The sequence below is a fragment of the Erwinia sp. E602 genome (assembly GCF_018141005.1).
In the GTDB taxonomy this organism is placed as follows: domain Bacteria; phylum Pseudomonadota; class Gammaproteobacteria; order Enterobacterales; family Enterobacteriaceae; genus Erwinia.
In genome coordinates this window covers 3607022-3830233 of sequence record NZ_CP046582.1, presented here as the reverse complement: position 1 = coordinate 3830233, position 223212 = coordinate 3607022, and the positions used below count along the sequence as shown (strand labels likewise).

At 59.3% G+C, this 223212-nt stretch carries 229 protein-coding genes, 1 tRNA gene, 1 other RNA gene, 2 pseudogenes and 1 other annotated feature (2 of these 234 only partly in view); of the genes and pseudogenes, 128 read left to right on the top strand and 105 right to left on the bottom strand.

Translation table 11 applies throughout. The features are described 5' to 3' along the window. Positions 1 to 1262, bottom strand: the 5' portion of a protein-coding gene (locus GKQ23_RS19205) for a gamma-glutamyltransferase family protein (RefSeq protein WP_212409178.1). The gene continues 325 nt to the left of window position 1, outside the view; the window shows 1262 of its 1587 coding nt (coding positions 1-1262); its start codon is at positions 1260 to 1262; its stop codon lies beyond the left edge, outside the window. 115 nt (positions 1263 to 1377) lie between these two features. Between GKQ23_RS19205 and hpxU the strand changes: the two genes are divergently transcribed. The 9 genes from hpxU to GKQ23_RS19160 all read left to right on the top strand — a co-directional run bounded on the left by hpxU (position 1378) and on the right by GKQ23_RS19160 (position 9865). Next, a complete protein-coding gene (hpxU, locus tag GKQ23_RS19200; protein ID WP_101505880.1) occupies positions 1378 to 2217 on the top strand; it encodes a MurR/RpiR family transcriptional regulator HpxU in 840 nt (279 codons plus the stop codon). Between the two features lie 42 nt (positions 2218 to 2259). Next, a complete protein-coding gene (locus GKQ23_RS19195) occupies positions 2260 to 2463 on the top strand; it encodes a hypothetical protein (RefSeq protein WP_212409177.1) in 204 nt (67 codons plus the stop codon). Between the two features lie 49 nt (positions 2464 to 2512). After that, positions 2513 to 3298 (top strand): transporter substrate-binding domain-containing protein, encoded by a 786-nt coding sequence (locus tag GKQ23_RS19190; RefSeq protein ID WP_212409176.1) that lies wholly within the window; start codon positions 2513 to 2515, stop codon positions 3296 to 3298. A gap of 10 nt (positions 3299 to 3308) precedes the next feature. Next, positions 3309 to 3974 (top strand): amino acid ABC transporter permease, encoded by a 666-nt coding sequence (locus GKQ23_RS19185; protein WP_212409175.1) that lies wholly within the window; start codon positions 3309 to 3311, stop codon positions 3972 to 3974. Continuing rightward, on the top strand, positions 3974 to 4630 hold the full coding sequence (locus GKQ23_RS19180; protein ID WP_212409174.1) for an amino acid ABC transporter permease: 657 nt from the start codon (positions 3974 to 3976) through the stop codon (positions 4628 to 4630). The genes GKQ23_RS19185 and GKQ23_RS19180 overlap by 1 nt, the downstream gene beginning before the upstream one ends. Next, entirely contained in the window at positions 4611 to 5345 is a 735-nt protein-coding gene (locus GKQ23_RS19175) for an amino acid ABC transporter ATP-binding protein (protein WP_056233792.1), read from the top strand. The genes GKQ23_RS19180 and GKQ23_RS19175 overlap by 20 nt, the downstream gene beginning before the upstream one ends. A gap of 110 nt (positions 5346 to 5455) precedes the next feature. Next, a complete protein-coding gene (locus GKQ23_RS19170; RefSeq protein ID WP_056233794.1) occupies positions 5456 to 6691 on the top strand; it encodes an alanine--glyoxylate aminotransferase family protein in 1236 nt (411 codons plus the stop codon). Beyond that, positions 6691 to 7959: an allantoate amidohydrolase gene (hpxK, locus tag GKQ23_RS19165; protein WP_212409173.1), complete on the top strand. Its 1269-nt coding sequence runs from the start codon at positions 6691 to 6693 to the stop codon at positions 7957 to 7959. Before GKQ23_RS19170 ends, hpxK begins: the two co-directional genes overlap by 1 nt. Before the next feature lie 130 nt (positions 7960 to 8089). Further along, positions 8090 to 9865 carry an acyl-CoA dehydrogenase C-terminal domain-containing protein gene (locus GKQ23_RS19160; protein ID WP_212409172.1) on the top strand — a complete coding sequence of 592 codons (1776 nt, stop codon included), beginning with the start codon at positions 8090 to 8092 and terminating at the stop codon, positions 9863 to 9865. 118 nt (positions 9866 to 9983) lie between these two features. Here the strand turns inward: GKQ23_RS19160 and GKQ23_RS19155 are convergent, their stop codons facing one another. The 7 genes from GKQ23_RS19155 to GKQ23_RS19125 all read right to left on the bottom strand — a co-directional run bounded on the left by GKQ23_RS19155 (position 9984) and on the right by GKQ23_RS19125 (position 16907). Then, a complete protein-coding gene (locus tag GKQ23_RS19155) occupies positions 9984 to 10202 on the bottom strand; it encodes a response regulator transcription factor (protein ID WP_212409171.1) in 219 nt (72 codons plus the stop codon). Positions 10203 to 10281: 79 nt separating this feature from the next. Next, positions 10282 to 11220, bottom strand: a complete 939-nt coding sequence (locus GKQ23_RS19150; RefSeq protein WP_212409170.1) for an electron transfer flavoprotein subunit alpha/FixB family protein — start codon at positions 11218 to 11220, stop codon at positions 10282 to 10284. 1 nt (position 11221) lies between these two features. After that, a complete protein-coding gene (locus GKQ23_RS19145; RefSeq protein WP_212409169.1) occupies positions 11222 to 11974 on the bottom strand; it encodes an electron transfer flavoprotein subunit beta/FixA family protein in 753 nt (250 codons plus the stop codon). 16 nt (positions 11975 to 11990) lie between these two features. Further along, positions 11991 to 13625 (bottom strand): electron transfer flavoprotein-ubiquinone oxidoreductase, encoded by a 1635-nt coding sequence (locus GKQ23_RS19140; protein ID WP_212409168.1) that lies wholly within the window; start codon positions 13623 to 13625, stop codon positions 11991 to 11993. An 18-nt stretch (positions 13626 to 13643) separates the two neighbouring features. After that, positions 13644 to 14858, bottom strand: a complete 1215-nt coding sequence (locus GKQ23_RS19135) for a CaiB/BaiF CoA-transferase family protein (RefSeq protein WP_056233800.1) — start codon at positions 14856 to 14858, stop codon at positions 13644 to 13646. A 133-nt stretch (positions 14859 to 14991) separates the two neighbouring features. Further along, the gene (locus tag GKQ23_RS19130) at positions 14992 to 15759 is read right to left on the bottom strand and encodes an amidohydrolase (protein ID WP_212409167.1); all 768 of its coding nucleotides are present in this window, start codon (positions 15757 to 15759) and stop codon (positions 14992 to 14994) included. After that, positions 15747 to 16907 (bottom strand): pyridoxal phosphate-dependent aminotransferase, encoded by a 1161-nt coding sequence (locus tag GKQ23_RS19125; RefSeq protein WP_212409166.1) that lies wholly within the window; start codon positions 16905 to 16907, stop codon positions 15747 to 15749. Before GKQ23_RS19125 ends, GKQ23_RS19130 begins: the two co-directional genes overlap by 13 nt. 151 nt (positions 16908 to 17058) lie before the next feature. On the opposite strand from GKQ23_RS19125, the gene GKQ23_RS19120 reads away from it, so the two are divergent. From GKQ23_RS19120 to GKQ23_RS19110, 3 genes are read left to right on the top strand one after another with little or no spacing between them, the layout of a single operon-like run. Then, positions 17059 to 17673, top strand: a complete 615-nt coding sequence (locus tag GKQ23_RS19120) for a methylthioribulose 1-phosphate dehydratase (RefSeq protein WP_056233805.1) — start codon at positions 17059 to 17061, stop codon at positions 17671 to 17673. Then, positions 17670 to 18359 (top strand): acireductone synthase, encoded by a 690-nt coding sequence (gene mtnC / locus GKQ23_RS19115; protein ID WP_212409165.1) that lies wholly within the window; start codon positions 17670 to 17672, stop codon positions 18357 to 18359. Before GKQ23_RS19120 ends, mtnC begins: the two co-directional genes overlap by 4 nt. Next, positions 18356 to 18898, top strand: coding sequence for an acireductone dioxygenase (locus GKQ23_RS19110; RefSeq protein ID WP_056233809.1), 543 nt, complete (start codon positions 18356 to 18358; stop codon positions 18896 to 18898). The genes mtnC and GKQ23_RS19110 overlap by 4 nt, the downstream gene beginning before the upstream one ends. A 187-nt stretch (positions 18899 to 19085) precedes the next feature. Here the strand turns inward: GKQ23_RS19110 and mtnA are convergent, their stop codons facing one another. Continuing rightward, positions 19086 to 20111, bottom strand: coding sequence for an S-methyl-5-thioribose-1-phosphate isomerase (gene mtnA, locus GKQ23_RS19105; RefSeq protein WP_212409164.1), 1026 nt, complete (start codon positions 20109 to 20111; stop codon positions 19086 to 19088). Positions 20112 to 20220: 109 nt separating this feature from the next. On the opposite strand from mtnA, the gene mtnK reads away from it, so the two are divergent. After that, positions 20221 to 21420 (top strand): S-methyl-5-thioribose kinase, encoded by a 1200-nt coding sequence (mtnK, locus tag GKQ23_RS19100; protein ID WP_212409163.1) that lies wholly within the window; start codon positions 20221 to 20223, stop codon positions 21418 to 21420. Positions 21421 to 21596: 176 nt separating this feature from the next. Here the strand turns inward: mtnK and fadE are convergent, their stop codons facing one another. Next, positions 21597 to 24122: an acyl-CoA dehydrogenase FadE gene (gene fadE, locus GKQ23_RS19095; RefSeq protein ID WP_212409162.1), complete on the bottom strand. Its 2526-nt coding sequence runs from the start codon at positions 24120 to 24122 to the stop codon at positions 21597 to 21599. A 222-nt stretch (positions 24123 to 24344) separates the two neighbouring features. On the opposite strand from fadE, the gene lpcA reads away from it, so the two are divergent. Both lpcA and GKQ23_RS19085 read left to right on the top strand, forming a co-directional pair. Further along, positions 24345 to 24923: a D-sedoheptulose 7-phosphate isomerase gene (gene lpcA / locus GKQ23_RS19090; RefSeq protein WP_101505873.1), complete on the top strand. Its 579-nt coding sequence runs from the start codon at positions 24345 to 24347 to the stop codon at positions 24921 to 24923. 26 nt (positions 24924 to 24949) lie between these two features. Continuing rightward, the gene (locus GKQ23_RS19085; RefSeq protein ID WP_056233816.1) at positions 24950 to 25717 is read left to right on the top strand and encodes a class II glutamine amidotransferase; all 768 of its coding nucleotides are present in this window, start codon (positions 24950 to 24952) and stop codon (positions 25715 to 25717) included. Here GKQ23_RS19085 and dpaA read toward each other — a convergent pair. Further along, on the bottom strand, positions 25688 to 26422 hold the full coding sequence (gene dpaA, locus GKQ23_RS19080) for a peptidoglycan meso-diaminopimelic acid protein amidase (RefSeq protein WP_212409161.1): 735 nt from the start codon (positions 26420 to 26422) through the stop codon (positions 25688 to 25690). The genes GKQ23_RS19085 and dpaA overlap by 30 nt on opposite strands. 221 nt (positions 26423 to 26643) lie before the next feature. Between dpaA and dinB the strand changes: the two genes are divergently transcribed. After that, positions 26644 to 27699 (top strand): DNA polymerase IV, encoded by a 1056-nt coding sequence (dinB, locus tag GKQ23_RS19075; RefSeq protein WP_056233820.1) that lies wholly within the window; start codon positions 26644 to 26646, stop codon positions 27697 to 27699. Between the two features lie 226 nt (positions 27700 to 27925). Here dinB and pepD read toward each other — a convergent pair whose 3' ends face one another. After that, entirely contained in the window at positions 27926 to 29383 is a 1458-nt protein-coding gene (gene pepD, locus GKQ23_RS19070; protein ID WP_056233822.1) for a beta-Ala-His dipeptidase, read from the bottom strand. Positions 29384 to 29643: 260 nt separating this feature from the next. On the opposite strand from pepD, the gene gpt reads away from it, so the two are divergent. The 3 genes from gpt (at position 29644) to crl (ending at position 31930) form a co-directional block, all read left to right on the top strand. Next, the gene (gpt, locus tag GKQ23_RS19065) at positions 29644 to 30102 is read left to right on the top strand and encodes a xanthine phosphoribosyltransferase (RefSeq protein ID WP_056233824.1); all 459 of its coding nucleotides are present in this window, start codon (positions 29644 to 29646) and stop codon (positions 30100 to 30102) included. Positions 30103 to 30220: 118 nt separating this feature from the next. Further along, positions 30221 to 31471, top strand: coding sequence for an esterase FrsA (frsA, locus tag GKQ23_RS19060; protein ID WP_212409160.1), 1251 nt, complete (start codon positions 30221 to 30223; stop codon positions 31469 to 31471). A gap of 57 nt (positions 31472 to 31528) precedes the next feature. Beyond that, complete coding sequence (gene crl, locus GKQ23_RS19055; protein WP_056233827.1) at positions 31529 to 31930, top strand: sigma factor-binding protein Crl; 402 nt, start codon at positions 31529 to 31531, stop codon at positions 31928 to 31930. Positions 31931 to 32034: 104 nt separating this feature from the next. On the opposite strand, the gene ompC is transcribed toward crl, so the two are convergent. Next, positions 32035 to 33147, bottom strand: a complete 1113-nt coding sequence (gene ompC, locus GKQ23_RS19050) for a porin OmpC (protein ID WP_101505871.1) — start codon at positions 33145 to 33147, stop codon at positions 32035 to 32037. Between the two features lie 246 nt (positions 33148 to 33393). On the opposite strand from ompC, the gene proB reads away from it, so the two are divergent. The 3 genes from proB to crcB all read left to right on the top strand — a co-directional run bounded on the left by proB (position 33394) and on the right by crcB (position 36314). Continuing rightward, positions 33394 to 34497 carry a glutamate 5-kinase gene (gene proB, locus GKQ23_RS19045; RefSeq protein ID WP_056233831.1) on the top strand — a complete coding sequence of 368 codons (1104 nt, stop codon included), beginning with the start codon at positions 33394 to 33396 and terminating at the stop codon, positions 34495 to 34497. A gap of 9 nt (positions 34498 to 34506) precedes the next feature. Next, positions 34507 to 35760: a glutamate-5-semialdehyde dehydrogenase gene (gene proA / locus GKQ23_RS19040; protein WP_101505870.1), complete on the top strand. Its 1254-nt coding sequence runs from the start codon at positions 34507 to 34509 to the stop codon at positions 35758 to 35760. Between the two features lie 176 nt (positions 35761 to 35936). After that, on the top strand, positions 35937 to 36314 hold the full coding sequence (crcB, locus tag GKQ23_RS19035; RefSeq protein WP_212411890.1) for a fluoride efflux transporter CrcB: 378 nt from the start codon (positions 35937 to 35939) through the stop codon (positions 36312 to 36314). Positions 36315 to 36410: 96 nt separating this feature from the next. Here the strand turns inward: crcB and GKQ23_RS19030 are convergent, their stop codons facing one another. The 3 genes from GKQ23_RS19030 to iraP (GKQ23_RS19020) form a co-directional block, all read right to left on the bottom strand. After that, the gene (locus tag GKQ23_RS19030) at positions 36411 to 37229 is read right to left on the bottom strand and encodes a shikimate 5-dehydrogenase (RefSeq protein WP_101505868.1); all 819 of its coding nucleotides are present in this window, start codon (positions 37227 to 37229) and stop codon (positions 36411 to 36413) included. A 175-nt stretch (positions 37230 to 37404) separates the two neighbouring features. After that, positions 37405 to 38118 (bottom strand): transcriptional regulator, encoded by a 714-nt coding sequence (locus tag GKQ23_RS19025; RefSeq protein WP_212409159.1) that lies wholly within the window; start codon positions 38116 to 38118, stop codon positions 37405 to 37407. Between the two features lie 2 nt (positions 38119 to 38120). After that, positions 38121 to 38408, bottom strand: a complete 288-nt coding sequence (gene iraP / locus GKQ23_RS19020) for an anti-adapter protein IraP (protein WP_101505866.1) — start codon at positions 38406 to 38408, stop codon at positions 38121 to 38123. Positions 38409 to 38562: 154 nt separating this feature from the next. Between iraP (GKQ23_RS19020) and GKQ23_RS19015 the strand changes: the two genes are divergently transcribed. Both GKQ23_RS19015 and GKQ23_RS19010 read left to right on the top strand, forming a co-directional pair. Then, positions 38563 to 38760, top strand: coding sequence for a hypothetical protein (locus GKQ23_RS19015; protein ID WP_056233841.1), 198 nt, complete (start codon positions 38563 to 38565; stop codon positions 38758 to 38760). Between the two features lies 1 nt (position 38761). Further along, positions 38762 to 39511, top strand: a complete 750-nt coding sequence (locus tag GKQ23_RS19010; RefSeq protein WP_056233843.1) for a hypothetical protein — start codon at positions 38762 to 38764, stop codon at positions 39509 to 39511. Between the two features lie 8 nt (positions 39512 to 39519). Here GKQ23_RS19010 and GKQ23_RS19005 read toward each other — a convergent pair whose 3' ends face one another. Further along, positions 39520 to 39690, bottom strand: coding sequence for a hypothetical protein (locus GKQ23_RS19005; protein ID WP_199177648.1), 171 nt, complete (start codon positions 39688 to 39690; stop codon positions 39520 to 39522). A 130-nt stretch (positions 39691 to 39820) separates the two neighbouring features. On the opposite strand from GKQ23_RS19005, the gene GKQ23_RS19000 reads away from it, so the two are divergent. After that, on the top strand, positions 39821 to 40051 hold the full coding sequence (locus tag GKQ23_RS19000; RefSeq protein WP_056233845.1) for a hypothetical protein: 231 nt from the start codon (positions 39821 to 39823) through the stop codon (positions 40049 to 40051). Positions 40052 to 40117: 66 nt separating this feature from the next. On the opposite strand, the gene GKQ23_RS18995 is transcribed toward GKQ23_RS19000, so the two are convergent. Both GKQ23_RS18995 and GKQ23_RS18990 read right to left on the bottom strand, forming a co-directional pair. Beyond that, the gene (locus GKQ23_RS18995) at positions 40118 to 40369 is read right to left on the bottom strand and encodes a hypothetical protein (RefSeq protein ID WP_056233847.1); all 252 of its coding nucleotides are present in this window, start codon (positions 40367 to 40369) and stop codon (positions 40118 to 40120) included. Between the two features lie 202 nt (positions 40370 to 40571). Further along, positions 40572 to 40775, bottom strand: a complete 204-nt coding sequence (locus tag GKQ23_RS18990) for a KTSC domain-containing protein (protein ID WP_101505865.1) — start codon at positions 40773 to 40775, stop codon at positions 40572 to 40574. A 367-nt stretch (positions 40776 to 41142) separates the two neighbouring features. Here GKQ23_RS18990 and GKQ23_RS18985 point away from each other — a divergent pair, with 367 nt between their 5' ends. Next, positions 41143 to 41337, top strand: a complete 195-nt coding sequence (locus GKQ23_RS18985; protein WP_056233851.1) for a hypothetical protein — start codon at positions 41143 to 41145, stop codon at positions 41335 to 41337. 163 nt (positions 41338 to 41500) lie between these two features. On the opposite strand, the gene GKQ23_RS18980 is transcribed toward GKQ23_RS18985, so the two are convergent. The 6 genes from GKQ23_RS18980 to GKQ23_RS18955 all read right to left on the bottom strand — a co-directional run bounded on the left by GKQ23_RS18980 (position 41501) and on the right by GKQ23_RS18955 (position 47272). Continuing rightward, positions 41501 to 42166, bottom strand: coding sequence for an ABC transporter ATP-binding protein (locus GKQ23_RS18980; RefSeq protein WP_212409158.1), 666 nt, complete (start codon positions 42164 to 42166; stop codon positions 41501 to 41503). Continuing rightward, a complete protein-coding gene (locus tag GKQ23_RS18975; RefSeq protein ID WP_056233855.1) occupies positions 42159 to 43007 on the bottom strand; it encodes an ABC transporter ATP-binding protein in 849 nt (282 codons plus the stop codon). The genes GKQ23_RS18980 and GKQ23_RS18975 overlap by 8 nt, the downstream gene beginning before the upstream one ends. Continuing rightward, positions 42997 to 43851 carry an ABC transporter permease gene (locus GKQ23_RS18970; protein WP_212409157.1) on the bottom strand — a complete coding sequence of 285 codons (855 nt, stop codon included), beginning with the start codon at positions 43849 to 43851 and terminating at the stop codon, positions 42997 to 42999. The genes GKQ23_RS18975 and GKQ23_RS18970 overlap by 11 nt, the downstream gene beginning before the upstream one ends. Then, positions 43848 to 44909: an ABC transporter permease gene (locus GKQ23_RS18965; RefSeq protein WP_101505864.1), complete on the bottom strand. Its 1062-nt coding sequence runs from the start codon at positions 44907 to 44909 to the stop codon at positions 43848 to 43850. Before GKQ23_RS18965 ends, GKQ23_RS18970 begins: the two co-directional genes overlap by 4 nt. Continuing rightward, positions 44909 to 46477 carry an ABC transporter substrate-binding protein gene (locus GKQ23_RS18960; protein WP_056233861.1) on the bottom strand — a complete coding sequence of 523 codons (1569 nt, stop codon included), beginning with the start codon at positions 46475 to 46477 and terminating at the stop codon, positions 44909 to 44911. The genes GKQ23_RS18965 and GKQ23_RS18960 overlap by 1 nt, the downstream gene beginning before the upstream one ends. Before the next feature lie 135 nt (positions 46478 to 46612). Then, a complete protein-coding gene (locus GKQ23_RS18955) occupies positions 46613 to 47272 on the bottom strand; it encodes a CPBP family intramembrane glutamic endopeptidase (RefSeq protein WP_212409156.1) in 660 nt (219 codons plus the stop codon). A gap of 354 nt (positions 47273 to 47626) precedes the next feature. On the opposite strand from GKQ23_RS18955, the gene GKQ23_RS18950 reads away from it, so the two are divergent. Continuing rightward, positions 47627 to 47923, top strand: a complete 297-nt coding sequence (locus tag GKQ23_RS18950; protein ID WP_101505863.1) for an I78 family peptidase inhibitor — start codon at positions 47627 to 47629, stop codon at positions 47921 to 47923. Between the two features lie 31 nt (positions 47924 to 47954). Here the strand turns inward: GKQ23_RS18950 and GKQ23_RS18945 are convergent, their stop codons facing one another. Beyond that, positions 47955 to 48488 carry a redoxin domain-containing protein gene (locus GKQ23_RS18945; protein ID WP_212409155.1) on the bottom strand — a complete coding sequence of 178 codons (534 nt, stop codon included), beginning with the start codon at positions 48486 to 48488 and terminating at the stop codon, positions 47955 to 47957. Between the two features lie 496 nt (positions 48489 to 48984). Between GKQ23_RS18945 and cspA the strand changes: the two genes are divergently transcribed. The 5 genes from cspA (at position 48985) to GKQ23_RS18920 (ending at position 51886) form a co-directional block, all read left to right on the top strand. Further along, positions 48985 to 49197 carry an RNA chaperone/antiterminator CspA gene (gene cspA, locus GKQ23_RS18940; RefSeq protein ID WP_056233869.1) on the top strand — a complete coding sequence of 71 codons (213 nt, stop codon included), beginning with the start codon at positions 48985 to 48987 and terminating at the stop codon, positions 49195 to 49197. Between the two features lie 166 nt (positions 49198 to 49363). After that, positions 49364 to 50557, top strand: coding sequence for a multidrug efflux MFS transporter (locus GKQ23_RS18935; RefSeq protein ID WP_212409154.1), 1194 nt, complete (start codon positions 49364 to 49366; stop codon positions 50555 to 50557). 219 nt (positions 50558 to 50776) lie between these two features. Then, positions 50777 to 50935 (top strand): hypothetical protein, encoded by a 159-nt coding sequence (locus GKQ23_RS18930; protein WP_212409153.1) that lies wholly within the window; start codon positions 50777 to 50779, stop codon positions 50933 to 50935. A gap of 228 nt (positions 50936 to 51163) precedes the next feature. Then, positions 51164 to 51430: an anti-adapter protein IraP gene (gene iraP, locus GKQ23_RS18925; protein WP_056233873.1), complete on the top strand. Its 267-nt coding sequence runs from the start codon at positions 51164 to 51166 to the stop codon at positions 51428 to 51430. 150 nt (positions 51431 to 51580) lie between these two features. Then, entirely contained in the window at positions 51581 to 51886 is a 306-nt protein-coding gene (locus GKQ23_RS18920; protein ID WP_212409152.1) for a PsiF family protein, read from the top strand. A 123-nt stretch (positions 51887 to 52009) separates the two neighbouring features. On the opposite strand, the gene proC is transcribed toward GKQ23_RS18920, so the two are convergent. Then, the gene (gene proC / locus GKQ23_RS18915) at positions 52010 to 52819 is read right to left on the bottom strand and encodes a pyrroline-5-carboxylate reductase (protein WP_072166314.1); all 810 of its coding nucleotides are present in this window, start codon (positions 52817 to 52819) and stop codon (positions 52010 to 52012) included. A gap of 258 nt (positions 52820 to 53077) precedes the next feature. Between proC and GKQ23_RS18910 the strand changes: the two genes are divergently transcribed. After that, complete coding sequence (locus GKQ23_RS18910) at positions 53078 to 53524, top strand: YaiI/YqxD family protein (protein WP_056233877.1); 447 nt, start codon at positions 53078 to 53080, stop codon at positions 53522 to 53524. A 39-nt stretch (positions 53525 to 53563) separates the two neighbouring features. Here the strand turns inward: GKQ23_RS18910 and GKQ23_RS18905 are convergent, their stop codons facing one another. Next, positions 53564 to 54289 (bottom strand): DUF2076 domain-containing protein, encoded by a 726-nt coding sequence (locus GKQ23_RS18905; RefSeq protein WP_212409151.1) that lies wholly within the window; start codon positions 54287 to 54289, stop codon positions 53564 to 53566. 300 nt (positions 54290 to 54589) lie between these two features. Between GKQ23_RS18905 and aroL the strand changes: the two genes are divergently transcribed. The 4 genes from aroL (at position 54590) to ppnP (ending at position 57004) form a co-directional block, all read left to right on the top strand. Beyond that, positions 54590 to 55114, top strand: coding sequence for a shikimate kinase AroL (gene aroL, locus GKQ23_RS18900; protein WP_056233881.1), 525 nt, complete (start codon positions 54590 to 54592; stop codon positions 55112 to 55114). 166 nt (positions 55115 to 55280) lie between these two features. Next, positions 55281 to 55472, top strand: coding sequence for a YaiA family protein (locus GKQ23_RS18895; protein ID WP_056233883.1), 192 nt, complete (start codon positions 55281 to 55283; stop codon positions 55470 to 55472). A 157-nt stretch (positions 55473 to 55629) separates the two neighbouring features. Continuing rightward, positions 55630 to 56415, top strand: a complete 786-nt coding sequence (locus GKQ23_RS18890) for an IclR family transcriptional regulator (RefSeq protein ID WP_212409150.1) — start codon at positions 55630 to 55632, stop codon at positions 56413 to 56415. Between the two features lie 298 nt (positions 56416 to 56713). Then, a complete protein-coding gene (gene ppnP / locus GKQ23_RS18885; protein WP_056233887.1) occupies positions 56714 to 57004 on the top strand; it encodes a pyrimidine/purine nucleoside phosphorylase in 291 nt (96 codons plus the stop codon). Between the two features lie 64 nt (positions 57005 to 57068). Here ppnP and rdgC read toward each other — a convergent pair whose 3' ends face one another. Next, positions 57069 to 57980: a recombination-associated protein RdgC gene (gene rdgC, locus GKQ23_RS18880; protein WP_212409149.1), complete on the bottom strand. Its 912-nt coding sequence runs from the start codon at positions 57978 to 57980 to the stop codon at positions 57069 to 57071. A 145-nt stretch (positions 57981 to 58125) separates the two neighbouring features. Here rdgC and mak point away from each other — a divergent pair, with 145 nt between their 5' ends. The 4 genes from mak (at position 58126) to GKQ23_RS18860 (ending at position 61059) form a co-directional block, all read left to right on the top strand. Next, on the top strand, positions 58126 to 59031 hold the full coding sequence (mak, locus tag GKQ23_RS18875) for a fructokinase (protein ID WP_101505860.1): 906 nt from the start codon (positions 58126 to 58128) through the stop codon (positions 59029 to 59031). 338 nt (positions 59032 to 59369) lie between these two features. Beyond that, on the top strand, positions 59370 to 60044 hold the full coding sequence (locus GKQ23_RS18870) for a CsgG/HfaB family protein (RefSeq protein ID WP_212409148.1): 675 nt from the start codon (positions 59370 to 59372) through the stop codon (positions 60042 to 60044). A 17-nt stretch (positions 60045 to 60061) separates the two neighbouring features. Further along, complete coding sequence (locus GKQ23_RS18865) at positions 60062 to 60412, top strand: DUF4810 domain-containing protein (protein ID WP_056233894.1); 351 nt, start codon at positions 60062 to 60064, stop codon at positions 60410 to 60412. Continuing rightward, complete coding sequence (locus GKQ23_RS18860; RefSeq protein WP_101505859.1) at positions 60409 to 61059, top strand: DUF799 domain-containing protein; 651 nt, start codon at positions 60409 to 60411, stop codon at positions 61057 to 61059. The genes GKQ23_RS18865 and GKQ23_RS18860 overlap by 4 nt, the downstream gene beginning before the upstream one ends. A gap of 96 nt (positions 61060 to 61155) precedes the next feature. Here GKQ23_RS18860 and GKQ23_RS18855 read toward each other — a convergent pair whose 3' ends face one another. Continuing rightward, positions 61156 to 64512 carry an AAA family ATPase gene (locus GKQ23_RS18855; protein WP_212409147.1) on the bottom strand — a complete coding sequence of 1119 codons (3357 nt, stop codon included), beginning with the start codon at positions 64510 to 64512 and terminating at the stop codon, positions 61156 to 61158. Further along, positions 64509 to 65729, bottom strand: a complete 1221-nt coding sequence (gene sbcD, locus GKQ23_RS18850; RefSeq protein ID WP_212409146.1) for an exonuclease subunit SbcD — start codon at positions 65727 to 65729, stop codon at positions 64509 to 64511. Before sbcD ends, GKQ23_RS18855 begins: the two co-directional genes overlap by 4 nt. A 197-nt stretch (positions 65730 to 65926) precedes the next feature. Between sbcD and phoB the strand changes: the two genes are divergently transcribed. From phoB to proY, 6 genes are all read left to right on the top strand, one after another. Then, positions 65927 to 66616 carry a phosphate response regulator transcription factor PhoB gene (gene phoB, locus GKQ23_RS18845; RefSeq protein WP_056233905.1) on the top strand — a complete coding sequence of 230 codons (690 nt, stop codon included), beginning with the start codon at positions 65927 to 65929 and terminating at the stop codon, positions 66614 to 66616. 23 nt (positions 66617 to 66639) lie between these two features. Beyond that, on the top strand, positions 66640 to 67953 hold the full coding sequence (phoR, locus tag GKQ23_RS18840; RefSeq protein WP_056233907.1) for a phosphate regulon sensor histidine kinase PhoR: 1314 nt from the start codon (positions 66640 to 66642) through the stop codon (positions 67951 to 67953). Positions 67954 to 67972: 19 nt separating this feature from the next. After that, complete coding sequence (locus GKQ23_RS18835; RefSeq protein ID WP_056234013.1) at positions 67973 to 68896, top strand: PstS family phosphate ABC transporter substrate-binding protein; 924 nt, start codon at positions 67973 to 67975, stop codon at positions 68894 to 68896. Positions 68897 to 69232: 336 nt separating this feature from the next. Continuing rightward, positions 69233 to 70333, top strand: coding sequence for a cobalamin-independent methionine synthase II family protein (locus GKQ23_RS18830; RefSeq protein WP_212409145.1), 1101 nt, complete (start codon positions 69233 to 69235; stop codon positions 70331 to 70333). Positions 70334 to 70736: 403 nt separating this feature from the next. Then, entirely contained in the window at positions 70737 to 72059 is a 1323-nt protein-coding gene (gene brnQ / locus GKQ23_RS18825) for a branched-chain amino acid transport system II carrier protein (RefSeq protein WP_056233911.1), read from the top strand. 52 nt (positions 72060 to 72111) lie between these two features. Next, on the top strand, positions 72112 to 73464 hold the full coding sequence (gene proY, locus GKQ23_RS18820) for a proline-specific permease ProY (protein WP_056233913.1): 1353 nt from the start codon (positions 72112 to 72114) through the stop codon (positions 73462 to 73464). Positions 73465 to 73524: 60 nt separating this feature from the next. On the opposite strand, the gene GKQ23_RS18815 is transcribed toward proY, so the two are convergent. Beyond that, positions 73525 to 74358, bottom strand: a complete 834-nt coding sequence (locus GKQ23_RS18815) for an MBL fold metallo-hydrolase (protein WP_212409144.1) — start codon at positions 74356 to 74358, stop codon at positions 73525 to 73527. Positions 74359 to 74501: 143 nt separating this feature from the next. Here GKQ23_RS18815 and GKQ23_RS18810 point away from each other — a divergent pair, with 143 nt between their 5' ends. After that, a complete protein-coding gene (locus GKQ23_RS18810; protein WP_212409143.1) occupies positions 74502 to 75401 on the top strand; it encodes a LysR substrate-binding domain-containing protein in 900 nt (299 codons plus the stop codon). Here GKQ23_RS18810 and GKQ23_RS18805 read toward each other — a convergent pair. The 3 genes from GKQ23_RS18805 to GKQ23_RS18795 form a co-directional block, all read right to left on the bottom strand. Next, positions 75382 to 76665, bottom strand: a complete 1284-nt coding sequence (locus GKQ23_RS18805; RefSeq protein WP_212409142.1) for a histidine-type phosphatase — start codon at positions 76663 to 76665, stop codon at positions 75382 to 75384. The two genes, GKQ23_RS18810 and GKQ23_RS18805, sit on opposite strands and share 20 nt — an antisense overlap. A gap of 391 nt (positions 76666 to 77056) precedes the next feature. Next, positions 77057 to 77659, bottom strand: a complete 603-nt coding sequence (locus GKQ23_RS18800; RefSeq protein ID WP_056233921.1) for a peroxiredoxin C — start codon at positions 77657 to 77659, stop codon at positions 77057 to 77059. 197 nt (positions 77660 to 77856) lie between these two features. Next, positions 77857 to 78438 (bottom strand): ACP phosphodiesterase, encoded by a 582-nt coding sequence (locus GKQ23_RS18795; RefSeq protein WP_212409141.1) that lies wholly within the window; start codon positions 78436 to 78438, stop codon positions 77857 to 77859. 84 nt (positions 78439 to 78522) lie between these two features. Between GKQ23_RS18795 and queA the strand changes: the two genes are divergently transcribed. The 5 genes from queA to secF all read left to right on the top strand — a co-directional run bounded on the left by queA (position 78523) and on the right by secF (position 84030). Further along, positions 78523 to 79602, top strand: coding sequence for a tRNA preQ1(34) S-adenosylmethionine ribosyltransferase-isomerase QueA (gene queA, locus GKQ23_RS18790; RefSeq protein WP_212409140.1), 1080 nt, complete (start codon positions 78523 to 78525; stop codon positions 79600 to 79602). A gap of 95 nt (positions 79603 to 79697) precedes the next feature. After that, positions 79698 to 80828: a tRNA guanosine(34) transglycosylase Tgt gene (gene tgt, locus GKQ23_RS18785; RefSeq protein WP_056233929.1), complete on the top strand. Its 1131-nt coding sequence runs from the start codon at positions 79698 to 79700 to the stop codon at positions 80826 to 80828. Between the two features lie 17 nt (positions 80829 to 80845). Beyond that, the gene (gene yajC, locus GKQ23_RS18780; RefSeq protein ID WP_056233931.1) at positions 80846 to 81175 is read left to right on the top strand and encodes a preprotein translocase subunit YajC; all 330 of its coding nucleotides are present in this window, start codon (positions 80846 to 80848) and stop codon (positions 81173 to 81175) included. Between the two features lie 28 nt (positions 81176 to 81203). Continuing rightward, positions 81204 to 83051, top strand: coding sequence for a protein translocase subunit SecD (gene secD, locus GKQ23_RS18775; RefSeq protein ID WP_212409139.1), 1848 nt, complete (start codon positions 81204 to 81206; stop codon positions 83049 to 83051). A 10-nt stretch (positions 83052 to 83061) separates the two neighbouring features. Next, positions 83062 to 84030 carry a protein translocase subunit SecF gene (gene secF / locus GKQ23_RS18770; protein ID WP_056233937.1) on the top strand — a complete coding sequence of 323 codons (969 nt, stop codon included), beginning with the start codon at positions 83062 to 83064 and terminating at the stop codon, positions 84028 to 84030. An 89-nt stretch (positions 84031 to 84119) separates the two neighbouring features. Here the strand turns inward: secF and GKQ23_RS18765 are convergent, their stop codons facing one another. Continuing rightward, entirely contained in the window at positions 84120 to 84689 is a 570-nt protein-coding gene (locus tag GKQ23_RS18765) for a DUF3251 domain-containing protein (protein WP_056233939.1), read from the bottom strand. A 189-nt stretch (positions 84690 to 84878) separates the two neighbouring features. Between GKQ23_RS18765 and nrdR the strand changes: the two genes are divergently transcribed. From nrdR to pgpA, 6 genes are all read left to right on the top strand, one after another. Then, positions 84879 to 85328, top strand: coding sequence for a transcriptional regulator NrdR (gene nrdR, locus GKQ23_RS18760; RefSeq protein WP_056233942.1), 450 nt, complete (start codon positions 84879 to 84881; stop codon positions 85326 to 85328). Between the two features lie 4 nt (positions 85329 to 85332). Continuing rightward, a complete protein-coding gene (gene ribD / locus GKQ23_RS18755; protein WP_212409138.1) occupies positions 85333 to 86442 on the top strand; it encodes a bifunctional diaminohydroxyphosphoribosylaminopyrimidine deaminase/5-amino-6-(5-phosphoribosylamino)uracil reductase RibD in 1110 nt (369 codons plus the stop codon). A gap of 108 nt (positions 86443 to 86550) precedes the next feature. After that, positions 86551 to 87021, top strand: coding sequence for a 6,7-dimethyl-8-ribityllumazine synthase (gene ribE, locus GKQ23_RS18750; protein WP_056233947.1), 471 nt, complete (start codon positions 86551 to 86553; stop codon positions 87019 to 87021). Positions 87022 to 87037: 16 nt separating this feature from the next. Further along, the gene (gene nusB, locus GKQ23_RS18745) at positions 87038 to 87457 is read left to right on the top strand and encodes a transcription antitermination factor NusB (protein WP_056233950.1); all 420 of its coding nucleotides are present in this window, start codon (positions 87038 to 87040) and stop codon (positions 87455 to 87457) included. Between the two features lie 53 nt (positions 87458 to 87510). After that, positions 87511 to 88485 carry a thiamine-phosphate kinase gene (thiL, locus tag GKQ23_RS18740; protein WP_056233952.1) on the top strand — a complete coding sequence of 325 codons (975 nt, stop codon included), beginning with the start codon at positions 87511 to 87513 and terminating at the stop codon, positions 88483 to 88485. 28 nt (positions 88486 to 88513) lie between these two features. After that, on the top strand, positions 88514 to 88972 hold the full coding sequence (gene pgpA / locus GKQ23_RS18735) for a phosphatidylglycerophosphatase A (RefSeq protein ID WP_056234015.1): 459 nt from the start codon (positions 88514 to 88516) through the stop codon (positions 88970 to 88972). 71 nt (positions 88973 to 89043) lie between these two features. On the opposite strand, the gene GKQ23_RS18730 is transcribed toward pgpA, so the two are convergent. From GKQ23_RS18730 to xseB, 4 genes are all read right to left on the bottom strand, one after another. Continuing rightward, on the bottom strand, positions 89044 to 89316 hold the full coding sequence (locus GKQ23_RS18730) for a hypothetical protein (protein WP_212409137.1): 273 nt from the start codon (positions 89314 to 89316) through the stop codon (positions 89044 to 89046). Positions 89317 to 89572: 256 nt separating this feature from the next. Beyond that, the gene (dxs, locus tag GKQ23_RS18725) at positions 89573 to 91438 is read right to left on the bottom strand and encodes a 1-deoxy-D-xylulose-5-phosphate synthase (RefSeq protein ID WP_212409136.1); all 1866 of its coding nucleotides are present in this window, start codon (positions 91436 to 91438) and stop codon (positions 89573 to 89575) included. Positions 91439 to 91456: 18 nt separating this feature from the next. Next, positions 91457 to 92356, bottom strand: coding sequence for a (2E,6E)-farnesyl diphosphate synthase (gene ispA, locus GKQ23_RS18720; protein WP_212409135.1), 900 nt, complete (start codon positions 92354 to 92356; stop codon positions 91457 to 91459). Next, complete coding sequence (gene xseB / locus GKQ23_RS18715) at positions 92356 to 92598, bottom strand: exodeoxyribonuclease VII small subunit (protein ID WP_056233962.1); 243 nt, start codon at positions 92596 to 92598, stop codon at positions 92356 to 92358. The genes ispA and xseB overlap by 1 nt, the downstream gene beginning before the upstream one ends. 294 nt (positions 92599 to 92892) lie before the next feature. Here xseB and thiI point away from each other — a divergent pair, with 294 nt between their 5' ends. Then, positions 92893 to 94341: a tRNA uracil 4-sulfurtransferase ThiI gene (gene thiI, locus GKQ23_RS18710; RefSeq protein ID WP_056233965.1), complete on the top strand. Its 1449-nt coding sequence runs from the start codon at positions 92893 to 92895 to the stop codon at positions 94339 to 94341. 78 nt (positions 94342 to 94419) lie between these two features. Here the strand turns inward: thiI and yajL are convergent, their stop codons facing one another. Next, positions 94420 to 95022: a protein deglycase YajL gene (yajL, locus tag GKQ23_RS18705; RefSeq protein WP_056233968.1), complete on the bottom strand. Its 603-nt coding sequence runs from the start codon at positions 95020 to 95022 to the stop codon at positions 94420 to 94422. Continuing rightward, the gene (gene panE, locus GKQ23_RS18700) at positions 94976 to 95896 is read right to left on the bottom strand and encodes a 2-dehydropantoate 2-reductase (RefSeq protein WP_056233974.1); all 921 of its coding nucleotides are present in this window, start codon (positions 95894 to 95896) and stop codon (positions 94976 to 94978) included. The genes yajL and panE overlap by 47 nt, the downstream gene beginning before the upstream one ends. A 134-nt stretch (positions 95897 to 96030) precedes the next feature. Here panE and GKQ23_RS18695 point away from each other — a divergent pair, with 134 nt between their 5' ends. Next, positions 96031 to 96522 (top strand): YajQ family cyclic di-GMP-binding protein, encoded by a 492-nt coding sequence (locus GKQ23_RS18695; protein WP_056233976.1) that lies wholly within the window; start codon positions 96031 to 96033, stop codon positions 96520 to 96522. 153 nt (positions 96523 to 96675) lie between these two features. Here GKQ23_RS18695 and GKQ23_RS18690 read toward each other — a convergent pair whose 3' ends face one another. The 8 genes from GKQ23_RS18690 to GKQ23_RS18655 form a co-directional block, all read right to left on the bottom strand. Then, a complete protein-coding gene (locus tag GKQ23_RS18690; protein WP_212409134.1) occupies positions 96676 to 98058 on the bottom strand; it encodes an MFS transporter in 1383 nt (460 codons plus the stop codon). Positions 98059 to 98257: 199 nt separating this feature from the next. Continuing rightward, positions 98258 to 99145, bottom strand: coding sequence for a heme o synthase (gene cyoE, locus GKQ23_RS18685; RefSeq protein WP_101505850.1), 888 nt, complete (start codon positions 99143 to 99145; stop codon positions 98258 to 98260). Between the two features lie 13 nt (positions 99146 to 99158). Continuing rightward, complete coding sequence (locus GKQ23_RS18680; protein ID WP_056233984.1) at positions 99159 to 99488, bottom strand: cytochrome o ubiquinol oxidase subunit IV; 330 nt, start codon at positions 99486 to 99488, stop codon at positions 99159 to 99161. Continuing rightward, positions 99488 to 100102: a cytochrome o ubiquinol oxidase subunit III gene (locus GKQ23_RS18675; RefSeq protein WP_212409133.1), complete on the bottom strand. Its 615-nt coding sequence runs from the start codon at positions 100100 to 100102 to the stop codon at positions 99488 to 99490. The genes GKQ23_RS18680 and GKQ23_RS18675 overlap by 1 nt, the downstream gene beginning before the upstream one ends. Then, positions 100092 to 102083 carry a cytochrome o ubiquinol oxidase subunit I gene (cyoB, locus tag GKQ23_RS18670; protein ID WP_056233988.1) on the bottom strand — a complete coding sequence of 664 codons (1992 nt, stop codon included), beginning with the start codon at positions 102081 to 102083 and terminating at the stop codon, positions 100092 to 100094. Before cyoB ends, GKQ23_RS18675 begins: the two co-directional genes overlap by 11 nt. 4 nt (positions 102084 to 102087) lie before the next feature. Beyond that, positions 102088 to 103026 carry a cytochrome o ubiquinol oxidase subunit II gene (gene cyoA / locus GKQ23_RS18665; protein WP_056233991.1) on the bottom strand — a complete coding sequence of 313 codons (939 nt, stop codon included), beginning with the start codon at positions 103024 to 103026 and terminating at the stop codon, positions 102088 to 102090. A 518-nt stretch (positions 103027 to 103544) separates the two neighbouring features. Next, the gene (gene ampG, locus GKQ23_RS18660; protein ID WP_056233994.1) at positions 103545 to 105032 is read right to left on the bottom strand and encodes a muropeptide MFS transporter AmpG; all 1488 of its coding nucleotides are present in this window, start codon (positions 105030 to 105032) and stop codon (positions 103545 to 103547) included. Between the two features lie 43 nt (positions 105033 to 105075). Next, complete coding sequence (locus tag GKQ23_RS18655) at positions 105076 to 105654, bottom strand: lipoprotein (RefSeq protein WP_056233997.1); 579 nt, start codon at positions 105652 to 105654, stop codon at positions 105076 to 105078. A gap of 286 nt (positions 105655 to 105940) precedes the next feature. Here GKQ23_RS18655 and bolA point away from each other — a divergent pair, with 286 nt between their 5' ends. The 4 genes from bolA (at position 105941) to clpX (GKQ23_RS18635) (ending at position 110214) form a co-directional block, all read left to right on the top strand. Next, entirely contained in the window at positions 105941 to 106255 is a 315-nt protein-coding gene (bolA, locus tag GKQ23_RS18650; protein ID WP_056234000.1) for a transcriptional regulator BolA, read from the top strand. A 337-nt stretch (positions 106256 to 106592) separates the two neighbouring features. Beyond that, the gene (tig, locus tag GKQ23_RS18645; protein ID WP_056234002.1) at positions 106593 to 107897 is read left to right on the top strand and encodes a trigger factor; all 1305 of its coding nucleotides are present in this window, start codon (positions 106593 to 106595) and stop codon (positions 107895 to 107897) included. Between the two features lie 331 nt (positions 107898 to 108228). Then, on the top strand, positions 108229 to 108852 hold the full coding sequence (clpP, locus tag GKQ23_RS18640) for an ATP-dependent Clp endopeptidase proteolytic subunit ClpP (RefSeq protein WP_056234005.1): 624 nt from the start codon (positions 108229 to 108231) through the stop codon (positions 108850 to 108852). 87 nt (positions 108853 to 108939) lie between these two features. After that, positions 108940 to 110214 carry an ATP-dependent protease ATP-binding subunit ClpX gene (clpX, locus tag GKQ23_RS18635; protein ID WP_212409132.1) on the top strand — a complete coding sequence of 425 codons (1275 nt, stop codon included), beginning with the start codon at positions 108940 to 108942 and terminating at the stop codon, positions 110212 to 110214. 98 nt (positions 110215 to 110312) lie between these two features. Here the strand turns inward: clpX (GKQ23_RS18635) and GKQ23_RS18630 are convergent, their stop codons facing one another. Then, entirely contained in the window at positions 110313 to 110906 is a 594-nt protein-coding gene (locus GKQ23_RS18630; RefSeq protein WP_056236417.1) for an ATP-dependent Clp protease proteolytic subunit, read from the bottom strand. 309 nt (positions 110907 to 111215) lie between these two features. Between GKQ23_RS18630 and clpX (GKQ23_RS18625) the strand changes: the two genes are divergently transcribed. The 6 genes from clpX (GKQ23_RS18625) to GKQ23_RS18600 all read left to right on the top strand — a co-directional run bounded on the left by clpX (GKQ23_RS18625) (position 111216) and on the right by GKQ23_RS18600 (position 118746). Continuing rightward, positions 111216 to 112490, top strand: coding sequence for an ATP-dependent protease ATP-binding subunit ClpX (gene clpX, locus GKQ23_RS18625; protein WP_212409131.1), 1275 nt, complete (start codon positions 111216 to 111218; stop codon positions 112488 to 112490). Positions 112491 to 112681: 191 nt separating this feature from the next. After that, complete coding sequence (gene lon, locus GKQ23_RS18620) at positions 112682 to 115036, top strand: endopeptidase La (protein WP_056240528.1); 2355 nt, start codon at positions 112682 to 112684, stop codon at positions 115034 to 115036. A gap of 222 nt (positions 115037 to 115258) precedes the next feature. Then, the gene (gene hupB / locus GKQ23_RS18615; RefSeq protein ID WP_056240526.1) at positions 115259 to 115531 is read left to right on the top strand and encodes a nucleoid-associated protein HU-beta; all 273 of its coding nucleotides are present in this window, start codon (positions 115259 to 115261) and stop codon (positions 115529 to 115531) included. 333 nt (positions 115532 to 115864) lie between these two features. Then, positions 115865 to 117736: a peptidylprolyl isomerase gene (gene ppiD, locus GKQ23_RS18610; RefSeq protein WP_056240523.1), complete on the top strand. Its 1872-nt coding sequence runs from the start codon at positions 115865 to 115867 to the stop codon at positions 117734 to 117736. Between the two features lie 139 nt (positions 117737 to 117875). Further along, positions 117876 to 118241 (top strand): helix-hairpin-helix domain-containing protein, encoded by a 366-nt coding sequence (locus GKQ23_RS18605; RefSeq protein ID WP_056240520.1) that lies wholly within the window; start codon positions 117876 to 117878, stop codon positions 118239 to 118241. 106 nt (positions 118242 to 118347) lie between these two features. Beyond that, a complete protein-coding gene (locus tag GKQ23_RS18600) occupies positions 118348 to 118746 on the top strand; it encodes a thioesterase family protein (RefSeq protein WP_101506098.1) in 399 nt (132 codons plus the stop codon). Between the two features lie 212 nt (positions 118747 to 118958). Here the strand turns inward: GKQ23_RS18600 and queC are convergent, their stop codons facing one another. Next, positions 118959 to 119654, bottom strand: a complete 696-nt coding sequence (gene queC / locus GKQ23_RS18595) for a 7-cyano-7-deazaguanine synthase QueC (protein WP_101506097.1) — start codon at positions 119652 to 119654, stop codon at positions 118959 to 118961. A 13-nt stretch (positions 119655 to 119667) separates the two neighbouring features. Continuing rightward, a complete protein-coding gene (locus tag GKQ23_RS18590) occupies positions 119668 to 120624 on the bottom strand; it encodes a DMT family transporter (protein WP_371820027.1) in 957 nt (318 codons plus the stop codon). Between the two features lie 103 nt (positions 120625 to 120727). Here GKQ23_RS18590 and GKQ23_RS18585 point away from each other — a divergent pair, with 103 nt between their 5' ends. The 5 genes from GKQ23_RS18585 (at position 120728) to amtB (ending at position 126699) form a co-directional block, all read left to right on the top strand. Continuing rightward, positions 120728 to 121201, top strand: coding sequence for an Lrp/AsnC family transcriptional regulator (locus GKQ23_RS18585; RefSeq protein WP_056240509.1), 474 nt, complete (start codon positions 120728 to 120730; stop codon positions 121199 to 121201). A 44-nt stretch (positions 121202 to 121245) separates the two neighbouring features. Beyond that, positions 121246 to 123018 (top strand): SmdA family multidrug ABC transporter permease/ATP-binding protein, encoded by a 1773-nt coding sequence (locus tag GKQ23_RS18580; protein WP_212409129.1) that lies wholly within the window; start codon positions 121246 to 121248, stop codon positions 123016 to 123018. Beyond that, positions 123008 to 124771: a SmdB family multidrug efflux ABC transporter permease/ATP-binding protein gene (locus GKQ23_RS18575; protein WP_212409128.1), complete on the top strand. Its 1764-nt coding sequence runs from the start codon at positions 123008 to 123010 to the stop codon at positions 124769 to 124771. Before GKQ23_RS18580 ends, GKQ23_RS18575 begins: the two co-directional genes overlap by 11 nt. A 268-nt stretch (positions 124772 to 125039) precedes the next feature. Further along, positions 125040 to 125378: a P-II family nitrogen regulator gene (gene glnK, locus GKQ23_RS18570; RefSeq protein WP_056240502.1), complete on the top strand. Its 339-nt coding sequence runs from the start codon at positions 125040 to 125042 to the stop codon at positions 125376 to 125378. 34 nt (positions 125379 to 125412) lie between these two features. Beyond that, positions 125413 to 126699: an ammonium transporter AmtB gene (gene amtB, locus GKQ23_RS18565; protein ID WP_056240580.1), complete on the top strand. Its 1287-nt coding sequence runs from the start codon at positions 125413 to 125415 to the stop codon at positions 126697 to 126699. A 92-nt stretch (positions 126700 to 126791) separates the two neighbouring features. On the opposite strand, the gene tesB is transcribed toward amtB, so the two are convergent. Continuing rightward, positions 126792 to 127655: an acyl-CoA thioesterase II gene (gene tesB / locus GKQ23_RS18560; protein ID WP_056240499.1), complete on the bottom strand. Its 864-nt coding sequence runs from the start codon at positions 127653 to 127655 to the stop codon at positions 126792 to 126794. Positions 127656 to 127879: 224 nt separating this feature from the next. On the opposite strand from tesB, the gene GKQ23_RS18555 reads away from it, so the two are divergent. Next, the gene (locus tag GKQ23_RS18555; protein WP_212409127.1) at positions 127880 to 128437 is read left to right on the top strand and encodes a YbaY family lipoprotein; all 558 of its coding nucleotides are present in this window, start codon (positions 127880 to 127882) and stop codon (positions 128435 to 128437) included. Positions 128438 to 128485: 48 nt separating this feature from the next. On the opposite strand, the gene GKQ23_RS18550 is transcribed toward GKQ23_RS18555, so the two are convergent. After that, on the bottom strand, positions 128486 to 128800 hold the full coding sequence (locus tag GKQ23_RS18550) for an MGMT family protein (protein ID WP_249168431.1): 315 nt from the start codon (positions 128798 to 128800) through the stop codon (positions 128486 to 128488). 209 nt (positions 128801 to 129009) lie between these two features. On the opposite strand from GKQ23_RS18550, the gene ffs reads away from it, so the two are divergent. After that, positions 129010 to 129106: signal recognition particle sRNA small type (gene ffs, locus GKQ23_RS18545), an RNA gene on the top strand. Positions 129107 to 129161: 55 nt separating this feature from the next. On the opposite strand, the gene GKQ23_RS18540 is transcribed toward ffs, so the two are convergent. From GKQ23_RS18540 to GKQ23_RS18530, 3 genes are all read right to left on the bottom strand, one after another. Then, the gene (locus tag GKQ23_RS18540) at positions 129162 to 129380 is read right to left on the bottom strand and encodes an HHA domain-containing protein (RefSeq protein WP_056240482.1); all 219 of its coding nucleotides are present in this window, start codon (positions 129378 to 129380) and stop codon (positions 129162 to 129164) included. Positions 129381 to 129411: 31 nt separating this feature from the next. After that, positions 129412 to 129792, bottom strand: coding sequence for an Hha toxicity modulator TomB (tomB, locus tag GKQ23_RS18535; protein ID WP_056240478.1), 381 nt, complete (start codon positions 129790 to 129792; stop codon positions 129412 to 129414). Positions 129793 to 129927: 135 nt separating this feature from the next. Further along, positions 129928 to 130281, bottom strand: a complete 354-nt coding sequence (locus GKQ23_RS18530; protein WP_056240476.1) for a hypothetical protein — start codon at positions 130279 to 130281, stop codon at positions 129928 to 129930. Positions 130282 to 130571: 290 nt separating this feature from the next. Here GKQ23_RS18530 and GKQ23_RS24100 point away from each other — a divergent pair, with 290 nt between their 5' ends. The 4 genes from GKQ23_RS24100 to GKQ23_RS18515 are packed head-to-tail and all read left to right on the top strand — an operon-like array spanning position 130572 to position 133127. Continuing rightward, a complete protein-coding gene (locus GKQ23_RS24100) occupies positions 130572 to 130700 on the top strand; it encodes a hypothetical protein (RefSeq protein WP_255354469.1) in 129 nt (42 codons plus the stop codon). Next, complete coding sequence (locus GKQ23_RS18525) at positions 130697 to 131386, top strand: metal ABC transporter ATP-binding protein (protein ID WP_249168430.1); 690 nt, start codon at positions 130697 to 130699, stop codon at positions 131384 to 131386. Before GKQ23_RS24100 ends, GKQ23_RS18525 begins: the two co-directional genes overlap by 4 nt. Beyond that, positions 131383 to 132246 carry a metal ABC transporter permease gene (locus GKQ23_RS18520; RefSeq protein WP_056240473.1) on the top strand — a complete coding sequence of 288 codons (864 nt, stop codon included), beginning with the start codon at positions 131383 to 131385 and terminating at the stop codon, positions 132244 to 132246. The genes GKQ23_RS18525 and GKQ23_RS18520 overlap by 4 nt, the downstream gene beginning before the upstream one ends. 2 nt (positions 132247 to 132248) lie before the next feature. Further along, entirely contained in the window at positions 132249 to 133127 is an 879-nt protein-coding gene (locus GKQ23_RS18515) for a metal ABC transporter substrate-binding protein (protein ID WP_056240471.1), read from the top strand. A 148-nt stretch (positions 133128 to 133275) separates the two neighbouring features. Here the strand turns inward: GKQ23_RS18515 and ykgO are convergent, their stop codons facing one another. The 4 genes from ykgO to GKQ23_RS18495 all read right to left on the bottom strand — a co-directional run bounded on the left by ykgO (position 133276) and on the right by GKQ23_RS18495 (position 138219). Further along, entirely contained in the window at positions 133276 to 133401 is a 126-nt protein-coding gene (ykgO, locus tag GKQ23_RS18510) for a type B 50S ribosomal protein L36 (RefSeq protein ID WP_056240468.1), read from the bottom strand. Positions 133402 to 133411: 10 nt separating this feature from the next. After that, on the bottom strand, positions 133412 to 133672 hold the full coding sequence (locus tag GKQ23_RS18505; RefSeq protein WP_212409125.1) for a type B 50S ribosomal protein L31: 261 nt from the start codon (positions 133670 to 133672) through the stop codon (positions 133412 to 133414). Between the two features lie 178 nt (positions 133673 to 133850). After that, on the bottom strand, positions 133851 to 136997 hold the full coding sequence (gene acrB / locus GKQ23_RS18500) for a multidrug efflux RND transporter permease subunit AcrB (RefSeq protein WP_212409124.1): 3147 nt from the start codon (positions 136995 to 136997) through the stop codon (positions 133851 to 133853). Positions 136998 to 137013: 16 nt separating this feature from the next. Further along, positions 137014 to 138219: an efflux RND transporter periplasmic adaptor subunit gene (locus tag GKQ23_RS18495; RefSeq protein ID WP_212409123.1), complete on the bottom strand. Its 1206-nt coding sequence runs from the start codon at positions 138217 to 138219 to the stop codon at positions 137014 to 137016. Between the two features lie 138 nt (positions 138220 to 138357). Here GKQ23_RS18495 and acrR point away from each other — a divergent pair, with 138 nt between their 5' ends. Next, positions 138358 to 138996, top strand: a complete 639-nt coding sequence (gene acrR, locus GKQ23_RS18490; protein ID WP_212409122.1) for a multidrug efflux transporter transcriptional repressor AcrR — start codon at positions 138358 to 138360, stop codon at positions 138994 to 138996. A 134-nt stretch (positions 138997 to 139130) separates the two neighbouring features. Here the strand turns inward: acrR and rsmS are convergent, their stop codons facing one another. Beyond that, a complete protein-coding gene (rsmS, locus tag GKQ23_RS18485) occupies positions 139131 to 139277 on the bottom strand; it encodes a pleiotropic regulatory protein RsmS (RefSeq protein WP_212409121.1) in 147 nt (48 codons plus the stop codon). 50 nt (positions 139278 to 139327) lie between these two features. Beyond that, positions 139328 to 139864, bottom strand: a complete 537-nt coding sequence (gene priC, locus GKQ23_RS18480) for a primosomal replication protein PriC (RefSeq protein ID WP_212409120.1) — start codon at positions 139862 to 139864, stop codon at positions 139328 to 139330. A gap of 99 nt (positions 139865 to 139963) precedes the next feature. Here priC and GKQ23_RS18475 point away from each other — a divergent pair, with 99 nt between their 5' ends. Then, on the top strand, positions 139964 to 140341 hold the full coding sequence (locus GKQ23_RS18475) for a DUF454 family protein (protein WP_056240444.1): 378 nt from the start codon (positions 139964 to 139966) through the stop codon (positions 140339 to 140341). A gap of 156 nt (positions 140342 to 140497) precedes the next feature. Next, positions 140498 to 141049: an adenine phosphoribosyltransferase gene (gene apt / locus GKQ23_RS18470; RefSeq protein ID WP_056240440.1), complete on the top strand. Its 552-nt coding sequence runs from the start codon at positions 140498 to 140500 to the stop codon at positions 141047 to 141049. A gap of 105 nt (positions 141050 to 141154) precedes the next feature. On the opposite strand, the gene GKQ23_RS18465 is transcribed toward apt, so the two are convergent. Beyond that, positions 141155 to 141691 (bottom strand): hypothetical protein, encoded by a 537-nt coding sequence (locus tag GKQ23_RS18465; RefSeq protein ID WP_212409119.1) that lies wholly within the window; start codon positions 141689 to 141691, stop codon positions 141155 to 141157. Positions 141692 to 142029: 338 nt separating this feature from the next. Between GKQ23_RS18465 and dnaX the strand changes: the two genes are divergently transcribed. The 4 genes from dnaX (at position 142030) to htpG (ending at position 147124) form a co-directional block, all read left to right on the top strand. Then, complete coding sequence (dnaX, locus tag GKQ23_RS18460) at positions 142030 to 144162, top strand: DNA polymerase III subunit gamma/tau (protein ID WP_212409118.1); 2133 nt, start codon at positions 142030 to 142032, stop codon at positions 144160 to 144162. Further along, positions 143501 to 143562: a sequence feature (DnaX frameshifting element), on the top strand. Its footprint overlaps the gene before it by 62 nt. A 52-nt stretch (positions 144163 to 144214) precedes the next feature. After that, the gene (locus tag GKQ23_RS18455) at positions 144215 to 144544 is read left to right on the top strand and encodes a YbaB/EbfC family nucleoid-associated protein (RefSeq protein WP_056240426.1); all 330 of its coding nucleotides are present in this window, start codon (positions 144215 to 144217) and stop codon (positions 144542 to 144544) included. Further along, a complete protein-coding gene (gene recR, locus GKQ23_RS18450; protein ID WP_056240423.1) occupies positions 144544 to 145149 on the top strand; it encodes a recombination mediator RecR in 606 nt (201 codons plus the stop codon). The genes GKQ23_RS18455 and recR overlap by 1 nt, the downstream gene beginning before the upstream one ends. A gap of 100 nt (positions 145150 to 145249) precedes the next feature. Then, positions 145250 to 147124, top strand: coding sequence for a molecular chaperone HtpG (gene htpG, locus GKQ23_RS18445; RefSeq protein ID WP_056240420.1), 1875 nt, complete (start codon positions 145250 to 145252; stop codon positions 147122 to 147124). A gap of 153 nt (positions 147125 to 147277) precedes the next feature. Here htpG and GKQ23_RS18440 read toward each other — a convergent pair whose 3' ends face one another. Further along, positions 147278 to 148153 (bottom strand): LysR substrate-binding domain-containing protein, encoded by an 876-nt coding sequence (locus GKQ23_RS18440; RefSeq protein ID WP_056240418.1) that lies wholly within the window; start codon positions 148151 to 148153, stop codon positions 147278 to 147280. Positions 148154 to 148428: 275 nt separating this feature from the next. Here GKQ23_RS18440 and GKQ23_RS18435 point away from each other — a divergent pair, with 275 nt between their 5' ends. The 4 genes from GKQ23_RS18435 (at position 148429) to GKQ23_RS18420 (ending at position 152712) form a co-directional block, all read left to right on the top strand. Then, positions 148429 to 149331 carry a DMT family transporter gene (locus tag GKQ23_RS18435; RefSeq protein ID WP_212409117.1) on the top strand — a complete coding sequence of 301 codons (903 nt, stop codon included), beginning with the start codon at positions 148429 to 148431 and terminating at the stop codon, positions 149329 to 149331. Positions 149332 to 149424: 93 nt separating this feature from the next. Next, positions 149425 to 150069, top strand: a complete 645-nt coding sequence (gene adk / locus GKQ23_RS18430; protein WP_056240573.1) for an adenylate kinase — start codon at positions 149425 to 149427, stop codon at positions 150067 to 150069. A 117-nt stretch (positions 150070 to 150186) separates the two neighbouring features. Further along, entirely contained in the window at positions 150187 to 151146 is a 960-nt protein-coding gene (gene hemH / locus GKQ23_RS18425; protein ID WP_212409116.1) for a ferrochelatase, read from the top strand. 261 nt (positions 151147 to 151407) lie between these two features. Then, the gene (locus GKQ23_RS18420; RefSeq protein WP_056240404.1) at positions 151408 to 152712 is read left to right on the top strand and encodes an inosine/guanosine kinase; all 1305 of its coding nucleotides are present in this window, start codon (positions 151408 to 151410) and stop codon (positions 152710 to 152712) included. A gap of 136 nt (positions 152713 to 152848) precedes the next feature. On the opposite strand, the gene ybaL is transcribed toward GKQ23_RS18420, so the two are convergent. Both ybaL and GKQ23_RS18410 read right to left on the bottom strand, forming a co-directional pair. After that, positions 152849 to 154534 carry a YbaL family putative K(+) efflux transporter gene (gene ybaL, locus GKQ23_RS18415; protein WP_056240398.1) on the bottom strand — a complete coding sequence of 562 codons (1686 nt, stop codon included), beginning with the start codon at positions 154532 to 154534 and terminating at the stop codon, positions 152849 to 152851. Positions 154535 to 154898: 364 nt separating this feature from the next. Next, positions 154899 to 156101 carry an MFS transporter gene (locus GKQ23_RS18410; protein ID WP_212409115.1) on the bottom strand — a complete coding sequence of 401 codons (1203 nt, stop codon included), beginning with the start codon at positions 156099 to 156101 and terminating at the stop codon, positions 154899 to 154901. 267 nt (positions 156102 to 156368) lie between these two features. Here GKQ23_RS18410 and ushA point away from each other — a divergent pair, with 267 nt between their 5' ends. After that, positions 156369 to 158069, top strand: a complete 1701-nt coding sequence (gene ushA / locus GKQ23_RS18405; RefSeq protein WP_249168541.1) for a bifunctional UDP-sugar hydrolase/5'-nucleotidase UshA — start codon at positions 156369 to 156371, stop codon at positions 158067 to 158069. A gap of 110 nt (positions 158070 to 158179) precedes the next feature. Here the strand turns inward: ushA and GKQ23_RS18400 are convergent, their stop codons facing one another. Further along, positions 158180 to 158626 (bottom strand): multidrug/biocide efflux PACE transporter, encoded by a 447-nt coding sequence (locus GKQ23_RS18400; protein ID WP_056240392.1) that lies wholly within the window; start codon positions 158624 to 158626, stop codon positions 158180 to 158182. Between the two features lie 160 nt (positions 158627 to 158786). Between GKQ23_RS18400 and GKQ23_RS18395 the strand changes: the two genes are divergently transcribed. Next, on the top strand, positions 158787 to 159653 hold the full coding sequence (locus GKQ23_RS18395; RefSeq protein WP_056240388.1) for a LysR family transcriptional regulator: 867 nt from the start codon (positions 158787 to 158789) through the stop codon (positions 159651 to 159653). On the opposite strand, the gene ybaK is transcribed toward GKQ23_RS18395, so the two are convergent. The 3 genes from ybaK to copA form a co-directional block, all read right to left on the bottom strand. After that, positions 159650 to 160129, bottom strand: coding sequence for a Cys-tRNA(Pro)/Cys-tRNA(Cys) deacylase YbaK (ybaK, locus tag GKQ23_RS18390; protein ID WP_056240570.1), 480 nt, complete (start codon positions 160127 to 160129; stop codon positions 159650 to 159652). The genes GKQ23_RS18395 and ybaK overlap by 4 nt on opposite strands. Before the next feature lie 178 nt (positions 160130 to 160307). After that, positions 160308 to 161111 carry a TraB/GumN family protein gene (locus GKQ23_RS18385; protein ID WP_212409113.1) on the bottom strand — a complete coding sequence of 268 codons (804 nt, stop codon included), beginning with the start codon at positions 161109 to 161111 and terminating at the stop codon, positions 160308 to 160310. An 81-nt stretch (positions 161112 to 161192) separates the two neighbouring features. Then, positions 161193 to 163997, bottom strand: a complete 2805-nt coding sequence (copA, locus tag GKQ23_RS18380; RefSeq protein WP_212409112.1) for a copper-exporting P-type ATPase CopA — start codon at positions 163995 to 163997, stop codon at positions 161193 to 161195. Between the two features lie 309 nt (positions 163998 to 164306). On the opposite strand from copA, the gene cueR reads away from it, so the two are divergent. The 3 genes and pseudogenes from cueR to GKQ23_RS18370 all read left to right on the top strand — a co-directional run bounded on the left by cueR (position 164307) and on the right by GKQ23_RS18370 (position 165121). After that, a complete protein-coding gene (gene cueR, locus GKQ23_RS18375) occupies positions 164307 to 164711 on the top strand; it encodes a Cu(I)-responsive transcriptional regulator (protein WP_212409111.1) in 405 nt (134 codons plus the stop codon). A 193-nt stretch (positions 164712 to 164904) separates the two neighbouring features. Then, positions 164905 to 165006: pseudogene (locus GKQ23_RS23985) on the top strand (DUF5431 family protein); the annotation flags it as partial. Continuing rightward, positions 164963 to 165121, top strand: coding sequence for a type I toxin-antitoxin system Hok family toxin (locus GKQ23_RS18370; RefSeq protein ID WP_212409110.1), 159 nt, complete (start codon positions 164963 to 164965; stop codon positions 165119 to 165121). The pseudogene GKQ23_RS23985 and the gene GKQ23_RS18370, both read left to right, overlap by 44 nt. A gap of 148 nt (positions 165122 to 165269) precedes the next feature. On the opposite strand, the gene GKQ23_RS18365 is transcribed toward GKQ23_RS18370, so the two are convergent. Both GKQ23_RS18365 and GKQ23_RS18360 read right to left on the bottom strand, forming a co-directional pair. Further along, the gene (locus GKQ23_RS18365; protein WP_212409109.1) at positions 165270 to 165731 is read right to left on the bottom strand and encodes a DMT family transporter; all 462 of its coding nucleotides are present in this window, start codon (positions 165729 to 165731) and stop codon (positions 165270 to 165272) included. Further along, a complete protein-coding gene (locus tag GKQ23_RS18360; RefSeq protein WP_212409108.1) occupies positions 165728 to 166168 on the bottom strand; it encodes a DMT family transporter in 441 nt (146 codons plus the stop codon). Before GKQ23_RS18360 ends, GKQ23_RS18365 begins: the two co-directional genes overlap by 4 nt. A gap of 100 nt (positions 166169 to 166268) precedes the next feature. On the opposite strand from GKQ23_RS18360, the gene GKQ23_RS18355 reads away from it, so the two are divergent. From GKQ23_RS18355 to GKQ23_RS24120, 3 genes are all read left to right on the top strand, one after another. Then, positions 166269 to 167204: a LysR family transcriptional regulator gene (locus GKQ23_RS18355; protein ID WP_212409107.1), complete on the top strand. Its 936-nt coding sequence runs from the start codon at positions 166269 to 166271 to the stop codon at positions 167202 to 167204. Between the two features lie 105 nt (positions 167205 to 167309). Further along, on the top strand, positions 167310 to 167435 hold the full coding sequence (locus GKQ23_RS24220) for a DUF5431 family protein (protein ID WP_212409106.1): 126 nt from the start codon (positions 167310 to 167312) through the stop codon (positions 167433 to 167435). Beyond that, entirely contained in the window at positions 167419 to 167577 is a 159-nt protein-coding gene (locus tag GKQ23_RS24120; RefSeq protein ID WP_212409105.1) for a type I toxin-antitoxin system Hok family toxin, read from the top strand. Before GKQ23_RS24220 ends, GKQ23_RS24120 begins: the two co-directional genes overlap by 17 nt. A 102-nt stretch (positions 167578 to 167679) precedes the next feature. Here GKQ23_RS24120 and GKQ23_RS18340 read toward each other — a convergent pair whose 3' ends face one another. Continuing rightward, positions 167680 to 168687: a GntR family transcriptional regulator gene (locus tag GKQ23_RS18340; RefSeq protein WP_212409104.1), complete on the bottom strand. Its 1008-nt coding sequence runs from the start codon at positions 168685 to 168687 to the stop codon at positions 167680 to 167682. A 401-nt stretch (positions 168688 to 169088) separates the two neighbouring features. On the opposite strand from GKQ23_RS18340, the gene GKQ23_RS18335 reads away from it, so the two are divergent. From GKQ23_RS18335 to GKQ23_RS18305, 7 genes are read left to right on the top strand one after another with little or no spacing between them, the layout of a single operon-like run. After that, positions 169089 to 169970 (top strand): polysaccharide deacetylase, encoded by an 882-nt coding sequence (locus tag GKQ23_RS18335; RefSeq protein WP_056240567.1) that lies wholly within the window; start codon positions 169089 to 169091, stop codon positions 169968 to 169970. Between the two features lie 31 nt (positions 169971 to 170001). Continuing rightward, positions 170002 to 171387 carry an MFS transporter gene (locus GKQ23_RS18330; RefSeq protein WP_056240358.1) on the top strand — a complete coding sequence of 462 codons (1386 nt, stop codon included), beginning with the start codon at positions 170002 to 170004 and terminating at the stop codon, positions 171385 to 171387. Beyond that, the gene (locus tag GKQ23_RS18325) at positions 171380 to 172156 is read left to right on the top strand and encodes an SDR family NAD(P)-dependent oxidoreductase (RefSeq protein ID WP_212409103.1); all 777 of its coding nucleotides are present in this window, start codon (positions 171380 to 171382) and stop codon (positions 172154 to 172156) included. Before GKQ23_RS18330 ends, GKQ23_RS18325 begins: the two co-directional genes overlap by 8 nt. Positions 172157 to 172166: 10 nt before the next feature. Further along, positions 172167 to 172913: an SDR family NAD(P)-dependent oxidoreductase gene (locus GKQ23_RS18320; protein WP_212409102.1), complete on the top strand. Its 747-nt coding sequence runs from the start codon at positions 172167 to 172169 to the stop codon at positions 172911 to 172913. Positions 172914 to 172923: 10 nt separating this feature from the next. After that, a complete protein-coding gene (locus tag GKQ23_RS18315; protein ID WP_056240347.1) occupies positions 172924 to 173226 on the top strand; it encodes a hypothetical protein in 303 nt (100 codons plus the stop codon). Next, positions 173223 to 174284, top strand: a complete 1062-nt coding sequence (locus GKQ23_RS18310; protein WP_212409101.1) for a GTP-binding protein — start codon at positions 173223 to 173225, stop codon at positions 174282 to 174284. Before GKQ23_RS18315 ends, GKQ23_RS18310 begins: the two co-directional genes overlap by 4 nt. Next, positions 174281 to 175474, top strand: a complete 1194-nt coding sequence (locus GKQ23_RS18305) for a PotD/PotF family extracellular solute-binding protein (RefSeq protein ID WP_212409100.1) — start codon at positions 174281 to 174283, stop codon at positions 175472 to 175474. Before GKQ23_RS18310 ends, GKQ23_RS18305 begins: the two co-directional genes overlap by 4 nt. A gap of 77 nt (positions 175475 to 175551) precedes the next feature. Here GKQ23_RS18305 and GKQ23_RS18300 read toward each other — a convergent pair whose 3' ends face one another. From GKQ23_RS18300 to tesA, 5 genes are all read right to left on the bottom strand, one after another. Then, positions 175552 to 176004, bottom strand: a complete 453-nt coding sequence (locus tag GKQ23_RS18300) for an NfeD family protein (RefSeq protein WP_212409099.1) — start codon at positions 176002 to 176004, stop codon at positions 175552 to 175554. After that, positions 176001 to 176918: an SPFH domain-containing protein gene (locus GKQ23_RS18295; protein WP_056240333.1), complete on the bottom strand. Its 918-nt coding sequence runs from the start codon at positions 176916 to 176918 to the stop codon at positions 176001 to 176003. Before GKQ23_RS18295 ends, GKQ23_RS18300 begins: the two co-directional genes overlap by 4 nt. 85 nt (positions 176919 to 177003) lie before the next feature. Continuing rightward, complete coding sequence (locus GKQ23_RS18290; RefSeq protein ID WP_056240330.1) at positions 177004 to 177861, bottom strand: co-chaperone YbbN; 858 nt, start codon at positions 177859 to 177861, stop codon at positions 177004 to 177006. Between the two features lie 70 nt (positions 177862 to 177931). Then, the gene (locus tag GKQ23_RS18285) at positions 177932 to 178705 is read right to left on the bottom strand and encodes an SDR family oxidoreductase (protein ID WP_212409098.1); all 774 of its coding nucleotides are present in this window, start codon (positions 178703 to 178705) and stop codon (positions 177932 to 177934) included. A gap of 31 nt (positions 178706 to 178736) precedes the next feature. Beyond that, on the bottom strand, positions 178737 to 179360 hold the full coding sequence (gene tesA / locus GKQ23_RS18280; RefSeq protein WP_212409097.1) for a multifunctional acyl-CoA thioesterase I/protease I/lysophospholipase L1: 624 nt from the start codon (positions 179358 to 179360) through the stop codon (positions 178737 to 178739). Between tesA and ybbA the strand changes: the two genes are divergently transcribed. From ybbA to GKQ23_RS18265, 3 genes are all read left to right on the top strand, one after another. Next, entirely contained in the window at positions 179331 to 180017 is a 687-nt protein-coding gene (gene ybbA / locus GKQ23_RS18275; protein ID WP_212409096.1) for a putative ABC transporter ATP-binding protein YbbA, read from the top strand. The two genes, tesA and ybbA, sit on opposite strands and share 30 nt — an antisense overlap. Then, positions 180014 to 182431: a putative ABC transporter permease subunit YbbP gene (gene ybbP, locus GKQ23_RS18270; protein WP_212409095.1), complete on the top strand. Its 2418-nt coding sequence runs from the start codon at positions 180014 to 180016 to the stop codon at positions 182429 to 182431. The genes ybbA and ybbP overlap by 4 nt, the downstream gene beginning before the upstream one ends. A gap of 75 nt (positions 182432 to 182506) precedes the next feature. Continuing rightward, on the top strand, positions 182507 to 182938 hold the full coding sequence (locus GKQ23_RS18265) for a DUF29 domain-containing protein (RefSeq protein ID WP_212409094.1): 432 nt from the start codon (positions 182507 to 182509) through the stop codon (positions 182936 to 182938). 65 nt (positions 182939 to 183003) lie between these two features. Here GKQ23_RS18265 and purK read toward each other — a convergent pair whose 3' ends face one another. The 4 genes from purK to ppiB all read right to left on the bottom strand — a co-directional run bounded on the left by purK (position 183004) and on the right by ppiB (position 186173). After that, complete coding sequence (gene purK, locus GKQ23_RS18260; protein WP_212409093.1) at positions 183004 to 184071, bottom strand: 5-(carboxyamino)imidazole ribonucleotide synthase; 1068 nt, start codon at positions 184069 to 184071, stop codon at positions 183004 to 183006. Then, the gene (gene purE / locus GKQ23_RS18255) at positions 184068 to 184577 is read right to left on the bottom strand and encodes a 5-(carboxyamino)imidazole ribonucleotide mutase (protein ID WP_056240316.1); all 510 of its coding nucleotides are present in this window, start codon (positions 184575 to 184577) and stop codon (positions 184068 to 184070) included. Before purE ends, purK begins: the two co-directional genes overlap by 4 nt. Before the next feature lie 385 nt (positions 184578 to 184962). Then, positions 184963 to 185679 carry a UDP-2,3-diacylglucosamine diphosphatase gene (gene lpxH, locus GKQ23_RS18250; protein ID WP_212409092.1) on the bottom strand — a complete coding sequence of 239 codons (717 nt, stop codon included), beginning with the start codon at positions 185677 to 185679 and terminating at the stop codon, positions 184963 to 184965. Further along, positions 185679 to 186173, bottom strand: a complete 495-nt coding sequence (ppiB, locus tag GKQ23_RS18245; RefSeq protein ID WP_056240310.1) for a peptidylprolyl isomerase B — start codon at positions 186171 to 186173, stop codon at positions 185679 to 185681. Before ppiB ends, lpxH begins: the two co-directional genes overlap by 1 nt. A gap of 238 nt (positions 186174 to 186411) precedes the next feature. Here ppiB and cysS point away from each other — a divergent pair, with 238 nt between their 5' ends. Then, a complete protein-coding gene (cysS, locus tag GKQ23_RS18240) occupies positions 186412 to 187800 on the top strand; it encodes a cysteine--tRNA ligase (protein WP_056240308.1) in 1389 nt (462 codons plus the stop codon). Positions 187801 to 188020: 220 nt separating this feature from the next. After that, positions 188021 to 189121, top strand: coding sequence for an AAA family ATPase (locus tag GKQ23_RS18235; RefSeq protein ID WP_212409091.1), 1101 nt, complete (start codon positions 188021 to 188023; stop codon positions 189119 to 189121). A gap of 124 nt (positions 189122 to 189245) precedes the next feature. Here the strand turns inward: GKQ23_RS18235 and GKQ23_RS18230 are convergent, their stop codons facing one another. The 3 genes from GKQ23_RS18230 to folD all read right to left on the bottom strand — a co-directional run bounded on the left by GKQ23_RS18230 (position 189246) and on the right by folD (position 192209). Beyond that, positions 189246 to 190670, bottom strand: coding sequence for an MFS transporter (locus GKQ23_RS18230; RefSeq protein ID WP_212409090.1), 1425 nt, complete (start codon positions 190668 to 190670; stop codon positions 189246 to 189248). A 460-nt stretch (positions 190671 to 191130) separates the two neighbouring features. After that, positions 191131 to 191343: a ribosome-associated protein YbcJ gene (ybcJ, locus tag GKQ23_RS18225; protein ID WP_056240300.1), complete on the bottom strand. Its 213-nt coding sequence runs from the start codon at positions 191341 to 191343 to the stop codon at positions 191131 to 191133. Continuing rightward, positions 191343 to 192209, bottom strand: coding sequence for a bifunctional methylenetetrahydrofolate dehydrogenase/methenyltetrahydrofolate cyclohydrolase FolD (gene folD, locus GKQ23_RS18220; RefSeq protein ID WP_056240298.1), 867 nt, complete (start codon positions 192207 to 192209; stop codon positions 191343 to 191345). Before folD ends, ybcJ begins: the two co-directional genes overlap by 1 nt. Positions 192210 to 192389: 180 nt before the next feature. Here folD and GKQ23_RS18215 point away from each other — a divergent pair. Beyond that, positions 192390 to 192466 (top strand) — tRNA-Arg (locus GKQ23_RS18215). A gap of 15 nt (positions 192467 to 192481) precedes the next feature. Here GKQ23_RS18215 and GKQ23_RS24215 read toward each other — a convergent pair. From GKQ23_RS24215 to GKQ23_RS23965, 3 genes and pseudogenes are all read right to left on the bottom strand, one after another. Then, a pseudogene (locus GKQ23_RS24215) lies at positions 192482 to 192601 on the bottom strand (hypothetical protein); the annotation flags it as partial. Positions 192602 to 192714: 113 nt separating this feature from the next. After that, positions 192715 to 192930, bottom strand: coding sequence for a hypothetical protein (locus GKQ23_RS18210; RefSeq protein ID WP_212409089.1), 216 nt, complete (start codon positions 192928 to 192930; stop codon positions 192715 to 192717). A 237-nt stretch (positions 192931 to 193167) separates the two neighbouring features. Then, positions 193168 to 193413 (bottom strand): cytochrome b, encoded by a 246-nt coding sequence (locus GKQ23_RS23965; protein WP_249168428.1) that lies wholly within the window; start codon positions 193411 to 193413, stop codon positions 193168 to 193170. 930 nt (positions 193414 to 194343) lie between these two features. On the opposite strand from GKQ23_RS23965, the gene GKQ23_RS18200 reads away from it, so the two are divergent. From GKQ23_RS18200 to fsa, 3 genes are all read left to right on the top strand, one after another. Beyond that, positions 194344 to 194853 (top strand): NlpC/P60 family protein, encoded by a 510-nt coding sequence (locus tag GKQ23_RS18200; protein ID WP_249168427.1) that lies wholly within the window; start codon positions 194344 to 194346, stop codon positions 194851 to 194853. A 643-nt stretch (positions 194854 to 195496) separates the two neighbouring features. Continuing rightward, the gene (locus GKQ23_RS18195) at positions 195497 to 196195 is read left to right on the top strand and encodes an RluA family pseudouridine synthase (protein ID WP_212409088.1); all 699 of its coding nucleotides are present in this window, start codon (positions 195497 to 195499) and stop codon (positions 196193 to 196195) included. A gap of 343 nt (positions 196196 to 196538) precedes the next feature. Next, positions 196539 to 197201, top strand: a complete 663-nt coding sequence (gene fsa / locus GKQ23_RS18190) for a fructose-6-phosphate aldolase (RefSeq protein WP_212409087.1) — start codon at positions 196539 to 196541, stop codon at positions 197199 to 197201. A gap of 487 nt (positions 197202 to 197688) precedes the next feature. Here fsa and GKQ23_RS18185 read toward each other — a convergent pair whose 3' ends face one another. Continuing rightward, positions 197689 to 198570 carry an EamA family transporter gene (locus tag GKQ23_RS18185; protein WP_212409086.1) on the bottom strand — a complete coding sequence of 294 codons (882 nt, stop codon included), beginning with the start codon at positions 198568 to 198570 and terminating at the stop codon, positions 197689 to 197691. Positions 198571 to 198637: 67 nt separating this feature from the next. Here GKQ23_RS18185 and GKQ23_RS18180 point away from each other — a divergent pair, with 67 nt between their 5' ends. Next, positions 198638 to 199165 (top strand): MarR family winged helix-turn-helix transcriptional regulator, encoded by a 528-nt coding sequence (locus GKQ23_RS18180; RefSeq protein ID WP_212409085.1) that lies wholly within the window; start codon positions 198638 to 198640, stop codon positions 199163 to 199165. 154 nt (positions 199166 to 199319) lie between these two features. On the opposite strand, the gene GKQ23_RS18175 is transcribed toward GKQ23_RS18180, so the two are convergent. Continuing rightward, positions 199320 to 200315: a LacI family DNA-binding transcriptional regulator gene (locus GKQ23_RS18175; protein WP_212409084.1), complete on the bottom strand. Its 996-nt coding sequence runs from the start codon at positions 200313 to 200315 to the stop codon at positions 199320 to 199322. A 293-nt stretch (positions 200316 to 200608) separates the two neighbouring features. Between GKQ23_RS18175 and GKQ23_RS18170 the strand changes: the two genes are divergently transcribed. The 4 genes from GKQ23_RS18170 to gspS all read left to right on the top strand — a co-directional run bounded on the left by GKQ23_RS18170 (position 200609) and on the right by gspS (position 205543). Beyond that, positions 200609 to 201847: an MFS transporter gene (locus GKQ23_RS18170; RefSeq protein ID WP_212409083.1), complete on the top strand. Its 1239-nt coding sequence runs from the start codon at positions 200609 to 200611 to the stop codon at positions 201845 to 201847. 21 nt (positions 201848 to 201868) lie between these two features. Continuing rightward, positions 201869 to 203296, top strand: a complete 1428-nt coding sequence (locus tag GKQ23_RS18165; RefSeq protein ID WP_212409082.1) for a glycoside hydrolase family 32 protein — start codon at positions 201869 to 201871, stop codon at positions 203294 to 203296. Positions 203297 to 203372: 76 nt separating this feature from the next. Then, on the top strand, positions 203373 to 204905 hold the full coding sequence (locus GKQ23_RS18160) for a carbohydrate porin (RefSeq protein ID WP_212409081.1): 1533 nt from the start codon (positions 203373 to 203375) through the stop codon (positions 204903 to 204905). Positions 204906 to 205165: 260 nt separating this feature from the next. Beyond that, complete coding sequence (gspS, locus tag GKQ23_RS18155; RefSeq protein ID WP_056240268.1) at positions 205166 to 205543, top strand: type II secretion system pilot lipoprotein GspS; 378 nt, start codon at positions 205166 to 205168, stop codon at positions 205541 to 205543. 4 nt (positions 205544 to 205547) lie between these two features. Here gspS and GKQ23_RS18150 read toward each other — a convergent pair whose 3' ends face one another. Then, positions 205548 to 206228 carry a hypothetical protein gene (locus GKQ23_RS18150; RefSeq protein WP_212409080.1) on the bottom strand — a complete coding sequence of 227 codons (681 nt, stop codon included), beginning with the start codon at positions 206226 to 206228 and terminating at the stop codon, positions 205548 to 205550. A 271-nt stretch (positions 206229 to 206499) separates the two neighbouring features. Here GKQ23_RS18150 and GKQ23_RS18145 point away from each other — a divergent pair, with 271 nt between their 5' ends. From GKQ23_RS18145 to GKQ23_RS18140, 3 genes are read left to right on the top strand one after another with little or no spacing between them, the layout of a single operon-like run. Beyond that, on the top strand, positions 206500 to 208674 hold the full coding sequence (locus GKQ23_RS18145; protein ID WP_212409079.1) for a hypothetical protein: 2175 nt from the start codon (positions 206500 to 206502) through the stop codon (positions 208672 to 208674). Between the two features lie 7 nt (positions 208675 to 208681). Beyond that, positions 208682 to 208804 (top strand): hypothetical protein, encoded by a 123-nt coding sequence (locus GKQ23_RS24095; protein ID WP_256442806.1) that lies wholly within the window; start codon positions 208682 to 208684, stop codon positions 208802 to 208804. Between the two features lie 34 nt (positions 208805 to 208838). Next, positions 208839 to 209543, top strand: coding sequence for a DUF3142 domain-containing protein (locus GKQ23_RS18140; RefSeq protein ID WP_249168426.1), 705 nt, complete (start codon positions 208839 to 208841; stop codon positions 209541 to 209543). Between the two features lie 240 nt (positions 209544 to 209783). Here GKQ23_RS18140 and GKQ23_RS18135 read toward each other — a convergent pair whose 3' ends face one another. Further along, positions 209784 to 210986: an MFS transporter gene (locus GKQ23_RS18135; protein ID WP_212409078.1), complete on the bottom strand. Its 1203-nt coding sequence runs from the start codon at positions 210984 to 210986 to the stop codon at positions 209784 to 209786. Positions 210987 to 211048: 62 nt separating this feature from the next. Here GKQ23_RS18135 and GKQ23_RS18130 point away from each other — a divergent pair, with 62 nt between their 5' ends. Further along, the gene (locus tag GKQ23_RS18130; protein ID WP_212409077.1) at positions 211049 to 212071 is read left to right on the top strand and encodes an AraC family transcriptional regulator; all 1023 of its coding nucleotides are present in this window, start codon (positions 211049 to 211051) and stop codon (positions 212069 to 212071) included. Positions 212072 to 212122: 51 nt separating this feature from the next. Here the strand turns inward: GKQ23_RS18130 and GKQ23_RS18125 are convergent, their stop codons facing one another. The 3 genes from GKQ23_RS18125 to GKQ23_RS18115 form a co-directional block, all read right to left on the bottom strand. After that, entirely contained in the window at positions 212123 to 212560 is a 438-nt protein-coding gene (locus GKQ23_RS18125; RefSeq protein WP_212409076.1) for a type II toxin-antitoxin system HicB family antitoxin, read from the bottom strand. A gap of 20 nt (positions 212561 to 212580) precedes the next feature. Then, a complete protein-coding gene (locus GKQ23_RS18120) occupies positions 212581 to 212763 on the bottom strand; it encodes a type II toxin-antitoxin system HicA family toxin (protein WP_056240251.1) in 183 nt (60 codons plus the stop codon). Positions 212764 to 212932: 169 nt separating this feature from the next. Beyond that, the gene (locus GKQ23_RS18115) at positions 212933 to 213418 is read right to left on the bottom strand and encodes a hypothetical protein (protein WP_212409075.1); all 486 of its coding nucleotides are present in this window, start codon (positions 213416 to 213418) and stop codon (positions 212933 to 212935) included. A 179-nt stretch (positions 213419 to 213597) separates the two neighbouring features. On the opposite strand from GKQ23_RS18115, the gene GKQ23_RS18110 reads away from it, so the two are divergent. Both GKQ23_RS18110 and GKQ23_RS18105 read left to right on the top strand, forming a co-directional pair. Continuing rightward, a complete protein-coding gene (locus GKQ23_RS18110) occupies positions 213598 to 213942 on the top strand; it encodes a hypothetical protein (RefSeq protein ID WP_249168425.1) in 345 nt (114 codons plus the stop codon). Positions 213943 to 213996: 54 nt separating this feature from the next. Beyond that, the gene (locus GKQ23_RS18105; protein WP_212409074.1) at positions 213997 to 214503 is read left to right on the top strand and encodes a DUF1640 domain-containing protein; all 507 of its coding nucleotides are present in this window, start codon (positions 213997 to 213999) and stop codon (positions 214501 to 214503) included. A gap of 26 nt (positions 214504 to 214529) precedes the next feature. Here the strand turns inward: GKQ23_RS18105 and GKQ23_RS18100 are convergent, their stop codons facing one another. From GKQ23_RS18100 to uca, 8 genes are all read right to left on the bottom strand, one after another. Next, positions 214530 to 215030, bottom strand: coding sequence for a hypothetical protein (locus tag GKQ23_RS18100; RefSeq protein ID WP_212409073.1), 501 nt, complete (start codon positions 215028 to 215030; stop codon positions 214530 to 214532). A 166-nt stretch (positions 215031 to 215196) separates the two neighbouring features. Further along, a complete protein-coding gene (urtE, locus tag GKQ23_RS18095; protein WP_212409072.1) occupies positions 215197 to 215895 on the bottom strand; it encodes an urea ABC transporter ATP-binding subunit UrtE in 699 nt (232 codons plus the stop codon). Position 215896: 1 nt separating this feature from the next. Beyond that, positions 215897 to 216688, bottom strand: coding sequence for an urea ABC transporter ATP-binding protein UrtD (gene urtD / locus GKQ23_RS18090; protein ID WP_212409071.1), 792 nt, complete (start codon positions 216686 to 216688; stop codon positions 215897 to 215899). Next, on the bottom strand, positions 216681 to 217757 hold the full coding sequence (gene urtC, locus GKQ23_RS18085; protein ID WP_212409070.1) for an urea ABC transporter permease subunit UrtC: 1077 nt from the start codon (positions 217755 to 217757) through the stop codon (positions 216681 to 216683). The genes urtD and urtC overlap by 8 nt, the downstream gene beginning before the upstream one ends. Then, the gene (gene urtB / locus GKQ23_RS18080) at positions 217757 to 219319 is read right to left on the bottom strand and encodes an urea ABC transporter permease subunit UrtB (protein ID WP_212409069.1); all 1563 of its coding nucleotides are present in this window, start codon (positions 219317 to 219319) and stop codon (positions 217757 to 217759) included. Before urtB ends, urtC begins: the two co-directional genes overlap by 1 nt. Positions 219320 to 219405: 86 nt before the next feature. Continuing rightward, positions 219406 to 220674 carry an urea ABC transporter substrate-binding protein gene (gene urtA, locus GKQ23_RS18075; RefSeq protein ID WP_212409068.1) on the bottom strand — a complete coding sequence of 423 codons (1269 nt, stop codon included), beginning with the start codon at positions 220672 to 220674 and terminating at the stop codon, positions 219406 to 219408. Between the two features lie 27 nt (positions 220675 to 220701). Next, on the bottom strand, positions 220702 to 221403 hold the full coding sequence (locus tag GKQ23_RS18070) for a GntR family transcriptional regulator (protein ID WP_212411879.1): 702 nt from the start codon (positions 221401 to 221403) through the stop codon (positions 220702 to 220704). A 9-nt stretch (positions 221404 to 221412) separates the two neighbouring features. Then, positions 221413 to 223212, bottom strand: the 3' end of a protein-coding gene (gene uca, locus GKQ23_RS18065; protein WP_212409067.1) for an urea carboxylase. Its footprint extends 1818 nt past the window's final position; only the last 1800 of its 3618 coding nucleotides appear in the window; the start codon falls outside the window, past its right edge; it ends in the stop codon at positions 221413 to 221415.

Genomic DNA, 223212 nt, shown 5'->3' with positions numbered 1-223212 from the left:
CCGTAGACTATTGTACGGCCGTCGTTAAGCCGCGCCGCCGCCGGGTTCAGCGTATGGAACGGCTGTTTGCCCGGTGCCAGCGCGAGCAGATGACTGGCATCCAGGCTGAACGCCGCGCCGCGGTTCTGCCAGGTAATCCCGGTGCCCGGCAGCACCACGCCGCTGCCAAATTCGTGATAGATGCTCTGGATAAAGGAGACGGCCAGCCCGCTGCTGTCCATTACCCCCATCCAGACCGTATCGCCCGGCCCTTTGCTGGTGCCCCACGGGGCCGCGCGGGTATCGTCAATCTGTGCCGCCAGCTGTGCCAGGCGGTCGCCGTCCAGCAGCGCCTGCATCTCCTCATGCATATGCAAAGGGTCGGTGATGTACTGGTCACGCAGCCCGAACGCCAGCTTGGTGGCTTCAACAATGCGGTGAAGGGTTTGCGCTTCGCTGGCTTCGGCCATTGGCAAGCGGTCGGTGATGGCGAGGATCGCCAGCGACACCAGGCCCTGGGTCGGCGGGGTCATATTAAACACTTCGCCGTACTGGTGCCGGATGCGCAACGGGGTGCGCCGCCTGGCCCGCTGGTTACTGAGGTCCTGCAGGGTGATCGGCATCCCTAACTCTGCCATCGACGCGGCCAGCCGGTGCGCCAGCGGCCCGCGGTAGAAACTCTCCAGCCCCGCTTCGCTCAGGTGGATCAGCGTGTCGGCCAGCTCCGGCTGGGTGAAACGGCTGCCGGCACGCGGTACCTCACCGTCAGGCAGAAAGGTGCTGGCGAAGCCGGGCTGTCCCTCCAGCTCGGGCCGTTTGCCGTGGGTGGCGGCGGCCTGCGACTCGGTAACCGGAATACCGTCTGCCGCATAGCGGATGGCGTCGCTGAGCAGCCTTGCCAGCGGCCGCTGCTGGCCACCCAGCTCGCGGGAGACCTCCAGCGCTTCCGCCCAGCCGCTGACCGTGCCGGCGACGGTCAGCGCCGAGCGCGGGCCGCGATGGGGGATGGTCGTCGCTCCCTGATAGAAATCAATCGTCGCCAGCGAGCCGGCCGCCCCGCTGGCGTCAATGGCGATCGGCTCGCCCTGCGGCGGCACGATCAGCCAGAAGCCATCGCCCCCGAGGCCATTCATATGCGGATAGACCACCGCGATGGTCGCGGCGGCGGCCACCATCGCCTCAATGGCGTTACCCCCTTCGCGTAACACCGACAGCGCGCTCTCGCTGGCCAGATGATGCGGGGTGACGGCCATCCCCAGCGGGGCCATATTGCTTTGGTTCATGTTTATCGTCCTCAATCAACGGTGCCCTGACTAAAGCAATCGCCGTTCCAGTTTTTTCAGGCACGGCTTTTGTATACCATCAGGTGAATGAAACAAAAGTTACAGGGACTCTAGCATGATGCAGCTTGATGAACGACTGCGCAGTCAGTACGAACAGCTCTCACCACAGGAGCAGCGGATTGCCGACTTTGTCTTCGACCACTTCGACGATCTGATTAGCTATAACAGCGCCGAGCTGGCGCGCCTGAGCGGCGTGTCCAAAGCCACCGTCAGCCGGCTGTTTAAGCGGCTGGGCTATGAGAAGTATAAGGATATGCGCGATGAGCTGCGCACCCTGCGCCAGAGCGGCATGCCGCTGACCGATAATCGCGACGCGGTACAGGGTAACACCCTGCTGGCGCGCCACTATAAGCAGGAGATGGCCAACCTGACCCAGTGGGTTAACGGCATCGACAGCGTGCAGCTGGGCGAGGTGGTACAGGCACTGGTCAGCAGTAAGCGTCTGTTTATCATCGGGATGCGTAACTCGTGGCCGCTGGCGCTGCACCTGCGGCAGCAGCTGTTGCAGGCGCGCGGGCAGGTGCAGGTGCTGCCGCAGCCCGGCCAGACGCTGGCGGAAGAGCTGGTGGATCTGACCCCTGACGATCTGGTGGTGGTGATGGCCTTCCGCCGCCGTCCGCGCATTATTCGCCCGCTGCTGCAGCAGCTGCAGCAGCGGCAGATCCCCACGCTGGCGCTGTGCGAACCGCAGGCGCAGTCGGTGATAGCGCTGGCGCGCTGGCAGCTGTGCGCGCCGCTGGACAGCGTTTCCGCTTTTGACAGCTACGCCGCTGCCAACAGCCTGATCAACCTGCTGGCCAACGCGGTGCTGCACGAACTGCTGAGCGACGGCCGCCAGCGTATTCATCAGATTGCCGGGCTGTACGGCCAGCTGGACGAGCTGGAACAGCGATAGTGGGGCACCGCTTTGGTGCTTTGCATGTTTTTGGGGCGCAGGATGCGCCCCTTTTTATTGTCTGAACGGCGCTGGTTTCTGCGCGGTACCTGCGGCGATCGCCGGATGTCCGCAGCAAATGGTGTGCTGTTTTTCTCTCAACATCAGGAACAGCAAGGCATTTTAAATCCGTCATTGGTCCGGATCGGCCCGGCCAGCAGGAAAATCTTTCCGGTCAACGCGCGCTGGCACATTAGTTGCAAATAATCTCTTTAAGAATCTTTCGTTTCATGATGTATTAACCGGGGAAGAGAAAATGAAAAAAGGTTTATTCGCATTACTGGCCGGTGCGGTGCTGTTCACTCAGGCAACGGTAGCCCATGCAGATCAGCTGCAGGATATTGAAAAACGTGGTGTTATCCGTATTGCCGTACCGCAGGACTTCCCGCCGTTTGGCTCGGTCGGCACCGATCTGCAGCCACAGGGTTACGATATCGATATGGCGAAGTACCTGGCGAAACAGATGAAACTTAAGTTGCAGCTGGTGCCGGTGACCAGCGCCAACCGCGTCCCTTACCTGCAGACCGATAAGGTCGACCTGGTGATCTCCAGCATGGGGAAAAATCCGGAGCGTGAGAAGGTGATCGACTTCAGCCGCGCCTATGCGCCGTTCTTCCTTGGCGTGTTTGGCCCGAAAGACGGCACGCTGAAAGAGGCCGCCGGCCTGAGCGGCAAAACCATCGGCGTGACCCGCGGTGCGGTGGAAGACATGGTGCTGACCGAGGTGGCACCGAAAGATGCCCAGTTAAAACGTTACGAAGATAACAACACCACGCTCTCCGCATATCTCTCAGGCCAGGTGCAGTATGTGGCGACCGGCAATCTGGTGGTGGCGGCGATCTCCCGCCAGAACGCGGATAAAGCGCCGGTGGCGCAGTTTATGCTGAAAGACTCGCCGTGCTACATCGGCCTGAAGAAAAATGAACCGGCGCTGAAGGCGAAAGTGGACGCGCTGATTGAGCAGGCCATCCAGGATAAGACGCTGAACGGGCTGTCTGAACAGTGGCTGAAAGCGCCGCTGCCTGCCGACCTCGGCGCATAAGGGCCGAGCGATGATTGGGCAACTGAACTTTCCCGCCCTGTGGCCCTACTGGCCGGAGCTGCTGGCCGGCCTGTGGGTAACCATCCAGCTGACGGTGCTGGCCACGGTGGGCGGCGTCGGGCTGGGGATCCTCGGCGCGGCGCTGCGCAGCGGCAAGCCTTCGCTGCTGAGCCGCATCTGGGGCATCTACGTTGAGCTGATCCGCAACACGCCGTTTGTGGTACAGCTGTTTTTTATCGTGTTTGGCCTGCCGAATCTCGGGCTGAAACTGACGGCGGGCGAAGCCGCGCTGCTGGCGATGCTGATTAACCTCGGTGCCTACAGCACCGAGATTATCCGCGCCGGCATTCAGGTGACGCCGAAAGGGCAGTGGGAGGCCGGCCGGGTGCTCGGCCTCAGCCGCAGCCAGACCTTTCTGCGGGTGGTGCTGCCACCGGCGATGAAGCGGATTTACCCGGCGCTGGTCAGTCAGTGCATTATCGTGATGCTCGGTTCGTCGGTGGTGTCGCAGGTCTCCTACGAGGAGCTGACCTTCGCCGCCAACCTGATTCAGTCACGGACGTTTTTAAGCTTTGAAGTCTACCTGGTGACCACCCTGATCTACCTGCTGCTGTCGATAGCGATGCGTCAGCTGCTGCTCGCCGCCGGGCGCAAATGGTTTGGAGAACAGCCCTGATGAACACCTTTACCGACTGGGATATTCTGCGCAATCTGCTGCTGGCCGCGCGCTGGACCCTGATGCTGTCGCTGACCGCCTTTGTCGGCGGTACGCTGGTCGCGCTGCCGCTGGTTATGGTGCGCCTGCTGCGCCGCCGCTGGCCAAACCGGCTGATTAGCGGATACTGCGCGCTGTTTCAGGGCACGCCGCTGCTGATGCAGCTGTTCCTCGCCTTCTTTGGCGTGGCGCTGTTCGGCATTGACGTCTCGCCGTGGACGGCCGCGTCGCTGGCGCTGACCTTCTACACCAGCGCGTTCCTGGTGGATATCTGGCACGGCAGCGTGCAGGCGCTGCCGAAAGGGCAGTGGGAAGCCTGCCGCTGCCTGGGGCTGAGCTTCGGTCAGACCCTGTATCGCGTGGTGCTGCCGCAGGCGCTGCGCACCGGTATTGCCCCCACCGTCGGCTTTGCCGTGCAGGTGGTGAAGGGGACGGCGCTGGCGTCGATTATCGGCTTCATTGAGCTGACCAAGGCCGGAACCATCCTTAACAACGTCACTTATCAACCGTTTAAAGTGTTCGGGCTGGTGGCGCTGGGCTACTTCCTGATGTGTTATCCGCTGTCCCGCTACAGCCAGTATCTGGAGAAGAAATTCAATGCCGCTCATCACCATTAATCAGGTGCAGAAATATTACGGCGACAATCACGTACTGAAGGGCGTGGATCTCGACGTTGAAGCCGGGGAAGTGATCTCAATTATCGGCCGCAGCGGCTCGGGAAAAAGTACCCTGCTGCGCTGCATGAACGGGCTGGAAGGCTATCAGGAAGGCAGCATCAAGCTGGGTGGCATTACCGTCACCGATCGCGACAGCCAGGCGCGTGAAATCAGCCGCTCGGTGGGCATGGTGTTCCAGAGCTTTAACCTGTTCCCGCATATGACCGCGCTGGAAAACGTGATGCTGGCCCCGCGCCGGGTGCTGAAAAAAAGCCAGGCGGAGTGCCGCGAGCTGGCCGCCCGCATGCTGGAAAAAGTCGGGCTGGGTGAACGGATGGATTACTATCCCTCCAGCCTCTCCGGCGGGCAGCAGCAGCGCGTGGCGATCGCCCGCGCGCTGGCCATGTCGCCAAAGGTGCTGTTATGTGATGAGATCACCTCCGCCCTCGATCCCGAGCTGGTAGGCGAAGTGCTGAAAGTGCTGGAACAGCTGGCGAAAGAGGGCATGACCCTGATTCTGGTGACCCACGAAATGAATTTCGCCCGTGAAGTGGGCGATCGCGTGGTGTTTATGCACCAGGGGCGCGTCTGGGAGCAGGGCGACAGCAAAACGCTGTTTGCCGCACCTCAGACAGCTGAACTGAAACAATTTATCTCGTCGGTGCGCGGGCTGTAATCCGTTCCCGACCGCCTGAACACAACGTGTGCCGGGCCTCACGGTTTAACGCGGGTTGCGCCCTGAGCAGGAGCCGCAGCCGACGCTTAGTATCAGCTAAAGGAACGCTAATGGACTTATCAACAATTTCGCAAATCAACCCGCCACAGCGCCTGCTGATGGGGCCGGGCCCGATCAACGCTGACCCGCGCGTGCTGCGCGCGATGTCCAGCCAGCTGATCGGTCAGTATGACCCGGCGATGACCCACTATATGAATGAGGTGATGGCGCTCTACCGCGCCGTGTTCCGCACCGACAATCAGTGGACGCTGCTGATCGACGGCACCTCGCGCGCCGGCATCGAAGCGATCCTGCTGTCGGCGATCCGTCCGGGCGACAGGGTGCTGGTGCCGGTATTTGGTCGCTTCGGCCATCTGCTGTGTGAGATCGCCCGCCGCTGCCGTGCTGAGGTACACACCATTGAGGTGCCGTGGGGTGAGGTGTTTACGCCGGACCAGATTGAAGACGCGATCAAAAAGGTCAAACCGCGTCTGCTGCTGACGGTACAGGGCGACACCTCCACCACCATGCTACAGCCGCTGGAAGAGCTGGGGGCGATCTGCCGCCGCCACGGCGTGCTGTTCTACACCGACGCCACGGCATCCTTTGCCGGTAATGCGCTGGAGACCGATGCCTGGGGGCTGGATGCGGTCTCCGCCGGGATGCAGAAGTGCCTCGGTGGCCCGTCCGGCACCTCGCCGATTACCCTCAGCCCGCAGATGGAGGCGGTGATCCGCCAGCGCAAATGCGTGGAGGCCGGCATTCGCACCGACGCCCATCAGGACGGTGAAGACGAGATGATCTACTCCAACTACTTCGATCTTGGCATGATCATGGACTACTGGGGGCCGGAGCGCCTCAATCACCACACTGAAGCCACCAGCGCGCTGTTTGGCGCCCGCGAGTGCGCCCGGCTGATCCTCGAAGAGGGGCTGGATAACGGGATCATTCGCCACAAGCTGCACGGCGACGCGCTGCTGAAAGGCGTGCAGGGCATGGGGCTGGAGACCTTCGGCGACCTGACGCACAAAATGAACAACGTGCTGGGGGTGATGATCCCGGCCGGGGTCAACGGCGACCAGGTACGTAAGCTGATGCTGGAGGATTTCGGCATAGAGATTGGCACCTCCTTTGGCCCGCTGATTGGCAAAGTGTGGCGCATCGGCACCATGGGTTACAACGCGCGTAAGGACTGCGTGATGCAGACGCTGAGCGCGCTGGAAGCGGTGCTGAACCACCTCGGCTTCCGCACCACCCAGGGCGCAGCGATGCAGGCGGCCTGGGATCACTACCGCGGGAGCTGCTGATGAGCGATTGCCTGTTAAATGCACAGGCGGCGCAGGTCGCCGCCGCCCGGGTGATGGCTCGCTGCGATGCGCTGGCTGAGCTCAGCGAAACGCCGGGCATGCTGACCCGCGTCTACCTGTCGCCGGAGCATCTGCGCGCCAACGCGCTGGTGGGCAAATGGATGAAGGCGGCGGGCATGCACGTATGGCAGGACAGCGTCGGCAACATTTGCGGCCGTTACGAAGGCCAGACCGAGGCCGCGCAGGCGATCCTGCTCGGGTCGCATCTGGATACCGTGCGCAACGCCGGCCGCTACGACGGCATGCTGGGGGTGCTGGCGGCGATTGAAACCGTGCAGTACCTGCACGATCGCGGCCAGCGGCTGCCGCTGGCGCTGGAAATTATCGGCTTTGCCGACGAAGAGGGCACGCGTTTTGGCATCACCCTGCTCGGCAGCCGCGGGCTGACCGGCAGCTGGCCGGAGAGCTGGATGTCGCACCCGGACGGCAACGGCATTACCGTTGAGCAGGCGATGCGCGATATCGGTCTGAAGCCGCATCTGCTGTGGCAGGCGGCGCGCGACGTTGAGGACTTTGCCGCCTATCTCGAGCTGCATATCGAACAGGGGCCGTGCCTCGAACAGGCGCAGCTGGCGCTGGGGGTGGTCACCGCGATTAACGGTGCCCGCCGCCTGAACTGCCGCTTTACCGGCGAGGCCGGCCACGCCGGCACGGTGCCGATGAGCCATCGCAAAGATGCGCTGGCGGCGGCGGCGGAGTGGATGGTCTACGTTGAGCAGCGCACGCCGCAGCACGATCCGCAGCTGGTAGCGACGGTCGGTACGCTGCAGTGCCAGCCGGGTGCGGTTAATGTCATCCCCGGCGAAGTGGCGCTGACGCTGGACGTGCGCGGCCCGCAGGATCGGCCGCTGGCCGAGCTGCTCTCGGACCTGCTGGTGCAGGCGGAAGCTATCGCCCTGCGTCGTGGCCTGACCTTCAGCTCAGACGAGTATTACCGCATTCCGGCCACCGCCTGCGATGACGGGCTGCAGGCGGCGCTCGGCCGCGCGGTGACCCGTGTTCAGGGGCGCAGCCTGGCGCTGCCGAGCGGTGCCGGCCATGATGCCATCGCGGTGGCCGAACGCTGGCCGGTGGGCATGCTGTTTGTGCGCTGCGATCGCGGCATCAGCCACCATCCGGCGGAAGCGGTGTTGCCGGGCGACGTCGCTCAGGCGCTGCAGGCGTACGTGGAAGTGGTCAGCGATTTCGCCACCCGCCGCTCAGAATAACCGTTCGTCCGTCAGCCGCGGCGGCCGCCCGTGTGCCGCCGCGACCCCTGTTCAGGGGATAATAAACCCGTCCGCTTTTCCTTACCCTCATTATCAGGCCTGTTTCGGCCCAGCAGATGAGGGAAAAGGAATGTCACACTATCAAGCACCACTCCGCGATATGTCTTTTGTCCGCCAGGAGATGTTTGCCAGCCAGCAGCGCTGGCAACGCCTGCCCGGTCTCAACCACCTTGATGACGACACCGCCACGGCGGTACTTTCCGGGGCTGCTACGGTGGCTGCTGAGATTATCGACCCGCTAAACCCGACGGGCGATCGGGACGGGGTACGTTTTAAACAGGGGAAGGTCACCACGCCGCCGGGCTTTAAAGACGCATTCGATGCCTTTGTCGGCGGTGGCTGGAACCGTATTGCTGCCGCCGTAGAGTTCGGTGGCATGGGCATGCCGGCCAGCGTTGGCATGGCAACCAACGAGATGTTCTATGCCGCCGGCATCGCCTTCACCATGTACAGCGGCCTGACCAGTGCCGCCTGTACGGCGATCGCGGCCACCGGCAGCGAGGCGTTAAAACAGCGCTATCTGCCGCCCATGATTGCCGGTAAATGGGCGGGCACCATGTGCCTGACCGAATCGCAGGCCGGCACCGATTTGGGCCTGATGCGTACCCGCGCCGAAAAACAGCCGGACGGCAGCTACCGCATCAGCGGCTCTAAAATTTTCATCTCCGGCGGCGAACAGGATTTGACCGAAAATATTATCCATCTGGTACTGGCCAGGCTGCCGGACGCCCCGGCGGGTAGCCGGGGCATCTCGCTGTTTCTGGTACCGAAAGTGCTACCGGACGAGGCGGGCGCGCTGGGGCCACATAACGCGCTGAGCTGCGGATCGGTAGAGAATAAGATGGGCATCCACGGCTCGGCGACCTGTGTGATGAATTTTGACGGTGCGAAGGGCTGGTTACTGGGGGAGGAGAACAAGGGACTGCAGGCGATGTTTATCATGATGAACCACGAGCGGCTGGGCGTGGGCAATATGGGCGTGGCGGTCGGTGAACGCGCTTACCAGCGTGCCGTGGCTTACGCGCGCGAACGCCTGCAGGGGCGCGCCGTTGGTGCCCCCGCTGGTTCACCGCCGCAGCCGCTGATCGCGCACGGTGATGTGCGGCGTATGCTGCTGACCATGAAAGCCCTGACCGAGGGGGGGCGTGCCTTAATCGGCTATATTGCCCGACTGCTTGAGCTGGAAAAGTACAGCGAGGAGAGCGATGAACGTGTGCGGGCAGGGAACCTGGTGGCGCTGTTGACGCCCGTCGCCAAAGCCTTCTCCACCGATATGGGGTTTGCCTGCTGCGTGGACGGACAGCAGATTTTCGGCGGCCACGGTTATATCCGCGAACATGGCATAGAGCAGCTGGTACGCGATGCGCGCATCACCCAGATCTATGAAGGCGCCAACGGCGTACAGGCCGCCGATCTGCTGGGGCGCAAGACGCTGAAGTGTGGCGGGCAGTTTTTAACACAGTGGCTCAGCGAGATCCGCGAATTTATGACCGGCGTTGCCCCGGCCATCCGCAGCGAGTTTAACCCGCAGCTGGAGGCGGTGATGGGCGATGTGGAGAGCCTGACGCAAAATCTGCTGGCCCGCCTCGGCGAGGATCCTGACGAGGCGGGCGCGGCGGCGACGGAGTACCTGCATATCATCGGCTATCTCACGCACGCGTACCTGTGGCTGCGGGCGGCGGATATTGCTCTGCGAAAACTCGACAGCGAGCCGGACTTCTATCGCGTTAAGCTGCAGACCGCTCGTTTCTACTACGCCCGCATCCTGCCACGCATTCACAGCCTGATTATCTGCGTAGAGGCTGGTGGCAATACTCTTAGCGTGATGAAACCTGACGACTTCTGAGAGGGGGCACCCGGATTGGCAGCGTTGTCTGACCCGTTGCGGAGGCACTTGCCCGGCAGCGTTGCCTGACCGATTGCGGAGATACTGGCCCGGCGCAGCGTTGCCTGACCAGGCTGGCTCAGGGCATATCGGCCAGCAGCCCGGAACGCTGGGCCAGCGACACCGCCTGCGCCCGGTTACGGGCGGTCAGCTTAATCAGAATGTGTTTGATATGCGATTTAACGGTCTCGGGCGTGATGGCAAGGACAATAGCGATCTCCTTGTTTGAGTGTCCTGCCGCAATCAGTGACAGCACCGTGGTTTCTCGCGGGCTTAATACGCTTCTGACGGGTTGCATAAACTCACCTTGTTGACGGTCATCCTTTGCACAAGCTAGACAAATTCGCCCCCGGCGTATAAACAAAAGGTGTTAATGCTCAGGACAGCAGCCTGATGAGTTCCGGCAGGGCATCAAACAGGTCGGCCTCCAGCGCATAATCGGCAACGGCAAAGATCGGCGCGTCGGGATCGTTGTTGATCGCCACGATCGTCCCTGAGTCGCGCATGCCGGCCAGGTGCTGGATCGCCCCGGAGATCCCCACCGCGATATACAGCACTGGCGCGACCACCTTGCCGGTCTGCCCGACCTGCAGCTCATTGGCGACGAACCCGGCGTCGACCGCCGCCCGTGAGGCTCCCACCGCCGCGCCGAGCTTATCGGCCAGTTGATACAGCAGGCTGAAGTTTTCACCGCTCTTCATGCCGCGCCCGCCGGCGATCACCACGCTGGCGGTGGTGAGCTCAGGCCGCCCTTCAGGACTGGCCGACCTTTCGCTCAGCCAGCGGGTTCGTTCTGTACGGTGGAACGGCCCGCTTAGCGGCTGGTGGCTGGCGAGTCCGCCCTCGCGGGCAACCGGCGTAAAGGCGCTGCTCATCACGGTAAGCACTTTAACGGCCGCCTGCGACTGCACCACGGCAATACCGTTACCGGCGTACACCGGCCGTTTGAAGGTGCTGGCGTCAATCACCCCGCTTACCCCCGTCACGGCATCCACATCAAGCAGCGCCGCCACGCGTGGCAGCAGGCTTTTCCCGTCCGCTGAGGCATCGGCCAGAATATGGCTGTAGCCGGGGGCCAGGCTGACCAGCAGCGGCGCGACGTCTTCCGCCAGCGGGTGGCGAAAGGTCTCATCGTCTGCCGACAGCACGTGACGCACGCCGGGCAGGGTGAGGGCTTCGGCGATCGGTGGCGTAATCTCATTGCCGACGATCAACAGATCGCTTTCGCCGCCGATGGCGCGGGCGGCAGCCAGTACCCTGAGTGTGGCGGGCGACAGCCGTCCGTCCTGATGACCGCCCAGGACTAAGTTTGCCATATCAGTTCTCCTCGCTGAGTGAGCGGATCAGGCCGGCCAGTTCGGCCACCGATGACACCCGCCGGCCCGGTTTACGCGCCGCGGGGGGCGTAACGCTGAGCTGCCGCTGCGTACCGGCCAGCGCCACGCCGGTGACGTCTGCTGACAGCACCTCCAGCGGCTTCTGCCGCGCTTTCATGATGCTGGGCAGCGCCGGATAGCGCGGGGTATTCAGCCGCAGGTCGCTGGTGATCACCGCCGGCAGCCGCAGCTGCAGGGTGCGCAAACCGCTGTCGACCTCGCAGGTAACGATGGCTTCCTCCCCCTGCAGCGCGATCGCCGAGGCGGCGGTCGCCTGCGGCCAGTCCAGCAGCCCGGCCAGCATCTGCCCGGTCTGGTAGTTGTCGCTGTCGATGCTCTGCTTGCCCAGCAGGATCAGCTGCGGCCGTTCGCGTTCCGCAATGATTTTCAGCAGCTTCGCCACCGCCAGCGAGCTGCTGAGGGGGGCGGGCGTCTGCAGATGAATAGCCCGATCGGCACCCAGCGCCAGCGCGCTGCGCAGCTGCTCCTGAACGGCGGCATCGCCGACGCTGACCACCAGCACTTCGGACGCAACCCCTTGTTCTTTTAAGCGCACGGCTTCTTCAACGGCGATTTCACAGAAGGGGTTCATCGCCATTTTACGGTTGCTGAGCTCAATGCCGCTGCCGTCGGGCCTGACCTGAGCCTTGATGTTGGGATCCAGCACCCGCTTAATCGCCACCATAATCTTCATCCGTCACCCCCGATGTTTACATATCGCCATAGTTGGGGCCGCCGCCGCCTTCGGGCGGCTGCCAGTGAATATTTTGCGCAGGATCTTTAATCTCGCAGGTTTTGCAGTGCAGGCAGTTTTGCGCGTTGATCTGCAAACTCTGTTTTCCCTGTTCATCGCTGACCAACTCATACACCGCGGCCGGACAGTAGCGCTGCGCCGGTTCGGCGTAGTCAGTCAGGTTGCTGCCGGTGGCGATCGTCACATCATCCAGCAGCAGGTGGACCGGCTGGTCTTCCGCGTGGCTGACGTTGGCGAGATCCAGCGAACTGAGCCGGTCAAAGGTCAGCAGGCCGTCCGGCTTCGGGTAGATAATCGGGCGCTGGGTGCTGGCCTTGTGTAACTGCTGGTGGTCAGGCTGCCGGTCATGCAGTGCCAGTGGCCAGCGGGCATGGAAGATATTCTGTTCCAGCGAGTTAAACATGCTGCCGAACCCCGGGCCGAAGCGGTGCAGCGCGCTACCAAAATTGCGGCTCTGCCACAGCTCCTGCCACAGCCAGCTGTTTCTGAACAGCTGTGGATAAGCCGCCAGCGACGGTGAATCGCTGCACAGCGCCCCGGCGACCGCCTCCGCCGCCAGCATGCCGCTCTTCATTGCCGTATGGTTGCCCTTGATGCGGCTGAAATTTAGCGTGCCCAGCTCGCAGCCGATCAGCGCGCCACCGGCAAAAATCATGTCTGGCAGCGAGAAGATCCCGCCTTTGCTCAGCGCCCGTGCGCCGAAGCCCAGCCGGGTGGCTCCGCTGAAATAAGGTCTGAATGCCGGGTGGCACTTCAGCCGTTGTAGCTCATCAAAAGGTGACAGATAAGGATTGCGGTAACAGAGGTCGACGATCAGCCCCACGGCAATGCGCTGCCGATCGAGGTGGTAAAGAAAGGCCCCGCCGGGGTTGTGTTTGTCCAGCGGCCAGCCGGCAGCATGAATCACCAGCCCGGGGTGGTGATGCTGCGGTTGCACCTGCCACAGCTCTTTCAGCCCGATGGCGTAGTGCTGCACGTCTGCCTCGCGATCGAGACCAAAGCGTTGCAGCAGCTGTTTACCGAGGTGGCCGCGGCAGCCTTCGGCAAACAGGGTGAATCTGGCGCGCAACGCAATGCCTGGCGTAAACACGCCGGGTTTGGGCTGGCCGCGTTTATCGCGACCAAAATCGCCGGTGGTCACGCCGTTGACCCGACCGTCCGCGGTGAAAACGATCGCGGTAGCGGCGGTGGCGGGGTAGATCTCGACCCCCAGCGCCTCTGCCTGCCCGCCCAGCCACTGACAAAGCTCGCCAAGGGAAATGATGTAATTACCGTCATTTTTCATGGTGTGCGGGATGCAGAACCCAGGGACGGTGAGCGCACGTTGCGGGCCGGTCAGAAACAGGCAGCGGTCCTCGCTCACCCGGGTATTCAGCGGCGCGCCGCGCTGCCGCCAGTCGGGGAACAGTTCAGCGAGCGCGCGGGGATCAAACACCGCGCCGGACAGGCTGTGAGCGCCGACGGAGGCCCCTTTCTCCAGTACGCAGACGCTGGTAGCGGGCGACAGTTGTTTGATGCGGCAGGCAGCCGCCAGACCGGCCGGTCCGGCACCGACAATCACTACGTCGTAGTCAACGGTTTCACGTTCCATGTTGTCGCTCCCTCTCGGTCAGATAATCACGCCATTTTTTTTCAGCCGATCGATGCGCTGTGCGGTAAACCCCAGCGACTGCAGGATGGCGTCGGTGTGTTCACCAAACTCCGGTGCCGGGCGCGGCGTGACCTTGTTAACGCCACTGAGGGTAAACGGCGACGAGACCGTGAGGCGTTCCCTGCCCTGGCGATCGTGATAGGGCAGCAGGCAGGCGTTCAGATGCAGCTGCGGGTCGCTAACCACCTCGGGAAAGGTCTGCACGATGCCAAAAATGATCCGGTGCCGTGTGAGGATCGTCCGCCACTGGTGCAACGTTTTTTGCGCGAAGCGCCGGGTGAATTCGGCGGCCAGTGCACGGGTGTGGCGGATACGGCTGGCGACGTCGGCAAAGCGTTCGTCGCTGCCCAACTGCTCTGCATCCAGCGCAACCAGCAGCTTCTGCCAGTCTTTTCGCTGAAAGGCGCTTACCACCAGCCAGCGGTCGTCCGCCGTGCGGTAACAGTTCGAGAGCGCGTTTACCGGATCTTTACGGTCCGCCTGCCGCGCCGGCGTCGCCTGGTTAAGCGCGCCTTCAACATACTCTGCGGCGGTCCAGATGCCGTTGGCGATCAGCGAGGTGGAAACCTGCATTCCCTCGCCGTTTTTTTCGCGCATCAGCAGGCCGGTGACGATCGCCGCATACAGCGCAGTGGCGCTAACGTGGTCGCCACACGCGGGCAGGGTCATCACCGGTTCGGCGTCGGCGTTGCGCAGCGTGTTCATCAGCCCGCTACGCGCCCACCAGGCGCAGGAGTCAAAGCCGGGTTCGTTGGCGTCCGGCCCCTGTGCGCCGTAACCGGTGATATCGGCATAAATCGCCCACGGGTTGATGGCGTGCACGCCCGGCCAGGTCAGCCCCAGTCGTTCACGGATCTCAGGCAGGTAGTTGGTGACCACCACGTCCGCCCACTCGATCAGCGGCACCAGTACTTCGCGTGCTTCAGGGGATTTCAGGTCGAGGATCAGGCTGCGCTTGTTGCGGTTGGTCAACTGCCACGCGTAGTTATAGTCGCTGGCCGGCATATTAGGGTTCTGCGACAGCACGCGATCGGGATCGCCGGAAGGCGACTCTACTTTGATCACGTCAGCACCGAAGTCAGAGAGGATGGTCGCGGCGGCAGGGCCAGCGATAAAGGTAGCGATATCCAGCACCTTAAGGCCGGAAAACAGCGGAGACGGGCTGACGGACATCGGGACACTCCTTTTAATGGGATAGTCTGGCGTCGTCGAGTGTAGGCGCTTCAGTGCGCGTTGTTTATCCCCCGGACAGGGGTAAGCAGGGAGGAAGTGGGGCTGGCGAACGCTCGCCAGCTCCTGGACGGGGTCAGAGGCTGAAGCCGTCGGCGTCGCGCCACGCCGGGAAGCGCTCGCGGTAGTCGCGCAGGCTCTCCAGCGACAGGGTGGCATCCAGCCGTGCAGGCTGGTGCGGTTCACCGGCGGCGAGGATTTCACCCTGCGGGCTGATGATCCGGCTGTCGCCGCTGTAGTGGTGGCCGTTGCCGTCGCTGCCGACGCGGTTGCAACCGGCGATATACGCCTGGTTCTCAATCGCCCGCGCCTGCAGCAGCGTCTGCCAGTGCAGCGCGCGCGGTGCCGGCCAGTTGGCGACGTACAGCGCCAGGTCGTAGTCGTTCTGGTTGCGGGAGAACACCGGGAAGCGCAGGTCGTAGCAGACCTGCGGCAGAATGCGCCAGCCGCGCCATTCGATCACGTCGCGGCGTTCACCGGCCAGATAGTGCTCGTGCTCGCCGGCCATGCGGAACAGATGGCGCTTGTCGTAGAAATGGACCTTGCCTTCCGGCTCCACCAGGAAGAAGCGGTTGACCGCGCCTTTCTCTACCTGGATCGCCGCGCTGCCTGCCACCATCGCGCGGGTCTGGCGGGCTTTCGCCTGTAGCCAGGTTATCACCTCCGCCTCCGGCAGTGAGCTTTTCGCCGCCTCCATCGCGAAGCCGGTGGTAAACATCTCCGGCAGCACGATCAGGTCGCGGCCGTGGATCGTCGCCAGCAGCTGGTCAAAGAAGCGCAGATTAGCGGCGCCGTCCATCCATGTCAGCGGTTGTTGCAGTACGGTAATTTCTAAAGTTGACACAGGCGCTCCGCGGCAGCGTCCAGCGTGGCTTCCTGCTTAGCGAAGCACAGGCGGATCAGTTTATGGGGGAAGGCGTCGGCGCAGAACACCGACAGCGGGATCGCTGCCACACCGGCCTCTCGGGTCAGCCACTGGCAGAAGGCCACGTCATCCAGATCGGAGATGGCGCTGTAGTCAGCCAGCAGGAAATAGGTCCCTTCACACGGCAAAATCTTAAAACGGCTGTTGGCCAGCGCGGCGGTAAAGCGGTCGCGACGCGCGCGGTAAAACTCGGGCAGTTCACGGTAGTGTTCCGGGTGCTGTTCCAGCATATCTGCCAGCGCCAGCTGCGCAGGGGTGTTCACCGAGAAGGTCAGGTACTGATGCACCTTGCGCAGCTCGGCGCTCAGCACCGGCGGTGCCACGCAGTAGCCGACTTTCCAGCCGGTCATATGGAAGGTTTTGCCGAACGAGGAGACGGCAATCGCCCGCTCGCGCAGCTGGGGGTGTGCCAGCACGCTGGCGTGGCCGGCGGCGTCAAAGCAGATGTGCTCGTAGACTTCATCGCTCAGCACGTAGATTTCCTGCTCCGCAATCGCCTGCCACAGCGCGGCAAAGTCGCTTTTCTGCCAGACGGTGGCGGACGGGTTGTGCGGCGTGTTGAGGATAACCAGCCGGGTTTTCGGCGACAGCAGGCTGGCAAACTCCGCCCAGTCCACCTTAAAGGCCGGAGGCTGCAGCGCAATACGCTTCATCACGCCGCCGGCCAGCGCCACGGCGGGCGCATAACTGTCGTAGCTCGGGTCGAAACAGATAACTTCATCGCCCGGGCGCACCAGCGCGGTAATCGCCGCAAACAGCGCCTCGGTGGCGCCGGTGGTGACGGTCACTTCCGTGTTGGCATCCGGGCGGTAGCCGTAGAGTTCGGCGGTCTTTCTGGCAATCGCTTCACGCAGCGGGGCCACGCCGATCATCGGTGCGTACTGGTTAGCGCCCTGGCTGACGTGGTGGGCCAGGCGCTGCTGCAGGTAGTCAGGGCCGTCAAAGTCCGGGAACCCCTGCGACAGGTTAATGGCGTTGTGCTGCTGCGCCAGAGCGCTCATCTGGGTAAAAATGGTGGTGCCCAGCGCAGGCAGTTTGCTCTCTGGGGTAAACGACGTCCGGCTCATAAATGATAACCCTTTTACAACGCAGTAAATTGATGTGTTAATCCGCTATTTCTGCCAATATAACACGAGATGATTTTTTGGCAATCAAGACGCTTAGACGGCTATATGTAACAGACAGCCGTCAGTAGTGTCTGAGGTAGAAAGGAAAAATATGACACAACACTCTCAGTTAGATCAGCTGGTTAGCGCCTGTCACTGGATTGGCGAACGCGGCTGGGCCCCGGCCACCGGTGGCAATATGTCGGTGCGCCAGGATGCCGAGTTTTGCCTGCTGAGCGAGTCCGGCAAAGACAAAGGCAGCCTGACCCGCGATGACTTTATCCAGGTCGATATCGCTACCAACCGCGTGCCGTCCGGACGCAAACCCTCAGCGGAAACCGGGCTGCATACGCTGATTTATCGCCTGTTCCCGGAGGCCGGTGCTGTGCTGCACACCCACACCGTAAACTCCACGGTGCTCTCCCGCGTGGAGAAGGGCGCGGCGCTGGAGCTGCAGGGCTACGAGATGCAGAAAACCCTCGCCGGGCAGCACTCGCACCTCGACTGCGTGCCGATCGCGCTGTTTGACAACGATCAGGACATCGACGGCCTGGCGCAGCGTATTGAACAGTTTGCCGCCCATACGCCGCTGCGCTACGGCTTCCTGCTGCGCGGCCACGGCCTGACCTGCTGGGGCAAAGACGTTAACGAAGCGCGCCGCCATCTGGAAGGGCTGGAATTCCTGTTCCAGTGCGAGCTGCAGCGCCGCCTGCTGGAGGCCAGATGATCCGCGCAATTATCACCGATATTGAAGGCACCACCAGCGACATCCGCTTCGTACACAACGTGCTGTTCCCTTACGCCCGCGAAAACCTGCCGGCGTTTATCCTCGCCAACCAGGCGCAACCGGCAGTCGCGCAGGCGCTTGACGACCTGCGTGCCGAAAGCGGCCAGCCTGACGCCGACGTACAGTCGCTGATAGACGTGCTGTTCGGTTATATGGATCAGGATCGTAAATCCGCCGCGCTGAAGGCGCTGCAGGGGATGGTCTGGCGTGACGGCTACCTGAACGGCAGCTTTACCGGCCACCTGTATGCAGACGTGCTGCCGGCGCTGAAACAGTGGCAGCAGCAGGGTGTGGCGCTGTATGTTTATTCATCCGGCTCAGTAGCTGCGCAGAAATTGTTATTTGGCTACAGCGACGCGGGTGATATTACCGGTCTGTTTAGCGGTTACTTTGATACCCACGTCGGTGCCAAGCGCGAGGTGGAGTCCTACCGCAACATCGCCAGCCAGATTGGTCTGCCGACCGGCCAGCTGCTGTTCCTGTCTGATATTCATCAGGAGCTGGATGCCGCAGAGCAGGCGGGCTGGCAGACGATTCAGTTAATCCGTGGCGAAGCGGATAATGAGAGCCGCCATCGCCAGGTTTCAGGTTTTGATCAGATTAACCAGGAGCTGTTGAACTCATGAGTGCACTGACTATTTTTACCGATACCGAAGCGACCACCCCGGTGTGGCACAGCACCGATGCCGCAGAGATCGCCACCAAACTTAATGCTAAAGAAGTCCGTTTTGAGCGCTGGGAAGCCGACCGCGACCTGGGTGAAAACCCGGATTCCGACACGGTAATCAAGGCGTATCAGCACGCTATCGATCGCCTGGTGGCCGAGAAAGGCTACCAGAGCTGGGACGTGATCAGCATGCGCGCGGATAACCCGCAGAAAGAGACGCTGCGCAGCAAGTTCCTCAACGAACATACCCATGGCGAAGATGAAGTACGCTTCTTCGTTGAGGGCGCCGGGCTGTTCTGCCTGCATCTGGACGGGCATATCTACCAGATCCTGTGTGAAAAGAACGATCTGATCTCGGTGCCGGCCGGCATTCCGCACTGGTTCGATATGGGATCGTCGCCGCACTTCACCGCGATCCGCATCTTCGATAACCAGGAAGGCTGGATCGCTAACTTCACCGGCGACAACATTGCCGATGCTTATCCGCGTCTGGACTGATTATGGAAAGCAAACCGGGCTGAAGGACGAAGACATTCGGCTTTGCTCGTGAGGTCCGTGCAGATTGTTTTTCTGGCGGGCAGAGGCTGCCCGCATCTGAAGCGAAAAACCCGGCCTGAGCCGGGTTTTTTATTTGCTGGCTGCCCGGCATAAACGACAGCCGGGCTTTGCACCCTTCCCGTCCCTGTCAGCCGCGCGGCTGAAACGCGCCTGCCGTCACCTCTTCCGGCGTCACCACGCCGGTGTCCAGCACCCAGCCGCTAATCAGCGCGGCGGGGGTAACGTCAAACGCCGGGTTATAAACCTGCGCATTCTCCGGTGCCCACTGCACGTCACCAAAGCTGCCGGCCACGCCGGTGACTTCCCGGGCGTCACGCTGCTCGATTGGAATCGCCGCGCCGTTCGGGCAGCCGCGATCCAGCGTGGTGTGCGGCGCGGCGACGTAGAACGGCACGCGGTGATAGTGGGCCAGCACCGCCAGGCTGTAGGTGCCGATTTTGTTGGCGACGTCGCCGTTAGCCGCAATGCGGTCAGCGCCGACCCAGATGGCATCGACCTGGCCCTGCGCCATCAGCGTGGCGGCCATCGAGTCGCAGATCAGCTGATAAGGCACGCCCAGCTCGCCCAGTTCCCACGCCGTCAGGCGGCCACCCTGCAGCAGCGGACGGGTTTCATCCACCCAGACGTTGGCCACCCTGCCTTCTGTATAACCACGCGCGATCACCCCCAGCGCCGTGCCGACGCCTGCGGTCGCCAGGCCGCCGGTGTTGCAGTGGGTCAGCAGGCGGCTGCCCGCGACGATCAGCGGGCTGCCGGCCGCCGCGATGCGTTCGCACAGCGCCTTGTCTTCCTCAATCAGCCGCAGCGCTTCGCTCACCAGCGCGTTGACGTGGTCGTCCTGCGCCAGCGCCAGCTTCATACGGTCAAGGTTGTTCATCAGGTTCACCGCCGTCGGGCGTGAGGCGCGCAGCACCTCCAGCGCCTCGGCCAGCCCGGTTCGGGACATCCCCTGTTCGGCCAGCAGCGCCAGAAGCAGGCTGGCGGACAGCCCAATCAGCGGCGCCCCGCGCACGCGCAGGGTTTTAATATGGCCGACCAGCGTGGCCACGTCCGGTGTCGGGCACCAGATTTTTTGCTGGGGCAGGGCCTGCTGATCGAGGATCAACAGCTGATTGTCGCGAACCTGAAGGCTGGTGGTGGTGAGTGTCTGCATGAATGAAATCCCGGTTGCTTTAATGCGCCATATTGTGCCAACATGCAACATGGATGTATAGACGTCTGAACGGCTTATAACAACGATTTTGCAAGATGAGGATCAGGTAATGTCGCAATACCGTACTTTCACCGCCGCGGATGCCGTGGAATATGCCCGCCAGTTTGGCGGCGTGGAACATCCACACCAGCTGGTGGATTCGCTGGAAGTGGGCGATGGTAATCTCAACCTGGTCTTCAAGATTTTCGACACCGACGGCGTCAGCCGGGTGATCGTCAAGCAGGCGCTGCCGTACGTGCGCTGCGTTGGCGAATCCTGGCCGCTGACCCTCGATCGCGCCCGGCTGGAAGCGGAAACGCTGATCGAACACGGTAAGTTCTGCCCGCAGCATACGGTGAAGATCCTGCACTACGATGCGGATCTGGCGGTGATGGTGATGGAAGATCTTTCCGATCACGCCATCTGGCGCGGGGAGCTGGTCAAAGGCGTTGAGTATCCGCAGGCGGCAACGCAGCTGGGCGAGTATCTGGCGCAGACGCTGTTCCACACCTCTGATTTCTTCCAGCACCCGCATCAGAAGAAAGCAGAAGTGATCCGCTTTACCAACCCGGAGCTGTGCGACATCACCGAAGAGCTGTTCTTCAACGAACCTTACGAACAGCACGAACGCAACGCCTACCCGCGAGCGCTGGAGCGCCTGGCGGCGTCGCTGCGTTACGATGAAGAGCTGAAAATTGCCGTGGCCGGGCTGAAGCACCGCTTCTTCTCTCATGCCGAAGCGCTGCTGCATGGTGACATCCACAGCGGCTCGATTTTTGTCGCCGAGGGCAGCCTGAAGGTGATTGACGCCGAATTTGGCTTCTACGGCCCGATCGGTTTTGATATCGGTACCGCACTGGGCAATCTGCTGATCGGTTACTGCGCGCTGCCGGGGCTGCTGCCGCCACGCGAAGCGGCGGACGGGCGCGAGAAACGCCTGGCTGACGTGCGGGAAGTGTGGCTGAGCTTCAGCGAAGGTTTCCTCGCGCTGGCGGCGGAGAAAAGCCGCGACCGGGCGCTGGCGTATCCGGGCTACGCCCGTGAGTTTCTGCAGAAGGTGTGGCGCGATACCATCGGTTTCTGCGGTACCGAACTGATTCGCCGCACCGTTGGTATGTCGCAGGTGGCGGATATTAAGAGCATCGGCGATGAAGCGATGCGCGTCGAGTGCGTGCGTCAGGCTATTACGCTGGGCCGCAGCCTGATCCTGCTGGCTAACCACGTGCCGGATATCGACGCGATGATTATGCGTATTCGCCAGAACGGCTGAATCAACAAAACGGCCCCGGCAAACGTCACCTTCAGGGTGAACATCTGCCGGGGCCGTTGATTATGTCATCAGGCTCTCGAGCCGCTCCTGTTATTCGTCAACCTCAGTACAGGCTGCTGCTCCCACGTTGTACTCAGAGGGTAACGGCGCTTTCGCTTCACGTAGCGTTAAGGCAGTCAGGCCGCTTCTGTTTTACGTCCTGCAGTCGTTTGCTCAGTCGTTCCTGTCCCCGTCGCCACGCCTGTTGTCGTTTCTTTCGCCGTTCCCTGTGCCGTTTTCGGCTGCTGCTCGCGCTTTACCGGCTGGGTTGCCAGCGCATCGGCGGCAAACTCATCGACGTTGATTGAGCGCAGGCGGCTGGTTTCTGCACGAATCAGCACCTCCGCTTCTTCCTGCGTGACCCAGCCAGCCGCCAGCCCTTCGGCGGCCAGCGCGTCCAGACGGGTAAAGGAGAAGTGTTGCTGCTGCTGTTTGCACAGGCGATCGTGAATCGCTTCGGCGGCCATCACGTCCTGTAGCGCCTGTTCCAGCTGACCGGCCGGGTTATTTTCACCCGGGGCCAGATACTGGCCACGACCCAGCCGGCTGCGGGTAGCGGAAGGCACCTGCAGAATGCGCGCCAGCTGGTGGTCAAGCTGGTCAGACGGCGCACGGCAGCGGCGGCCGAGCGGGAAGATCACCCCGCGCAGCAGCATGGCGATCGGCCGGTTAGGGAAGTTGCGCAGCAGGGCGTCGATGGCGATTTCCGCCTGGTTAAGCGCATCCTGCACGCCCCAGTGCAGCAGCGGCAGGTCCGCCTCGTTGCGTCCCTCATCCTCATAGCGCTTCAGCGCCGCAGAGGCCAGGTACAACTGGCTTAAGACATCCCCCAGCCGTGCCGAGATGCGTTCACGGCGTTTCAGGCTGCCGCCCAGCGAGGCCATTGATACGTCGGAGAGCAGAGCCAGGTTGGCACTGATGCGGTTCAGATGCTGATAGTAGCGGCGGGTGGCATCACGGGTTGGCGACACGCTGGTCAGCCCGCCGGTCAGCCCCAGCCACAGGCTGCGCACCTTGTTGCTGCCCACGTGGCCGATATGGCGGAACAGCGCCCGGTCAAAGGCGACCAGATCGTTGCTCTGCGCGGCCGCCATCTCCTCCAGCACGTAAGGGTGGCAGCGGATCGCCCCCTGGCCGAAGATAATCATGCTGCGGGTGAGAATATTCGCCCCTTCCACGGTAATGGCGATCGGTGCGCCCTGATAGGCGCGGGCAAGGAAGTTGCTGCTGCCGAGCATAATGCCTTTACCGCCGGCAATATCCATCGCGTCGACGATCGCCCGCTGGCCGCGGTGGGTGCAGTGATACTTGACGATCGCCGACAGCACCGCCGGTTTTTCTCCCTGCATAATGCCGCTGGTGATAAGCGTAGCGGCGGCGTCCATCACGTAAGCGTTACCGGCGATGCGCGCCAGCGGCTCTTCAATCCCCTCCATTTTGCCGATCGGCAGACGGAACTGGCGACGAATATGCGCGTAAGCGCCGGTGGCCAGCGCAATGCTCTTCAGGCTGCCGGTGGAGTTGGAGGGCAGGGTAATGCCGCGGCCAACCGACAGGCACTCAACCAGCATGCGCCAGCCCTGACCGGCCATCGCCGGGCCGCCGATAATGAAGTCGATCGGCACGAAAATATCGTTGCCGCGGGTCGGGCCGTTCTGGAACGGCACGTTAAGCGGGAAGTGGCGGGTGCCGATCTCCACGCCTGGCGTGCCGGTCGGGATCAGCGCACAGGTAATCCCCAGCTCTTCGGTTTCGCCCAGCAGGTGCTGCGGGTCAGAGAGCTTAAACGCCAGCCCGAGCACGGTAGCGATCGGCGCCAGGGTAATATAGCGTTTGTTCCAGGTCAGGCGCATGCCCAGCACCTGCTCACCCTGCCACTCGCCCATGCAGACCACGCCGGTATCGGGAATGGCCCCGGCATCGGAGCCGGCTTCCGGGCTGGTCAGCGCAAAGCAGGGGATCTCTTCGCCCCGTGCCAGTCGCGGCAGATAGTGTTTTTTCTGCTCTTCCGTACCGTAATGCTGCAGCAGTTCGCCCGGGCCCAGTGAGTTAGGCACGCCAACGGTAATCGCCAGAATGCCGGAAACGCCGGCCAGCTTCTGCAGCACCCGCGCCTGGGCGTAGGCGGAGAACTCCAGCCCACCGTACTCTTTCTTAATGATCATCGCGAAAAAACGGTGCTGTTTCAGGTATGCCCACAGCTCGGGGGGCAGGTCGGCCATTTCGTGGGTAATGCTGAAGTCGTTGGCCAGCCGGCAGGCTTCTTCCACCGGGCCATCCAGAAACGCCTGCTCTTCGGCGGTCAGCACCGGCCGTGGGTAGGCGTGCAGCTTGTTCCAGTCCGGCGTGCCGCGAAACAGATCGCCCTCCCACCAGGTGGTACCGGCGTCAATCGCCTCTTTCTCAGTGCGCGACATCGGCGGCATTACCTTGCGGAAGGTGCCCAGCATCGGTTTGCTGAACAGCGACTGGCGCAGCGATAGCAGGTTAAACGGCAGCAGCAGCAGCGCCAGTGGCAACAGCAGCCACAGCGTCCACAGCCCGACCAGGCCGAGCACGGCGGTCCACGCCAGCAGGATCAGGCTGGCGGTTGCCAGGCTGATGCGGTGGTAGAACAGGGCGCTAATCAATACGATTGTCGCCACGATACTGAGAACCATCATAATGAGTGCTCCATGTCGCAAGAAGTAAGAGGTCATACCAGTTGCTTTATATTTAGTTCAGCAGGAGAAATGACGCAATCTGTTTACACAATAATTACAACCTGGCTCACAAAGCCGCCGCCCTTGCGGCTAATCCGCCCTGCCGCCGGGGAGATCGCTTTTCGCCTTACCGGCAACTTGATAAACTTATTGGGTAACTCTTACCTCATAAAGGACATCCCTATGTACCAGGACATCATCCGCGCTGAGCTGAATGAAGCGGCAGACACGCTGAATACGTTTCTGAGTGACGACGCCAATATCCAAACCATCCAGCAGGCGGCGGTGCTGCTGGCTGACTCCTTCAAGGCCGGGGGGAAGGTGCTGTCCTGCGGTAACGGCGGCTCGCACTGTGACGCGATGCACTTTGCTGAGGAGCTGACCGGCCGCTACCGCGAAAACCGCCCGGGCTACCCGGCGATCGCCATCTCTGACGTCAGCCACCTCTCCTGCGTCAGTAACGACTTTGGTTATGACTATGTCTTTTCGCGCTACCTGGAAGCGGTAGGCCGTGAAGGTGACGTGCTGCTGGGCATTTCCACCTCAGGCAACTCCGCGAACATTATCAAAGCGGTTGAGGCGGCCCGTGCGAAGGGGATGAAAGTGATCACCCTGACCGGAAAAGACGGTGGCAAAATGGCCGGTACGGCGGATATTGAAATTCGCGTACCGCATTTTGGCTACGCCGATCGCATCCAGGAGATCCACATTAAGGTGATCCATATCCTGATGCTGCTGATCGAAAAAGAGATGGTTAAATAACTTCCGTTTTTTCTTGAGGTAAGACTATGTGCGAACTGCTCGGGATGAGTGCAAACGTCCCGACGGACATCTGTTTTAGCTTTACCGGGCTGGTTCAGCGCGGGGGCGGAACCGGTCCGCATAAGGATGGCTGGGGCATTACCTTCTATGAAGGGAAAGGCTGCCGCACATTTAAAGATCCACAGCCGAGCTTCCAGTCGCCAATTGCGCGGCTGGTGCAGGAATATCCGATCAAGTCCCATTCGGTGGTGGCACACATTCGCCAGGCGAACCGCGGTGAGGTGTCGCTGGAAAATACCCATCCGTTTACCCGCGAGCTGTGGGGGCGTAACTGGACCTACGCGCACAACGGGCAGCTGAAGGGTTATAAAAACCTGGAAACCGGCAGCTACCGTCCGATCGGTGAAACCGACAGCGAGCTGGCTTTCTGCTGGCTGTTGCACAGGCTGACCACGCGCTATCCGCGCACGCCGGGCAACTGGCCGGCGGTGTTCCGCTATATCGCCGAGCTGGCCGCAGAGCTGCGTGAGAAGGGCGTTTTCAATATGCTGCTGTCGGACGGCCGCTATCTGATGGCGTTCTGCTCGACCAATCTGTTCTGGGTCACCCGGCGTGCGCCGTTTGGCAAGGCCAAGCTGCTGGATCAGGACGTGGAGATTGATTTTCAGAAGCAGACCACGCCGAACGACGTGGTCACGGTGATTGCCACCCAGCCGCTGACGGCCAATGAGAGCTGGAACAAAATTGAACCCGGTGAGTGGGCGCTATTTTGTCTGGGTGAGCGCGAGGGCTGAGTTGTTACTTTCCGGGCCGTTCATCATCGGGCGGCTCAACACGTATTTTCCGTCGCTAACGGCCACCACTGGTGGCTGTTTGGTTTGCACAAAGTGCGCATAACCCGGCTGCAGCTGTTTCCAGAAGTTGATATAGGTTGAATAGCGGTGGCGCTGCATATTGCTGTCGGTCATGCGGAACGGATAGATGCTGACCTCGACGCGCTGCTGGCCGTTGCGCAGCGCCGCTTCCACGTAGTGATAGATCTCGTCCATATAAGCATCGGTCATCGCGTAGCAGCCGACGGACACGCAGTTGCCGTGGATCATCAGGTAGTTGCCCTGATAGCCCTGCTGGCGGTCATATTCATTCGGGAAGCCGGTGTTAATCGCCCGGTAAAAGCGGCTGTTAGGCTTCAGCTGCGACAGTCCGACGCTGTAGAAGCCCTCCGGGCTTTTAAAGTCGCCCTGCACGCGCTTCGGCCCGAGACCACCGGAAAAATTACAGATGCGATAGCTGTCGAGCAGGCGGAATTCGTTGCCAATTTTGCCGTACAGCTCCAGCGTGCGCTCTTCTTTGAAGATTTGCAGATACACTGGCGTACCCAGCAGTTGTTTCTTTAACTCTTTGCTTACCGGTGCCAGCGGCGTGATCACGTCAGGTGCGCTGGCGAAGACCACGGCGGGCATAAAAATCATCGCAAACAGCAGTGCGATTTTGGCCATTCTGTTTCCCTTGAAAAGAGGGGTGGAAAGCAACGCCCGCAGGCGTCGGTACTGACAATATCGGACAATTCCGCTATCGCAGCGACACATTAGCATTGTCCATTTTTTTAGCAAGATTGCGAAGAATAAAAACCTTTTCCGGCGAGGATGTGACGGCGATCGGGGCCGGATTGAATTTGCTTAATATGGCTGTATACTTATCCAGTACTGTCGGAGGGGATATGCGCAAAATCATTCACGTGGATATGGACTGCTTCTTTGCCGCCGTGGAGATGCGCGACGATCCAACCCTGCGCGAGATCCCAATCGCCATCGGCGGCAGCCAGACCCAGCGTGGCGTGATCAGCACCGCGAACTATCCGGCGCGGAAATATGGCGTGCACAGCGCCATGTCCACGGCGATGGCGCTGAAGCTCTGTCCGCATCTGCGGGTGATCCCCGGCCGCTATGACGCTTACAAAGAGGCCAGCAGCCATATCCGCGATATCTTCTCGCGCTATACCTCGCTTGTGGAGCCGCTGTCGCTGGATGAAGCCTATCTCGACGTCTCCGACAGCCCGCACTGCCACGGCTCCGCCACGCTGATCGCCCGTGAGATCCGCCAGACCATCCAGCGTGAGCTGGATCTCACCGCCTCCGCCGGGGTGGCGCCGATCAAGTTTCTCGCCAAAATCGCCTCCGATATCAACAAACCGAACGGGCAGTTCATTATCACTCCGGAAGAGATGCCCGCATTCCTGCTCGGCCTGCCGCTGGCGAAGATCCCCGGCGTCGGCAAGGTGACGGCGCGCAAGCTGGAAGAGCTGGGCCTGTATACCTGCGCAGACGTGCAGAAAACCGATCTTGCGACGCTGCTAAAGCGCTTTGGTAAGTTTGGCCGCGTGCTGTGGGAGCGCAGCAACGGCCTCGACGAGCGTGAAGTGGTGGTGGAGCGCCAGCGCAAGTCGCTGGGGGTGGAGCGCACGCTGTCGGAAGATATCCATGAATGGCAGGCGTGCCTGCCGGTGATTGACCGGCTGTATGATGAACTGGAGCGGCGGTTGCAGCAGATCCGGCCCGATCGCCAGATCGCCCGCCAGGGCGTTAAGCTTAAGTTCAACGATTTCCAGCTCACCACCCAGGAACACGTCTGGCCGGTGCTGAACAAAGACGATTTGATTGCGGTTGCGGAGAAAGCCTGGCACGAGCGGCGCGCAGGGCGCGGCGTCAGGCTGGTCGGTTTGCACGTCACGCTGCTGGACCCGCAGCTGGAGCGGCAACTGCTGTTGGGACTGTAGACGATCGCCGATGCATCGAACCGTTCTGCTGGTGAGGCGTAGCATAAAGTGGGTGGTTTGCAGCCTGGGGCTCGCTGGCATGAATGCGGATAGTCTGCAGCAGGGACACAACAGCGTAAAGCAGGGGCGGGGAGAGCAGGGCGCTAAGCGAAAAATCTGTAGCCGCCCTGCGGTGGCTAAAGTAGCCGGCACGGAGTGTCAGAGACAGGTTCCGCGCCGGTAGGGCTTACTTCGCCGGGATCGCCTTCAGCAGCGCGGTCAGCAGCTGCCAGTAGAGATCGACGCTGGCGATATGCACCTGCTCATCCGGCGAGTGCGGGCCGGTAATGGTCGGTCCGATGGAGACCATATCCATCTCCGGGTACGGCTCTTTGAACAGGCCACACTCCAGGCCGGCGTGGATCACCTGAATGTTCGGCGTTTTGTTGAACAGCTGCTGGTAGGTATCGCGTACCAGTGCCATCACCGGCGAAGTCGCGTCCGGCTCCCAGCCCGGATAGCTGCCTTTGGCCACCGTTTTTGCTCCGGCCAGCTGGCCCAGCGCGGTCAGCGTTTCCACCAGGTAGGTTTTTCCGCTGTCGATCAGCGAGCGTACCAGGCTGTTGATCTTCGCGCTGTCACCTTCAAAGGCCACCACGCCGACGTTCAGTGAGGTTTCCACCACGCCTTTCATCACGTCAGAATTGCGGATCACGCCGTTCGGCGTGCTGTTCAGCAGCGCGACAAACGCATCACGGCTCTGCGCGGTCAGCGCCTGTTCGCTGCTCGCCACCACCTCGGTGACGAGGGTGATGTTTTTCTCAACCTGGCTCAGCTCGTGCTGCAGGGTGGTCAGGTAGCCTGCCGCCAGCGCCTTCAGCTGGTCAGCGTTGCCGGCCGGCAGCGCCAGCGTGGCGAAGGCCTCACGCGGGATGGCGTTACGCAGCGTGCCGCCGGTGAAGTCGATCAGGCGCAGGTCGAGATCGGTCGCGTGAGCGAACAGGAAGCGCGCCAGCAGCTTGTTGGCGTTGCCGAGGCCGACGTGAATATCACAGCCGGAGTGGCCGCCTTTCAGGCCCTTCAGCGTCAGCTTCAGCGTCTGGAAACCGGCAGGCACTGCTTCCCGGGTCAGCGGCAGGGTGGTGGTGAAGTCGATGCCGCCCGCGCAGCCCATGTAGATCTCGCCTTCCTCTTCAGAGTCGGTGTTGATCAGGATATCCGCCTGCAGCCAGCCGGCCTGCAGACCGAAGGCACCGACCATGCCGGTCTCTTCGGTCATGGTCAGCAGCACCTCCAGCGGGCCGTGCTCGACGCGGCTGTCGGCCAGCACCGCCAGCGCCGAAGCGAGGCCAATACCGTTATCCGCGCCCAGCGTGGTGCCGCGCGCTTTGACCCACTCGCCGTCAATCCACGGCTGAATCGGGTCTTTGGTGAAGTCGTGTACCGTGTCGCTGTTTTTTTGCGGCACCATATCCAGGTGCGCCTGCAGCGCCACCGGTTTACGGTTCTCATATCCCGGGGTGGCCGGCTTGCGGATCAGGATATTCCCGACTTCGTCGCGTTCGTTCCAGAAACCCTGCTCGCTGGCCCACGAGACGATATACGCAGCCAGCTGCTCTTCATGGTAAGACGGATGCGGAATTGAACAGATTTTGGCAAAGATATCCCACAGCGGCTGTGGCGATAATTGAGACAGTTCAGACACGATGACTCTCCTGTGTCAGCAGCACCGGCCTGCCGCAGCGGGCGGTGAAGCAGTGATCGGTTGGACATTTCCCGCCGGGCATTCCGGCGTGATGAGGCAAGAATATCACCCTTTGCGGCCGCCTGCTTCGTTCGCTCGGCCAAAAAAGCGGTTACCCGCGTTTCTGACGCTGGTTTTTAGCGCGTCAGATCACTATAATTCCGCGCAACCTTTTCCCATTGCACATTTTTTAAGCCAATCACGTTGGCCGGGATTTCTTTATGAGTGAAAAATACGTCGTCACCTGGGACATGCTGCAAATTCATGCCCGTAAACTGGCTCAGCGCCTGCTTCCTGTTGAACAGTGGAACGGCATTATCGCCGTCAGCCGCGGTGGCCTGGTCCCTGCGGCCCTGCTGGCCCGTGAACTGGGCATCCGCCATGTGGATACCGTGTGCATCTCCAGCTATGACCACGACAACCAGCGCGAAATGAAAGTGCTGAAGCGTGCAGAGGGCGATGGTGAAGGCTTTATCGTAATTGACGATCTGGTGGATACCGGCGGCACCGCCCAGGCAATCCGCGATATGTACCCGAAAGCGCGTTTCGTTACCATCTTCGCCAAGCCGGCCGGCCGTCCGCTGGTTGACGACTACATTATCGATATCCCGCAGAATACCTGGATTGAACAGCCGTGGGACATGGGCGTTGCCTATATTCCGCCGATTGTTAAAAACTGATTGATGTCGGTCAAAACGCGCCCGGTTATGCCGGGCGCGTCTGTTTTTAGGCTTCGCCTGTTTCCATCGCCTGCGGTAGACTGAGTGTCTGATCCGCACGCCGAAGGAGACCCCACCCGTGTCACCGAAAAATCTCAGCGAAGAACTGTTCAAACCGCGTTTTAAACATCCGGAAACGTCATCGCTGGTGCGTCGTGTCCACCATCACCGCCCGTTAAACATTCATTCTGCCCTCGATGGGGAGAACCGCCCCGGATGGTACCGGATGATTAACCTGCTGCTGTGGACCTGGCGCGGGCTGTCACCCCTGGAAGTCAGCGAAGTGCTGGCGCGTATTGCGGTCAGCGACGTTGAACACACCGACGATCGGCTGCTGGATACGGTGATCGGCTATCGCGGCGGTAACTGGATCTACGAATGGTCAACCCAGGGCGCGGCGTGGCAGCAGAAGGCCAGTGAGTGCGATGACGATCTGCTGGCCGGCCAGCACTGGCTGCATGCTGCGAATCTCTACAGCCTCGCGGCCTATCCTTACCTGAAAGAGGATGTGCTGGCCGATCAACCGCTGCTGCTGGCCAACCGTGCTTATCAGGAAGCGACCAGCCGCCTGCCCGGCGAGCTGAAAGAGCTGGAGTTTGCCATCCCCGGCGGCAGCCCGGTGACCGGTTTTCTGCATATGCCCGCAGGCGTGCAGGCCCCTTATCCGACCGTGCTGCTGTGCGGCAACCTCGACTCGCTGCAGAGCGATCACTACCGTTTATTCCACGACTATCTTGCGCCCCGCGGCATAGCCATGCTGACGCTGGACGTGCCGTCGGTCGGCTTCTCCGCCAAATGGCGGCTGACCCAGGACTCCAGCTTCCTGCATCAGCAGGTGCTGCGCCAGCTAGACCGGGTGGCGTGGATCGATCATACCCGGGTGGCGGCATTCGGCTTCCGTTTCGGCGCCAATGTGGCGGTACGGCTGGCCTATATGGAACCGCAGCGCCTGCGCGGCGTGGCCTGTCTCGGGCCGGTGGTACACAGCCTGCTGAGTGACGCCAGCCTGCAGGATCGGGTGCCGGATATGTATATGGATATGCTGGCCAGCCGCCTGGGTATGTCCAGCACCTCAGACAGCGCGTTGCGTACCGAAATGAGCCGCTTTTCGCTGAAGCTGCAGGGGCTGCTGGGCCGCCGCTGTACCACGCCGATGCTCTCCGGCTACTGGGCCGACGATCCGTTCAGCCCGGAAGAGGAGTCACGGCTGATCGTCAGTTCGTCGGCGCAGGGGCGGCTGCTGCAGATGAAATCCTCACCGGCGCTGGCCGGTTTTGAACGCGGATTGAACGAAATCGGCGACTGGTTATTGCAACGATTACGCGCCTGATTTGCTAAAATTGCTGACTTTGCTACAACTATAGGCTCAACCAAGGAGTGTAAAACGATGACGTTACCGAGTGGACATCCTAAGAGCCGCTTAATGAAGCGCTTTGGCTCATTAGGTCCTTACATCCGTGAAGGCAAATGTGAAGGCGATCGCTTCTTCTTTGACTGTCTGGCCGTCTGCGTCAACGTCAAACCGGCACCGGAGAGCCGCGAGTTCTGGGGCTGGTGGATGGAGCTGGAAGCACAGAGCGACCACTTCACCTATGAGTACCATTTTGGTCTGTTTGATAAAGAGGGTAACTGGAAGCCAACGGCGATCAAAGGTAAGGACAATAATGCCCGCCTCGAAGAGACGTTACGCAAGTTTCATGAGCGCCTGAAGGCGCAGCTGGCCGAGCTGGAGCTGGGGCTGGTACCTGCCGCCGGGTTTGCCGATCAACCGGTTAAACTGAGCGCGTAAGTGCAACGCATGGCGGTAAAAGAATAAAGAAAAGGCCGGTGAGGAGAGCACCGGCCTTTGTTCAGACACATTATGAGGGGTGTTACAGGGTCGACACTGACCGCTTAGAACTGATAAACCAGGCCTACGGCAACCACGTCGTCGGTATTCAGAGACAGTTTATTGTCGTCATCCAGCTGGTTAATTTTGTAATCCACATAGGCGTTCATATTCTTGTTGAAGTAATAGGTTGCGCCCACATCAATGTATTTCACTAAATCTTCGTTGCCGAGACCGTTCTCCATATCCTTACCTTTGGTCTGGATGAAGCCCAGTGACGGACGCAGACCGAAGTCGAACTGGTACTGTGCCAGCAATTCAATGTTCTGAGTTTTGTTCGCCATGCCGCTGATGCTACCACCGGTTACGGTGTTGGTGCCGCTGATTGGCGTCATGTTGCGGGTTTCGGTGTAGATTGCCGCCAGGTACAGGCCGTTGTTGTCAAACTTCAGACCGGTACCCCAGGAATCAGCTTTATCGCCGTGGCCGTAAGCCTGCGCCTGCTGGTTGTTGGTACGGTCGGATGAGGTGTAAGCACCGCTGACGCTCACGCCGCTGTCGCCCAGTGCGTAAACCGCAGACATACCGTAGCCGTCACCGTTCTGACGCGCAACGCTGGTACGGTCGTTAGCGCCGCCCGCGTCGTTTTTACCCTGATACTGCAGGGCGAACTTCAGGCCATCCACCAGGCCGAAGAAGTTGGTGTTACGGTAGGTGGCCACGCCGGTGGTACGCGCGGTCATGAAGTTGTCGGTACGCGCCGTGCCGTCACCGCCGAACTCTGGGAACATATCGGTCCAGGCTTCCACGTCGTACAGCACGCCGTAGTTGCGGCCGTAGTCGACCGAGCCGTACTGGCCGAATTTCAGACCGGCGAAGCCCAGACGGGTTTTGTTGCCGTTCTGCGCATCAGAGCTTTCGGAGTTGTTGGCGTTGAAGTGGTATTCCCACTGACCGTAGCCGGTCATCAGGTCATTAATCTGGGTCTGGCCTTTGAAGCCCAGACGAACGTAGGATTTATCGCCGTTGTTGCTGTCGCTGTCGCTGAAATAGTGCAGGCCTTTGACCTTGCCGTACAGGTCCAGCTTGTTGCCGTCTTTGTTATAGACTTCTGCGGCCTGAGCTGCGGTGGAGAGGGCCAGTGCGGCGGTTAAGATTGCCAGTGCGCTTTTCTTCATTTTGCTATCAATCCCGAAAGAGTAAGTGTGTAAGCGGCCCACGGGGCTGCTCAAGGCAGGAACGTTTTACCCTTTTCGTATTAAACTTTTATTACACTTCTATACATTTCTTGTTATTAACGAACTTTTCGACTAGCAAGTGGTCAGGGCTTTTTCGTCGTTTTCCCAGGCTTGCTGTTGGTTTCCGGCGCGACACCTGTTAAAACGTTGCTTCGCACTCTTTTTTTACAATATGGCAGGAAATTAATGAGCAGCAGCCAGACCCTGGTGGTAAAACTGGGGACCAGCGTACTGACCGGCGGATCCCGTCGGCTGAATCGGGCCCATATCGTTGAACTGGTGCGTCAGTGCGCCCAGCAACATGCGGCAGGCCACCGGATTGTGATTGTGACGTCAGGGGCAATGGCCGCCGGGCGCGAACATCTTGGCTACCCCGAGCTGCCCCCTACCATCGCCTCAAAGCAGCTGCTGGCTGCGGTGGGGCAGAGCCGTCTGATCCAGCTGTGGGAACAACTGTTCTCGATTTACGGCATCCATATCGGTCAGATGCTGCTGACCCGCGCAGACCTGGAAGACCGTGAGCGTTTTCTTAACGCCCGCGATACCCTGCGCGCGCTGCTCGATAACCATATTGTGCCGGTGATTAACGAAAACGACGCGGTGGCCACCGCCGAGATCAAGGTCGGCGATAACGACAACCTGTCGGCGCTGGCCGCGATCCTCGCCGGTGCGGACAAACTGCTGCTGCTGACCGATCAGCAGGGGCTGTTTACCGCCGATCCCCGTAATAACCCGCAGGCCGAACTGATCGGCGACGTGCACGCGATTGACGATGCGCTGCGTGCGCTGGCCGGCGACAGCGTTTCCGGGCTGGGCACCGGCGGCATGACCACCAAGCTGCAGGCGGCCGACGTGGCCTGCCGCGCCGGCATTGACACCATCATCGCGGCGGGCAGCCGCCCTGGCGTGATTGGCGACGTGATTGCGGCTAATCCGGTGGGCACCCGCTTCCACGCCTTCCAGACCCCGCTGGAAAACCGCAAACGCTGGATCTTCGGCGCACCGCCGGCCGGTGAACTGGTGGTCGACGACGGCGCGCTGGTGGCGATCCTGGAGCGCGGCAGCTCACTGCTGCCGAAGGGCATCCGTTCGGTCAGCGGCAACTTCTCCCGCGGGGAAGTGATCCGCATCCGCAACCTGCAGGGGCGGGACGTCGCCCACGGCGTATCGCGTTACAACAGCGATGCCATGCGCATGATTGCCGGACACCACTCGCAGCAGATTAGCGATATTCTCGGTTATGAATATGGTCCGGTGGCCATCCACCGCGACGATATGATTGTGGCTTAAGGAACAGATATGCTTGAACAAATGGGTAAAGCGGCCAAGGCCGCGTCATATCAGCTTTCGGTACTCAGCACCGAACAAAAAAACCGCGTGCTGCTGACCATCGCGGACAGCCTGGAGTTGCTGAGCGCGGAGATTCTGGCCGCCAACGAGCAGGATCTGGCGGATGCCCGCCAGAACGGCATGAGCGCCGCGCTGCTGGATCGGCTGATGCTTAACCCGCAGCGCCTGAAGGGCATCGCGGATGACGTACGCCAGGTATGCAATCTGGCCGATCCGGTCGGCGTGGTGATCGACGGTGGCCGGCTGGATAGCGGCCTGCGCATCGAGCGCCGCCGCGTGCCCCTCGGCGTGGTGGGGGTCATTTATGAAGCGCGGCCAAACGTGACCGTCGACGTTGCCAGCCTGTGCCTGAAAACCGGCAACGCGGTGATCCTGCGCGGCGGCAAAGAGACCTACCGGACCAATGCGGCGACCGTGCGCGTGATTCAACGCGCGCTGCAGCAGCATGGGCTGCCGGCTGGCGCGGTGCAGGCGATCGAAAGCCCGGATCGCGAGCTGGTTAATCAGCTGCTAAAGCTGGATCGCTACGTTGATATGCTGATCCCACGCGGCGGTGCCGGGCTGCACAAGCTGTGTCGAGAAAACTCGACCATCCCGGTGATCACCGGCGGTATCGGCGTGTGCCATATTTATGTCGATCGCAGCATCGAGCTGGAGCCGGCGCTGAACGTGATCGTTAACGCCAAGAAGCAGCGCCCGAGCGCCTGCAACTCGGTAGAGACGCTGCTGATTGATGCGGCGATCGCTGACAGCTTCCTGCCTGCGCTGAGCGCGCGGATGGCGGCCGAGGGGATTACCCTGCACGCCGATCCGCGTTCGCTGCCGCTGCTGCAGAATGGCCCGGCGGCCGTGAGCGCGGTGACCGACGCTCAGTACCGCGACGAGTGGCTGGCGCTGGATCTCAACGTGAAGCTGGTGGATGGACTGGATGAAGGGATTGCGCATATTCGCGAATACGGCACCCAGCACTCCGATGCGATCCTGACCCGCACCCTGAACCACGCCGACCGTTTCGTCAACGAAGTTGACTCTTCAGCGGTCTACGTCAACGCCAGCACCCGCTTTACCGACGGTGGCCAGTTCGGCCTCGGTGCGGAAGTGGCGGTCAGCACCCAGAAGCTGCACGCCCGTGGCCCGATGGGGCTGGAAGCGCTGACTACCTATAAGTGGGTGGCTTTCGGCGACGACACGCTGCGCGCCTGACCGCCTTAACAGCGCCCGCCCGGGCGCTTTTTTTCCCGCGCACGCGTCGAATTGCTCTGGCGGCAACGTTAGGGGTTGATGACGCCTGATAACCCTGACTTTTATCAGGAGGTCGGTGTATCGGGCCGTCTGTATTCCGCCTGGCGGCACCGTCCTCGCTGCTGACTGAGGATGCTATATTGAAACCGTTACTGGCTGTAATGATCGGCGGCTGCGCCGGCTGTGTGATCCGCTGGCTGCTCGCCGTGCGCCTGAATTCGCTTTTTCCCTCTCTGCCGCCGGGCACGCTGCTGGTTAATCTGGTTGGTGGCTTGATTATCGGTGCCGCGATGGCGTGGTTTATGCGCCACCCGCAGCTCGATCCGGCCTGGAAACTGCTGATTACCACCGGCCTGTGCGGCGGGATGACCACTTTCTCCACCTTTTCTCTGGAAGTGGTGACGCTGATGCAGGCCGGTAACTATCTCTGGGCGATGGTCTCAGTGCTCACCCATGTGATCGGCTCACTGCTGATGACCTTTGCCGGTTTCTGGCTGGTATCGCTGCTGTTCTGATTTGCGCGACAGGAGAGGGTAAACCATTCACCGCTTCAGCCTGCCCGGTGAGCGGGCCGCTGGCAAACCAGCCCGTCGCGAATAAACAGGCTTCGCTTACTGACGCGCCCAGGCCGCCGCTTCCCGGAACAGCGCGTCGTCCGGGCGCACGCCGGTATAGAGGGCGAACTGTTCCACCGCCTGAATGGCAAACACTTCGCTGCCGGTAATGGTGGTTTTATTCTGCGCGCGCGCCTCACGCACCAGCGGCGTCAGTTCAGGCAGGGCCACCACTTCGAAAACGACGCTGGCGTTGGCGATGGTCGCCGGGCTGAATGACAGCTGTTCTGCTTCCTTTCCGCCGCTCATGCCAATCGGCGTCGCGTTAATAAGCAGGTCGGGCTTAAGATCGCCCATCTCTGCCTGCCAGTTGAAACCGTAGAGATCCGCCAGCTCGCGTCCGCGAGCCTCATTACGTGCAATAATATGGCCGTGATGGAAACCGGCATCTTTTAACGCACAGGCGACCGCTTTGGCCATACCACCGTTGCCGTTCAGCGCAAAGCTAAGCTGATTCGACACCTGATACTGCGCCAGCAGGCTGGCGATGGCGATATAGTCGGTATTGTACGCTTTCAGGCGGCCGTCGGTATTCACTATGGTGTTGACTGAGTCAATGGCTTTGGCCGAACTGTCCAGCTCGTCAATCATCGGGATTACCGCCTCTTTAAACGGCATTGAGATGGCGCAACCGCGTACCCCCAACGCCCGCACGCCGCCAATGGCCGCCGCCAGATCGGTGGTGGTAAAGGCTTTATACAGGTAGTTGAGATCCAGCGCGTTATACAGATAGTTATGGAAACGGGTGCCGAAATTACCCGGTCTGGCCGCCAGTGACATGCAAAGTACGGTGTCTTTATTGAGATGTTGAGTCATATATTGTCCTTAAAATGACGGGTGCGACGCGAAAGAGCTGAAAAGCAGATAATGGAGTACCTTAGGGGAATTAAAAACGGCTGAATTTGCCTGTAAGAGTTCCGCTTTTTATCATCGTGGCCGGCTTAACCACCATTATCTGCTACGGCTGTCGCTGCGCGATTTGGCAGGGAGATCACTCCTGCTCCGCCCGGCTGCGGATCTCTTCCAGGTAGTTGTAAATGGTGTAGCGGGTGACGCCCAACGCCGCGGCGGCTTTCTCAATGCCGCCTTTGACGATAAACATGCCGCGTTCCTGCATTCTGCGCACCGCCGCCAGTTTGGCCTGCTTACGGGCCGAACGCGGGCCAGTTTCCAGTTCGACCAGTGAATCGGCGATAATCTCCGCCATCAGCTGTTCCATATCGGCGCTCTCGGGCGCGGGGGCGGCCTGCACCGCAGGGGAGGGCTGACCGCTCAGCAGCCGGTCGATCGCCTCGCGGGCGGCCAGCAGCGCGTTCTGGTCACTGTTTATGCACAGCGCCGCAAACGGCTGGCCGCTGCTGTCGCGGTACAGTGCCGTGGCGCTGCGCAGCGGCTGCCCCTGTTTGTTGTGCGTGACATAATCAGGGATCACCAGCGGTGAAGTATCGCCGCCGTCAGGCACGCTATTAATCAGCGCGCTGAGCCCGAGATCCTGATCCGGTACCGCCAGCACCGAACTGCCGGCCACGCGCCCGGTCACGTGGCCATTGGCAATCGCCATCACCGACGCTTCCGGGGCACTCAGGTCGTGCAGCACAATTTCAGTATCACGCCCCACCACGCTGCCCAGCGCCGAGAGCGCCGCGCGCAGCGTCTCGAACACGAGTTCGCGCTCACGACTGAGTTCGTCATTCAGCGAGCACATGATTATTGCGTTGCCGCCGTTTGATCGACCTGACGGGTTACCGCCAGCAGGCGGTTCACGTGGGTCAGCAGCAGATCTATGTCCGACTGCAGGAATTCATCACCCGCTCGTGAAGCGGTCACGATGGCGTTGTTGATGTTCTCTGCAATGGAGGACGATTCCCCTTTGCCGGTGGTCAACAGCAGGGCAGCAATCAGCAGTGATTGCGCCTCTACCTGGGCCGTCAGCTCTTTGGTATCCACGTCCATTTTGGCTAACTTCATTAAAATATCGATCACCAGCTGCTTCATGATGTCTCTCCGTAGTGTGAAATAATGAAATTAGCATTCGCCGTCGGAAAGTAAACAGGATTTCTCTGCCAGCGGCGTGCGACTGATGCCGCTCAACCTGGCAACATCGCCAGTCTGTTGCCAGAATTACTGTTTTTCTCATAAGGAGCAGGCGATGTTGCGATTTTTACGTGCACTTTTTTCCAGCCCGGAGTCCCTGCTGCAGGTGATGAGCCCGGACGAGGTGGAAGAGGCTATTGAGGAGGGGGCGCGCATTATCATCAACGAAGACGGCGGTGCGACGGTCAATATTGCCAGCCCGGCGGTGCGCGAGGATTTTGTTCGCCATATTAACGCGCTGAAGAGGGCATAAGATGGGTACCGCAATCTTTATGGTACTGATGGTGTGTGGCTACTGGTACACCAGCCGTGACCTCTCTACCCGCTTCAAAATCAAACGCTCGTTCGGCTGGGACGTCTATTTTCTGGTGGCGCTGTACGGCTGTATCTTTGTCCTGCAGGGCGTGATGGCGACCGGGTTAATCTGGCTGCTGCTGCTGGCCTGTTCCGCGGTCTTTAATGCCATTCCGGCACTTTCTCACGGTGAGTATCACCAGTGGCAGGCCGAGTTTATGACCTGGAGCTTCCTCGGCATTCAGGCACCGGTGGTGATTATGCTGGCATTCGCGGTGACTTTTTGCCTCTATCGCTCTAACTGGTCGGGCAGCGCCCGCCTCAACGGAGAAGGCCGTAAGAAGCTGTACAAGAGGCTGTCGCGCGCTAACGGCGTTGAAGGGCTGCTGTTTCAGTGCATGGAGGAGGGAGATCTCGCGTGGATCACACTCAAGTCTAAGCGTATCTATATCGGTATGATCCATACCGCTTCTTACGAAAATGAGATCACCGCCAATCTGGTGTTGATTCCGATGCTCAGCGGCTATCGCGACAGCGAAACGCTGAATCTGCGCATCGAGCATAACTACAGCCGCTGGTATGCGGAGCACGGCATCATGCTGGATTCTCAGCCAAGGTCGGCGCTGGACTTTCGTAAGGTGATTATGCTGGAACAGATCGAGAGCCTGTCGCTGTTCGATCCCGCCAGCGCGACCGCGCTGGCGTTATAATACGGGGATTAGCGATAGACCTCGCCACACATCAGGACGGCGTCGGGGCGCCGTTTATGAATACGCGCCATCATCTCTTCGCAGGTCGCACGGGTCGGAAAAATATGTTCAGACACCGGCAACGCGTCGCAGGCATCATGTCCACATGCGCTCACCAGTAAGACGAAACCTATTAACATGGCTCACTCCTTTGACAGATGCAGTTGCTACAGAGTATAGGCGAACCGTGACAAAATCGTGTTCAAAAGAATGCGCTGGCAAATGCGACAGATTTGCTATGCTTAATCTTTGACCAAAGAGGAGGAGAAAATGAGTAGCGAATCAGATTCACCCGTTTCCAGTGACGAAGAAGTGTGCACTATCATCGGTAAGGCGGTGGTCGACCTGAGTATGACCGGGCAACCGGTTAACAAAGCGACGCTGGGTCTGAAACTGTTGGCGATGGCCGATCAGGATCACGATGACGAACGGATTTTACTCTACTGGATTGCCCGGCGGGCAATCAATCAGCCGCACAAATTTGCCGAGGCGCGTTACTAGCCTGATGCTGATCGCCGGCTGATGTTTCACCGGCACCGGTGGCCACGGGATGGCCACCGCTGAGCGTCAGCTCTGATGGCTCTCCACCACAATCTCTGCCGCGCAGGTTTCTCCCGCTTTCACCAAACGATACTCTGCCTTACCCTGATGAACATAAATGCATGCCCGTCCGGCAGGCCCACCGTCCTGTTCCTGACTGAGCGCGATGGTAATTTTTTCCGCGTATAAAGCGGGGATGTAGCCCGCCAGCGGCAGCGCCAGCAAGGGGGACAACAGTGCAGCGCGCAGTACGCTAAAAGAATCCCGACGATCCGCCATGCTAACCCTCCGAAAGCGCCGTTGAGCGCGCGTAAATTCAGCTTTGATAATAGTCAGCCGGGCCGGTAGTGTCAGCATATTATTGGGCGAAAAGTAAACATAAGGCAACGGCGAACGGCTGGCGATGAGGCCGGGAGCGCAAAAGGTCCGGCGTGCGGGCAAAGGCGGGGGGCAGAACGCCCCGCCGCTTAAAAACCATCACTTAACGTGTCGGGTAGTGATGCTTGATGTTTTGATTAAAAAACTGGCCCTTTGAGGGCGCAGCCATCAGGAAATGCCAGGCGGTAAGCGGAACGTGACAGTAGGTAAACATGTTACCGGAACAGGTTTCCACTTGCAGAATTTGCCTGTCAGCGTCATACCCGATGGACTGAATAGTGGATGATGCTACACGCTGACGTTTCATCTTAACCTCCCTTACTGTTTTGCAATGGGTGGTTAAATTTTAGCCTGCGTGACCGGTTCTGCCTTGTCGGCGATCAAGAAAACAGGGGGGGTGGCACGAAAAGTTAATCAGGGAGGGAGCGGGGAAAAAATTGCCTCGGAAAATGGAAACCCAGCAGCACTTTCCGAGGCCATGCAAATGCATAATTCGTTACAGGCAGACACTGTAACGAACTTCGGAAAGTTGTACAAGATAAATTTAGTTGTACAGATTAATTGCAGCGCCCGTCAGGACAGCGGCACTGTTGCGGTGAGAGGGAGCAAAAAGCTTCACCCGGCCCGGCCAAACTTGCTAAAGTTTAGCACTCACTGTCTTAACGGGATTTTTTATGTCGAACGAAATTGCACATCCGTCCAGCAGCCCAAAACAGGCTGCACTTCAGCTGGTGATTGAACTGGTACGCGCAGGAAAGCTCAGCCCGCTGCAGGGGGATGCCTCCAATATGATCTCGATTTACGAGCAGTTCAAAGCGCACTTTGAAGCGGACAAGCACAAACACGCGTCAGACTCCGCGATCTCCTGATATTGTGAATGCCCCGCTGACCCGGGGCTGAAACAGGCTTGTTTCTGGTGGCCCGATCGCAATGGCACCCACAGGAGCCGGGCGCTGTCATCGTAACGTCATCGTAACTCCCCCGGATCATCTGACCTGCTCCCTGCTCCGATCCCTGTATCTGAAGGGTGAATCAGCCGACAATCCGCCCGCGATCCATATGTACCGCACGATCGCACATATGATCGATCACGTCGGGATCGTGGCTGACCAGCACCATGGTCAGGTTCTCCTGCTGTTTCAGCTGATTCAGCAGGTTGAGGATCTCCGCCTGTACCGACATATCCAGCGCCGAGGTGGGTTCGTCAAGCAGCAGGATCTTCGGTTCCAGCAGCAGCGCGCGGACGATCGCCACGCGCTGGCGCTGGCCGCCGGAGAGCTGATGCGGATAGCGATCCGCCAGCGCCGTATCCAGCCCGACGTGGCTGAAGGCGCTATCGATGCGATCGTTGATGTTGTCCAATTTTAGCAGCTTAAGCGGCTCTGCCAGCGTGCGGCGCAGGCGATGGCGCGGGTGCAGCGAGGCATAGGGATCCTGGAACACCATCTGCACGTCGCGGCGAAGTTGCCCGGTGAAGGCGTTGCCGGGTAGCGCCGTATGTCCTGCCAGCCGCATCTGGCCCTGCCAGTGCGGGTTCAGTCCGGCCATCACCCACAGCAGCGACGATTTGCCGCAGCCTGAGGGGCCGACCAGGCCAAAGCACTCACCGGCAGCGATGGTCAGGCTGATATCATGCACCACGGTGCGCAGCTCGTAGCCCTGCCTGTGCGCTACGCTCAGCTGGTTTAACTCAATCATGCTGACCTCCGGCCTGCAGCGCGGCGCGGTCCAGCACCGGCAGTGGCTTACCGTGCGTGGATTTGTTCGGCCTGCACGACCATAGCGTGCGGGTGTAGGGGTGGGTAGCGTGGGGCAGATCGGCGGCCTGCAGGGTATCGAGAATATCGCCCTGGTACATTACTATCACCCGCTCACAGTGTTCGGATACCTGTTGCAGATCGTGGCTGATCAGCAGCAGCCCCATATCGCGCTGTTCCACCAGCTTGCGGATCAACGCCAGTACCTGATCGCGCATCGCGTGATCGAGCGCCGAGGTCGGCTCATCAGCGATCAAAAAGCGTGGCTCGGCGATCAGCGCCATTGCCAGCATCACCCGCTGGCCCATGCCGCCGGAGAGCTGATGCGGGTAACGCTGCATCAGCTCGGCCGGCTGCGGCAGGCCCACCGCATCCAGCATCTCGCAGACCTTCTCTCTGGTCTCCGCCCGGCTGAAGCGGCCGTGCAGCTTCAGCGGCTCGGCGACCTGCCAGCCGATGGTGCGCATCGGATTGAGGGCATATTTCGGGTCCTGCATCACCATCCCCAGCTGGCTGCCGCGCAGCTGGCTCCAGCGGCGCTCGCTCAGCGTCAGCGCATCTTCACCGGCCACGCTGAAGGTGTTGGCCCGCAGCCGTAGCGAAGGTGAAAGCAGCCCCATCAGCGCACGGGCGGTCAGCGATTTACCGGAACCGGACTCGCCGACCAGCGCCACGCGTTCGCGGCCAAGGGTGAAGCTAATATTATTCACTAACGCCGATCCGGAGGGGGCATAAATCGTCAGGCCCTCTGCCACGATCGGCGCGGTTGTATCAGTTGCCATTTCGGGTATCCAGTCGGTCACGCAGGCCGTCGCCTGTCAGGTTAAAGGCCAGGCTGGCAAACAGAATTGCGCCGCCGGGCACGGCGGCCACCCACCACTGGTCGAAAATCACCTTACTGCCTTCGGCAACCATCGAGCCCCATTCGGCGGTCGGCGGCTGGATGCCCATGCCCAGGAATCCCAGCCCGGCGGCAGCGAGAATAATGCCGCCAAGGCTCAGCGCGGCACGCACCACGGCAGTAGGCAGGCACAGCGGCAGAATATGGCCAAACATCAGGCGCAGGCCGTTAATACCCTGCATCCGTGCCGCCGCCAGATAGTCACTGCGGCGCAGCGCCAGAGTCTCGGCGCGAGCCTGGCGGGCAAAGGGGGGCCAGCTGGTGAGCGCCAGCGCCAGCGCGCCGTTCATCAGACCGGGGCCCATCATCGCCACCAGCGCCAGGGCGATCACCAGATTGGGCAGCGACAGGAAAATATCGGTAATGCGCATCAGCACCCGCTCGCTCCAGCCACCGAGATAGCCGGCGCTGATGCCGATCAGCATGCCGACCGGAATGGTCAGCACCAGGATCAGCGATACCAGCAGCAGGGTGGGCCTTGCGCCATAAATCACGCGGGATAACAGGTCGCGGCCAAAGCCGTCGGTGCCCAGCCAGTGAGCGGCGGACGGCGGCGTCAGGCGCACGGCCATCTCCTGCGCGTTAGGATCGTATGGAGCCAGCAGCGGCGCGAACAGCGCGGTCAGAATCAGCAGGCCAACCAGCGTCAGGCCGATGCCTAAGGTGATATTGCGCCGTACGGTTTGCGGCCGCAGGCGCGGTGGAACGGTTGAAGTGTGGCTCATCGGGTTCTCGGGTCGGTCAGATAGGTTAACGCATCCGCCAGCGCGTTGATGATGATAAAGCAGCCGCCAATCAGCAGCGTGGATCCGAGGATCGCCGGCGTATCTGAAGCAAACAGCGCGGTGGTCATATAGCGCCCGACGCCCGGCCAGGCGAAGACCGTTTCGGTCAGCACTGAACCTTCCAGCAACGACGCATAGGAGAGCGCCAGCACGGTAATCAGCGTGCCGCGCACGTTAGGAAAGATATGCAGCAGCAGGATGCGACCGCGGCTGGCCCCTTTGGCCCGCGCCAGCGTCACATACTCTTTGCTGCTCTCTTCCAGCATCGCGGCGCGCAGCAGGCGGGTAATGGTAGCCATCGACAGCAGCCCCAGCACCGTTACCGGCAACCACAGATGGGCGATGGCGTTGCGGAACATCTCCGCGTCGCCAGACAGCCAGCTGTCAATCAGCACCAGGCCAGTTTTCGGCTCCAGAGTGTAGATCCAGATATCGTCCAGCCTTCCCGGCCCGGCCGACCAGTGCAGCACCGCATAGAACAGCAGCAGCCCGAGCAGCCCGAGCCAGAACACCGGCACCGAATAGCCAAGCAGGGAAATCAGCCTGGCGACGTTATCCAGCACGCTGCCCGGTTTCCAGGCGGCGGCCAGCGCCAGCAGGATGCCAGCCACCGAGCCAAAAATCATCGCGCAGGTGGCCAGCTCAACGGTTGCCGGGAAGGTACGCAGCAGATCGCTGGCCACCGGCTGGTTGGTGATGCTGGAGATGCCCAGATCGCCGCGCAGCAGGTGGGTCAGATAGTGCCAGAACTGCATATAGACCGGCTGATCGAGGCCGAGATCGCGGCGTACCTGGGCGTAGGTGGATTCACTGGCGTGATCGCCGGCGATCTGCAGCACCGGATCCACCGGTGACAGGTGTGACAGGGCGAAGGTGAACACCAGCAGCCCGACCAGGGTAACCGCCAGTGAAATCAGCGCACCCAGCGCGCCGCTGCTGCGCCGCCAGAACAAACGGGCCCCGTCAGGGGCCCCGCGTTGGCTTGAACCACTCAGCATTACTTGGTAACCTGGCTGTAATAAACCATATCCGGGTTGATACCCTGCACGTAGCCCTGCAGATTATCGCGCAGCGCCACCAGGTTACGCGCCTGCATGCCGACCACATACGGTGAATGCTGCTGCACTTCACGCTGCATTTTCTGGTACAGCGCTACGCGCTTCGCCGGATCGGTTTCTGCGGTGGCGGCCAGCGTCTGTTTGCTCAGCTCCGGAATATGCCAGTTGGAGCGCCAGGCCAGCGTTTTGCTGCCGTCTTCCGGGTTATAGGCGAAGGCGGCCGCGTTGGTGTTCGGGTCGAAATAGTCTGCGCCCCAGGCGTTTAGCGTCGCCTCATACTGGTGCGCCTTAACCCTTGTTGCGACCTCGCTGCTGATGCCCGGCTGCACCTCAACCTTCACGCCACCTTTGGCAAAGCTGGCCTGCAGCGCCTGGGCGATGTCCAGATACGGCGGCTGGTTGCTGGTGGAGAGCTTGAAACTGACGTTGGTCAGGCCGGCTTTTTTCAGGATCGCTTTGGCTTTCTCCGGGTCATAGGTGAACGGATTATCGTTCAGCGCACCGAGGAAACCTTCCGGCAGGAACGACTGATGCACCTGGAACTGGCCCTTCAGCAGGTCGTTGGCAATGCCTTTGTAGTCAAACAGGTAGCGCGAAGCTTCCCATAGCGCCGGGTTTTTCAGCACCGGATTAGCGTCGATATTGAACTGAACGTAGTACAGCGAGGCCATCGGCACCGCCAGCGTTTTGACGCCGGCCTTATCCTTTAGCGCCGCCATCTGATCGGCACCCAGGTTACGGGCGATATCGGCATCACCCTGCTCCAGCAGCAGGCGGCGTGCGGCCGGCTCCGGCACGTTCTTAATCAGCACGTTTTTCAGCTTCGGTGCGCCGGCCGGTGAGGTCGGATTGGCGCTGAACAGCACCACTTCATGGGGGATAAACTTGCGGATCTGGTACGGGCCGCTGCCCGCAGAGTGCAGGCCCAGCCACTTGTTGCCGAAGTCGCCATTTTTCGCATTGGCCGCGACGGTCTTTTCGTCAACGATTGAGGAGACCGGGGCGGCCAGCAGGCTCAGCACATAGGTCGGGCTGACGTCGGCACTCCAGCTGATCTGCACGTGCTTATCGTCGATTTTTTTCAGTTGGGCATCAACGTTGTCTTTGGTCCAGCCGAGCTGAGTCAGAATAAACGACGGGTCGAGGTTCAGCTTTACCACGCGCGAAAGAGAGAAGATTACGTCTTCCGGGCGCAGCGGGTTGCCGGAGGCAAATCTGGCATCATCGCGCAGGGTGAAGGTCATGCTGCGGTTATCCGCACCCGGCTGCCAGCTGGTGGCCAGCGTCGGCTTGAGGTCGGTCGGGTTCTGTGGGTCAGACTGAACCAGGCGCTGATAGAGGTTAGTAAACGCCTGTACCGAGGTCAGTTCAAAACCTTCAGCCGGATCGAAGCTGCTGGCATCATCGATAGACTGAGCGATCACCAGCGTGTCAGCCGGGGTGGCAGCCGTCGCGGTAAAGGAGGCCGCCAGGGCTACCGCCATCACTGAGGGAGCTAAAAATTTCATGGTGTTTCCTTACCTTAAGATTTGTCGCGAGTGTAATTTAACCCTGCGAAATAACCATAGTAGATTATTGGCTAACGTTATGAGTAATGGTTATAAGCCAGCAAAAAGAGTTATAAACATCAGAGATGCTTTGGATTAATGGGAAAAAGCCAGCCACAGACCCGGTGCAACGCCAAGGAAATTATTGAGCATATGCAGAAAAATGGGGAGTCTGAGTCCGTTGGAAACGAAGCGAGCCGCGCACAGCAGCAGCGAGAGCAGCACCAGCGCGATCAGCGTTTGCAGATGCACATACTGGGTATGCACGGCGGCAAAAATAAGCGAACTGAGCAGCGAACAGGCCAGCCGCTGCCGAGGTGCCCACAGTAACAGCCCCTGCAGCACAAAGCCGCGGAACAGGATCTCCTCATACACCGGTGCGAGAAGGACCACCGCCAGCGAGAACAGCACCACGGTATACAGCGAGCCGGTTTGCTGCGCACCGGTCCAGCCTTCGCGCTGCAGATAGAGTGACTGTGCAGCAATCAGCGCGATTAGCATCGCGCTGAACAGCAACGCCTGGCGCAGCGTTAGCCTGCCTGAGGGGATCGGGGTGTCATAACTACGAACATACCAGCGGTAAACCGGCACCAGCGCGACAAATTCCAGCGCGCAGAGCAGCGGCATCAGCAGGCCACTGGACTGCAGATAAGTGAAATTCGGCAGCGCACCGACCAGCACGCTAATCGCATACCAGATAAACAGTGCGCCTGCACAGAGCAGGGTATGGGTGATGCGATCGCCGGGTAGGGTCATGCAGAGTTCTCTGTGCCAGGAGGCAACGATGATAACGTCTGCACGGTGGGCTGTCGATGGTGTGCCTGCATGGGAAATCATTGCGCAGGCGCACACAGGGTTAACGGACTTTTACCGCCACCAGCGTCATTAACAGGGCAAAAGCCAGAAACAGAGTCAGTTCCATACTGTTTTTCTCTTGAGGATTAGCCTTGAAATTATAACCCGCAGGTAAGGTTTTTTTGAGCGATGCGTGCGCCTTAAAAGGCAAGGGAGGCAGCAATATGAGCTGTTTTTCTTGCGGCTTACGCGATTAAATCTGTTAGTCTTCACAGTAAATCGCTGGTTATCTACGCAAAAAGAGGAGCAGAAAACATGACCATTTATGGAAAAATCGCGGTAGTCACGGCGCTGATGGCGCTGTCAGGTTGCCAGTCAGCGGGCAACAAGGGCGCGGCGTCTGCCGCCGTGGATCCTGAGCTGGATCGCTGTGGTGCGTCGCAGTATCAGCAGTATGTCGGCAAGCCGCTTTCGTCGATTAACGACGTGCGCTTCGAGGGGCCGGTGCGTGCTATCCCGCATAACTCCGCGGTCACCATGGACTTTAATCTTAATCGTCTGAACTTTATGGGCGACCAGCAGCAGAAAATTACCCGCGTCTACTGCGGTTAAGCGGCCGCTGACGGGCCTGTGCACGGGCCCGTCAGTACTGCCATTTACGCACCCACCACAGCCGTATCCATACCCCAAGGTCACTGGTCCAACCGCTGGTGGTGCTGACCGCTTCACCTTTCGCCACGATAATCATGGTAGGAGAGGCGGTGACCTGCCAGCTATCGGCCAGTTCACCGCGGCTGTCATTGACTACGGGGACGGCCAGGTGATGCCCCTGCAGGTAGCGCACTATACCGATGTCATCCCCCGAGCGGACGGCAACCGTCAGTACCCCGATGCGTTTGCCGTCAAGCCGCATCATCAGCGGCAGGCTGTCCTGGCAGGCGGCGCACCAGCGGTTCCAGAACCATACCACCAGCGGCTTTTTAGCGCTCAGCTCGGCCAGGGTCAGATCGCGTCCGTCAATCGTGTGCAGCGAGCGTGTGGCGAAATCTGCCGGCAGGATCGGGGCGCGCAGGCTATCGTGAAGTTTAATCGTTAACACGATGATTAGCAGCGGTAGCAGCAGGTATTGGCACAGCTGGCGGGCACGTTTTAAAAGTCGTCTGTTCCACTGGCTCACAAGCCGTCTCCTGATTTATTTCAACGCGATAACGGAGCGGGGCGGCCGCTGGTCGGGGGCTTATCTTAAAGGTGTGATGACGAATGGCAATCGTTCGGCGTGTAAACATTCGTATAGGTTATCCGCAGCAGGTTTCGCCGTTTCTTGTGGGGCGGATGGCGTCTTCCTGCGGATGTCAGAGCGGCTTGCCCTGTGGCGATGGCATTGGCGGTTAGCGCAGCACATTTGTCGCGCAGGATTGATTTTTTCCCCTTAAATTCAATAAGCTGACATTTAATGACTTTTTTTGTTTTATTAATGCTTGTTATCGCGATGGTGTTATGAGTAAATGTGTCCGTCGGTTTTGATACAGACCCACGTATGCGAGCAATTTTAGTAAAGCAGTCTTCAGTAAAGCGTAACGCTGACTGACCTCCTTCTTGAGTGCCTCATAGTAATCCCTGTTGACAAACCTCGTGCCCTATGCGGCTTATCTACAATATTGAAGGATAGACACATGTCTAACAAAATGACTGGTTTAGTAAAATGGTTCAACGCTGAGAAAGGTTTCGGCTTTATCTCTCCAGCTGACGGCAGCAAAGACGTGTTCGTACACTTCTCTGCAATCCAGAACCAGGGTTTCAAAACTCTGGAAGAAGGCCAGAAAGTTGAGTTCTCTATCGAGAACGGCCAGAAAGGCCCTGCAGCTGCAAACGTTACTGCGCTGTAAGTGATGCCTGCTTCGTTGTCAGCGAATCGGTTAAACCGGTTCTGTTAACAACGAAATACAAAAAACCCGCCTCTGGCGGGTTTTTTGCTTTCAGGCGCGGAAAAATATCAGGCTCGTCGTGGTACACTTTTGGCTCATAGTGAAGCCAGAAGATAAAGCCGTCACAATGGAATCCTGGAAGGTTAACCTCATCTCAGTCTGGTTCGGTTGTCTGTTTACCGGCCTGGCCATCAGTCAGATTATCCCGTTTCTGCCGCTCTACGTTGAGCAACTCGGTGTTACCGATCCCGGCGCTCTGACGCTGTGGTCCGGCCTGATTTTCAGCATTACCTTTCTTATTTCTGCGATTGTTTCACCGATGTGGGGCAGCCTTGCCGACCGTAAAGGGCGCAAGTTGATGCTGCTACGCGCCTCTTTTGGCATGGGCGCGGTGATTTTGCTGCAGGCATTCGTCACCAACGTCTGGCAGCTGCTGGCGCTGCGTGCGCTGATGGGGCTGACCTCCGGCTATATCCCTAACGCGATGGCGCTGGTGGCCTCACAGGTGCCGCGTGAGCGCAGCGGCTGGGCGCTGAGCATGGTTTCTACCGCACAGATCTGCGGGGTGATTTTGGGGCCGCTGATGGGCGGGCTGCTGGCCGACTGGGTTGGGCTGCGGGCGGTATTTCTGCTTACCTCGGGTTTGCTGCTGGTAAGCTTTATGATCACCCTTTTTCTGATTAAAGAGGGCGGGCCGCCGCGGGTCAGGAAAGAGGACAAGCTTAGTGGCGCGATGGTATTTCGCACGCTGAGCCGGCCGGGGCTGGTGATCAGCCTGTTTATGACCACCCTGGTTATCCAGCTGTGTAACGGCTCCATAAGCCCGATATTAACGCTGTTTGTGCGCGAACTGGAGCCGAACGTACAAAATATCGCCTTCCTCAGCGGCGTGGTTGCGGCGATCCCCGGCGTGTCGGCGCTGCTCTCGGCCCCCTCGCTGGGTAAACTCGGCGATCGGATTGGCGCGCAGCGCATTCTGTTTGCCTCACTGATCCTGACAATAATGCTGTTTATCGGCATGTCCTGGGTGACCAGCGCCACCCAGCTGGCGATACTGCGCTTCCTGCTGGGCTTTGCGGAAGGTGCGATGATGCCGGCGGTACAGACGCTGCTGCTGCGTTATTCCAGCGACCAGGTGACCGGGCGTATCTTTGGCTATAACCAGTCGTTTATGTATCTGGGTAACGTGGTGGGTCCATTGATGGGATCCGTGATTTCAGCCGGCGGCGGCTTCCGCTGGGTGTTTGCCGCCACCGGTCTGGTGGTGTTGGTCAATACCGTGCAGCTGATCTGGTGCTATCGGCGGCCTCAACCGCGTTAAGGCGCCGCGATCGTCATTCACCTGCGTCCCCCGGACGATGATCGACGCTGAAAATGGGTTTGAGCGCAGGGTGGCTACAGCTTTTCGTCGGTATAACCGCAGGAAAATGTTAAGTGCGGTTACCGCCGGTAAAAAGCCCGTGGAACCAGAGTAATCTGCATTGTGAGCGGCTGGAACGGCGCTTACTATCACCGCGAAATGACAAACTGAGGTTATCCCATGATTCGAATTCTTAAAGCGGTGAGTGTCGTTGCGCTGGTTGCAGCATTAAGTGGCTGCCTGTTCCCACCACCGGGCGGCGGCGGCGGCTGGGGCGGTGGTGGTCACGGCGGCGGCCATGGCGGCGGCGGGCCACGCGGTGGCTTCATGGCACCCTGATGCTTAGCTGACCGTTTAAACCGGAGCAACACAGAGGGCTCCGGTACTCATTAACAGCAATAACATCCGGGATTAAACTTTAATAATCAATAAGCGAAACGTTTCGCTTTTCATTACCCGCATTTCTCCCCTTTATGGTGCATAAGCAGCGAAAATATAATAAAAAAGGATATTCTCTTTTCATTACTTCGATGATACCGTCTTGCTTTATTATATTGAGACAGTGTTATGAAAAACCTTGTTGCAGAGCTACTGATCAGGCTGGCTGAAAAAGAAGCAGAATCGAAAGAACTGGTCGCTCAGGTTGAGGCACTGGAAATCGTGATGACCGCGCTGCTGCGCAAGCTCGATAGCGAGCATCTGCGCCAGATTAATGAGAGCGTCACCTCGGCGATGAATACTGCTTCCGTCTCCGATGCGGGTACCGATCATCCGGAAGAAGTCACCCTGTTAGAGAATTATATTCAGCGTCTGCTGACCCACCCACGTCAGTAATCCTGCCCAGCTGTCACCGAATCACCGACGGTGACAAAATAATCCCTTCTGCCACGATCTTGCCCGCATTATTCTCTTTTTTTCTCACCGAATACTTTTCACGTGCCACACTTTATGTTGGTTTAAAAACAATAAAGGGATGGGAAGGGTATGAAAACTAGCATGCTGATCTCGGCTGTACTGCTGTCGTTGCTTGCTGCCGGTAATGCTGTAGCAGCAGATAAAACGCCTCAGCAGGAAAAAATGACGGTCTGTAACAAACAGGCGGGTGAGAAAGCGCTTAAAGGTGACGATCGTAAAGCCTTTATGAGCAACTGCCTGAAGAAAGATCAAAAGATGGAGGGCATGACGCCGCAGCAGATGAAAATGAAGACCTGTAACGCGGATGCGACCCAGAAAGCCCTGAAAGGGGATGAGCGTAAAACCTTTATGAGCAGTTGCCTTAAAAAGAGTTAATGGCGGGAGGCCGCTAACGGCTTGTGTGCCTCGGGCGTTAAGCGGGTAATTCTCCTTCAGACCGGGTGCATTCTTGTGCACCCGGTTGGTTTCTGGCATGACCGCTGCGCCTGCCCGACGGTATCAGGCTTTACTCATCCGCTCGGATTTGGCCATACATTGCTGGATGGCCTCAATCACGGCGGCGCGCAGGCCTTTCTCTTCCAGCACCCTGACCGCCTCAATGGTGGTGCCGCCCGGTGAGCAGACCATATCTTTCAGCTCTCCCGGATGTTTACCGGTTTCCAGCACCATCTGTGCGGCACCTTTCACCGCCTGGGCGGCGAACTGATAGGCCTGCGCACGCGGCATACCGCCCAGCACCGCCGCATCGGCCATCGCCTCAATAAACATAAAGACGTAGGCGGGCGCAGAGCCGCTCACCCCGACCACGGCATGGATGAGATACTCCGGTACCAGCGACGCTTTACCAAATCCATTGAAAATCGCCACGATCTCATCAGCTTCTTCGCGGCTGACCAGCACGTTAGGTGTGACTGACGTCATCCCCTCATTCACCAGCGCCGGGGTATTCGGCATCACCCGCACAATTTTACGGTCATGGCCCAGCACGCCGGCCAGCGAATCCAGGGTCACGCCCGCCGCAATCGACACCACCAGTGTCTCTTTGTTCAGGCTGCCGGCAACCTCTTTGAGCACGTTGAGGATCACATTAGGCTTGACCGCACCAAACAGTATATCCGCCTGTTTCGCCACCTGTTCGGCACTTTCCGCCGGGGTAATCCCATACTGCTGCTGCATGGCCTGATTGGTGGCAGGTTTGCGGTCAAAAACCCAGATATTCTCCGCTTTTATCTGCCCACCAGCGACCAGGCCCGCAATGATTGCCTTAGACATATTGCCGCAGCCGATAAAACCAATTTTCTTGTCCACCCTGTTCTCCCTGTCTGTTCTGTCTGAAAGATGGCTAATGCCCTTTCACCTTACCGCAGCTCAGGCCGTGCTGGAACCTTCTGGCACTGGGTTTCGATTATCACCAGGCAGAACTGCCGGGTTTTGCAGCAGGCTGGCACCGGGTAAAAACGCGTCGGGCGGCGCCAGTGTTTGCTTCTCCCGAACGTATTCTCTTTGTTATTCAACCAAACGATGGGATGATCGCCAGCCTGAACGACGAGAAAACAGGAACTGACTATGCCAATCTGGGTGGATGCCGATGCGTGCCCGAAGGTGATTAAAGAGGTGCTGTACCGCGCCGCTGAGCGTGCGCAGATGACGGTTACGCTGGTGGCAAACCAGCCGCTTAGCGTACCGCCGTCGCGCTTTATACACACGCTGCGCGTAGCGGCAGGGTTTGACGTGGCGGATAATGAAATTGTTCGCCGTGCACAGGCGGGCGACCTGGTGGTGACCGCCGATATTCCGCTGGCTGCCGAAGTGATTGAGAAGGGGGCGGTGGCGCTGAATCCGCGTGGTGAACGCTACAGCCCTGCGACGATTCGCGAACGCCTGACCATGCGAGACTTCATGGATACCCTGCGCGCCAGCGGGGTGCAGACAGGAGGCCCGGCGACGCTCAACCAGCGCGACCGCCAGCAGTTTGCCAACGAACTGGATAAATGGCTGCAACAGCAGAGGTAAACAGCTCCCCTGACTCCTCCGGGGGAGCGGCGTCAGTGGTCAGACAAAACTGTCATCGTCGTCGTCATAGCCGTTATCAAAATCATCACTTCCGAAGCCGGCGAAGTCACCCGCGTTATCCTGCGGCTGGTCACTGTTCTGACTGAAGAACGACCCGTGATCGTTATTATTAAAGGTGTCCTGATCCGGATCGAAATCAGGTTCCGGCAGCGCCGGTTCGTTAATGATATTTACAATCTCTTCCGGCTGCGTATGGTGAAACATGCTGGTGAGCATCTCCGCCATCACCACACCGCCGGCCACACCGACTGCGGTCTGCAGCGCGCCGCCGAGGAAGCCTCGCCCGGCCGCGGGGGCGGCAGCGTATTGCTGTGGCTGTTGCGGCTGGGGTGGAGTCCATCCCGTTGAGGCCGGCTGCTGGGCAGGGGCGCTGCCCCAGGCCGAAGAGGCGGGCTGCTGAGCCGGCTGCGGCGCACGATTACCGCCGCCAAATAGCCCGGCGAGAAATCCGCCGCTGCTCTGTTGCGGTGCCTGCTGTTGCTGCTGCAGGCGGCTTTCAAGCTCGCTGACCCGACTGTTTAACTGCTTCATCGCCGCTTCCTGAATCAGGATCGCCTGGGCCATATAGTAGGGGGCCCCCGGCTGCTGCAGGACCCGCTGCTGAATCAGTTTTTCCGCCGCGGCGTCGCGCGGGCTGGACTGTGACTCCGCCTGTTTTAAACGGCTGAACAGGCTTTCAATCAGATGTTGCTCTTCGTTTTGCATGGTTGTTCTCCGTAAAAGGGCGATGCCTCTATTTTGATCGGACGGGGGGGAAAGTAAATTATGCTGGAGTAAGCAAATGTTGCGATATTTATCTCGATTCCATGCTGGTGTGTAATTTTTTATTTACATGTTAACCTTATAATATCTATGTAATTAAATGAGGTTCACCCTCTGTTAGCTGTAAATAAAACGTTACTACTGGTCCGCGGATAAAATGTCCGGTATTATTCGCTCCAGTTATTCACTCGTGGTGCCGGTAATGCGGCTCACGCCAGAGTCTGCCAGAGGAAGGGCCCTGTTATGTCGTTACCCGTTTATCTGATCGGCGCACGTGGCTGCGGTAAAAGCACCGTGGGCGAAGCGCTGGCATTGGCATTGGGCTATGCCTTCATCGACACCGACCGTTATCTGCAGCAGATCGGTGGGCAAACGGTAGCTGAGGTGGTGGCAGCTGAGGGCTGGTCAGGATTTCGTCGCCGTGAGACGCAGGCTCTGCAGTTGGTCACGGCAGACGCGACGGTGATTGCCACCGGCGGTGGTATGGTTCTGGCTGAAGAGAACCGCCGGTACATGCGTGACCATGGGCGGGTTATCTATTTACAGGCACCGGCAGAGGTGCTCGCCGCCAGGCTGCAGGCTTACCCGGAAGCCGCGCAGCGTCCGACGCTCACCGGGCGGCCGATCGCTGAAGAGATGAGTGAGGTGCTGGCCGCGCGGGAAGCACTCTATCTGCAAACCGCACACCATATAATTGACGCCATGCAGTCGCCAGACCGCGTGGTCGAACAAATCCTGAACGAGCTGTCACCGGCGCGCGCCAGCTAAGATCCGCAGGGTACTACACGCGGGTTGCACCCTCTTGCCCTCTTTCCGCCGCTTCCTGCCAGCAAGTCAGCGAGTTTGTCTACACTTAGGGTGAAGCCATTGACTGGTTATCACTGGGGGAGCGCCTGACGCTCCCTCGCCGACAGACTCAACAGAGGGAAGCATTATGCCTGGCAGACCACCCTATCCACGTGAAGCCTACATCGTCCCGGTGAATAAAGGGGCACCCGGCAAAACCGTGATCTGGTATGAACTGCGCGCCGATCACCCTAAGCCGGATTCACTGATCAGCGAGCACGAAACCGAGCCCGAAGCGCTGGATGCCAAAGCGCGATATGAAGATGTTTCCAAAGAGTAATTTTCCGCGGCAGGGACGCCGTGGACTCTTCCCGCACCGCTCCCATCATTCTGTTTATCCTGATATCAAAAACAATTGCTTGACCGCCTGGCAGCAAGGTCGTAGTTTGAAAATATCAAAAAACAGGAACAGAAGTTCCAGATAATGGAATATCGAAATGACTACTCTTGAGAATGCGGCCGCTGTTCTGAAATTATTCACCCGCAGAGGGCTGTCTCAGGGCCTGCAGGGGCTGACGTTTACCGAGGTCGCCAACGCGCTGGGGCTGCCAAAAAGCACCGTTTCGCGCCTGCTGTCGACCATGGAGCGCGAAGGGATGTTGGATCGCGATCCGCTGACGCGCTGTTTTTATCCCGGACAGATGCTGATCTCGGTCGCCAGTGGTTATCTGTCAACGCCGCTGGTGGATGGGGCATCGTCAGTGATGGCGCGGCTGGCGGCAGAATCCAGCTGCACCGGTTATATCTCGGTGCTGGAAGGGCGTGAAATTATCGTCATGCGCATGTTCCAGGGGCGGATGTTTATCCAGGTGGTGACGCCGCCCGGCAGCCGTTTACCGGCGGCGGAGACCTCTGTGGGGCGGGCGATACTGGCCCGTTACAGCGATGATTATGTCAGCAAGCTGTACGCGGATCACTGGCAGGTCAGCTCGCCAAATTCGCCTCAGACGCTGGAACAGCTGCTGGCCGAGCTGGCAAAAATCCGTCAGCACGGCTGGTCGCTGGCCCGTAATGAAACCCTGCAGGGGATTTGTGCGGTCGCTACCACCGTCAGCAATAAACATCGGGGAGAGACGGTTGCATTAAGCCTGGCTTTCCCCGTCGGCAGCCAGCCGGTTCCCCTGCAACCGGATCGGCTGGATGCGTTGAAAAAGGTCACGCAGCAACTGGCCGGCCAGTTTGGCGACCCGTTGTGGTCCACCGGGCACCACCCGGTATCGTAGTATCTGCGTCGCTGCCTGAATGGGGTGACGCAGCGCCTCACCAGGGCACTGGCAGTACCTTGTTGTATCGATTCATCTGCAATCGTCCCGCGCCGCCTCGATCGGGCAGGGTATCAGGCCCACAGAGGCCGAAATAAAAAAACGGAATATCCCCTGGGTTTTCAGGGGATCATTCTGCCGCTCACCCTCGCAAATCCGCCAACAAACTGCGGCATTCCTGCGCAATAACAGGTGACAGCTCCCCGAAAAAGCCTCTACACTGGCTGCTTACCTTTGTCTCTGATTTTAAGGAATTTATATGCTCAACGTTAGTGAGTATTTTGACGGTAAAGTGAAGTCGATCGGTTTTGACAGCGCCAGCACCGGTCGCGCCAGCGTCGGCGTGATGGCCGAAGGTGAATACGCCTTTGGTACCGCACAGGCGGAAGAGATGACCGTGGTCAGTGGGTCACTGAAGGTGCTGCTGCCGGGTGAAGCCGAGTGGAAACTGTATCAGCCGGGTGATGTGTTCAACGTGCCGGGCCACAGCGAGTTTCATCTGCAGGTCGCCGAGCCGTCAGCCTATCTGTGTCGCTACCTGAAAGACTGATTTTGCTGCAGGCCGGGGCATCCCGGCCTGTTGATTCAGAAGGTTCTCACCTCCTGCCGCGCCATCAGCGCTGCGCTTCCCCGCCTAAGGCTTCCACGGTATTGGCGATCAGTGCCGCCAGCTCGCCGGTCATCAGCACAAAGTCGGCATCAAAGCGTCCGGTCACGTCTTCACGATCGATATCGTCATTCTGTTCGCGCAGCGTGTCGGCGAACTTCAGACGTTTGATCGAGCCGTCGTCGGAGAGGATCAGCTGAACGCGCTCCTGCCAGTCGATGGCCAGTTTGGTAACCAGCTTACCGGCTTCAATATGGTTGGCGATCTCATCACAAACCAGATCCTGCTTTTTACAGCGGATCACGCCGCCATCCTCAAGGATCGCTTTCAGCTCGGCTTCATCCATCAGCGTAAACCCGGCCGGCAGATCGCCGGAGCGCACCCATTCGGTCAGCGTCAGCTCAATCGGGCTCTCCAGCGTCAGCGGCACCACCGGCAGTGAACCAAGACTTTTACGCAGCAGGGCGAGGGTATCTTCGGCTTTTTTGGCGCTGGCGCAGTCGATCATGATCAGATTATTGATCGTATCGATCCACAGATAAGTCTGGCTGAAGCGGCTGAAGGCGCGCGGCAGCAGGCTGTGCAGCACTTCTTCCTTCAGCGAGTCCTTCTCCGTTTTCTTCAGCTTGCGCGACTGCTCGGCTTCCAGACGGCTGATTTTAGCCTCCAGCGCCTGCTTGACCACCGGCGACGGCAGGATCTTCTCTTCCTTGCGCGCGCAGATCAGGATCTGGCCGTTGGTCACGTGGGTCAGGTCTTCGCTGCGCGGACCAATCGGGGAGACCCAGCCGGTTTTCGCCATATCCTGGCTGCCACAGGGGGTGAAAGAGAAGGCATCGAGCTGTTTTTCCATCTCATCTGCCACCAGCGGAATGTCGCGATTAAGACGATAAACCATCAAATTTTTAAACCACAGCATGCTGCATTCCCTCTCAGGGCGCGCAAAAGGCGCGCATGTTCAAAGTCAGCGCGCATGATAGCGAATCGGCGGCGGGGTTTCATTGCCTTTCCGCCTTTCGCCTTTTAAGGTAAGGGTCTCAGCGTTAATTCATAAGGACTAACCCGTGCGGATCGGTATCGATTTAGGTGGCACCAAAACAGAAGTGATCGCGTTATCTGACCAGGGGGAATCGCTGTTCCGCCATCGTGTCGCCACGCCGCGTGATGATTATCCGCAGACGCTGGCGGCCATCGTCGGGCTGGTCGAACAGGCCGAGGCGGCGACCGGCCAGCGTGGCAGCGTGGGCGTCGGTATTCCGGGGACGCTGTCACCGCTGACGCGGCGGGTGAAAAATGCCAATTCCACCTGGCTGAACGGCCAGCCGCTGGACGCCGATCTGCAGCGGCTGCTGGGTCGTGAGGTCAGAATTGCCAATGACGCTAACTGTCTTGCCGTCTCCGAGGCGGTGGACGGCGCGGCGGCGGGGCAGCAGACGGTGTTTGCGGTGATTATAGGCACCGGCTGCGGTGCCGGCGTGGCGCTGAACGGTCAGGCGCACGCGGGTGGCAACGGCAACGGTGGCGAATGGGGGCACAACCCGCTGCCGTGGATGGACGAGGATGAGTTGCGCTACCGGGCGGAGGTGCCCTGTTACTGCGGCCATGCCGGCTGTATTGAAACGTTTATTTCGGGTACCGGGTTTGCCACCGACTACCAGCGCCTGAGCGGCATCGCGCTGAGCGGTGCTGAGATTATGCAACGCCAGCAGCAGCAGGACCCGCTGGCAGAGCTGGCGTTAAGCCGTTATGAGATCCGGCTGGCGAAATCGCTGGCGCACGTGGTAAATATTCTGGATCCGGATATGATCGTGCTGGGTGGAGGCATGAGTAACGTGGAACGCCTGTACCAGACCGTTCCGGCGCTGGTCAAAAACTGGGTGTTCGGCGGTGAATTTACCACGCCGATCCGTCAGGCGGTGCACGGTGACTCCAGCGGCGTCCGTGGAGCGGCGTGGTTATGGCCGCTGTAAAGCGTTGCCGAAACAAACTAATAATATCTAAATAAAGCCTGTTCACGCGCGTGATTAACGCGCGTGAATACCTGAAGAACAAAACGGATTTTTCTTATTTAATTGCGCGCAGGAAGCCGAATTACGCTGTTTTTTTGTAAGGCGGTGGATATTCACCGTGCGACATTAAATTTATTTATTCTTTTGGCTATATTTTTTAGTTCGATATGATAATCTCTACCGCCAGCAGCAGGACTGCTATCAGAATCTCTTCACACTTTTTTGCCGAAAAGTCATTCGGCTTTGCCAGTGTATCTGGCTTAATTCGCTGTTTGGCTGACTTCTTTCAGGGATATGAAATGAACTCCAGAAATCTTATTGCTTTAACCCTATTCAGCAGCGCCGTGCTCAGCGGCTGCGCCACCGAATCCTCGCGCACCATCGAAGCACCGCAGGTGACCGCAGCCAGCCAGCCGCAATATCAGGGCGTGAAAAGTCCAATTGCCGTTGGGAAGTTCGATAACCGCTCGTCCTATATGAATGGTATCTTCTCCGACGGTGTCGATCGCCTCGGCAATCAGTCGAAAACTATTCTGATTACCCACCTGCAGCAGACCGGCCGCTTTAACGTGCTGGATCGCGCTAACCTCGAAGAACTGAAAGCCGAAGCGCAGTACAAGGGCAGCCAGCAGTCGATTAAGGGCGCCAGCTACGTCATTACCGGTGATATCACCGAATTTGGCCGTAAAGAAGTGGGCGATCAGCAGCTGTGGGGCATTCTCGGCCGTGGAAAATCCCAGGTGGCCTATGCGAAAGTGAATCTGAACGTGGTAGATGTCACCACCTCGGAAGTGGTCTATTCCGTGCAGGGCGCGGGAGAGTACAGCCTGTCTAATCGTGAAGTGATTGGCTTTGGCGGCACCGCCAGCTATGACTCCACGCTGAATGGCAAGGTGATGGATCTCGCCATCCGTGAAGCAGTAAATCATCTGGTTAATGGAATTGAGTCCGGCGCGTGGCGTCCGGCTAAATAATAAGGGATTATGACATCATGAATGGAAAAATTATCGGCGTCGCTTTGGCGGCGCTGTTAATGAGTGCCTGCGCCAAAAAAGTTGAACCGATCTATTATTGGGGAGACTACGAGCCTGCGCTTTACAGCTATTATCAGCACGACGTTTCTCCCCAGCAGCAAATTGATACGCTGAATAAAGTGCTGGAGCAGGCTAAAGCCAAAAATAAACCGGTACCTCCTGGATTACATGCGCAGCTGGGCCTGCTTTATGTTGATACCAGCCGTCCTGATTTGGCCTTTGCCCAGTTTAACGCTGAGAAAACGCAGTTCCCGGAATCCGCTGCATACATGGACTTTCTGATGCGTAATAAGGAGAAAAAGCAGTGAATAAATTACTCGCGCTGGTTGCCGTTGCGGCAGGCTTACTTCTCAGCGGCTGCGCAAAGCAGGCCCCCTATGATTACACGGCGTTTCGCGCCAGCAAACCGGCGTCGATCGTGGTGCTGCCGGTGAAAAACAGTTCGCCGGACGTGAACGCTGCCCATAGCCTGGTCTCTGTGGTCACCGGTCCGCTGGCCGAGTCCGGTTACTACGTTTTCCCTGTGGCGGTGGTGGAAAAAACCTTCGAGCAGAACGGTCTGGCAACGGCTGCCGATGCCCAGTCGGTAAGCAGCGCCAAACTGCGTGAAATCTTTAACGCCGATGCGGCGCTGTATCTCGACGTCACCGAATATGGTGCGCAATATCAGGTATTTGACAGCGTCACTGCGGTGCGTGCTAGCGCTCGCCTGGTGGACCTGCGCAGCGGCAGGCAGATCTGGTCCGGCAGCGGCTATGCCTCTGACGCGCAGAACAACAACAATAACGGCGTCATTGGCGTGCTGATTAGCGCTGCGGTCAAGCAGATCGCCAGCAATATCAGCGACAAGAGCCACGATATTGCTGTCCTTGCTGGTGCCTCGCTGTTAACGGCGAGCGGCGCCAACGGTGCCATTCTGCCGGGACCGCGTAAAAAGCCGGTTTCCACGCTGTAAGCTGACAAACAAAGGGGAAGCAGCCTGCGCTGCTTCCCCTTTTTGCTGGATGACAATCGTCCATCACAACGATTTATCCCTGTCGATACGGTTTTTTCACGCCTGTGGCGTCTCCAGCTTGCTGTAGCCCAGCCCGTTAATCTTTTTCACCCGAATCTGCACCGGAATACGCTCCTTCATCGCCTCAACGTGGCTGATCACGCCAATGGTTTTACCGCTGGCGTTAAGTGCATCCAGCGCGTCCAGCGCGCTATCCAGCGTTTCCGCATCCAGCGTGCCAAAGCCTTCATCCAGGAACAGCGACTCGATGCGCGTTTTATGGCTTACCAGGTCGGAGAGCGCCAGCGCCAGCGCCAGGCTGACGAGGAAACTTTCACCGCCGGAGAGGGTGCGGGTATCGCGACGGGCGTCCGCCTGCCAGGTATCCACGACCTCCAGCTCCAGCGCCTCCTGCGATTTTCGCTGCAGCAGATAGCGGCCGTGCAGGCGGTTGAGCTGGTTGTTAGCCAGCCACACCAGATGGTCGAGGGTCAGCCCCTGGGCAAAGCGGCGGAACTTGTCCCCCTCTCTGGAACCGATCAGCTGGTTGAGGAACGCCCAGTCCTCCAGCTGCTGCTCATTAGCCGCAATCTGCGTCAGCAGGTTCTGCAACTGCTGGCGGCGCAGTAAATCCTGGCCGAGCTGCTGGCGCAACTGCCCCTGCTGGCCGGCGTTTTCACGCAGCTCCGCGGTCAGCGCAGCCAGGCTGGCATCGAGCGTTGCGCGCATTTCCGCCGGGTTTTCAGGATGGTTCAGCTGCTGTTCCGCCTCACTTAGCCGCGTCTGTAGCGCGATGAGTTGTTCATTTAGTGATTTATGCTGCCCGGTCAGGGTATTTATCTGGTCCTGCTGCTGCTGCCAGCGCTGCTGACTTTGTTGAACCGCCTGCTGCTGCTGCTCTGAAGCGTCGCGCAGCGCCTGCAGCGCCTCGCTCACCTGGCGCAGGCCAAACAGCTGCTGGCGCTGTTGCTGCAGGCCATCGAGGGTCTGCTGCTGCTGCTGCAGGCGCTTGTCCAGGGCAGTCAGGCGCTGTTGCTGCTGCTGCACATCGTCATCCAGCGCCTGCTGGCGGCTGGCCAGCGTCGCCAGCTCCGGTGCCAGCGCGGCCAGCGCGGCGGCGTTCTGCTGCCACTGCTGCCAGTGCTGTTCACTCTGCTGCAGCCAGCCGTCATCGTCACCGTCCGGCAAGGTCAGGCCCAGCGCCTGCAGCGATGCGGACAGCTCCTGCCGCTGGCGCGCGGCCTGCTGGCTGTCCTGCTCCAGTTGCTGCTGTAGAGACTGCAGCTGTTCTGCGGCGCTGGTCAGCTGTTGCTGGAGCAGCAGGCTGCGCTGCTGCAGCGCCTGCCACGCCAGCTGCTGTTGCTGCAGGGACTCTTTCCGCTGCTGGCACAGGCGCAACGCCTGCTCCAGCGCGGTCAGCAGCTGCTGCTGACCCGCCTCCTGGCGCTCCTGCGCCTGCAGCCAGTCACTTGCCTGCTCGCTTTGATCAGGACTGAACGGCATCTCTAACGGCTGTGCCGCCTGCTGCCACTGCTGGCTCAACTGTTCTGCCTGCTGCTGCGCCTCCTGCTCTTCACGCAGCAGGCGTGCGTCCTGCAGCTGTAGCTGTTTCTGCTGCTCGCCGCAGGCGGTGCCTTGCTCTTTCAGCGTCTGAACCTGCTGCAGCAGTAACGCATGGCGCTGCTGATTTTCCGTCAGCTGCAGCGCCTGGTACTCGGCCACTGCCGGATGGGATTCGGAACCACACAGCGGGCAGGGCTGGCCAGGCTCCAGCCGGGCACGGTGCTGAGCCAGATCGGCAATCTGTCGTTCCAGCTCACAGCGCCGTTTCAGATCCTGTTCGTGCTCATTTTTCTCTTTCCACTGGCTGCGCAGGTTCAGTAACTGCTCGCCCGTGCGGGCGATCTGCTGCACCAGCTCCGTCCGCTCCTCTGCCAGACGCTGGCGGCGCAGCCGCAGCTGCTGCCACTGCGGCAGCAGGGTGGCGAGCTGCTGGCGCTGCGGCCGCAGGCGAGTGGCGGTAGCCAGCGACTCGCGCAGGGCGGGCTCATCGTTGCGCTGGGGCAGTGCGTCCAGCGCCTGCTGCGCCTGTTTCAGGCTCAGTTCTGCGGCATCCAGCTGCTGGCGCAGCGGCCCGGACTGCTGTTCAAGCTGTTGCTGCGTCTGCTGCAAATCCTGCAGCGCCTGGTGTTGCGCGGCGACCCGCAGCTGCTGCTGAGTGAGTGATTGCTTACTTTGCTGCTGCTGGCGGAAACGTTCGCGCCACAGCGGCAACGACTCACCGTAGCGTGCGTAGTGCGAATGCTGCTGGCTCCAGTCGGCCAGCCGCTGCTGCTCCGCCTGCTTCTGCTGACGTTGCTGCTGGTTAGCCGCGTGTTCCTGCTGCCGGCGGCTAAGCAATTGTTGGTACTCACTTCGCTCGCGCGCCAGTTCTGTTGCACGATCGCGTAAGGTAGCCAGCTGATGGTCCAGCGGCGATACCTGTTCGGCGATCAGCGTCTCCTGCTGCTGTCGCACGGCGGCCTGTTGCGTCTGGGCTGCAATCGCCTGCTGATGCGCGTCGGTAGCGGCGGCCAGCTCCTGTTGCGCCTGCTGGCGCTGCTCCGCCAGCCGGGCGTGCTGTTGCGTCAGCTGCTGCTGCTCCTGCTGTAACAGGCCGAGCTGATGGAGTTCGGCCCGTTCCCGCTGCTGTTGCTGCTGTTTTGATGTGAGCGCTTGCTCACTCTCTGTAAGCTGTGCCAGCTGTTGTTGCAGCGCCTGCTGCTGCTCCTCGTTCAACAGTTCCATCGCCGAAACCTGAACGCGCAGCGTATCCAGCTCGCTTTTTGCCAGCTTGTGGCGCTCAAACACCGCGCTTGAGAGGCGGCCGTAAATCTCGGTACCGGTCAGCTCCTCCAGCAGCTCGGCGCGTTTATTGGCGTCGGCGTTGAGGAAGGCGGCAAACTGCCCCTGCGACAGCATCATCGACTTGGTAAAGCGATCGAAGTCCAGCCCGGTCAGCGCGGCGGTGATCTCCAGCTTGTCTTTAACCTTCTCGGCGAGAATTTTACCGTCATCGCAGCGCGCCAGCTCCACGCGCGGGGCCTGCAGGTTGCCGTCGCTGGCGCCGCGCGCGCGGTTCTGGCTCCAGAAAGCGCGATAGGCTTCGCCCTTGACCTCAAACTCCACCTCGGCCAGGCAATCCGCCGTATCGCGGGTCATCAGGTCGTTCTGCGACTGGGTGATGCCCTTCAGGCGCGGTGTTTCGTGGTACAGCGCCAGGCAGATCGCATCCAGCAGGGTGGTTTTGCCGGCCCCGGTCGGGCCGGTGATGGCAAACAACCCGTTGCTGGCAAAGGGCTCTGCGCTGAAGTCGATCTTCCACTCGCCCTTGAGGGAGTTGAGATTTTTAAACCGCAGGGTGAGTATTTTCATGGCTGTTCCTCGTGGCGCACCGCTTCCAGGGTCTGCGCAAACAGCACGCCGGCGCGTGCCAGCCGCTCCGGGGCTTCCTCTTCCAGCGCCAGGCGGCGGGCGAACACCTCTTCCACGCTCAGCTCGCTCAGGGTTTCGTTCTGCTGGCGGGCAAGGTTTTTCTCCCGCTGTTCGCGGCTGCGGCGCAGCAGAATCACCTCGACCGGCAGCGCTTCGGTCAGCTGCTGAATATGGCGCTGCAGGTCGCTCAGCCAGGTGTCGGTGACGATCTCAATATCCAGCCAGACCGGCCTGCCGCTCGGGTGCGGCTGCACGGCGGCCAGCTGCTGTTCAATCTCCGCCAGCGACCCTTTGATCATCTGCATCGGCTGAAACGCGGGGATGGCCAGCGGGGTGACGCTGCTGAGTTTTCCCTGAGAGAAATCAACAAGAAAGACGCTCTTTTCCTTACCGAGCTCATCGAAGCTTAGCGGGATGGGCGATCCGCTGTAGCGGATATGCTCGCTGTTGGCGATGCGTTGGGCGCGGTGAATATGGCCGAGGGCGATATAGTCGGCGGGCGGAAACGCGTCGGCCGGAAACGCGTCGAGCGTGCCGATGTAGATATCGCGCACCGCGTCACTTTTGGTGACGCCGAGGGTGGTCAGGTGACCGGTGGCAATAATCGGCAGCGTCACGCCGAGGGCCTCACGCCGGGCCAGCGCCTCCTGCCAGCACTGCTGATAGTGTCCGGCGATCGCCTCCAGCAGGCTGAGCTGCTTCTCGCGCCCCGACTGCCCGCTCTGGCTGTGCAGGATATCGCGCGGCCGCAGGAACGGAATGGCGCACAGCAGCGCGCCGGCCTGCCCGTCGCGCTGGTTGAGCAGCAGCACCTGCCCGGCGATGTCGTCACCGGCGGCGGCTATCACCCGGGTATTCAGGCAGGCCAGCAGCTCGCGGGATTCGTTGAGCATGGCGACGGAGTCATGGTTGCCGCCCAGCACGATCAGCTGGCAGCCGGTGGGTTGCAGCCTGACGATAAAGCGGTTGTACAGCTCGCGGGCATAGCTGGGCGGTGAACCCGTGTCGAAAATATCGCCTGCGACGATAATGGCATCCGCCTGCTGCTCCTCGGCCTGCTCCAGCAGCCAGTCAAGAAAGGCCTGATGTTCGGCTGCCCGGCTTTTGGTATAAAAAAACTGCCCGAGATGCCAGTCGGCGGTATGAATGATGCGCATGAAACTCCCTGCATGGCGGAAAAGCGTGAGACTGATTATAAACATTGTACCGCTGGCAAACCATTGATAACCCGTGGGCTGTGGGGCCGCAGTGAACTGTCATTTATCGGGTGCTTTTTTCATAAAAGTGTCATAAAACTGACGCATAATGGCGCCGCATAAACCCGTGACTTTTTGTCACCCGAGCAGGAGCAATAATGGCTAAGCGCATTCTGGTAGTAGAAGATGAAGCCCCAATCCGCGAGATGTTGTGTTTCGTTCTTGAGCAAAATGACTACCAGCCAATCGAAGCTGAGGATTATGACAGCGCGGTCAGCCTGTTGATCGAACCCTGGCCCGATTTGATTCTGCTGGACTGGATGTTACCCGGCGGTTCCGGAATTCAGTTTATCAAACATCTTAAGCGTGAAGCGATGACCCGCGATATTCCGGTGATGATGCTGACCGCGCGCGGTGAAGAGGAAGACCGCGTGCGCGGGCTGGAAGTGGGCGCGGATGATTACATTACCAAGCCGTTCTCGCCGAAGGAGCTGGTGGCACGCATTAAAGCCGTGATGCGCCGCATCTCCCCGATGGCGGTGGAGGAGGTGATTGAAATTCAGGGGCTTAGCCTCGATCCCTCCTCGCACCGGGTGATGTCCGACACCCAGCCGCTGGAGATGGGGCCGACCGAGTACAAACTGCTGCACTTCTTTATGACCCACCCCGAGCGCGTCTACAGCCGTGAGCAGTTGCTAAACCACGTGTGGGGAACTAACGTTTACGTTGAAGATCGCACCGTTGACGTGCATATTCGCCGGCTGCGCAAGGCGCTGGAACTGACCGGGCACGATCGCATGGTGCAAACGGTTCGCGGAACAGGTTATCGTTTCTCTGCCCGCTATTGAGTGTTCATGCTGGAGTCTGAACCGTGTTGGAACGCCTCTCCTGGAAGAGATTATTGCTTGAGCTGCTGCTCGCCAGCCTGCCCGCCGTTTTTATCGGGCTGCTGACGGGCTGGCTGCCCTGGCTGCTGTTGGTCTCAGTGCTCTGCGTGCTGGGTTTTCATTTCAACAATTTACTCCGGCTTTCCCACTGGCTGTGGGTGGATCGCAGCATGACGCCGCCGAGCGGGCGCGGCAGCTGGGAACCGCTGTTTTACGGCCTGTATCAGATGCAGGCGCGTAACCGTCGTCGCCGTCGCGAGCTGGGGCATCTGATTAAACGCTTTCGCAGCGGGGCGGAATCGCTGCCGGATGCGGTGGTGCTGACCACCGAAGAGGGCACCATTTTCTGGTGTAACGGTCTCGCCCAGCAGCTGCTGAACCTGCGCTGGCCGGAGGACAACGGGCAGAATATCCTCAACCTGCTGCGTTATCCTGAATTTACCCGCTACCTGCGCCAGCGCGATTTCTCCCGTCCTCTCACCCTGATCCTCAATAACCAGCGCCACCTTGAGTTCCGCGTGATGCCTTACACCGAAGGGCAGTGGCTGATGGTGGCCCGCGACGTGACCCAGAAGCACCAGCTGGAAGGCGCGCGGCGTAACTTCTTCGCCAACGTCAGCCACGAACTGCGCACGCCGCTGACGGTACTGCAGGGCTACCTGGAGATGATGAACGATTCGGTGCTGGAGGGCAGCCTGCGTGATAAGGCCCTGCACACCATGCAGGAGCAGGCGAAACGCATGGACAGCCTGGTCAGCCAGCTGCTGACGTTGTCGCGCATCGAAGCGGCGCCGACGCTGGATCTGCAGGAGAAGGTCGACGTGCCGCTGATGCTGCGCATCCTGCAGCGCGAGGCGGAAACGCTGAGCAACGGCCGCCATGAGATTCACTTCCATACCGACCCGCACCTGAAGGTATTCGGCAACGACGATCAGCTGCGGAGTGCGATCTCCAACCTGGTCTATAACGCCGTCAACCATACGCCATCCGGCACGCAGATTGACGTCAGCTGGCTGCGTACCGCGCAGGGGCCGGTGTTTGCGGTGAAGGATAACGGGCCGGGGATTGCCGCCGAGCATATCCCGCGCCTGACCGAGCGCTTCTACCGGGTGGATAAGGCGCGCTCGCGCAACACCGGCGGCAGCGGGCTGGGGCTGGCGATCGTAAAGCACGCGCTCAGCCACCATAACGCCCGGCTGGATATTACCAGCCAGCCGGGCAAAGAGACCTGTTTCAGCTTTCAGTTGCCGCCAAGGTTGATTGTTACCGCCGATCGGGTTGAGAATGCGCTGGGTTAACTCTGGTGAGTCGCTGTTGATGAAAACGCTGTTTGCACTACTGATGTTATTGTTCACTCCGCTGACGCCGGCGCGCGAGGGGATGCTGGCCGGTAATCTGACCAGCGTAGGGTCAGACACCCTCGGTAACCTGATGGCCGTCTGGGGGGAGAGCTTCAGCCGTCAGTATCCGGGGATTAACGTGCAGATCCAGGCGGCGGGTTCTTCCACCGCGCCCACCGCGCTGGCGGCCGGGGCGGCGCAGCTGGGGGCGATGAGCCGCCCGATGCAGACCGCCGAGCGCCAGCTGTTTGAAGACAGCTACGGCTACCTGCCGCTGGCCGTGCCGGTGGCGCTGGACGCACTGGTGGTGGTGGTGAACCAGGACAATCCGCTGCCGGGGCTGAACGTTGAGCAGCTGGACGCGATCTTCTCCGTGACCCGCAACTGCGGTTCACCCACCTCGCCAGCCCGCTGGGGAGATCTGCAGCTGACGCAGCCGGGGTGGGCCGCGCGCAGCCTGCAGCGCTTTGGTCGTAACTCGGCTTCGGGCACCTGGGGCTTCTTTAAACAGCAGGCGCTGTGTAACGGTGATTTCCGCAACGACGTCGGTGAATATCCGGGATCTGCGGCAGTGGTGCAGGCGGTGGCCGGCACGCTGAACGGCATTGGTTACGCCAGCGCCGGTTTTCATATCAGCGGGGTGAAAACGGTGCCGGTGGCACGCAGCGGCAGCGACTGGATTGCGCCGACCTCTGACAATATCCGCAGCGGCCGTTATCCTTACGCGCGCCCACTCTACATCTACGTTAACAAACGGCCCGGCAAGCCGCTGGAACCGCTGACCGCCACCTTCCTGCGGCTGGCGCTGTCTGCCGAAGGGCAGGCGCAGGTCAGCCAGTCCGGTTATCTGCCCCTCTCCGAAGCCCAGCGGCGGCAGGCGCTGGCGCTGCTGGAACCCTGAACTCTCTGACGGCAAACGGTCTGCAAACCGTAGCCGGTTTCATACTCCTCTTCATCCTCTTTACAGCAGGGCGGCACGCTGCGCCGGGCTGATTTATTTGCCACTGGCTAAGGTCAATACAGAAAAGGGTGCACGCCTCTGAGCATCCTGCGCCTTTTGGTCAGTCGGCCCTGTAACATGAATTTTTTTCAATTATGGTGAATTTTCCTCGTTTGCGGCGATGACCTTCTCATGACACTCTTAACAGTAGATATATAGACATCCAGACGTCCATAGTTAACGCAGTGTAACTATACCGCCGCTAAATTACGCGCCCGGTAGCAAGGAGAAAATTCTATGAGCACCTTCACCCCGTACCGCGCCGAAGTCGTCGGCAGCTATCTGCGTCCTGCTGCAATCAAACAGGCGCGCAAGCAGTTTGAAGCCGGCGTGATTGACGCCGCCGAACTGCGCCGCGTGGAAGACCAGGAGATCCGCAAGGTAGTGGCAAAGCAGCGCGAATGCGGTCTGCAGGTGGTGACCGACGGTGAATTCCGCCGTGCCTGGTGGCACTTTGATTTCTTCGACGGCCTGGACGGCGTGGAGCGCTATGAAGCTGAGCAGGGCATTCAGTTCAACGGCGTGCAGACCAAAGCCCGTGGCGTTAAAGTCACCGGCAGGCTGGGTTTCAGCAACCATCCAATGCTGGAAGATTTCCGCTTCCTGCAGAGCATCAGCGGTGATGCCGTGGCGAAAATGACTATCCCAAGTCCGAGCGTGCTGCACTTCCGCGGTGGTCGTAAGGTGATTGATGAGACGGTCTATCCCGATCTGGACGTCTATTTTGACGACCTGGCGCAAACGTATCGGGACGCGATCAAAGCGTTTTATGACGCAGGCTGTCGCTATCTGCAGCTGGATGATACCGTCTGGGCCTACCTGTGCTCAGACGATCAGAAACGCCAGATCCGCGAGCGCGGTGACGACCCGCAGCAGCTGGCTGAGACCTATGCCCGGGTACTGAACAAGGCGCTGGAAGGCAAACCGGACGATCTGATTATTGGTCTGCACGTTTGCCGCGGTAATTTCCGCTCGACCTGGATCTCTGAAGGCGGCTATGAGCCGGTAGCTGAACTGCTGTTTGGCGGCGTGAACATCGACGCCTTCTTCCTTGAGTACGATAATGAGCGCGCCGGTGGTTTTGAGCCGCTGCGCTTTATCAAACCGGGCAGGCAGCAGGTGGTGCTGGGGCTGATTACCACCAAAACTGGCGAGCTGGAGACGGCGGAATCGGTGGAAAAACGCATCGCTGAAGCGGCGAAGTACGTCAGTCTCGACCAGATTTGCCTTAGCCCGCAGTGCGGCTTTGCCTCTACCGAAGAGGGCAATAGTCTGACGGAAGAGCAGCAGTGGGCCAAGCTGCAGCGGGTGGTCGAAGTGGCGCAACGCGTCTGGTAACCACTGCACCGTTTTGTGTACGGGGCGCGGTTTTCCGCGCCTTTTGTGCATATGTAGGGTAAATGGTGCGGAAATTAACCCCGCTACGGTTGAAAAAAATACAAATCATGTAACGTGTTCTTTGCATAAGTTACGGTTATTCACCAGGTATGCAGTTTTTTGCGCTATATCCTTCTGCTTTTTAGATCCCGTCTTGCCTTTCTTCGCTATAAACGTTCTACTTAGCCCCGTTTTTTCGTTATCCCCCTGCATATTGAGAATAAAAACCTCAAATTCGCTGCCAGTTAGCGCTCAGTAAAGTGTATTACACTGCATTGAACTGATTTGGCGACGTTTTTAGAGAAAACAGGGCGATATAACTGACATCACGATCTTTAACACCAGTACAGGCAGCACGCTTCTTATGACGCATCGTTTAACATCTAAAGATATTCTGGCTCTGGGCTTTATGACCTTTGCCCTGTTTGTCGGGGCCGGAAACATCATTTTCCCGCCGATGGTTGGCATTCAGTCCGGTGAACACGTCTGGACGGCAGCGATCGGCTTTCTGATCACCGCCGTTGGCCTGCCGGTCATTACCGTTATTGCGCTGGCGCGCGTGGGCGGCGGCATCGATGCCCTCAGCTCACCGATCGGCAAGGCTGCAGGCCTGGTACTGGCTACCGTCTGCTACCTGGCCGTTGGCCCGCTGTTTGCCACGCCGCGCACCGCCACCGTTTCATTTGAAATGGGCATTGCGCCGCTGACCGGCGACGGTGCTATGCCGCTGTTTATCTACAGTCTGATCTATTTTGTGCTGGTGATCGGCATTTCGCTCTATCCGGGCAAACTGCTGGATACCGTGGGCCACGTGCTGGCACCGCTGAAAATTATTGCGCTGGCGGTGCTGGGCGTAGCGGCGCTGCTGTGGCCAGCCGGTGGCCTTGCGCCGGCAAACGCGGATTATCAGCGTGCGGCCTTCTCCAGCGGCTTTGTTAACGGCTATCTGACCATGGATACGCTGGGCGCGCTGGTGTTCGGTATCGTTATCGTTAACGCTGCCCGTTCGCGCGGCATCAGCGAAGCGAAACTGCTCACCCGATATACGGTGATCGCCGGTCTGATCGCCGGTATCGGCCTGACGCTGGTCTATCTTGCCCTGTTTAAGCTGGGTTCTGACAGCGCATCAATCGTTGATCAGACCGCTAACGGTGCGGCGATCCTGCACGCGTACGTCCAGCATACCTTTGGCGGGATGGGCAGCTTCTTCCTCGCTGCGTTGATCTTTGTTGCCTGCATGGTGACCGCCGTCGGCCTGACCTGCGCCTGCGCTGAATTTTTTGAGCATCTTTTACCACTTACCTATCGTCAGCTGGTCTTTATTCTAGGCCTGTTCTCTATGGTGGTGTCCAACCTCGGGCTCAGCCATTTAATCCAGTTTTCCATTCCGGTATTAACCGCGATTTACCCGCCGTGCATCGTGCTGGTGCTGTTAAGCTTTACCCTGAATTGGTGGAAGAAAAGCGTGCGGATTATCGCACCAACCATGCTGGTAAGCCTGCTGTTCGGTATTGTTGATGCGATTAAAACAACGGCATTTAAAGAGCTGCTGCCTGCCTTCGCCCAAAATCTGCCGCTGGCCGATCAGGGTCTGGCCTGGCTGCCGCCTTCTCTGGCGATGTTGGTGCTGGTGGCGATTTACGATCGTCTGTCAGCCCGCCAGTCCGTTACCGCACATCAGCAATAGCGTGTAATTTTCCCCCTTGCCCCCAACGGTTAAGGGGGCAGACAGGTGGAAGATGAAAAATACCAATCTCAAGCAAGGACTGAGTAACCGGCACATTCGCTTTATTGCGCTGGGTTCGGCAATCGGCACCGGGCTGTTCTACGGCTCAGCCGATGCCATTAAGATGGCCGGCCCCAGCGTGCTGCTGGCCTACATCGTGGGCGGCGCGGTGGCGTATCTTATTATGCGGGCCCTTGGCGAAATGTCGGTGAATAACCCGCAGTCCAGCTCCTTCTCGCGTTATGCCAACGATTATCTGGGGCCACTGGCCGGTTATATCACCGGCTGGACCTACTGCTTCGAAATCCTGATTGTCGCCATTGCTGACGTTACCGCGTTCGGTATCTATATGGGGTTCTGGTTCCCGGATGTACCGCAGTGGATCTGGGTATTGAGCGTGGTGCTGGTTATCGGAGCCCTTAATCTGGCGACGGTAAAACTGTTTGGCGAAATGGAGTTCTGGCTGTCGCTGTTCAAGGTCGTTACCATTATTCTGATGATTTTAGCCGGGCTCGGCATCATTATCTGGGGCATTGGTAACGGCGGCCAGCCTACCGGCATCAGTAACCTGTGGAGTAACGGTGGCTTCTTCCCTAACGGCTGGATCGGGACGCTGCTGTCGCTGCAGGTGGTGATGTTTGCCTTTGGCGGTATTGAAATTATCGGCATCACCGCCGGTGAGGCAAAGAACCCGGAAATTTCTATTCCCAACGCGGTCAATACCGTGCCGTTGCGTATTCTGGTGTTCTATGTCGGTACGCTGTTTGTGATCATGTCGATTTACCCGTGGAATCTGGTTGGCACCACGGGCAGCCCGTTTGTGCTGACTTTCCAGCATATGGGTATTGCGGGGGCCGCGGCAATCCTCAACTTTGTGGTGATTACCGCATCGCTGTCGGCGATTAACGGCGATGTATTTGGCGTTGGCCGCATGCTGCACGGCATGGCCGGGCAGCGCCAGGCACCGCAGGCCTTTACCCGCGTAACCCGAAACGGGGCGCCGTGGCTAACCGTGCTGACGATGATGGCAGCGATGCTGGTTGCGGTGGGGCTTAATTATCTGATGCCGCAAAAAGTCTTTCTGGCTATCGCTTCACTGGCGACCTTTGCGACCGTATGGGTGTGGATTATGATCCTGTTTTCCCAGATCGGTTTCCGCCGCTCGCTGAACGCAGAACAGCGTAAGGCGCTGAAATTTGCCCTGCCGGGCGGTACCCCTATAGCCGTGGTGGGGATCCTGTTCCTTGCGTTGATTATCGGGCTGATTGGTTACTTCCCGGATACCCGTATATCACTCTATGTCGGTATTGTGTGGATAGCGTTGCTGGTGCTGAGCTGGCAGTGGGTGAAGCGCCGTACGGCGTAATCTGTCGTTAACGCTGAACAAGGCGGCGCGAAGCGGGTGAAACCGGTTCGCGCCGTTTTTTTATGCTGACATTCTCCAGCGGTTGCCCCTGCGCTCAATGCGGGTGAATCCGCGCTCATCAAGATGCATCCCGGCAATTAGCAGCTGTTCGGAACAGGCCTGGTCTAACAGTTTCAGGCGAGTTTCAGCGGCGAGCTGTGGATCCAGATCAAATGCGATTGAGACCGCCGGATGCGCGATCTGAACGGAAGGAAAGTGGACGATATCCCCCCAGACCAACAGACTTTCATTACCCGACTCAATACGATAGCCGGAATGCCCGGCAGTATGTCCCGGCAGGGGGATGCCGCTAATGCCGGGGAGAACCTCATTAGCGTTAAAGGTGCGCGTTCGCTGACGATAGCGGTCGAACACCTTACGCGCGAAAAGGAAGTTGCCGCGCGCCCGCTGGCTGGCCCGGCTCAGGTTGGCGTCATCCTGCCAGAAAGTGACCTCACGTTGCTGTATCACCAGTTCAGCGCCGGGAAACGCCGCTTCACCTGAGGCATTCAAAAGCCCACCGATATGGTCAGGATGGGCGTGGGTGAGCAAAATAGTGTCAATCTCCGCGGGTTGTACGCCAGCACGTGCAAGATTAACCTGGAGATTGCCCCCCCACTGATTAATCCCTCCTGCACCGGCATCTATCAGCACCGTGCGGCCACGGCCGCGCAAAAGATAGCAGTTGATATGCACGGCAGAGGGATCGCTGATGCCGGCTTGCTGCTGCAAGGCTGCTGCATCCTGGCAAGTGATACCCGAAAGCAGATCCAGACTGGCGGAAAGGTAGCCGTCGCTGATGGCAACAACGGAATAGTCGCCACTCTGCAGGCCGGGTGGTGTCATTAAGGTCATTGGGAGGTTCCTGATTAGAAGAGATGGCGCGACGGGTAGGTAGCGTGATGTTCTGTCAGGTTAACGCTTTGAAATCAGCCCGGTAAGCGATATTTTGACAGGCATTCATGACAAAAAATCAAGGTATGACAGGTCAGCCCTTTATGCGCAGAAAAGTTCCCAGCAACAGCTCGCTTATTGCCTTCGAAGCGGCGGCGCGACACGGCAGCTTTGCGCGTGCCGCCAGCGAGCTTTCTCTTACGGAAGGCGCGATCAGCCGGCAGATTTCCCGGCTGGAAAAATTTCTCGGGGTAGCGCTGTTTGACAGAACCGGCAATCGCGTGCGGCTGCTACCCGGAAGTGAACGCTACGCCGCGCAGGTGCGCGAACTGTTGGACCGTCTGGAGCGTGACAGCCGGTACCTGATGGGACAGCCCGGTGACAGCGCCAGCCTGGAGATCGCCGTGACCCCGACCTTTGCGATGAAGTGGCTGATTCCGCGTCTGCCAGACTTTCGGCGGGTTTATCCGCAAATTACTGTGCATCTTGCTGAACGCATGGCCCCCTTTGTGCTGGCCGACAGCGGATTTGACGCCGCAATTCATTTTGCGCATCCGGCCTGGACGGGAATGGTCAGCTGCCCGCTGATCCATGAGGTGCTGATTCCGGTCTGCCACCCGCAACTGCTGGTGGCTGGCAGGGAAAGTCAGGAGCTTGATCGACTACCACGCCTGCACCGGCGACAGAATCCTGATGCCTGGCAACACTACGCGCGGGAGACCGGCATCCCGCTGAGCCATCCCGCCATCGGAGCCCGCTTCGATCTGCACGCCATGCTGATCGAAGCCGCGCTGGCCGGGCTGGGTGTGGCGCTGGTGCCGCGGCTGTATGTGGAAAACGAGCTGGCTGCGGGGACGCTGGTCGCCCCCTGGCCTGCGGCAAGCTCAGTCGCCAAAACGTTCAGTCTGATCCTGCCGCAGGCCATTGAACTCAGCAGTGAACCGCTTAAGGCATTTGCGCAGTGGCTGCTGAACCAACAGGGGATTATTCCGACCGGTAGCTGACCGTTGTCAGTGCGCTGCGGTCAATGCTGCGGTTAATCATCTTCTGCATGCTCTGATAAGGACACAACACGCCGACATCGGTCAACCGGCAGTCCTGCGCTGTAAACTCTTTCCGGACCAGCGCCTGCGGACCGTTAAGCGGGATGAGGTTGCGGATCTGATCGAGGGTTTGCGCCTGGAAGTAGAGGCGGATAAAGCGCTGGCCGCTCTTGCCGTCGCGCCAGCGTTCAAAGACCAGACTGCCGGCTGGCGGGATATTACCGCGCGGATAGTTGGCCAGCTGCCAGCTGAAACCGAGCATGGTGCGCAGCCAGGAGATGTTGGTGTCGTGTGCCACATAGAGCAGCCAGTGTACATCCGGCGGGGCATCCTGCTGTGGGGTTACGCCCTGCGCCAGCGCTTTGGCGATCTGATCCATCAGCACCGAGCCGTTACGCCGGGCGATATAGGGGACATCGCTGGTGTAGTCATATTTGGCAGTCAGCAACGGCATCAGGCGGGCAACCTCATCAGCTGAGTGTACATGGCCAAATGCCACCTGTTCAGCCGGAATATTTTCACTCCAGGCCAGGCGGAAGGTCTCTGCCATATTTGACAAGGTAGAGAGTCCTTTAACGTCAAAGCGACCATCCTTGCCCTGTTTAATGGACCAGGGCTGGTCAAACACCGGGCAGGGAGTGCCGGGCAGGCAGACCGCCGCCTTCATGCGGGCGATATCTGCGGTGGCGCGCTGTTGTGCCTGTTCGACGCTGCCGCCCATTGCTGCGTTGATGCCGGCCAGCGCTTTGGCGCTGTCCAGCGGTGCCAGGCCCATCTTATCGATCTGAAACAGCGGATCGCTGTCGCCCGCCACGCTGTGCACCGCCACGCCGCAGCCGGGGAAGGCCCCGTCGGTCAGCGCTTTAGCGGTGGCGCGGGTGCGCTGCATCGGGCTGGCCCAGACAAACAGCGTACCGGGCTGCGGGCAGCCCGCTGTCAGCAATCCGGCCTGTCGCCAGCCCGCCGCTTCATACTGCCCCTTCAGCGCCGCTGCCGCATAGCCGTGGCCGGTCAACTCGCCATCGGCGGTAAGCCACCCCGGCCAGCGGCGATCGCTGCCGGCCTCCATCGCTTTGGTGTTGTCAGGCGTTGGCGGACGCACGCCGTGGCGGCTGATCTCCACCACTTTTTCCAGCACGTAGTCACCCGCCAGAGCAGCGTGGCTGGCGAGGCCGGTTGCCGCGATTATCATCAGGCGCGGCCAGAATTTGTGTCGGGTTATCATATGTTTTTTCCTTGCAGATGAAGGCAGGATGCTCCTGCCAGCGATGCACAGGCGTAAACCGGGTTTAACTGCCGCCTGTCGGGCAAAGGGGAGCGCCTGTTTGCACACGTGTGCAATTAGTGCTCCAAAAAATCCCTGACCAGCAGGGGTATGCGAATGATGATGAATCAGTGAATAACTTTCCGTGAGCATGACCACAAATTGTGCAATGAACGCGAACGGGAATGGCGTGTACAGGTCAGCAGGCAGGCACGTAATACGCAGGAAGATGACCGGATCAGCACGTTAAGGGCACCGGCAAACGGACAGGCGAAAAAGAGGAACGACAAAAGGCACCGCGGACAATCAGGCAAAAAAAAACCGCCGTAGCGGTTTTTTTAACGCGTTGAGATTACAGCTTAGCGGCGTTCTCAGACAGGTATTTAGCCACGCCTTCCGGCGATGCGCCCATACCTTCTTTGCCTTTTTCCCACTGAGCCGGGCACACTTCGCCGTGCTCTTCGTGGAACTGCAGCGCGTCAACCATACGCAGCATTTCGTCAACGTTACGGCCCAGCGGCAGATCGTTAACCACCTGGTGGCGAACCACACCGGCTTTGTCGATCAGGAACGAACCGCGCAGCGCAACGCCTGCATCCGGGTGTTCGATGCCGTAAGCTTTCTGGATTTCGCGTTTGATGTCGGCCACCATCGCATACTGCACTTCGCCGATGCCGCCTTTATCAACCGGGGTTTTACGCCACGCGTTGTGCACGAACTCGGAGTCGAAGGAGACGCCAACCACTTCCACGCCACGCTTCTGGAATTCAGCATAACGCTTGTCGAACGCGATCAGCTCAGAAGGGCAGACGAAGGTGAAGTCCATTGGCCAAAAGAACACAACGGTGGCTTTACCAGCGGTGTGTTTTTTAAAGTTGAAGTTTTCAACGATTTCACCGTTGCCCAGTACGGCAGCGGCAGTAAAATCAGGGGCTGGGCGAGTTACCAGGACCATGTTCACTCCTGTAAAAGGTTAGTGGATAGTAAATGTGACAAGACGCGTGAAGTATACGGGTAACATCCTGCCGGGAACCAGCGTAATCCGCCGATTGATCGTATAGGCTGTGCCTATCAAAAGGCGAATTATTAAAAAGCAGTTTTATAAAATAACCTTTTTAAGAAAAAGGGCAAGCGCCAAAGCTGCGCTTCTTCTCACAGCTTGCCGTCGGCGGCCTGGCGCATCATTCGTGGGTAGAGCTGCCAGAAAAGCGCCTCAAGCTGATGATAATGCTCGGCGAAATCCTGATAGCTCTCCGCCAGCGCCGCCAGCCGCGGTCGACGGCTGGCCATACCCTGCAGCACCTTTTGCAAATACCCGGCGTCAGCGTAGCGCTCCATCCAGCGATCCTGCCACAGGTAATGGTTAAGCTGCTGAAAACGCTCGGGAGTATTGGCCAGATCGGGCGTGATAGTGCGCTGCGCGTCGGCGAGAAAATCGGGCAACGTCACCTCAGGTACCAGCTTATCCCAGTGATGTGACAGGAAATGGTCCCACACCACGTCAAGGGTAATCGGTGAGACGCGGCGGGTTTCGGCGCGGAACCAGCCCCGCGCCTCGCGCACCTCCGGCAGCGAATCGGTCAGCGCGTCGATGCGGCGGTGCAGGGCGATACCGTCGGCAACATCGGTCGACCACTGCGTATAAGGATTGCCGCGCACATAGTCAGCCATGATATTGCCGAGCAGCGAGCTGTTGGCCAGCGATGCCAGATGAAGGTGGGCTAAATAGTTCATCCGCTTACTATATCCCATTTCTTTGGGTTTTCAGTCGGATTTCAGCTAGAATATGCGCCCTGATTTCCCTGACTGTGACTGACCATGCGCGTTGCCGATTTTGCTTTTGAGTTACCTGAATCCCTGATTGCCCACTACCCACAGGCGCAGCGCAGCGGCTGCCGTTTACTGTCGCTGAACGGTGAAGATGGCGCGCTGCAGCACGGTGTATTTACGGACCTTCTGGACAAGCTCAATCCCGGCGACCTGCTGGTGTTTAACAACACGCGGGTGATCCCGGCGCGTATTTTTGGCCGCAAGGCCAGCGGCGGAAAAATTGAAGTGCTGGTCGAGCGCATGCTGGATGATAAGCGCGTGCTGGCGCACGTGCGCTCCTCTAAAGCGCCGAAGCCGGGCAGCGAACTGCTGCTGGGAGAAGATGAAAGCGTGCAGGCCACCATGACCGCCCGCCACGACGCGCTGTTTGAAATCGAATTTAACGATAATCGCCCGGTGCTGGATATCCTTAATGCCATCGGCCATATGCCGCTGCCGCCGTATATCGACCGCCCGGATGAAGACGCCGACCGCGAACTCTATCAGACCGTTTACAGCCAGAAGCCGGGTGCCGTTGCCGCGCCGACGGCCGGCCTGCATTTCGATGAGCCGTTGCTGGCAGCGCTGCGCGAAAAGGGCATCGAAAGCGCCTTCGTCACCCTGCACGTCGGCGCGGGTACCTTCCAGCCGGTGCGGGTGGACAGCATTGAAGACCATATCATGCACGCCGAATATGCCGAGGTTCCTCAGGACGTGGTTGACGCCGTGCTGGCCTGTAAAGCGCGCGGCAACCGGGTGATCGCCGTCGGCACCACCTCGGTACGTTCGCTGGAGAGCGCGGCGCAGGCGGCGGGCGATGCGCTGATTGCGCCGTTCTTCGGCGACACCAAAATCTTTATCTACCCGGGCTATCACTATCAGGTGATTGACGCGCTGGTGACTAACTTCCACCTGCCTGAGTCAACGCTGATTATGCTGGTTTCCGCGTTTGCCGGTTATCGTAACACCATGCACGCCTATCGGCAGGCAGTCGCCGAACAGTACCGTTTCTTCAGCTACGGTGACGCGATGTTTATCACCCGCAACGAGCGGGCGTTTAGCGAAATCCCCGGTCAGCCCATTTCCTGAGAGCCGGGCGCTGGCCCGGTTCTGATTCCACCGGTGTGAACCCCGATTCGCGCCGGTTAACTTAATCATCAGATTGTTTCTCTGATGGAGGCAACATGAAGTTTGAACTAGACACTACCGACGGCCGCGCGCGCCGTGGCCGCCTGGTCTTTGACCGTGGCGTGGTTGAAACCCCGGCCTTTATGCCGGTGGGCACCTACGGCACCGTCAAAGGTATGACCCCGGAAGAAGTGCAGGAGACCGGCGCACAGATCATCCTCGGCAACACCTTCCACCTGTGGCTGCGCCCGGGCCAGGAGATCATGAAGTTGCACGGCGATCTGCACGATTTTATGCAGTGGAAAGGGCCAATCCTCACCGATTCCGGCGGCTTCCAGGTGTTCAGCCTCGGCGATATTCGTAAAATTACCGAAAAGGGCGTGCACTTCCGCAATCCGATCAACGGTGATGCGATCTTCCTCGACCCGGAAAAATCGATGGAGATCCAGTTCGATCTCGGCTCTGACATCGTGATGATCTTTGACGAATGTACCCCGTACCCGGCCGACTGGGATTATGCCAAGCGCTCGATGGAGATGTCGTTACGCTGGGCGCAGCGCAGCCGCGACCGTCACGACTCGCTGGGGAATAAAAACGCCTTATTTGGCATTATTCAGGGTAGTGTTTACGAAGATTTACGAGATGTCTCGGTGAAAGGGCTGGTGGACATCGGCTTTGATGGGTACGCTGTTGGCGGCCTGGCAGTGGGTGAGCCGAAGGACGATATGCACCGGATCCTTGAGCATGTCTGCCCGCAGCTGCCGCAGGACAAGCCGCGTTACCTGATGGGCGTGGGCAAGCCGGAAGATCTGGTTGAAGGCGTGCGTCGCGGTATCGATATGTTTGACTGTGTGATGCCAACCCGCAACGCGCGTAACGGCCACCTGTTTGTGACCGACGGCGTGGTTAAAATCCGCAACGCGAAACACAAAGACGACACGTCCCCGCTGGATGCCGAGTGTGACTGTTACACTTGTCGCAATTACAGCCGTGCTTATCTTTACCATCTTGACCGCTGTAACGAAATTCTGGGTGCGCGTCTTAACACCATCCACAATCTGCGTTATTACCAGCGTTTAATGGCGGGTTTACGTCAGGCCATTGAAGAGGGTAAATTAGAGCACTTTGTTACCGAATTCTACCAACGGACGGGCAAGGCGGTTCCGCCATTAACGTCTGATAATTAAACAATGAGGGAAATTTAATGAGCTTGTTCATTTCTGATGCCGTGGCTGCTGCAGCTCCATCTCAGGGAAGTCCGTATTCTCTGGTGATTATGCTGGTCGTATTTGGTCTGATTTTCTACTTTATGATCCTGCGCCCTCAGCAGAAGCGCGCGAAAGAGCACAAAAAACTGATGGACTCTATCTCCAAGGGTGATGAAGTGCTGACCACCGGTGGCCTGGTCGGCCGTGTAACGAAAGTTGCTGAAACCGGTTATGTTGCTATCGCGCTGAACGAGACCACTGAAGTTGTGGTCAAACGTGACTTCGTAGCTGCCGTTCTGCCGAAAGGTTCGATGAAGGCGCTGTAATTTTACCGTTTTCCCTAAGGGAACTGCCGTGTTAAACCGTTATCCTTTGTGGAAGTACATCATGCTGGTCGTCGTATTACTCGTCGGCCTGCTGTATGCGCTGCCCAACCTTTATGGTGAGGATCCGGCTGTTCAGATCACTGGCGCGCGCGGAAGCGCCGCCAGTGAGCAAACGCTGGGTCAGATTCAGAACGCATTAAAAGAAGACAATATTCAGAGCAAATCTGTCGCTCTGGAGAACGGTGCTATCCTGGCGCGTTTTGCTAACACTGACGTGCAGCTGCGCGCCCGTGAAGCGATTACCAAAGCACTCGGTGAAAACTACGTTGTGGCGCTGAACCTTGCTCCGGCGACGCCAACCTGGCTTACCCTGCTGTCCGCAGAACCGATGAAACTCGGCCTTGATCTGCGTGGCGGCGTGCACTTCCTGATGGAAGTCGATATGGATACCGCTCTGGGCAAGCTCCAGGAGCAGAACATCGACAACCTGCGCAGCGGGCTGCGCGATAAAAACATTCCTTACGTTAACGTGCGCAAGACCGATAACTGGGGTCTGGAAATTCGTTTCCGTGACGCTGACGCGCGTAACCAGGCGGTGACTTATCTGACCGGCCTGCATCGCGATATGGTGATTAACAGCAGCGGCAGCAACGCGCTGACGGCGGTAATGACCGATGAACGCCTGCGTGAAGCCCGTGAATATGCGGTTCAGCAGAACATCACCATCCTGCGTAACCGTGTCAACCAGCTGGGCGTGGCTGAACCCTTAGTTCAGCGCCAGGGTGCTGACCGCATCGTGGTTGAACTGCCGGGTATTCAGGACACCGCGCGCGCGAAAGAGATTCTGGGCGCGACGGCCACCCTCGAGTTCCGTCTGGTGAACACCAACGTTGACGCTACTGCGGCGGCGAACGGCCGCGTGCCGGGCGATTCCGAAGTGAAAGATACCCGTGATGGCCAGCCGATTGCGCTGTACAAGCGGGTGATCCTGACCGGTGACCATATTACCGATTCAACCTCCAGCACCGACGAGTACGGCCAGCCGCAGGTGAATATCTCGCTGGACAGCGCGGGCGGTAATATCATGTCCAACTTCTCTAAAGATAACGTCGGTAAAGCGATGGCCACGCTGTTTGTTGAATACAAAGACAGCGGGAAGAAAGACGCCACCGGCCGTGCGATCCTTGAGAAGCAGGAAGAGGTGATTAACGTTGCTAACATCCAGTCGCGACTGGGTAACAGCTTCCGTATTACCGGCATTGGCAACCCGAACGAAGCCCGTCAGCTGTCGCTGCTGCTGCGTGCCGGTGCGCTGATTGCGCCGATCCAGATTGTTGAAGAGCGTACCATTGGCCCGACCATGGGTGCGCAGAATATCACTCAGGGTCTGGAAGCCTGCCTGTGGGGGCTGCTTGCCTCAATCATCTTTATGGTGCTGTTCTATAAGAAAATGGGCCTGGTTGCGACCAGTGCGCTGATCGCCAACCTGATCCTGATCGTCGGTATCATGTCGCTGCTGCCGGGTGCCACGCTAACCATGCCGGGTATTGCCGGTATCGTGTTGACGCTGGCGGTCGCGGTCGATGCTAACGTACTGATCAACGAACGTATCAAGGAAGAGCTGCGCAACGGACGTTCCGTTCAGCAGGCGATCCATGAGGGTTACAAAGGCGCGTTTTCCAGTATCGTTGATGCCAACGTGACCACGCTGATCAAGGTTATCATCCTGTACGCAGTGGGCACCGGCTCGATTAAAGGCTTTGCCATTACTACCGCCATCGGCATCGGCACCTCGATGTTTACTGCTATTGTCGGTACCCGTGCCATCGTGAACCTGATGTACGGCGGCAAACGCGTTACTAAGTTGTCTATCTGAGGAGTGCGTTGTGGCACAGGAACATAGTGTTGAACAAATGAATCACGGGCGTAAAGTCATCGACTTTATGCGCTGGGATAAGCTGGCGTTCACCATCTCCGCACTGTTGATTATCATCTCTGCGGCGATCATCGGCGTGCGCGGCTTTAACTGGGGTCTGGATTTCACCGGCGGTACGGTGATTGAAATCAACCTGGAGAAAGCCGTCGATCTGGATCTGATGCGTGGCAGCCTGGAGAAAGCGGGCTTCGCAGAACCTCAGGTGCAGAACTTTGGCAGCAGCCGCGATGTGCTGGTGCGGATGTCGCCGCACGAGGGTAACGCGAATGACGGGCTGGGCACGAAAGTGGTGGGCATCATCAACGAGGCCACCCAGCAGAACGCCACCGTGAAGCGTATCGAATTCGTCGGCCCGAGCGTGGGTAGCGACCTGGCAACGGCGGGCGGCATGGCGCTGCTCTCGGCGCTGATCGCTATTCTGATTTACATCGGTTTCCGCTTCGAATGGCGCCTGGCGCTGGGTACGGTGCTGGCGCTGGCGCACGACGTGATCATCACCATGGGTCTGCTCTCGCTGTTCCATATCGAGATTGACCTGACCATCGTCGCCTCGCTGATGTCGGTGATCGGCTACTCGCTGAACGATAAGATCGTGGTGTCAGACCGTATTCGTGAGAACTTCCGTAAAATTCGTCGCGGATCCTCTTACGATATCACCAACGTGTCGCTGACCCAGACGCTGAGCCGTACCATCATCACCTCGGGTACCACCCTGGCGATGGTGCTGATCCTGTTCGTGTTCGGCGGCGCGCTGCTGCAGGGCTTCTCTCTGACCATGCTGATCGGTATCATCATCGGTACCATTTCATCGATTTACGTCTCTTCGGCGCTGGCGCTGAAGCTGGGCATGAAGCGTGAACATATGATCCAGCAGAAAGTAGAGAAAGAGGGCGCAGACCAGCCTTCAATCCTGCCGTGATGCTAACCCGGTAACGAAGAAGGGCCACTCAAGCGAGTGGCCCTTTTTTTGTGACTAATGCGGCAGCCCACTGCGCCGCCGGGTAAGGGTCAGGGCGCGTTGCCGCCCGGTGCGGAATCGGTCAGCAGCACCTGATGCACCCGAACGTAGCCGAGCTGCTGCGGCGTCAGGTTGTTCAGCGGCAGGGGAATGCTGGCTTCGCTACGCGGCAGCAGCGCGGCGTGCACCGCGATTTGTTGCGTCTGGCTGTCCACGGTTAAAGGTTTACCGGTGGTAGCGTCCAGTTCACCCCACTCGACGCTGGCGGTGAAGGCCGGCAGCGGCGCATTACCCTTGCTGTGAATGTGCAGTACCGCCCGACTGCCGCTGGCCGCGGCTTCCACCTGGCCCAGCGACAGCTGCAGCTCACCCGCCTGGCTCTTCAGTATCACGCCGGTGGCGGCGGCCGGCAGCAGCCACGCCCCTTGCGCAGAACCGCCGTTTAACTGACCCTGCTGTTCCAGCGCGGTGGCCTGATCGGTCAGCTGGCGCATTTGCTGGCTGAGTTTACCCACTTCACGGTGCAGTTCGCGCAGCTGCGACGGTGCGGGCTTACTGGCGCAACCGGCCAGGGCCAGCAGCGAGGCGAGAAGCGAGAGCCGCAGATAAGCTGTTGTCATTGTTCATTTCCTTGTGCTGGAGACGTCTGCCTCTATCTTAGAGCAAACCGACGCTAAGCGCCTGTCGGCTAAACTCTTCTTTTCAGCGCCGCCGTGTATAAACAGTGACGGTTTTAGCGGCGCGGCTTTGGCAGAGCGTCGCGATCGCGGTACACTAACGCTTAATTTCCAGCAATCTCAGGACGCGTCATGTATTGCCCATTCTGTTCCGCCGTGGATACTAAAGTGATCGACTCCCGTCTGGTTGGCGAAGGGACGTCGGTACGCCGCCGCCGTCAGTGCCTGGTCTGCCACGAGCGCTTTACCACCTTTGAGGTGGCAGAGCTGGTGATGCCGCGGGTGGTGAAGAGCAATGACGTGCGTGAACCCTTCAACGAGGACAAACTGCGCAGCGGCCTGATGAAAGCGCTGGAGAAGCGGCCGGTCAATTCCGATGCGGTAGAGACGGCGCTCAGCCATATTAAAAGCCAGCTGCGCGCCACCGGGGAACGGGAAGTGGCCAGCAAGCAGATCGGCGGCCTGGTGATGGATGAGCTGAAGAAACTGGATAAGGTCGCCTATATTCGTTTCGCCTCGGTCTACCGCAGCTTTGAAGATATCCGCGAATTTGGCGAAGAGATCGCCCGCTTACAGGACTAACGGCATGCAAGATGAACATTTCATGGCGCGGGCGCTGGAGCTGGCACGCCGCGGACGCTTTACCACTACCCCTAACCCCAACGTCGGTTGTGTGATCGTGCGCAATGGCGAGATCGTCGGCGAAGGCTATCATCTGCGCGCTGGGGAACCTCATGCGGAGGTCCACGCGCTGAGAATGGCGGGTGAGAAGGCGCGAGGTGCCACTGCCTATGTAACGCTGGAGCCCTGCAGCCACCACGGGCGCACGCCACCCTGCTGTGATGCGCTGATTGCTGCCGGCGTCAGCCGGGTGGTGGCCGCGATGCAGGATCCAAACCCGCAGGTTGCCGGGCGCGGGCTGTACCGGCTGCAGCAGGCGGGAATTGAGGTCAGCCACGGGCTGATGATGGCAGAGGCCGAAGCGCTGAACCGCGGCTTCCTGAAGCGCATGCGAACCGGTTTTCCGTTTGTGCAGCTGAAGCTGGGGGCGTCGCTCGATGGCCGCACCGCGATGGCCAGCGGCGAAAGTCAGTGGATCACCTCGCCCGAGGCGCGGCGCGACGTGCAGCGCCTGCGCGCGCAGGCATCGGCCATTCTCAGCACCAGCGCCACCGTGCTGGCGGACGATCCGGCGCTGACGGTACGCTACGACGAGCTGGACAGCGCCAGCCGTGCCTGCTATCCCCAGGAACAGCTGCGCCAGCCGCTACGGATTATCGTCGACAGCCAGAATCGCGTCACGCCGCAGCACCGGCTTATTGCGCAATCCGGCGACGTCTGGCTGGCGCGCGCGCAGAGCGACGCGCAGGCGTGGCCGGATAACGTCACCCAGTTCACCGTGCCGCTGCATCATCAGCGGCTGGACCTGGTGGTGATGATGATGCTGCTGGGTAAACAACAGATTAACAGCCTGTGGGTCGAGGCCGGCGCGCAGTTTGCCGGTGCGCTGCTGCAGGCTGGCGTAGTGGATGAACTTATCGTCTATCTCGCCCCGAAACTGCTGGGTGATGCCGGGCGAGGCCTCTGCCAGCTGCCGGGCCTGGCCCATCTGGCCGATGCCCCTGGCTTTGATTTCAGTGACGTGCGCCAGGTGGGGCCGGACCTGCGCCTGACGCTGACGCCGCGTTATGCCTGAGCCACGCGGCTGAGCGGCGCAAGGTTTGCGCAATTACAAGCAGACCGCTAAAGAGTATGATAGAATCCGCCCCCCTGCGGGGCCAAACAGAACCCTGAAAGGAAGATTATGAACGTTATCGAAGCTGCTGTTGCGACTCCTGACGCGCGCATTGCCCTGGTGATTGCGCGATTCAACAACTTCATCAACGACAGCCTGCTGTCTGGTGCCATCGATGCGCTGAAGCGGATCGGCCAGGTGAAAGATGAGAACATCACCGTGGTATGGGTGCCGGGCGCCTATGAACTGCCACTGACCGCACGTACGCTGGCGAAAGCTGGCAAACACGATGCGATCGTGGCGCTGGGCACGGTGATCCGTGGCGGTACCGCCCACTTCGAGTACGTGGCGGGCGAAGCCAGCTCCGGTCTGGCCAGCGTCGCAATGAACAGCGATATCCCGGTTACTTTTGGCGTGCTGACGACGGAAAACATCGAGCAGGCCATTGAACGTGCCGGAACCAAGGCGGGGAACAAAGGGGCGGAAGCCGCTCTGACCGCGCTGGAAATGATTAACGTATTGAAAGCCATCAAAGCCTGATTTTAAGGGGAATTTCGTGAAACCTGCTGCTCGTCGCCGCGCCCGTGAGTGTGCCGTTCAGGCACTCTACTCGTGGCAGATCTCCCAAAACGACATCGCTGATGTCGAATACCAGTTTCTGGCGGAACAGGACGTAAAAGACGTCGATATTGCTTATTTCCGTGAGCTGGTCGGCGGCGTTGCCACTAACAGTGCCTATCTCGACGGCCTGATGAAACCGTGGCTCTCGCGCCAGCTGGAAGAGCTGGGCCAGGTGGAGAAAGCGATTCTGCGCATCTCTCTGTTTGAGCTGAGCAAGCGTTCCGACGTTCCCTACAAGGTTGCGATTAACGAAGGGATCGAGCTGGCCAAAACGTTTGGCGCTGAAGACAGCCATAAGTTTGTCAACGGCGTGCTGGATAAAGCCGCTCCGCAGATCCGCCCTAACCGCAAATAATCCTCCAGAGGCCGCTAACCCGGCCTCTTCTTTATCAAATCCCGGAATGCACTATGGCCTGTGGCGAATTTGAACTGATTGCGCGCTATTTTGACCGCGTAACAAGCTCGCGTCGCGATGTGGAAAAAGGCATCGGTGACGACTGCGCGCTGCTCAGCGTGCCGGAAAAACAGACGCTGGCGATCAGCACCGACACCCTGGTGGCCGGTGTTCACTTCCTGCGTGATATTCATCCTGCCGATCTCGGCTACAAAGCGCTGGCGGTTAACCTCAGCGATCTGGCGGCGATGGGTGCTGACCCGGCCTGGCTGACGCTGGCGCTGACGCTACCGTCGGTCAGCGAGCCGTGGCTGAAAGACTTCAGCGACAGCCTGTTTGAGCTGCTGGATTATTACGATATGCAGCTGATCGGCGGTGACACCACCCGTGGGCCGTTGAGCCTGACGCTGGGTATTCATGGACTGGTCCCTCACGGCCGCGCGCTGAAGCGGGGCGGGGCGAAACCCGGCGACTGGATCTTCGTTACCGGTTCCCTCGGCGACAGCGCGGCCGGCCTGGCACTGCTGCAGCACCACGTCAAAATCAACGACCCGGTGGCCCATGAGGCGCTGATTAAGCGCCATCTGCGACCAATGCCGCGTATTCTGCAGGGCCAGGCGCTGCGCGATCTGGCCAGCTCGGCGATCGATATTTCTGACGGTCTGCTTGCCGATCTCGGCCATATCCTTGACGCCAGCGGCTGTGGGGCGCGGGTGAATGTTGATGCGCTGCCGCTCTCAGGGGTGATGCAGCAGCACTTTGATCGACAGCAGGCGCTGCAGTGGGCACTGAGCGGCGGTGAAGATTACGAACTGTGCTTTACCGTACCGGAAATTAACCGTGGCGCGCTGGACGTGGCGCTGGGCTATCTTGGCGTGCCGTTTACGTGTATTGGCCAGATCGGCCCACAGTCGGAGGGTCTGGTCCTGTTAGAGGACAACCAACCGGTCTCCTTCACTCATAAAGGATTTGATCACTTTGGCACGTGAAAAAGATGTGGCGAAAAGCCGACTGAAGATGAGCAACCCGTGGCATCTGCTGGCCACCGGGTTTGGCAGCGGACTTAGCCCGTGGATGCCGGGCACCGCCGGTTCCATTGCGGCGATCCCGTTCTGGTTTCTGCTCAACCGCCTGCCGGGAGACCTCTACTCGCTGGCGATCCTGCTGGGGATCTGTATTGGCGTTTATCTCTGCCACCGCACGGCAAAAGATATGGGCGTACACGACCACGGCAGCATCGTCTGGGATGAGTTTATCGGAATGTGGATCACGCTGATCGCCATTCCGGTCAGCAGCTGGCAGTGGATTCTGGCAGGTTTTATCATTTTCCGCGTGCTGGATATCTGGAAACCCTGGCCGATCCGCTGGTTTGACCGCAACGTTCATGGCGGTATGGGAATTATGGTAGATGATATTGTTGCCGGCGTTATTTCGGCTGCGATTATTTACGTTATTGGTAACTACTGGCTGCTGTAATTAAACCCAGTGTTCTGGTTATTAAAATTAAAAAGGAGTCTTTATGACTCCTTTAATATTATGAGGATGATTTATCCGAAAATGCTTTCAATAACGCCCTTGAAAAAAGATTCAGTTTGCTCAGAGGTGTGCGTAATGCCATACAGTCCACCACCCACGCCGCCAACGATTATCCCTAATGCCACGCCAACGGCCTGACCGATACCGAAGTTCAGAATGCTGGCACCCCCACCCACTCCGCCAGCCAGAGCAAAGCTGACCGCGCCCGTCACGGCACCATCAAAAACACTTTGCAGGCTTGCGCCGCTAACCTGTTCAACTTCACCGACAGTTAACTCTTTCATGTTATTCCCTTACTCTTTTTTGAGATATATATCAACAATTGGCGTCGATACAGAGTAAGTATCAGTAATTTTGGAATATTAAGTAAATAGATAATCATCCAATTAATATTACAGATGGCATGGTTTGATAAAAATTACGATTTGAGATCGCATTAACCCGGTGAAATAATGCAGACAGACGAGAGAAAGGGTGAAGAATTGAAAGCTCAGGCACCCGATTGAGTACGGGTGCCTGAGGGTTAACCGGCCTGCTATCCTACAGCGTCAGCCAGTCGGCAATTTGCTGCCGGATACCCGTAGCGTCCAGCCGGTAATCCGCGCGGATCTCATCCTGAGTGCCCTGCGGGATAAACTCATCGGGCAGACCAATGTTCAGCACCGGCACCGCTTTACGCTTCGCCATCAGCAGTTCGTTAACGCCGCTGCCGGCCCCGCCCATGATCGCGCCTTCTTCCAGAGTGACCAGATTGTCATGGGTGGCGGCCAGCTCCAGCACCAGCGACGCATCCAGTGGCTTCACAAAGCGCATATCTACCAGCGTGGCGTTCAGCGCCTCCGCGGCGGCGGCAGCCTCTGGCAACAGGGTGCCAAAGTTGAGGATTGCCAGCCCTTCGCCCTGGCGTTTCACCACGCCTTTCCCCAACGGCAGCGCGGCCAGAGGTTGCAGCGGCGCACCGGTGCCGGTGCCGCGCGGGTAGCGCACCGCGCTTGGACCCTCACCGTAATGGTAGCCGGTATAGAGCATCTGACGGCACTCGTTCTCATCGCTCGGCGTCATAATCACCATATTTGGGATGCAGCGCAGGAAGGCGAGATCGAAGGCACCCTGATGCGTCTGGCCGTCCGCTCCGACGATGCCGCCACGGTCGATGGCAAACAGCACCGGCAGCTTCTGGATTGCCACGTCGTGGATCACCTGATCGTAAGCGCGCTGCAGGAAGGTCGAGTAGATCGCCACTACCGGCTTATAGCCGCCAATCGCCAGCCCGGCGGCAAAGGTCACCGCGTGCTGTTCGGCGATCGCCACGTCGAAGTACTGCTGCGGGTAGTCGCGGGAGAAGCTGACCATGCCGGAACCTTCACGCATTGCCGGGGTCACCGCCATAAGCTTCGGATCATCCGCGGCCGTTTCGCTCAGCCAGTCGCCAAAGATACGCGAATAGCTCGGCAGGCCCTCAACGCTTTTCGGCAGTTGCCCGCTGGCGACGTCAAACTTCGGTACTGCATGCCAGCTGATAGGATCTTTCTCTGCCGGCGCGTAGCCTTTACCCTTTTTAGTCATGATATGCAGGAACTGCGGGCCTTTCAGGTCGCGCATATTGCGCAGCGTCTGCACCAGCGCCAGCACGTCATGGCCATCAATCGGACCGATATAGTTAAAACCCAGCTCTTCAAACAGCGTGCCCGGTACCACCATCCCTTTCAGATGCTCTTCGGTGCGTTTGACCAGCTCTTTGATCGGCGGCAGGCCGGTCAGTACTTTCTTGCCGCCTTCACGCAGGCGGGCGTAGGTTTTACCTGACAGCAGCTGAGCCAGACGGCTGTTGAGCGCGCCGACGTTCTCAGAAATCGACATCTCATTGTCGTTCAGCACCACCAGCAGGTCCGATTTGATATCTCCGGCGTGATTCATTGCTTCGAAGGCCATGCCGGCGGTGATCGCGCCGTCGCCGATGATACAGGCGGTGCGGCGACCTTTGCCCTCTTTCCCGGCGGCAACGGCGATGCCCAGCCCGGCGCTGATCGAGGTTGAAGAATGGCCGACGTTGAGCACGTCATACTCGCTCTCATCGCGCCATGGGAACGGGTGCAGGCCATTTTTTTGCCGGATGCTGCCGATACGATCGCGGCGGCCGGTCAGAATTTTATGTGGGTAAGCCTGGTGCCCCACGTCCCACACCAGCTGGTCAAACGGGGTGTTGTACACGTAGTGCAGGGCAACGGTCAGTTCAACAACGCCGAGTCCCGAGGCAAAATGACCGCTGGAGCGGCTGACACTGTCGAGCAGATACTGCCGCAGCTCATCGCAGAGTGCAGGGAGGCTCTCTTTCGGTAGCAAACGTAATTCTTGCACCGAGCCTGCCAGGGCTAAGGTCGGGTATTTTGCAGGTTCAAAACTCATCAGTGACTCATTAGGAAGTTATTTATCGCGCTCGATAACGAAGCTGGCCAGCGCTCGCAGAGGCGTAGTGTTGTAAGAGTGTGCGGCCAACTCATCCAGTGCGCTGAGTGATTCCAGGTACAGGTCCCTGGCTTTTACCCGCGCATTTTCCAGCCCCATCAGCGCCGGGTAGGTGCTTTTACCCAGCTGCTGGTCGGCCCCCTGCTGTTTGCCCAGCACAGCAGTGTCACCAATCACGTCCAGAATATCGTCCTGCACCTGGAAGGCCAGGCCGATCGCAGCGGCGTAACGATCAAGCTGCGGTAACGCGGCGCGTCCGCGTTCTCCGGCGGTCAGCGCGCCTAAACGTACGGCTGAACGAATCAGCGCGCCGGTTTTGTGGCGGTGGATCTTCTCAAGTGCGGCTAAATCGACCTGCCTGCCCTCAGCAGCAAGATCGAGCGCCTGCCCGCCACACATCCCCGCTACGCCGCTGGCCCTGGCCAGCTCCGATAACATCGCTACCCGTGTGTTAGCGTCAACGCCGGGCATCGGCGTGTCGGCAAGGATTGAAAAGGCCAGCGTTTGCAGGGCGTCACCGGCAAGGATTGCGGTATCTTCGCCGAAGCGGATATGGCAGGTGGGCTGGCCACGCCGCAGGCTGTCATCATCCATCGCTGGCAGGTCGTCATGAATCAGCGAATAGGCATGAATGCACTCTACGGCGGCTGCCGGAGCATCCAGTGCCGCCTCGTCGGCCTGCAGCATCTGCCCGGTGGCATACACCAGGAAAGGACGCAGCCGTTTACCGCCCAATAATGCACCGTACTCCATGGCGTTAACCAGTGGAGAACTCTGAAACGGCAGGGCCATAATAAACTGCTCTAGCGCAGCGTTGACGCGCTGGTGGTGCGCATCAAGCAGGACGTTGAAATTCATTACTCGTTTTCCGCGTTAAACGGCATCAGATCGGCGTTTTTATCGTCACTCAGTAAAATCTGCACCCGCTGTTCCGCCTGCTGCAGCGTCTGCTGCCCGGCTCGGGCCAGCTGTACACCGCGTTCAAACTCATTCAGTGCCTCTTCCAGCGGCAGATTGCCGCTCTCAAGGCGGGTGACGATCTGCTCTAACTGCTGCAGCGAGCTCTCAAAGCTGGCGGGCTGTTCGGCTTTTTTCGGCATCATCGATCCTGACTTATCATCATTTTATCTACGGATAATCTCTCATGGTATCCGACTGGAAATGATTAGCAAAATATACTCTGCAACTTTCGTTAAGAAGCGGGCGCCAGTGCAGAAAAAAGAGGGCTTTACAGCCTGGTTCCCTCATCGACAGATGAATAAGCAGCCAGCGGCCAAAGATGATATACTCCCGCGCCTGGATGCAGTGGGGCCAGCCCCTTATTGCAAGACTCTGATTTTACAACTAAGTGCTTTTCCTTTCAGCATTTAATTGCCTAACGAACCCGTGCCGCCATGAAGTTTATCATTAAGTTATTCCCTGAAATTACTATTAAAAGCCAGTCCGTCCGCCTGCGTTTCATCAAAATCCTCACCGGAAACATTCGCAACGTACTGAAACACTACGATGAAAGCCTTGCCGTGGTCCGTCACTGGGATCACGTTGAAGTTCGCGCGAAAGATGAAAGCCAGCGCGGTGCGATTATCGGTCAACTGACCCGCACGCCCGGGATCCACCATATCCTCGAAGTGGAAGATCGAGCCTACACCGATGTGCACGACATCTTCGAGCAGACGCTGGCAGCCAACCGCGAACGCATTGAAGGCAAGTCATTCTGCGTGCGCGTGAAGCGCCGGGGTAAGCAGGAATTCAGCTCGCAGGACGTTGAACGCTATGTAGGCGGCGGGCTGAATCAGCACGTTGCCAGCGCCCGTGTGCAGCTGGATAAGCCGGAAGTGACCGTTAATCTTGAGATCGACAATGACCGCCTGACGCTGGTCAACGCGCGTTTCGAAGGGCTGGGCGGCTACCCGATCGGTACCCAGGAGGACGTGCTGTCGCTGATCTCTGGCGGCTTCGACTCCGGCGTATCCAGCTATATGTTAATGCGCCGCGGCTGCCGCGTGCACTACTGCTTCTTTAATCTCGGCGGTGCCGCGCACGAAATCGGCGTGCGTCAGGTGGCCCATTACCTGTGGAAACGCTTTGGCAGCTCGCACCGCGTACGCTTTGTGGCGATCAACTTTGAGCCGGTGGTCGGTGAAATTCTGGAAAAAGTTGATGATGGTCAGATGGGCGTGGTGCTGAAGCGCATGATGGTGCGCGCCGCGTCGAAAATGGCCGAACGCTACGGCGTACAGGCGCTGGTCACCGGAGAAGCGCTGGGTCAGGTCTCCAGTCAGACCCTGACCAACCTGCGCGTCATCGACAACGCCAGCGACACGCTAATCCTGCGCCCGCTGATCTCGCACGATAAAGAGCACATCATCAAGATTGCCCGTGAAATCGGTACGGAAGATTTCGCCCGTACCATGCCGGAATACTGTGGCGTGATCTCAAAAAGCCCGACGGTGAAAGCGGTGAAGTCGAAGATCGAAGCGGAAGAGCAGAACTTCGATTTTGCCATCCTCGACCGGGTGGTGGAAGAAGCCAGCAACGTTGATATCCGTGAGATTGCGGAACAGACTCAGGAAGAGGTGGTGGAAGTTGAAACCGTCGCTTCCTGTGCGGCTAACGACGCGGTGCTGGATATCCGTTCTGCTGATGAACAGGATGCCAGCCCGTTAAGCGTTGACGGTGTTGAGGTTAAAGCGCTGCCGTTCTACAAGCTGGCGACCCAGTTTGCCGATCTGGATCAGAGTAAAACCTGGCTGCTGTACTGCGAGCGTGGCGTGATGAGCAAACTGCAGGCGCTGTACCTGCATGAGCAGGGCTTTACCAACGTTAAGGTTTATCGTCCCTGAACCACCGCCGCAGCATCATGCCGTGTCCGGGCCGTACCCGCACTCCTTCGAGGAGTTAAGGCCCGGACGCGCGCTCGCTTAAAAAGCCTCGCGATAGTCGAAAATACCGGCGGCCAGCACCAGCTGTTCGCCGACTTCGCGGGCTTTTTCACTGCCCACCAGCAGGTCGATCAGCTTCAGCGCAAAATCAATCGTCGTGCCCGGTGCCTGGCTGGTCAGCAGATTAACCCGGCGATCCCACACCACGCGTCGATCCATCCATTTACCCTCCGGAATGGTCTCTTTCAGGCCAGGAAAACCGGTCATATTGCCCACCGGGAACAGATCGTGTGGGATCAGCACGGTACCGGGAGCGGCGCAGATCGCGGCGACGATGCGTCCGGAAAGGTGAAACTGACGGACGGTCTCGATCAGCAGCGGGCTGTCGCGGAAATTTTCCGCGCCCTTTAGCCCGCCGGGGAGCACAATGGCCGCGAACTCATCGTCCGCCACCGTCACCAGCGTGGCATCGGCCAGCAGCCGCACGCCGCGGGAGCAGACGATTTCCCGGCTACCGTCGCTGGTGACGCTGGCGGTGACCACGTTGATGCCGGCGCGCACCAGCAGATCGATGGTGGTGACGGCCTCCGTCTCTTCACTGCCAGGCGCCAGGCAAACCAGAACCGATACGTTCGCGGTCATAATCTTGTTCCTTTCTTTTAATGTATTCGTAAAGACGGTTATTTTCCGGCGTGGCCAGGCCCTGGGCGCGGGCGCGGCGAATCACATAGCCGTTGATATAGTCGATTTCAGTGCGGCGCAGGGCGCGGATATCCTGCAGCATCGAAGAGACGTTGCCGGAGGTGGTACGGATCACCTCCATGACATAATCAATCAGCCACTCCCGCGACACGTGTTGCCCTTCGCGCTCCATCACGGCAGCGACTTCGTTACTGAGGGCGGCAATCTCCTGCGGGTATTGCGCCAGCTCGCCGTTAGTACAGTCGTAAAATACCGTCAGCGGGTTGATCACACAGTTTACCGCCAGCTTGTGCCAGGCGGCTGAGGCGACGTTGTTATGCCAGGCCACGTCAGGCAGCGCGGCGTGCAGGATTTCCGCCAGCTCGCTCATCGCCACTGCCGCCGGCGATATCGGGCCAATGTGGGTAATACCGCAGGCGACGTGGACGATCACCGTGCCGTCACGCCGCGCGGCATGGGTGGTGACGCCGCGCAGCAGCGGCTGCGGCAGCGACTTGAGCTCAGCCAGCGTACCCATGCCGTTATGCAGCAGCAACACCGGCGCCTGCTCCGGCAGCACCGACTGCAGGTTTTTTACCGCCTCGGAGACCTGAAACGCCTTCAGCGTTACCAGCAGCAGATCGCTGCCGGCGAGAAAGGCCGGATCGTTGGCGATAAAGGTTTTGTTGATCGTGGTTCCGTCAGGCTCGATCACGTTTACCGAACAGTAAGGCTGCGGCACGCGCAGCCAGCCCTGCACTTCATGGCCCTGGCGGTCAAGAGCGGCCAGCCACAGCTGCCCTAAAGCACCGCATCCAAGTACGGTAATTTTCATAATTCCTCCCGCGTGCGGGTGCTGTTAACCGCTCGGCCCGCCTGCTCATTATTATCGCTATCAGCGCCTGCGGTTTTATTTACCGGTGGCAAGCAGGTATTATGCCTGTCACTTTAGTATCAGGAGAATAGATCATGCCATCTTTCGATATCGTTTCCGAAATTGATTTGCAGGAAGTGCTCAATGCGGTGGAAAACGCCAACCGTGAACTGGCCACCCGCTTCGATTTCCGCAACGTGCAGGCCAGTTTTGAACTGAACCAGAAGAATGAGACCATCAAGGTGCTCAGTGAGTCTGACTTTCAGGTGAAGCAGCTGGTGGACATTCTGCGTGAGAAGCTGCTCAAGCGCGGGATTGAAGGCGCGGCGCTGGAGATTCCGGAGGAGATCGAGCACAGCGGTAAGAGCTGGAGCGTCGAAGCCAAAATGAAAAAAGGCATTGAAAGCGACGTGGCGAAGAAGCTGGTGAAGCTGATCAAAGACAGCAAGCTGAAGGTACAGACGCAGATTCAGGGCGACGAACTGCGCGTCACCGGCAAATCACGCGACGATCTACAGGGCGTAATGGCGCTGGTGCGCAAAGGCGAGCTGGGGCAACCGTTCCAGTTTAAGAACTTCCGCGACTGATTCTCTGCGGACAGCGTGTGCATGCTCAGCCCGCCGGTCTGCGCTGCTGCCACGCTCTGTTGTTCGCGGTCAAACCGCCCGCGCGGTTCAGGTGCGGGCGGGTTTGACCGGCCTTCAGCTCCCGGGCGACAGACGGCCCGGAAGCCCGGATGCTCAGGCCATCTGACCTGCCGGGTGTCCGGCAATTAGCATCTCAAGTTCAGCGCGGCTGGTGACCTTACTGTCGATTTTGACATAGGCACTCTGCTCTTCCGGCACAATAAATACGGCGGCAACGCCTGGATGGGCCTTCAGCTTCTGCTCAAGTTCTGCTTTATCAGCGGCGCAGTGCTCCAGCGTAATGCGCAGGCTGCTGACATAAGGTGGCTCTTTCATGGTCATGCTGACACTCAGCCAGACAACGGCCAGCAGGGCACCGACCAGGAACACGCTCTGCGCATCAATATGACCAAACACCCAGCCGCCCATGCTGCCGCCGATCGCCACACCGATAAACTGGCTGGTGGAGTAGAGGCCCATCGCCGTGCCTTTATAACCCGGCGGAGACTCCTTGCTGACCAGTGACGGCAGGATCGCTTCCATCAGGTTAAAGCCGATAAAGAACAGCTGGACGCCGATAACCAGCGTCCAGAAGTTGTTGCCAGCACCCCACAGCACGATTTCCGCCACCAGCATCAGCGCCACGCAGCCGACAAAGACCCGCTTCATCTTACGCTTCACTTCGGCGTAGATGATAAAGGGCAGCACGGTGACGAAGGCGATCAGCATGGTGAACAGATATACCTTCCAGTGCTCGGCCGGCGGGAAGCCAGCCTGTTCAAACTGGCCGGGCATAGCGACAAAGCTCGACATCAGCAGCACGTGCAGGCAGAGAATACCGAAATTCAGCCTGATCAGCCGTCCGTTGGTCAGCACGTCACGAATGCTGCCTTTCACCATGCCGGATTCCCGGTTCAGCTGGTGGCTGGCGGCTGAAGGCACCACCAGTAGCGTGATTACGATACCCACGGTTGCCAGCGCCGCAATCAGCCAGAACAGGGCGTGCAGGCCGAGGGCGTTGGTGATAATCGGGCCCAACACCATGGCAATGGCAAAAGTGATGCCAAAGCTGATGCCGATAAACGCCATCGCCTTGGTGCGGTTCTGTTCGCGGGTCAGATCGGAAAGCAGCGCCATCACGGCGGCGGCAATCGCGCCGGAACCCTGCAGCGCACGGCCGAGAATCACCCCCCAGATTGAGGTGGTGGTGGCGGCGATAATGCTGCCCAGCACGAAGACTAACAGGCCAAACACGATCAGCGGCTTACGGCCAATCCGGTCGGAAAGCAGGCCGAAGGGGATCTGGAAAACGGCCTGTGCAAGGCCGTAAATACCAATGGCGAGGCCAATCAGCGCCTCGCTGGCACCTTGCAATGCCATACCGTAGGTGGTCAGCACCGGCAGGACCATAAACATGCCCAGCATTCTCAGGGAAAAAACGCTCCCCAGACCCCAGGTGGCACGCAGCTCGCCCGGCGTCATTTTATTGTCGTTCATTACACCCTCAATTCTTCCAGGCCTTACTCTGCAGGCACCAGGATAAAGGCTTGCCTGAAGCGGCTTGCCTGTGTAAGCAAATGGTCAGATTTGTCTATTTTATGTGGCGGGGGAGGGCGGGTAAAACAATAGTTTCCAGTTAGTCGTAACAAAAAGAAAGGGCGCGAAATCGCGCCCTTAGCAGTGATGTAGCTTACGCTTACCAGACGTAAGTCAGCAGGTCTTTCGAGGCCGGGGTCATAAAGTCGACCGACATCATCACGCTGAGCGCGGTGATTGCCACGATTGAGAACACAAACAGCTTACGTGCCCAAACGCGATCGTTTGAGGTCTTGTAACCTGACAGTGCCATGCCCAGCCACCAGACACTTACCGCTGCCGCAACCACCAGATACTTGTACCCGGCGTAGCCGCCAAGGGTCAGCATCAGGGTGGCGATCATAAACGCCAGGATATAGAGCGTAATATGATTTTTGGCGACAGAGATACCTTTCACTACCGGCAGAACCGGAATGTTGGCAGCCTGGTAATCCTTAAAGCGGAAGATAGCAATCGCGTACGAGTGCGGCATCTGCCACAGGCTAAAGATCGCCAGCAGGATCAGCGCGCCGGCATCGAACTGGTTGGTCACCGCACAGTAACCGATCACCGGCGGTGCAGCGCCAGACAGGCTGCCGATCAGGGTGCCGTAGACGGAGTTGCGCTTCATGTACAGGCTGTAAACGCCGACATAAACCACGAAGCCCATCACCGCCAGCCACATAGCCAGCGGGTTTGCTCCGAAATACAGCATCGCGAAGCCAGCAATACCCAGTACGGTTGCATAAACCAGGCTTAATTTCGGAGAGATGAGGCCTTTAACCAGCACCCGATTCTTGGTTCTCTCCATCTTTTTGTCGATGTCACGGTCGATAAAGTTGTTGTAAACACAACCTGACGCGACCACCAGCGAGACGCCGACTAAGGTGAAGAGAAACAGGGAGTAATCAATGCTGCCTTTCGAAGCCAGCAGGAATCCCCCGATAACAGAAATTAAATTTCCGAAAATAATTCCTGGTTTTGTTACTTGCAGGTATTGCTTAATCATCACAGTAGCTCTGTTAGTGGGCCATCATATTGTAGTTGAGGTTCCACATGATCCATAGCGAGCCAACAACAACAATCAGGATGATAATTGCAGCAAAGACGATAGCGACCATGTTCCAGCCACCTTCTGACTTGCTGTCCAGGTGCAGGAAGTACTTCAGGTGAACAAACACCTGAACCACTGCACAGATCAGCACCACTGCCAGGATAGTGGCTTTAGAAGCGCCACCGTCCATCACCATCCAGAAGGGGATACCGGTCAGAATGATCGACAGCACAAAGCCGATCATGTATGACTTCACGCTGCCGTGAGATGCACCATGCTCGGTTGCAGAATGGCTCATTACATCACCCCCATCAGGTAAACAATGGTGAATACGCAGATCCACACCACATCCAGGAAGTGCCAGAACAGGCTCAGGCACATGATACGGGTACGGTTGGTTGAGGTCAGGCCACGCTTAGACACCTGATACATCAGTACCATCATCCAGATCAGACCCGAGGTTACGTGCAGACCGTGAGTACCAACCAGCGTGAAGAATGCTGACAGGAAGCCACTGCGGTCAGGACCGAAGCCCTCTTCAATCAGCTTATGGAACTCATAGATTTCCATGCCGATAAAGCCCAGACCAAACAGGAAGGTCAGCGCCAGCCAGCCCAGCACCGCGCCTTTCTTCTCGTTGTTCATGTTGATGACTGCAAAACCATAGGTAATGGAGCTCAACAGAAGCAGGGCGGTTTCAACCAGTACAAACGGCAGTTCAAAGATATCTTTCCCTGCCGGGCCGCCAGCGACGTTGTTTACCATTACACCATAGGTAGCAAACAGCGTGGCGAAGATGATGCAGTCGCTCATCAGGTAGATCCAGAAGCCAAAGACTTTGTTGGCTCCTGCATCGTGATGCCCATGGTCCCCATGGGCGTCGTGGTGTTTAGTCAGAGTTTCAGTTGACATTTTTCAGGCCTGCTTTGCTAATTTCGTCAAAGTGCTGATTCTCGATTTTTTCGATCTCGGCAACAGGAACGTAGTAATCCACGTCTTCGTCAAAGCTCTTAACGATCCAGGATACGATCATGGCCACGAAGGACAGACCGAGCAGCCACCAGATATGCCAGATCGCAGCGAAACCAAATACCAGCGAGAAGAAGCCAATAACCACACCGGCACCGCTGTTCTTAGGCATATGAATTTCGTCATAATGCGCAGGTTTCTTGTACGCTTCGCCTTTCTCTTTCATTTCCCAGAACGCATCACGTTCCTGGATTTCAGGGACAATAGCAAAGTTATAGAACGGCGGTGGTGAAGAGGTTGCCCACTCCAGCGTACGGCCGCCCCACGGGTCACCGGTCAGGTCACGGTTCAGTTCACGGTCACGTACGGAGACGTAGAACTGAATGGCCTGGCAGATAACGCCACAGGCGATCAGACCAGCACCACAGGCTGCGACAACCAGCATCGGGTGGAACTGCGGATCGATATCCTGGCTGATACGACGGGTCATACCCATGAAGCCCAGCACGTACAGCGGCATAAAGGCAGTGAAGAAGCCGATAATCCAGAACCAGAACGCACGGATACCCCAGGTTTCATTCAGCGTGAAGCCGAACGCTTTCGGGAACCAGTAGGTCACACCAGCGAAGCAACCGAACACCACACCACCGATAATCACGTTATGGAAGTGGGCAATCAGGAAAAGACTGTTATGCAGAACGAAGTCCGCACCTGGTACGGCCAGCAGCACCCCGGTCATACCACCTACAGAGAAGGTGACCAGGAAGCCAACGGTCCACAGCATCGCAGAGTGCATCTGAATGCGGCCCTGATACATGGTGAACAGCCAGTTAAAGATTTTCACCCCGGTAGGAATGGCGATAATCATCGTCATAATACCGAAGAAGGCGTTAACGTTGGCGCCAGCACCCATGGTGAAGAAGTGGTGCAGCCATACGATGAAGGACAGGATGGTAATTACCACCGTTGCCCACACCAGAGAGGTGTAACCAAACAGACGTTTTTTCGAGAAGGTTGCAACAATCTCTGAGAACACACCGAAGACCGGCAGAACCAGGATGTACACTTCCGGATGTCCCCAAACCCAAATCAGGTTCACGTACATCATCATGTTGCCGCCCATATCATTGGTAAAGAAATGGAAACCAAGATAACGGTCAAGGGTCAGCAGAGCCAGGGTCACGGTGAGAACCGGGAACGCGGCGATGATCAGCACGTTGGTACACAGGGAAGCCCAGGTAAACACCGGCATTTTGAACATGGTCATGCCCGGCGCACGCATCTTCATGATGGTCACGAAGAAGTTGATACCGGTCAGGGTCGTACCAATACCGGAGAGCTGTAGACTCCATATCCAGTAGTCAACACCGACCCCCGGACTGTATTCCGCTCCCGAGAGTGGCGGATAAGCCAGCCAGCCGGTCTGTGCGAACTCGCCCACACCCAGTGACAGGTTAACCAGAACCACACCGACCGCGGTGAACCAGAAGCTCAGGTTGTTCAGGAACGGGTAGGCCACGTCGCGCGCGCCGATCTGCAGAGGAACAGCAATGTTCATCAGACCAACCACGAACGGCATCGCTACGAAGAAGATCATGATCACGCCATGGGCGGTGAAGATCTGGTCGTAGTGGTGCGGTGGTAGAATGCCCGCTTCACCCGCAGAGGCTAGCACCTGCTGGGTACGCATCATTACGGCATCGGCAAAGCCGCGCAGCAGCATGACGAAAGCCATAATGATGTACATGATACCGAGTTTTTTGTGGTCGACTGACGTCAGCCATTCGGTCCACAGATATTTCCACTTACCGAAGTAAGTCAGTGCGGCAACCAGTGCCAGGCCACCCAGGATGATGCCAGCCACGGTAACCATGATAATCGGTTCGTGATACGGCACTGCTTCCAGTGTTAATTTTCCTAACATCGTATTATTCCTCGGCTCCCGCGTGAGCGGAGTTGCTCATATCCATACCTTCATGGCCTTCGCCGTGAGACATGTCCATGCTTCCACCGTGGCTGGTCATAAACTGCCCAATAACGTCGCTGAACAGGCCAGGCTTCACGCTTGAGTAGTACGCCACTGGATTATTTTCGCTTGGTGCTGCCACCTTTTTGAAATCATCCATGGAGGCCAGTGCATCTGGTGACTGCTTCACTTTTGCTACCCACTGATCGAAGGTTGCTTCGTCAGGCGTTGCAATCGCTTTGAACTTCATACCAGAGAAGCCACGACCACTGAAGTTTGAGGAGATACCGTCAAAGGTGCCAGGTTCATTCGCAATCAGATGCAGTTTAGTCTGCATACCCGCCATAGCGTAAATCTGGCTACCGAGGGTTGGAATGAAGAAGGAGTTCATCACGGTGTTCGAGGTAATCTTGAAGCTCACCGGGCGGTTAGCCGGGAAAGCAATCTGGTTGACGGTCGCAATACCCTGTTCCGGGTAAATGAACAGCCATTTCCAGTCAAGCGACACTACTTCAATCTCGATCGGCTTGGCATCGTGCACCAGCGGCTTGCTTGGTTCCAGAGCGTGGGTTGATTTCCACGTCAAAATTCCAAGGAAAACAATGATTAAGATTGGAACAGTCCAGACCACGGCTTCAACTTTATTCGAGTGTGACCAGTTCGGGCTGTATTTGGCGTTAGTGTTAGAAGCCCGATATTTCCAGGCGAACACAACGGCCATCAGGACTGCGGGGATCACGACGATCATCATCAAGCCAAAGGCTGTCAGAATCAATGAACGCTGCTCCAGTGCAACCTGTCCTTTGGGATTTAACAACGCGCTATCGCAGCCACTAAGTAAAATAGTGCCTGCGATTAACGAGAAAATCCCCAAACTTTTATTGTATTTACTGAGTCTCATTTAACGACCTCAATGACAAGGGCTCTATTGTCGTTTAAGTGTGTGCGGCATTTTACGGGAAGGTTTATGGACTGTAAACCTGCAACAGGTTGTGTCAGCGGGGTGTTGACACCTTTTGCAAAGGCTATCACAGATGTTACTGGTAGTGACAAAATATGAATATTGGCAAGGGGTTGGCGCTAATATAACAAAAAACGATGAAAAAAAAGCCGCTAAAATCAGATACGCTATAACCAGACGGTTATTGCCCCAATTGTTTAACAAGTCCTTATCATTTGTGTGATATTTATTAACCTAAAACTGATTACGCACCGGTTTTTAATACTAATTTATCACACTTAATTCCCGCCAAAAATTTTCTTAAGGGCGCCTTCTGACCGAAAATTAAATTTCCAGCAGCCTTTTATGTTTGTTAACACAAGCCTCGCTGCGGGGCGGGGCGCACGTTTTTTTCTCCTTAATTGTTAATGCCTTGTTGTAAAAACAAGGCGTTAACAGCAGCAATTGCGGCACCGGCGTCAGGACTGAGGCTGCTGTGGCACCGTTTTTTGCGCCCGGTAATCCATTACCGTTCCCGCAACAATGGCGGCCAGCAACAGGACGATACCCGCTTCAAACAGCAGCGAACTGAGAGCATCAGCCGCCAGTACGCCAGACGCCCCAAGTGCCAACAGCACCAGCCAGATGGCCAGCAGCAGACAGCCCAGCGCCAGCCCGCGGGTGGCCCAACGGTAACCGGCAGCAAACGACGTCCGCGGCTGAAAGGCGTTACCGCTCGCCGCCTGTTCCAGCGTTGAGCGGCAGGCGGCGAGCAGCAGCAACCCTGGCAGGGCGGCGATCACCGAGAAAGCATAAAATGTCGGCCAGCCCCAGCCGGCCACAAACCAGCCTGCCACCGGGCCAACGTAGACGCGGCCCACCGCTGACAGCGCCGAAAGCAGCGCAAACTGTGTGGCAGAGAAAGAGCGGTTGCACAAGGTCATCAGCAGGGCGACAAACGCCGCGGTGCCCATGCCGCCGCACAGGTTTTCTACCGTCACCGCTGCTGCCATGCTGTACAGATGCCTGTCGGTAACGGCCAGTATCCAGTAACCGAGGTTAGAGACGGCCTGCAACAGGCCAAACAGCATTAACGCACGGAACAGGCTCAGCCGCTGCATCAACAGGCCGCCGGCCAGCGCGCCGATAATGGTCGCCACCAGCCCCAGCGTTTTATTAACCAGGCCCACGTCGCCGGCATCGAAGCCCACGCCCCGGATCAGGAAAATGGTGGTCAGGCTGGCGGCAAAGGCATCGCCGAGTTTATACAGCACAATCAGCGACAGGATCAGCCAGGCGTTGTTGCGGTTAAAGAAATCGCGCAGCGGCGCGACCACTGCCGCCTCAAGCGTGCGCGGACGCTCAATCCTGTCATCGGGTTCTTTCGCCAGCAGGGTGGCGATCACGCCGGGCACCATCATCGCGGCCATCAGCCACCAGATTGCCTGCCAGCCGAGGAAGCGGTCCGCCAGCCACAGCGCCAGGCCACCGGAGACCAGCATCGCCAGGCGATAGCCCAGCACGCTGATCGCCGCACCGCTGCCGCGTTCTTCCGCCGGCAACACGTCGGTTTTCCAGGCATCGAAAACAATATCCTGTGAGGCAGAGCAGAACGCGACCAGCACCGCCAGCGCGGCCAGCAGCGTTAAATCACGAGAGGGCTGCATAAAGCCCATCAGTGCAATACCGACGATTAACAGCAGCTGGGTGATCAGCAGCCAGCCACGACGACGCCCAAGAAACGGCGGCGTATAGCGATCCATCAACGGTGACCAGAGAAACTTAAAGACGTAGGCCTGGCCTACCAGAGAGAAGAAACCGATGGTTTTGATATCGATATTTTCGACGGCCATCCATGCCTGTAGGGTGCCGGAGGTGAGCGCCAGCGGCAGGCCGGAAGCAAAACCCAGTAACAGAAGCAGGGCGGAGTTACGCCGGGTAAAGATGTGCAGATAATGGCTGGGCATAAGGGCCTTATGACAGCCCGGCATCCTGCCGGGCTGAAAGTGATTAACGGGTGTTCTGCTTGATGAACTCGCTGACGCTGGTGTCCTGTGCCATATCAGAGATCACGTCGCCGAGCGTGGCGTTAACCGCATTGGTGATTTTCTCGTTGCTCGCGCTCAGCGCGCCTTCAACGCTATAGACCTGGCGGTAGTTTTTCACCTGCTTGTTGCCATTTTTCGCCGTGGCAATGATCGAAATGTCCGCTTTAGTGGTGATGCTGTAGCGCAGGTTACCCTGGGTCACATCAGCGTACAGGTTGTTCACAACGATCTGCAGATCGACAGCACCGTTCGGGCCAATCATATAACCGCGGGCGGTCATCTGCTTCTCCAGCGTCTCCTGCAGCAGGAAGCGCAGATCGCGTGAAGGCGTCAGCGTCACCAGCTGGCCATCGCGGTTGATTTTAGCCAGCGCCTGATCGCTGCGCTGATCGGCACCGTTGATGCTGACTGTGACGCCCATCAGGCCCGGATCCTGCTGGGGCAGCTTAATTTTTGGTGAAACTTCAAGGGTATTACTGCTGGTTGCACAGCCAGCCAGAACGAACATGGCCAGCAGAGGGAAGATGAATTTTTTTAACATGCTTATTTTCTCGGTTTCATAAGGTGTAGTGCTGACAAAACTGCGGCCATCATAACACTGCCTGTCAGCAGGGGAAGAGCTGATCGCGCGTAAATTCATCGCGTTGGCCGTTTTTCAGACGTGTCTGCGCCGGGTTTTTTGACTGCGCGGCGGGGATTACGTTGCACCCGCCGCTGTGAAAATTTTCCGCTGCTGCGAAAATTTCGGTAAAGTGCGACGGTTATACTGAAAAACCAACTAATATTGAATGAGATGGGGCACCGCTCTGAATCTGAGGAGTCCGGGTATGATGCGTGAACAAATAGAAGAAAAGCTACGTACGGCATTTTCACCGCTGCACCTTGAGGTCCATGACGAAAGCTACCGGCACAATGTTCCTGCGGGGGCGGAGAGCCATTTTAAAGTGATCATTGTCAGCGACAGCTTTAATGGACAGCGCTTCCTGGCACGTCACCGTGCCATCTATGGCGTGCTGGCGGACGAGCTGGCCGGCAGCGTCCATGCGCTGGCGTTGCACAGCTACACTGATAAAGAGTGGCAAGGTCTGCAGGATACCGTACCTGCCTCTCCAAACTGTCGCGGCGCGGGCACGCTGGCCTGATTTCGCATACGAATTAAACAAACGGCCTGCGGGCCGTTTTCTTGTTTCTGGGCGCAGTTGGCATCTGCTGCAGCAATTTCTTGCGGTTTTACCTTAAAAATGTAAAAAGTAGCCTGTTTAGAGGGGAGGTGTCGCCTCGACTCGCTTTGACGTTGCAGCTATAATGCGCGTCTAATTTTTTTCCGGAATGTCTTCGGGACGCTTCTGCGTAACAGGGAACGCGGTTCTGACATCAGAAGCCGTCCCGGTTCTTAGACCGACGCTGTTCAGGGTGCCTGCACCCGTGGACAGGGCCAGTCTGAAGTCGACCGAGCACGTGATTTTTTGAGGTAATAAGATGCAAGTTTCAGTAGAAACAACTCAGGGCCTGGGCCGTCGCGTAACGATTACCATCGATAAAGATGTGATCGCCACTGCGGTTAAAAACGAGCTGGTTAACGTTGCTAAGAAAGTACGCATCGACGGTTTCCGTAAAGGAAAAGTGCCGATGACCGTAGTTGCACAGCGTTACGGCGCCTCTGTTCGCCAGGACGTGCTGGGCGATCTGATGCAGCGCGGTTTTGTTGACGCGATCATCAAAGATAAAATTAACCCGGCCGGTGCGCCAAACTACGTACCAGGCGCCTACACCGAAGGTGAAGACTTCACCTTCACCGCCGAGTTTGAAGTGTATCCGGAAGTTGAGCTGCAGGGTCTGGACGCTATCGAAGTTGAAAAACCGGTAGTTGAAGTGACCGATGCCGACGTCGACACCATGCTGGACACGCTGCGTAAGCAGCAGGCAACCTGGAAAGAGACCGATGCTGCTGCGACCGCTGAAGATCGCGCGACCATCGATTTCACCGGTTCTGTTGACGGCGAAGAGTTTGAAGGCGGCAAAGCCTCTGACTTCGTGCTCGCAATGGGCCAGGGTCGTATGATCCCAGGCTTCGAAGAGGGCATTACCGGTCGTAAAGCTGGTGAAACCTTCACCATCGACGTCAACTTCCCGGACGATTACCACGCTGAAAACCTGAAAGGGAAAGCGGCGAAGTTCGAAATCGTGCTGAAGAAAGTTGAAGAGCGCGAGCTGCCAGAGTTCACCGAAGAGTTCATCAAGCGTTTCGGCGTGGAAGATGGTTCTGTGGCTGGCCTGCGTACCGAAGTACGCAAGAACATGCAACGTGAGCTGAAAGGCGCCGTGCGTAACCGCGTGAAGACTCAGGCGATCGACGGTCTGGTGAAAGCCAACGACATCGACGTTCCTGCTGCGCTGATCGATGGTGAAATCGACGTGCTGAAGCGTCAGGCTGCACAGCGTTTTGGTGGCAACGAGAAACAGGCGCTGGAGCTTCCACGCGAGCTGTTCGAAGAGCAGGCTAAACGCCGCGTTGTTGTTGGCCTGCTGCTGGGTGAAGTGATTCGTACCCACGAGCTGAAAGCTGACGAAGATCGTGTTAAAGCGCTGATCGAAGAGATGGCTTCGGCTTACGAAGATCCATCAGAAGTGATCGAGTTCTACAGCAAAAATACCGAGCTGATGAACAACATGCGTAACGTTGCTCTGGAAGAGCAGGCTGTTGAAGCCGTGCTGGAAAAAGCCAAAGTGACCGAAAAAGAGACCAACTTCCAGGAACTGATGAACCAGACCCAAACGGCCTGATTCTCCGAACCGGTAGTGTGATCCAAGCCCGCGTCCTTTGGTCGCGGGCTTTTGCATTTCAGAGCGTTACAGCGCACTGCTTTTTTGACGATTTGCTCATTTAATCTGCAAATTATCGTCTGAGCCACTTTTCCTGGTTAGCAGTTAATAAAAACGTTGTTATGCTTGAAATAGCCGATACAAATCCCCAAATTGTAACAACGAAGTCATCAGGCCCGATGACTCTGTGGACGCGTCGGGTGGAAGGCCTGGGCACATCGTGTCCCCGAACGCTCTTACGTAGAATCGCTACAGAGTGTATTGCCAAATGAAATTTATCCAGGAGACGGTAATGTCATACAGTGGCGAACGTGAACAAATGGCACCCCATATGGCTTTAGTGCCGATGGTAGTCGAACAAACCTCTCGTGGAGAGCGTTCTTACGACATTTACTCGCGCCTGCTCAAAGAGCGCATTATTTTCCTGACCGGTCAGGTCGAAGACCATATGGCCAACCTGATCGTGGCGCAGATGCTGTTCCTGGAAGCGGAAAATCCGGAAAAGGATATCCATCTCTATATTAACTCGCCGGGTGGCGTGATCACCGCAGGGATGTCTATTTATGACACCATGCAGTTTATCAAACCCGACGTCAGCACCATCTGTATGGGCCAGGCCTGCTCAATGGGCGCGTTCCTGCTGACCGCCGGCGCGAAAGGTAAGCGCTACTGCCTGCCAAACTCACGTGTGATGATCCACCAGCCGCTGGGTGGTTTCCAGGGACAGGCGTCAGACATTGATATCCATGCCCGTGAAATCATCAAGACCAAACAGATGATGAACGAGTTGATGGCGAAGCACACGGGTCAGAGTATCGAAACGATTGAGCGTGACACCAACCGCGATCGCTTCCTGTCGGCCAGCGAAGCCGTTGAGTATGGCTTAGTGGATTCTGTGCTGGCACAGCGTAACTGATTATTTGCCGGATCGACGTTGCAGAGCAGAGCCGCCGCGACTGGCGGCCTGTCTCATTGAGTCCGATCGGGGTTTTAGGGGGAGTGAATGACTGAAAAACGCAAAGACGGTTCAGGGAAGCTGCTGTACTGCTCTTTTTGCGGCAAAAGCCAGCATGAAGTGCGCAAGCTGATTGCCGGCCCGTCAGTGTACGTTTGCGATGAGTGCGTTGAACTCTGCAACGACATTATCCGCGAAGAGATTAAGGAAGTGGCGCCGCACCGCGAGCGTAACTCCCTGCCGACGCCGCATGAAATCCGCCACCACCTGGATGACTACGTCATCGGCCAGGAGCGGGCAAAAAAGGTGCTGGCGGTGGCGGTATATAACCACTACAAGCGCCTGCGCAACGGCGATACCAGCAACGGCATCGAGCTGGGCAAAAGTAACATTCTGCTGATCGGGCCGACCGGCAGCGGTAAAACGCTGCTGGCGGAAACGCTGGCGCGGCTGCTTGACGTGCCCTTTACCATGGCGGATGCCACCACGCTGACCGAAGCCGGTTACGTCGGTGAAGACGTGGAAAACATCATTCAGAAGCTGCTGCAGAAGTGTGACTACGACGTGCAGAAGGCCCAGCGCGGCATCGTCTACATTGATGAGATCGATAAGATCTCCCGCAAGTCAGACAACCCGTCGATCACCCGCGACGTCTCCGGTGAGGGCGTGCAGCAGGCGCTGCTGAAGCTGATCGAAGGCACGGTGGCCGCGGTGCCGCCGCAGGGCGGACGCAAGCATCCGCAGCAGGAGTTTCTGCAGGTCGACACCTCGAAAATCCTGTTTATCTGCGGCGGCGCGTTTGCCGGCCTGGATAAGGTGGTCTCGCAGCGCGTGGACACCGGTTCCGGCATCGGCTTTGGCGCCACGGTGAAGGGCAAGGCGGAGAAGGCGACGGAAGGGGAGCTGCTGGCGCAGGTTGAGCCGGAGGACCTGATCAAGTTCGGCCTGATCCCTGAGTTTATCGGCCGTCTGCCGGTGGTGGCGACGCTGACCGAACTGAGCGAAGACGCGCTGATCCAGATCCTGCGCGAGCCGAAAAACGCGCTGACCAAGCAGTACCAGGCGCTGTTTAACCTGGAAGGCGTGGACCTCGAGTTCCGTGACGAGGCGCTGACCGCCATCGCGAAGAAGGCGATGTCGCGTAAGACCGGCGCCCGTGGCCTGCGTTCGATTGTCGAAGCCGCGCTGCTGGACACCATGTACGACCTGCCGTCGCTGGACGATGTGGAGAAAGTGGTGGTGGATGAGTCGGTAATTGACGGCAACGGCGCGCCGAAGCTGATCTATGGCCAGTCGGAAGCGCAGCAGGCTTCTGGCGAGTAGTGGCGTTAATCCTGCCCGGTGGCTTTGTGCCGCCGGGGAGTTGCCAAAAAAAAGAGCCCGCAGCACTGCTGCGGGCTCTTTTTTATACTTAGCGCCGTTTAGACTTTCAGCTCAGTCCACTGGCTGATGACGTGGGTGGCAATACCGTAGTCTACCGCCTGCTCCGGACTCATCCAGTAGTTGCTGTCGGTGTCTTTCTCGACTTTCTCCAGCGGCTGACCGGTCGCTTTACTGATCAGCTGATTAATACGCGCGCGTGCGCGCAGCAGCTCTTTCGCTTCAATTTCAATATCTGACACTTTACCACGCACGCCGCCCAGCGGCTGGTGGATCATGAAGCGGGTATTAGGCAGCGAGTAGCGGTTCTCTTTCTCGGCGGCGAGGAAGATAGTAATGCCGGCGCTGGCCACCCAGCCGGTGCCGATCACCACCACTTTCGGCCGCACGAACTTAATCATATCGTGAATGGTGTCACCTGCTTCGACGTGGCCGCCCTGGCTGTTAATGAACAGCTTGATTGGCTCATCGCCCATCTCCTGCAGGATCAGCAGCTGAGCGGTGACTTTCTCCGCCAGCTCCTGATTGATCTCACCGGAGATAATGATCGAGCGCGACTGCAGCAGTTTGCTGACCGCCAGCGCAGAGTTCTTCTCTTCCTGGCCGTTTTCTTCTTTCTTTGGCTCTTGAGGCATGCCTGACAACTCCATCGGATTCTGTAAGTGACCAGAGTTTAGCATAATCCAATGGTCAGCTAAATCAACCGGCTTTTCGCCCGTTATTCATCATGCAAAACAGCGGGTTAATTGTGCAAAAGTCGCCGGGGAATGCGCTGTCAGCGCGGGATGCGCGTGTCATCAGAGTTCACAGTTTTAAGCCTGAAATCCGGCCTGAAACCCGGTTTTACTCCCATTTATCCGGCAAAGTGGGCTATATTAGGGTCTGGTACGCGAAAATTAAGACAGCCCACTCAGGTCTGTTCAAGAAGGCATGAGGTTTAACTGATGACAGAGAAACGCAAAGACGGTTCAGGAAAGCTGCTGTACTGCTCTTTTTGCGGCAAAAGCCAGCATGAAGTGCGCAAGCTGATTGCCGGCCCGTCAGTGTACATCTGCGATGAGTGCGTTGATTTATGTAACGACATCATTCGCGAAGAGATTAAGGAAGTGGCGCCGCACCGTGAGCGTAATTCCCTGCCGACGCCGCATGAAATCCGCCACCACCTGGATGACTACGTCATCGGCCAGGTGCGGGCGAAAAAGGTGCTGTCGGTGGCGGTGTATAACCACTACAAGCGCCTGCGCAACGGCGATACCAGCAACGGCATCGAGCTGGGAAAAAGTAACATTCTGCTGATCGGGCCGACCGGCAGCGGTAAAACGCTGCTGGCGGAAACGCTGGCGCGGCTGCTTGACGTGCCCTTTACCATGGCGGATGCCACCACGCTGACCGAAGCCGGTTACGTCGGTGAAGACGTGGAAAACATCATCCAGAAGCTGCTGCAGAAGTGTGACTACGACGTGCAGAAGGCCCAGCGCGGCATCGTCTATATTGATGAGATCGACAAGATCTCCCGCAAGTCAGACAACCCGTCGATCACCCGCGACGTTTCCGGTGAGGGCGTGCAGCAGGCGCTGCTGAAGCTGATCGAAGGCACGGTGGCCGCGGTGCCGCCGCAGGGCGGGCGCAAGCATCCGCAGCAGGAGTTTCTGCAGGTCGACACCTCGAAAATTCTGTTTATCTGCGGCGGCGCGTTTGCCGGCCTGGATAAGGTGGTCTCGCAGCGCGTGGACACCGGTTCCGGCATCGGCTTTGGCGCTACGGTGAAGGGCAAGGCGGAGAAGGCGACGGAAGGGGAGCTGCTGGCGCAGGTTGAGCCGGAGGACCTGATCAAGTTCGGCCTGATCCCTGAGTTTATCGGCCGTCTGCCGGTGGTGGCGACGCTGACCGAACTGAGCGAAGACGCGCTGATCCAGATCCTGCGCGAGCCGAAGAACGCGCTGACCAAGCAGTACCAGGCGCTGTTTAACCTGGAAGGCGTGGACCTCGAGTTCCGTGACGAGGCGCTGAACGCCATCGCGAAGAAGGCGATGTCGCGTAAGACCGGCGCCCGTGGCCTGCGTTCGATTGTCGAAGCCGCGCTGCTGGACACCATGTACGATCTGCCGTCGCTGGACGGTGTGGAGAAAGTGGTGGTGGATGAGTCGGTTATTGACGGCAACGGCGCGCCGAAGCTGATTTATGGTCAGCAGGAAGCGCAGCAGGCTTCTGGTGAATAAATAACCAAATCATTCCAGTTAGTTATCTTAAAAGGGGGAAAATGTTCCCCCTTTTACTTTTCTCGTTACCCCAACGTTGAATCTGTTCCGCTCATCCCCATATACTCAAATACCTGTGGGTAAAACTACACCTTTTCTCATTGATGTGGTTCCCCCACACCCTGGCGGAAATTAAACTAAGAGAGAGCTCTATGAATCCTGAGCGTTCTGAACGCATTGAAATCCCTGTGTTGCCGTTGCGTGACGTAGTGGTTTATCCGCACATGGTCATTCCGTTGTTCGTGGGTCGTGAAAAGTCTATTCGCTGCCTTGAAGCCGCCATGGATCATGATAAAAAGATCATGCTGGTCGCTCAGAAAGAAGCTTCAACGGATGAACCGGGTATTAACGATCTGTTTTCAGTCGGGACCGTCGCCTCCATTCTGCAGATGCTGAAGCTGCCGGACGGTACGGTAAAAGTGCTGGTGGAAGGTTTACAGCGTGCGCACATCACCACCTTAGCTGACAACGGCGACCACTTTACCGCTCAGGCTGAATACCTGGCGTCGCCGGAGATTGAAGAACGTGAGCAGGAAGTGCTGGTACGCACGGCGATCAATCAGTTTGAAGGCTATATCAAACTGAATAAAAAGATCCCGCCGGAAGTCCTGACTTCGCTCAACAGCATTGACGATGCCGCGCGCCTGGCAGATACCGTGGCGGCGCATATGCCACTGAAGCTGGCAGATAAGCAGTCGGTGCTGGAAATGTATGACGTCAACGAGCGTCTGGAATACCTGATGGCGATGATGGAATCGGAAATCGACCTGCTGCAGGTTGAGAAACGTATCCGTAACCGCGTCAAAAAGCAGATGGAAAAAAGCCAGCGCGAGTACTACCTCAACGAGCAGATGAAGGCGATTCAGAAAGAGCTCGGCGAGATGGACGATGCGCCGGACGAAAATGAAGCGCTGAAGCGTAAAATCGACGCGGCTAAAATGCCGAAAGAAGCGCATGAGAAAGCCGAAGCCGAACTGCAGAAACTGAAGATGATGTCGCCGATGTCCGCCGAGGCGACCGTCGTCCGCGGCTATATCGAGTGGATGGTGCAGGTACCCTGGAACGCGCGCAGCAAGGTCAAAAAGGACCTGGTTAAGGCGCAGGAAACGCTGGATACCGACCATTTCGGTCTGGAACGCGTCAAGGATCGCATCCTTGAGTATTTGGCGGTTCAAAGCCGCGTCAGCAAAATTAAAGGACCGATCCTCTGCCTGGTCGGGCCTCCGGGCGTCGGTAAAACCTCGCTCGGCCAGTCGATTGCTAAAGCCACCGGGCGTAAGTACGTACGTATGGCGCTGGGCGGCGTGCGTGATGAAGCCGAAATTCGCGGCCACCGTCGTACCTATATTGGTTCGATGCCGGGCAAGCTGATCCAGAAAATGGCCAAAGTGGGAGTGAAAAACCCGCTGTTCCTGCTGGATGAGATCGACAAAATGTCCTCAGATATGCGGGGCGATCCGGCGTCGGCGCTGCTGGAGGTGTTGGATCCTGAGCAGAACATCGCTTTTAACGATCACTATCTGGAAGTGGATTACGATCTCTCCGACGTGATGTTTGTGGCGACCTCTAACTCGATGAACATCCCGGCACCGCTGCTGGACCGTATGGAAGTGATCCGTCTTTCTGGTTACACCGAAGATGAAAAGCTGAACATTGCTAAACAGCACCTGTTACCAAAGCAGATCGAGCGTAATGCTCTCAAGCCGAGCGAACTGACGGTCGATGACAGCGCGATTGTGGGCATCATCCGTTACTACACACGGGAAGCGGGCGTGCGTAGCCTCGAGCGCGAACTCTCCAAGCTGTGCCGTAAAGCGGTGAAGTCGCTGCTGATGGACAAAAAGCTGAAGCACATTGAGATCAACGGCGACAACCTGAAAGATTTCCTTGGCGTGCAGCGTTTCGACTACGGCCGTGCCGACACGGAAAACCGCGTCGGTCAGGTCACCGGCCTGGCGTGGACCGAAGTGGGCGGCGATCTGCTGACCATCGAAACCGCCTGCGTACCGGGTAAGGGCAAGCTGACCTATACCGGCTCGCTGGGCGAAGTAATGCAGGAGTCAATTCAGGCTGCGCTGACCGTGGTGCGCGCACGTGCGGAGAAGCTGGGCATTAACGGCGACTTCTACGAGAAACGCGACATCCACGTGCACGTGCCTGAAGGGGCAACGCCGAAAGATGGTCCGAGCGCCGGTATTGCGATGTGCACCGCGCTGGTTTCCTGCCTGACCGGTAACCCGGTGCGTTCCGACGTGGCGATGACCGGTGAGATCACCCTGCGGGGCCAGGTACTGCCAATCGGTGGCCTGAAGGAAAAACTGCTGGCAGCGCACCGTGGCGGCATCAAAACCGTGCTGATCCCGGATGAAAACAAGCGCGATCTGGAAGAGATCCCGGATAACGTGATTGCCGATCTGGTGATTCATCCGGTTAAGCGCATCGAGGAAGTGCTGGCGCTGGCGCTGCAGAATGAACCGTCCGGCATCCAGGTTGTGACCGCCAAATAGTGATTTAAGGCGAAATCAGATAAAAACCCAGGCTGGCAGGTGAATTGGTACTTGCCAGCTTTTTTTTGTGCCGCTAATTTAGATCCCGATTCAGCCAGTGGCGGCAGGATGCGGGCCGTCGCGGTGCGATAATCTGGGGCTAACAGCCATAATCAATGAGAGCACCTGAATGCCAGGCACTGCGCCGGTTCAGAATGTGAAAATAAACGTGGGGATGATTAAGTGAATAAGTCACAGTTGATCGACAGTATTGCTGCCAACGCGGATATCTCTAAAGCGGCCGCCGGACGTGTATTAGACGCTTTTATCGCTTCAGTAACTGAATCTCTGCAGGCTGGTGATGAAGTGGCGCTGGTTGGTTTTGGTACCTTCTCCGTGCGTGAGCGTGCCGAGCGTACCGGTCGTAACCCACAGACGGGTAAAGAGATCACCATTGCTGCGGGTAAAGTCCCGGGCTTCCGCGCCGGTAAAGCGCTGAAAGATGCCGTGAACTAAATTCCCAACGGTTTCACACTGCGTGGGCTCGCTGGATCCCAGCAGTCTGAAACCGGCCGGGTAAACGCGCTGAATGATGACGAAAGCAGTTTTCTTTGGCGGAGTGAGGATCGGCGAGCCGTTCTCATGTAACATACGGGCACATCAGCAAAAGGATGTGCCTTTTTTTATTTTTCAGGGACAAACGCCGCGGGCGGTTGTCTGAAGAATGTAACTCCGCTGGGTTTCCGGCTTTACCGGAGTTGCAGTAATGCACCGGCGTTGCACGTCCCCAGGAACCCGGGATGAACGCGCAAGGTTTACATTCATATTACAGCGGAGTGTTGTCACACCATGATGGACAATTTACGCGCGGCGTCGAACCATGTCGTGCTCAAAATTATACTGGGTCTGATTATCCTGTCTTTCGTCCTGACCGGCGTGGGCGGTTACCTGACCGGTGGTGGCGGTGATTACGCTGCCAAAGTGAACGGTGATGAAATCAGCCGTGTTCAGCTCGAGCAGGCGTTCAGCAATGAACGTGCGCGTCAGCAGCAGATGCTGGGCGAGCAGTTCTCTGCGCTGGCCGGCAATGAAGGCTATCTGCAGCAGATGCGTCAGCAGGCGCTGTCCCAGCTGATTGATGAGCTGTTGCTGGATCAGTATGCCAAATCGCTGCATCTGGCGATTAGCGACGAGCAGATTAAGCAGGCCATCTTCAGCCAGCCCGCGTTCCAGACCGACGGTAAGTTTGATAATGCCAAATATCTGGCGCTGATCGGCAACATGGGCTTTACCGCCGATCGCTATGCTCAGGCGCTGCGCAAGCAGTTGACCACTCAGCAGCTGATTAAATCGGTAACCGGTACGGACTTCGTGCTGGGTAACGAAGGCGATGCGCTGGCCGCGCTGGTCTCTCAGCAGCGCCTGGTGCGCGAGGTGACCATCAACGTCGATGCGCTGACCGCGAAACAGAGCGTTACCGCAGACGAAATCAATAACTACTATCAGCAGAATAAAAACAGCTTTATGACGCCTGAGCAGTTCCGCGTCAGCTATATCAAACTGGATGCCGCCAGCCTGCAGAAGCCGGTGACCGAGAGCGATATCCAGGGCTGGTATGACAGCCATCAGCAGGATTACACCCAGCCACAGCGTAATCGCTACAGCATCATTCAGACCAAAACCGAAGCGGACGCCGAAGCGGTGCTGAAAGCGCTGAAAGAGGGTGGTGATTTTGCCGCGCTGGCCAAAGAGAAGTCGGTTGACCCTATCTCTGCCCGTAACGGCGGCGACATGGGCTGGCTGGAACCAGAAACCACCCCGGATGAGCTGAAAGGTGCCGACCTGAAAGAGAAAGGCCAGCTGTCCGGTGCGATCAAATCTTCCGTGGGTTACATCGTTGCCCGTCTGGATGACATCAAGCCGCAGCAGGTGAAAACGCTGGCCGAGGTGCATGATGCGATTGCGGCGAAGGTGAAGCAGGAAAACGCCATCGATGCTTACTTCAAGCTGCAGCAGAAAGTCAGCGATGCCGCCAGTAACGATACCGAATCCCTTGCCAGCGCAGAGCAGGCTGGCGGTGTGAAAGCGGTGGAAACCGACTGGTTTAGTCATGACAATCTGCCCAACGAGCTGAACTTCAAGCCGGTGCAGGAGGCAATCTTTAGCGGTAACCTTGGCGGCAATGACGGTGCCCCAGGCCGTAACTCCGACGTCATCACCGTTGATGGCGACCGTGCGTTTGTCCTGCGCATCAGCGCGCACAAGCCTGAAGCGGCAAAAGCGCTGGCTGATGTGACCGCGCAGATTACCGATACGCTTAAGCTGCAGAAAGCCCAGGCAGAAGCGAAAGCGCAGGCCGATAAGCTGCTGGCCGAGTTAAAAGCCGGTAAGGGTGATGCAGCGCTGAAGGCGGCGGGTCTGAACTTCGGTGAGCAGAAAACGCTGGCGCGTACCGACCAGAGCCCGCTGACGCAGGCGGCCTTTGCGCTGCCGCTGCCGGCGGAAGGGAAAGTCTCCTACGGCGTGAGCGAAGATATGCAGGGCAATGTGGTGCTGCTGGCGCTGGATAAAGTCCAGAGCGGCAACCTGCAGGAGGCGCAGAAGACCGCGCTGATTCAGGGCGTGACGCAGAACAACGCGCAGATCGCCTTTGAAGCGCTGATGAGCAACCTGCGTAAAGAGGCGAAAATCAAGTACGGCGCAGCGGCGCAGGCGCAGTAAGCCTCGCAATTTAACTGCAACCGACTGCAACAACAAAGGCCGCTTATGCGGCCTTTTCCATTTTTGAAACCTGTCGTTTGCAGCCCTTTTTTTCCCGCCGTAACCTCGCCTTGCTGTCAAACACAAGGAGAAAACAGCGATGATTAAATCAGTTATACAGGCCGCGTCACTGGCTCTGGCCATCGGGCTGAGCCTGCCCGCCGTCGCCAGCTCATCCGTGGCGAAAGAGGGCAAAGCGGCAGTGCAGATGGAAAAAGGTCCGGCCAGCACTGGCGGAGAGAAAAGCCCGCCCGTGGGGGAAAAAAGAGGGGAACAGGTGAGCATCAACAACGCAAGTGCTCAGGAGCTGGCGTCCGCGCTGAATGGCGTCGGGTTGAAGAAGGCGGAATCGATCGTCAGCTATCGCGAGAAGTACGGGCCTTTCAGCCAGCTTGAACAGCTGAAAGAGGTGCCGGGAATGGGTAACGCCTTGGTCGAGCGCAATCTGTCGCGCATCAAACTGTGACCGATATCCAGAGTCGCTAAGCTGCTGCGGCGGTGGTATCACGTCGCTGCTATCATGAAGAGGTCATACCAGTTGGTATGGCCTTTTTTCACCCGGAGATCCGTTCATGCAGACCACCCTTAAAGTTCGAGGCTACCATCTTGATGTCTATCAGCACGTCAACAACGCACGTTATCTGGAGTTTCTTGAAGAGGCACGCTGGGCGTGGCTGGAGCAGATGACTTCTTTTCACTGGCTGACCACCCACCATCTGGCCTTTATCGTGGTCAATATCAATATTAACTATCGCCGTCCGGCGGTGCTGGGCGACGTGCTCAGTATCGACAGCCAGCTGCTGGAGCTGGGGGGCAAGAGCGGCGTAATCAGTCAGACTATTACACTGCAGCCGACCGGCCTGGTGGTGGCGGATGCACAGCTGACGTTTGTCTGTATCGATCTGCGTACCCAGAAGGCCCAGCCGCTGGAAGGGGAGTTAAAGCTGCGGCTGCAGGAGATGATGCTGTAGACAGGCAGGATAACGGTGTTCTGGTCTCCTGCCTGAGCCTGAGCCTGAGCCTGAGCCTGAGCCTGAGCCTGAGCCTGAGCCTGAGCCTGAGCCTGAGCCTGAGCCTGAGCCTGGTACAGCTCTGCACAAGGTCAGGTCATGCTGGTTAATTAAAGCACTGCGCGGATGGCCGCCAGACGCTTAAGCAGGCTGGCGGCACAGGCTCAGTCTTATCAGACGAGGCCGGTTTTTGCCTTCATCGCCTGCATTACCGCCGTTGGGTTCTGCTGATACTCGTGCAGACCGTTGGCGCGCAGGTGGCAGGCGGCGCATTCGCCACAACCGTCGCCTTTGACCGCGTTATAGCAGGTCAGGGTCTCATTACGCACCAGCGGCAGCTGCTGCCAGTAGTCGGCCAGCGCCCAGGTCTCCGCCTTGTTCAGCCACATCAGCGGCGTTTCAAAGCGCACCTCGCGGGCCATGCCCAGCGTGACCGCGTGGTTCAGCGCCTTCACAAACTCGTCGCGGCAGTCGGGATAGCCGGAAAAATCGGTTTCACAGACGCCGGTAATCACCGCTTCCGCTTCCACCTGATACGCGTAAACGGCGGCGAGGGTCAGGAACAGGATATTGCGCCCCGGCACAAAGGTGCTCGGCAGGCCGCTGGCGTCGGGATCGTAAGCCGGTACCGGGATGTTGTCGCGGGTCAGGCTGCTGACCGCCAGCTCGTTGAGCAGGGTGACGTCCAGCACCTTGTGCGCGCGTGCGCCGAGCTGCAGTGACAGCTGCTGCGCCACGTCGATCTCTGCGCGATGGCGCTGGCCGTAATCAAAGGTGACGCAGTGCACCTCGTCATACTGCTGTAACGCCTGAATCAGGCAGGTTGTTGAATCCTGCCCACCGCTGAATACCACTACTGCACGTTTCATACTGTTATCCCGTCTATTTTCTGCCGCTTAGTGTACTGCCTGCGTGAGCAGTTGGGTATTTTTTCGCGGCAGGTGGCCTGCCGGGTTTCGGCCCGCGGTACAGCGTGAGCAGCAGGCCAAGCAGGAACGGCAGCAGCAACATCAGCGACTCCTCGCTGACGCTGCTGCCGCTCATCTGGTTCTCAACGGCGATGGCAATCAACGGAAAAACCAGAAACACCAGCGAGGCCTGGAACGGGCGCGCGTTCTGCTGCAGAGCAAAGTAGCAGAGAATGCCGAACACCCCGGCGATGACCCCAAGCCACAGGATAGCCAGCAGCGCCTCGGGAGCCATGTTTTCCCAGCGCGGTGACTCGGTCAGCCCGGCAAGCGTCAGCAGCACTCCGGCCCCCAGACAGGGCAGGGCGTTGTAGCTCAACACCGAAATACCGGCGCAGCGTTTTTTACACTGCACGTACATCACGGCGTGGATCAGCACCGCCGCGACCAGCGCCAGCATGCCCTTTATCTGGCTGCCGCCGCTGGCGTGGCTCTCATGCCACAGAATAGTGCTTAGCGCACCGGTGGCGATCAGCAGCCCCAGCAGCTGCTGCAGCGAGGTCCGCTCACGCAAAAAGATCAGCGAAGCGGCCAGCACCGCGGCCGGCATGGTAGCGAAGATAATCGCCGCCAGGCTGGAGGAAGTGTAGCGCTCTCCGTAAATCATCAGCGTAAAGGGAATGGCGAAGTAAAACAGCGTCACGCATAGCTGGAAGCCGCGCTGGCCTGCCGGAAACAGCAGCGGCGCCTTGCGCCAGCGCGCGAGCAGCAGCAGGATGGGTGCCGCGCAGAGAAAGCGCAGGCCGGTAGCAAAAACGGGCGGTACCGTCTGCACGGCAATTTTCATCGCCATCCAGGTGGTTCCCCAGGTCAGCGCCACGGCTGCAAACAGCAAGGCGATCAAAATTTGGCGTTTCAGTTGGCTGGTCATAACAGTCATCCTTGAGGTAAGAAGTCAGGAAACCAGATTAGCCAGGTAGCCGGGGAAAAGGTTACTATACTGATGCTCTGTTTTATTGCCTGTGGAGAAAATTATGCTACCAGAATCGCTGGATAAAAAAGACCGCATGCTACTAAACCTGCTTCAGAAGGATTGTACACTCTCTTTACAGGCGCTGGCCGATGCGGTCAGCCTGACCACCACTCCCTGCTGGAAACGCTTGAAAAGGCTGGAGGATGAGGGCTATATTCGCGGCCGGGTCGCGCTGCTGGACGGTGAAAAGCTCGGGCTGGGGCTGACGGCGTTTGTGGTGATAAAAACGCAGAACCATAGCAGCAGCTGGTTCCAGCAGTTTGTCGCGCTGGTGCAGGCGATGCCGGAAGTGATGGGCTTTTACCGCATGGCGGGCGAGTATGACTATCTGATGCGCGTTCAGGTGGCGGATATGAAAAGTTACGATGCGTTCTACAAGCGGCTGGTCAACGGTATTCCCGGACTTACCGATGTGACTTCGAGTTTTGCCATGGAAGAGATAAAATACACCACCGCGCTGCCGGTCGCCCCGTAGCAGGCTGCCGTCCCCCTTTTCCGGTCAATAATCAGGATGTTTTTGTGCGACTTTTTAGCCAACTGAGCTGGTATTTTCTGCGTGAATGGCGCCGCTATCTGGGCGCAGTGTTGCTGCTGATCCTCATCGCGCTGCTGCAGCTGCTGCCACCGCGGGTGGTCGGCACGCTGGTCGACGGCGTCAGCCACCAACAGATGGGCCGCAGCGAGGTGCTGTGGTGGATTGCGGTGATGCTGATTACTGCGGTGGTGGTCTATCTGCTGCGTTACGTCTGGCGGGTGCTGCTGTTCGGAGCCTCTTATCAGCTGGCCGTCGAGCTGCGCGAAGACTTCTACCGTCAGCTCAGCCGCCAGCATCCTGAATTTTATCTGCGCCACCGCACCGGCGATCTGATCGCCCGCGCTACCAACGACGTGGATCGGGTGGTGTTTGCCGCCGGAGAGGGGGTGCTGACGCTGGTCGACTCGCTGGTGATGGGCTGCGCGGTGCTGATCGTGATGAGTACGCAAATCAGCTGGCAGCTCACGCTGCTGGCGCTGCTGCCGATGCCGGTGATGGCGCTGGTGATTAAGCGTTACGGTGACCAGCTGCACCAGCGTTTTAAGCTGGCGCAGGCCGCCTTTTCGTCACTGAACGATCAAACTCAGGAGAGCCTGACCAGCATCCGCATGATCAAAGCGTTCGGACTGGAAGACCGCCAGTCGGCGCAGTTCGCCGGGATTGCCCGCGACACCGGCGAGAAAAACCTGCGCGTGGCGCGGGTGGATGCCCGCTTTGATCCGACCATCTACGTGGCGATCGGCTTGTCTAACCTGCTGGCGATCGGCGGCGGTTGCTGGATGGTCTGGCACGGCAGCCTGACGCTCGGGCAGCTGACCAGCTTTGTTATGTACCTCGGGCTGATGATCTGGCCGATGCTGGCGCTGGCCTGGATGTTCAACATCGTTGAACGCGGCAGCGCCGCCTGGAGCCGCATCCAGTCGCTGCTGGCCGAAGCGCCGACCGTCACCGACGGCAGCGAAGTGGTGCCGGCCGGGCGCGGTCCACTGCAGATAGCTATGCGGGAATTTACCTATCCGGAGGCGAAAATCCCGGCTCTGCACGCGGTGACCACTTGCCTGCAGCCCGGCCAGATGCTCGGCCTGTGCGGCCCGACCGGTGCCGGGAAAAGTACCCTGCTGAGTCTGATTCAGCGCCATTTTGATAGCGATCAGGGGGAGATCCGCTATCACGATATTCCGCTGCCCCGGCTGCAGCTGGACGGCTGGCGTAGCCGGCTGGCGGTAGTCAGCCAGACGCCGTTCCTGTTCTCGGACACCGTAGCTAACAATATTGCCCTTGGCCGCCCCGGTGCGACGCAGAGCGACATCGAACAGGCCGCCAGGCTCGCCTCGGTGCATGATGACATTCTGCGCCTGCCGGGCGGCTATGAAACCGAAGTCGGCGAGCGTGGCGTGATGCTCTCCGGTGGCCAGAAGCAGCGCATTTCGATCGCCCGCGCGCTGCTGCTGGATGCGGAAATTTTGCTGCTGGACGACGCGCTGTCGGCGGTTGATGGGCGCACCGAGCACCAGATCCTGCACAACCTGCGCAGCTGGGGGCAGGGCCGTACGGTGATTATCAGCGCCCACCGGCTGTCGGCCCTGACCGAAGCCAGCGAAATTCTGGTCCTGCAACAGGGTAGGGTGGTCCAGCGTGGCGATCACCTGCAGCTGAGCGGTGAAGCCGGCTGGTATCGCGATATGTACCGCTATCAGCAGCTGGAAGCGGCGCTGGATGATGATGAAACCGAACAGGGGAACACAGATGGCGAGTAGCGCTCAGCTTTGGCCTACGCTGAAACGGCTGCTGGCCTATGGCGCACCGTGGCGTAAATCGCTCGGCCTCGCGGTGGGCATGCTGTGGATCGCGGCGGCGGCAGAGGTGCTTGGCCCGGTACTGGTCAGCTACTTTATTGACAATATGGTGGCGAAGCATCAGATGCCGCTGGGGCTGGCCGCCGGGCTGGTGGCCTGTTATCTGTTGCTGCAGCTGCTGGCGGCGGGGCTGCACTATGCGCAGGCGCTGCTGTTCAACCGGGCGGCGGTGGGGGTGGTCCAGCGTCTGCGCACCGACGTGATGGATGCCGCGCTGCGCCAGCCGCTGAGCGCGTTTGACACGCAACCGGTGGGCCAGATTATCTCCCGCGTCACTAACGATACCGAAGTGGTGCGCGATCTCTACGTCACCGTGGTGGCCACCGTGCTGCGCAGCGCAGCGCTGGTCGGGGCGATGCTGGTGGCGATGTTCAGCCTCGACTGGCGAATGGCGCTGGTGGCGATCGCTATTTTCCCGGCGGTACTGATAGTGATGCTGATTTACCAGCGCTACAGCACGCCGATCGTGCGGCGGGTGCGCAGCTACCTGGCAGACATCAACAACGGTTTTAACGAAGTGATTAACGGCATGAGCGTGATCCAGCAGTTCCGCCAGCAGGCGCGCTTTGGTGAACGGATCGGCGGCGCCAGCCGCTCGCACTACCTGGCCCGCATGCAGACGCTGAAGCTGGATGGGTTTCTGCTGCGCCCGCTGCTCAGCCTGTTCTCGGCGATGATCCTCTGTGGCCTGATGCTGCTTTTCGGCTTTTCGTCAGCCGGGTCGATTGAGGTGGGCGTGCTGTACGCGTTTATCAACTATCTTGGCCGCCTGAACGAGCCGTTAATCGAACTGACCACCCAGCAGTCAATGCTGCAGCAGGCGGTGGTCGCCGGTGAGCGTATTTTTGAACTGATGGACGCACCGCGACAGCCTTATGGTGACGATTCGCGGCCGCTGACCAGCGGACGCATTGATATCGAGGGGCTGACCTTTGCTTACCAGCCCGGACGACCGGTGCTGCATGATATCGATTTGCAGGTCGAAGGGCGGCATTTTGTCGCGCTGGTCGGGCATACCGGCAGCGGTAAAAGCACCCTTGCCAGCCTGCTGATGGGCTACTATCCGCTGGATCAGGGCGACATTTGCCTCGACGGCCGTCCGCTCGCCTCCCTCAGCCACGGCGTGCTGCGCGACGGCGTGGCGATGGTGCAGCAGGATCCGGTGGTGCTGGCGGACACCTTCTTCGCTAACGTTACCCTCGGGCGTGATATCGGTGAGGAGGCGGTGTGGCAGGCGCTGGAAACGGTGCAGCTGGCGACGCTGGCCCGCAGCATGCCAGGGGGGATCCACAGCCGGCTGGGCGAGCAGGGCAACAACCTGTCGGTGGGGCAGAAGCAGCTGCTGGCGCTGGCACGGGTGCTGGTGGCCACCCCTAAAATTCTGATCCTCGATGAAGCCACGGCCAATATTGACTCCGGTACCGAACAGGCGATTCAGGGCGCACTGCGGGCGGTGCGGCGGCACACCACGCTGGTGGTCATCGCCCACCGGCTTTCCACTATCACCGAAGCCGACACCATTCTGGTGCTGCATCGCGGGCAGGCCGTGGAGCGAGGCAGCCATGAGCAGCTGCTGGCCGCCGAAGGACGTTACTGGCAGATGTATCAGCTGCAGCTGGCCGGTGAAGAGCTGGCGGCCGCTAACGCCCTGTGAGGGGGCGTTGGCGTTGCACCATCAGCAGGCGAAAAAATAGCCATTACCCCATCAATGCACTGGTCTAAAGCATAACGCACCGTTCTGGTGCGTTTTTTTTGAGCAACTGACTCAGTGACGCATTCTCTCCGCCGCCATAGACCCTGACCAGGCTGTTTGCTACGCCCAATCCTCCAGATATTTCTGATTTTCAACTGTTGGCATAGCCTTTGCTTAGTTAAAAGCGTGTCTGACAAACAAACAATTTCTAATTGCCGGAGGGGATCGAATGAAACTGGTTACCGTGGTCATCAAACCGTTCAAGCTGGAAGACGTCCGGGAAGCGCTGTCGTCTATCGGCATTCAGGGGCTGACCGTTACCGAAGTAAAAGGGTTTGGCCGTCAGAAAGGGCATGCGGAGCTGTATCGTGGCGCAGAGTACAGCGTGAACTTCCTGCCGAAAGTGAAAATTGACGTGGCGATCGCTGACGATCAGATTGATGAAGTGGTTGATGTGATCAGCAAAGCGGCCTACACCGGCAAAATCGGCGACGGTAAGATCTTCGTTGCCGAGCTGCAGCGGGTGATCCGCATCCGTACCGGTGAAACCGACGAAGCCGCCCTGTAAGTCCTGGCTAAACATTGTGATGGGAAAAGATAAAATGAAAAAACTTGCTCAGTTTGGCCTTGCCGGCATCGCCGCGTTACCGTCGCTGGCCTTCGCCGCCGCTCCGGCGGTTGCGGACAAAGCGGACAACGCCTTTATGATGATTTGCACCGCGCTGGTGCTGTTTATGACTATACCCGGCATTGCGCTGTTTTACGGCGGCCTGATCCGTGCCAAGAACGTACTGTCACTACTGACCCAGGTGGCGATGACTTTTGCTATCGTCTGCGTGCTGTGGCTGGTTTACGGTTACTCCCTCGCCTTCAGCGAAGGGAACGCCTTCTTCGGCAGCTTTAACTGGGCAATGCTGAAAGGCATCACGCCGACGGAAGTGATGGGGTCTTACTATCAGTACATCCACGTGGCTTTCCAGGCTTCATTTGCCTGTATCACCGTGGGCCTGATCGTTGGCGCTATCGCCGAACGTATTCGCTTCTCAGCCCTGCTGATCTTTGTGGTGATCTGGCTGACCTTCGCCTACCTGCCGATTGCGCACATGGTGTGGGCGGGTGGTTACCTGGCGCTGGACGGCGCGCTGGACTTCGCCGGCGGTACCGTCGTGCACATTAACGCCGCGGTGGCTGGTCTGGTTGGTGCCTATCTGCTGGGCAAACGTGCCGGGTTTGGTAAAGAAGCCTTCAAGCCGCACAACCTGCCGATGGTGTTCACCGGTACGGCGATCCTTTACTTTGGCTGGTTCGGTTTCAACGCCGGCTCTGCCGGTACCGCTAACGAAATCGCCGGCCTGGCGTTCCTCAATACCGTTATCGCTACCGCCGGCGCAATGCTGAGCTGGACCTTTGGTGAGTGGGCGCTGCGCGGTAAGCCTTCACTGCTGGGCGTCAGCTCCGGTGTGATTGCGGGTCTGGTGGGCATTACCCCGGCCTGTGGTTATGTCGGCGTGGGCGGTGCGCTGATTATCGGTGTGGTCGCTGGCCTGGGCGGCATCTGGGGCGTCACCACCCTGAAGAAATGGCTGCGCGTGGATGACCCATGCGACGTGTTCGGTGTGCACGGCGTCTGCGGTATTATCGGCTGCCTGCTGACCGGCGTATTCGCTTCCTCCTCTCTGGGCGGCGTCGGTTATGCGGAAGGCGTGACCATGGGCCATCAGGTGTGGGTACAGCTATTCAGCGTGCTGGTCACCATCGTCTGGACCGCGGTCGTCGCCTTTATCGGTTTCAAAGTGGCAGACATGATTGTTGGATTGCGCGTGCCGGAAGAGCAGGAGCGTGAAGGTCTGGACGTCAACAGCCACGGCGAGAATGCCTACAACCAGTAAGTTTTCCCATGCAGTAACGTGATTGAAAAGAAGGGTAGTGCGCTAAAATAATAAGCATGACGGCGGGCCGAGTGGCCCGCCTTTTTTTTGCTTTACGGCTGGCGCTGGCGGATCACGCCCTCCTGCACGGTTGAGGCAACCAGCGTGCCCTGCTGGTTGTAGAATTCTCCGCGCACAAACCCGCGGGCGGCGGAAGCGGAGGTACTCTCAATGCTGTACAGCAGCCAGTCGTTGAGATCGAAAGGCCGGTGGAACCACATTGAGTGATCGATGGTGGCCACCTGCATACCCGGCTCCAGGAAGCCTTTGCCATGCGGCTGGAGGGAAACCGGCAGGAAGTTGGAATCCGACACATAGCCAAGCAGGTATTGATGGATGCGGCTGTCCTGCGGCATCGGGCCGTTGGCGCGGATCCACAGCTGGCGTACCGGTTCATCCACATGCCCCTGCAGCGGATTATGGAAGGTCACCGGACGGATCTCGAACGGCTTCTCCGCGAGGAATTTATCGCGCATGCTGGCCGGGATCAGATGCGCCAGACGGGTAGCAATCTCATGCTCGGAGGGCAGGTTGTCCGGGCCGCTAACCACAGGCATGGTTTTCTGATGCTCGAAACCGCTTTCCGGCCCCTGGAACGAGGCGGTCATATAGAAGATCGGTTTGCCGTTCTGCACGGCTTTCACCCGGCGGGCGCTAAAACTCTGCCCGTCACGCAGGTTTTCCACATCGTAGATAATTGCCTTCTGGCTGTCGCCGGGGCGCAGAAAATAGCTGTGAAACGAGTGGATGCTGCGTTCGGGCGGCACGGTCTGCTTGGCCGCGTACAGCGCCTGTCCGACCACCTGGCCACCGAATACCTGGCGCAGACCCAGATCTTCACTTTGCCCGCGGAACAACCCTTCTTCCAGGCTTTCCAGATTCAGCAGATTTAACAGATTTTGTAACGCCAGGCTCATAGACGGCTTCCTCAGTAGTCGGATCGCTGACAGTTTGCGAGATCCGACCAGTTAGCGTCAACGATTGTTTGTGGCAATTGGCGGTCCTGAGTGAAATGTAACAAACGGGAGGTCTCCAGGAAATTTTCAGCAACTTGTGCCAGAATTAAATTCAGAAGAACAGCTATGATCTGTTTTCACGCGGCAGTATGCGCCGCAGGCATTGATTTAAGGAGAAACTATCAATGAAACTCTGGCATGTAGTTAGCACCGCTGCGCTGGTCGCGGCTATCGCGGGTTGTGCAGATAAAAGCAGGGATATTGCAACACCGACGCTGGGATCTCAGGTTCAGGGACAGCAGACGGCAATTCAACAGCCTAACGTGAGCGGTACGGTGTGGATCCGCCAAAAGATTGCGCTGCCGCCGAACGCGGTGCTTACCGTAACCCTGTCGGACGCGTCGCTGGCGGATGCACCGTCTAAGGTGCTCTCACAGCAGGTTAACCGTACGGATGGCAAACAGGCCCCGTTCCAGTTTGTACTGCCGTTTAACCCGGCGGAGATCCAGCCTAACGCGCGCATTCTGCTGAGTGCTGCGGTCACCGTTGACGGTAAAATGGTATTTATCACCGACAACGTGAAGCAGGTGATCACCAGCGGTGGCACCCGTCAGGATCTGACGCTGGTTCCGGTGCCGTCCGTACCAGTCAACACCCAGAGTGGGGCGACGTCCACCGTGCCAGCGACGTCTCCGACTATGCTGACCCCGTCGTCCGCCGTTCCGGCCCCGACATCGCTGTAATCCATCGCGGCTAACGCCTTATTGCAACGCCCCTGATGGGGCGTTTTTTTATGGCTGCCAGCGGAAGCGGTGCAAATCAATAATACCGTCCGCCGATACCTCAACGCCTTCCACCATTAGTGCCTGGCGCTGCCGGTTGAGATCATCACCTGCCAGCGAAATGGCGCCATTGCGGTTAACCACGCGGTACCAGGGGAGTTTACTGCCTGCAGGCAAGCGTTTCAGCACGCCACCGACCTGACGCGCAGCGCGCGGGGATCCGGCCAGATGGGCAATCTCACCGTAGGTTGTCACCCGGCCGAAAGGAATAGCGGCCACAATTTGATAGACACGGTGTTGAAAGCTGTCGTGGGGGGCGGTCATGACACGATTCTCATGGTGGAAACAACAGCAACGATAAACCATCGCCTGCGGCTACGCCAGGCTACCCTGAAGTAATAACGCGCAACCTAAGGATGAATCGCGGTTAATTGCGCAAGAAAACAACGGTCATCCGGGGCTGGCTTGCAATTGCCGGGGGTATCATTGATAATGCCTGCGCTTCGGTTATCCGGGGCACTCAATGGGGGCCCTGTTGGTTCTCCCGCAATGCTAATTTGTGAACTCGGTCAGGTCCGGAAGGAAGCAGCCGTAACAGATGACGCGTGTGCCGGGATGTAGCTGGCAGGGCCCCCACCCAATTCTGCCTTGCCAGCCTGTTGTCACTCTCTGCCTGGCGTCCGCCTCAGCGAACAAACTTCCATACCGCGACGGGTATTTTGTCGTACAGCTTATTCATGGTGAGTTCAGCCAGACGATGGTCAGCCGCTGAATAAAATACCGCCAGTTCATCGTCCGTTAATTCGTACTTGTTCTTTTCAATCACGCGTTCCAGCGTATCAATCGAACGGCAGCGTCGCAGACGCATCAGATAATCAGTTTTTGTTAACATTTTGTCAGTCATTATTAAACCGTAAAAAAAGAGTAGGGAGTTGCTAGAAAGAGTGGCTAGGTTGTATCTGGCCGGCTGCTGCGTCTTCTGCAAAAATGCTTAACAGTCGTTTAGCCGATTTTTGCCAGCGCTGCAGATCCTGAACATTAATGCCATAGTTGCTGAACAACATAAAGGTATCGTCGAGAAACTCATCAATCTGACTAATCAGAAGATGCTCTTCCACATGCTTGATTTTGTAATTCACTGTAAATGCAGCAATATGTTCAATCAGCTCGTTAAGCTGTAAATTGGTTGCTGAAGTGGGATCATTAACCCAGCCGTGATGACTGTCACCCAATGTTGCCATGCTTTCATCGTACAGGTTTTCACATAAGAATTTCAGCTGGGCAATATCATGCCTTTTCGGTGAGTATTCGTCCATCGTTTTCCCCTCCGCAGCGAGCGAAACATGCCGTTTAACAGAGCTTTTAAACAGGTTATGGCAGGAAGTGATAATTACTGCATTTTTAATGCGGCTGAAACAACAGCATTAAAAGGTTGAACAAAACACGAATCATTACAGTTCTTCAGACATCGTGCTGCGATCGTCGTCGATAAAATCAAAGGTCATCGCATTCGCCTGGCAGGTAACGTTGACCGAAAAGTTGGTCAATTCCTCTGCATCAATATCGAGACAGCCGTTAAACAGGTTCCAGCGAAAGCTGTAATTCATTTTATATCGCGTCTGGTCGATCGGTTCCAGCGAAATAATTTTTATACTATTTGGAACATAATGCGCATCAGATGAATACCATGCAAGTGAACCGATCAAATCGTTCTCAATTTTGGGAATAATCTGTTCGATTTCCTGCTTTAATTCTAGCGGGGTTCTTGGGGTTTGACGATATTCTAATGGTAAAGTTCTGTGCATTTTCCCTCCTGAAGGTTAATTTTTACTAATACCCCTCGACGTTTAATTTGGCAATATCCTGAGCATTGTCGGCTCGGTGCCAGCCTATCTTAATGATTTAACACTCGATTATCGGCTGGGGCCTGGCGATTTTTGTGGGGGATTATTCACTTACTTGAATAGAGTTAATACTACTCCATTCGGCATCGTAGCAGACGCAATGAAATAACTGGATACATTTTTATCTTTCCTCCGCGTCCCACAAGGGCGTACATTATTGTTATGTTATAACATATTAATCTGACTCTGACATGAACCGACCCCCTTTCTTTATGCGTTTCGGCACGCTACTCAGCGCCCCGGCCTGGGCTCGCGCCGTAATGATGTTGATCGTTGTTCTGGTGCTGGTGCTGGCGACCCGTTGGGCGGGCGCCCAGTGATTCTCTTAAACAGTCTGATGGTGGGCTACCAGCGTCAGGCAGTTGCGCCGGCGTTGAGCGGTGAGTTTATCCGCGGAAGTATGACCGCGCTGGTCGGCGCTAACGGCAGCGGCAAGTCATCGCTGCTGAAAACGCTGTGCGGCATGCTGCCGCCGGTCAGCGGTTCCCTGAACTTTACCGGTGCCCGTCCGCAGATTGCCTGGCTGCCACAGCAGGCCGACATCGAAAAAAGCGTGCCCTTAACCGTTTTCGACCTGGTGGCCATGGGGTTCTGGCATCGCTGCGGCTGGTTTGGCGGCATCAGCCGCGCACAGCGTGAGCAGGTGATGCAGGCGCTGCAGCAGGTCAGAATGACCGCGTTTGCCGGTGCGTCACCGGCGACGCTTTCCGGGGGACAACTGCAGCGGATACTGTTTGCCCGTCTGCTGATCCAGGATGCCGAACTGCTGTTGCTGGATGAACCCTTCAGCGGCGTCGACAGCGACACCGTCGCCCTGCTGCTGACGCTGCTGGCCGAGCGCCACCGCGCGGGATGTACGCTGATCGTGGTGCTGCATGATATGGCAACCGTGGCTGAGCATTTTCCGCAGGTGTTGAGGCTGCATAGCGATCGCGGCGAATGGCGCAGCCGCGATGACGGCAGCAGCGGTGTACGCCCGGTGGCGCGCGGAGGGGCCTGCGCATGATGCTGATCCAGCCGTTCATCGAGTTCGGGTTTATGCGCCGCGCGCTGGTCGCCTGCGTGGCCCTGTCACTCAGCGCCACGCCGCTTGGTGTCTTTCTGCTGCTGCGACGTATGAGCCTGGTCGGCGACGCGTTGTCGCACGCGGTGCTACCCGGTGCCGCTATTGGCTACCTGATCTCCGGGCTGTCGCTGGTGGCGATGGGCGTGGGGGGCGCGATTGCCGGACTGACGGTAGCGCTGCTCTCCGGCGCGGTTAGCCGCTTTACCCCGCTGCGTGAAGATGCCAGCTTTGCCGGGTTTTACCTGGGATCGCTGGCGCTGGGCGTCACCCTGGTCTCGCTACGCGGCTCCAGCGTTGACCTGCTGCACGTGCTGTTTGGTTCCCTGCTGGCGGTTGATACCCCCTCCATCGAACTGGTCAGCGGCATCAGCAGCCTGACGCTGCTGGCGCTGGCGCTGATCTACCGCCCGCTGGTGATTGACGTGTTTGATCCGACCTTTCTGCGGGCGCAGGGGCGCTGGACTCCGGCGCTGGTACACGGCGTTTTTCTGCTGCTGGTGGTGATTAATCTGGTGGCCGGTTTCCAGGTGCTGGGCACCCTGATGAGCGTAGGGCTGATGATGTTACCGGCGGCCAGCGCCCGTTTCTGGAGCCGTCATCTCTCCGGTACCCTGGCCGCCGCCATGATGCTGGCGGTCACCGCCAGCATCGGCGGTCTGTATGCCTCATTCTGGCTCTCTTTACCTGCCGGCCCGGCGGTGGTGCTGGGGGCGGCGCTGCTGTTCTTTATTTCCATTTTATTTGGACCCTGCGGCGGCATTCTGACCGCGCGCGGCATCCTGTTTAAGGCAAAGGAGTAAACATGAAAAAATTACCAATCGTGATGGCGCTGTCTGCAGCGTTAATTGCCCCGGGCGTGATGGCGAAAACCGTGCAGGTGGTCGCCAGCTTTACCGTGCTGGCGGACATCGTAAAAAACGTCGGCGGTGAACACGTGGCGGTGAAGAGCCTGGTCGGCCCGAACGGCGATCCGCACAGCTTCGAACCGACGCCGAAGGACAGCCAGGCGCTGGCGCGCGCTGATTTAGTGGTGGTCAGTGGGCTGGGGCTGGAAGGGTGGATGGATCGCCTGATTAACGCCTCAGGCTATAAAGGCAGGACGCTGGTGGCATCAACCGGGATTGATACGCGAAAAATGGAAGAGGATGGCCAGACCATCACCGATCCCCACGCCTGGAACAGCATGCAAAACGGCGTTGTCTACGCGACTAACGTGATGAACGCCCTGATTGCCGCCGATCCGGACGATGCGGCGGCGATCCGTAAAAGCGGGCAGGCCTATATTCAGCAACTGCAACAGCTGGACAGCTGGGCGCAGCAGACGCTGGCCGCGGTGCCGCAGCAGCAACGTAAGGTGCTGACCAGCCACGATGCGTTTGGCTATTTCGGCCAGCGCTACGGCGTCAGCTTCCTCTCCCCGGTGGGCTTCTCTACTGAATCTGAAGCCAGCGCGTCTGACGTGGCCGGGCTGATTACCCAGCTGAAGAAAGAGCATATTCACACCTACTTTATCGAGAACCAGACCGATCCGCGTCTGGTGCAGCAGATCGCGTCGGCGACCGGGGCGAAGTCCGGCGGCGAGCTCTATCCTGAAGCCCTGAGCGAAAAAGGAGGAAAAGCCGACAGCTATGTGGCGGCGTTTAAGCACAACGTCAATGCTATGGTCGCGGGCATGAAGTAAGCGCAGAGGGCGGCTCAGAAGGCCGCCCCTGTTTGATCGGAAAGCCTCCCCGTTGCCTGAACCTGCCCCGTCTGCCCCATAAAAAAAGGAGGAAGCTTGCGCTTCCCCCTTTGCGATGACGACATGGCTTTGCAATCAACGTTGTTTTTTAACCCTGTACCGCTTTAAAGCGTGGGTTACTTTTGCAGATCACAAATACGCGGCCGTGGCGGCGGACGATTTTGCAATCTTTGTGGCGCTTTTTGGCCGAAGCCAGAGAACTCAGTACCTGCATGATCGGATCCTTATTTTTTCATCGCGCCAAGAAAACCGCCAAACCGCTGGCTGAAGCGTGCGGCGCTGCCTTCTTTAGCAAACTCTTTCTGTTTACCGGTGTAGTAAACGTGTGAGGCGGAAGAGACGTCCAGCGGCACGTAGGGCATCTCTTTACCGTCGTGCTGGATGGTTCGGTCGGTTTTGATGGTGGAACCCACCACAAAGTAAGCATCGGCCGTGGTGTCATGGAACACCACCTGGCGGTAGGCAGGATGGATACCCTGTTTCATTGGTCACTCCGTATTCTGTGTTATGTTATACTATAACAATAGTATGCGCCGCTCTGTAGCCAATTGCAACCCCTCTTGGTGTGCGTTTTAAATCCTGCAAGGTAAAAAGCAGGCCTGTGAGCCGGGCAAAAAAAAGAGGCCGCATAAGCGGCCTCTCAGTTAGAACGACGGACAACGGTTACGGATGCTTCACCGGATGGCTGTGCTCAATGTCTTCTTTATTTTTGCTAAAGCGGCGGCGAACCACCACGAAGAACACCGGCACGAAGAAGATCGCCAAGACGGTTGCAGTCACCATCCCGCCCATTACGCCAGTACCGACGGCGTTCTGCGCGCCAGATCCGGCACCGGTGCTGATGGTCAGCGGCAGTACCCCGAGGATAAATGCCAGTGAGGTCATCAGAATCGGACGCAGACGCATACGGACGGCTTCCAGCGTGGCCTCAACCAGGCCTTTGCCCTCCTTCTCCATCAGGTCCTTAGCGAACTCGACGATCAGGATGGCGTTCTTCGCCGATAGTCCTATGGTGGTGAGTAGCCCTACCACGAAGTAGACGTCATTACTCAGGCCACGCAGCGTGGTAAAGATCAGCGCACCGACCACCCCGAGCGGAACCACCAGCATTACTGAGAACGGAATTGACCAGCTCTCGTACAGCGCTGCCAGGCACAGGAACACCACAATCAGCGAGATGGCATACAGTGCCGGAGCCTGGTTACCGGACAGACGTTCCTGATAGGACATACCGGTCCACTGATAACCAATACCGGAAGGCAGTTTGCCGGCCAGCTGTTCCATCAGATTCATGGCATCACCGGAGCTTTTGCCCGGGCCTGGCTGGCCTAACAGCTCCATAGACGGCAGGCCGTTATAACGCTCCAGACGCGGAGAACCGTAGATCCACTTACCGGTGGCGAAGGTATCGAAGGAGACCATCTCACCGCTGCTGGAACGTACGTACCAGTTACCGATATCCTTCGGCAGCATACGGTAAGGCGCTTCACCCATTACGTAGACTTTCTTCACGCGGCCGCGGTCAATAAAGTCATTGACGTAGGAGCCGCCCCAGGTAGCACGTAACGTGGTGTTGATATCGGAAAGTGATACCCCCATCGCCTGCGCTTTCTCCTGGTCGATTGTCAGCTTGTACTGTGGCGTATCTTCCAGCCCATTTGGACGAACGCCGACCAGCGTATCCGGATGCTGGGCAATCATTCCCAGCAGCTGGTTACGCGCCGCGGTCAGTTTTTCATGGCCAAGGCCACCCTGATCGACCAGCTGGAAGTCAAACCCGGTCGCCGTGCCCAGCTCAATAATCGCCGGCAGGTTGAACGGAATTACCATTGCATCGCGGATTGACGACAGCGCACCAAAGGCTCGCCCGGCAATGGCCGGTACTTTATTCTCGGCACCCGGACGATCTTCCCACGGTTTCAGGCTGACAAAGGCAATACCGGTGTTCTGGCCACGACCCGCGAAGCCAAAGCCGTTAACGGTAAACACGGAGTTTACGGTGGCTTTTTCATCGTTCAGATAGTAGTCAGTCACCTGATCCAGCACCTTCTGGGTACGCTCCTGCGTTGCACCCGCTGGCAGCTGGGCCATGGTCAGGAACACCCCCTGATCTTCTTCCGGCAGGAAGGAGGAGGGCAGGCGCATAAACAGCACGGCCATGCCTACCACGATCAGCAGATAAAGCACCAGATAGCGGCCGGTACTGCGAATGATATGGCCCACGCTATCGGTATAGTGATGGGTGCTCTTATCAAACATGCGGTTAAACCAGCCGAAGAAACCGGTGGTTTTACCGTGCTCGCCTTTGGCAATCGGTTTCAGCATGGTGGCACAGAGCGCCGGGGTCAGCACCAGGGCGACAATCACCGACAGCACCATCGCCGAAACAATGGTGATCGAGAACTGACGATAGATAACCCCGGTCGAGCCGCCGAAGAAGGCCATCGGGATAAATACCGCTGACAGCACCAGGGCAATACCGACCAGCGCGCCCTGGATCTGATCCATCGACTTACGGGTAGCTTCTTTTGGCGGCAGGCCCTCTTCGGTCATTACACGCTCAACGTTTTCTACTACCACGATGGCGTCATCCACCAGCAGACCGATCGCCAGCACCATACCAAACATGGTCAGGGTGTTTATCGAGTAACCAAAGGCACTGATAATGGCAAATGTCCCCAGCAGCACCACCGGTACCGCAATGGTGGGAATAAGCGTGGCACGGAAGTTCTGCAGGAACAGGTACATCACCAGGAACACCAGCACGATCGCTTCGACGAGGGTTTTCACCACTTCGTTAATGGAGATCTGCACGAATGGCGTGGTGTCATACGGGTAAACCACCTTCAGCCCTGACGGGAAGAAGGGTTCCAGCTTGGCCAGCTCGGCTTTCACCGCCGCAGCGGTATCCAGTGCGTTAGCGCCGGTAGCCAGCTTGATCCCGAGGCCGGAAGCCGGTTTGCCATTGTAGCGGGCAATGATGTCGTAGTTTTCACCCCCCAGCTCAATGTGCGAGACGTCTTTCAGCAACACGCGGGAACCGTCGGTGTTCACCTTTAGCAGGATCTTACCGAACTCTTCTGCCGAGGTCAGACGGGTCTGCGCAATGATTGAGGCGTTAAGCTGCTGGCCGGCAACCGGCGGTGACCCACCCAGCTGACCCGCCGCCACCTGGGCGTTCTGAGTATTGATTGCGGCGATCACGTCGACCGGGGTCAGCGAGTAGTTGTTCAGCTTGTGCGGATCCATCCAGATACGCATTGCGTACTGCGAACCAAACAGCTGGGTATCACCCACGCCGGGCACGCGGCTGATCGGATCTTTAATGTTCGATCCGACATAGTCCGCGATGTCGTTCTGGGTCATGGTGCCGTCTTCATTGATGAAGCCGGCCACCATCAGGAAGCTGCTGGAGGATTTCTTAACCTGAATCCCCTGCTGCTGTACTTCCTGCGGCAGCAGCGTCATCGCCAGCTGCAGTTTGTTCTGCACCTGCACCTGGGCGATATCGGCGTTGGTCCCGGACTCGAAGGTCAGCGTCAGCTGCAGCGATCCGCTGGAGTCACTGGCTGAGCTCATGTACATCAGACCGTCGATGCCGTTCATGTTTTGTTCAATAACCTGCGTGACGGAGTCCTGCAGGGTTTTTGCATCGGCACCCGGGTAGTTTGCCGTGACCTCAATCGCCGGTGGAGCAACGTTAGGATATTGCTCGATCGGCAGTTTAAGAATCGACAACGCACCCGCCAGCATAATAATGATGGCGATTACCCAGGCAAAGATGGGGCGATCGATAAAAAACTTAGCCATGAATCAGTGGCTCCTGTTAAGACTTCGGTTGTTCAGACTGCGCCTGAGGCTTGGATGCATCCGCTTTAGCGCCGTCTTCGCTCACTTCCTGGGGCGTGACTGCCGCGCCTGGCTTGACGCGCTGCAGGCCGGAAATGATAACCTTGTCACCCTCCTTCAGCCCGCCGGTCACCAGCCACTTATCGCCAATTGCCTGGTCAGCGGTCAGGTTACGCACTTCAACCTTGTTATCCGCGCCCACCACCATTGCCGTTGCCTGGCCGGTCGGAGTACGGGTAACGCCCTGCTGTGGAACCAGCAGCGCATTCGGGTTGGTGCCTTCTTCCAGACGCGCACGCACGAACATGCCCGGCAGCAGGCTGTGGTCCGGGTTAGGGAACACGGCACGCAGGGTGATAGAACCGGTCGTTTCGTCGACGGTCACATCAGAGAATTCTAATGTACCGCTCTGCGGGAACTCGTTACCATTCTGCATCAACAGTTTGACCTGAGCCTTGCCGTTAGCCTGCTGCAGCGTACCGGCGTTCAGTTCATCACGCAGGCGCATAAACTCTTCGCTGGACTGGGTGACGTCAACGTAGATCGGATCAAGCTGCTGTACGGTAGCCAGCGCGTTGGTCTGGCCGCTCTGCACCAGTGCACCTTCGGTGACCGATGACTTACCTACGCGTCCGCTAATTGGAGAGGTCACTTTGGTGTACGCAAGATTAATACGTGCCGTTTCCACAGAGGCCTGTGCGGCCTGAACGGCAGCAGCAGTCTGGCTCTGGGTGGCCGCAGCCGTATCGTAATCCTGCTGGCTGATATATTTGGTGCCCAGCAGCGGCTTGTAGCGTTTGACGGTTAAGGCCGCAATCTGTGCGTTGGCCTGCGCCTGGGCGAGGTCGCCTTTGGCACTGGCGTAGGCGGCCTGGTAGGTTGCCGGATCAATCTGGTAAAGCGACTGGCCCGCCTGGATATCACTGCCTTCAACAAAATTACGTTTCAGAATGATACCCGAAACCTGTGGACGCACTTCCGCGATGCGGAAAGACGACGTGCGGCCCGGCAGGTCAGTGGTGATCTTAAGTGGAGCACTTTTCAGCGTGACGATACCGACTTCAGGCGCCTGGCCCTGACCGCCTTGTTGTCCCTCATTTTTATTGTCACATCCTGTTAGCATTAAGCTGCCTGAGAGAATCAGAACGGCCGCCAGAGGCGTTAACCCTCTGTTTTTGTTCATAAATAAACCTCGTGTCCGGTATCAAATGTCCAGTGGATCACAAACGCACAAAGCCATGCTGCGTTTAAATTATGGTCGTGCTATGGTACATACATTCGGAAATGTATGTAAATCTGGCATTTTGTAAAAGTCACCCCTATGGCACGAAATACCAAACAGCAGGCGCAGGAAACACGCAATCACATCATCGATGCGGCGATTGAGCGCTTTTCAGAACACGGCGTATCAAAAACGTCACTCGCTGATATCGCGGCAGCCGCTGGGGTTACGCGGGGTGCCATCTACTGGCATTTTAAAAATAAAACCGATTTACTGAATGAAATCTGGGCGCAGTCCGAGTCGGCGATGGCCGAGCTGGAACTTGAGTATTATGCAAAATACCCGGCAGATCCACTGTCTGTTATGCGTTCAATGATTATCTATGTGCTTGATGCCGCTGCTACCGACCCGCGCAGGCGCGCGCTGATGGAAATTATCTATCACAAATGTGAGTTTGTCGGCGAAATGACCACCCTGCAGATGATGCAGCAAAACCTCTATCTGGAGTGTTATGAAAAGATAGAAGAGGTTTTACAGGCGTGTATTGTCGCCGGGCTGTTGCCGGCGAACCTGAATACTCGCCTGGCGGCTATTGTGATGCGCGGCTACATCAGCGGCATTATGGAAAACTGGCTGTTTATGCCGGACAGTTTTGATCTGGCCGCCGAGGTGCCGCAGCTGGTCGATACGCTGATCGAGATGCTAGAGCACTGCCCGACGCTGCGCCTGCCCGGCTGATGAAAGTTTCGCGAAACGGTTAAGCCTCGCCTGGCCTGATGCGCACACCGCACTGACGTCAGGCATACCCGTATGAAGATAATCACGCTGCACGATGTACCATTCCCGCTACGTCTCTGACCGGTTCGGCATCGTCAGACCGCAGCCACCTTACGCTCAAAATCTCTTCTGACAATTTCCAGCGCTGCCAGCACCGTTTCCGGGGCGATCTGGTGCTCTTCCAGTAACATAATCAAATCGACAGCGAGTTTGACCTCTTCAGGTGCCGTTTCGAGCGACATAGCTTCTCCTTGATACTCCGGTCAGATGACAGATGAATGACGCCGCGCCGTTAAAGCCCGCGTTCACGATTCTCAATGCCACGCTCAATGCGTTTCAGCGCCTGCAGGCAGCGCTGCAGGCGGCCCTCCAGCGCCGCTACCTCACGCTGCAGCTGTTGCTGCTGTGCCAGCGTCTCCTGCACCGCCAGCAGGCTTTCACGATCGGCGATCATACCGCGCAGCCGCCGCTCATAGCCCTGGTGTTCAGACAGCTTCTCATACAGGTTCTCTTTAACGTTCACCGGCGCGGTTTCCTTACCGCGCAGTGACATCGTCGCCAGCTCGCGCTGTAGCGCGCTCATCTGCAGCACCACCCGTTCCGCCATCCAGCCGACGCGTTCGGCACGGCCATCCTGTACGCTCTGCTTCAGCTGCGCCAGCGTCTGACGGATCTCCGCCAGGTAATCCCCAAGCCGGGTGGAGTGGCTGTGAAACAGCTGCTCATCAAAGCGCGCCTTGCGGGTACTTTTCGTGGCGTGCGGCGCAACGGCCTGGGCAAGTTGTTCCAGCTTTGCGTCAAGCTGCTGCAGTAAACCAGCACTTTTCATTTTCGTCTCCGTGGCAGTCTGCGGGCTATGATACGCTGGTGGCTCTGCTGATTCAGGTTCGGCCGGCTGATTTTCAGGCCGGATGCCTAAGGCCCAACGATGCAACGTTACATTCTACTGATTATTGGCTGGCTGGCGATAGTGCTGGCAACGCTGGGCGTGATCCTGCCGCTGTTGCCGACCACGCCGTTTCTGCTGCTGGCCGCCTGGTGTTTTGCCCGCTCCTCGCCGCGTTTTCATCACTGGCTGTTGCACCGCTCGCCGTTTGGCCGCTATCTGCGCCACTGGCAGCAGCATCGGGCGATGCCGCCGGGGGCGAAAGGGCGCGCGATTGCGGTGATCCTGGTGAGCTTTGCCTTCTCGCTGTGGATGGTGAAGATACTGTGGGTTCGCCTGCTGCTGCTGGCGATGCTCTGCGTCCTGCTGGTATTTATGATCCGCCTGCCGGTGGTTGATGAATCGCAAGAAAAGCGGTGATTTTGCCTGACATGGTTGCAATTGCCCGACGATTTGCATAGATTTGGTCGTTTTCGTGCGCGGCTTCCCCTCAACGTTTGAATTTCACTCCGCCGGATACCGGTCAGGGTGAAAGAGGCTGCGCGAAATTGATTTGTATTCACCAGGCACAAGATTATGACCGCGACTGCGCAGCAGCTTGAAATTATTGAAAACAGTATCAAAAGCATCCAGGATTACCCTAAGCCGGGTATCCTGTTTCGTGACGTTACCAGCCTGCTGGAAGACCCGAAAGCGTATGCGCTGAGCATTGAACTGTTGGTGGATCGCTACCGTCACGCGGGCATCACCAAAGTGGTGGGCACCGAAGCACGCGGCTTCCTGTTCGGTGCTCCGGTAGCGCTGGCGCTGGGCGTTGGCTTTGTACCTGTGCGTAAGCCGGGCAAACTGCCGCGTAAAACCTTCGCCGAAAGCTACGAGCTGGAGTACGGCACCGACCAGCTGGAGCTGCACTGTGATGCCATCCAGCCGGGCGACGTGGTGCTGGTGGTGGATGACCTGCTGGCCACCGGCGGCACCATTGAAGCGACCGTCAAGCTGATCCGCCGCGCCGGCGGTGAAGTAAAGGACGCCGCCTTCATTATCAACCTGTTTGACCTGACCGGTGAATCGCGCCTGAAGGCGCTGGGCGTAGAGAGCTACAGTCTGGTCAACTTCCCGGGTCACTAAGATCCGTTAACGGGCTTGCTGTGGCTGGCCCGTTTTCCCCGGCGGGCCCGCTGAACGGCTAGCCCGGTATCCCGGTGTTGGATGTGACCTGAACCCAGGGCACTATCATTGACGTCCGGGCAGCGGTGGTTGAGGTGAGGCCATCCCTTCAGGCTGCAGAAAATCGAGCTGCGGCAGCCGCGCAAAGCGAATCTCACGCTGATTGACCGCCTGCAACACCTCTTCTGTACAGTCCTCCTCTCCCGCAGAGGCCAGTGCCAGCTGCGCGGGCAGTACCAGGCCAGTACCGTGCTTTTTCCGCCATTTCTCTGCTTCGTCCAGAATGATTTTTTTTAGATCGTCGCTGACCGTCCGCTCCTCCCGCTCAAACTGCTGATCGAGCATCTGCTCCGCATTAGCGATTACCCGCTGCTGTTCCGCCGCGGGCGACTGCTGATAGTCGTTATGCACCTGTTGCAGCCCCTGACGAAAATGCAGCGCCAGTTTATCCAGATGCGCGCGTCCGGCTTTACCCGGCGTGGAATCTGCGATTACTTTCTCAATGTCCAGCAGGGCGATCGCCGGGGCAGGGTGCCTCTGCTGCCAGAACAGCCAGCCGAGCGCCAGCACCATCAGGCTGATAAGGGTAAAGACAAATTTCATTTGAGGGTCTCATCGTTAAATCAGGCATGAAGCCGGGCGGCAAATCTGGCGGGTTTTTAAGGCGGTTTTGTTGCATTAAATGTGATTTTTCTTCAGATGAATTATTTTAAGAAAATAAAGCAAAAAGATCCCCGATGAGGGGGACCTTTTCATAATTGGTATAACCACGATGTGATTTTTTTGTTATCAACCGGTCTGCGACGTTATTTTACGGCAACCTTCAGGCGTGCCGGGCGGCTGCGGCCCGGCTCATCGCCGGTGACAGGAACCGCGACGACCAGGTGGGGTTTCTGTTATAGTATCCGTCTTAAACTGGGTAAAAAAATGATGAAGTCCGAATGAGCTATCAGGTACTGGCCCGCAAGTGGCGTCCACAAGCGTTTACCGATGTTGTCGGTCAGGAACATGTCCTGACCGCACTGGCTAACGGCCTGTCGCTGGGGCGTATCCACCACGCTTATCTGTTTTCCGGCACCCGTGGCGTCGGTAAAACCAGTATTGCCCGCCTGTTGGCAAAAGGGCTGAACTGTGAAACCGGCATCACCGCGACGCCGTGCGGCAAGTGCGATAACTGCCGCGAAATCGAACAGGGGCGCTTCGTTGACCTGATTGAGATCGACGCCGCCTCGCGCACCAAGGTCGAAGACACCCGCGATCTGCTGGATAACGTGCAGTACGCACCGGCGCGCGGCCGCTTTAAAGTCTATCTGATCGATGAAGTGCACATGCTGTCGCGTCACAGCTTCAATGCGCTGCTGAAAACCCTGGAAGAGCCGCCGGAACACGTTAAGTTCCTGCTGGCCACCACCGATCCGCAGAAGCTGCCGGTGACCATCCTGTCGCGGTGCCTGCAGTTTCATCTGAAAGCACTCGATCAGGTACAGATCCGCAGCCAGCTGGAGCACGTGCTGCAGGCTGAGCAGATCGCGGCGGAAACCCGCGCGCTGCAGCTGCTGGCCCGCGCCGCGGACGGCAGCATGCGTGACGCGCTGAGCCTGACCGATCAGGCGATCGCCATGGGGCAGGGGCAGGTTACCACCGCCACGGTCAGCGACATGCTCGGTACCCTGGATGATGAGCAGCCGCTGGCGCTGATTGAAGCGCTGACCGCCGCCGACGGCGCGCAGGTGATGGCGCTGCTCAACCAGGCGGCGGCCCGCGGCGTGGAGTGGGAGGCTCTGCTGGTGGAGATGCTGACCCTGCTGCACCGCATTGCCATGGTGCAGCTGCTGCCTTCGGCGCTCGGTGAAGAGATGGCGGCGATTGAGCAACGCCTGCGTGAACTGGCGCGCGTGCTGCCGCCGGCCGACGTGCAGCTGTTCTATCAAACCCTGCTGGTGGGCCGTAAAGAGCTGCCGCTGGCACCGGATCGGCGCATGGGGGTTGAGATGACCCTGCTGCGCGCGCTGGCGTTTCACCCGAAAGCGGTCATCGCCGAACCGGTGGCGCGTCCGCAGCTGGTCGCGCAGGTGGTGCCTGCGCCAGCGGCTGATTCCGCGCCGGCAGCGCCACCTGCGCGTGCGTCCGGCGTCGCTTCAGCACCCGCTGCGCCCGCCCGTCCATCCGCTGCGCCGTCGGCCCCCCCGTTAGCGACCCGGCCGGCCGGCCCGGCCGTGGACCAGGCCGATGGCCCGGCGGATTTCGCTCCGCCGCACGGTCAGCCGTCTGCTGCCGCACAGGCCAGACCCGCTGAGCCCGCGCACGGCCAGCCGCTTGCCACCGCGCAGACCAGACCCGCTGAGCCACCGCCCGGCGGGCTGTCGGAGACCACCAGTCAGTTACTGCAGGCGCGCACTCAGCTGCTGCGCCAGCAGGGAGCAAACAAAGCAAAAAAGAGTGAGCCGGCAGCGCAAAGTGCGCGGCCGGCGAGTTCGGCCCTGGAACGGCTGGCTAACGTTACCGAGCGCGGTCAGCAGCGGTTGCAGCAGGCCGCCAGCGAGGCTGCCCCGGTAAAAGAGGAGGCCTACCGCTGGAAGGCCTTAACGCCGACCGAAATCAAAGCCGCGCCGGTCGCCACGCCGAAGGCGCTGCGCACCGCGCTGGAACATGAAAAGACCCCGGAGCTGATCGCCCGGCTGACGGTAGAAGCGCAGCAGCGCGACGCCTGGGCCGCCGAGATCGCCACGCTGCCGATGCCACGTCTGGTGCAACAGCTGGCGCTGAACGCCTGGAAAGAGGTCACGGAGCAGGGCATCTGCCTGCACCTGCGTTCCAGCCAGCGCCACCTGAACTCGCCGTCGGCGCAAAAGGCGCTGAGCGACGCGTTAAACGCGTCGGGCGCAGCGCCGGTTGAATTAACCGTGGTGGAAGATGATAATCCGGCGGTGCTGACGCCGCTGGAGTGGCGGCAAAAAATTTATGAAGAGAAGCTGGCGCAGGCGCGCCAGTCGATTAGTGCAGATACGCATATTCAGACGCTGCGGCGGTTCTTCGACGCTGACGTTGATGAAGAGAGTATTCGTCCTGTGTAACCCGCCGCAGCAGCATAACGTTGCTGTGGCCTGAGCTTAAGAGAGAGAACCTATGTTTGGTAAAGGCGGATTGGGCAACCTGATGAAGCAGGCCCAGCAGATGCAGGACAAAATGGCGCAGGTGCAGGAAGAGATCGCCGCGATGGAAGTGACCGGCGAGTCCGGTGCCGGTCTGGTTAAGGTCACCATCAACGGTGCGCACAACTGCCGTCGCGTGGAAGTTGACCCGAGCCTGCTGGAAGATGACAAAGATATGCTGGAAGACCTGGTCGCCGCAGCATTTAACGACGCCGCACGCCGCGTAGCCGAAGCGCAGAAAGAGAAGATGGCCGGCGTCTCTTCCGGTATGCAGCTGCCGCCTGGCTTCAAGATGCCGTTCTGATGCAGACCAGCCCGCTCCTTGAAGCCTTAATGGAGTCGCTGCGCTGCCTGCCGGGCGTTGGGCCGAAATCGGCCCAGCGTATGGCGTTCCAGCTGCTGCAGCGGGACCGCAGCGGCGGCATGCGGCTGGCGCAGGCGCTGACCCGCGCCATGTCCGAAATTGGCCACTGCGCCGACTGCCGCACCTTCACCGAACAGGAGATCTGCACCATCTGCGCTAACCCGCGGCGGCAGCAGAACGGCCTGATCTGTGTGGTGGAAACCCCGGCCGACATTCATGCCATTGAGCAGACCGGACAGTTTGCCGGCCGCTACTTTGTGCTGATGGGGCACCTGTCGCCGCTGGACGGTATCGGTCCGAACGATATCGGTCTGGACAGGCTGGAGCAGCGGCTGGAGCGTGAGTCGATTCAGGAACTGATCCTCGCCACCAACCCAACGGTGGAAGGGGAGGCAACCGCCAACTACATCGCCAGCCTGTGTGAGCAGTATGGCGTGGAAGCCAGCCGCATCGCCCACGGCGTGCCGGTGGGCGGCGAACTGGAGATGGTTGACGGCACCACACTGTCGCACTCGCTGGCCGGTCGTCGCAAGATGATTTTCTGAACAATCAACGGCACGAACTCTCGTGCCGCCTTGAAATAGTTTTTTCCCGTCCCCATCTCTGGTCTCAACGTTCATCAACCTGTTTTTAGTTGAGGTAGCAATGACCATGAAAGGACAAGAGACCCGTGGCTTCCAGTCAGAAGTGAAGCAGCTGCTGCACCTGATGATCCACTCGCTCTATTCAAACAAAGAAATCTTCCTGCGTGAGCTGATCTCCAACGCCTCGGACGCCGCCGACAAGCTGCGTTTCCGCGCGTTGTCCACCCCGGATCTCTACGAGGGTGACGGTGAGCTGCGCGTGCGGGTTTCCGTTGATAAGGAAAAACGCACCCTGACGCTGAGCGATAACGGCATCGGTATGCGTCGTGACGAAGTCATTGAAAACCTTGGCACCATCGCCAAATCCGGCACCAAATCCTTCCTCGAATCACTGGGTTCAGACCAGGCGAAAGACAGCCAGCTGATCGGCCAGTTCGGCGTTGGCTTCTACTCGGCGTTTATCGTGGCGGACAAAGTGACCGTGCGTACCCGCGCGGCCGGTGCAGCGGCGGATGAAGGCGTGTTCTGGGAGTCCGCCGGCGAGGGCGAATACACCCTGGCAGAGATTGAAAAAGCCGATCGCGGCACCGAGATCACCCTGCACCTGCGCGAAGGCGAAGACGAGTTCCTCGACGCCTGGCGCGTGCGCAGCATCATCAGCAAATACTCAGACCACATCGCCCTGCCGGTTGAGATCGAATCCCGCAACGAAGAAGAAGACACCACCAGCTGGGAGAAGATCAACAAGGCACAGGCGCTGTGGACGCGTAACAAGTCTGACGTCAGCGAAGACGAGTACAAAGAGTTCTACAAGCACGTGGCACACGACTTCAGCGACCCGCTGACCTGGAGCCATAACCGCGTGGAAGGCAAGCAGGAATACACCAGCCTGCTCTATATCCCGGCCAAAGCGCCGTGGGACATGTGGAACCGCGATCACAAGCACGGCCTGAAGCTCTACGTGCAGCGCGTGTTTATCATGGACGACGCAGAGCAGTTCATGCCGAACTACCTGCGCTTCGTCAAAGGCCTGATCGACTCCAGCGATCTGCCGCTCAACGTCTCCCGCGAAATCCTGCAGGACAGCCGTATCACCCAGACCCTGCGCGGTGCACTGACTAAGCGCTCGCTGCAGATGCTGGAGAAAGTGGCGAAGGATGACGAAGAGAAGTATCAGTCGTTCTGGCAGCAGTTCGGCCTGGCGCTGAAGGAAGGCCCGGCGGAAGACAGCGCTAACATTGAAACTATTGCTAAGCTGCTGCGCTTCGCCTCCACCAGCAGCGACGGTGCGGCGCAGACCGTGTCGCTGGAAGATTACCTGACCCGCATGGTCGAAGGGCAGGAGAAAATCTACTACATCACCGCTGACAGCTACGCCGCCGCCAAGAGCAGCCCGCACCTGGAGCTGTTCCGCAAGAAAGGCATCGAAGTGCTGCTGCTCTCCGATCGCATCGACGAATGGATGATGAGCTATCTGACCGAGTTCGACGGTAAGCCGTTCCAGTCGGTGAGCAAGGCCGACGAGTCGCTGGACAAGCTGGCGGACGACGAAACCGAAGAGCAGAAAGAGGCCGGTAAGGCGCTGGAGCCGTTCGTGGAGCGTGTGAAAACGCTGCTGGGCGAGCGCGTAAAAGAGGTGCGTCTGACCCACCGTCTGACCGACACCCCGGCTATCGTTACCACCGAAGCCAGCGATATGAGCACCCAGATGGCCAAGCTGTTCGCAGCGGCGGGCCAGGACGTCCCTGAGGTGAAATACCTGTTCGAGCTGAATCCGGACCACGCGCTGGTGAAACGCGCGGCCGATACCCAGGATGAAGCGCGCTTCGCCGAGTGGATCGAGCTGCTGCTGGAGCAGGCGCTGTTAGCCGAGAAAGGCACGCTGGATGACCCTAACCAGTTTATCCGCCGCATGAACCAGCTGCTGCTGGGCTAACCGACCGCTACGCTGTCGGCAATAAAAACCGCCGCTGGGGCTGCTCAGCGGCGGTTTTTTTATGCCTTCGCAACCTCCCTGTTTGATGTCAGCAGCGTTTTCCCTGCTGCTCTGGACGCCTCGCGGCGTTGCCGCCTGCATTCCTGCAGTGACTCAGCCCGCCAGCACCGCCTCCTCCAGCAGCCAGCGGCGGAACAGGCCGATCTCCCGCTCCTCGCTGCGCGAGGCTTTCACCATCATCCAGGTAGCGCGATCCACTTCGGCAAAGCCCAGCGGCGCAATCAGCGTGCCTTCCCGGATCTCTTTCTTCACCAGGATCTGCGGCGTCATGATGATGCCCATGCCGTTGCGCGCAGCCTGAATCGCCAGCGTCAGGTTATCAAAGTGGCGTCCGGCCCAGAAATCCCCGCGCGCACCGGTCTTTTTCGCCCACTCGGCCCACGCATGCGGTTTGGTATCGGCATGCAGCAGCGGCAGGGTGGAGAAGTCGGTTTCAACGGTAAAGCCTTTAACCAGGGAGGGGGCGCACACCGGGCCGATGCTATCGACGGCGATCGGCGTGGCGGCAATATCCTCCTGCAACGCCTGCTCGTGGCTGAGGATCAGCACGTCGGTGTGTTCGCTGCGTACCTTATCGATATCGACGTGGGTTTGAAAGGTCAGCGCAATCTCACCGTGGCGCTCGCTGAAGCGGCTGATGCGCGGGATCAGCCACTGCGCCAGAAAACTCGGCGCGCAGGATACGGTCAGGCTGTGCAGATTGCGCGCGCGGATCTTCTCACAGGTGGTCTCAATCTGGCTGAAGGTCTGCATGCAGCACACCTTCAGGCGCTCCCCGTCCGACGTCAGCTGCACCCGGCCACTGGTTCGTAAAAACACCGGTTTACCCAGCCACTCCTCCAGCAGCTTGATCTGATGGCTGACCGCGCTGTGCGTCACGTTGAGCGACTGCGCCGCCAGGCTGAAACTTTGATGCAGCGCCGCCTGGTGAAAATAGCGCAGCGCGCGCAGTGATGGAAGTCCTGGCATAGGCCTGCCCTGTTAGAAAAATTCACAGTAAGTGTCTGTTTATATCATTTTAAAGTCCAGTCCGTTTTCCCTACTCTCAACTGGTTATCATCACGTTCACAGGAGAATCACGGGTAGCACTGTGTCAGTCTGTTATCTGAAGTTACAGGGGGTTCCTGTGTATCTCCGCTCAGTACAGCGGAGGTTCACTGCACAATAACGTAGCCTGCTGTCCCTTCGGGCTGTTTCACGGCCGTGCCGGGAACGGAAATCGGGAGAATTTTGGGAGATAAAAAATGAGCAATATGCTGCCGTTGAACGGCAATACGATCGGTATTCTGGGTGGGATCATCCTCAGCACCGATTCGGTGTTTATCCGCATGATGGGCATCGCTGACTCCTGGCTGATCGTCGCCCTCAGAGGCGTGCTGATGTGGGGGATCTGCCTGCTGGTGTGGTGCTGCTGGCGGCAGAGCCGTAGCATGCTTGGCTCGCCCTGGCTGACCAGGGACAACGTGCTCTCCACGCTGTTTTTTTGCGTCTCATCGGCCTGCTTTGTTAACGCGCTGAACCGCGGCAACGTGGCAACCGTGCTGGTGATTATCTCCGCCACGCCGTTTATCTCTGCGCTTATTTCCCGGCTGTTTTTCGGCATAAAAAGCGACCGCAGCGTCATGCTGGCCGCGCTGGCGGCAATGACTGGGGTGACGATCGTAATGTCCGGCCGCGGCGTTGATGACAGCGCCGTCGCCAACCTGTTTGCGCTGGGTACGGCGGTCTCGATGGCGCTGGCCTTTATCTTCAGCTCGCGGGTCAGCGGCGGAACGCTGGTGCTGCCTTCGCTGGGTGCGATACTGGCTTCGGTCCTGATCGCACTGTGGTCCGGCGGCACGCTGGTCAGCGGCCTGGAACAGCTCAGCCCGGCGCAGTATGGCTGGGTAGTGGCCGAAGGTGCGCTGGTTATGCCGCTGGCGATGGGATTAATTACGCTGTCGACGCGATTTGTTTCACCGGCCAACGCCGGGCTGTTCCTGCTGCTGGAAACCGCGCTGGCACCGTTATGGATGTTTCTGTTCCTTGGTGAAGTGCCGACGATTCAGGCAGTTATTGGCGGTGGCATCATTATCATCGCGGTGATCTCACAGAGCCTGCATGCCCGCCGACAGGGCGCGCCGGCGGGCCAGGCCGATGCGGGATAAGTTCCTGTTACCTTGTGATGCGCGGGGCATGATGGTATGTTCTTGCCCTCAGATATCATGAACTTTAAAGCAATTCGCAAGGGGATTTACGCAATGCGTATTATTCTGCTCGGGGCTCCGGGTGCAGGAAAGGGGACTCAGGCCCAGTTTATTATGGAGAAATACGGTATTCCGCAAATCTCCACCGGTGACATGCTGCGTGCTGCAGTGAAAGCAGGCTCAGAACTGGGGCTGCAGGCCAAAGAGATTATGGATGCCGGTAAACTGGTGACTGACGAACTGGTGATTGCGCTGGTCAAAGAGCGCATCGCTCAGGAAGACTGCCGCAACGGTTTCCTGCTGGACGGCTTCCCGCGCACCATCCCTCAGGCGGATGCCATGAAGGACGCCGGTATCAGGGTCGACAACGTGCTGGAATTCGCGGTACCTGACGAACTGATCGTTGAGCGTATTATTGGCCGCCGTGTGCACACACCTTCTGGCCGCGTCTACCACGTCACCTTCAATCCACCGAAGGTTGAAGGTAAAGACGATGCGACCGGCGAAGAGCTGACCACCCGTAAGGACGATCAGGAAGAGACCGTGCGTAAGCGCCTGGTGGAATACCATCAGATGACCGCACCGCTGATTGCTTACTACAGCAAAGAAGCGGCCGCCGGTAACACCGCGTACCACAAGATCGACGGCACCCGTAAGGTAGCCGAAGTCAGCGCCGAGCTGGCTAAAATCCTCGGTTAATCCGTTCCGGGGCCGACGATTGTCGGCCCCTGTTACAGCAACAGCTACATCCCCCGCCATTTTCCGCTAGAATAAGCCTCGTTTTCATTTCCTCCGTTTGCCATGAAAGGATGAACCATGCGGCAAGATAAGCCCGGTGTACTGCTGGTGAATTTAGGCACGCCTGATGCCCCCACCACGCCCGCCGTCAAACGCTACCTGAAACAGTTCCTCAGTGACCCGCGCGTGGTGGATTCGCCCCGCTGGCTGTGGTGGCCGATTCTGAATCTCGGTATTTTGCCGATTCGCTCACCGCGCGTAGCGAAGCTCTACGCCTCGGTGTGGACGGAAGAAGGTTCGCCGCTGCTGGTTTACAGCAAGCGCCAGCGCGATGCGCTGGCCGCGCGGCTGGACATGCCGGTGGCGCTGGGGATGTCTTACGGCAACCCGAGCCTGAAAAGCGCGCTGGATCAGCTGATGGCGCAGGGCGTAAACCGGCTGATCGTGCTGCCGCTTTACCCGCAGTTCTCCTGTTCCACCGTTGCCGCGGTCTGGGACGGTATTACAAAGGTCTTTGCCGGCTATCGTAGCCTGCCGACCGTGCAGTTTATCCGCGACTACGCCGAGCATCCGGCCTATATCGCCGCGCTGGCCGCTTCAGTGCAACGTTCGTTTACGCAACACGGCAAGCCGGACCTGCTGGTGGGTTCCTTCCACGGCATACCGCAGCGTTTTGCCAACGAGGGTGATGATTATCCGCAGCGCTGCTATGACACCTTCGACGCGCTTAAGGCCGCGCTTGGCCTCGGTGAAAGCGAAGCGATGCTCACCTTCCAGTCGCGCTTTGGCCGCGAACCCTGGCTGATGCCGTACACCGACGAAACCATGAAGGGGCTGCCGGCCAAAGGCATTAAGCACGTGCAGATTATGAGCCCGGGCTTCTCCTCTGACTGTCTGGAAACGCTGGAAGAGATCAACGGAGAAAACCGCGAGATCTTCCTGCACGCGGGCGGCACGCGCTTTGAATATATTCCGGCGCTGAACGACGACGAAGAACACATCACCATGATGCTGGAGCTGGTTAACGCTTACCGCTGACGGCCCCCGCCGGTGAACGGCAGCTGATAAGCCAGTCTGTGCTGAGTCAGGCTTTTCACCGGCGATAAGCGTTAACGGCCCTGTTGCCGTTACCGCTGTGCCAGAGGCATTAATCAGACCTGCCAAATCCCCGAGGCCTGCTTACGGCCCGCGAAACGCCACCGGATTGCGCAAATCCGCCCGACCGGTTGCTGAGACGGTCAACGCGTTGCGCAACTGTGCTATCATCGCCCTCTGTTTCCCTGCCCGTAGTCAGCAATTATGAAATTCCCCGGCAAACGTAAGTCCAAACACTATTTCCCCGTCAGCGCGCGCGACCCGCTGCTGCAACCGGTCCAGCCGGAAAACGAGTCGGCCAGCAGCTGGATCGTCGGTATTGACCAGATCCTCGTGGATATTGAAGCGAAGGTGGACGATGACTTCGTCACCCGCTACGGCCTCAGCTTCGGCCACTCGCTGGTGATTGAAGATGACGTGGCCGAGGCGCTGTACGCCGAGCTGGTGCGCGAAAACCTGATTGCCCACCAGTTTGCCGGCGGCACCATCGGTAACACCCTGCATAACTACTCGGTGCTGGCGGACGACCGCTCGGTGCTGCTCGGCGTGATGTGCAATAACGTGCAGATCGGCGGCTATGCTTACCGTTACCTGTGCAACACCTCCAGCCGTACCGATCTTAACTACCTTCAGGGCGTGGACGGCGCTATCGGCCGCTGCTTTACGCTGATTGGCGATAACGGCGAACGCACCTTCGCCATCAGTCCGGGGATGATGAACCAGCTGCGGGCGGAGAGCGTGCCGGAAGCGGTGATCGCCGGCGCATCGGCGCTGGTGCTGACCTCCTATTTAGTGCGCTGCAAACCGGGCGAACCGATGCCCGCCGCCACCATGCAGGCGATTAGCTACGCCAAAAAGCATAACGTGCCGGTGGTGCTGACGCTGGGCACCAAATACGTGATTGCCGACAACCCGCAGTTCTGGCGTGATTTCCTGCGCGACCACGTTTCGATCGTGGCGATGAATGAGGATGAAGCCTTTGAGCTGACCGGCGAGCGCGATCCGCTGCAGGCGGCCAATATCGCCCTCGACTGGGTTGACCTGGTGCTCTGTACCGCCGGGCCGAACGGGCTGTATATGGCGGGCTTTACCGAAGAGTCCGGCAAACGCACCACCCAGCACCCGCTGCTGCCGGGGGCGATTGCCGAGTTTAACCAGTATGAGTTCAGCCGCGCGATGCGCCACCAGGACTGTGAGCAGCCGCTGCGCATCTACTCGCACATTGCGCCGTACATGGGCGGGCCGGAGAAGATCATGAACACCAACGGGGCAGGGGACGGTGCGCTGGCGGCGTTATTACACGACATCACCGCCAATAACTTCCACCGCAGCAACGTGCCCAACTCCAGCAAGCATGGCCGCAGCTACCTGACCTACTCGTCGCTGGCCCAGGTGTGTAAATACGCCAACCGCGTCAGCTATCAGGTGCTGAACCAGCACTCCCCGCGCCTGACCCGCGGCCTGCCGGAGCGCGAAGACAGCCTGGAAGAGTCTTACTGGGAACGGTAAGCATCGACATGGGGATCAACGAAATTGCACCCTAAAGGTTGGACACCAAACCGACGAAGGTACAGTTCACGTTTCCCGGGCGGGCATCAGATAATGGCTAAACACAGGGGCGCGTTTAACCGTTATCCGGTGACTGTCAGATCGGGCACTCGCTGGCTTTAGTCTCTTCCGGCTCGACCAGAATCAGATTGAGCATATTGTTGGCAATTTCCCGCTCGCCCATCACCACGCGGTCGGCACCGCGTTCCATAATATAGTCGACCTCGTCGTCGTAATGGGCGCGGGCGATAATCTCAATGTTGGGGCGTTTTTGCCGGGCGGCGGTGACGATCTCCCCGGCTTCGTAGCCGTTAGGAATGGTCAGCAGCAGCCAGCGCGCGCAGTCGAGTCGCGCCAGGTCCATCGTATCTTCGCGAGCGGCATTGCCCAGCACCGCCCGGATACCCTGCTCACGCAGCGCTTCCACGCGCGGGCGGCTGTTCTCCACCACCACCATTGGGATCCCGGCTTCCGTCAGCCGCTTGCCCAGCAGGCTGCCGACGCGGCCGTAGCCGACCAGCACCGCATGGTTGCACAGGTCAACCGGGATCTGCTTCTCTTCCTCGATCGCTTCTTCCTGGGTTTGCTCTTCGACGGTTTCGGCTTTCTGCAGATAGCGTTCCAGCAGGGCAAACAGAATCGGATTCAGCATGATCGACAGGATGGCGCTGGCCAGCACCAGGTTACGGCCGGTTTCCGGCAGCAGATTAAGGCTGACGCCGAGCCCGGCAAGAATAAATGCAAACTCACCGATCTGCGCCAGGCTGACGGAGATGGTCAACGCTGTGCGCCTGGAGTGGCCAAACAGCCGTACCAGGAACAGGGCAATCAGTGACTTACCCAGCACGATAATCGCCAGCGCGCCCAGCACCGCCAGCGGCTCCTGCACCAGGATCATCGGGTCGAACAGCATGCCGACCGACACAAAGAACAGCACGGCAAACGCATCGCGCAGCGGCAGCGTATCGTGCGCCGCCCGGTGGCTTAGCTCAGACTCGTTCAGCACCATACCCGCGAAGAAGGCACCTAATGCAAAGGAAACATCGAAGAACTCCACCGCGCCAAAGGCGATACCCAGCGCCAGCGCCAGCACCGCCAGGGTAAACAGCTCACGCGAGCCGGTGGCGGCGCTGCGCGCCAGGATCCACGGTACCACCCGGCGGCCCACCACCATCATCAGCACCATAAAGGCCACCACCTTGCCGATGGTCAGCAGCAGGTCCCACAGCACCAGCGTCACGCTGGCCTTGCCCTCTTCGAACATCCCGGCGATGGCAGGCAGCAGCACTAACGCCAGCACCATCACCAGGTCTTCAACAATCAGCCAGCCGATGGCGATCTGTCCGCGCTGGCTGTCAATAAGCTGCCGTTCTTCCAGCGCACGTAGCAGCACCACGGTACTGGCGGTGGACAGGCACAGCCCGAACACCAGCCCGGTCATTATCGACCAACCCAGCGCCCATGACAGCCCCATTCCCAGCACCGTGGCACCCGCAATCTGGGCGACAGCACCGGGAATGGCAATCGACTTTACCGCCATCAGATCTTTTAGCGAGAAGTGCAGACCGACGCCAAACATCAGCAGGATCACGCCCAGCTCGGCCAGTTCGGGGGCCAGATTGGTATCGGCGACAAAACCCGGCGTAAACGGGCCGGCCAGCACGCCGGCCAGCAGATAACCGACAAGAGGAGAGATGCGCAGGCGGTGAGCCAGCATACCGAAGAGGAAGGCGAGAACTAAGCCTCCGACAATGGTGGTGATAAGCGGGGTAGTATGGTGCATGCCTGTCTCCTTTAAATGCCTGGTCGTCATACTTCGCGTTGCAGATACGCTGGCGGTACCTGGCGAATCAGCCCCATCCGGGAGCTGAATATGACAGGCACTGGCGAGTGCCCGCGGGACTGACGGGCTTGCCGTTTTCCTGCAACTGGAATTAATCGGAGCAAAAATTGTGTCCAGTTGTAAGTTTTCAGTGTATGGCATAATCGGGTGAGGCGCTTGTAATAATTGACCATAATCGAAAAAAATATCAGCCACAGCGGTAAACCAGGCAGAACGTGCGATTTCTCCCACTTATCGGCGAACAGGACTGATGTTACCGCCGTATGAACCGGTGCAAACTTCACTCATTTGCACCGGTAAGGGACTATTTATGGCGGTTATCAGGCAGGAAAGCGGTGAGAATGCCGAGAAGCGGCAGATAAGCGCAGATTTGATAGACCCGTTCGATACCGGTGTGGTCGGCTACCAGGCCAAGCACCGCAGCCCCGATGCCGCCCATACCAAAGGCAAAACCGAAAAACAGCCCTGAAACCATACCGATACGCGCCGGCATCAGCTCCTGGGCGTAGACCAGAATCGCCGAGAAGGCCGACGCCAGCACAAAGCCAATAATCACCGACAGCGCGCCGGTCCACCACAATCCGACGTGCGGCAGCAGCAGGGTAAACGGGGCGACGCCGAGAATCGACGCCCAGATCACCCGCTTACGGCCAATTTTATCGCCGATCGGCCCACCGATCACCGTACCGGCCGCCACGGCGAACAGAAACACGAACAGGTGCAGCTGGGCGCTCTGCACCGACAGGCTGAATTTCTGCATCAGGTAGAAAGTGTAATAGCTGCTCAGGCTGGTGAGGTAGAAGTACTTGGAGAATACCAGCAGCAGCAGGATGCTAATCGCCTGTGCTACCTTGCGGCGCGGCAGCGGGCTGACGGCCGGTGCCGGCTGGCTCTTCACCGCGCGGTGCTGCGCCTGATACCAGCGGCTGATTTGCAGCAGCAGCACAATCGCCAGCAGCGCGGCCAGCGTAAACCAGCCGACGTTACCGCGGCCGTAAGGGGCAATCACCAGCGCGGCCAGCAGCGGGCCGAGCGCGCTGCCGGCGTTACCGCCGACCTGGAACAGCGACTGGGCCAGCCCGTGACGCCCGCCGGAGGCCATGCGGGCCACCCGCGACGACTCCGGGTGGAACACCGACGAACCGGTGCCGACCAGCGCTGCCGCCAGCAGGATCACAGGGAAGCTGCCGGCTGTGGCCAGCAGCGCCAGCCCGGCCAGGGTAAAGCCCATGCCAATCGGCAGTGACCACGGCTGCGGGTGTTTATCGGTGTACCAGCCAATCACCGGTTGCAGCAGCGAGGCCGTGACCTGAAAGGTCAGGGTGATCAGGCCGATCTGTACAAAGCTCAGCGAGAAGTCTGCGCGCAGCAGCGGGTAGATCGCCAGGATCAGCGCCTGCAACATATCGTTCAGCAGGTGGGCAACGCTGATAGCGCCAAGAATGCCAAAGGCGGTACGCCGCGCCGGTGCGGCGGGCGGGGAGGAGAGAGTACGTTCGCTTGCCATAAAATTAACCTGTCATCGTTATCTGTTTTAATGGGTGAACTGCAGGGAATCTTCCTTTATAACCAACTATCTTGTGCGTGATAATGACTTTTTTGATCTATGCCTGCGGCATAATTACACCCTTGATGAACGGCGCGGCCGTTTGTCTGATTTTTCATCACTGCCCGGTCAGGGCAATCGCGGTTATTCAACAAGGAGAGGCAGATGGCGGCAGTAAAAAAACAGATCCTCAGCGTGCTGGCGTTGGCACTGGTGAGCGCCCCGCTAATGGCGCAGGCGTGGGTCAAAGATCGCACCTATAAATTTACCGTATTGCACACCAACGATCACCACGGTCGTTTCTGGAACAACGAACGCGACGAGTACGGCCTGGCCGCGCAGAAAACCATGATGGACCAGATCCGCATGGAGGTGCAGGCGCACGGTGGGGCCACGCTGATCCTCTCCGGCGGCGATATCAATACCGGGGTGCCGGAATCAGACCTGCAGGACGCCGAGCCGGATTTTCGCGGCATGAACCTGATCGGTTATGACGCGATGGCGATCGGCAACCATGAGTTTGATAACCCGCTGTCGGTGCTGCGCCAGCAGCAGAAATGGGCGAAGTTCCCACTGCTCTCGGCCAATATCTATGAAAAAAGTACCGGCAAGCGCCTGTTCCAGCCCTATGCGCTGTTTAACCGCATGGGGCTGAAAATTGCGGTGATCGGCCTGACCACCGACGACACCGCCAAAATCGGCAATCCGGAAAACTTCACCGACATCGTATTCCATAAGCCGGCGGATGAGGCGAAAAAGGTGGTGGAGGCGTTACGTCAAAAAGAGAAGCCGGACGTGATTATCGCCGCCACCCATATGGGCCACTACGATAACGGCAACCATGGCTCTAACGCACCGGGTGACGTTGAAATGGCACGTGCCCTGCCCGCAGGTTACCTGGATATGATCGTCGGCGGCCACTCGCAGGACCCGGTCTGCATGGCAAAAGAGAATGTGAAACAGGCCGACTACGTGCCGGGTACCCCGTGTGTGCCGGACCGGCAGAACGGCACCTGGATCGTACAGGCGCACGAGTGGGGCAAATACATTGGCCGTGCGGACTTCACCTTCCGCAACGGCAAGCTCAGTCTTGAACACTACGAGCTGGTGCCGATCAACCTCAGGCATAAGGTCACCAACGCTGACGGCAGCACCACCTGGGTGAACTACACGCCGGAAATTGCCAAAAATCCGGCAATGATGAAGCTGCTGACCCCGTTCCAGAAAAAGGGTGAAGCGCAGCTGGGGGTAAAAATCGGCAGCACCGACGGGCGGCTGGAGGGGGATCGCAGCAAAGTGCGCTTTGTGCAGACCAACATGGCGCGGCTGATCCTTGAAGGGCAGATTGAACGGACCAACGCCGATTTTGCGGCGATGAGCGGCGGCGGCGTGCGTGATTCCATTGACGAAGGGAATATCACCTACAAAGACGTGCTTAAGGTGCAGCCGTTTGGTAATACGCTGGTGTACGTGGAGATGACCGGCCGCGAGGTGGAGCAGTATCTGGCGGTGGTGGCCAACAAGCAGGTGGATTCCGGTGCTTACGCCCAGTTTGCCCGCGTCAGCCTGGTGGCCGATGGCAAGGGGGTCAGCGAAGTGAAGATTAACGGTGAGCCGCTGCAGGCGGATAAAACCTATCGCATGGCGACGCTGAGCTTTAACGCCACCGGCGGTGACGGCTGGCCGGCGGTCGACAAACAGCCCAGCTACGTTAATACCGGCTTTGTTGATGCCGAAGTGCTGAAGCAGTACATCGCGGGCCACTCGCCGCTGAAGGCGGCCGACTACCAGCCGCACGGGGAGATTGTCTATCGTCAGGCAGAGAGTGCGGCATCCGGGCAGGACGCAACGGCGAAAAGCGATCTGCCTGCTACCTCCTCACCGCCGGTGAGTGGTCCGGCCAACGCCGCGACGGCATCCGCAAAATAACAGGCGGATTAGGATGCGGAACAGGCCGCAATGACCGGCTGCTAAGGGCATAAAAAAACGGGTTCTCTTCACCATGACGAGAACCCGTTTTTGATTACGCCACGCGGGCGTTATGACCGACAGGCGGCGCGCTTCTGACGCGCGCCGATCAGACGGTCGCGCAGTTTGTCATACACCCAGTTGTACACCACGGTATACGGCAGGAAGAACAGGAAGAAACCGATCTCAATCATAAACGCCTGCAGCAGGCCGATATCCAGCATCCACGCGGCCAGCGGCAGGCCGATCAGAATAAAACCGCCCTCAAAGCCCAGCGCATGGGCCACGCGCAGCTTCAGGCCGCGGGTAACGCGCTCGCGCGGCCACAGGCGATCGAAACCGGCGTTGTAAATAATGTTCCACAGCATTGCCACCGTGGACAGCATAATCGCCAGCGCACCCATCTGAAACAGGGGCTTATCCATCAGCCAGGCGGCGGTGGGGGCAACGATCGCCAGCGCGACGGCTTCAAAACCGACCGCGTGTAAAATTCGCTCTTTCAGCGTGCGTACAGACATGGTAACTCCTTAAGGTTTAACGGCAGACGGCGACGTTCCTGTCTGTTAACTCTCACTTCGCCTGCCTGGGCGGGCCCGCTTCCGGCCCGTGACAGCGGCTATTTTCTGTGATTTTTCTGCTAAGATAAAATGAATATCCATCGATAAAAGCGATACATTGATGCGCTACTCCCCGGAATCTCTCGAAGCCTTTGTGCAAACCGTTGAAAGCGGTTCCTTTTCGGCCGCGGCCCGCGCGCTGCGTAAAAGCCAGTCGACCATCAGCACCGCCATCGCCAACCTGGAAAGCGATCTCGGCTACGCGCTGTTTAACCGTGAGGCGCGCACGCCGGTGCTGACCGAAAACGGCCAGCGCACGCTGGCCCAGGTGCAGGCGATCCTCGCGGCGTCGGCAAAGCTGGATGACCTGGCGATAAGGCTGGCCGGCGAGGTGGAGCCGCACCTGCGGCTGGCGATTTCTGATTTCTGGCAGGCCGATCACCACGAACGGCTGCTGCAGCGGCTGGCCAGCCGCTACCCGGAGATTGAGTTCGAGTGCATGATTGCCGAAGACGACGATGTGATTGACCTGCTGCAGAGCGGGCGGGCGCACGTTGGCGTGATACGGGTGCAGCCGCGCTATCCGGCCGATATCAGCGTGCAGCGCCTGCAGGTTGAAGCGCAGATGGCGATCTACCTGCACCGCGACCACCCGCTGGCGCAACAGCCGCTGGTTAGCGAAGCGGATCTGCAGCGCGAACGACAGCTCAGGCTGCGGCTGATGACCGCGCCGGTGCCGGTATCCGGTGGAAAGGTCTGGCTGGCAGATTCCTACCTGCTGCTGCTGGAGATGGCCGAACAGGGATTTGGCTGGACGGTATTGCCGCGCTGGATGGACGAACAGTTTGGTCATCAGAAGCTGCGCGAGCTGCCGGTGGCGGGCTGGCCGCAGCGCATCCAGGTGGACGTTGCCTGGTCCCGGCGCGCACCGCCAGGCCCGGCCGGGCGCTGGATGATCGACCAGCTGATTGCGCAGACTGCTGACTAATCGTGTTTAGCGATATCCGCAAAGCGCGCATCGAGCAGCGCCGCCAGATCGCCGGGGGCCAGTTCGAGATCCAGCCCGCGTTTGCCGCCGGAGATAAACAGGGTGGCAAACGCCTGCGCCGGCTGGTCAATCACCGTCGGCAGCCGTTTTTTCTGCCCCAGCGGGCTGATGCCCCCCAGCAGGTAGCCGGTGCTGCGCTGCGCCGCCTGCGGATCGGCCATCTCGGCCTTTTTCGCGCCCAGCGCCTTCGCCACCTTTTTCAGATCCAGCTGCCCGGCAACCGGCGTCACCGCCACTGCGAGGGTTTTGTTGTCACCGTTCAGCGCCACCAACAGGGTTTTGTACACCTGCGCGGCGTCCAGATTGAGTTTCCGTACCGCCTCTTCACCAAAATGGGTTTCGTTACTGTCGTGCTCATACGCGTGGATGGTGAAATTAATTTTATGTTTTTCGAGAAGTTTTACTGCCGGCGTCATCGCGGTCATCCCTCTTTTATGCTGGTGAGTCACAAGTCTTGATTTGATGAATAAAAGTACTGGCGAAAAAGTGCACTTTGCGCGACAATCTGCCCCGCGTCAGCACCCGTGCTGGCTGACAACCAAAATCATAAAAATTTCCTTATTGACTGGCCGGTAGTGATACCGGCCATTTTTTTTATTTTTCCTGCAGCAGGTCGGGCAGATTGCCGTCCCCGTAAAGATGCAGCGCCCCGACCGCCACCACATAATGCCCCGGCGGCAGCTGGCGCAGCGTCTGTTGCCACTGGCGGTTGCGCTGGTGCATCAGCAGCTCGTTAAGCCCGCTGCTGAACGTATCCGGCAGGGCGAAGCGGTCGCGGTGCCGCGGCGGCGTAGCCAGCCACCAGCCGATCATAGTTTGTAGCAGGCGGGCGTTCACCTGCCAGTGCTGCAGGGTATCCAGCAGCAGCGGTAAGCCGTTATCCGGCAGTGATTTCAGCAGCGCCAGCTGGGTTTCTGCTCCTTCCAGCTCGATAATCGGCTTTTGCTGTTGCCGGGCAGCCCGCAGCAGCTGGTAGTCAATTCCGCAGTCGGCATGCAGCCCGAGACGTTGCGCCTGTTGCGCCTGCAGCATCAGCGCCACCTGCCAGGCGGGCAGCGTCTCCACGCGGGCCGCGTCGATCCCCAGCTCTTCACAACGCTGCTGCAGATCGCTGAACGCCTGCGGCGTCAGCCGCTCCGCGAGCGGCGCGCAGACCTCGGCTTCAGAAAACGGCGAGGCGGCGTTGGTGATATCGGCTTCCACAATCAGCGCATCGGCCTGCGCCAGCCGGGCCAGCAGCGCCTCAGGCAGCGGCTGCATGGTGCGGGTGCCCATATGGATGCTGCCGACCAGATGCAGCTGGCAGTGGGGCAGGGTAATATCCAGCGCAGGGTAACCACAGGGTTCCTGCCAGATCCTGCGCCAGCACGCCCGCAGGTCGCGGATAAATTTGCCCATCGCTTCTCTTCCACCTTATAGCCCCGGAACCCCCATGCTAGCCTGATAAGTGACTGATGGACAGATTACAACCGTGTGATTTTACACCTTATCCTGCGGCGGCCGGAAGCGCAGCAGGCGGTTGGCGTTGCTGACCACGGTAATCGACGACAGCGCCATCGCCGCCCCGGCCACCACCGGGCTGAGCAGGGTGCCGGTCAGTGGATAGAGCACGCCGGCGGCGATCGGGATGCCGCAGGCGTTATAGATAAAGGCGCCCAGCAGATTCTGTTTCATATTACGCAGCGTGGCATTAGCGATCGCCAGCGCATCCACCACCGCATTCAGATCCTGGCGCATCAGCGTGATCGCCGCGGTTTCAATTGCCACGTCGCTGCCGCCGCCCATGGCGATGCCGACGTCGGCCTGCGCCAGCGCCGGGGCATCGTTGATACCGTCGCCGATCATCGCCACCCGCTGGCCCTGCTGCTGCAGTTCGCGAATCGCCTGCGCTTTACCGTCCGGCAGCACCCCGGCAATCACCCGATCGATGCCGGCTTCACGGGCCACCGCCTGCGCGGTCAGCTGATTGTCGCCGGTCAGCATTACCAGCTGATAGCCACGCTGGTGCAGGCGTCGCAGCGCGTTAACGCTCTCACTGCGCAGCGGGTCGCGGATGGCGAACAGCGCCACGATGCGCCCTGCGGCGGCCAGCAGCACCGGCGTCGCGCCCAGGCTGGCCTGCTGCTCCAGCGCGGCCGCAACCGGTGCGGTGTCTATCTGCTGCTGCTCCATCAGCGCCCGGTTGCCCAGCAGCAGCGGCACACCGTCAAGTAAGCCGCTGACGCCCAGGCCCGCCAGGGTACGGAACTGAGCGACCTCCGGCAGCGTCGCCAGCCCTGCGTGGCTGAGAATAGCCCGGGCCAGCGGGTGGCCGGAGCCCTGCTCCAGTGCTGCGGCCTGACGCTGCACCTGCGACAGCTCCGCACCGTTAAACAGCAGCACCTCGGCCACTTTAGGTGCCCCTTCGGTCAGGGTGCCGGTTTTATCAAACACCAGCGTGGTCAGCGTACTGGCCTGCTGCAATGCGTCGGCATCGCGCACCAGCACGCCAAACTCCGCGGCGCGGCCGACGCCGGCGATAATCGACATCGGCGTGGCCAGGCCGAGTGCACAGGGGCAGGCGATGATCAGCACGGTGGTGGCAACCACCAGGGTGTAGACCAGCTGAGGTGCCGGGCCAGACAGGTACCAGACCGCCGCGCTGACCAGCGCAATGGCCACCACCACCGGCACAAACACCGCCGAGATGCGGTCCGCCAGCCTGCCGATTTCCGGCTTGCTGCTCTGTGCCTGGCGTACCAGCTGAATAATTCGCGCCAGGGTGGTGTTCTTACCTACGGCATCGGCGGTAAACAGCACGCTGCCGTCCTGCATCACCGTTCCCGCGTGCAGCGTATCGCCCGCCGCCTTCTGCTGCGGTAGCGCTTCGCCGGTCAGCATCGCCTCATCCAGCCACGCCTCGCCCTGCACGATGGTGCCGTCCACCGGCACGCGATCGCCGGTATTGACCCGCAGCGTCATCCCCGGCTGCACCTCGCTCAGCGGCAGGCTGCGTTCACCGTTTTCCGTCACCACGCGGGCGACAGGCGGGGTCAGATCCAGCAGCCGCTCCAGCGCCCTGGAGGAGCGCTGCCGTGCCCGCTGTTCGAGCATATGGCCAAGATTAATCAGCCCGATAATCATCGCGCTGGCTTCATAATAAAGGTTCTGCGCCGCCATCGGGAACCACTGCGGCCACAGGTTAACGCTGAAGGAGTAGAGCCAGGCCGCGCCCGTGCCCAGTGCTACCAGCGTATCCATGGTCGCCACGCCGTTGCGCAGGCTACGCCAGGCGCTGCGGTAGAAATGGCCACCGGCTAGCACCATCACCATTAACGTCAGGACGCCGAGCCCCAGCCACAGGCTGCGGTTGTCGGCGGTCAGCATCATATTGTCGCCGAGCATCCCCCAGATCATCAGTGGAATACCCAGCGCTAACGCGAGGGCCGCCTGCCAGCGGAAACGGCGCATCGCCGCCAGCGCGCTCTGCTGCTGCTTCTCGCGGCGCTCGCCTTCATCTTCAATAATTTCCGCGCCGTAGCCGGCGCGGCTCACGGCCTCAGTCAGCATGGCCGGCGTGGCCGTACCCTGCACCAGCGCGCTGCGTTCGGCCAGATTGACGCGTGCCTGACGGACGCCGGGCACGTTTGTTAACGCCTTCTCCACCCGGCTGACGCAACTGGCGCAGCTCATTCCCTCGATCAGCAGCTGGTGGCTGTCGTCGGGCATCGCCGCCTTAGCCTGGCTGCTGCTGTCGGTCATCCCCGCCGCCGGGGCCTGAATGCTGCTGTCGGTCATTCCCGCCGCCGGGGCCTGAATGCTGTTGTCGGTCATCCCCGCCGCCGGGGTCTGAATGCTGCTGTCGGTCATTCCCGCCGCCGGGGCCTGAATGCTCTCTTCGGCTTTGCCTGCTTTGGCAGAAAGCGCATCCTGACCAGCCTGCTTCGCGCGCACGGCGGGCTGGATGCCGACAACGCGCAGCGGTTGCGTTGCAGCGCTGTGCATGCCGGTCATTTTCGCCGGAAGCTTCGACGCCGCCGCTGTCAGCGCTTCCGGCTGAGATTCTGATTCTGTCAGCGGGTCAGCCTTTGGGCGCGCGACTCCCGTGGCCAGCGTGGCGTGATAACCCGCAGATTCAACCGCGGCGATCAGCGCTTCCCCGCTGGCACTGCCGGTTACCTGCGCTGCATCGACCGTAACGTCTGCATGCTGCACGTCATCGCGTTTTTCCAGCGCCTCTTTCACGCGTTTTACGCAGTGGCCGCAGGTCAGGCCATCCAGCGCAAGATGAATGGTATCGGTCATAATTCTCTCCTGTGAGTGGGACATCACAGACAAGGTTAAACCTTCCCGCAAGGGGAAGGTCAAATGTTAACGTGAAGAACAGGATCCACACGCTATGCCGCGGGTTTGCCTGCACTGCTGCGGGCATCGGGTCTGCCAGCGGCGAGTGTTGCTGAGTAACCGGGTAAGCAACGTGTGCGTCTGGTTTTTTTCGGCGTGGCAGCGGCTATCAGGCTTGCGTCTGCCAGGGGCGGCAGCAGGCGTGCGTGATACCTGAGGATGTGTAGAATAAGAGTGATGACTGAGATACGGCCAGCCTGTGGAGAAGCGATGAATATCAGCGATGTGGCGAAAAAGACCGGATTAACCAGTAAAGCGATCCGTTTCTACGAAGAGAAGGGGCTGGTCACGCCGCCGCTTCGCGGCGACAACGGCTACCGTACCTATGGACCGAGACATCTGGAAGAGCTGACGCTGCTGCGCCAGGCGCGCCAGGTGGGGTTCAACCTTGACGAGTGCCGCGAAATGGTCGGGCTGTTTAACGATCCCGCCCGGCACAGCGCCGACGTTAAGGCACGCACCCTGGAGAAAGTCAGCGAAATTGAGAACCATATCCAACAGCTAACAGAGATGCGCCAGCGCCTGCTGGATCTCGCCGCCAGCTGCCCCGGCGATGACAGCGCCGACTGCCCGATCATCAATCATCTGGCAGGCTGCTGCCAGAAAGCAACGTGACGAACGTCAGGCCGAACCGAATGCCGGCTATTTTTGGATATTTTACGACGATTACTGGAATCTGAAAGGCGGTATAATCAGCGCGGCGCTTGAGGCTTCTGCCTCAGGCTGCTGGCAGCAGTGCCGGTTGGTGTGAGGCAGAATGCAGAAAAGCCCCGAAGTTAATCTATCCCATTAACCCCGAGGCCCCTGTATGACCAAACACCATCAGGATAGCCTCTTACCTGCCGCAAGGCAAGGAGAAGCCTGCCATGAAACTGCCACGCAGTACCCTGTTATGGTGCGTATTAATGGTGTGTTTAACGCTGTTAATATTCACCGGCCTGATGCGGAAGTCGCTGTGCGAAATCCGCTATAAAGATGGCTTCAGGGAGGTGGCGGCATCCATGGCCTGTGGATCCGGTAAGTAGCCACCCGTAGGCGGGGGAAACCCCGCCTTTTCAGGAAACTGATGATGCCAGGGCGTCACAAGCGTCTTTACAAAGGGCTTCTCTTAACATCGGGAAGCCCTTTTTCTGTCTTCCAGATTACCGATTGAAGTCAATGACCTCTCAATCATCAGTCGGCCTCGCTTTCCTTAGTCGTATTGCTGGTCCAGATAAACCACAGCGCCAGCACCAGACAGAGCACCGCCAGCCCGCGACTGCCAGAGAACGGGATCTGCGCGTTACCCAGCCAGCCAAAGCTGTCAATCATCAGGCTCATGGCAATCTGCCCGGTAATCACCGCCACGGTCGCCACCGCTGAGCCGATGCGCGGCACCGCAAACGCCATAATTGCCACATAAGGTACGCCGAACAGCGCACCGAGCAGCTGCCACTTCGGCACATCCAGCAGCGTCACCGTCTGTTTGGGCTCAAAGAAGACGATTAACAGCGCGGTGATCAGCGCACCAATAGCAAAGGTCAGAAACGCGCTGCGGAAGGTGCCTACCGCGCTGCCCAGCCGGCCGTTGATCGCGGCCTGAATACTCAGCAGCGCACCGCCCACCAGGCTCAGTAAGATCATCAGTAAAATCATGCTTCACCTCCGGCAATCAGCCCCAGCGCAACAACAATTAACAGCAGAGCAACCAGCCTTCTGGCGTTAACCGGCCTGCGCGGGCTGCCGAACCAGCCAAAATGGTCGATGGCCAGGCTCTTAAAAATCTGCCCGGCAAGAATGCCGATCATGGTCATCGCCAGTCCGATCACCGGTGAGGCGAGCGTCAGGATCACCACATACCCCGGGCCTAAAATCCCCCCGGTAAGTTGCCAGCCCGGTCGGGAGAAGAAGGAGGGCGCGTCGCGCGGGCCGAAAAACAGCATCAGCAAAAACGCCAGCGCGGTGCCGATGCCAAAAATGCTGAAGGTCGCCCACAGATGCCCGACCTCTCCACCCAGCGGGCCAAGCAGGCCGCCTTCCACCGACAAACCCATGCCGGCCAGTACCACCAGAATAATTAACAGTATTTGCATCAGGACAATGTCTTCGCTCAAAAAGGAGCAGCAGGGTAGCCGAACCGGTTATGTTGAAAAACGCTATAATGCAGAAAATACTTTTTCATATTCCGATGAGATGAACATGCTAAACCAGATCGACTTCCGCGCGCTGCGCCTGTTTGTCGCCGTTTTCGACCTGCAAAGTTTTTCACTGGTTGCCCGCAGGGAAGACGTTTCCGCGTCGCTGGTGACGCGTACCATCAACCAGCTGGAAAGCTCACTGGGCCAGCAGCTGTTCCACCGTAACACCCGCGCGGTGGCGCCGACTGAAGCTGGGAGTATCTTTGCAGCCCATGCCCGCACCCTGCTGGCACAACTCGCTGACGCCCAGGCCGAACTGCAGGAGAAAGAGAGCGAACCGTCTGGTCTGGTGCGCATTAACGCGCCGGTGGTGTTTGGTCAGCGGCATATTGCGCCGTGGCTGGCCGAGCTTTATCAGCGCTATCCGCGCATCCGCGTCGATCTGACCCAGACCGACAGCTATATCGATCCGCATCGTGAAGGGGCCGATCTGATTTTTCGCATTGGCGTGCTGGCCGACTCCGGCCTGCAGGCGAGGATCTTTGGCCCGCAGATCAACTCGCTGCTGGCGTCACCCGCTTACGTAGCGCGCTACGGCAGGCCGGAAACGCCTGAGGATCTCGCCGCTCACCGCAGCCTGGCCTTTAACGGCCCGCAGGGGCTGAACCGCTGGTACTTCCGCCGTGGACAGGAAAGCTGGCGGCACTATCCGCTGAATCCGGTGTTGACCTCGAACAATGCCGACACGCTGCTGACGGCGGCGTTAAACGGCATGGGAATGGTGCTGTTCCCCGACTGGATGAGTGGTGAACACCTGAGCAGCGGCAGGCTGATTAATCTGCTGGAGGGCTTTGAGTGTGCGACTACCCTGGAGCAGCCGCAGATCGCCGCCGTCTGGCCCAAATCGCGACGCCTGCCGCTAAAGGTACGGGCAACGGTAGATTTTTTTGTCGGGAAGTTTGGCTCACCGCTCAACTGGCGGAACCGCTGATTTTTGGATTTTTTACGACAATTACTGGAATTATAAAGGCGGTATAATCAGCGCGGCGCTTGAGGCTTCTGCTTCAGGCAGCAGTGCCGGTAGTTGTGAGGCAGAATGCAGAAAAGCCCCGAAGTTAATTATTTCCAATTAACCCGAGGCCCCTGTATGACTAGTCCCCAGCAGGATAGCCTCTTACCTGCCGTAAGGCAAGGAGATGCCGACCATGAAACTGCCACGTAGCACCCTGTTATGGTGCGTATTAATGGTGTGTTTAACGCTGTTAATATTCACCGGTCTGATGCGGAAATCGTTGTGTGAAATCCGCTATAAAGATGAAGTCAGGGAGGTGGCGGCCTCAATGGTCTGCGGATCCGGTAAGTAGCCACCCGGAGGCGGGGGGAACCCCGCCTTTGCGGAGCTGATGGATGAATGCAGCACAAGCGCTTTTACAGAGGGCTTCCCGGGCAACTGGGGAGCCCTTTTTTCAGCTGAGCCGGTGCAGATAAGGCGGCAGCTGCGGGACCGGCAGTACTGACAGCACCTTAAGTTTTTGCAGCGTTCGCGCCTGCGCGCGCTCCAGATGCTCGCGCAGGCTCATCGCCGCCAGGTCCCAGCTGCCCTTCAGCAGCATCTCATACACCAGCCGGTGTTCATCGATCACCGTTTGCTCCAGCGGCAGCGCCAGCACTTCGTAGAAGATCCGTGTGACGATCAGCGGGGACTGACTCTGCCGCAGCATCTCCAGCATCGGTCGGTTGCCCGCCGGCTGCAGGCAGGCAAAGTGCAGGTCGTCTTCCACCTGTTCCAGCGTGGCGGCGGTAATCTGCTGCCCTTTCAACAGCGACAGCCGCTGTAAATTATCGAGCAGCTGCCGTTGCGGGATCAGCGGCGCGGCTTTGCGCAGGGCGAAAGGTTCCAGGCTGGCGCGGATCTCATAGTGGTCAGCGATCTCGCGGGCGGTCAGCGGGCCGGACAGCCACTGCGCGTAGGGTTCTTTCTCGACCAGCCCCTTGTCCCGCAGGCGCATCAGGCTTTCGCGGATGCTGCTGCGGCTGATGTTGTAAAACTCAGCGGCCAGCCCATCGTTGAGCTGATAGTGGCCAAACACCATGCAGGTCGACAGCGCCTGCTGCAGGCTTTCCAGCACCTGCTCCCCGGCGCTGCGGGTGTCAACCAGCTCGCGCTCCTGGTCGAGTCCCAGCACGCTGCGGGTCAGGGCGATGCGCTGCGGCTCCACGTCCTGCCCGTCTGCGGCGACAATAAAGCCGCGCCCCTCAAAACGGGCAATTAACCCCTGCTCGTGCAGCAGCCCCAGCGCGCGACGCACCGGCACCCGGCTGGTGCCAAACAGCTGCGCCAGCGGCCCTTCCAGTAAAACCAGCCCGTCCGGTACCGCCTGCGAGACGATGGCCTGCTGCAGTACCTGGCGGATCACCTCATAGCGTGCGGCCGCACGCGCTTCTGTCTGAGTTCCGTCGCTGTCGTTAAGCATCCTGGGGATCGCCGCTCCTGCTGGTTGATAACGCGCAGTATGACATATCGTGCCGCTCGCCGGGGCGGGGTACGATCAATTCACCCGCCTGCCTGTCGATGGTGCAGCATTGCACGGTATTGGATCATTAAATCAAAAATTCATTATCAACAGACAAGAAAAAACAGTCACTCAGCGAAATTATGCCAGTGCATGCGGGCATTTCATTGCGCTTCTCCGTCAGTATTTGCCGGTATCTTCACAATTTCGAGCGATCCTTTCGCGCTAACCGTGATCAACCTGGCATCTCTATTGCAATGTATAAATGTACATTTAAATAAAATATACATTTTATGGGTGAGATATTAACCGATTATCTGCTGGCACCGGCCAGCGTTACCCAGACGGACGGAGAGAAGATCATGGCTAAAGAAATTCTGTGTGCATTTGGCGTCGATGTGGATGCGGTGGCGGGCTGGCTGGGCTCGTACGGCGGTGAGGATTCACCGGACGATATTTCGCGCGGGCTGTTCGCTGGTGAGGTCGGATCGCCTCGCCTGCTGAAGATGTTTGCCGAGCATAACCTGCGCACCACCTGGTTTATTCCGGGCCACTCCATCGAGACCTTCCCGGAGCAGATGAAGGCGGTGGCGGCGGCCGGCCATGAAATCGGCATTCATGGCTACAGCCATGAAAATCCGATCGCCATGACCCCGGCGCAGGAAGAGGCGATCCTCGATCGCAGCATCGAACTGGTCACCGAGCTGGCTGGTAAACGGCCGACCGGCTACGTGGCCCCCTGGTGGGAGTTCAGCAACGTCACCAACGAGCTGCTGCTGAAAAAAGGCATCAAGTACGATCACAGCCTGATGCACAACGACTTCCACCCTTACTACGTTCGCGTTGGCGACAGCTGGACCAAAATCGACTACAGCCAGCACCCGGACAGCTGGATGAAGCCGCTGGTGCGCGGAGAGGAGACGGATCTGGTGGAGATCCCCGCCAACTGGTATCTCGACGATCTGCCGCCGATGATGTTTATCAAAAAATCCCCCAACAGCCACGGCTTCGTTAACCCGCGCCATCTGGAAGAGATGTGGCGCGATCAGTTTGACTGGGTGTATCGCGAAAATGATTTCGCGGTGTTCACCATGACCATTCACCCCGACGTCTCCGGCCGCCCGCAGGTGCTGCTGATGCTGGAACGCCTGATTAAGCACATCCAGAGCCACGAAGGGGTGCGTTTTGTCACCTTCGATGAGATCGCCGACGACCACCTGAAGCGCTACCCGCGCCACGGCTGACCGCCCCCTAACCCGGAACAGTGAGAGCAATATGAGCATCTTTAAACGCCGCAGTGTCAACGGCTGGCAGCCGCAGCAGCTGACTCGCAGGGACGTAACATTCGCAACCTGGATTGCTTTCTTCGCGTGGGTCTTTGCCGTCTATGACTTTATTCTGTTTGGTACGCTGCTGCCGGAGATCGGCGCACACTTTGGCTGGAGCGAAGTGGAGCAGTCGGAGATCGCCACCCTGGTGGCGGTGGGCGGGGCGGTGATCGCGCTGGCCGTGGGTCCGCTGGTTGACCGGCTTGGCCGACGGATGGGCATTGTGATCACCGTGGGCGGCGCGGCGCTCTGTTCGCTGCTGACAGCCGTCGGCGGTGCCTGGGGCAAAGGCGCGCTGACCGCCATTCGTTCAGTGGCCGGCCTCGGCTATGCCGAGCAGACCGTCAACGCCACCTACCTGTCCGAGCTGTATACCGCGCTGGACGATCCGAAGCTCAACAAGCGTAAAGGCTTTATCTACAGTCTGGTGCAGGGCGGCTGGCCGGTGGGGGCGCTGGTGGCCTCGGCGCTGACTGCGGTCCTGATGCCGCTGATCGGCTGGCAGGGCAGCTTTGTTTTTGCCGCGCTGCCGTCGCTGGTGATTGCCTTTCTGGCGCTGAAGCTGAAAGAGACGCCGCAGTTCGAGGTGCACCGGCATATTCGCCAGCTGCGTGAAGCCGGTAACGAGAACGACGCCCGTCAGGTGGCCAGCGATTATGCGGTGGAGTATGACGAGCATAAAAGCGCTGGCCTGGCGGCCGCGTTCCGCGGGCCTGCGCTGCGCGCCACGCTGGTACTCGGCGGTGCGGTGCTCCTCAACTGGTTTGCAATTCAGATCTTCAGCGTGCTGGGCACCACGGTGATCACCAAAACCCACGCCATCTCGTTCAACAACTCGCTGCTGATCCTGATCATGTCTAACCTGGTCGGCTACTGTGGCTACCTGGCGCACGGCTGGCTGGGCGACCGTATTGGCCGCCGCAACACTATTGCGGTCGGCTGGATGCTCGGCGGCGTAGCCTTTACCGGCATGCTGTTCTGCCCGGACAACTTTGCCACCATTGTGGTGCTCTACAGCCTCGGCCTGTTCTTCCTGATTGGCCCGTACGCGGCGGCGCTGCTGTTTATCAGCGAAAGCTTCCCGACCGCCATCCGCGCCACCGCCGGTTCGCTGATTGGCGCGATGGGTCCGGTCGGCGCGATCATTGCCGGCATCGGCACCACCACCATTCTGAGCAAAGGCGGCAACTGGCAGGACGCGGCGCTGTGGTTCGGCGCGCTGCCGTGCTTTATCTCCGGGATGGTGATCCTGCTGGCGCGCCAGCTACCGCAAACCACCGCCGCGGTGACGCCGCCGGTTAATGCCCAACTGCAAGGAGCTCCTCATGAATAACGGTTCAACCAGCGCCCCGGTGGCGCTGATTAGCGGCGCGGCCAGCGGTATTGGCCTGGCGCTGGCAACGGTCTACGCCCGGCGTGGCGTACGGGTGGTCGCCGGTTACTACCCGGCCGACCCGCACGACCCGCAGCAGGCGGCGGCAGAGGTTGAAGCCGCAGGCGGTGACGCGCTGTGGCTGCCGCTCGACGTGGCGAACACGGCATCGGTGGAGCAGTGGGTCAGCGCCGGGCTGGCTCATTACGGCCGGCTGGATTACGTGGTGGCCAACGCCGGGGTACTGCGCCGCGCGCCGATTGCGGAGATGAGCGACGCGCGCTGGGACGAGATGCTGAACGTCGATCTCAGCGGCGTCATGCGCTGCTTCCGCGCCGCTGCACCGCACCTGACGGAGGGGGCCAGCCTGGTGGCGGTCTCCTCCATCGCCGGTGGCGTTTACGGCTGGCAGGATCACGCGCATTACGCCGCGGCCAAAGCGGCGATCCCCGGCCTGTGCCGTTCGCTGGCGGTGGAGCTGGCGGCGCGTGGCGTGCGCTGTAACGCGGTGATCCCTGGCCTGATCGAAACGCCGCAGTCGCTGGATAAACATAACTCGCTGGGGCCGGAAGGACTGGCCAAAGCCGCACGGGCAATCCCGCTCGGGCGGGTTGGGCGGGCTGAAGAAGTGGCGGAGGTGATTAGCTTCCTCACCAGTCCGCAGAGCAGTTATCTCACCGGGCAAAGCCTGGTCATCGACGGCGGCCTGACGGTACGCTGGCCGGATTAGGGAGGTCATCATGCAGTTAGAGCAAAAACGGGTAGCGATCAGCGGAGCGGGCAGCGGCATCGGCGCGGCGATTGCGCTGCTGTTTGCCCGTGAAGGGGCGCGGCTGCTGTTAAGCGATCGCAACGCAGAGACGCTGCAACGGCAGGTTAGCGCCTGCCGTGAGCAGGGCGCGGAGTGTTACGGCGTGGTCGCTGACGTGGCTGAGGTGGCGGGCGCACGGGCCGGCGTGGACGCCTGCGTCGCGCGCTTCGGCGGTATCGACGTGCTGGTCAACAATGCCGGCATGCTCAGCCAGGCGCGCTGCGAGGAGATTACGCTGGCGATGTGGGATCAGATGCTGGCGGTGGATCTGCGCAGCGTGTTTCTCGCTTCGCAGCGGGCGCTGCCGCTGATGCGCCAGCAGCGCTGGGGGCGCATTATCAATATTGCCTCACAGCTGGGTATCAAGGGTGGGGCAGAACTCTGCCACTACGCCGCTGCCAAGGCCGGGGTGATCGGCTTTACCAAATCACTGGCGCTGGAGGTCTCGGCCGACAACGTGCTGGTCAACGCCATCGCCCCAGGCCCTGTCGCCACGCCGTTGATCGACGGCCTCAATCCGCAGTGGCAGCGGGCCAAAGCCGCTGAACTGCCGCTCGGCCGCTTTGGCCTGGCGGAGGAGGTTGCGCCGGTGGCGCTGCTGCTGGCCAGCGAGCCGGGCGGCAACCTGTTTGCCGGCCAGACGCTGGGGCCGAATTCCGGCGACGTTATGCCTTAGGAGATTTGCCATGTGTGGCGTATGCGGTTTACTTGATGACGGCCCGCAGTGGAGCGATCCGCTGCAGCAGACCCTGCCGCGCCGCCAGCTGCGGCTGCAACAGCTGGCGATGCTTAACCGGGCGCTGGCCCCGTACCGGCTGAAGCTGAGCGACTTCCACAGCAGCTGGCTGCTGGCCGGGCCGACCGGGCAGCAGGCGCTGGTCAGTAACCTGCAGCAGATCTGGCAGGAGGCGGAAAAAATGCTCAGGCGGCCAGTCGATCCACTCGACGAAGCTTATCTGGCGGCGCTGGATGGGGGGAGCGGGCGATGAACGGCGATAGCCGGCTGCCGGTGCAGGTGCTGAGCGGTTTTCTCGGCAGCGGCAAAACCACGCTGCTCAAACGCTGGCTGCAGGGCCAGGTGCTGAGCGACGTGGCGCTGCTGGTTAACGAGTTTGGCGAGGTGGGCATCGACCATCTGCTGTTAAATGAGGTGGCGCCGGACACGGTGCTGCTGCCCGGTGGCTGCGTCTGCTGCCAGATCCGCGGCGAGCTGAAACAGGCGCTGCTGGATCTGTGGGAGCGGCGCGAGCGCGGTGAGCTGCCGCCGTTCAGCCAGGTGATCCTCGAAACCACCGGGCTGGCCGATCCGGCACCGATCCTCTCCACCCTGCTGCACGACCGCCAGCTGCAGTACCACTTTAAGCAGGGCGCGCTGGTCACGCTGGTGGATGCCGAGCACGGGCTCAGCGAGGGGCAGCAGCACCCGGAGTGGCTGGCGCAGGTGACGGCCGCCGACCGGCTGCTGATTAGCAAGCGTGACCGGGTCAGCGCCACGCAGGCAGAGGCGCTGGCGGACCGCCTGTGCCAGCTGAATCCGCTGGCAGAGCTGCTGCCAGCCGGGGCTGAACTGGCTGACCTGTTCCGGCTGAGCTATATGCACGGCAGCGCCAGCCAGCGTTTTCGCTGGCTGGGACCGGCCCCGGCCGTGGCGGCAGCGCGTGCCGTTGCGAATAGTGGCGACATCAGCGCCGGGGGGCATCCGCAGCTGCCACACCTGCAGCACCCGCTGACCGAAACCTGCGTCATCACCCTGCAGGATAAAATAAACTGGCCGGCTTTTGCCGTCTGGCTGTCGATGCTGTTACATTGCCACGGGGCCAGCATTTTACGTATGAAAGGCATTCTGCGGGTCAGCGAAAGCCAGACGCCGGTCGCGATCCACGGCGTGCAGCACAGCCTGCACCCGCCGGTGCACCTTAACGACTGGCCGGGCGAACTGCAGCAGTCACAGCTGGTGTTCATTCTGCGCGGCGTGTCGGCCTCGCGGCTGAAACAGGCGTTTCTGCGCTTCCAGCAGCCATTTTTAACCGGGGACACAGCACCATGACTTCAGCGGCGGTTGCCACCAGTAACATTACCCTGCGCGTGCTTGGCACCTCGGTCACCCTGCTGGAGCTGCTACGTGAGCGCGCCGAGCAGGACCTGGGGATAAAAATCGACTACCTGCTGCGCAGCGTCGAGGACGCACAGCGCATCGCGGTGATGGAGCCGGAAAGCTACGATCTCTACGATCAGTGGTTCCACAATATCGATTTTGTCTGGCCGGCGCGGGCGATCCAGCCGCTGGAGATCGCCCGCCTGAGCTACTGGGATGAGATCAACAGCCTGCCGAAAACCGGTACCCTGCGTCCCGGCGGCCGGCTGGGAGATGGTAGCGTGCCGGTCAACCGGCTTTACGTGCAGCGCGACAACAGCCTCGGCTGCCTGCCGGGCGAGCTGATCAGCATGCTGCCGCTAACCCACAACGCCGACAGCTTTGCCTATCACGCCGACCGGCTGCCGCGCGGCCTGCAGGGTGAGGAGGAGAGCTGGGGCTGGCTGCTGCACCCGGCTTACTCGGGGCAGGCGGCGTTTCAGGACGATGCGGCGATGGGGGCGCTGGACGCGGCGCTGGCGGTGCAGGGGGCCGGGCTACAGCGCTTTGCCAACGTGGGGAATCTGACGCTGGAGGAGATCGACAGCCTGACCGGCGAGCTGGCGCGGCTGCGGCGGCAGGGGCACTTTGCCGCTTTCTGGTCGACCCAGGATCAGGCCTGCGAGCTGATCGAAAATCAGCAGGTCGGCGTGCAGAGCCTGTGGGCACCGACCTATTTTCGCCATCATTTCCGCCAGCACGGTTATAAGCTGGCTACGCCGCGTGAAGGTTATCGTGCCTGGTACGGCGGCATGTCGCTGTCGCGCTGCGCCAGCGGTAAAATTCGTGATGCGGCCTATGACTACCTGAACTGGTGGCAGTCCGGCTGGCCGGGGGCGGTAATGGCGCGGCAGGGATATTACATCTCCAACCCGCAGCGCAGCAGGCCGTATATGTCCGCCGCCGAGTGGGACTTCTGGTACGGCGGACTGCCGGCGCGGGAAACGTTGCCCAACGCCTGGGGCGAGCCGCTGATTGCCAAAGGCGAACTTCGCGACGGCGGCAGCTATGAACAGCGTATGAGCCATATTGCGGTATGGAACTCGGTGATGGACGAACACAACTATCTGGTCAGGCGCTGGCAGGACTGCCTGCGCGCCTGAGGATGCCGATCGTGTCTGGCAGGGGTGCCAGCGTGTCTGAGGCTGCACATGCTGCCTGGCAGGGGGGCGGAAGAAGGTTATGGCTGGCTGCGAACGATACGCAGCGTAATCCCTTCCACCGCCACCACGGTCACCAGGCTACCGGCAGGCAGATCCTCATCCGCCTGCACCCGCCAGTTGCCATCGCCGACGCGCACGTGGCCGAAGCCGTTCACCAGCGGTGCGTCCAGCGTCAGCTGGCGGCCAATCAGCTGCTGGCCGCGCTGGTTAAGCTGGGAAGGGGGGTGACGGCGGTCGCGGTGCTTCAGCCAGCGGTGCCACCACAGCGCCGCCAGCACGGTAAGGACGGCAAAACTCAGCCCCTGCCACTCCCACGCCAGCGGTACCAGCCACACCAGCAGCCCGACCAGCACCGCCGCCACGCCGCTCCACAGCAGGTAGCCGCTGGTGCCGAGCATCTCGGCGGCCAGCAGCAGTCCGCCCAGCGTCAGCCACAGCCACCAGGGGTGAGAGAGCAGCTCACCAATCATCCCTTGTTACGCTCGCGCTTGCTGTCGCCCAGCAGTTCGCTGATGCCGGCAATCGAGCCCATCAGGCTGCTGGCCTCCAGCGGCATCATCACCACCTTGCTGTTGCTGGCCGAGCCGATCTGCTGCAGCGCATCGGTGTACTTCTGCGCCACAAAGTAGTTAATTGCCTGAATATCGCCGGCGGCAATCGCCTCAGAGACCATTTTCGTCGCCCGCGCTTCCGCTTCTGCCCCGCGCTCGCGCGCCTCAGCGGCCAGAAACGCCGACTGACGTTCACCCTCCGCCTTAAGGATCTGCGACTGCTTCTCGCCCTCTGCACGCAGAATCGCCGCCTGGCGCACCCCTTCCGCTTCCAGAATATCGGCGCGCTTGGTGCGTTCGGCCTTCATCTGCGCGTTCATTGAGGCGATCAGCTCGGCCGGCGGCCGCACGTCGCGGATCTCAATACGGGTGATCTTCACCCCCCACGGATTGGTCGCTTCATCGACGATGTGCAGCAGGCGGGTATTGATGTTGTCGCGCTGCGACAGCATCTCGTCCAGCTCCATAGAGCCGAGTACGGTACGCATGTTGGTCATGGTCAGGTTGATGATCGCCAGCTGCAGATTGCTGACCTCATAGGCGGCACGCGCCGGGTCGACCACCTGAATAAAGCACACCGCATCGATGGTGACGCTGGCGTTATCCTTGGAGATGATCTCTTGGGAAGGGATATCGACTACCTGCTCCATCATATTAATTTTGCGGCCGACGCGGTCCATAAACGGCACCACCAGGTTCAGGCCCGGCTGCAGCGTCGTGGTATAGCGGCCAAAGCGCTCCACCGTCCACTGATAGCCCTGCGGTACGATCTTGATGCCCGACCAGACCAGAATAAGCGCCAGGACGACAATGACAGGAATGACAGCCAGCATACAACCTCCGGATTGTTATATGGGAGAGCAAGGGCCCGCTCACGCGGCCGGCGGCCAACTGAGCGGACAGGGGCGATAGTTAATTTTAGTACAGCAGCGAATAGAGCTGACGACGATATTTAGCCGCCAGCGCGTCGCCGGTGCCCAGCGCCGCGAGGATCTCCTGCAGGGTTTTACGTGCCTGGCCGTCGGCAGCGCCAAGATCTTTCTTCAGGTAGCTGAACAGCAGCTCCAGCGCCTCTTCGTTGCGGCCCACCTGCTGCAGCTGGATTGCCAGCTGGGTGGCCAGCGCCGCGTTGTCCGGATCGGCTTCATGCTGCTGCTGAAGCTGCTGGATTTCCGGGCTGTCCGCTGCCTGCTTCAGCAGGTCGATCTGCGCCACCAGCCCCTGATAGCGGGTATCCTGATCCTGCAGCGGCACCACCTTCAGCACCGCTTCGGCCTCGTCGCTGCGGTTCAGGCCAATCAGCACTTCCGCCAGCAGGAAGCCGATATCGCTGCGCTGCTTGCTCAGCTGCCAGGCATCTTTCAGCAGCGGCAGTGCCTCAATCAGCTTGCCTTCGTCCATCAGCTGCATCGCCTGCTGTGCTTTCAGCTCCTCTTCCTTCGGCAACACTTTTTCCAGCAGGGCACGGACTGCCTCTTCCGGCTGTGGCCCCTGGAAGCCATCGACCGGCTGACCGTTCTGGAACAGATAGACGGTCGGGATCGAGCGCAGGCCAAACTGCTGGGCGACCGCCGGTTCGGCGTCGCAGTCCAGTTTTGCCAGAATAAACTGCCCGGCATACTCCTGCGCCAGGCGGTCAAGGAGCGGGGTCAGCTGCTGACAATGCTGGCTGCGGGCAGACCAGCAGTAAAACAGCACCGGTACCTGCATCGACTGTTCCAGCGTGGCGTGCAGGTTGGTTTCGTTAATATCAACAATGACAGCTTGTGGTGACATGAATTCGTCTCTTTTTCACGTGAGTTTCTCACTGTATTGGGGCAGCGGCGTCAGCTTCAAGCCCTGCCGGCTATTTCTGGCGTAAAATACGATCCAGTATCCGGCCCGGTAGAAAGCGTTTCAGCACGCTCATCAGATGTGCGACCAGCGTCACCGGATAACGCAGCCGCGGACGGCGGCTCTCCAGCGCATGGCGCAGCTTAGGCAGCACCGCCTCCGGCGGCAGGGTAAAGCGTGCGGCGATGCCGGGATTTTTCACCGGCTTATCCTGCTCGGCCTGGCTGACGTTATCGGTAAAACGGCTGGCGATCGGCCCCGGTTCGATCAGGCTGACGCGTACGCCGCTGCCGTGCAGCTCCATGCGCAACGCATCGGACCAGGCTTCCAGCGCGTATTTACTGGCCGCATAGGCACCGCGACCGGGGGTGGAAACCAGTCCGAGCACCGAGCTGGTATTGATAATGCGCCCGTCGCCGCTGGCGATCAGCGCGGGCAACAGCAGGGTGGTCAGCTGGTGGGTGCCAAACAGGTTGGTGGAGAACTGCTGCTCCAGCTGCTGGCGGGTAATCAGCTGCAATGGCCCGTAAATACCAAAGCCGCCGTTGTTAAACAGCCCGTACAGCTGCCCGTCGCACAGCGTCAGGATCTCTGCGGCAGCCCGCGCCACGCTCTGCTCATCATCCAGATCCAGCTGCACACCGCTAAAGCCCAGCTCAGCCATCCGTTCCACATCCTGCGGTTTACGGCACGCGGCGATGACATGATAGCCACGGCGCAGCAGGTCATTGGCAGCCGCCAGACCGATTCCGCTGGAACTGCCGGTAATTACGACGAATTTTTGCATTTCTTTACCTGCCCGTCGGCTCACTGCCGGTTCACTCATGGTTAACTAAGGGGGTCAGTTGCTTCGCCAGCAGATCGGCGATAAACGGCTGCGCGGCAGGGGCCGGGTGGATACCGTCATCCTGCATCCATTCCGGTTTCAGATAGACCTGCTCCATAAAAAACGGCACCAGCGGAATCGAATAGTGCTGCGCCAGCTCAGGGTAAATCGCCGCAAAGGACTCGGTGTAGCGGCGGCCGTAGTTGGCGGGCAGGCGCACCTGCATCAGCAGCGGCTCGGCTTTCGCCGCTTTGACCTGGCTAATTACCTGGTCCAGCGTCTGTTTCAGCTGCTGCGGCGGAAAGCCGCGCAGGCCATCGTTGCCACCGAGTTCAATCAGCACCCAGCGCGGCTGGTGCTGCTTCAGCAGCGCGGGCAGGCGCGACAGGCCCTGCGCCGCGGTGTCGCCACTTATGCTACCGTTAACCACGGCAGGGGATTTTTGCCACTTATCATTGAGCAGCGCCGGCCATGCGGCACTGGCCGACATCCGGTAACCGGCGCTCAGGCTGTCACCGAGCACCAGCAGGGTATCTGCTGCCGTCGCACGCAGCGACATCAGCGTTATTAACAACAGGACAGGGTAATGCCAGCGGAAAACATTCTTGAAGTTCATCGTCTTAGTAAGTCCGTCGGTTCGGGTGAGCATCAGCTTTCCATCCTTACCGGAGTTGAGCTGGTTGTCAAACCGGCAGAAACGATTGCCCTGATCGGCGAGTCCGGCTCCGGCAAGTCGACCCTGCTGGGAATTATTGCCGGGCTGGACGACGGCAGCGAAGGCGAGGTGCACCTGCTGGGCCAGCCGCTGCACCAGATGGATGAGGAGCAGCGGGCCGGGCTGCGCGCGCAGAACGTCGGTTTTGTCTTCCAGTCGTTTATGCTGGTACCCACCCTCAACGCCGTCGAAAACGTGCAACTACCGGCCCTGCTGCGCGGCGACAACGATCGCCAGAGCCGCGAACAGGCGGCGGCGCTGCTGGCCCAGCTGGGGCTTGGTGAGCGCTTAACCCACCTGCCAGCGCAGCTCTCCGGTGGTGAGCAGCAACGCGTGGCGCTGGCCCGCGCCTTTAACGGCCGCCCGGCGCTGCTGTTTGCCGATGAGCCCACCGGCAACCTCGATCGTAAAACCGGCGATCGCATCGCCGACCTGCTGTTCTCCATGAACCGCGACTTCGCCACCACGCTGATCCTTGTGACCCACGACGAGCAGCTGGCGGCGCGCTGCGACCGCCGCCTGCGGCTGCGCGACGGCAAGCTGTGGGAGGAAGCATGATCTGGCGCTGGTTCTGGCGCGAGTGGAAATCCCCCTCGCTGCTGATCGTCTGGCTGGCGCTGACCCTGGCGGTGGCCTGCGTGCTGGCGCTCGGCTCGCTCAGCGACCGCATGGAGAAGGGGCTGACGCAGCAGAGCCGCGACTTTATGGCCGGCGATCGCACCCTGCAGACCGCGAAGCCGGTACCGGACGCATGGCTGCAGCAGGCGCGTGATGACGGCCTGCAGGTGGCGCGACAGCTCACCTTTATGACCATGACCTTCGCCGGCGACACGCCACAGCTGGCCTCGGTCAAGGCGGTGGACGACGCCTACCCGATGTTTGGCACGCTGGACACGCAGCCAGCCGGGCTGAAACCGGCGGCGGGCACGGTGCTGGCCGCGCCGCGCCTGCTGGCGCTGCTGGGGCGTAAGGCGGGAGATGAGCTCGACGTGGGGGATACCACGCTGCGCATCAGCGGCGAGGTGATTCAGGAGCCGGACGCCGGCTTTAACCCGTTCCAGACCGCGCCGCGCCTGCTGATGAACCTCGCCGACGTGGAGAAGACCGGAGCAATCCAGCCCGGCAGCCGCGTCACCTGGCGTTACAAATTTGCCGGCAATCCCGACCAGCTGGCGCGTTACGACAGCTGGATCGCCAGCCGTCTGACCCCGGATCAGCGCTGGATCAGCGTTGAGAACTCGGAGGATGCGCTGGGTAAATCGATGCAGCGTGCCCAGCAGTTCCTGCTGTTGTCGGCGCTGCTGACGCTGATGCTGGCGATTGCCGCGGTAACGGTAGCGATGAACCATTACTGCCGCAGCCGCTACGACCTGGTGGCGGTGCTGAAAACGCTCGGCGCCAACCGCCGGGCGCTGCGTAAGCTGATCGTCGGCCAGTGGCTGTCGGTGCTGCTGCTGGCGGCCGTCACCGGCAGCGCCATCGGGCTGGGGTTTGAAGCGGTGCTGCTGCGGATGCTGCGTCCGGTGCTGCCGGGGGAACTGCCCGCCGCCAGCGCCTGGCCGTGGCTGTGGGCGGTCGGCTCACTGTTTGTGATTTCGCTGCTGGTGGGGCTGCGCCCCTACCGCCTGCTGCTGGCTACCCAGCCGCTGCGCGTGCTGCGGCGCGATACGGTGGCTAACCTGTGGCCGCTGAAGTTCTACCTGCCGGTAATGGCGCTGGTGGTGATCTGCCTGCTGGCGCTGCTGGTCGGCGGCAGTAAACTGCTGTGGGCGCTGGTGGCGGGCATCGTGCTGCTGTCGCTGCTGCTGGGGGCGATTGGCTGGGGCGGACTGCTGCTGCTGCGTCGCCTGACCGTGCGTAACCTCGCCTTCCGCCTGGCGGTAAACCGCCTCTTGCGCCAGCCGTGGACCACCCTCAGCCAGCTGGCGGCGTTCTCGCTGTCGTTTATGCTGCTGGCGCTGCTGCTGGTAATGCGCGGCGATCTGCTGGATCGCTGGCAGCAGCAGCTGCCGCCGGGCAGCCCGAACTACTTCCTGCTGAACATCACAACGGAGCAGGTGCCGCAGGTGAAAACCTTCCTTGAACAGCATCAGGTGACACCGGAAACGTTTTATCCGGTGGCGCGGGTGCGCCTGACCGGCATCAACGGTCAGCAGGCTGACCCGGAGAAGGACGAATCGCTGAACCGCGAGCTGAACCTCACCTGGCAGCAGTATTTACCGGATCACAACCCGCTCACCGCCGGCCAGTGGCCGCCGAAAGCGGGTGAAGTGTCGATTGAGCAGGAGCTGGCCGGACGGCTGGGGGTGAAACTGGGTGATACGGTGACGTTCACCGGCGATACCCAGCCGTTCAGCGCGAAGATCACCAGCATGCGTAAGGTCGACTGGGAGAGCCTGAAACCGAACTTCTTCTTTATCTTCCCGCCGGGCGCGCTGGACGGGCAGCCGCAGAGCTGGCTGACCAGCTTCCGCATGGAGGGCAACGATGCCACGCTGGTGCAGCTTAACCGCGCGTTCCCGACCCTCAGCCTGCTGGATATCGGCACTATTCTGAAGCAGATTGGTCAGGTGCTGGCGCAGGTCAGCCAGGCGCTGGAAGTTATGGTGATTCTGGTCACCGCCTGCGGCGTGCTGCTGCTGCTGGCGCAGATCCAGGTCGGCATGCGCCAGCGTCGTCAGGAGCTGGTGGTCTACCGCACGCTCGGTGCCGGTAAGAAGCTGCTGCGCGGCACGCTGTGGTGCGAGTTTGCGCTGCTCGGCGTGGTCTCCGGCGTGGCCGCCGCCATCGGCGCGGAAGCGGCGCTGTGGGGCCTGCAGCGTAAGGTGTTCGACTTCCCGTGGCAGCCGGACTGGACGCTGTGGCTGGTGCTGCCGCTCAGCGGCGCGCTGCTGCTGTCGCTGTGCGGCGGCTGGCTCGGCGTACGGCTGCTGAAGGGCAAGGCGCTGTTTCGCGGGTATTATGCGGGATGAGGAGGCTTTTGACGTTGGGAGGCTTCTCTGACAAACTGCCCTAATCGGTTTAGCTGCAATGTAACGGAGACGACAATGACTACACGTTATGACAGCGACTTTTATGGCTGGACTCAGGAGCAGGCGGGTTTGCTGCGTTCGGGTAACCTGCACTTGCTGGACACACGGAACCTGCTTGAGGAAATTGAGAGCATGGGTAACAGTGAGCGACGTGAACTGGAATCACGCCTGGAAGTGCTGTTTCAGCATCTGCTGAAGTGGCAGTATCAGCCTTCTCATCGCAGCCGTAGCTGGCAGCTAACTATTGCGGAACAAAGACGCAAGATTGTGCGTCGCCTCAGCCGTAACCCGAGTCTTAAAAATGAACTGGGGGAGCTGATGGCAGATGCCTACGGGGATGCTATCCTCTCTGCATCAAGAGAGACGGGCCTGGAAGCGCAGACCTTTCCGGCCGACTGCCCGTGGGACTATGAGCAGCTGACGGACAGCCAGTTTTACCCGCAATAGCCTGTTCACTATAAAAAAACACCGCCGTGGCGGTGTTTTTTTGTTAAGCAGAACGGTGGCCGGATTTACCCCAGCTTCTCCACCGCCCACGCAATGCCGCTGGCGTACTCTTCCGGCAGCATCGGCACCAGCGCGTTCAGCGCGTCGGCCAGCGCGGCCGGGCTGCGATCGGCCAGGTTAAGGTGGCCGACCTTACGGCCCGGGCGCACCTCTTTCTCGTACCAGTGCAGATGCACCAGCGGCTGGTTCAGCCAGTCCCGGTTTACGTCGGTGCCGATCAGGTTAACCATCACCGCCGGCGTATTGGCCACCGGCTGCGGCAGCGGCAGGCCAAGGATCGCCCGCAGGTGCAGCTCGAACTGACCGATCGACGCGCCGTTCTGCGTCCAGTGGCCGCTGTTGTGCACGCGCGGTGCCAGCTCGTTGATCAGCAGGCCTTCCGGCACCACAAAGCACTCCATCGCCATCACGCCGACGTAGCTGAGCTCGTTCATGATCGCCGACAGCATCTTCTCAGCCTGCTGCTGGTGCGCCGCATCCACATCCGGCAGCATTACGCTGGTGCGCAGAATGCCGTCCTGATGCAGGTTATGGGTCAGCGGATAGAACACCGTTTTACCGTCGTGGCCGCGTGCGCCCACCAGCGACACTTCACCGGAGAAGTTAATCCCGCGCTCCACGATGCACTCGCCGTAGCACTCGGCGGGCAGGGTGGCGGTATCCGCCGCGCGCAGCCGCCACTGGCCGCGGCCGTCGTAGCCGCCGGTGCGGCGCTTAACGATCGCCAGCTCGCCGAGGGTGGTGAACACCTGCGCCCACTGATCGGCATCGGACAGCAGCTGCCACGGTGCGGTCGCCAGGCCCAGCTTATCCAGCAGCTGCTTCTGCGTCAGGCGGTCGGCCAGCCGCGGGAAAATATCGCGGTTCACAAAGGCGCTATGGCTGGCCAGCTCGCGGGTCAGCGCGGTTTCCGGCCAGCGTTCGATCTCGGCGGTGATCACGCTGGAAGCGATCGGCAGCGCGGCCGGATCGGCGTCCAGACCCACCGGATACACGGCGATGCCCAGCGGCTCACCGGCCTGGCGCAGCATACGGCCCAGCTGGCCGTTTCCTAATACGCAGACCGGTTTCATGCCTGCACCTGCGGATCCGGGTTGTTCAGCACCTCATCGGTCTGCGCCTGACGCCAGGCCGCCATGCGGGCCGCCAGCTCAGCGTCGTGCAGCGCCAGGATCTGCGCCGCCAGCAGGGCCGCGTTGGCCGCGCCCGCTTTGCCGATCGCCAGCGTACCCACCGGAATACCGCGCGGCATCTGCACGATGGAGTAGAGGCTGTCGACGCCGCTCAGCGCCGCGCTCTGCACCGGCACGCCCAGCACCGGCACCAGCGTTTTTGCCGCCAGCATGCCCGGCAGGTGCGCCGCGCCGCCCGCGCCCGCAATAATCACCTGATAGCCGTTTTCCGCCGCCGTTTCGGCAAAGCTGAACAGCTTATCCGGCGTGCGGTGCGCGGAAACGACTTCGCAGTGGAACGGCACGGCCAGTTCAGTGAGGATATCCGCGGTGAACTGCATAGTAGCCCAGTCACTTTTGGAACCCATAACGATAGCAATGCGGGCCGGAGCGGCGTTGGATGACATGCGGGTAAACTCCTGTGAATGTAAAACGTCACCGGGAGAGCCGAAACAGCGGCTGACCGGGTGGGAAGGGCAGAGAGAATACCATGACTGATGGCGAAGGAAAACGGTTGCGTAGCGCAAAGTGACCGCCGTTCAGCGGCAACTTTATCGGGACGGGGCCGATAATGGCGCTGGGAGGAACGGTCAGTCTTTTCAGCTGGAAGAGCAACCGGTAAGCCGCCTGTTCAGGGCGGGAAGGCGATCTGCGGACGGTCTGAGCGCAGAAGCCACGGCGATCGAAAATCGCCTGCCATGGCATATCAACGGTGAGGCAAACTGCCTGGCGTCGCAAAGGCGATCGCGAATCGTCTGCCTGGTGCGGCTATCCTGTCAGCAGAGGGGCTGCTCAGAAGGGAAAAGCGATCAGCGCGATGTCGTCTGCACTCACTTTAATCATCGACCCCTGCTCGTGCCAGGCTCCCAGCACCAGCCGTTCGGCGGGATGGCCGTCGATCTCAAGCTGATGCACCGCCGGGCGATGAGTGTGGCCGTGGATCAGGTAAGGCACGTTCCGGCGATGCATGGCTTCAGCCACCGCCTGCGGATTGACGTCCATAATAGCTATGTCTTTGCCGCTGTTAGCCGCTTTACTGCCGGCCCGCATTTTGCGCGCAATACGCTGGCGCACAAACAGCGGCAGGGCGAGGAACAGCCGCTGTACCCACGGGTTATGCACCTTGCGGCGAAACCGCTGGTAGCCTTCATCGTCGGTGCAGAGCGTATCGCCGTGCATAATCAGCACCCGCTTACCGTACAGCTCCAGCACCTGTTCTTCCGGCAGCAGCCGCATACCGCTGGCCGCCGCAAAGCGTTTACCGAGCAGGAAGTCGCGGTTGCCGTGAATAAAGTAGCAGGGAATGGTCAGCTGGCGCAGGGCGCGGGCCACCTCCGCGTGCAGCGGATTCGGATCGTCGTCGCCGATCCAGGCTTCAAAAAGATCGCCGAGAATATACAGCGCGTCGGCGTGCTGTGCTTCACGGCGTAAAAAATGCAGAAAACCGGCAGTGATTGCCGGTTCTTCAGTACACAGATGGATATCTGCGATAAACAGCGTGTGCGACATTATTCGCTGACGGTGACTTTCTGAACGATCACGTCGTCTTTCGGCACGTCCTGGTGCATGCCGCTGCGGCCGGTAGAGACGGCTTTGATTTTCTCAACCACATCCATACCTTCAACCACTTCAGCGAACACGCAGTAACCCCAGCCCTGCAGGCTTTCGTCACGGAAGTTCAGGAAGTCGTTGTCGGCAACGTTGATGAAGAACTGTGCGGTGGCCGAGTGAGGAGCCTGAGTACGCGCCATCGCCAGGGTGCCTTTGGTGTTCTTCAGGCCGTTGCTGGCTTCGTTACGGATCTCTTCTTTGGTGTCTTTCTGCTTCATGCCCGGCTCAAAGCCGCCGCCCTGAATCATAAACCCGTTGATCACACGGTGGAAAATGGTGTTGTCGTAGAAACCTTCGCGGCAGTATTCCAGGAAGTTCTTAACGGTTGCAGGGGCTTTATCGTCGAAAGTCTTGATGACGATGTCACCATGGTTAGTCTGGAAAGTGACCATATTCTCATCCTGTCAGGGTTGGAGTTTTTAACGATTGGCGCACGAAACGGTCAGGCAAACGCTTCCCGCGTGCGACAGACGGCTCTTATATCACAAAATGTGATGGTGAGTCAGCCCTGCTGCATATCGCCAGTGTCTGTAGCGGTGCTTTGCGTGGCGCTTCGCTAAAAAATACGTCAGAATACCGGATTCACCTTTTTTATCGTTAACCCGCACACGCCTAAAACGGAATGTCTCAATGCTAAAGATTTACAACACCCTGAGTCGTCAAAAAGAGGAATTTAAACCTATCCATGCTGGCCAGGTCGGCATGTACGTGTGCGGCATTACCGTTTATGACCTCTGTCACATTGGACACGGCAGGACCTTTGTCGCGTTTGACGTGGTGTCACGCTACCTGCGTTACCTTGGCTACTCGCTGAAGTACGTGCGCAACATCACCGATATTGATGACAAGATCATCAAACGTGCCAACGAGAACGGTGAAACCATCGAGCAGCTGACCAACCGCATGATCGCGGAGATGCACACCGACTTCGCGGCGCTGAATATCCTGCCGCCGGACCTGGAGCCGCGCGCCACCCGCCATATCGCTGAAATCATTGAGCTGGTGCAGACGCTGATCGCCCGCGAACACGCCTACGTGGCCAGCAACGGCGACGTGATGTTCTCGACAGACAGCGATCCCAACTACGGCTCGCTGTCGCGCCAGGATCTGGAGCAGCTGCAGGCCGGCGCCCGCGTGGCGGAAGTGGCCGACGTCAAGCGCAACCCGATGGACTTCGTGCTGTGGAAAATGTCGAAAGAGAACGAACCCTTCTGGGAATCGCCGTGGGGCAACGGCCGTCCGGGCTGGCATATCGAGTGCTCGGCGATGAACTGCAAACAGCTGGGCGCGCACTTTGATATCCACGGCGGCGGCTCGGACCTGATGTTCCCGCACCACGAGAACGAAGTGGCGCAGTCGACCTGCGCCCACGACGGCCCGTACGTCAACTACTGGATGCACTCCGGCATGGTGATGATCGACCGCGAGAAGATGTCCAAATCGCTGAACAACTTCTTCACCGTGCGCGACGTGCTGGCGCACTATGACGCGGAAACCGTGCGTTACTTCCTGATGTCCGGCCACTACCGCAGCCAGCTCAACTACGGCGAAGATAACCTGAACCAGGCGCGTTCGGCGCTGGAGCGCCTGTACAACGCGCTGCGTAATACCGATCCTGCGGCAGAACCGGCGGGCGGCGATGAGTTTGAAGCGCGCTTCCGTGAGGCGATGGACGATGACTTCAACACCCCGGTGGCCTACTCGGCGCTGTTCGACCTGGCGCGTGAAGTGAACCGCCTGAAGGGCGAAGACGCGGCGGCGGCCAACGGCCTGGCGGCGCGCCTGCGCCAGCTGGCGGCGGTGCTCGGCCTGCTGGCGCAGGACCCGGAGCAGTTCCTGCAGAGCGGCGTGAACATCAACGACGAAGAGGTGGCGCAGATTGAAGCGCTGATCAAGATGCGTTTCGACGCGCGTCAGGCGAAGGACTGGGCGCAGGCGGACGTGGCGCGCGACCAGCTGAACGCGCTGGGCATTATTCTGGAAGACGGCCCGGCGGGCACCAGCTGGCGTCGTAAGTAACCAGCGGCACGGGAAAAGCAGCTCGCGGTTCCCGTGCGGTCTTCGGCCTGGCCACATCAGGGCAGCCGAAGAGTCGCTACCGCCCGCAGCAGAGCCATATGTTGCGGGCGGCAGCATCACACTGCCGCTGACAACCCACCCGTCGGCACTCTGAGTACGCGGGAGCGGGCACCGCCCCTTTCCTGCCTGTGATCCCCTTTAATACCCTGAGGATCTCACGTTGATCAGACAGATCGCCATCACCAACTTCCGTTCTATCCGCCAGCTGGAACTGCGGCTCGGCCAGCTTAACGTCATCACCGGGCCGAACGGCTGCGGCAAATCCAACCTGTATAAAGCGGTACGGCTGCTGCATGAGGCGGCCTGTGAACGGCTGTCGCCGGCGCTGGCCGAAGAGGGCGGGATCCAGAAAGCGATGTGGGCGGGCGGCGCGCGGCGCGGCGAACGCAACAGCGAACTGAAGCGCATGGTGCTCGCGGCGGAGATGGAAGATTACGACTACCAGCTGGAGATCGGTTACCCGGAGCCGCTGGTCAGCCTGTTTAACCTCGATCCGCTGGTGAAAACCGAGCAGCTGTGGCTGAGCGGCCAGCGCCGCCGCCCCTCATCGCGGCTGCTGGATCGGCGTAACCAGGTCGCTTTTCTCAACAACGTCGACGGCGAGCGGGTGGCCTATCCGGCTTCGCTGCACGCCGAAGAGTCGGTGTTCGGCCAGCTGTCGGAGCCGCACCTCTATCCCGAAGTGTCGCGGGTGCGGGAAACCCTGCGCGGCTGGCGCTTCTACCACGAATTTGCCATCTGGCCGGGATCACCGCTGCGCGCGCCGCAGGTGGGCATCCGCTCGCCGATCCTCGCCCATGACGGCAGCAACCTCGCCGCCGCTTTTGAAACTATTCGCGAGCGCGGCCATAGCGAGCTGCTGTTCAGCATTCTCGGCCAGGCCTTCCCGGAGAGTGAGTTCAGCGTGGAGGCGAACAGCGGCCGTTTCCAGATGCTGATGCACCGCCAGGGCATCCTGCGCCCGCTGGAGGCCGCCGAACTCTCCGACGGCACGCTGCGCTTTCTCTGCCTGGTGGTGGCGCTGCTCAGCCCGCGTCCGCCGGCGTTTATGGCGCTGAACGAACCCGAAAACAGCCTGCACCCGGACCTGCTGCCGGCGCTGGCGCAGCTGATCGCCGAAGCCAGCCGCTACAGCCAGCTGTGGGTAACCAGCCACTCGCCGCTGCTGGCGGAACTGATCGCCCGCCACACCGACGTCACCCACTACCGGCTGGAGCAGGTGAATGGGGCGACGCAGGTGGCTGCTGAAAAGAGCGACTAGCGTGCAGCGGCAGGCAGGCGAAAACGTTACCTGTCTTCCGCTGGTTCAGACTGCCAACATCCCGGCTCATACCATGAGTGCTATCAGAGAGAGTCAATCCTCTGATAAGGCCCCCTGGCTGAACTCATTTTTCTGTCGCTCCCGTGTTCTGTAGCCCCTTCGCCGATCGTCCGGCGCTGAACACCGCCAGCAGCGGTGCCAGCGCCAGCACGCCGAACAGCACATACGCGGCGCTCTGCGCCCCGGCAATGCCGCCCGGCGCGTTCAGCCCGCCCTGATTGGCCAGCATACCGGCCAGCGCAGCCCCCAGCGCGGTAGCCACCAGCTGCACGGTGGTGATCGAGGTGGCGGCAGCGTCCTGCTCCTCTTCCGGCGTCACCTGCAACACCCGGGTCAGCAGATGCGGCCAGCCCAGTCCGATACCGAAACCGACCAGCAGCAGCGCAAGTGAAATCACCACCAGCAGCCCCGGCGCGCCGTTGCCGTTCACCGGCAGCGCCAGCGTCAGGGCGGTCATACCCGCCAGCACCAGCAGCGGACCGGCTACAATCGCCAGCCTGATGCGCTTACCCTGCCAGCCAGAGCTCCAGATCTCCGCCAGCGTCCAGCCGGCCGCCATCAGCGCTGCCAGATAGCCCGACAGCAGCGGCGACTGGCCGTGCAGCAGCTGCAGGAAGTAAGGCACAAAGGTCTCACTGGTCATACCCACCACCAGCAGACCGATGGTCAGGTAGAGCGGCAGCAGCGGCGAGCCCCGGCGCAGCGCGTTGCGCGGCAGCATTCGGTACTTACCGTTGCGCTCGCGGCGCACCAGCATCACTAGCAGTACGGCAGCGACGGCCACGCTGGCGAGATTAACGCTAAGGCGCGGATCGGTGCTGCCGAGGCCGATCGCCAGCACGGCAGCGGTCAGCAGCAGCAGCTGTGCCAGCGGCAGCGGTGCGGCGGCAGCCCGGTTGCCGCGACCGGCGGGCAGGGTGCGTAGCACCAGCCAGGCGTAAGCCAGCGTCACCGGTACGATAAAGCCGAATGCCAGCCGCCACGCGTGCATATCAGCGAAGATCCCGCCGATAGCCGGGCCGACCAGCGTGGCCACGCCCCACATGCCGGAGATCAGCGCAAAGGCGCGCGGCCACAGCCGCTGCTCAAACACCTCATTAATCATGCAGTAGCCCAGCGCAAACAGAAAACCGCCGCCCAGCCCCTGCACGGCGCGCCCCAGCAGCATCACCGGCATGCCCGGTGCCAGCGCGCAGAGCAGGCTGCCGCAGAGGAAAAAGAGGATGGCAACGGCGTAGGTTCCGCGCGCGCCGGTGCGGCTCAGCGTGGGGCTGGTCAGCGCCGAACCGAGAATGGAAGCAATCACAAACAGCGTGGTGTTCCAGGCATACAGATTCAGCCCGCCAATCTCCTGCACCACCGACGGCAGGACGGTGGTAGCGATATAGATATTAATGGCGTGCAGCGCCACCCCGCCGGAGAGCACCACCGAACACGCGGCGTTTTTCCCCGACAGCAAATCTCCCCAGTTTCCTTCATGCGATGACATAGTGGCTCCTTACCTTATGATAATTTCCCTGCGCGCTGCCCCGGAGGCTGGCCAGGAAAAGATGAAAATCCGGCAGATGGCGCGATAGTAGTCAGCACAGTAAAAACGGGTCAAAAAAACGCGCACTCGGTGAACATTCAGCGCACTGCGCGACAAGAAGGCACAGAAAAAGCATGGAAAGGCTGGCAGAGCAGAGCAGAGCAGAGCAGAGCAGAGCAGAGCAGAGCAGAGCAGAGCAGAGCAGAGCAGAGCAGAGCAGAGCAGAGCAGAATAGGCGTTGGATGCGGGATGCGAATTCCAGGCAGTGGATACAGGCAGGTCGTGCCAGAGAGTGGACGAAGACGATGGTGCGGAGGCAGATACCTGCGTTCTGAACAGCGGAGTAGTGGTCACTCAGCCAGCGTAATGCCCAGCGGCTGAGTATACCGCAGAGCCTGACGGGCAGGCTCTGCGAAGAGGATCAGGCCGTGACGCTAACGCGCTGGCCGTCGAACTCTACGGTCTGACCGGCGACGATTTTGCAGCGCTTGCGGGTTTCCACCGCGCCGTCCACCGTCACATAGCCATCGGCGATCATATTTTTCGCCATTGCGCCGCTCTCCACCCAGCCTTCCAGCTTCAGCAGGTCACAGAGATCGACGTGGGGAAATTTACCTAAAGAGAAAGTTGCCATTATTCTGCTGCTCCTTCATCGCTGCTCTCGCAGGCCTGCAGGGTGTTTTCAATCAGGGTTGCTACGGTCATCGGACCGACGCCGCCCGGTACCGGGGTGATATACGCAGCGCGTTCGCTGGCAACGTCAAACTCCACGTCACCCACCACTTTGCCGCTCTCCAGACGGTTAATACCGACATCAATCACGATCGCACCCGGCTTGATCCACTCGCCCGGAATAAAGTTCGGCTTACCGACCGCCACCACCAGCAAATCGGCGTGCTCGATATGGTGACGCAGATTTTTGGTAAAGCGGTGGGTCACGGTGGTGGTGCAGCCGGCCAGCAGCAGCTCCATACTCATCGGGCGGCCGACGATATTGGACGCGCCCACCACCACGGCGTTCAGGCCGTAGGTATCAATGTTGTAGCGCTCCAGCAGCGTGACGATGCCGCGCGGCGTGCACGGGCGCAGCGTGGGCGCACGCTGGCACAGGCGGCCAACGTTGTACGGGTGGAAACCATCGACGTCTTTCGCCGGTGAGATATGCTCCAGCACCTTAACGTTGTCGATCCCGGCCGGCAGCGGCAGCTGCACCAGGATACCGTCGATTTCACCGTCGTTGTTCAGCCCGGTGATCAGGTCCAGCAACTCCGCTTCACTGGTGGTGGCGGGCAGATCGTAAGAGCGGGAGATAAAGCCCACCTCTTCGCAGGCGCGACGCTTGCTGCCAACGTAAATCTGCGAAGCCGGGTTCTCACCCACCAGCACTACGGCCAGGCCAGGAGCACGTTTGCCCGCCGCCAGACGCTGCTGAACTTTTTCCGCAACCTCTTGCCGCACCTGCTGCGCAATCGTTTTACCATCGATAATTTTTGCTACCATCAGAGAGGGGATCCATCTGTGTTGAGTTAAATCGGGGATTGCCTCTATTTTGTCAGAAGCGGGCGCTGCTGTCAGGCGGAGAATGGCACCGATTGCCTATAACTTCGGCAACGGGTGCGCTAACCCCTCAAAATCGTTGACTCAGCACCGCCGCGCCGTATAATCCGGGGCACTCACCATGCGCCCTTAGCTCAGTTGGATAGAGCACCGGCCTTCTAAGCCGTAGGTCACAGGTTCGAATCCTGTAGGGCGTACCATTAAGTTTCAACGAATTACCCCTTTTCTTTAGCCTTCAATTTTCCTGCATGGGACAAATTTGGGACATCAACCCTGAAAATCGAGTCAATTTTGCGCGCATGTTCCGTCAGGTGGTCAGGGGCAAGGTGAGCGTAAAGAAGGGTGTTGATCCGATCGTGCTCTGACCAGTGCTTCCCCGCGATGCTGCTGATGAATTCAGAGCGGCATCGCCTTGCTACTGAACGCAAGGCGTTTTACTGCTGTGGTGTTATTCACCAGTCGCCCTCTGGCTCTGCGCCCACTGATGCACCTGATGATCATGGCGGCAGTCAGCATCGCAATAATGACCTTTTGTAATGCTCTCTTCGCACCAGTAGCAGGCTCCGGTGAATGCCATACTCGGCAATTTCCGGTTGGCCAGAGCCACCTCTACCATCTGCTGTTCACGTGCGCTGGCCTCGTCAGCAATATCTGCATAGTTCATGCCGCAACCTCGCTGATTGCCTTTTCACCCTGCAGGGCGACCCGGTTAATGTGCTGCTTTCTATAATGAAACGGTCATCGATGGTGATGTTCATGGTTTACTCCGTGCTCTGGCAATAAAAAAGCCACCGGGTGAATGTACAACCGCCGCAGCTCCACACATGCTCATAAGCCCATGGGGCAAATGTTCCGCAGGAGAACGCCGGCCCCGATCAATTCAGTATCCCTGCTAACTCTTTTACCAGCTCATTCTGCGCAATACGCGGTTGCCAAACAGTTCATGTTTCACCACCGCGAGGATATGCAGCAGCACCAGGCCTGCCAGAGTGGTGCACGAGATAATATGCGTAACGAAAAACAGGTCAGTGATCAGTTTGCTCTCAATCAGATGCGGGATGGAGAACAGGTTAAAGATGTTAATATCCCTGTCCATCATCAGTACGCCGGTAATCAGTACCACGGCAATATTGATGTAGAGCAGCATATGCACCCAGTCGGCGGCACGGCTGGCGAAGTCTTTTTTACCTTAGTGTGGCTTGCCTAATTTTAACAGGTAATAAACCCGCAGAATAAAGAATGGGATAAATACCGTAGTCAGGGAGACGTTAAAGAAACCGATCCAATCTTTTAATTCAGGGGTGGTTTCAAACATTGCCGCATAGAAACCTGTAACTGTCGCTCAGATAATAACGACAGCCGACAGCCAGTGCAAAATGACCTGCTGCCAGGCATACTTTTTGGTTTTCATTTTTCTCTCTTGAGGGTAATAAATAAAAAAAGGTTGTAAATTTAAGGTGATGATTCTATCAATGACTGAGAGTAATCCTATCGGACTCGTCATCAGTTAACGTAGGCTGTTTCCTACAACGACAGCGTGAGTAAAATGGCAGGCTCACCCGATATATCTGACAGGAAAATGGGTTGCCCCTGGTAAGTAAAGAAAAGTAAATGGTAATCGGATTAAATAAGAAGGGTTCTCTTTTCTTTGTAGGCAATGGATGACAAAATGCGTGAAATCAGATTTAAACCAGTCAGAATAACTAAGTTTGGAACGTGGTGGTTTTTTTGATTTTATTTATCATGATTTTATCAAAGTGCATTCTACTGCCATCACTGTTTTCAGGATGATGCTTTTATTTATTTTCTTATAAAACAATGGGTTGTTGAGGGGCGGGAGTTACCTGTCATGATAACAGGGTGTGGGAAATTATCCGGTCTGTTATTACGTTTAGGTGTCTGAAATAGAAGCCATTCCTTTCAATGTCGTCCATGATGACACGTAAAGATTTACGCAAGACATCCGTTTGTCAGAAGCGTGTAAGCGATAATATCGTGATTCCACCTCTCTTGACGCCAGAATGGTTGATGGTTAAATTTTGCCCGGACATTAACCAAAGAGTGAATCGTTTTTTTTATGAATGCCCGAAATTTTGCTACCGGCGGTCTGCTGCTTATCGCCCTTTTTAGCTCTGCTCCGCTGTATGCCTCTGACTACAGTAATATGATGGCTCAGAAATCAGCAAATAAATCTATCGGTGATGCCGGAATAAAGAAAAAACTTTCTTCTGAGTTTTCCCGCTGGAGTGGCGTGAAGTACCGGTTTGGCGGTACGACGATGAAAGGTATTGACTGTTCAGCGCGAGTGCAGAAAATCTATCATTCGTCCTTTTTCGGCAAAGCGTCATCTCATCTGCCGCGTACCACCGAGCAACAGATCAAGCAAGGGGTGAAAACGAAACGTGAAGATCTGCGGGCCGGCGATCTGGTATTTTTCCAGCTTTCACCTAAGCAGAAACACGTCGGTATTTATATCGGTGGTAAGAAGTTTATCCACGCTTCTACCAGTGAAGGCGTGATTATCTCCACGCTGGATAACAGCTACTGGTCTGAGCGTTTAATCACGGCACGCAGGTTGATTGCCTGACCGGATAAAAATGGCGGTATCTCCCTGCGCGGTTGTTGAAGTCACGTTCAGTAACCTATAGGGAGGAGGTATTCACATGTTCTCCTCTGCCAGCGGTGATGCAGGTATGGGGCAGATGATGTAAATGGCTGTAATCAATGAGGCCCTCTTATCCGCGCCGTAAGCGCACACCACAAAAAAAAGCGTCAGGCTGACTGGCTGCTGACAGAATAATTATCTCCTTAATCGGTCAAAATAAAACAGATTTGTAGTGAGAAAGCTGTTATCGTGAATCGTTCGTTAAACAAAATAAGAAGGTTTCTATCACAAATTTTAAGCTAAAATGTCCCTCATGCTTCAGCATTCAGTACCGCTTCTCGCATCTCGACATTACAAAACAAAACCCTTACGGTGCCAAATGTATTTTTTGTAAATCAATCATGAAAGACAGCAAGTAACGATTGATTCAGCAGTTTACTTTTCTGCACTTCCCGATAAAAATTCCACTCTGAACTCAGCACTGCGAATCGTCCCCCTGTAATGACGACGATCGCAGCGTCTTGTGTCCGCAGAGCCTGTAAATGGGCTTTAAGCTGCCCGTTGTTTCCAGGCTGACCCTGTTCCCGTTATCATCTTTCCCCACCCTTATCTTAAGAACCGCACAATGTCCGCCATCACCGACCACTTTATCGCTCCCGTATGCCACGATGAAATCCGCATCCTGTACCAGGATGAATACCTGCTGCTGATCGACAAGCCCTCCGGCCTGCTGAGCCTGTCGGGCAAAAATCCGCAGAACCTCGATTCGGTGCACTACCGGCTGGTGCAGGACTTTCCCGGCTGTGCGCTGGTTCACCGCCTCGACTTCGGCACCTCCGGGCTGATGCTGGTGGCGAGAAACAAGGTCATCAACGCCGCGCTGTGTCAGCAGTTTAGTCAGCGTACGGTGAGTAAGCGTTATGAGGCGCTGCTGCTCGGCCATCTGAGGGAGGATGAGGGAGTGATTGATGCGCCGATAGGCCGCGATCCGGCGCTGTTTCCGCTGATGAGCATCTGTGAGGTCAGCGGCAAACCGGCCCGTTCGCGCTATCAGGTACTGGAACGACTACGGCGTGAAGCAGAAGGCGAGGAACCGCTGTTGCTGACCCGCGTAAGGCTGACGCCGGAAACCGGGCGCACCCATCAGCTGCGTATCCACTGCCAGTGGCTGGGGCATCCGATACTCGGCTGCGATCTGTACGGCGGGCTGCTGCAGCCTGGCACCGCGCAGACCCGGCGGCTGATGCTGCACGCCAGCGCGCTGAACTTTGTGCATCCGCTCAGCGGTGAACCGATGGCGATCCACTGCGCCGCGCCGTTCTGATCCCTCAGGTTCGAAGGGATATCTGATAGTATCCGATGCGCAACGTCAGCGTGCTGTCTTCGGGGCTTTCGCGTGCCATAGCAGCGGCTGAGCTTTCGAAACTTGTTTCATTTCTTTCAAAAGAGATCGCCAGATTAAATCAGCGCGATCCTGTTTGTGCTTCCTGCGGGATTAATAAAAACAATGTGTTAATTATCATAATGTTATAGTGCACATTGCTCCTTTCGTTTTCCAGGGGAAATTGTGACAGCCATCACCTGTTTGCTTTCAGGTTTCATTTATCTTCTCCGCAGCCTGTTTCAACTTTCCTGATTTTATTCGCAGCGTTTTTCCGGAGGCAGTAATGGAGTTTTATCTAGATACCGCAGATGTGGCCACGGTCCGTCGTCTGGCACCGATCTTACCGATCAAAGGCGTCACCACCAATCCGAGCATCGTTGCCCGCAGCAAACGGCCGCTGGCCGACGTGCTGCAGGAGCTGGCATCGCTGCTGCCGGCGGACGGCAGGCTGTTTGCGCAGGTGATGGCCCGTGAGCCGCAGGCGATGATCGACGACGCGCTGCGGCTGCGTGAAATGGTACCGTCACTGGTGGTAAAAGTGCCGGTAACCCACAACGGACTGGTGGTGATTAAGGCGCTGACGCAGCAAAATATTCCTACGCTGGGCACCGCGGTGTACGGCGCGGGGCAGGGACTGTACGCCGCGCTGGCCGGGGCCAGCTACATTGCCCCCTACGTTAACCGTATTGATGCGCAGGGCGGTGACGGTGTGGTGCTGGTGAAGGAGCTGCAAAAGCTTGTCGATCTCCACGCGCCGCAGGCGAAAGTGCTGGCGGCCAGCTTCCGCACCGCACGCCAGGTGCTGGACTGTATGCTGGCGGGCTGCCGGGCGATCACCGTCGATCCGGATGTCGCCGAGTTGTTCCTGCAGGATCCGGCGGTGGATAACGCGCTGCAGCGCTTCGATCTGGACTGGTCTGCGGCTTATGGCAGCACGACGTTATAAGAGCGGAAGGGCTATCTGTCGAAGAAGTGGGGCTTAATCCAGCCCGTGTACTTTGCGTACCAGCGCGAAAATCAGAATGAAAACAAGTAATAAGAACAGCACCGATGGCAGGATATTTTTCATAAACGCATCCTTACTGGCTTACTGAATTAAGATCTGAACACCGCCGTCCAGCCTCACGCTGAACGGCGGTTTATCCCGAAAAAAGCTGCCGACGCTTTCACCCTGAAAACGCAGTAATAAGAATCATCCTACTCCTGCTGCATCCTTTTTCCAGCCTGATAAAAAACCAGTGTGATACCCGTCCTGAAATCGGGTTCTCAATTCTCTGCCGCTGATGCTCAACTTGATAGCCGCTTGGAAATCCTCTGCCGCTGGTGATAAACGCTGACTGATGAAATTCAACGGGCGGACAAATCGTTACCTGGCTTTCGCACAATACTGGCGGTAACGGTGTCTTCACAGCGCTGCTCACAGAGAGCCCGACCTACCTCTCTTTGCGCTTTCCCGCCATCGCCCCCTGCACGGCGAACACGCTGGCCAGCACCACGATCAGCCCGATCAGCGCCGTGCCGGTTATCGACTGCCCGAGAAACGCCCAGCCGAGCAGCACGGCGGTCAGCGGGCTGAGCAACCCGAGCGAGGCCACCGCCGCCGTCGGCAGGCGGGCCACGCCGCGAAACCACAGCGCGTAGGCAAGCAGCGCGCCGGCCAGGCAGATCCAGGCATAGGCGAGGACGTTTGTCAGGGTCAGGGCGGGCAGCGGCGCGTCAACCGTCAACGCCACCGGTGCCAGCATCAGTCCACCCAGCACCAGTTGCCAGCCGGTCAGCGGCAGCACCGTCAGCGACAGCCGCCAGCGGCGGCTCAGCCAGACGCCGGAGGCCATACAGACAGCCCCGAGCAGCGCCGCCGCCATGCCCACCGGCTCAAACACCGTCTGCGGCGACAGCAGCAGTACCGCCATTCCGGCCACCCCGGCGATGGCGGCCCAGAAGGCGATACGCGAGGGTGCCAGGCGATCCACCGCCCAGGCCAGCAGCATCACGATCAACGGCTGGGTCGCGCCCAGCACCGCCGCCAGCCCGCCGGGCAGGCGAAAAGCGGCAACAAACAGCAGCGCCTGAAACAGGCCGATATTCAGCGCGCTGAGCACCAGCAGACGGCCCCACTCGCCGCGTGCCGGCAGCCGGCGGGCGAACAGCAGCAGCAGTAATCCGGCGGGCAGTACGCGGATCAGGGCCGCGGTGAAGGGCCGGTCCGGCGGCAGAAACTCGCTGGAGACGATATAGGTAGAGCCCCAGATTGCCGGGGCCAGCGCGGTTAACACAACGTCGCGCCAGTGGCGCAGGGCGGTATTTGCAGACATGTTATGACATTACCTTTAGTTCAAGATAATATAAGTCTGTTGATTAATTACCTTGAAGTCAAGATATATGCCTGAGAAAACTAACCCAACCCACGACGCGGTCGATACCATTCTTGCCCAGTGGCGGCGCGAGCGCCCGGACCTGGACGCCAGCCCGATGGGGCCTATCGGTCGTCTCAAACGCTGTACGGCGCTGCTGGAACAGCGTCTGGAAGCCTGTTTTAACCGCTATGAGCTGACCATGTGGGAGTTCGATATGCTGGCGACGCTGCGGCGTGCCGGCGCGCCCTACTGCCTGAGCCCGACCGCATTGTTCTCCACGCTTATGGTGACTTCAGGCACCATGACGCACCGGCTGAAGCGGCTGGAAACCCGCGAGCTGATTATCCGCGTGGCTAATCCGCACGATGCGCGCAGTATGCTGGTGCAGCTGACGCCCGCCGGGGTGGTGCTGATTAATCAGGTGGTGGAGGCGCACGTTGACAACGAACGGCAGCTGCTCTCGGCCCTGTCGGCCGAAACGCTGACCAGCCTGGATACGCAGCTGCGTGCCCTGTTACGGTCGCTGGAACAGGACGGAGCAGCACAGGCTTAAGTTGCGGCCGGGTTGCGTATGGATGGATTGCAGGGGAATGCCCTGCGGGGATCCATGCTTCCGCAGGGCGATAGATCCTGTTACCGGCGGTCGGTCACCTGAGGCGGCGGGCAGCTTCGTGGCACAAGGGTACTGCCCCGTCGCCCCTTTCAGCTCACAGCGATCCCCGCGCCAGCCACGGGCTCTCCACCCTGACCGTGTCGCGGTGCGTTTCGCCGTTAATGATATGCAGTGCGCTTAACCGGCCAATCTCATAGTGCGGCAGCTGCACGGTGGAGAGCGGCGGCAGAAACAGGTCGCCAATGCCGACCATATTGTCATAGCCGAGCACGCCGACGTCGTGCGGGATGCGCACGCCGTTCGCCAGCAGCACCTGATAAACCATAAACGCGATGCGGTCGTTACCGCAGACCACCGAATCAAAGTCCGGCTTGCCCTGCGGCATATGTGCTTCGACCATCGCCGGAATGCTGCGGTAGTGCTGGTCGCCGTGCGCCATTTCACAGTGATCCAGCGTCAGCGGGTCGAGGCCGGCTTCGCGGCAGGCGCGTTCCAGCCCGCGGCGGCGGCGCGGTGGCGCCGGCTGGCCGGACGGCAGGTGCAGGCACAGCGGCCGCCGGTAACCCGCCGCCAGCAGGGCTTTCACCCCCTGATACTGGCCCTGCTCGTCGTCAGGAATATAGCTGGCTACCGCATCATTCAGGCTCTCGCAGTTGGCCAGCACGCAGGGCAGGGTCAGCAGCCGCGGCGGCACCGGCACCCGGCGCAGCCCCATAGTGGTGTAAATAATGCCGGCGGGGCGGTGCGACAGCAGCAGATCGACCATGGTCTCCGGGCTGTCGTCGGAAAACATATTAATCACAAAGCTGTTCCAGCCGTGGGCGCGGGCGGTCTCTTCAATCGACAGGGTCATCTCCACCGAGAACGGCGTGGTCACCGTATCCAGCGCCAGCACGCCGATGGTGTTGGCGGTGCTGCGCGCGCCGCGGATCTTCTTCGCCGACAGGTCCGGCACGTAGTTCAGTTCGTTAATTGCGGCCTGAACGCGGGCCAGCGTCTCGGGTTTCAGCCGCTGCGGGCTGTTCAGCGCCCGGGAAACGGTCATCAGCGACACGTTGGCCAGTTGGGCAACTTCTTTTAGCGATGACATAACGCGTTGTCCTGTCTGGGTAAATGTCCGACCTGTCGGTCAGTTGGCTCAAGATTACCCCACGTGAGCGGGGATGCCAAAGCTCGCGGGCCTGTTTTGTGCGCGGCAGCGTACCACCGTCCCGATAAATCCTCTTAGCCGTGCTGGTGCCTGACAAAAGTTGATCGCGCTCTCATTTGTATAATGTTAACGTTAACTCTTGTGATTAACATCAACTATCGCGCTGAAAGCAGATGTGGGAACTGTTTTGTTAACGTTACCATTGCGCCCACTATCCCTGTGAGTGTGCCACGATGAAAAAACATCATTCCCGCAGCTACCCGCTGTTAAGTGCATTACTGTTCTTCTTTTTTGTCAGCTGGTCTTCGTCCAGCTCGCTGCTGTCGATCTGGCTGCACCAGGAGGTGGGGCTGCGCGCCAGCGAAACCGGCATTATTTACTCCGTGCTGTCGGTAACCGCGCTCTGCGCTCAGGTGTGTTACGGCTTTATCCAGGACAAGCTGGGCCTGCGCAAGCATATCCTGTGGTGGATGACCGCGCTGCTGATCCTCTCCGGCCCGGCATTTTTGCTGTTCGGCACCCTGCTGAAAATTAACATCCTGCTCGGCAGCGTGTTCGGCGGCCTGTTTATCGGCCTGACCTTTAACGGCGGCATTGGCGTGCTGGAATCCTACACCGAACGCGTCTCGCGTCAGAGCACCTTCGAGTTTGGTAAAGCGCGCATGTGGGGCTCGCTGGGCTGGGCGGCCGCCACCTTCTTTGCCGGGCTGCTGTTTAACATTAACCCCCACCTTAACTTCCTCGTGGCCTCCTGCGCCGGGCTGGTGTTCTTCGTCCTGCTGGCGCAGCTGCGGGTGAATACGCCGGCCAGCCTGGAGAAGGTGGAGCTGGGCGCTCGCCCGGTGACGCTGCAGGACGCGCTACAGCTGCTGACCCTGCCGCGTTTCTGGGCGCTGGTGCTGTTCGTGATCGGCACCTGCATCTACGGCGTCTACGACCAGCAGTTCCCGGTCTATTTTGCCTCGCAGTTTGCCACCCTGCGCGAAGGCAACGCCATGTACGGCTACCTCAACTCATTCCAGGTCTTTCTGGAAGCGGCGGGCATGTTTTGCGCCCCGTGGCTGGTCAACCGCATCGGCGCCAAAAACGGCCTGATCTTTGCCGGCATGGTGATGGCGCTGCGCATGATCGCCTCCGGGCTGGTGGAAGGGCCGGTGCTGATCTCGGTAACCAAACTGCTGCACGCGCTGGAGCTGCCGGTGCTGCTGGTGGCGATTTTCAAATACAACAGCCTTAACTTCGACAAACGCCTCTCATCCACGCTGTATCTGGTGGGCTTTGCCTGCACCAGCTCGGTGATCGCCTCGGTGCTGTCGCCGCTGGCAGGCTACAGCTACGAGCGCTTCGGCTTCGCCCCCTCCTATCTGGTGATGGGGCTGCTGGTGTTCTGCACCACCTTTATCTCCATTTTCCTTTTACGCGGCAACAAGCCGTCCTCAGAGGCGCTGCCGGCGCAGCCCTCTGTCGTTTGAAAGCCAAAAGAGTAGAAAACTATGACGTTATTACTGGAACAGGCCGAACGGGCCCTCGGCGAGAAAAGTCAGGATCTGAACCCACGCTGGTACCCGCACTACCACCTGGCGGCCCGCGCGGGCTGGATGAATGACCCGAACGGGCTGGTGTGGTTCGACGGCTGGTATCACGCCTTTTATCAGCACCACCCGTACTCGGTACAGTGGGGGCCGATGCACTGGGGCCACGCGCGCAGCCGCGATCTGCTGCACTGGGAACACCTGCCGGTGGCGCTGGCGCCAGAGGGGCCGGAGGATAAGGACGGCTGCTTCTCCGGGTCGGCGGTGGTCAACGGCGACGAGCTGGCGCTGATCTATACCGGGCATAAGTTCCACGGCGATGCGTCCAGCGAGGATAACCTCTACCAGGTGCAGTGCCTGGCGACCAGCCGCGACGGCGTGCACTTCAGCCGCCAGGGGCAGGTGCTGGACACGCCAGCAGGGATGCACCACTTCCGTGACCCGAAGGTGTGGCGGCAGGACGGGGCGTGGTGGATGGTGGTTGGCGCACGCGATGGCGATATTGGTCAGGTACGGCTCTACCGCTCTGCGGACCTGCGGGAGTGGCAGGACGCAGGCGTGCTGGCGGTGGCCGGAGAGGGGCAGGGCTTTATGTGGGAGTGCCCGGACTTCTTTACCCTGAACGATAAGCAGGTGCTGATGTTCTCACCGCAGGGGATGTCCGCCGACGGTTATGCCAGCCGCAATCTCTACCAGAGCGGCTGCCTGGTGGGCCACTGGCTACCGGGCGAGCCGTTTGCGCAGCAGGGGGCGTTTCAGGAGCTGGATCGCGGCCATGACTTCTACGCGCCGCAGAGTTTCCTCACGCCGGACGGCCGCCGCATCGTCATCGGCTGGCTGGCAATGTGGGAATCGCCGATGCCGGAGCAGCAGGACGGCTGGGCGGGAATGCTGTCGCTGCCGCGCGAGCTGAGCCTGACGGCGGATAACCGGGTGCAGATGCGCCCGGCAGGCGAGGTGGAAGCCATGCGCCAGCAGTGGCAGGGCTGGGGGGTGAACACGCTGAACAACCAGCAGCAGCTGGTGATGGACCACTGTGAAAGCGCCGAAGTGCTGCTGCAGTGGGATCGTACAGCCAGCAGCGCCGAACAGTACGGTATCGCGCTGGGCGAGGGGATGCGCCTGTACGTTGACGCCCAGGCGCAGCGGCTGGTGCTGGAGCGCCACTATCCTCAGCATGGTCTGTGCGGCCAGCGCAGCGTGCCGCTGGGTGACGCGGGTGAACTTGTGCTGCGGGTGTTCTTTGACCGCTCGTCGGTGGAGGTGTTCGTCAACGACGGTGAGGCCTGCCTCAGCAGCCGCATCTATCCCGAACAGCGTCAGCTTAAGGTCTTTGCCTGGTCCGGCAGCGCCACCTTAACTGACTCTGGCAGCTGGTCTTTAAAATAAAAACAACCTTGCCCGCGGCCTGACGGCAGGCGGGCATTTCTCTCCTCTGTGGCTAAAATAATTAAAGGTTTATTCCATGAAGAAACGCATCGGAATCATGCTGTGCGCCGGTCTGTTACCTGCCTCTTTATATGCACAATCCACGTTAACCACCGAACAGCGTTTTGCGCTGCTTGAGCAGCGGCTGCTGGCCGCCGAACGGCGGGCGGATAACGCGGAGTCAGAAATCAGGGCGTTGAAAAAAATGCCGCCAGAACAGGGCGCTGTCGCCTTAGCGGGCCAGGCCTCTCCTCAGGCTGTGCCAACCCACGCCGGGCCACAGGGTAAACCTTCCCCCGCGCTGCCCGCAGAAAATACCCCAGCGCTAGCGGCGAACGTTGCCCCGCTAAGCGCAGCAGAAAATACCCCCGCAGCAGTGACAAATACCGCCACGGCGGCCGGGGGAAATAACACCGGCGCGGTCGGTGAAATTAAAAAACCGCTAACGCTAACCCTCAATGGAAATACCGATCTCAAGCTGTACGGTGACGTGGAGTTTAACGTTGACGCCGCCAGCCGCTCCGGCAGCCTGACCGCCATGAAGGGCAGCGACGGCAAAAGCGTTGCGCTGGGCAGCCAGGAGCGCTGGGACGTCAACGGACGGCTGCTGATCGGGCTGGACGGCTACCGCCGCGGTACGGATGACCGTTTCTCCGGCTTCAGCGTGCAGCCGCTGGCCAACGTCTCCGGCGGCATGGGGCTGGATGATGCGGTGTTCTTCTTCGGCCAGGAGAATAACTGGAAAGCCAAAGTCGGCCGCTATGAAGCCTTCGATATGTTCCCGCTCAACCAGGACACCTTCGTTGAGTACTCCGGTAATACCGCCAACGACCTGTATGACGACGGTTACGGCTACATTTATATGATGAAAGAAGGGCGCGGGCGCAGCAGCTCCGGCGGCGCGCTGCAGCTGAGTAAAACCAGCGGCCCGCTCTATTTCGAACTGAACGCGCTGGCGAAAGACGGCACCACCCTGTTCAACGATGACCAGTACCACGGCTACGGGCTGGAGAATAAAAAGAACGTGGTTTATCTGCGTCCGGTGGCGGCGCTGACGGTTGACGCCTTTACCGCCGCGCTGGCGATGGAGAGCAACGTGGTCAGCAATGCTTACGGCTACTATGACGCCAGCGGACGCTTCCACGATCAGTCGAAGCGTACCGGTTACGGTGCCACCTTCTCGTGGAACGGCCAGCGTAACGATCCGCAGAACGGCACGGTGGTTAACCTGAGCACCGCATACCTGGATGCCGAACAGGAGCAGGACTTCAGCGCCGGCATCAACGCCCTGTGGCGCGATATTGAACTGGGCTATATCTACGCCCATAACGACATTAAAGCCTTTAACTACGGCGACAGCGATAACGCCAGCGGGGAAGCGGCGATCATGGGCAAATACAGCCTGCACACCCTCCACAGCTCATACCGCTTCCGCAACGTAATGGATATGGAGAACTTTAACGTTTACCTTGGCGCTTACTGGTCGCGGATTAATATCGACAATAAACCGGCTGAGCAGAACGACAAGGATCGTTACGGCATGCGCGTGCGCTTTAAGTATTTCTTCTAGGGTTTAGCCCTGGCGGGTCAGTTCTGCGACTCGCCAGGGACAAACTGTCGCTCTCTACGTACAGGGCCGGGTAACGGAGCCAGGATTCATGCGGGTATCCGACCCTGATGTTCCTTATCGGGGGGCATTCGCGCCAGAAAATGGGCAAAGCATAAGCGGAATGGCTTAAACATCCTTAATTCCGCGGTTCTTCCTTGTCGGCGAAAGAGTGCTCACCTACCCTGTGCGCTTCTTTTAACCCTGTCTCTGGTGCCCTGCTCATGCAACGCTCGCTTTATCTTACCTTTGCCGCACTTACCCTGACCCTGCTGACCGGTTGTCAGCACACAGCGAAAATACCTCAGCCACCGGTGGCCACCCAGCTGGATCAGCTGTCCGCACTGCTGGCCGGTACGCAGTTTCTGCGTGAACACTGTTCACGCACCGATATCCCCGGTCAGGATAAACTGCAGCGCACAGCGCTGGAGACCGCAGAGCAGCGCGGCTGGAACACGCGGGTAGCCGATTATCAGCAACTGCCGGCGCAGACCGAGACGCGCTTCCAGGCACTGCTGCAGGACAACACGCCGGAAAATGAGAAATGTGCCACGCTGAACCGCAGCACCGCGCGCTTTATTGCTCAGGCGTCAGCCCGGTAATCACTTACACCACCATCAGCAGACAGAGGCCGAAGCAGGAAAGTCCGCTATTTTTCAGGCGCGCTAACCACGATGGACGGGTGCTATGCGTCGGTCGGGCGTAGGCTTCCTGTGAAGCAGTCGAAGCAGTCGAAGCAGTCGAAGCAGTCGAAGCAGTCGAAGCAGTCGAAGCAGTCGAAGCAGTCGAAGCAGTCGAAGCAGTCGAAGCAGTCGAAACGGTCGAAGCAGTCGAAGCGCTAAGGGGGAGCAGCGCTGGCGAAGGTTCTTCTGCGTCGGGCAATGCCGCGGCGGGCACCGGTTCAGCCTTATCTTCTGCGGCGGTTGTCTGCAGGCCCAGCAGCAGCGGTTCATTAATCTTCACGCCGTAATAGGGAACGGTCAGCACCAGCTGAGCGGGCAGGCGGTACTGCTTAAACAGCGCGCGCAGCTGGAACACCAGCTGGTGGTAGTTATTGTCGCCAATACGCTGGTGGTATTCGTACCAGACGATATTGATGATCTTGCGTTTGCAGGTAATGTTTTTAAACAGGCAGACCAGCAGCCGCTTTTGCGGCTCGCTCAGCGCCAGCGTCTGTCCGGTGGCGTGCAGCGTTAGCTGGTTGATACGGCAATCAAGGGTGGCTGCATCCTGAAATTTCAGCAGACCGGATTCAACGATCTCTTTACATTGTTCATGGGTTAACACAGCCAGGGTCCTCGGAGTTGATAAAACCGGTTAGAATTTCGACAAGTTTAGCGGGCGCCGTGTCAGCGAGGAATGGGAGCTTTCCCGCACGTTTGTAGGAAATTTCCTCAGTCTGAAGGAAGCGGTGGCGGCAGGAGGGCGTAACGTCTCCGCAAACTGAAACTCTGACCGAAGGCACCGCAGCGAGTGGGTAGCTCCAGCAGTGGGTGCCAGGATCACTCACCTGCGGTTATACTCCCGGCACTCCGTTCCCGCGACATGGAAGAGAACAATGCGAAATAACCGATCCCGTATCGGGCTGCTGGCCGGCCTTATCGTCGCAAGCCTGCCGGCGGCCGCCTCGTCAGATATTGAAAGCTGCCCGTGGGGTGAGCCGGGCTGCCTGCTGCAGGGCACCCCCTATCTGAGCAGCGGCAATGACTCCCGTGATAACCTGCTGCGCCTGCTCAGTGAAGGTAAGCCGATCGCCTTACCGGTGCAGCAGCCACCGGCCGATCTGACCCGTTCCCGCGACTACTATTTTGACTGGCACCCGCAGTGGGACCTGCCGCCGGCCGTGGCGGCAGGCGACGGTAAGTCCGGCGATCCGCTGGCGGCGGTGCCCGCGCTGGCACCGCAGATTGCACAGCTGCAACTTGACCCGGAACCCTTTACTACGGTAGCCGGGCAGCAGGATGAGCGGGCCGACCGGCAGGTCTCTAATAATCTCTACAGCGTCTCGGCGTTTTATGCCGCGCTGCTGGCGGAACCGACGCTGACCACCGAACAGCGGCATCAGCTGGCGCTGGCGCGGCTGGGTATCGCGCAGGGCGTGGAGGCGGAAACCGGTGCTGAACTGGCCAGCCTGGCGCAGAGTTTTCCGGCGAACTCTGCCGCGCGGCAGTTTGCTGACTACCTTGCGGCGGCGGTGCAGTTCTACCTCGGTGACTACACGGCGGCGACGGCGGATTTTGCGACGCTGGCCGCCGGGGAGCAGCCGTGGCTGGCGGAAACCGCCGGTTATATGCAAATCCGTACCGCGCTGAACCAGAGCAGCGCCAACAGCAGCGGCGAATACGGGGATTTCGACCCCGACAAAATCGATCAGGCTGCGGTCTCCGACGCCTTAGCCCGCGCACAGGGCTATCTGCAAAAATGGCCCGCCGGGCAGTACGCGACGGCGGTCAACAACCTGCTGCGCCGCATTTACTGGTATCAGCATGAGCCGCAGCCGCTGGCACAGCGCTATGAAGCGGTGCTGACTGCTGCACAGCAAGGCCCGGCGCTGACGAAGCTGATCCTCGAATATGACAACAAACTCGGCAGCCAGTATCTGGAAAAGCCGCGGGTTACCGCCATTCCCGACGCGCCGCTGGTCACCTTTATTGAATCCCTGCGTGCCATTCGCCCGGGCAGTGACGGTAAACCGGTGCTGACGCAGCAGGCGCTGGAAAGCCAGAAGCCGCTGTTTGAGCAGGCAGGAAAAGGGGCCTGGTGGCACTGGCTGCAGCACGAACTGTGGTTTGCACAGGAAGATTACGCCGCCGTGACCGCTGCAATCACTCCGGCTAAAACGCTGCCCGCCAGCGATATCCTCGCCTTCAGCGAGCAGGTGCTGTACGGCAAGGCGCTGATGCAGCAGCAGCAGTGGCCCGCCGCCCGTCAGCACTGGCTGACGCTGCTGTCGCTGAGCAAAGAGGTTGAGCAGCAGCAGTATCTGCAGGCGCAGCTGGCGGCGACGCTGGTGTTCAGCAACCAGGCGGATGCGGTGTTTGCCGCCGACAGCCGGGTGACCAACCTGCGCTTCCGCTCACAGGTGCTGAAAACCCGCGCTTCCCTGGCGACGCTGCGCCAGCAGGCGGAGCACGGGCCGAATGCCGAAGAGCGCACGATTGCCCTGCACACGCTGCTGACCCGTGACCTGACCGAAGGGCACTACGCTGACTGGCTGCAGGATAAAAAGGCCGTGGCGGGCATCACGCCGCCGGTTATCGGCGAAGACTTTGCCGATGTGAATCTCAGCGTCTTTGACTGGCCGGGCAGCGGGGCTGAGAGCGGTTACTACTGCCAGCCGCTGGAACAGACGGTCACCACCCTCAGCCAGAAACCAACGGACGGCCACGCGCTCAACTGCCTGGGCGAGTTCTTCCGCACCACCGGCGCGAAGGTGGATCTGTGGAGCGACCAGCCCGGCAATGATGTGCTGAACAGCGCCACCCAGCGCAAAGACCCGCCGGGGCAGCCGGACCGCCAGCGCTACTATCAGCAGATCGTCGCCGATCCGAAGGCGGAGGCCGAGGACAAAAGCTACGCCCTGTATCGCGCGGTGATGTGCTATGCCCCCTCCGGCTATAACGACTGCGGCGGGGCCGAGGTGGATAAGCGCGTGCGCAAAGGCTGGTTTAACCAGCTGAAAGCGGAATACGGGCGATCGCCGTGGGCGGAAAAATTAAAATATTACTGGTAAGCGGGCTGTGGCTGGCCTTCTGTGCGGCTTCGGTGTTAACGACAGCAGCGGCCACGGCTGCAAAGGCATCGGCACCTGCGCAGGCATCTGCAACGGCGTCCGGTGGGGCGGCTGTAAAGACGGCAGCTGAGGCACCGATACCGCGACCGACTACGGCAACGGTATTGGTACACGGGGCAGAGCGGGTTAACGCTGCCGGTCATCCGGCGTTCTGGCTGTGGTCAGGGGTGAAAACGACACCCGCGCTGCGCAACGCGCGGACGGTTTACCTGCACCAGGGGGAAGTGGTCAGCGGGGCGGGGGGCGTGCGCTTTCAGCCGCTCGGGCTGCCGGTCAGCCGCCTGACCTTTCCGCAGATCTGGCTGACGGTGCGTTTTGACACCCTCGACGTGCCGCCGGCAATGACGGCGCGGCTGGTGCGCCTGCTGCAGCGCTGGCAGGCGGCGGGTAATCAGGTGGCTGGGTTACAGGTGGATTTTGATGCCGCCACGCATCGTCTTGATGATTACGCCGCCTTTCTGCAACGGCTGCGCGCGCAGCTGCCGGCGCAGTTTGCTCTCGGCGTCACCGGGCTGCTCGACTGGGCGCAGACCGGCAGCGTCGCCACGCTCAACCGCCTGCCGGTGGACGAGCTGGTGGTGCAGAGTTACCAGGGCCGTAGCACGGTCAGCAACTATGCTGCCTATCTGCCCGCGCTGGCGCAGCTGCGTATCCCCTTCCGGCTGGGGCTGGTGCAGCACGGCAAATGGCGGGAGCAGGACGAGCAGCGGCTAAGGGCGTCGCCGTGGTATCGCGGTACGGTGGTGTTTATGCTGAATACGCCCCCTGAACATCTATCCGGAAAGGAAAATCCGCCGGAATTTCAGTGAGCTTGTTACAGGTTTGAGCGAGACACGGACGTTAATCTCAAAACGAGTATCATCAGTTTGCCGGAAGCTCCCCAAAAAAGGGCGGTTCGAATGACAGCAACGTTCACACTCCAGGTGCTTTAAGGACGAGCCGGTGGTAGCAACCCCTGACTCAGGTAAAACGAGAGCAGGGGTTAGTTTTGAGCGAAAAGTCGACAACAAATGGCTCGGGAATGGATTAAGATATCCCGCGGTGCTTTTTCAGGTCAGCGCGACCCGCACCTTTAATCCGATAACCAGCGTGGCAGCAAACATGATGCAACCCGCGGTGATGAAAACACCTGTTACGCCACTGAAACCAAACAGTAAGCCACCCAACGCGGCGCCAGCAGCAATTGAGGACTGAACTGCTGCGACGACCATGCCGCCAGCGGTTTCAGCCTGGTCGGGAACGGAACGCGCTACCCAGTTTGACCAGGCAACGGGTACGCCACCAAATGCCATCCCCCACAACGCGACGAACAACATCAATCCCGTTTCCCCCAGTGGCAGCAAAATCATGCTCAGTGCCGCTAAACCGACCAGCGCTGGCATCAGTATCAGGGTAAGACGGAGGCTTCTCTCCATCAGCCACCCGGCCAGCAGCGTACCGATAAAATTAGCGACGCCGAATCCAAGCAGTATTAAAGACAAGCGATCCACTTCAGGTTGGGCAATATTTTCAATAGCCGGACGAATGTAGGTAAACAGCGCATACTGACCGGTATGGGCAATCACACATCCCGCCATGCCCATTGCAATGCCGGGGCGGCGGAGTAAATCCATAACCGATGCCGTTATCATCATTTTACGCGGAGCCATACCAGGCAGGGTAAACAGCTGAAAGAGCAGCGTAAGCACGCCTACTGCGGTTGCAGCGACAAAAGCGCTACGCCAGCCATAGAGCCCCCCTAAATAGCTCCCCAGCGGGATCGAAACTACGGTACCGACGGCAATACCGCTGAAAATAATGGAGAGAGCACGCGGGACACGTTTCGCAGGCACCAGCCGCATAGCGACGGCTGCCGCCATGCTCCAGAAGCCTCCCAGCGCTATGCCCAGCAAAATGCGCATGACTAACAGAACGGCCAGACTGGATGAAAGTGCGACAAGCAGGTTGGAGGCAATCATCAGCACGGTAAAACCAAGCAAAACAGTTCGGCGATCGTAATTATGCGTCAGGCGGGGAACGGTCAGGCCAGCAAATAAGGCCACCACAGCCGTTACCGTCACGGCCTGACCAGCCAGCGCTTCGGTCACACCGAGATCGGCAGCCATGGGGGTCAACAGGCTGGCAGGAAGATATTCTGCGGTCAGCAAGCCAAACACGCCCATCGTCAGTGAAATGACGGCCATCCATGCGGATTCTTTGGGTTCAATACTCTGCAAACCAGCGGATAGATCTTCAGTTGCTTCAATTCTCATAACACACTCTTCCTGGGGAAAAATAACAGCTCCTATTCTGGAGTTGAACAACTGGACGATCTATGATGCCACATCCTGATTTTTTACCCGAAAACCCGAATATGCATGAGAATAAACATTTTGCCCTGTCATCTGAGCTGATCGGTGAACTGCTTCTGGAAATGCGCCTGCGTGGTGTTCAGTATCGCCGTTTACAGACGGGCCCTGAGTTTGGCGTCGGCTTTAGCAACAAACCGGGACACGCCTATTTTCATTACATCGCGGTGGGTACTGCTCTGCTTCGCACACACGACGGTACGTTGCACGAGCTAAGCGCCGGAAGCATGGTATTCATTCCACAGGGTGAGGATCATCAGCTTCTGTCGGATGTCAGCCGTTCATTTCAGCCTATTGACACGTTAGGCTCTGCTCCTTTAGGCGAGGCCGTCAGCGGAATCAATACTTGTCCGAGTTCGCATCCGACACCCAGCACGGTGCTGTTTTATGGCTGTATGGAGTTCGATCTCGGTGGCATGCAGGGTCTTGGTAAACTGATGCCGCAGGCCATCGTGGTTGAGGCAAATGAACAGCGCTATCCGGGTCTGATCCCTATTATGGGCGCGATGAAATTTGAAATCTGTTCCGGACGCGTGGGCTTCGCGGGCATTCTTGCACGCCTTGCAGAAGTGGCGGCTGCAATGATCGTGCGTGGATGGATCGAAAATGGCAGTGAGAACGCCGCTGGCCTTATCGCTGCGTTACGTGATCCACGACTTGCCCGGGCTATTCTGGCCATTCATCGCGACACGGGCCGGGAATGGTCTGTTGCTGAGCTTGCCGCCCAGTCGCATGTGTCACGTTCAGTTTTTGCTGAACGCTTTAAGTCAGTCATTGGCACATCTCCCCTGCGCTATGCAAGAGAGGTACGAATGCGCCTCGCAGGCCATTGGATTATTCACGATAAGATCTCCATTGATACCGTCGCTCTGCGCCTCGGCTATGCCTCACAGGCAGCGTTTAGCAGGGCTTTTAAGCGCATCAATGGATATCCGCCCGGCGCTATGCGGCAACGATCGGCCAGACGCAGTGATACAGCCACTGAGTGAACGTTATCTTTAACGTGTGCAGGGTTCGCCCCAGGGGGCGATCTCAACGTTTTACTGCGCCAGCAGTTCGCGCCGCGCCGCTGTCGCCAGAAAGTGGCTGCGGTCACGGTAGACACCGGGCTGGTCGCTGACCCGGCGGTCAATGCGCCCCAGCAGAGTGTCGGGCAGGCTGATATTAATGCGCTGCGGTTTACCGCTAAAGGCCGACAGATCCACCTCAATCACAAACCAGCGGTCGTAGTCAGCATACTCTTCGTCCTGCGCGTAGCGCACTACGCCGCCATCCTCGATCTGTTCGACGGAATAATTCCCGCTCAGCAGCATCTCTTCCACGATCAGCAGGATCGCCTCACGCGCCATCGCGGCGATCTCCTCGTGGGTGTCCGCCGCGGAGACGCAGCCGTAGTCATACGCGGAAAGCGCCGGGACGATAATCCCCCAGGCGCTGTCGCTATTTTCAGGTGTTTCCACACCGATGGAAAACAACATTCTGACCTCCTTGCGCGGGGCTATATTCCCGCCAGTTTCTTAATCGATCTGACCGTGCCGATCGGTAAATCCTTCTTCGGATGCGGCACCGGAAAGGTTTTCCCGCTGAGCGGGGACCACCAGATCTGATGACTGCCGCCGGTATTACGTTTGATCTCGCAGCCGGCCAGCGCCAGTTCCCTGATTAAATCGCTCGACTTCATCACTCCTCCTGAGGATAGGTTGATATTACACACGTATACACACAATCGCGATGCATCTTGTGCTGTTACCAGGCTGATGCTTGCAGCTGCCTGCAGAATTGATCTGGCGCAGGTTTTATGACGTCTTGCCCAACGGGATCGTGTTTTTATGCGGCCGCTTCAGAAGTCGTTAATGCAGCGCTTCGCCCTCGCTCTGCTCCAGCTTCAGCTCGGGTGCAAAGTGGATGCCGAGCGTGGTGGCAGTGGGTTCTTTATACTGCCTCCAGCGGTAGCTCAGGCGATCGCCATCGGGATCGCGCGTTCCTTTGGCGGGCAGATAAACGACCTCAGCCGCTTTCACCTGCAGGTTAACGATAGCGCTGCCCGACTGGCCGTTCAGCACCGGCTGCGGATTGTGGTTGGCCTGCTTCACGTCGGCGGTAACGCTCCACGCCATGCGCGCGGCGAAGTCATTCTGATAGGCGTGGCGCCAGCGCCAGATTGTCGCGTTGGCGGTACGGTAATCTTTGCCGTCCACGTCGGTGACGCTGTCCGAGGTACTGGTGCGTAGCCCGTAGCCCGTAGCCCGTTGCGCGTAAACGGGTTGATTGCCGCATAACGGCCACCCCAGCCGCCATACTTCAATAACATGAGAACGGATACGGAAATCATGCAAATGATGTCATCAGCAATGTTTCGTCATCACCCTGCGGCTGGATATTACCGGAGCGTATAGGAATTTATCGATAAGTGTGGTTGAAAGTTGACCGACTGGAAAAGCGTGATAGGCTGGGATTTCAGGCCCGCTGCTGGTGGGCTTCACCATCAGAAATTGACTAAAAGAGGGGAGCAGGGATGTCAGAAAATCTGTCTGTGCTGCCGTATCCCAGACTGGCCGCCGCAGCCGGCGGCCAGCCACCAGGAGGAGGTGGAGGTATGCATCAAAGGATGACCAAACTGGAAGAGCAGGTTGCAACACTGGTCGTCGACGTGGCGGTGATCAAATCGAACTATGCCACGCGGCACGATGTGGAGGGGCTGCGGGTAGAGATGCATCAGTCGATGTCCGGGCTGAAAGATAAAATTCATATCTCCATGTATGACATGCAAGTGAAAATAGCGTCACAAACCCGCTGGCTGTGTAGCGTAATCTTTGTCGCACTGGGTCTCGGATTGTCGATCGCCAAAATCATTTTTTAAGGTTAATGACCCGCCAGTCAGGCTGGCGGGAACAATTCAGAAGGAGTTGAAGCAATGAACCAACGTATAACCAAAGTTGAAAAGCAGGTTGCCGGACTGGCGACAGATATGGCCGTGATGAAAGCGAACAGCGTTACCCGGCATCATGTCGATTGCCTTGAGGCCGGGATGCGCCAGTTAATAGCCGGGCTGAGAACTGAACTGCGTCTTTCCATATCCGATCTGAAAGATCAAATGCACGCCTCAACATCCGGGCTAAGAGATGAAATATGCAACTCAACATCCGGGATGAGAGATGAGATGCGCAACTCAGCATCCGGACTGAGAACTGAAATGCAGACCTCAACATTCAGACTCAAAGATGAGATACAGACCTCAACATACAGACTGAGAGATGAGATGCAGACCTCAGCATTCTCGCTGGGAACTGAAATGCAGAACTCAGCGGCAAAATTGAAAAGTGAAATACACGACCTGATGCTTACTCAAACCCGCTGGTTTTGTAGTGTGCTGCTTCTCGCCCTGGCGACCGGCCTCTGGTGCGCTAAGTTGATTTTTTAGCGTCCCGGTCGGGCAGGAGTGCGGGCTTACGGCGTAAGCGTCTGTTCGAAAAACGCGTGGTAACGCCCCTCCGGATGGCCGAAGACGATCAGGTTGCTCTTGGCACGGGTAATGGCGGTATAGACCAGCTCGGCATCGTCGTCCTTGGTCAGCACAACAATGGCGGTTTTACACTCCATGCCCTTATAACTGTGCGGCGTGGAGAATTTCACCAGCCCGGAGTTTTGCATAAAGAAATTTTTCTTTCTGCGCCTGAGCTTCTCGCGGGCTTCCCGGAATGGCGCTTCTGCCGGATAGAGCTTTTTCAGCGCCTCAATTTCCTGTTCCGTTTCAAACATCACCATGGTTTTCTCACCGGCAGCGATCGCGCTGTTGATCCGGCTCAGCAGGTCAATCGATGAGCAGATAATCACCACGTCATTAGGGTGCAGGTGCTGTTCACGCATCAGCTTTTGCATGCCGAGCGCCATCGCTTCTGCGCTCTCTTCCGGCAGGCGGGTGTGGTACTCCAGCAGATCGAAATTCATGCTGGCCTGCAGCGGCTCCGACTTTAATTCATCTCCATACGGCGTTGCTCACTGCAGAAAACGGGCCGGCGTCCGGCCGCAAACCACAATATGCCGGGCGGCCCATATATCAGCTCAGCGAGGCAGAAGCCTGCCAGGCTGAGGATGGCTGATTAACCCAGCCGGTCTATATCGCCACCAGCCCGCGCACGCCGTCCTGCTCCATGGTGCTGCCGCTGCCGCGCTGCACGATATCCCCGCGTGACATCACCAGATAGCTGTCGGCCAGTTCGGCGGCAAAGTCGTAGAACTGCTCAACCAGCAGGATCGCCATATCGCCACGCTGTGCCAGCTGGCGGATCACCGTGCCGATCTCTTTGATCACCGAAGGCTGGATCCCCTCCGTCGGTTCGTCAAGGATCAGCAGCTGTGGCCGACAGGCGAGGGCGCGGCCAATCGCCAGCTGCTGCTGCTGGCCGCCGGAGAGATCGCCGCCGCGCCGCTGCCTCATCTCATGCAGTACCGGAAACAGCTGCCAGATCTCGTCGGGAACCCGTCTGGCCCCGGCGGCCGGGAAGCGTGACAGGCCCATCAGCAGGTTCTCCTCGACCGTCAGCCGTGGAAAGATATCACGGCCCTGCGGCACGTAAGCCATTCCTGCCTGCACGCGCTGGTGCGGCTTACGGCCGTTGATCACCCGATCCTGCCAGCGAATTTCACCGGATTTCGCCGGGATCAGCCCCATCAGGCACTTCAGCAGGGTGGTTTTTCCGACGCCGTTGCGGCCCAGCAGGCAGGTGATTTCACCCACCTTTACTTCAAATGACAGGCCACGCAGAATGTGGCTGCCACCATAATACTGATTCAGTTCAGACACCTGTAACATGTTAGCGCCCCAGATAAACGTCAATCACCTGCTCGTTGGCCTGCACCTCGCGCAACGAACCCTCCGCCAGCACCTGCCCCTGATGCAGCACCGTAACCCGATCGGCAATGGTTTCGACAAAGCCCATATCGTGCTCGACCACCATCAGCGAGTGCCGCCCGGCCAGGCTGCGAAACAGCTCGGCGGTGTACTCGGTTTCGGCATCGGTCATGCCCGCCGCCGGTTCATCCAGCAGCAGCAGGTGCGGCTGCTGCACCAGCAGCATACCGATCTCCAGAAACTGTTTTTGCCCGTGCGACAGCAGCCCGGCCTGGCGCTGCTGCTGGCTGGAGAGGCGCAGCAGCGTCAGCACCTCGTCGATACGGTCCCGCTGTTCGCCGCTGAGCCGCGCGCGCAGGCAGGCCCACACCGACTTATCGCCCTTCAGCGCGATCTCCAGGTTCTCAAACACCGACAGCGCCTCAAACACCGTCGGTTTCTGGAACTTGCGGCCGATACCGCGGCGGGCAATCTCTACCGGCGAGAGCCGGGTCAGATCCTGCTGCTGGTCATAAATAATCTGGCCGTTGTCCGGCCGCGTTTTGCCGGTGATCACGTCCATCAGCGTGGTTTTCCCCGCGCCGTTGGGCCCGATAATGCAGCGCAGCTCGCCAGCGCCAATCTGCAGCGACAGGTCGGTCAGCGCGCGAAAGCCGTCAAAGGTAACGTTGACCTTGTCCAGCTGCAGCAGCGGGTCGGCCTGATGGCGGTAGCGGTCGGCGGGGTGCGCCTGGGTATAGGGTAAGTCAGTCATTTTTCCTCCGGCGCAGCAGGCCGATGATGCCGGTTGGCAGGAACAGCGTGACCAGAATAAACATCAGGCCGAGGAACAGCAGCCAGACTTCGGGGAAGGCGACGGTAAACCAGCTTTTTGCGCCGTTGACCACCGCCGCGCCGAGCAGCGGGCCAATCAGCGTGCCGCGCCCGCCCAGCGCCACCCAGATGGCGGCCTCGATCGAGTTGGTGGGGGACATCTCGCCCGGGTTAATAATGCCGACCTGCGGCACGTACAGCGCCCCGGCCAGCCCGCACAGCACCGCCGACAGCGTCCAGACGAACAGCTTAAAGCCGGCCGGATTATAGCCGCAGAACGTCAGGCGGTTTTCGGCGTCGCGCACGGCGGTCAGCACCCGGCCAAACCTGCTGCGCGCCAGCGCGAAGCACAGCGCCAGGCTGGCCGCCAGCAGCAGGACGGTGGCGATAAACAGCCCGATCCGCGTGCCGGTGGCGGTGACGTTAAAGCCCAGCAGGGTGGTAAAACCGGTAAAGCCGTTGTTGCCGCCAAAGCCGGTCTCGTTGCGGAAAAACAGCAGCATGCCGGCGTAAGTCAGCGCCTGGGTCATAATCGAGAAGTAGACGCCCTTGATCCGCGAACGGAAGGCGAAGAAGCCAAACAGCAGCGCCAGCAGCCCCGGCACCAGCACAATCAGGCACAGCGCCCAGGCAAAATGCTGCGTGCCGGCCCAGAACCACGGCAGCTCGCTCCACGACAGGAACGACATAAAGGCCGGCAGGCCGTCACCGGCCGCCTGGCGCATCAGATACATGCCCATCGCGTAGCCGCCCAGCGCGAAGAACAGCCCGTGCCCCAGCGACAGCAGCCCGGCGTAGCCCCACACCAGGTCCAGCGCTACCGCGACGATGGCGTAGCAGAGAATTTTGCCCACCAGGGTCAGGGTGTAAGCGGAGAGCGCCAGCGGGTGAGCGGCCGGCAGCAGCGCCAGAAACGGCAGCAGCAGCAGGGCCAGCCCGGCCAGCAGCGCGAGGATCGTCGTCATGCGCGGCGCGCGGCGCGCCAGTTTTAACGTCAGCGGTTGTGCCATCAGTCCGTCACCCTTCCTTTCATAGCAAACAGCCCCTGCGGTCGTTTCTGAATAAACAGCACGATCAGCATCAGGATCAGGATTTTGCCCAGCACCGCGCCGACCTGCGGCTCCAGCACCTTGTTGAGAATACCGAGGCCGAGCGCGGCGACCACGGTGCCCGCCAGCTGGCCGACCCCGCCAAGCACCACCACCAGGAAGGAGTCGATGATATAGCCCTGGCCCAGCTCCGGCCCGACGTTGCCCAGCTGCGACAGCGCCACGCCGCCCAGCCCGGCAATGCCGGAACCGAGGCCAAACGCCAGCATGTCGACGCGGCCGGTGGGCACGCCGCAGCAGTCGGCCATCGCCCGGTTCTGGGTGACGGCGCGGACGTTCATCCCCAGCCGCGTGCGGTTGAGCAGCAGCCAGGTCAGCACCAGCACCGCAATCACAAACAGGATCACCGCGATGCGGTTCCACGGCAGCACCAGGTTCGGCAGCACCTGCAGGCCGCCGGAGAGCCACGGCGGATTGGCCACTTCCAGGTTCTGCGCGCCAGACAGCATGCGCACCAGCTGGATCAGCATCAGGCTGATGCCCCAGGTGGCCAGCAGCGTCTCCAGCGGGCGGCCGTACAGATGACGGATCACCGTCCGCTCCAGCAGCATGCCGATGGCGGCGGTGATGAAAAAGGCCACCGGCAGCGCCAGCAGCGGGTACCACGCCAGCCACTGCGGCGCAAACTGCTGAAACAGGTTCTGCACCGCCCAGGTGGCGTAGGCACCGAGCATCAGCATCTCGCCGTGCGCCATATTGATCACCCCGAGCAGGCCGTAGGTGATGGCGAGGCCGAGCGCCGCCAGCAGCAGGATCGAGCCGAGCGACAGGCCGCTGAAGGCCTGGCCGAGCAGGTCGCCCCATTTCAGGCTGTCTTTAAGCTGTTGCAGGCCGTCGGCGGCGGCGTCACGCACCATCGCCTCCGGCTCCGCGCCCGGCTGCGTCAGCCGCTGCAGGCTGGCCTGCATCGCCGGGTCACCGGAGGCCGCGAGCAGTTTCACCGCCTGCAGCCGCACCAGCGCATCGCCGTCGTGCAGGTTGCGGGTTGCGATCGCCAGGCCCAGCGCCGCCTGCACCCGCGGATCGCGCTCTGTGCTCAGGCGCCGGGTCAGCAGCGGCAGCTGGTCGGCTGCGGCGTCGTTTTGCAGCTGACGCGCGGCGCGCAGGCGTACTTCTGCGTCCGGGCTGACCAGCTGGTGGGCGGCCAGTGCGCCGGCAATCAGCCCGCGCAGTCGGTTGTTCATAAACAGCTTTTTAGTTTCACCGTTCGGCTGCGCGGCGCTGTCCAGCGGCAGCAGGCGATCGCCGGCCTGGTTAAACGGCTGATGGCTGGCATCGGTCACTACGCTTTCGGCCCTGAGCGCATTCAGCAGCGGCAGGCGGCTGGCCTCCGGCGCGGCCGCCCACTGCTGCAGCAGCGCTGCCTGCTGGCTGCGGCTGGCCGCCGCGAAGCTGGCACCGTCGCCCGCACGCGCCAGCAGAGGCAGCAGCAGCAGGCTGATAAAGAACAGACGTATTGTCATAGATTGACCCTGATGACGAAGAAACAGAAGAGCGGGCCGCTGTCGGCCCGTCGCGGACGCCCCCGCAGTACGGGGGCGTAACCGGACTACTGCACGGTTTTCACCGGGCTGTCGGACTTTTTGTCATTGCCGGCGATATACGGGCTCCACGGCTGGGCGCGTACCGGTTTATCGGTCTGCCACACCACGTTGAACTGGCCGTTCTCTTCCACTTCGCCAATCATCACCGGCTTGTGCAGGTGGTGGTTGGTGGCGTCCATGGTCAGCGTAAAGCCATCCGGTGCGGTGACGGTCTGCCCGGCCATCGCCGCGCGCACCTTATCGACGTCGGTGGTGCCGGCTTTTTCAACCGCCTGTGCCCACATATGAATGCCTGCCCAGGTGGCTTCCATCGGATCGTTAGTCACCACGGTGTCGGCGTTCGGCAGCTTGTGCGCTTTGGCGTAAGCACGCCAGGCGGCGACGAACTGTTTGTTGGTCGGGTTATCCAGCGATTCGAAGTAGTTCCAGGCCGCCAGCTGGCCGACCAGCGGTTTGGTATCGATGCCGCGCAGCTCCTCTTCGCCCACCGAGAAGGCCATCACCGGGATATCGGTCGCCTTAACGCCCTGGTTCGCCAGCTCTTTGTAGAACGGCACGTTGGAGTCACCGTTCACCGTCGAGATCACCGCCGTTTTACCGCCCGCCGCGAACTTCTTGATATTGGCGACGATGGTCTGATAGTCGCTGTAACCAAACGGCGTATAGACCTCCTCGATATCGCTCTCCTTCACGCCTTTGCTGTGCAGGAAGGCGCGCAGGATCTTGTTGGTGGTGCGCGGGTAGACGTAGTCGGTGCCCAGCAGGAAGAAGCGTCTGGCGCTGCCGCCATCCTCGCTCATCAGGTACTCCACCGCCGGGATCGCCTGCTGGTTCGGTGCCGCGCCGGTGTAGAACACGTTCGGCGACATCTCTTCCCCTTCATACTGCACCGGGTAGAACAGCAGCCCGTTCAGCTCTTCAAATACCGGCAGCACCGACTTACGCGACACCGAGGTCCAGCAGCCAAACACCACCGCCGCTTTATCCTGGCTCAGCAGCTGGCGCGCTTTTTCAGCAAACAGCGGCCAGTTGGAGGCCGGGTCAACCACCACCGGCTCCAGCTTTTTGCCTAATACGCCGCCTCTGGCGTTGATCTCGTCGATGGTCATCAGCGCCACGTCCTTCAGCGGCGTCTCCGAAATCGCCATGGTGCCGGAGAGGGAGTGCATAATGCCGACTCTGATGGTGTCAGCCGCCTGCACGCCCCAGGAAAGTCCCATACTGACCACGGTGGCGGAAAGTGCAAAAGCCTTAAGCAACGTACGTCTCTTCATTGGTCTGTCCCCTGAACGGTCTGTGTGTTAGTCGGTGGTTTGCAACCGGGCCTGCTGCAGCCGGTGTAAGGTAATGTTCCTGACTTCTGCTCTGCTGACGGCGATATGGTCAGTCAGTATCTGCTGTGCCTCCTCACTCTGCTGGCGGAAAACAGCGCCGAGGATCAGCGCGTGTTCGTGATACGTCGCCGCAATACGGTCGTCGCGGGTGAAGTCCAGACGACGGATAATGCGAATTTTTTCAGTCAGTTCCGCGTGAACCAGCGCCATCTGCTGGTTACCGGCGGCCACCACCAGCGCCTGATGAAACGCCTCATCGAGCAGCGAGACGCTTTTGCCATCGCTGAGCGGCGGCTGCCCGCACCAGAACTGCTGCTGGTCGCGCAGCAGGCTGGCGCACCGCGCGGCGGGCAGGGCGCACAGGCGGCGCAGCGCCTCGCACTCCAGCACCGTGCGCAGGTCGTACAGTTCGTCGAACCAGGCGAAGTCGAACGGCCTGACCTGCCAGCCGCTGCGGAACCACACTTCGACGTAACCCTCGCGTTCCAGCCGGAACAGCGCCTGGCGCACCGGCGTGCGGCTGACGGAGAGCCGTTCGGCGATGGCGTTTTCACTGAAGCGGTCGCCGGGCATCAGACGAAACTCAAAGATGTCGTTTTTCAGCGCCTGATAGACCCGTTCGGCCAGCGCCTCCGGGCGCGCTTTGCCGCGCGTGGCGGCGGTGGTCATATTCATCCGTTACTCCAGCCACAGCAGGGTATCGCCCGGGCTGACCGGACGACCGGGGACGCAGGCGATGCGCTTCACGCGTCCGGCCCGTTCAGCCACGATCGCCAGCTCCATCTTCATCGCCTCAACGATCACCAGCGTCTGGCCGACCGCGATTTCGTCGCCCGGCTGCACCAGCACCTTCCAGATATTGCCGTTGAGATCGGCCTGCACCGGCATGGCTCCCTCCTCCTGCGCTGCCGCGTCGCTGAGCGGCTGGTCCCCGGCAGGCAGGGTCAGATCGCTCTCCGCCCACAGCGCCACCTCCTGCTCAAACGCCGCGCTCTGGCGCTGGCGGAAGGCGTCGATCGCCGGGGCGTTGTCGGCCAGGAAACGCTGATGTTCGGCAAAATCAAACTGCGTCTCTTCAATGCGCACCGTGGCACGCCCGGCGCGGAAATCGTCGCGCAGCTGCGTCAGCTCGCTTTCGCTGACCGGGTAGAAACGCACCTGGTCAAAGAAGCGCAGCAGCCACGGCTGACCTTCGGCAAACTGCGGGTTATGCAGATAGCGGTTCCAGATCGGCAGGGTGCGGCCGACCAGCTGATAGCCGCCGGGGGAGTCCATGCCGTAGATGCACATATACATGCCGCCGATGCCGACGGTGCCTTCGGCGGTAAAGGTGCGCGCCGGGCTGTATTTGGAGCTGAGCAGGCGGTGGCGCGGATCGATCGGCACCGCGCAGGGCGCACCGAGATAGACGTCGCCGAGGCCGAGGATCAGATAGCTGGCGTCGAACAGGATCTCGCGCACCGCGTCGCGATCGGCCAGGCCGTTGATGCGCTGCAGAAAATCGACGTTGTTGGGCAGCCAGGGCGCGCGGTCGCAGACGGTCTCCCGGTAGCGCTCCACCGCGCCGAGGGTGGCGCTGTCTTCAAAGGCCATCGGCAGCCAGACGATGCGTGACGGAACCTTTAGCCGGCTGACGTCACCCAGCGTGGTTTCGGTCTCCAGCAGCAGGGCGATCAGCGTGCTCTGGCTGAGCACCCGGCTGTCGTAGCGCACCTGCAGCGAACGTACCCCCGGCGACAGCTCTTCGATCCCGGCCACCGCCTGCGCCTGCAGCGCGTTCATCAGCAGGTAAATGCGCAGGCGCAGCGCCAGGTCCATCACGTTATCGCCGTACTCGATCAGCACGTAGTTATCCCCGGCCTGGCGCCAGACGGCGCGTGGCGTGGTGGCGGTTGCCGGGCGGGCGGCCAGCAGCGTGGCCGAGCCGAGCGCGGTATCGGCCAGCGACACCGGCGGGAAGGTTTTGATGCCGGCCGGGCGCAGTGTGTCAATGGTTCGCGCCTGCGCCTGTTCCAGCGCCACCGCCTCTTCGGCGCTAATCGGGTGGAAGCGAATGCGGTCGCCCGGCTTCACCTGGCCCACTTTCCACAGCTCGGCGCGGGCGATGGTCACCGGGCAGACAAACCCGCCGAGGCTCGGGCCGTCATGGGTGAGGATCACCGGGAAGTCGCCGGTAAAGTTGATCGCGCCGATGGCGTATTCGCAGTCGTGCACGTTGGAGGGGTGCAGCCCGGCTTCACCGCCGTCGGCGCGCGCCCAGTCCGGTTTCGGGCCGACCAGCCGCACCCCCAGCCGGTTGGAGTTGTAATGCACCTGCCAGTCGCTGGCGAAAAATTCATCGATAGCGGCCTGGGTAAAGAAGTCCGGCGCGCCGTGCGGGCCGTACAGCACGCCGATGCGCCACAGGTCGCCGTACTCCGGCACCAGCGCCGCCGCCATCGCCTGCGGTTCGCTGACCGGGGCCGGGGTGGTGCAGGC

Coding starts and splice junctions, on each gene's coding strand:
- GKQ23_RS18680 (WP_056233984.1), bottom strand. CDS start 99,488: ATGAGCCATTCTGCAACCGAGCATGGTGCATCTCACGGCAGCGTGAAG.
- GKQ23_RS18175 (WP_212409084.1), bottom strand. CDS start 200,315: ATGTCATCGCTAAAAGAAGTTGCCCAACTGGCCAACGTGTCGCTGATG.
- brnQ (WP_056233911.1), top strand. CDS start 70,737: ATGACGCATCGTTTAACATCTAAAGATATTCTGGCTCTGGGCTTTATG.
- GKQ23_RS18355 (WP_212409107.1), top strand. CDS start 166,269: ATGAACATGCTAAACCAGATCGACTTCCGCGCGCTGCGCCTGTTTGTC.
- GKQ23_RS18180 (WP_212409085.1), top strand. CDS start 198,638: ATGCCTGAGAAAACTAACCCAACCCACGACGCGGTCGATACCATTCTT.
- GKQ23_RS18690 (WP_212409134.1), bottom strand. CDS start 98,058: ATGAACGACAATAAAATGACGCCGGGCGAGCTGCGTGCCACCTGGGGT.
- cspA (WP_056233869.1), top strand. CDS start 48,985: ATGTCTAACAAAATGACTGGTTTAGTAAAATGGTTCAACGCTGAGAAA.
- fsa (WP_212409087.1), top strand. CDS start 196,539: ATGGAGTTTTATCTAGATACCGCAGATGTGGCCACGGTCCGTCGTCTG.
- GKQ23_RS18195 (WP_212409088.1), top strand. CDS start 195,497: ATGTCCGCCATCACCGACCACTTTATCGCTCCCGTATGCCACGATGAA.
- GKQ23_RS19190 (WP_212409176.1), top strand. CDS start 2,513: ATGAAAAAAGGTTTATTCGCATTACTGGCCGGTGCGGTGCTGTTCACT.
- recR (WP_056240423.1), top strand. CDS start 144,544: ATGCAGACCAGCCCGCTCCTTGAAGCCTTAATGGAGTCGCTGCGCTGC.
- ppiD (WP_056240523.1), top strand. CDS start 115,865: ATGATGGACAATTTACGCGCGGCGTCGAACCATGTCGTGCTCAAAATT.
- ampG (WP_056233994.1), bottom strand. CDS start 105,032: ATGCCCAGCCATTATCTGCACATCTTTACCCGGCGTAACTCCGCCCTG.
- GKQ23_RS18265 (WP_212409094.1), top strand. CDS start 182,507: ATGACTACACGTTATGACAGCGACTTTTATGGCTGGACTCAGGAGCAG.
- queA (WP_212409140.1), top strand. CDS start 78,523: ATGCGCGTTGCCGATTTTGCTTTTGAGTTACCTGAATCCCTGATTGCC.
- urtE (WP_212409072.1), bottom strand. CDS start 215,895: ATGTTACAGGTGTCTGAACTGAATCAGTATTATGGTGGCAGCCACATT.
- GKQ23_RS18955 (WP_212409156.1), bottom strand. CDS start 47,272: ATGACCCTACCCGGCGATCGCATCACCCATACCCTGCTCTGTGCAGGC.
- GKQ23_RS23965 (WP_249168428.1), bottom strand. CDS start 193,413: ATGCTGCTCTACATCAATATTGCCGTGGTACTGATTACCGGCGTACTG.
- GKQ23_RS18810 (WP_212409143.1), top strand. CDS start 74,502: ATGCGCAGAAAAGTTCCCAGCAACAGCTCGCTTATTGCCTTCGAAGCG.
- ompC (WP_101505871.1), bottom strand. CDS start 33,147: ATGAAGAAAAGCGCACTGGCAATCTTAACCGCCGCACTGGCCCTCTCC.
- cueR (WP_212409111.1), top strand. CDS start 164,307: ATGAATATCAGCGATGTGGCGAAAAAGACCGGATTAACCAGTAAAGCG.
- ybbP (WP_212409095.1), top strand. CDS start 180,014: ATGATCTGGCGCTGGTTCTGGCGCGAGTGGAAATCCCCCTCGCTGCTG.
- iraP (WP_101505866.1), bottom strand. CDS start 38,408: ATGAAGCAGCTGGTGATCGATATTTTAATGAAGTTAGCCAAAATGGAC.
- GKQ23_RS18980 (WP_212409158.1), bottom strand. CDS start 42,166: ATGATTGAGTTAAACCAGCTGAGCGTAGCGCACAGGCAGGGCTACGAG.
- GKQ23_RS18315 (WP_056240347.1), top strand. CDS start 172,924: ATGTGTGGCGTATGCGGTTTACTTGATGACGGCCCGCAGTGGAGCGAT.
- GKQ23_RS18515 (WP_056240471.1), top strand. CDS start 132,249: ATGAAAAAATTACCAATCGTGATGGCGCTGTCTGCAGCGTTAATTGCC.
- dnaX (WP_212409118.1), top strand. CDS start 142,030: ATGAGCTATCAGGTACTGGCCCGCAAGTGGCGTCCACAAGCGTTTACC.
- urtD (WP_212409071.1), bottom strand. CDS start 216,688: ATGACTGACTTACCCTATACCCAGGCGCACCCCGCCGACCGCTACCGC.
- GKQ23_RS19140 (WP_212409168.1), bottom strand. CDS start 13,625: ATGGAACGTGAAACCGTTGACTACGACGTAGTGATTGTCGGTGCCGGA.
- mtnC (WP_212409165.1), top strand. CDS start 17,670: ATGATCCGCGCAATTATCACCGATATTGAAGGCACCACCAGCGACATC.
- GKQ23_RS19120 (WP_056233805.1), top strand. CDS start 17,059: ATGACACAACACTCTCAGTTAGATCAGCTGGTTAGCGCCTGTCACTGG.
- GKQ23_RS18370 (WP_212409110.1), top strand. CDS start 164,963: ATGAAACTGCCACGCAGTACCCTGTTATGGTGCGTATTAATGGTGTGT.
- lpcA (WP_101505873.1), top strand. CDS start 24,345: ATGTACCAGGACATCATCCGCGCTGAGCTGAATGAAGCGGCAGACACG.
- GKQ23_RS18295 (WP_056240333.1), bottom strand. CDS start 176,918: ATGCTGGCTGTCATTCCTGTCATTGTCGTCCTGGCGCTTATTCTGGTC.
- proY (WP_056233913.1), top strand. CDS start 72,112: ATGAAAAATACCAATCTCAAGCAAGGACTGAGTAACCGGCACATTCGC.
- yajC (WP_056233931.1), top strand. CDS start 80,846: ATGAGCTTGTTCATTTCTGATGCCGTGGCTGCTGCAGCTCCATCTCAG.
- GKQ23_RS18830 (WP_212409145.1), top strand. CDS start 69,233: ATGAGCACCTTCACCCCGTACCGCGCCGAAGTCGTCGGCAGCTATCTG.
- clpX (WP_212409131.1), top strand. CDS start 111,216: ATGACAGAGAAACGCAAAGACGGTTCAGGAAAGCTGCTGTACTGCTCT.
- GKQ23_RS18330 (WP_056240358.1), top strand. CDS start 170,002: ATGAGCATCTTTAAACGCCGCAGTGTCAACGGCTGGCAGCCGCAGCAG.
- GKQ23_RS18475 (WP_056240444.1), top strand. CDS start 139,964: ATGCAACGTTACATTCTACTGATTATTGGCTGGCTGGCGATAGTGCTG.
- GKQ23_RS18135 (WP_212409078.1), bottom strand. CDS start 210,986: ATGAGAATTGAAGCAACTGAAGATCTATCCGCTGGTTTGCAGAGTATT.
- ybbA (WP_212409096.1), top strand. CDS start 179,331: ATGCCAGCGGAAAACATTCTTGAAGTTCATCGTCTTAGTAAGTCCGTC.
- GKQ23_RS18165 (WP_212409082.1), top strand. CDS start 201,869: ATGACGTTATTACTGGAACAGGCCGAACGGGCCCTCGGCGAGAAAAGT.
- GKQ23_RS19170 (WP_056233794.1), top strand. CDS start 5,456: ATGGACTTATCAACAATTTCGCAAATCAACCCGCCACAGCGCCTGCTG.
- proB (WP_056233831.1), top strand. CDS start 33,394: ATGAGCAGCAGCCAGACCCTGGTGGTAAAACTGGGGACCAGCGTACTG.
- GKQ23_RS24100 (WP_255354469.1), top strand. CDS start 130,572: ATGAACCGACCCCCTTTCTTTATGCGTTTCGGCACGCTACTCAGCGCC.
- GKQ23_RS18895 (WP_056233883.1), top strand. CDS start 55,281: ATGCCTGGCAGACCACCCTATCCACGTGAAGCCTACATCGTCCCGGTG.
- lpxH (WP_212409092.1), bottom strand. CDS start 185,679: ATGTCGCACACGCTGTTTATCGCAGATATCCATCTGTGTACTGAAGAA.
- GKQ23_RS19160 (WP_212409172.1), top strand. CDS start 8,090: ATGTCACACTATCAAGCACCACTCCGCGATATGTCTTTTGTCCGCCAG.
- GKQ23_RS18435 (WP_212409117.1), top strand. CDS start 148,429: ATGAGCAATATGCTGCCGTTGAACGGCAATACGATCGGTATTCTGGGT.
- GKQ23_RS18605 (WP_056240520.1), top strand. CDS start 117,876: ATGATTAAATCAGTTATACAGGCCGCGTCACTGGCTCTGGCCATCGGG.
- GKQ23_RS18835 (WP_056234013.1), top strand. CDS start 67,973: ATGAAAACGCTGTTTGCACTACTGATGTTATTGTTCACTCCGCTGACG.
- GKQ23_RS18070 (WP_212411879.1), bottom strand. CDS start 221,403: ATGACCACCGCCGCCACGCGCGGCAAAGCGCGCCCGGAGGCGCTGGCC.
- apt (WP_056240440.1), top strand. CDS start 140,498: ATGACCGCGACTGCGCAGCAGCTTGAAATTATTGAAAACAGTATCAAA.
- GKQ23_RS18290 (WP_056240330.1), bottom strand. CDS start 177,861: ATGTCACCACAAGCTGTCATTGTTGATATTAACGAAACCAACCTGCAC.
- tomB (WP_056240478.1), bottom strand. CDS start 129,792: ATGGACGAATACTCACCGAAAAGGCATGATATTGCCCAGCTGAAATTC.
- clpP (WP_056234005.1), top strand. CDS start 108,229: ATGTCATACAGTGGCGAACGTGAACAAATGGCACCCCATATGGCTTTA.
- htpG (WP_056240420.1), top strand. CDS start 145,250: ATGACCATGAAAGGACAAGAGACCCGTGGCTTCCAGTCAGAAGTGAAG.
- cyoB (WP_056233988.1), bottom strand. CDS start 102,083: ATGTTAGGAAAATTAACACTGGAAGCAGTGCCGTATCACGAACCGATT.
- GKQ23_RS19150 (WP_212409170.1), bottom strand. CDS start 11,220: ATGGCAAACTTAGTCCTGGGCGGTCATCAGGACGGACGGCTGTCGCCC.
- GKQ23_RS19180 (WP_212409174.1), top strand. CDS start 3,974: ATGAACACCTTTACCGACTGGGATATTCTGCGCAATCTGCTGCTGGCC.
- GKQ23_RS18385 (WP_212409113.1), bottom strand. CDS start 161,111: ATGGGCAAATTTATCCGCGACCTGCGGGCGTGCTGGCGCAGGATCTGG.
- ispA (WP_212409135.1), bottom strand. CDS start 92,356: ATGAATTTCAACGTCCTGCTTGATGCGCACCACCAGCGCGTCAACGCT.
- GKQ23_RS18765 (WP_056233939.1), bottom strand. CDS start 84,689: ATGACAACAGCTTATCTGCGGCTCTCGCTTCTCGCCTCGCTGCTGGCC.
- GKQ23_RS18555 (WP_212409127.1), top strand. CDS start 127,880: ATGAAACTCTGGCATGTAGTTAGCACCGCTGCGCTGGTCGCGGCTATC.
- GKQ23_RS18320 (WP_212409102.1), top strand. CDS start 172,167: ATGCAGTTAGAGCAAAAACGGGTAGCGATCAGCGGAGCGGGCAGCGGC.
- GKQ23_RS18335 (WP_056240567.1), top strand. CDS start 169,089: ATGGCTAAAGAAATTCTGTGTGCATTTGGCGTCGATGTGGATGCGGTG.
- aroL (WP_056233881.1), top strand. CDS start 54,590: ATGTCGTTACCCGTTTATCTGATCGGCGCACGTGGCTGCGGTAAAAGC.
- GKQ23_RS19155 (WP_212409171.1), bottom strand. CDS start 10,202: ATGCAACCCGTCAGAAGCGTATTAAGCCCGCGAGAAACCACGGTGCTG.
- GKQ23_RS19010 (WP_056233843.1), top strand. CDS start 38,762: ATGGGTACCGCAATCTTTATGGTACTGATGGTGTGTGGCTACTGGTAC.
- GKQ23_RS18890 (WP_212409150.1), top strand. CDS start 55,630: ATGACTACTCTTGAGAATGCGGCCGCTGTTCTGAAATTATTCACCCGC.
- ppiB (WP_056240310.1), bottom strand. CDS start 186,173: ATGGTCACTTTCCAGACTAACCATGGTGACATCGTCATCAAGACTTTC.
- acrB (WP_212409124.1), bottom strand. CDS start 136,997: ATGGCTAAGTTTTTTATCGATCGCCCCATCTTTGCCTGGGTAATCGCC.
- bolA (WP_056234000.1), top strand. CDS start 105,941: ATGATGCGTGAACAAATAGAAGAAAAGCTACGTACGGCATTTTCACCG.
- GKQ23_RS18730 (WP_212409137.1), bottom strand. CDS start 89,316: ATGAAAGAGTTAACTGTCGGTGAAGTTGAACAGGTTAGCGGCGCAAGC.
- pgpA (WP_056234015.1), top strand. CDS start 88,514: ATGAGCAACCCGTGGCATCTGCTGGCCACCGGGTTTGGCAGCGGACTT.
- GKQ23_RS18575 (WP_212409128.1), top strand. CDS start 123,008: ATGGCGAGTAGCGCTCAGCTTTGGCCTACGCTGAAACGGCTGCTGGCC.
- GKQ23_RS18145 (WP_212409079.1), top strand. CDS start 206,500: ATGCGAAATAACCGATCCCGTATCGGGCTGCTGGCCGGCCTTATCGTC.
- urtC (WP_212409070.1), bottom strand. CDS start 217,757: ATGGCACAACCGCTGACGTTAAAACTGGCGCGCCGCGCGCCGCGCATG.
- tesB (WP_056240499.1), bottom strand. CDS start 127,655: ATGAGCCTGGCGTTACAAAATCTGTTAAATCTGCTGAATCTGGAAAGC.
- GKQ23_RS18120 (WP_056240251.1), bottom strand. CDS start 212,763: ATGAAGTCGAGCGATTTAATCAGGGAACTGGCGCTGGCCGGCTGCGAG.
- GKQ23_RS19185 (WP_212409175.1), top strand. CDS start 3,309: ATGATTGGGCAACTGAACTTTCCCGCCCTGTGGCCCTACTGGCCGGAG.
- folD (WP_056240298.1), bottom strand. CDS start 192,209: ATGGTAGCAAAAATTATCGATGGTAAAACGATTGCGCAGCAGGTGCGG.
- GKQ23_RS18795 (WP_212409141.1), bottom strand. CDS start 78,438: ATGAACTATTTAGCCCACCTTCATCTGGCATCGCTGGCCAACAGCTCG.
- GKQ23_RS19000 (WP_056233845.1), top strand. CDS start 39,821: ATGAGTAGCGAATCAGATTCACCCGTTTCCAGTGACGAAGAAGTGTGC.
- GKQ23_RS18100 (WP_212409073.1), bottom strand. CDS start 215,030: ATGAATTTCGATCTGCTGGAGTACCACACCCGCCTGCCGGAAGAGAGC.
- GKQ23_RS18185 (WP_212409086.1), bottom strand. CDS start 198,570: ATGTCTGCAAATACCGCCCTGCGCCACTGGCGCGACGTTGTGTTAACC.
- purE (WP_056240316.1), bottom strand. CDS start 184,577: ATGTCATCCAACGCCGCTCCGGCCCGCATTGCTATCGTTATGGGTTCC.
- glnK (WP_056240502.1), top strand. CDS start 125,040: ATGAAACTGGTTACCGTGGTCATCAAACCGTTCAAGCTGGAAGACGTC.
- thiI (WP_056233965.1), top strand. CDS start 92,893: ATGAAGTTTATCATTAAGTTATTCCCTGAAATTACTATTAAAAGCCAG.
- clpX (WP_212409132.1), top strand. CDS start 108,940: ATGACTGAAAAACGCAAAGACGGTTCAGGGAAGCTGCTGTACTGCTCT.
- GKQ23_RS18340 (WP_212409104.1), bottom strand. CDS start 168,687: ATGCTTAACGACAGCGACGGAACTCAGACAGAAGCGCGTGCGGCCGCA.
- GKQ23_RS18395 (WP_056240388.1), top strand. CDS start 158,787: ATGCGCTACTCCCCGGAATCTCTCGAAGCCTTTGTGCAAACCGTTGAA.
- GKQ23_RS18865 (WP_056233894.1), top strand. CDS start 60,062: ATGAATGGAAAAATTATCGGCGTCGCTTTGGCGGCGCTGTTAATGAGT.
- GKQ23_RS18855 (WP_212409147.1), bottom strand. CDS start 64,512: ATGAAAATACTCACCCTGCGGTTTAAAAATCTCAACTCCCTCAAGGGC.
- GKQ23_RS18130 (WP_212409077.1), top strand. CDS start 211,049: ATGATGCCACATCCTGATTTTTTACCCGAAAACCCGAATATGCATGAG.
- thiL (WP_056233952.1), top strand. CDS start 87,511: ATGGCCTGTGGCGAATTTGAACTGATTGCGCGCTATTTTGACCGCGTA.
- sbcD (WP_212409146.1), bottom strand. CDS start 65,729: ATGCGCATCATTCATACCGCCGACTGGCATCTCGGGCAGTTTTTTTAT.
- ybaL (WP_056240398.1), bottom strand. CDS start 154,534: ATGCACCATACTACCCCGCTTATCACCACCATTGTCGGAGGCTTAGTT.
- GKQ23_RS18200 (WP_249168427.1), top strand. CDS start 194,344: ATGAATGCCCGAAATTTTGCTACCGGCGGTCTGCTGCTTATCGCCCTT.
- ybaK (WP_056240570.1), bottom strand. CDS start 160,129: ATGACGCCGGCAGTAAAACTTCTCGAAAAACATAAAATTAATTTCACC.
- adk (WP_056240573.1), top strand. CDS start 149,425: ATGCGTATTATTCTGCTCGGGGCTCCGGGTGCAGGAAAGGGGACTCAG.
- gspS (WP_056240268.1), top strand. CDS start 205,166: ATGCAACGCTCGCTTTATCTTACCTTTGCCGCACTTACCCTGACCCTG.
- ushA (WP_249168541.1), top strand. CDS start 156,369: ATGGCGCAGGCGTGGGTCAAAGATCGCACCTATAAATTTACCGTATTG.
- GKQ23_RS18530 (WP_056240476.1), bottom strand. CDS start 130,281: ATGCACAGAACTTTACCATTAGAATATCGTCAAACCCCAAGAACCCCG.
- GKQ23_RS18520 (WP_056240473.1), top strand. CDS start 131,383: ATGATGCTGATCCAGCCGTTCATCGAGTTCGGGTTTATGCGCCGCGCG.
- GKQ23_RS18410 (WP_212409115.1), bottom strand. CDS start 156,101: ATGGCAAGCGAACGTACTCTCTCCTCCCCGCCCGCCGCACCGGCGCGG.
- GKQ23_RS18960 (WP_056233861.1), bottom strand. CDS start 46,477: ATGAAATTTTTAGCTCCCTCAGTGATGGCGGTAGCCCTGGCGGCCTCC.
- GKQ23_RS19025 (WP_212409159.1), bottom strand. CDS start 38,118: ATGTGCTCGCTGAATGACGAACTCAGTCGTGAGCGCGAACTCGTGTTC.
- iraP (WP_056233873.1), top strand. CDS start 51,164: ATGAAAAACCTTGTTGCAGAGCTACTGATCAGGCTGGCTGAAAAAGAA.
- GKQ23_RS18360 (WP_212409108.1), bottom strand. CDS start 166,168: ATGCAAATACTGTTAATTATTCTGGTGGTACTGGCCGGCATGGGTTTG.
- GKQ23_RS19135 (WP_056233800.1), bottom strand. CDS start 14,858: ATGTCCGTCAGCCCGTCTCCGCTGTTTTCCGGCCTTAAGGTGCTGGAT.
- GKQ23_RS19030 (WP_101505868.1), bottom strand. CDS start 37,229: ATGACTCAACATCTCAATAAAGACACCGTACTTTGCATGTCACTGGCG.
- GKQ23_RS18870 (WP_212409148.1), top strand. CDS start 59,370: ATGAACTCCAGAAATCTTATTGCTTTAACCCTATTCAGCAGCGCCGTG.
- GKQ23_RS18600 (WP_101506098.1), top strand. CDS start 118,348: ATGCAGACCACCCTTAAAGTTCGAGGCTACCATCTTGATGTCTATCAG.
- rdgC (WP_212409149.1), bottom strand. CDS start 57,980: ATGCTGTGGTTTAAAAATTTGATGGTTTATCGTCTTAATCGCGACATT.
- GKQ23_RS18540 (WP_056240482.1), bottom strand. CDS start 129,380: ATGACTGACAAAATGTTAACAAAAACTGATTATCTGATGCGTCTGCGA.
- dpaA (WP_212409161.1), bottom strand. CDS start 26,422: ATGGCCAAAATCGCACTGCTGTTTGCGATGATTTTTATGCCCGCCGTG.
- GKQ23_RS18630 (WP_056236417.1), bottom strand. CDS start 110,906: ATGCCTCAAGAGCCAAAGAAAGAAGAAAACGGCCAGGAAGAGAAGAAC.
- copA (WP_212409112.1), bottom strand. CDS start 163,997: ATGACCGATACCATTCATCTTGCGCTGGATGGCCTGACCTGCGGCCAC.
- dinB (WP_056233820.1), top strand. CDS start 26,644: ATGCGCAAAATCATTCACGTGGATATGGACTGCTTCTTTGCCGCCGTG.
- GKQ23_RS18590 (WP_371820027.1), bottom strand. CDS start 120,624: ATGACCAGCCAACTGAAACGCCAAATTTTGATCGCCTTGCTGTTTGCA.
- GKQ23_RS18905 (WP_212409151.1), bottom strand. CDS start 54,289: ATGCAAAACGAAGAGCAACATCTGATTGAAAGCCTGTTCAGCCGTTTA.
- GKQ23_RS18675 (WP_212409133.1), bottom strand. CDS start 100,102: ATGTCAACTGAAACTCTGACTAAACACCACGACGCCCATGGGGACCAT.
- GKQ23_RS19195 (WP_212409177.1), top strand. CDS start 2,260: ATGCGCCCCTTTTTATTGTCTGAACGGCGCTGGTTTCTGCGCGGTACC.
- GKQ23_RS18970 (WP_212409157.1), bottom strand. CDS start 43,851: ATGAGCCACACTTCAACCGTTCCACCGCGCCTGCGGCCGCAAACCGTA.
- ybcJ (WP_056240300.1), bottom strand. CDS start 191,343: ATGGCAACTTTCTCTTTAGGTAAATTTCCCCACGTCGATCTCTGTGAC.
- GKQ23_RS18495 (WP_212409123.1), bottom strand. CDS start 138,219: ATGAACAAAAACAGAGGGTTAACGCCTCTGGCGGCCGTTCTGATTCTC.
- GKQ23_RS18800 (WP_056233921.1), bottom strand. CDS start 77,659: ATGGTCCTGGTAACTCGCCCAGCCCCTGATTTTACTGCCGCTGCCGTA.
- GKQ23_RS18655 (WP_056233997.1), bottom strand. CDS start 105,654: ATGTTAAAAAAATTCATCTTCCCTCTGCTGGCCATGTTCGTTCTGGCT.
- GKQ23_RS18950 (WP_101505863.1), top strand. CDS start 47,627: ATGACCATTTATGGAAAAATCGCGGTAGTCACGGCGCTGATGGCGCTG.
- GKQ23_RS18125 (WP_212409076.1), bottom strand. CDS start 212,560: ATGTTGTTTTCCATCGGTGTGGAAACACCTGAAAATAGCGACAGCGCC.
- GKQ23_RS18975 (WP_056233855.1), bottom strand. CDS start 43,007: ATGGCAACTGATACAACCGCGCCGATCGTGGCAGAGGGCCTGACGATT.
- GKQ23_RS18400 (WP_056240392.1), bottom strand. CDS start 158,626: ATGTCTGTACGCACGCTGAAAGAGCGAATTTTACACGCGGTCGGTTTT.
- GKQ23_RS18985 (WP_056233851.1), top strand. CDS start 41,143: ATGTCGAACGAAATTGCACATCCGTCCAGCAGCCCAAAACAGGCTGCA.
- GKQ23_RS24220 (WP_212409106.1), top strand. CDS start 167,310: ATGCAGAAAAGCCCCGAAGTTAATTATTTCCAATTAACCCGAGGCCCC.
- dxs (WP_212409136.1), bottom strand. CDS start 91,438: ATGAGTTTTGAACCTGCAAAATACCCGACCTTAGCCCTGGCAGGCTCG.
- urtB (WP_212409069.1), bottom strand. CDS start 219,319: ATGACAATACGTCTGTTCTTTATCAGCCTGCTGCTGCTGCCTCTGCTG.
- GKQ23_RS18305 (WP_212409100.1), top strand. CDS start 174,281: ATGACTTCAGCGGCGGTTGCCACCAGTAACATTACCCTGCGCGTGCTT.
- proA (WP_101505870.1), top strand. CDS start 34,507: ATGCTTGAACAAATGGGTAAAGCGGCCAAGGCCGCGTCATATCAGCTT.
- GKQ23_RS18285 (WP_212409098.1), bottom strand. CDS start 178,705: ATGCAAAAATTCGTCGTAATTACCGGCAGTTCCAGCGGAATCGGTCTG.
- GKQ23_RS18815 (WP_212409144.1), bottom strand. CDS start 74,358: ATGACCTTAATGACACCACCCGGCCTGCAGAGTGGCGACTATTCCGTT.
- GKQ23_RS19110 (WP_056233809.1), top strand. CDS start 18,356: ATGAGTGCACTGACTATTTTTACCGATACCGAAGCGACCACCCCGGTG.
- GKQ23_RS18160 (WP_212409081.1), top strand. CDS start 203,373: ATGAAGAAACGCATCGGAATCATGCTGTGCGCCGGTCTGTTACCTGCC.
- GKQ23_RS19005 (WP_199177648.1), bottom strand. CDS start 39,690: ATGTTAATAGGTTTCGTCTTACTGGTGAGCGCATGTGGACATGATGCC.
- GKQ23_RS18990 (WP_101505865.1), bottom strand. CDS start 40,775: ATGAAACGTCAGCGTGTAGCATCATCCACTATTCAGTCCATCGGGTAT.
- hemH (WP_212409116.1), top strand. CDS start 150,187: ATGCGGCAAGATAAGCCCGGTGTACTGCTGGTGAATTTAGGCACGCCT.
- hpxU (WP_101505880.1), top strand. CDS start 1,378: ATGATGCAGCTTGATGAACGACTGCGCAGTCAGTACGAACAGCTCTCA.
- GKQ23_RS19125 (WP_212409166.1), bottom strand. CDS start 16,907: ATGAGCCGGACGTCGTTTACCCCAGAGAGCAAACTGCCTGCGCTGGGC.
- GKQ23_RS18930 (WP_212409153.1), top strand. CDS start 50,777: ATGATTCGAATTCTTAAAGCGGTGAGTGTCGTTGCGCTGGTTGCAGCA.
- GKQ23_RS18455 (WP_056240426.1), top strand. CDS start 144,215: ATGTTTGGTAAAGGCGGATTGGGCAACCTGATGAAGCAGGCCCAGCAG.
- ribD (WP_212409138.1), top strand. CDS start 85,333: ATGCAAGATGAACATTTCATGGCGCGGGCGCTGGAGCTGGCACGCCGC.
- tgt (WP_056233929.1), top strand. CDS start 79,698: ATGAAGTTTGAACTAGACACTACCGACGGCCGCGCGCGCCGTGGCCGC.
- GKQ23_RS18420 (WP_056240404.1), top strand. CDS start 151,408: ATGAAATTCCCCGGCAAACGTAAGTCCAAACACTATTTCCCCGTCAGC.
- GKQ23_RS18550 (WP_249168431.1), bottom strand. CDS start 128,800: ATGACCGCCCCCCACGACAGCTTTCAACACCGTGTCTATCAAATTGTG.
- priC (WP_212409120.1), bottom strand. CDS start 139,864: ATGAAAAGTGCTGGTTTACTGCAGCAGCTTGACGCAAAGCTGGAACAA.
- phoB (WP_056233905.1), top strand. CDS start 65,927: ATGGCTAAGCGCATTCTGGTAGTAGAAGATGAAGCCCCAATCCGCGAG.
- tesA (WP_212409097.1), bottom strand. CDS start 179,360: ATGAACTTCAAGAATGTTTTCCGCTGGCATTACCCTGTCCTGTTGTTA.
- queC (WP_101506097.1), bottom strand. CDS start 119,654: ATGAAACGTGCAGTAGTGGTATTCAGCGGTGGGCAGGATTCAACAACC.
- GKQ23_RS18230 (WP_212409090.1), bottom strand. CDS start 190,670: ATGTCATCGCATGAAGGAAACTGGGGAGATTTGCTGTCGGGGAAAAAC.
- GKQ23_RS18910 (WP_056233877.1), top strand. CDS start 53,078: ATGCCAATCTGGGTGGATGCCGATGCGTGCCCGAAGGTGATTAAAGAG.
- panE (WP_056233974.1), bottom strand. CDS start 95,896: ATGAAAATTACCGTACTTGGATGCGGTGCTTTAGGGCAGCTGTGGCTG.
- GKQ23_RS19015 (WP_056233841.1), top strand. CDS start 38,563: ATGTTGCGATTTTTACGTGCACTTTTTTCCAGCCCGGAGTCCCTGCTG.
- GKQ23_RS18300 (WP_212409099.1), bottom strand. CDS start 176,004: ATGATTGGTGAGCTGCTCTCTCACCCCTGGTGGCTGTGGCTGACGCTG.
- GKQ23_RS19175 (WP_056233792.1), top strand. CDS start 4,611: ATGCCGCTCATCACCATTAATCAGGTGCAGAAATATTACGGCGACAAT.
- GKQ23_RS18465 (WP_212409119.1), bottom strand. CDS start 141,691: ATGAAATTTGTCTTTACCCTTATCAGCCTGATGGTGCTGGCGCTCGGC.
- GKQ23_RS18935 (WP_212409154.1), top strand. CDS start 49,364: ATGGAATCCTGGAAGGTTAACCTCATCTCAGTCTGGTTCGGTTGTCTG.
- GKQ23_RS19085 (WP_056233816.1), top strand. CDS start 24,950: ATGTGCGAACTGCTCGGGATGAGTGCAAACGTCCCGACGGACATCTGT.
- GKQ23_RS24120 (WP_212409105.1), top strand. CDS start 167,419: ATGAAACTGCCACGTAGCACCCTGTTATGGTGCGTATTAATGGTGTGT.
- GKQ23_RS18325 (WP_212409103.1), top strand. CDS start 171,380: ATGAATAACGGTTCAACCAGCGCCCCGGTGGCGCTGATTAGCGGCGCG.
- lon (WP_056240528.1), top strand. CDS start 112,682: ATGAATCCTGAGCGTTCTGAACGCATTGAAATCCCTGTGTTGCCGTTG.
- xseB (WP_056233962.1), bottom strand. CDS start 92,598: ATGCCGAAAAAAGCCGAACAGCCCGCCAGCTTTGAGAGCTCGCTGCAG.
- GKQ23_RS19145 (WP_212409169.1), bottom strand. CDS start 11,974: ATGAAGATTATGGTGGCGATTAAGCGGGTGCTGGATCCCAACATCAAG.
- GKQ23_RS18105 (WP_212409074.1), top strand. CDS start 213,997: ATGAACCAACGTATAACCAAAGTTGAAAAGCAGGTTGCCGGACTGGCG.
- crl (WP_056233827.1), top strand. CDS start 31,529: ATGACGTTACCGAGTGGACATCCTAAGAGCCGCTTAATGAAGCGCTTT.
- GKQ23_RS18170 (WP_212409083.1), top strand. CDS start 200,609: ATGAAAAAACATCATTCCCGCAGCTACCCGCTGTTAAGTGCATTACTG.
- tig (WP_056234002.1), top strand. CDS start 106,593: ATGCAAGTTTCAGTAGAAACAACTCAGGGCCTGGGCCGTCGCGTAACG.
- GKQ23_RS18440 (WP_056240418.1), bottom strand. CDS start 148,153: ATGCCAGGACTTCCATCACTGCGCGCGCTGCGCTATTTTCACCAGGCG.
- cyoA (WP_056233991.1), bottom strand. CDS start 103,026: ATGAGACTCAGTAAATACAATAAAAGTTTGGGGATTTTCTCGTTAATC.
- rsmS (WP_212409121.1), bottom strand. CDS start 139,277: ATGTCGCTCGAAACGGCACCTGAAGAGGTCAAACTCGCTGTCGATTTG.
- ppnP (WP_056233887.1), top strand. CDS start 56,714: ATGCTCAACGTTAGTGAGTATTTTGACGGTAAAGTGAAGTCGATCGGT.
- GKQ23_RS18310 (WP_212409101.1), top strand. CDS start 173,223: ATGAACGGCGATAGCCGGCTGCCGGTGCAGGTGCTGAGCGGTTTTCTC.
- GKQ23_RS18210 (WP_212409089.1), bottom strand. CDS start 192,930: ATGAACTATGCAGATATTGCTGACGAGGCCAGCGCACGTGAACAGCAG.
- yajL (WP_056233968.1), bottom strand. CDS start 95,022: ATGACCGCGAACGTATCGGTTCTGGTTTGCCTGGCGCCTGGCAGTGAA.
- cyoE (WP_101505850.1), bottom strand. CDS start 99,145: ATGATTAAGCAATACCTGCAAGTAACAAAACCAGGAATTATTTTCGGA.
- GKQ23_RS18585 (WP_056240509.1), top strand. CDS start 120,728: ATGCTACCAGAATCGCTGGATAAAAAAGACCGCATGCTACTAAACCTG.
- GKQ23_RS18365 (WP_212409109.1), bottom strand. CDS start 165,731: ATGATTTTACTGATGATCTTACTGAGCCTGGTGGGCGGTGCGCTGCTG.
- fadE (WP_212409162.1), bottom strand. CDS start 24,122: ATGATGGTTCTCAGTATCGTGGCGACAATCGTATTGATTAGCGCCCTG.
- GKQ23_RS18965 (WP_101505864.1), bottom strand. CDS start 44,909: ATGCTGAGTGGTTCAAGCCAACGCGGGGCCCCTGACGGGGCCCGTTTG.
- GKQ23_RS18110 (WP_249168425.1), top strand. CDS start 213,598: ATGTCAGAAAATCTGTCTGTGCTGCCGTATCCCAGACTGGCCGCCGCA.
- gpt (WP_056233824.1), top strand. CDS start 29,644: ATGAGTGAAAAATACGTCGTCACCTGGGACATGCTGCAAATTCATGCC.
- mtnA (WP_212409164.1), bottom strand. CDS start 20,111: ATGCAGACACTCACCACCACCAGCCTTCAGGTTCGCGACAATCAGCTG.
- ykgO (WP_056240468.1), bottom strand. CDS start 133,401: ATGCAGGTACTGAGTTCTCTGGCTTCGGCCAAAAAGCGCCACAAAGAT.
- GKQ23_RS18995 (WP_056233847.1), bottom strand. CDS start 40,369: ATGGCGGATCGTCGGGATTCTTTTAGCGTACTGCGCGCTGCACTGTTG.
- GKQ23_RS18920 (WP_212409152.1), top strand. CDS start 51,581: ATGAAAACTAGCATGCTGATCTCGGCTGTACTGCTGTCGTTGCTTGCT.
- urtA (WP_212409068.1), bottom strand. CDS start 220,674: ATGAAGAGACGTACGTTGCTTAAGGCTTTTGCACTTTCCGCCACCGTG.
- amtB (WP_056240580.1), top strand. CDS start 125,413: ATGAAAAAACTTGCTCAGTTTGGCCTTGCCGGCATCGCCGCGTTACCG.
- GKQ23_RS18695 (WP_056233976.1), top strand. CDS start 96,031: ATGCCATCTTTCGATATCGTTTCCGAAATTGATTTGCAGGAAGTGCTC.
- purK (WP_212409093.1), bottom strand. CDS start 184,071: ATGAAACCGGTCTGCGTATTAGGAAACGGCCAGCTGGGCCGTATGCTG.
- mtnK (WP_212409163.1), top strand. CDS start 20,221: ATGTCGCAATACCGTACTTTCACCGCCGCGGATGCCGTGGAATATGCC.
- ribE (WP_056233947.1), top strand. CDS start 86,551: ATGAACGTTATCGAAGCTGCTGTTGCGACTCCTGACGCGCGCATTGCC.
- acrR (WP_212409122.1), top strand. CDS start 138,358: ATGGCACGAAATACCAAACAGCAGGCGCAGGAAACACGCAATCACATC.
- hpxK (WP_212409173.1), top strand. CDS start 6,691: ATGAGCGATTGCCTGTTAAATGCACAGGCGGCGCAGGTCGCCGCCGCC.
- cysS (WP_056240308.1), top strand. CDS start 186,412: ATGCTAAAGATTTACAACACCCTGAGTCGTCAAAAAGAGGAATTTAAA.
- nrdR (WP_056233942.1), top strand. CDS start 84,879: ATGTATTGCCCATTCTGTTCCGCCGTGGATACTAAAGTGATCGACTCC.
- GKQ23_RS18805 (WP_212409142.1), bottom strand. CDS start 76,665: ATGATAACCCGACACAAATTCTGGCCGCGCCTGATGATAATCGCGGCA.
- GKQ23_RS18505 (WP_212409125.1), bottom strand. CDS start 133,672: ATGAAACAGGGTATCCATCCTGCCTACCGCCAGGTGGTGTTCCATGAC.